The sequence below is a fragment of the Pseudomonas putida genome (genome assembly GCF_009883635.2).
Taxonomy (GTDB): Bacteria; Pseudomonadota; Gammaproteobacteria; order Pseudomonadales; family Pseudomonadaceae; genus Aquipseudomonas; species Aquipseudomonas putida_W.
In genome coordinates this window covers 1186187-1412208 of the sequence record NZ_CP026115.2, presented here as the reverse complement: position 1 = coordinate 1412208, position 226022 = coordinate 1186187, and the positions used below count along the sequence as shown (strand labels likewise).

210 protein-coding genes, 3 tRNA genes and 2 pseudogenes (2 of these 215 running past the window's edge) are annotated in these 226022 nt (G+C 63.3%); 146 read left to right on the top strand and 69 right to left on the bottom strand.

Translation table 11 applies throughout. From position 1 onward, the window contains the following. The 4 genes from C2H86_RS06425 to C2H86_RS06410 all read left to right on the top strand — a co-directional run. Window positions 1-672 carry the 3' portion of a carbohydrate ABC transporter permease gene (locus C2H86_RS06425; protein ID WP_159411886.1) on the top strand. The gene continues 174 nt to the left of window position 1, outside the view, so the window shows 672 of its 846 coding nt (coding positions 175-846); its start codon lies beyond the left edge, outside the window; it ends in the stop codon at window positions 670-672. A gap of 3 nt (window positions 673-675) precedes the next feature. Next, window positions 676-1830 (top strand): ABC transporter ATP-binding protein, encoded by a 1155-nt coding sequence (locus C2H86_RS06420; protein WP_159411885.1) that lies wholly within the window; start codon window positions 676-678, stop codon window positions 1828-1830. A gap of 41 nt (window positions 1831-1871) precedes the next feature. Next, window positions 1872-3215 carry a carbohydrate porin gene (locus C2H86_RS06415; RefSeq protein ID WP_159411884.1) on the top strand — a complete coding sequence of 448 codons (1344 nt, stop codon included), beginning with the start codon at window positions 1872-1874 and terminating at the stop codon, window positions 3213-3215. Window positions 3216-3332: 117 nt separating this feature from the next. Further along, on the top strand, window positions 3333-4187 hold the full coding sequence (locus C2H86_RS06410; protein WP_159411883.1) for a D-hexose-6-phosphate mutarotase: 855 nt from the start codon (window positions 3333-3335) through the stop codon (window positions 4185-4187). On the opposite strand, the gene hexR is transcribed toward C2H86_RS06410, so the two are convergent. Then, entirely contained in the window at window positions 4180-5043 is an 864-nt protein-coding gene (hexR, locus tag C2H86_RS06405) for a DNA-binding transcriptional regulator HexR (RefSeq protein ID WP_177326722.1), read from the bottom strand. The genes C2H86_RS06410 and hexR overlap by 8 nt on opposite strands. A 211-nt stretch (window positions 5044-5254) precedes the next feature. Here hexR and zwf point away from each other — a divergent pair, with 211 nt between their 5' ends. The 3 genes from zwf to C2H86_RS06390 are packed head-to-tail and all read left to right on the top strand — an operon-like array spanning window position 5255 to window position 8122. Continuing rightward, window positions 5255-6724, top strand: coding sequence for a glucose-6-phosphate dehydrogenase (gene zwf, locus C2H86_RS06400; protein ID WP_159411882.1), 1470 nt, complete (start codon window positions 5255-5257; stop codon window positions 6722-6724). Continuing rightward, the gene (pgl, locus tag C2H86_RS06395; protein ID WP_159411881.1) at window positions 6711-7424 is read left to right on the top strand and encodes a 6-phosphogluconolactonase; all 714 of its coding nucleotides are present in this window, start codon (window positions 6711-6713) and stop codon (window positions 7422-7424) included. Before zwf ends, pgl begins: the two co-directional genes overlap by 14 nt. Before the next feature lie 17 nt (window positions 7425-7441). Further along, the gene (locus C2H86_RS06390; protein WP_159411880.1) at window positions 7442-8122 is read left to right on the top strand and encodes a bifunctional 4-hydroxy-2-oxoglutarate aldolase/2-dehydro-3-deoxy-phosphogluconate aldolase; all 681 of its coding nucleotides are present in this window, start codon (window positions 7442-7444) and stop codon (window positions 8120-8122) included. A 235-nt stretch (window positions 8123-8357) separates the two neighbouring features. Here C2H86_RS06390 and leuA read toward each other — a convergent pair whose 3' ends face one another. From leuA to xseA, 3 genes are all read right to left on the bottom strand, one after another. Next, a complete protein-coding gene (gene leuA / locus C2H86_RS06385; RefSeq protein ID WP_159411879.1) occupies window positions 8358-10031 on the bottom strand; it encodes a 2-isopropylmalate synthase in 1674 nt (557 codons plus the stop codon). A 413-nt stretch (window positions 10032-10444) separates the two neighbouring features. After that, window positions 10445-11272: a M23 family metallopeptidase gene (locus tag C2H86_RS06380; protein WP_159411878.1), complete on the bottom strand. Its 828-nt coding sequence runs from the start codon at window positions 11270-11272 to the stop codon at window positions 10445-10447. Between the two features lie 3 nt (window positions 11273-11275). Next, on the bottom strand, window positions 11276-12655 hold the full coding sequence (gene xseA, locus C2H86_RS06375; protein ID WP_159411877.1) for an exodeoxyribonuclease VII large subunit: 1380 nt from the start codon (window positions 12653-12655) through the stop codon (window positions 11276-11278). 187 nt (window positions 12656-12842) lie between these two features. On the opposite strand from xseA, the gene C2H86_RS06370 reads away from it, so the two are divergent. The 4 genes from C2H86_RS06370 (at window position 12843) to guaA (ending at window position 17413) form a co-directional block, all read left to right on the top strand. Continuing rightward, window positions 12843-13598: a sulfite exporter TauE/SafE family protein gene (locus tag C2H86_RS06370; RefSeq protein ID WP_159411876.1), complete on the top strand. Its 756-nt coding sequence runs from the start codon at window positions 12843-12845 to the stop codon at window positions 13596-13598. Window positions 13599-13644: 46 nt separating this feature from the next. Next, on the top strand, window positions 13645-14202 hold the full coding sequence (locus tag C2H86_RS06365; protein ID WP_159411875.1) for a sugar ABC transporter ATPase: 558 nt from the start codon (window positions 13645-13647) through the stop codon (window positions 14200-14202). 86 nt (window positions 14203-14288) lie between these two features. Next, entirely contained in the window at window positions 14289-15758 is a 1470-nt protein-coding gene (guaB, locus tag C2H86_RS06360) for an IMP dehydrogenase (RefSeq protein WP_159411874.1), read from the top strand. Between the two features lie 77 nt (window positions 15759-15835). After that, window positions 15836-17413 carry a glutamine-hydrolyzing GMP synthase gene (gene guaA / locus C2H86_RS06355; RefSeq protein ID WP_079229545.1) on the top strand — a complete coding sequence of 526 codons (1578 nt, stop codon included), beginning with the start codon at window positions 15836-15838 and terminating at the stop codon, window positions 17411-17413. Between the two features lie 51 nt (window positions 17414-17464). On the opposite strand, the gene C2H86_RS06350 is transcribed toward guaA, so the two are convergent. Next, a complete protein-coding gene (locus C2H86_RS06350; RefSeq protein ID WP_159411873.1) occupies window positions 17465-20401 on the bottom strand; it encodes a membrane-targeted effector domain-containing toxin in 2937 nt (978 codons plus the stop codon). Window positions 20402-20558: 157 nt separating this feature from the next. After that, window positions 20559-23285 carry a membrane-targeted effector domain-containing toxin gene (locus C2H86_RS06345; protein WP_159411872.1) on the bottom strand — a complete coding sequence of 909 codons (2727 nt, stop codon included), beginning with the start codon at window positions 23283-23285 and terminating at the stop codon, window positions 20559-20561. A 193-nt stretch (window positions 23286-23478) separates the two neighbouring features. Between C2H86_RS06345 and C2H86_RS06340 the strand changes: the two genes are divergently transcribed. Further along, window positions 23479-24861, top strand: a complete 1383-nt coding sequence (locus C2H86_RS06340) for a multicopper oxidase family protein (protein WP_159411871.1) — start codon at window positions 23479-23481, stop codon at window positions 24859-24861. Beyond that, window positions 24861-25340 (top strand): tRNA adenosine(34) deaminase TadA, encoded by a 480-nt coding sequence (gene tadA / locus C2H86_RS06335; protein WP_159411870.1) that lies wholly within the window; start codon window positions 24861-24863, stop codon window positions 25338-25340. The genes C2H86_RS06340 and tadA overlap by 1 nt, the downstream gene beginning before the upstream one ends. A gap of 6 nt (window positions 25341-25346) precedes the next feature. Here tadA and mltF read toward each other — a convergent pair whose 3' ends face one another. After that, window positions 25347-26804 (bottom strand): membrane-bound lytic murein transglycosylase MltF, encoded by a 1458-nt coding sequence (gene mltF, locus C2H86_RS06330; RefSeq protein WP_159411869.1) that lies wholly within the window; start codon window positions 26802-26804, stop codon window positions 25347-25349. A gap of 220 nt (window positions 26805-27024) precedes the next feature. Here mltF and purL point away from each other — a divergent pair, with 220 nt between their 5' ends. Both purL and C2H86_RS06320 read left to right on the top strand, forming a co-directional pair. Then, a complete protein-coding gene (purL, locus tag C2H86_RS06325) occupies window positions 27025-30924 on the top strand; it encodes a phosphoribosylformylglycinamidine synthase (RefSeq protein WP_159411868.1) in 3900 nt (1299 codons plus the stop codon). A gap of 3 nt (window positions 30925-30927) precedes the next feature. After that, window positions 30928-31239, top strand: a complete 312-nt coding sequence (locus C2H86_RS06320; RefSeq protein WP_159411867.1) for an NGG1p interacting factor NIF3 — start codon at window positions 30928-30930, stop codon at window positions 31237-31239. Window positions 31240-31243: 4 nt separating this feature from the next. Here C2H86_RS06320 and C2H86_RS06315 read toward each other — a convergent pair whose 3' ends face one another. The 4 genes from C2H86_RS06315 to tatA form a co-directional block, all read right to left on the bottom strand. Further along, entirely contained in the window at window positions 31244-33256 is a 2013-nt protein-coding gene (locus tag C2H86_RS06315; protein WP_159411866.1) for an HET-C-related protein, read from the bottom strand. 69 nt (window positions 33257-33325) lie between these two features. After that, the gene (gene tatC / locus C2H86_RS06310) at window positions 33326-34105 is read right to left on the bottom strand and encodes a twin-arginine translocase subunit TatC (RefSeq protein ID WP_159411865.1); all 780 of its coding nucleotides are present in this window, start codon (window positions 34103-34105) and stop codon (window positions 33326-33328) included. Next, a complete protein-coding gene (tatB, locus tag C2H86_RS06305) occupies window positions 34102-34392 on the bottom strand; it encodes a Sec-independent protein translocase protein TatB (protein ID WP_159411864.1) in 291 nt (96 codons plus the stop codon). The genes tatC and tatB overlap by 4 nt, the downstream gene beginning before the upstream one ends. Then, window positions 34392-34625 (bottom strand): twin-arginine translocase TatA/TatE family subunit, encoded by a 234-nt coding sequence (tatA, locus tag C2H86_RS06300; protein ID WP_159411863.1) that lies wholly within the window; start codon window positions 34623-34625, stop codon window positions 34392-34394. The genes tatB and tatA overlap by 1 nt, the downstream gene beginning before the upstream one ends. Window positions 34626-34770: 145 nt before the next feature. On the opposite strand from tatA, the gene gspK reads away from it, so the two are divergent. Further along, window positions 34771-35736, top strand: coding sequence for a type II secretion system minor pseudopilin GspK (gene gspK, locus C2H86_RS06295; RefSeq protein WP_159411862.1), 966 nt, complete (start codon window positions 34771-34773; stop codon window positions 35734-35736). Between the two features lie 151 nt (window positions 35737-35887). Here the strand turns inward: gspK and C2H86_RS06290 are convergent, their stop codons facing one another. Next, entirely contained in the window at window positions 35888-37963 is a 2076-nt protein-coding gene (locus C2H86_RS06290) for a PhoX family protein (protein ID WP_159411861.1), read from the bottom strand. A gap of 224 nt (window positions 37964-38187) precedes the next feature. Between C2H86_RS06290 and C2H86_RS06285 the strand changes: the two genes are divergently transcribed. From C2H86_RS06285 to C2H86_RS06230, 12 genes are read left to right on the top strand one after another with little or no spacing between them, the layout of a single operon-like run. Then, window positions 38188-39828, top strand: coding sequence for a lipoprotein UxpA (locus C2H86_RS06285; protein ID WP_159411860.1), 1641 nt, complete (start codon window positions 38188-38190; stop codon window positions 39826-39828). Further along, the gene (locus tag C2H86_RS06280) at window positions 39825-40250 is read left to right on the top strand and encodes a pilus assembly protein PilZ (RefSeq protein WP_159411859.1); all 426 of its coding nucleotides are present in this window, start codon (window positions 39825-39827) and stop codon (window positions 40248-40250) included. The genes C2H86_RS06285 and C2H86_RS06280 overlap by 4 nt, the downstream gene beginning before the upstream one ends. Before the next feature lie 21 nt (window positions 40251-40271). Then, window positions 40272-42206, top strand: coding sequence for a type II secretion system secretin GspD (gene gspD, locus C2H86_RS06275; protein WP_430738580.1), 1935 nt, complete (start codon window positions 40272-40274; stop codon window positions 42204-42206). Further along, a complete protein-coding gene (locus tag C2H86_RS06270) occupies window positions 42206-43654 on the top strand; it encodes a GspE/PulE family protein (RefSeq protein ID WP_159413064.1) in 1449 nt (482 codons plus the stop codon). The genes gspD and C2H86_RS06270 overlap by 1 nt, the downstream gene beginning before the upstream one ends. A 3-nt stretch (window positions 43655-43657) precedes the next feature. Further along, a complete protein-coding gene (gene gspF / locus C2H86_RS06265; protein WP_159411857.1) occupies window positions 43658-44860 on the top strand; it encodes a type II secretion system inner membrane protein GspF in 1203 nt (400 codons plus the stop codon). A 17-nt stretch (window positions 44861-44877) separates the two neighbouring features. After that, window positions 44878-45312: a type II secretion system major pseudopilin GspG gene (gene gspG / locus C2H86_RS06260; RefSeq protein ID WP_159411856.1), complete on the top strand. Its 435-nt coding sequence runs from the start codon at window positions 44878-44880 to the stop codon at window positions 45310-45312. A 3-nt stretch (window positions 45313-45315) separates the two neighbouring features. Next, on the top strand, window positions 45316-45753 hold the full coding sequence (gene gspH / locus C2H86_RS06255; protein ID WP_159411855.1) for a type II secretion system minor pseudopilin GspH: 438 nt from the start codon (window positions 45316-45318) through the stop codon (window positions 45751-45753). After that, entirely contained in the window at window positions 45750-46118 is a 369-nt protein-coding gene (locus tag C2H86_RS06250; RefSeq protein ID WP_159411854.1) for a type II secretion system protein GspI, read from the top strand. Before gspH ends, C2H86_RS06250 begins: the two co-directional genes overlap by 4 nt. Next, entirely contained in the window at window positions 46115-46705 is a 591-nt protein-coding gene (locus C2H86_RS06245; RefSeq protein ID WP_159411853.1) for a PulJ/GspJ family protein, read from the top strand. Before C2H86_RS06250 ends, C2H86_RS06245 begins: the two co-directional genes overlap by 4 nt. Then, a complete protein-coding gene (locus C2H86_RS06240) occupies window positions 46702-47778 on the top strand; it encodes a GspL/Epsl periplasmic domain-containing protein (protein ID WP_159411852.1) in 1077 nt (358 codons plus the stop codon). The genes C2H86_RS06245 and C2H86_RS06240 overlap by 4 nt, the downstream gene beginning before the upstream one ends. Next, complete coding sequence (gene gspM / locus C2H86_RS06235) at window positions 47775-48161, top strand: type II secretion system protein GspM (protein ID WP_159411851.1); 387 nt, start codon at window positions 47775-47777, stop codon at window positions 48159-48161. Before C2H86_RS06240 ends, gspM begins: the two co-directional genes overlap by 4 nt. After that, window positions 48158-48817 (top strand): general secretion pathway protein GspN, encoded by a 660-nt coding sequence (locus C2H86_RS06230; RefSeq protein WP_159411850.1) that lies wholly within the window; start codon window positions 48158-48160, stop codon window positions 48815-48817. Before gspM ends, C2H86_RS06230 begins: the two co-directional genes overlap by 4 nt. Before the next feature lie 328 nt (window positions 48818-49145). Here the strand turns inward: C2H86_RS06230 and C2H86_RS06225 are convergent, their stop codons facing one another. From C2H86_RS06225 to C2H86_RS06210, 4 genes and pseudogenes are all read right to left on the bottom strand, one after another. Beyond that, a complete protein-coding gene (locus C2H86_RS06225) occupies window positions 49146-53669 on the bottom strand; it encodes a hemagglutinin repeat-containing protein (RefSeq protein ID WP_159411849.1) in 4524 nt (1507 codons plus the stop codon). A gap of 30 nt (window positions 53670-53699) precedes the next feature. Further along, the gene (locus tag C2H86_RS06220; RefSeq protein ID WP_159411848.1) at window positions 53700-55382 is read right to left on the bottom strand and encodes a ShlB/FhaC/HecB family hemolysin secretion/activation protein; all 1683 of its coding nucleotides are present in this window, start codon (window positions 55380-55382) and stop codon (window positions 53700-53702) included. Window positions 55383-55543: 161 nt separating this feature from the next. Beyond that, window positions 55544-55963, bottom strand: a pseudogene (locus C2H86_RS06215) (L,D-transpeptidase family protein); the annotation flags it as partial. A 153-nt stretch (window positions 55964-56116) separates the two neighbouring features. Beyond that, the gene (locus tag C2H86_RS06210) at window positions 56117-56668 is read right to left on the bottom strand and encodes an NUDIX hydrolase (protein WP_159411846.1); all 552 of its coding nucleotides are present in this window, start codon (window positions 56666-56668) and stop codon (window positions 56117-56119) included. Between the two features lie 126 nt (window positions 56669-56794). Here C2H86_RS06210 and C2H86_RS06205 point away from each other — a divergent pair, with 126 nt between their 5' ends. The 5 genes from C2H86_RS06205 to purT all read left to right on the top strand — a co-directional run bounded on the left by C2H86_RS06205 (window position 56795) and on the right by purT (window position 59931). Then, window positions 56795-57394 carry a CoA pyrophosphatase gene (locus C2H86_RS06205; protein ID WP_110637286.1) on the top strand — a complete coding sequence of 200 codons (600 nt, stop codon included), beginning with the start codon at window positions 56795-56797 and terminating at the stop codon, window positions 57392-57394. A 44-nt stretch (window positions 57395-57438) separates the two neighbouring features. Beyond that, window positions 57439-57963, top strand: a complete 525-nt coding sequence (locus tag C2H86_RS06200) for a gamma carbonic anhydrase family protein (RefSeq protein WP_159411845.1) — start codon at window positions 57439-57441, stop codon at window positions 57961-57963. Beyond that, on the top strand, window positions 57956-58159 hold the full coding sequence (locus tag C2H86_RS06195; RefSeq protein WP_103445468.1) for a DUF1289 domain-containing protein: 204 nt from the start codon (window positions 57956-57958) through the stop codon (window positions 58157-58159). The genes C2H86_RS06200 and C2H86_RS06195 overlap by 8 nt, the downstream gene beginning before the upstream one ends. A 46-nt stretch (window positions 58160-58205) precedes the next feature. Beyond that, entirely contained in the window at window positions 58206-58673 is a 468-nt protein-coding gene (locus C2H86_RS06190; protein WP_060512569.1) for a VUT family protein, read from the top strand. A gap of 76 nt (window positions 58674-58749) precedes the next feature. After that, the gene (gene purT, locus C2H86_RS06185) at window positions 58750-59931 is read left to right on the top strand and encodes a formate-dependent phosphoribosylglycinamide formyltransferase (RefSeq protein ID WP_159411844.1); all 1182 of its coding nucleotides are present in this window, start codon (window positions 58750-58752) and stop codon (window positions 59929-59931) included. A gap of 37 nt (window positions 59932-59968) precedes the next feature. Here the strand turns inward: purT and C2H86_RS06180 are convergent, their stop codons facing one another. From C2H86_RS06180 to C2H86_RS06170, 3 genes are all read right to left on the bottom strand, one after another. Beyond that, entirely contained in the window at window positions 59969-61267 is a 1299-nt protein-coding gene (locus C2H86_RS06180) for an MFS transporter (protein WP_159411843.1), read from the bottom strand. A gap of 271 nt (window positions 61268-61538) precedes the next feature. Further along, on the bottom strand, window positions 61539-62744 hold the full coding sequence (locus C2H86_RS06175; RefSeq protein WP_159411842.1) for a transporter associated domain-containing protein: 1206 nt from the start codon (window positions 62742-62744) through the stop codon (window positions 61539-61541). Between the two features lie 9 nt (window positions 62745-62753). After that, the gene (locus tag C2H86_RS06170) at window positions 62754-63563 is read right to left on the bottom strand and encodes a cytochrome C assembly family protein (RefSeq protein WP_159411841.1); all 810 of its coding nucleotides are present in this window, start codon (window positions 63561-63563) and stop codon (window positions 62754-62756) included. A gap of 195 nt (window positions 63564-63758) precedes the next feature. Here C2H86_RS06170 and ffh point away from each other — a divergent pair, with 195 nt between their 5' ends. The 12 genes from ffh to C2H86_RS06110 all read left to right on the top strand — a co-directional run bounded on the left by ffh (window position 63759) and on the right by C2H86_RS06110 (window position 73508). Then, the gene (ffh, locus tag C2H86_RS06165; RefSeq protein WP_012270758.1) at window positions 63759-65135 is read left to right on the top strand and encodes a signal recognition particle protein; all 1377 of its coding nucleotides are present in this window, start codon (window positions 63759-63761) and stop codon (window positions 65133-65135) included. Between the two features lie 235 nt (window positions 65136-65370). Further along, a complete protein-coding gene (gene rpsP / locus C2H86_RS06160) occupies window positions 65371-65622 on the top strand; it encodes a 30S ribosomal protein S16 (RefSeq protein WP_027920106.1) in 252 nt (83 codons plus the stop codon). A 5-nt stretch (window positions 65623-65627) separates the two neighbouring features. Further along, entirely contained in the window at window positions 65628-66164 is a 537-nt protein-coding gene (gene rimM, locus C2H86_RS06155) for a ribosome maturation factor RimM (protein WP_159411840.1), read from the top strand. Between the two features lie 3 nt (window positions 66165-66167). After that, the gene (gene trmD / locus C2H86_RS06150) at window positions 66168-66920 is read left to right on the top strand and encodes a tRNA (guanosine(37)-N1)-methyltransferase TrmD (RefSeq protein WP_003252146.1); all 753 of its coding nucleotides are present in this window, start codon (window positions 66168-66170) and stop codon (window positions 66918-66920) included. A gap of 42 nt (window positions 66921-66962) precedes the next feature. Then, window positions 66963-67313, top strand: a complete 351-nt coding sequence (gene rplS / locus C2H86_RS06145; RefSeq protein ID WP_023629812.1) for a 50S ribosomal protein L19 — start codon at window positions 66963-66965, stop codon at window positions 67311-67313. 92 nt (window positions 67314-67405) lie between these two features. Next, window positions 67406-67813 carry an acyl-CoA thioesterase gene (locus C2H86_RS06140; protein WP_159411839.1) on the top strand — a complete coding sequence of 136 codons (408 nt, stop codon included), beginning with the start codon at window positions 67406-67408 and terminating at the stop codon, window positions 67811-67813. Between the two features lie 153 nt (window positions 67814-67966). Next, complete coding sequence (gene xerD, locus C2H86_RS06135) at window positions 67967-68863, top strand: site-specific tyrosine recombinase XerD (protein WP_159411838.1); 897 nt, start codon at window positions 67967-67969, stop codon at window positions 68861-68863. A gap of 154 nt (window positions 68864-69017) precedes the next feature. Then, the gene (locus C2H86_RS06130) at window positions 69018-69776 is read left to right on the top strand and encodes a thioredoxin fold domain-containing protein (protein WP_110639411.1); all 759 of its coding nucleotides are present in this window, start codon (window positions 69018-69020) and stop codon (window positions 69774-69776) included. Between the two features lie 82 nt (window positions 69777-69858). Further along, complete coding sequence (locus C2H86_RS06125; RefSeq protein ID WP_099815331.1) at window positions 69859-71163, top strand: homoserine dehydrogenase; 1305 nt, start codon at window positions 69859-69861, stop codon at window positions 71161-71163. Window positions 71164-71224: 61 nt separating this feature from the next. After that, window positions 71225-72634: a threonine synthase gene (gene thrC / locus C2H86_RS06120; protein ID WP_159411837.1), complete on the top strand. Its 1410-nt coding sequence runs from the start codon at window positions 71225-71227 to the stop codon at window positions 72632-72634. A gap of 130 nt (window positions 72635-72764) precedes the next feature. Further along, complete coding sequence (locus C2H86_RS06115) at window positions 72765-73148, top strand: histidine kinase (RefSeq protein ID WP_159411836.1); 384 nt, start codon at window positions 72765-72767, stop codon at window positions 73146-73148. 78 nt (window positions 73149-73226) lie between these two features. Further along, window positions 73227-73508: a DUF3509 domain-containing protein gene (locus C2H86_RS06110; RefSeq protein ID WP_159411835.1), complete on the top strand. Its 282-nt coding sequence runs from the start codon at window positions 73227-73229 to the stop codon at window positions 73506-73508. Between the two features lie 152 nt (window positions 73509-73660). Here C2H86_RS06110 and C2H86_RS06105 read toward each other — a convergent pair whose 3' ends face one another. Both C2H86_RS06105 and C2H86_RS06100 read right to left on the bottom strand, forming a co-directional pair. Further along, the gene (locus tag C2H86_RS06105) at window positions 73661-74518 is read right to left on the bottom strand and encodes a TIGR02285 family protein (protein WP_159411834.1); all 858 of its coding nucleotides are present in this window, start codon (window positions 74516-74518) and stop codon (window positions 73661-73663) included. Window positions 74519-74529: 11 nt separating this feature from the next. Next, entirely contained in the window at window positions 74530-75729 is a 1200-nt protein-coding gene (locus C2H86_RS06100) for a CaiB/BaiF CoA transferase family protein (RefSeq protein WP_159411833.1), read from the bottom strand. 133 nt (window positions 75730-75862) lie between these two features. Here C2H86_RS06100 and C2H86_RS06095 point away from each other — a divergent pair, with 133 nt between their 5' ends. The 3 genes from C2H86_RS06095 (at window position 75863) to C2H86_RS06085 (ending at window position 79459) form a co-directional block, all read left to right on the top strand. Further along, window positions 75863-76405, top strand: coding sequence for a YaeQ family protein (locus C2H86_RS06095; protein ID WP_103445451.1), 543 nt, complete (start codon window positions 75863-75865; stop codon window positions 76403-76405). Window positions 76406-76413: 8 nt separating this feature from the next. Continuing rightward, window positions 76414-78123 (top strand): single-stranded-DNA-specific exonuclease RecJ, encoded by a 1710-nt coding sequence (recJ, locus tag C2H86_RS06090; RefSeq protein ID WP_159411832.1) that lies wholly within the window; start codon window positions 76414-76416, stop codon window positions 78121-78123. Window positions 78124-78352: 229 nt separating this feature from the next. After that, window positions 78353-79459, top strand: a complete 1107-nt coding sequence (locus C2H86_RS06085) for an NADH:flavin oxidoreductase/NADH oxidase (protein ID WP_159411831.1) — start codon at window positions 78353-78355, stop codon at window positions 79457-79459. 144 nt (window positions 79460-79603) lie between these two features. Here the strand turns inward: C2H86_RS06085 and C2H86_RS06080 are convergent, their stop codons facing one another. The 5 genes from C2H86_RS06080 to ydcS form a co-directional block, all read right to left on the bottom strand. Further along, window positions 79604-81028 carry a gamma-aminobutyraldehyde dehydrogenase gene (locus C2H86_RS06080; RefSeq protein WP_159411830.1) on the bottom strand — a complete coding sequence of 475 codons (1425 nt, stop codon included), beginning with the start codon at window positions 81026-81028 and terminating at the stop codon, window positions 79604-79606. A gap of 16 nt (window positions 81029-81044) precedes the next feature. Then, entirely contained in the window at window positions 81045-81851 is an 807-nt protein-coding gene (locus tag C2H86_RS06075) for an ABC transporter permease (protein WP_159411829.1), read from the bottom strand. Then, window positions 81841-82743 (bottom strand): ABC transporter permease, encoded by a 903-nt coding sequence (locus C2H86_RS06070; protein WP_159411828.1) that lies wholly within the window; start codon window positions 82741-82743, stop codon window positions 81841-81843. The genes C2H86_RS06075 and C2H86_RS06070 overlap by 11 nt, the downstream gene beginning before the upstream one ends. Window position 82744: 1 nt before the next feature. Continuing rightward, the gene (locus C2H86_RS06065) at window positions 82745-83785 is read right to left on the bottom strand and encodes an ABC transporter ATP-binding protein (RefSeq protein WP_159411827.1); all 1041 of its coding nucleotides are present in this window, start codon (window positions 83783-83785) and stop codon (window positions 82745-82747) included. 131 nt (window positions 83786-83916) lie between these two features. Beyond that, window positions 83917-85068, bottom strand: coding sequence for a putative ABC transporter substrate-binding protein YdcS (gene ydcS / locus C2H86_RS06060; protein WP_159411826.1), 1152 nt, complete (start codon window positions 85066-85068; stop codon window positions 83917-83919). A 156-nt stretch (window positions 85069-85224) separates the two neighbouring features. Here ydcS and C2H86_RS06055 point away from each other — a divergent pair, with 156 nt between their 5' ends. The 15 genes from C2H86_RS06055 to C2H86_RS05985 all read left to right on the top strand — a co-directional run bounded on the left by C2H86_RS06055 (window position 85225) and on the right by C2H86_RS05985 (window position 101196). Continuing rightward, a complete protein-coding gene (locus tag C2H86_RS06055) occupies window positions 85225-85911 on the top strand; it encodes a tellurite resistance TerB family protein (RefSeq protein ID WP_159411825.1) in 687 nt (228 codons plus the stop codon). A 128-nt stretch (window positions 85912-86039) separates the two neighbouring features. Beyond that, window positions 86040-87662, top strand: coding sequence for a methyl-accepting chemotaxis protein (locus C2H86_RS06050; protein WP_159411824.1), 1623 nt, complete (start codon window positions 86040-86042; stop codon window positions 87660-87662). Window positions 87663-87667: 5 nt separating this feature from the next. Next, window positions 87668-88174, top strand: a complete 507-nt coding sequence (locus C2H86_RS06045) for a chemotaxis protein CheW (RefSeq protein ID WP_159411823.1) — start codon at window positions 87668-87670, stop codon at window positions 88172-88174. Continuing rightward, window positions 88171-89424: a CheR family methyltransferase gene (locus tag C2H86_RS06040; protein WP_159411822.1), complete on the top strand. Its 1254-nt coding sequence runs from the start codon at window positions 88171-88173 to the stop codon at window positions 89422-89424. The genes C2H86_RS06045 and C2H86_RS06040 overlap by 4 nt, the downstream gene beginning before the upstream one ends. Continuing rightward, window positions 89421-90086, top strand: coding sequence for a chemotaxis protein CheW (locus tag C2H86_RS06035; RefSeq protein ID WP_159411821.1), 666 nt, complete (start codon window positions 89421-89423; stop codon window positions 90084-90086). Before C2H86_RS06040 ends, C2H86_RS06035 begins: the two co-directional genes overlap by 4 nt. After that, window positions 90083-92386: a hybrid sensor histidine kinase/response regulator gene (locus C2H86_RS06030; RefSeq protein WP_159411820.1), complete on the top strand. Its 2304-nt coding sequence runs from the start codon at window positions 90083-90085 to the stop codon at window positions 92384-92386. The genes C2H86_RS06035 and C2H86_RS06030 overlap by 4 nt, the downstream gene beginning before the upstream one ends. Beyond that, the gene (locus C2H86_RS06025; RefSeq protein WP_159411819.1) at window positions 92383-93396 is read left to right on the top strand and encodes a chemotaxis response regulator protein-glutamate methylesterase; all 1014 of its coding nucleotides are present in this window, start codon (window positions 92383-92385) and stop codon (window positions 93394-93396) included. The genes C2H86_RS06030 and C2H86_RS06025 overlap by 4 nt, the downstream gene beginning before the upstream one ends. 51 nt (window positions 93397-93447) lie before the next feature. Beyond that, window positions 93448-94452: a Wsp signal transduction system regulator diguanylate cyclase WspR gene (wspR, locus tag C2H86_RS06020; protein ID WP_159411818.1), complete on the top strand. Its 1005-nt coding sequence runs from the start codon at window positions 93448-93450 to the stop codon at window positions 94450-94452. A 92-nt stretch (window positions 94453-94544) separates the two neighbouring features. Next, window positions 94545-95640, top strand: a protein-coding gene (gene prfB, locus C2H86_RS06015) for a peptide chain release factor 2 (protein ID WP_103445435.1) whose coding sequence is annotated in 2 segments (ribosomal slippage) — window positions 94545-94616 and window positions 94618-95640 — 1095 coding nt in all. Because the reading frame shifts where the segments join, the coding sequence is not laid out codon by codon here. 93 nt (window positions 95641-95733) lie between these two features. Next, complete coding sequence (gene lysS, locus C2H86_RS06010) at window positions 95734-97236, top strand: lysine--tRNA ligase (RefSeq protein WP_103445434.1); 1503 nt, start codon at window positions 95734-95736, stop codon at window positions 97234-97236. A gap of 156 nt (window positions 97237-97392) precedes the next feature. Next, on the top strand, window positions 97393-98097 hold the full coding sequence (locus C2H86_RS06005) for a TetR/AcrR family transcriptional regulator (protein WP_159413063.1): 705 nt from the start codon (window positions 97393-97395) through the stop codon (window positions 98095-98097). Window positions 98098-98126: 29 nt separating this feature from the next. Next, entirely contained in the window at window positions 98127-98675 is a 549-nt protein-coding gene (locus C2H86_RS06000) for a hypothetical protein (protein ID WP_159411817.1), read from the top strand. 25 nt (window positions 98676-98700) lie between these two features. After that, entirely contained in the window at window positions 98701-99978 is a 1278-nt protein-coding gene (locus tag C2H86_RS05995) for a flavohemoglobin expression-modulating QEGLA motif protein (RefSeq protein WP_159411816.1), read from the top strand. Continuing rightward, window positions 99950-100873: an alpha/beta hydrolase gene (locus tag C2H86_RS05990; RefSeq protein WP_159411815.1), complete on the top strand. Its 924-nt coding sequence runs from the start codon at window positions 99950-99952 to the stop codon at window positions 100871-100873. The genes C2H86_RS05995 and C2H86_RS05990 overlap by 29 nt, the downstream gene beginning before the upstream one ends. Then, entirely contained in the window at window positions 100870-101196 is a 327-nt protein-coding gene (locus tag C2H86_RS05985) for a hypothetical protein (RefSeq protein WP_159411814.1), read from the top strand. The genes C2H86_RS05990 and C2H86_RS05985 overlap by 4 nt, the downstream gene beginning before the upstream one ends. 153 nt (window positions 101197-101349) lie before the next feature. Here C2H86_RS05985 and C2H86_RS05980 read toward each other — a convergent pair whose 3' ends face one another. From C2H86_RS05980 to C2H86_RS05970, 3 genes are all read right to left on the bottom strand, one after another. Further along, window positions 101350-102141, bottom strand: a complete 792-nt coding sequence (locus C2H86_RS05980; RefSeq protein WP_159411813.1) for an OmpA family protein — start codon at window positions 102139-102141, stop codon at window positions 101350-101352. A 50-nt stretch (window positions 102142-102191) separates the two neighbouring features. After that, the gene (locus C2H86_RS05975) at window positions 102192-102605 is read right to left on the bottom strand and encodes a DUF4398 domain-containing protein (protein WP_159411812.1); all 414 of its coding nucleotides are present in this window, start codon (window positions 102603-102605) and stop codon (window positions 102192-102194) included. A gap of 275 nt (window positions 102606-102880) precedes the next feature. Next, complete coding sequence (locus C2H86_RS05970; protein ID WP_159411811.1) at window positions 102881-103225, bottom strand: pilin assembly protein; 345 nt, start codon at window positions 103223-103225, stop codon at window positions 102881-102883. Window positions 103226-103394: 169 nt separating this feature from the next. On the opposite strand from C2H86_RS05970, the gene ppc reads away from it, so the two are divergent. The 7 genes from ppc to C2H86_RS05935 all read left to right on the top strand — a co-directional run bounded on the left by ppc (window position 103395) and on the right by C2H86_RS05935 (window position 110537). Beyond that, window positions 103395-106022, top strand: a complete 2628-nt coding sequence (gene ppc / locus C2H86_RS05965; RefSeq protein ID WP_159411810.1) for a phosphoenolpyruvate carboxylase — start codon at window positions 103395-103397, stop codon at window positions 106020-106022. A gap of 257 nt (window positions 106023-106279) precedes the next feature. After that, window positions 106280-106930 carry an adenylate kinase gene (gene adk / locus C2H86_RS05960; RefSeq protein WP_028691565.1) on the top strand — a complete coding sequence of 217 codons (651 nt, stop codon included), beginning with the start codon at window positions 106280-106282 and terminating at the stop codon, window positions 106928-106930. 88 nt (window positions 106931-107018) lie between these two features. Beyond that, window positions 107019-107693: a tRNA (adenosine(37)-N6)-threonylcarbamoyltransferase complex dimerization subunit type 1 TsaB gene (gene tsaB, locus C2H86_RS05955; RefSeq protein WP_159411809.1), complete on the top strand. Its 675-nt coding sequence runs from the start codon at window positions 107019-107021 to the stop codon at window positions 107691-107693. 131 nt (window positions 107694-107824) lie between these two features. Continuing rightward, window positions 107825-108112, top strand: a complete 288-nt coding sequence (locus tag C2H86_RS05950; protein WP_159411808.1) for a hypothetical protein — start codon at window positions 107825-107827, stop codon at window positions 108110-108112. 3 nt (window positions 108113-108115) lie between these two features. Then, window positions 108116-108985 carry a DUF72 domain-containing protein gene (locus tag C2H86_RS05945; RefSeq protein WP_159411807.1) on the top strand — a complete coding sequence of 290 codons (870 nt, stop codon included), beginning with the start codon at window positions 108116-108118 and terminating at the stop codon, window positions 108983-108985. A gap of 28 nt (window positions 108986-109013) precedes the next feature. Beyond that, window positions 109014-109844: an isocitrate lyase/PEP mutase family protein gene (locus C2H86_RS05940; RefSeq protein ID WP_159411806.1), complete on the top strand. Its 831-nt coding sequence runs from the start codon at window positions 109014-109016 to the stop codon at window positions 109842-109844. A gap of 6 nt (window positions 109845-109850) precedes the next feature. After that, on the top strand, window positions 109851-110537 hold the full coding sequence (locus tag C2H86_RS05935) for an extensin family protein (protein ID WP_159411805.1): 687 nt from the start codon (window positions 109851-109853) through the stop codon (window positions 110535-110537). Window positions 110538-110539: 2 nt separating this feature from the next. Here C2H86_RS05935 and C2H86_RS05930 read toward each other — a convergent pair whose 3' ends face one another. Next, window positions 110540-111160 (bottom strand): energy transducer TonB, encoded by a 621-nt coding sequence (locus tag C2H86_RS05930; RefSeq protein ID WP_159411804.1) that lies wholly within the window; start codon window positions 111158-111160, stop codon window positions 110540-110542. Window positions 111161-111263: 103 nt separating this feature from the next. Here C2H86_RS05930 and C2H86_RS05925 point away from each other — a divergent pair, with 103 nt between their 5' ends. After that, window positions 111264-112040 carry a class I SAM-dependent methyltransferase gene (locus C2H86_RS05925; RefSeq protein ID WP_159413062.1) on the top strand — a complete coding sequence of 259 codons (777 nt, stop codon included), beginning with the start codon at window positions 111264-111266 and terminating at the stop codon, window positions 112038-112040. Between the two features lie 109 nt (window positions 112041-112149). Here C2H86_RS05925 and C2H86_RS05920 read toward each other — a convergent pair whose 3' ends face one another. Next, the gene (locus tag C2H86_RS05920) at window positions 112150-112791 is read right to left on the bottom strand and encodes a TetR/AcrR family transcriptional regulator (RefSeq protein WP_159411803.1); all 642 of its coding nucleotides are present in this window, start codon (window positions 112789-112791) and stop codon (window positions 112150-112152) included. 168 nt (window positions 112792-112959) lie between these two features. Between C2H86_RS05920 and C2H86_RS05915 the strand changes: the two genes are divergently transcribed. Together C2H86_RS05915 and C2H86_RS05910 are read left to right on the top strand one after the other, a co-directional pair. Then, window positions 112960-114060, top strand: coding sequence for an efflux RND transporter periplasmic adaptor subunit (locus C2H86_RS05915; RefSeq protein ID WP_159411802.1), 1101 nt, complete (start codon window positions 112960-112962; stop codon window positions 114058-114060). Between the two features lie 6 nt (window positions 114061-114066). Further along, a complete protein-coding gene (locus C2H86_RS05910) occupies window positions 114067-117132 on the top strand; it encodes an efflux RND transporter permease subunit (RefSeq protein WP_159411801.1) in 3066 nt (1021 codons plus the stop codon). Window positions 117133-117190: 58 nt separating this feature from the next. On the opposite strand, the gene C2H86_RS05905 is transcribed toward C2H86_RS05910, so the two are convergent. The 6 genes from C2H86_RS05905 to plsB form a co-directional block, all read right to left on the bottom strand. Continuing rightward, window positions 117191-117592, bottom strand: coding sequence for a hypothetical protein (locus C2H86_RS05905; RefSeq protein ID WP_159411800.1), 402 nt, complete (start codon window positions 117590-117592; stop codon window positions 117191-117193). 137 nt (window positions 117593-117729) lie between these two features. After that, complete coding sequence (locus C2H86_RS05900; RefSeq protein ID WP_159411799.1) at window positions 117730-118416, bottom strand: DUF4197 domain-containing protein; 687 nt, start codon at window positions 118414-118416, stop codon at window positions 117730-117732. 32 nt (window positions 118417-118448) lie between these two features. After that, entirely contained in the window at window positions 118449-118847 is a 399-nt protein-coding gene (locus tag C2H86_RS05895) for a YbaY family lipoprotein (RefSeq protein WP_103445415.1), read from the bottom strand. Window positions 118848-118917: 70 nt separating this feature from the next. Continuing rightward, entirely contained in the window at window positions 118918-119616 is a 699-nt protein-coding gene (locus C2H86_RS05890; protein ID WP_159411798.1) for a hypothetical protein, read from the bottom strand. 4 nt (window positions 119617-119620) lie between these two features. Continuing rightward, on the bottom strand, window positions 119621-119998 hold the full coding sequence (locus C2H86_RS05885; protein WP_159411797.1) for a YbaY family lipoprotein: 378 nt from the start codon (window positions 119996-119998) through the stop codon (window positions 119621-119623). A gap of 75 nt (window positions 119999-120073) precedes the next feature. Further along, window positions 120074-122560 carry a glycerol-3-phosphate 1-O-acyltransferase PlsB gene (plsB, locus tag C2H86_RS05880; RefSeq protein WP_159411796.1) on the bottom strand — a complete coding sequence of 829 codons (2487 nt, stop codon included), beginning with the start codon at window positions 122558-122560 and terminating at the stop codon, window positions 120074-120076. A gap of 231 nt (window positions 122561-122791) precedes the next feature. Here plsB and C2H86_RS05875 point away from each other — a divergent pair, with 231 nt between their 5' ends. Continuing rightward, window positions 122792-123001 carry a cold-shock protein gene (locus C2H86_RS05875; RefSeq protein WP_003252255.1) on the top strand — a complete coding sequence of 70 codons (210 nt, stop codon included), beginning with the start codon at window positions 122792-122794 and terminating at the stop codon, window positions 122999-123001. 110 nt (window positions 123002-123111) lie between these two features. On the opposite strand, the gene C2H86_RS05870 is transcribed toward C2H86_RS05875, so the two are convergent. The 5 genes from C2H86_RS05870 to C2H86_RS05850 all read right to left on the bottom strand — a co-directional run bounded on the left by C2H86_RS05870 (window position 123112) and on the right by C2H86_RS05850 (window position 128839). Continuing rightward, the gene (locus C2H86_RS05870) at window positions 123112-123489 is read right to left on the bottom strand and encodes a hypothetical protein (protein WP_159411795.1); all 378 of its coding nucleotides are present in this window, start codon (window positions 123487-123489) and stop codon (window positions 123112-123114) included. Between the two features lie 17 nt (window positions 123490-123506). Further along, complete coding sequence (locus C2H86_RS05865; protein ID WP_159411794.1) at window positions 123507-124319, bottom strand: putative RNA methyltransferase; 813 nt, start codon at window positions 124317-124319, stop codon at window positions 123507-123509. After that, a complete protein-coding gene (gene dapE / locus C2H86_RS05860; RefSeq protein ID WP_159411793.1) occupies window positions 124319-125470 on the bottom strand; it encodes a succinyl-diaminopimelate desuccinylase in 1152 nt (383 codons plus the stop codon). The genes C2H86_RS05865 and dapE overlap by 1 nt, the downstream gene beginning before the upstream one ends. Before the next feature lie 237 nt (window positions 125471-125707). Then, on the bottom strand, window positions 125708-125983 hold the full coding sequence (locus tag C2H86_RS05855) for a hypothetical protein (protein WP_159411792.1): 276 nt from the start codon (window positions 125981-125983) through the stop codon (window positions 125708-125710). 264 nt (window positions 125984-126247) lie between these two features. Beyond that, window positions 126248-128839 carry a glycosyltransferase gene (locus C2H86_RS05850; protein ID WP_159411791.1) on the bottom strand — a complete coding sequence of 864 codons (2592 nt, stop codon included), beginning with the start codon at window positions 128837-128839 and terminating at the stop codon, window positions 126248-126250. A gap of 132 nt (window positions 128840-128971) precedes the next feature. On the opposite strand from C2H86_RS05850, the gene tcdA reads away from it, so the two are divergent. Beyond that, window positions 128972-129781, top strand: a complete 810-nt coding sequence (tcdA, locus tag C2H86_RS05845) for a tRNA cyclic N6-threonylcarbamoyladenosine(37) synthase TcdA (protein WP_159411790.1) — start codon at window positions 128972-128974, stop codon at window positions 129779-129781. A gap of 42 nt (window positions 129782-129823) precedes the next feature. Here tcdA and C2H86_RS05840 read toward each other — a convergent pair whose 3' ends face one another. The 4 genes from C2H86_RS05840 to C2H86_RS05825 form a co-directional block, all read right to left on the bottom strand. After that, window positions 129824-130234, bottom strand: a complete 411-nt coding sequence (locus C2H86_RS05840; protein WP_159411789.1) for a SufE family protein — start codon at window positions 130232-130234, stop codon at window positions 129824-129826. Next, a complete protein-coding gene (locus C2H86_RS05835) occupies window positions 130231-131436 on the bottom strand; it encodes a cysteine desulfurase (protein ID WP_159411788.1) in 1206 nt (401 codons plus the stop codon). Before C2H86_RS05835 ends, C2H86_RS05840 begins: the two co-directional genes overlap by 4 nt. 81 nt (window positions 131437-131517) lie before the next feature. Beyond that, window positions 131518-132552, bottom strand: a complete 1035-nt coding sequence (dapD, locus tag C2H86_RS05830; RefSeq protein ID WP_159411787.1) for a 2,3,4,5-tetrahydropyridine-2,6-dicarboxylate N-succinyltransferase — start codon at window positions 132550-132552, stop codon at window positions 131518-131520. Window positions 132553-132583: 31 nt separating this feature from the next. Further along, complete coding sequence (locus tag C2H86_RS05825; RefSeq protein WP_163986014.1) at window positions 132584-132931, bottom strand: ArsC family reductase; 348 nt, start codon at window positions 132929-132931, stop codon at window positions 132584-132586. A gap of 529 nt (window positions 132932-133460) precedes the next feature. Here C2H86_RS05825 and C2H86_RS05820 point away from each other — a divergent pair. Then, on the top strand, window positions 133461-135107 hold the full coding sequence (locus C2H86_RS05820; RefSeq protein ID WP_159411786.1) for a Na+/H+ antiporter: 1647 nt from the start codon (window positions 133461-133463) through the stop codon (window positions 135105-135107). A gap of 34 nt (window positions 135108-135141) precedes the next feature. Here C2H86_RS05820 and dapC read toward each other — a convergent pair whose 3' ends face one another. Genes dapC through map form a run of 3 tightly spaced genes read right to left on the bottom strand, consistent with a single transcriptional unit; the run spans window position 135142 to window position 139893 of the window. After that, window positions 135142-136338, bottom strand: a complete 1197-nt coding sequence (gene dapC / locus C2H86_RS05815) for a succinyldiaminopimelate transaminase (protein WP_159411785.1) — start codon at window positions 136336-136338, stop codon at window positions 135142-135144. Window positions 136339-136368: 30 nt separating this feature from the next. Further along, on the bottom strand, window positions 136369-139071 hold the full coding sequence (locus C2H86_RS05810) for a [protein-PII] uridylyltransferase (protein ID WP_159411784.1): 2703 nt from the start codon (window positions 139069-139071) through the stop codon (window positions 136369-136371). 39 nt (window positions 139072-139110) lie between these two features. Beyond that, on the bottom strand, window positions 139111-139893 hold the full coding sequence (gene map, locus C2H86_RS05805) for a type I methionyl aminopeptidase (protein ID WP_025337973.1): 783 nt from the start codon (window positions 139891-139893) through the stop codon (window positions 139111-139113). Between the two features lie 346 nt (window positions 139894-140239). Here map and rpsB point away from each other — a divergent pair, with 346 nt between their 5' ends. The 22 genes from rpsB (at window position 140240) to ispD (ending at window position 165406) form a co-directional block, all read left to right on the top strand. Further along, the gene (gene rpsB / locus C2H86_RS05800; RefSeq protein ID WP_027920037.1) at window positions 140240-140977 is read left to right on the top strand and encodes a 30S ribosomal protein S2; all 738 of its coding nucleotides are present in this window, start codon (window positions 140240-140242) and stop codon (window positions 140975-140977) included. A gap of 184 nt (window positions 140978-141161) precedes the next feature. Further along, window positions 141162-142025 carry a translation elongation factor Ts gene (gene tsf / locus C2H86_RS05795; protein WP_060512638.1) on the top strand — a complete coding sequence of 288 codons (864 nt, stop codon included), beginning with the start codon at window positions 141162-141164 and terminating at the stop codon, window positions 142023-142025. 177 nt (window positions 142026-142202) lie between these two features. After that, window positions 142203-142946: a UMP kinase gene (gene pyrH / locus C2H86_RS05790; protein ID WP_027920035.1), complete on the top strand. Its 744-nt coding sequence runs from the start codon at window positions 142203-142205 to the stop codon at window positions 142944-142946. After that, a complete protein-coding gene (gene frr / locus C2H86_RS05785) occupies window positions 142943-143500 on the top strand; it encodes a ribosome recycling factor (RefSeq protein ID WP_060512640.1) in 558 nt (185 codons plus the stop codon). The genes pyrH and frr overlap by 4 nt, the downstream gene beginning before the upstream one ends. Before the next feature lie 15 nt (window positions 143501-143515). Then, window positions 143516-144271, top strand: coding sequence for a polyprenyl diphosphate synthase (uppS, locus tag C2H86_RS05780; protein ID WP_027920033.1), 756 nt, complete (start codon window positions 143516-143518; stop codon window positions 144269-144271). Next, on the top strand, window positions 144271-145086 hold the full coding sequence (locus C2H86_RS05775; RefSeq protein ID WP_159411783.1) for a phosphatidate cytidylyltransferase: 816 nt from the start codon (window positions 144271-144273) through the stop codon (window positions 145084-145086). The genes uppS and C2H86_RS05775 overlap by 1 nt, the downstream gene beginning before the upstream one ends. Further along, the gene (ispC, locus tag C2H86_RS05770) at window positions 145083-146273 is read left to right on the top strand and encodes a 1-deoxy-D-xylulose-5-phosphate reductoisomerase (RefSeq protein ID WP_159411782.1); all 1191 of its coding nucleotides are present in this window, start codon (window positions 145083-145085) and stop codon (window positions 146271-146273) included. Before C2H86_RS05775 ends, ispC begins: the two co-directional genes overlap by 4 nt. 48 nt (window positions 146274-146321) lie before the next feature. Further along, on the top strand, window positions 146322-147674 hold the full coding sequence (gene rseP, locus C2H86_RS05765) for a sigma E protease regulator RseP (protein ID WP_159411781.1): 1353 nt from the start codon (window positions 146322-146324) through the stop codon (window positions 147672-147674). A gap of 74 nt (window positions 147675-147748) precedes the next feature. Next, complete coding sequence (gene bamA, locus C2H86_RS05760; protein WP_159411780.1) at window positions 147749-150094, top strand: outer membrane protein assembly factor BamA; 2346 nt, start codon at window positions 147749-147751, stop codon at window positions 150092-150094. A gap of 44 nt (window positions 150095-150138) precedes the next feature. Then, complete coding sequence (locus C2H86_RS05755) at window positions 150139-150642, top strand: OmpH family outer membrane protein (protein ID WP_003252311.1); 504 nt, start codon at window positions 150139-150141, stop codon at window positions 150640-150642. A 1-nt stretch (window position 150643) separates the two neighbouring features. Beyond that, window positions 150644-151699, top strand: a complete 1056-nt coding sequence (gene lpxD / locus C2H86_RS05750; RefSeq protein ID WP_159411779.1) for a UDP-3-O-(3-hydroxymyristoyl)glucosamine N-acyltransferase — start codon at window positions 150644-150646, stop codon at window positions 151697-151699. Between the two features lie 113 nt (window positions 151700-151812). Further along, complete coding sequence (gene fabZ / locus C2H86_RS05745; protein ID WP_003252314.1) at window positions 151813-152253, top strand: 3-hydroxyacyl-ACP dehydratase FabZ; 441 nt, start codon at window positions 151813-151815, stop codon at window positions 152251-152253. Further along, window positions 152250-153026: an acyl-ACP--UDP-N-acetylglucosamine O-acyltransferase gene (gene lpxA, locus C2H86_RS05740; RefSeq protein ID WP_159411778.1), complete on the top strand. Its 777-nt coding sequence runs from the start codon at window positions 152250-152252 to the stop codon at window positions 153024-153026. Before fabZ ends, lpxA begins: the two co-directional genes overlap by 4 nt. Window position 153027: 1 nt before the next feature. After that, window positions 153028-154155: a lipid-A-disaccharide synthase gene (lpxB, locus tag C2H86_RS05735; protein ID WP_159411777.1), complete on the top strand. Its 1128-nt coding sequence runs from the start codon at window positions 153028-153030 to the stop codon at window positions 154153-154155. A gap of 1 nt (window position 154156) precedes the next feature. Further along, window positions 154157-154780, top strand: a complete 624-nt coding sequence (gene rnhB, locus C2H86_RS05730; RefSeq protein ID WP_159411776.1) for a ribonuclease HII — start codon at window positions 154157-154159, stop codon at window positions 154778-154780. Window positions 154781-154869: 89 nt separating this feature from the next. Continuing rightward, a complete protein-coding gene (gene dnaE / locus C2H86_RS05725) occupies window positions 154870-158394 on the top strand; it encodes a DNA polymerase III subunit alpha (protein WP_159411775.1) in 3525 nt (1174 codons plus the stop codon). Between the two features lie 105 nt (window positions 158395-158499). Then, on the top strand, window positions 158500-159447 hold the full coding sequence (gene accA / locus C2H86_RS05720) for an acetyl-CoA carboxylase carboxyl transferase subunit alpha (protein ID WP_103445323.1): 948 nt from the start codon (window positions 158500-158502) through the stop codon (window positions 159445-159447). A gap of 145 nt (window positions 159448-159592) precedes the next feature. Continuing rightward, window positions 159593-160876, top strand: coding sequence for a tRNA lysidine(34) synthetase TilS (tilS, locus tag C2H86_RS05715; RefSeq protein ID WP_159411774.1), 1284 nt, complete (start codon window positions 159593-159595; stop codon window positions 160874-160876). Window positions 160877-161145: 269 nt separating this feature from the next. Continuing rightward, window positions 161146-162774, top strand: a complete 1629-nt coding sequence (locus tag C2H86_RS05710) for a CTP synthase (protein WP_079229451.1) — start codon at window positions 161146-161148, stop codon at window positions 162772-162774. Window positions 162775-162974: 200 nt separating this feature from the next. Continuing rightward, entirely contained in the window at window positions 162975-164264 is a 1290-nt protein-coding gene (eno, locus tag C2H86_RS05705; protein WP_054885360.1) for a phosphopyruvate hydratase, read from the top strand. 156 nt (window positions 164265-164420) lie between these two features. Further along, complete coding sequence (gene ftsB / locus C2H86_RS05700) at window positions 164421-164702, top strand: cell division protein FtsB (protein WP_023534037.1); 282 nt, start codon at window positions 164421-164423, stop codon at window positions 164700-164702. Continuing rightward, window positions 164699-165406 carry a 2-C-methyl-D-erythritol 4-phosphate cytidylyltransferase gene (gene ispD / locus C2H86_RS05695; RefSeq protein WP_159411773.1) on the top strand — a complete coding sequence of 236 codons (708 nt, stop codon included), beginning with the start codon at window positions 164699-164701 and terminating at the stop codon, window positions 165404-165406. Before ftsB ends, ispD begins: the two co-directional genes overlap by 4 nt. A gap of 111 nt (window positions 165407-165517) precedes the next feature. Here the strand turns inward: ispD and C2H86_RS05690 are convergent, their stop codons facing one another. Continuing rightward, window positions 165518-166414 (bottom strand): LysR substrate-binding domain-containing protein, encoded by an 897-nt coding sequence (locus tag C2H86_RS05690; protein ID WP_159411772.1) that lies wholly within the window; start codon window positions 166412-166414, stop codon window positions 165518-165520. 108 nt (window positions 166415-166522) lie between these two features. Here C2H86_RS05690 and C2H86_RS05685 point away from each other — a divergent pair, with 108 nt between their 5' ends. The 8 genes from C2H86_RS05685 to rpoS all read left to right on the top strand — a co-directional run bounded on the left by C2H86_RS05685 (window position 166523) and on the right by rpoS (window position 173655). Beyond that, window positions 166523-167635, top strand: a complete 1113-nt coding sequence (locus C2H86_RS05685; protein ID WP_159411771.1) for an S-(hydroxymethyl)glutathione dehydrogenase/class III alcohol dehydrogenase — start codon at window positions 166523-166525, stop codon at window positions 167633-167635. A gap of 8 nt (window positions 167636-167643) precedes the next feature. Further along, complete coding sequence (gene fghA, locus C2H86_RS05680; protein ID WP_159411770.1) at window positions 167644-168498, top strand: S-formylglutathione hydrolase; 855 nt, start codon at window positions 167644-167646, stop codon at window positions 168496-168498. A gap of 76 nt (window positions 168499-168574) precedes the next feature. Then, window positions 168575-169048 (top strand): 2-C-methyl-D-erythritol 2,4-cyclodiphosphate synthase, encoded by a 474-nt coding sequence (ispF, locus tag C2H86_RS05675; protein WP_159411769.1) that lies wholly within the window; start codon window positions 168575-168577, stop codon window positions 169046-169048. Continuing rightward, window positions 169045-170103, top strand: coding sequence for a tRNA pseudouridine(13) synthase TruD (gene truD / locus C2H86_RS05670; protein ID WP_159411768.1), 1059 nt, complete (start codon window positions 169045-169047; stop codon window positions 170101-170103). The genes ispF and truD overlap by 4 nt, the downstream gene beginning before the upstream one ends. Then, on the top strand, window positions 170091-170840 hold the full coding sequence (gene surE / locus C2H86_RS05665) for a 5'/3'-nucleotidase SurE (RefSeq protein ID WP_110639791.1): 750 nt from the start codon (window positions 170091-170093) through the stop codon (window positions 170838-170840). The genes truD and surE overlap by 13 nt, the downstream gene beginning before the upstream one ends. Before the next feature lie 41 nt (window positions 170841-170881). Further along, the gene (locus tag C2H86_RS05660; protein WP_163986011.1) at window positions 170882-171520 is read left to right on the top strand and encodes a protein-L-isoaspartate(D-aspartate) O-methyltransferase; all 639 of its coding nucleotides are present in this window, start codon (window positions 170882-170884) and stop codon (window positions 171518-171520) included. Between the two features lie 160 nt (window positions 171521-171680). Beyond that, window positions 171681-172538 carry a peptidoglycan DD-metalloendopeptidase family protein gene (locus tag C2H86_RS05655; RefSeq protein ID WP_159411767.1) on the top strand — a complete coding sequence of 286 codons (858 nt, stop codon included), beginning with the start codon at window positions 171681-171683 and terminating at the stop codon, window positions 172536-172538. Window positions 172539-172647: 109 nt separating this feature from the next. After that, window positions 172648-173655 (top strand): RNA polymerase sigma factor RpoS, encoded by a 1008-nt coding sequence (gene rpoS, locus C2H86_RS05650; RefSeq protein ID WP_016392283.1) that lies wholly within the window; start codon window positions 172648-172650, stop codon window positions 173653-173655. A gap of 542 nt (window positions 173656-174197) precedes the next feature. Here rpoS and fdxA read toward each other — a convergent pair. Together fdxA and mutS are read right to left on the bottom strand one after the other, a co-directional pair. Beyond that, window positions 174198-174521, bottom strand: a complete 324-nt coding sequence (fdxA, locus tag C2H86_RS05645; RefSeq protein WP_051097441.1) for a ferredoxin FdxA — start codon at window positions 174519-174521, stop codon at window positions 174198-174200. A 140-nt stretch (window positions 174522-174661) separates the two neighbouring features. Then, entirely contained in the window at window positions 174662-177235 is a 2574-nt protein-coding gene (mutS, locus tag C2H86_RS05640) for a DNA mismatch repair protein MutS (RefSeq protein ID WP_110639794.1), read from the bottom strand. Between the two features lie 149 nt (window positions 177236-177384). Here mutS and C2H86_RS05635 point away from each other — a divergent pair, with 149 nt between their 5' ends. The 21 genes and pseudogenes from C2H86_RS05635 to recX all read left to right on the top strand — a co-directional run bounded on the left by C2H86_RS05635 (window position 177385) and on the right by recX (window position 194002). Further along, window positions 177385-178122 (top strand): LexA family transcriptional regulator, encoded by a 738-nt coding sequence (locus C2H86_RS05635; protein WP_159411766.1) that lies wholly within the window; start codon window positions 177385-177387, stop codon window positions 178120-178122. 478 nt (window positions 178123-178600) lie between these two features. Further along, the gene (locus C2H86_RS05630) at window positions 178601-178939 is read left to right on the top strand and encodes a phage holin family protein (RefSeq protein ID WP_054885346.1); all 339 of its coding nucleotides are present in this window, start codon (window positions 178601-178603) and stop codon (window positions 178937-178939) included. Between the two features lie 11 nt (window positions 178940-178950). Further along, window positions 178951-179448 carry a hypothetical protein gene (locus C2H86_RS05625; RefSeq protein ID WP_159411765.1) on the top strand — a complete coding sequence of 166 codons (498 nt, stop codon included), beginning with the start codon at window positions 178951-178953 and terminating at the stop codon, window positions 179446-179448. Further along, window positions 179445-180005, top strand: coding sequence for a phage baseplate assembly protein V (locus C2H86_RS05620; RefSeq protein WP_159411764.1), 561 nt, complete (start codon window positions 179445-179447; stop codon window positions 180003-180005). The genes C2H86_RS05625 and C2H86_RS05620 overlap by 4 nt, the downstream gene beginning before the upstream one ends. A gap of 72 nt (window positions 180006-180077) precedes the next feature. After that, a complete protein-coding gene (locus C2H86_RS05615) occupies window positions 180078-180404 on the top strand; it encodes a GPW/gp25 family protein (protein WP_159411763.1) in 327 nt (108 codons plus the stop codon). Then, window positions 180401-181281: pseudogene (locus C2H86_RS05610) on the top strand (baseplate assembly protein). The gene C2H86_RS05615 and the pseudogene C2H86_RS05610 overlap by 4 nt, the downstream one beginning before the upstream one ends. 1 nt (window position 181282) lies before the next feature. After that, on the top strand, window positions 181283-181891 hold the full coding sequence (locus C2H86_RS05605) for a phage tail protein I (protein WP_159411762.1): 609 nt from the start codon (window positions 181283-181285) through the stop codon (window positions 181889-181891). Beyond that, window positions 181884-184133, top strand: a complete 2250-nt coding sequence (locus C2H86_RS05600; protein ID WP_159411761.1) for a phage tail protein — start codon at window positions 181884-181886, stop codon at window positions 184131-184133. The genes C2H86_RS05605 and C2H86_RS05600 overlap by 8 nt, the downstream gene beginning before the upstream one ends. A 10-nt stretch (window positions 184134-184143) precedes the next feature. Beyond that, a complete protein-coding gene (locus C2H86_RS05595; RefSeq protein WP_159411760.1) occupies window positions 184144-184731 on the top strand; it encodes a tail fiber assembly protein in 588 nt (195 codons plus the stop codon). Between the two features lie 82 nt (window positions 184732-184813). Beyond that, window positions 184814-185980 (top strand): phage tail sheath subtilisin-like domain-containing protein, encoded by a 1167-nt coding sequence (locus C2H86_RS05590; RefSeq protein ID WP_159411759.1) that lies wholly within the window; start codon window positions 184814-184816, stop codon window positions 185978-185980. Window positions 185981-185993: 13 nt separating this feature from the next. Further along, on the top strand, window positions 185994-186503 hold the full coding sequence (locus C2H86_RS05585; protein WP_159411758.1) for a phage major tail tube protein: 510 nt from the start codon (window positions 185994-185996) through the stop codon (window positions 186501-186503). Window positions 186504-186513: 10 nt separating this feature from the next. After that, entirely contained in the window at window positions 186514-186816 is a 303-nt protein-coding gene (locus C2H86_RS05580; RefSeq protein WP_110639803.1) for a phage tail assembly protein, read from the top strand. A gap of 125 nt (window positions 186817-186941) precedes the next feature. Then, on the top strand, window positions 186942-188684 hold the full coding sequence (locus C2H86_RS05575; RefSeq protein ID WP_159411757.1) for a hypothetical protein: 1743 nt from the start codon (window positions 186942-186944) through the stop codon (window positions 188682-188684). Between the two features lie 9 nt (window positions 188685-188693). Further along, window positions 188694-189539 carry a phage tail protein gene (locus C2H86_RS05570; protein WP_110639805.1) on the top strand — a complete coding sequence of 282 codons (846 nt, stop codon included), beginning with the start codon at window positions 188694-188696 and terminating at the stop codon, window positions 189537-189539. Beyond that, window positions 189514-189720 (top strand): tail protein X, encoded by a 207-nt coding sequence (locus C2H86_RS05565; protein WP_054885334.1) that lies wholly within the window; start codon window positions 189514-189516, stop codon window positions 189718-189720. Before C2H86_RS05570 ends, C2H86_RS05565 begins: the two co-directional genes overlap by 26 nt. Before the next feature lie 4 nt (window positions 189721-189724). Continuing rightward, the gene (locus C2H86_RS05560; protein WP_159411756.1) at window positions 189725-190759 is read left to right on the top strand and encodes a phage late control D family protein; all 1035 of its coding nucleotides are present in this window, start codon (window positions 189725-189727) and stop codon (window positions 190757-190759) included. A 27-nt stretch (window positions 190760-190786) separates the two neighbouring features. Continuing rightward, window positions 190787-191335 (top strand): glycoside hydrolase family 19 protein, encoded by a 549-nt coding sequence (locus C2H86_RS05555; protein WP_159411755.1) that lies wholly within the window; start codon window positions 190787-190789, stop codon window positions 191333-191335. Further along, window positions 191332-191808, top strand: coding sequence for a lysis system i-spanin subunit Rz (locus C2H86_RS05550; RefSeq protein ID WP_159411754.1), 477 nt, complete (start codon window positions 191332-191334; stop codon window positions 191806-191808). Before C2H86_RS05555 ends, C2H86_RS05550 begins: the two co-directional genes overlap by 4 nt. Before the next feature lie 58 nt (window positions 191809-191866). Further along, on the top strand, window positions 191867-192349 hold the full coding sequence (locus tag C2H86_RS05545; protein ID WP_159411753.1) for a CinA family protein: 483 nt from the start codon (window positions 191867-191869) through the stop codon (window positions 192347-192349). 103 nt (window positions 192350-192452) lie between these two features. Then, the gene (gene recA / locus C2H86_RS05540; RefSeq protein WP_054883434.1) at window positions 192453-193520 is read left to right on the top strand and encodes a recombinase RecA; all 1068 of its coding nucleotides are present in this window, start codon (window positions 192453-192455) and stop codon (window positions 193518-193520) included. An 11-nt stretch (window positions 193521-193531) separates the two neighbouring features. Beyond that, a complete protein-coding gene (gene recX, locus C2H86_RS05535; RefSeq protein ID WP_110637259.1) occupies window positions 193532-194002 on the top strand; it encodes a recombination regulator RecX in 471 nt (156 codons plus the stop codon). Between the two features lie 64 nt (window positions 194003-194066). Here the strand turns inward: recX and C2H86_RS05530 are convergent, their stop codons facing one another. Next, complete coding sequence (locus C2H86_RS05530; RefSeq protein WP_159411752.1) at window positions 194067-195185, bottom strand: LOG family protein; 1119 nt, start codon at window positions 195183-195185, stop codon at window positions 194067-194069. Window positions 195186-195486: 301 nt separating this feature from the next. Here C2H86_RS05530 and C2H86_RS05525 point away from each other — a divergent pair, with 301 nt between their 5' ends. Next, complete coding sequence (locus C2H86_RS05525) at window positions 195487-195690, top strand: hypothetical protein (RefSeq protein WP_159411751.1); 204 nt, start codon at window positions 195487-195489, stop codon at window positions 195688-195690. Here the strand turns inward: C2H86_RS05525 and C2H86_RS05520 are convergent, their stop codons facing one another. Then, on the bottom strand, window positions 195691-196110 hold the full coding sequence (locus C2H86_RS05520) for a quorum-sensing-regulated virulence factor family protein (protein WP_159411750.1): 420 nt from the start codon (window positions 196108-196110) through the stop codon (window positions 195691-195693). It abuts the gene before it with no gap. A gap of 224 nt (window positions 196111-196334) precedes the next feature. On the opposite strand from C2H86_RS05520, the gene C2H86_RS05515 reads away from it, so the two are divergent. The 3 genes from C2H86_RS05515 (at window position 196335) to C2H86_RS05505 (ending at window position 198314) form a co-directional block, all read left to right on the top strand. After that, window positions 196335-197045: a tRNA-uridine aminocarboxypropyltransferase gene (locus C2H86_RS05515; protein WP_159411749.1), complete on the top strand. Its 711-nt coding sequence runs from the start codon at window positions 196335-196337 to the stop codon at window positions 197043-197045. Between the two features lie 179 nt (window positions 197046-197224). Next, window positions 197225-197875 carry a response regulator transcription factor ErdR gene (gene erdR, locus C2H86_RS05510; protein ID WP_159411748.1) on the top strand — a complete coding sequence of 217 codons (651 nt, stop codon included), beginning with the start codon at window positions 197225-197227 and terminating at the stop codon, window positions 197873-197875. 73 nt (window positions 197876-197948) lie between these two features. Continuing rightward, the gene (locus C2H86_RS05505) at window positions 197949-198314 is read left to right on the top strand and encodes a diacylglycerol kinase (RefSeq protein ID WP_159411747.1); all 366 of its coding nucleotides are present in this window, start codon (window positions 197949-197951) and stop codon (window positions 198312-198314) included. Here the strand turns inward: C2H86_RS05505 and finR are convergent. Beyond that, entirely contained in the window at window positions 198311-199237 is a 927-nt protein-coding gene (gene finR / locus C2H86_RS05500; protein ID WP_103445299.1) for a LysR family transcriptional regulator FinR, read from the bottom strand. The genes C2H86_RS05505 and finR overlap by 4 nt on opposite strands. A gap of 117 nt (window positions 199238-199354) precedes the next feature. Between finR and fpr the strand changes: the two genes are divergently transcribed. Next, a complete protein-coding gene (gene fpr / locus C2H86_RS05495) occupies window positions 199355-200134 on the top strand; it encodes a ferredoxin-NADP reductase (protein WP_159411746.1) in 780 nt (259 codons plus the stop codon). Between the two features lie 68 nt (window positions 200135-200202). Here fpr and tsaA read toward each other — a convergent pair whose 3' ends face one another. The 4 genes from tsaA to C2H86_RS05475 form a co-directional block, all read right to left on the bottom strand. Continuing rightward, the gene (gene tsaA, locus C2H86_RS05490; protein WP_159411745.1) at window positions 200203-200898 is read right to left on the bottom strand and encodes a tRNA (N6-threonylcarbamoyladenosine(37)-N6)-methyltransferase TrmO; all 696 of its coding nucleotides are present in this window, start codon (window positions 200896-200898) and stop codon (window positions 200203-200205) included. A gap of 6 nt (window positions 200899-200904) precedes the next feature. Further along, on the bottom strand, window positions 200905-201366 hold the full coding sequence (locus C2H86_RS05485; protein ID WP_159411744.1) for a DUF1456 family protein: 462 nt from the start codon (window positions 201364-201366) through the stop codon (window positions 200905-200907). Between the two features lie 47 nt (window positions 201367-201413). Continuing rightward, complete coding sequence (locus C2H86_RS05480) at window positions 201414-202124, bottom strand: rRNA pseudouridine synthase (protein WP_159411743.1); 711 nt, start codon at window positions 202122-202124, stop codon at window positions 201414-201416. 119 nt (window positions 202125-202243) lie between these two features. Further along, a complete protein-coding gene (locus C2H86_RS05475; protein ID WP_159411742.1) occupies window positions 202244-202699 on the bottom strand; it encodes a GNAT family N-acetyltransferase in 456 nt (151 codons plus the stop codon). Between the two features lie 208 nt (window positions 202700-202907). Between C2H86_RS05475 and C2H86_RS05470 the strand changes: the two genes are divergently transcribed. From C2H86_RS05470 to C2H86_RS05455, 4 genes are all read left to right on the top strand, one after another. Then, window positions 202908-203597: a hypothetical protein gene (locus tag C2H86_RS05470; protein WP_163986009.1), complete on the top strand. Its 690-nt coding sequence runs from the start codon at window positions 202908-202910 to the stop codon at window positions 203595-203597. Window positions 203598-203789: 192 nt separating this feature from the next. Next, window positions 203790-204635: a DUF6502 family protein gene (locus C2H86_RS05465; protein WP_159411739.1), complete on the top strand. Its 846-nt coding sequence runs from the start codon at window positions 203790-203792 to the stop codon at window positions 204633-204635. Continuing rightward, window positions 204632-206275 carry a DUF5666 domain-containing protein gene (locus C2H86_RS05460; RefSeq protein ID WP_159411738.1) on the top strand — a complete coding sequence of 548 codons (1644 nt, stop codon included), beginning with the start codon at window positions 204632-204634 and terminating at the stop codon, window positions 206273-206275. Before C2H86_RS05465 ends, C2H86_RS05460 begins: the two co-directional genes overlap by 4 nt. Before the next feature lie 53 nt (window positions 206276-206328). After that, complete coding sequence (locus C2H86_RS05455; RefSeq protein WP_159413060.1) at window positions 206329-207078, top strand: hypothetical protein; 750 nt, start codon at window positions 206329-206331, stop codon at window positions 207076-207078. Between the two features lie 79 nt (window positions 207079-207157). Here C2H86_RS05455 and rimO read toward each other — a convergent pair whose 3' ends face one another. Then, a complete protein-coding gene (gene rimO, locus C2H86_RS05450; protein WP_103445291.1) occupies window positions 207158-208489 on the bottom strand; it encodes a 30S ribosomal protein S12 methylthiotransferase RimO in 1332 nt (443 codons plus the stop codon). A gap of 310 nt (window positions 208490-208799) precedes the next feature. On the opposite strand from rimO, the gene C2H86_RS05445 reads away from it, so the two are divergent. The 3 genes from C2H86_RS05445 (at window position 208800) to C2H86_RS05435 (ending at window position 211430) form a co-directional block, all read left to right on the top strand. Beyond that, the gene (locus tag C2H86_RS05445) at window positions 208800-209054 is read left to right on the top strand and encodes a type II toxin-antitoxin system RelE family toxin (protein ID WP_159411737.1); all 255 of its coding nucleotides are present in this window, start codon (window positions 208800-208802) and stop codon (window positions 209052-209054) included. Further along, on the top strand, window positions 209038-209364 hold the full coding sequence (locus C2H86_RS05440) for a helix-turn-helix domain-containing protein (RefSeq protein WP_159411736.1): 327 nt from the start codon (window positions 209038-209040) through the stop codon (window positions 209362-209364). Before C2H86_RS05445 ends, C2H86_RS05440 begins: the two co-directional genes overlap by 17 nt. A gap of 155 nt (window positions 209365-209519) precedes the next feature. Beyond that, the gene (locus tag C2H86_RS05435) at window positions 209520-211430 is read left to right on the top strand and encodes a potassium transporter Kup (RefSeq protein WP_159411735.1); all 1911 of its coding nucleotides are present in this window, start codon (window positions 209520-209522) and stop codon (window positions 211428-211430) included. A gap of 33 nt (window positions 211431-211463) precedes the next feature. Here the strand turns inward: C2H86_RS05435 and C2H86_RS05430 are convergent, their stop codons facing one another. The 5 genes from C2H86_RS05430 to C2H86_RS05410 all read right to left on the bottom strand — a co-directional run bounded on the left by C2H86_RS05430 (window position 211464) and on the right by C2H86_RS05410 (window position 216147). Then, window positions 211464-212756: a virulence factor family protein gene (locus tag C2H86_RS05430; RefSeq protein WP_159411734.1), complete on the bottom strand. Its 1293-nt coding sequence runs from the start codon at window positions 212754-212756 to the stop codon at window positions 211464-211466. Continuing rightward, window positions 212756-215314 (bottom strand): bifunctional lysylphosphatidylglycerol flippase/synthetase MprF, encoded by a 2559-nt coding sequence (gene mprF, locus C2H86_RS05425; protein WP_430738579.1) that lies wholly within the window; start codon window positions 215312-215314, stop codon window positions 212756-212758. Before mprF ends, C2H86_RS05430 begins: the two co-directional genes overlap by 1 nt. A 333-nt stretch (window positions 215315-215647) precedes the next feature. After that, window positions 215648-215724: transfer RNA gene (locus C2H86_RS05420), tRNA-Met, on the bottom strand. Window positions 215725-215857: 133 nt separating this feature from the next. Further along, window positions 215858-215934 (bottom strand) — tRNA-Met (locus C2H86_RS05415). Window positions 215935-216070: 136 nt separating this feature from the next. Beyond that, a tRNA-Met gene (locus C2H86_RS05410) sits at window positions 216071-216147 on the bottom strand. Between the two features lie 208 nt (window positions 216148-216355). Between C2H86_RS05410 and dinB the strand changes: the two genes are divergently transcribed. Further along, entirely contained in the window at window positions 216356-217414 is a 1059-nt protein-coding gene (gene dinB, locus C2H86_RS05405; RefSeq protein ID WP_163986006.1) for a DNA polymerase IV, read from the top strand. A gap of 33 nt (window positions 217415-217447) precedes the next feature. Here the strand turns inward: dinB and C2H86_RS05400 are convergent, their stop codons facing one another. The 3 genes from C2H86_RS05400 to C2H86_RS05390 all read right to left on the bottom strand — a co-directional run bounded on the left by C2H86_RS05400 (window position 217448) and on the right by C2H86_RS05390 (window position 221566). Beyond that, window positions 217448-218401 (bottom strand): hypothetical protein, encoded by a 954-nt coding sequence (locus C2H86_RS05400; RefSeq protein ID WP_159411731.1) that lies wholly within the window; start codon window positions 218399-218401, stop codon window positions 217448-217450. 20 nt (window positions 218402-218421) lie between these two features. Beyond that, on the bottom strand, window positions 218422-220137 hold the full coding sequence (locus tag C2H86_RS05395) for a proline--tRNA ligase (protein ID WP_159411730.1): 1716 nt from the start codon (window positions 220135-220137) through the stop codon (window positions 218422-218424). A 160-nt stretch (window positions 220138-220297) separates the two neighbouring features. Next, window positions 220298-221566 carry an OprD family porin gene (locus C2H86_RS05390; RefSeq protein WP_159411729.1) on the bottom strand — a complete coding sequence of 423 codons (1269 nt, stop codon included), beginning with the start codon at window positions 221564-221566 and terminating at the stop codon, window positions 220298-220300. A gap of 739 nt (window positions 221567-222305) precedes the next feature. Between C2H86_RS05390 and C2H86_RS05385 the strand changes: the two genes are divergently transcribed. After that, entirely contained in the window at window positions 222306-222725 is a 420-nt protein-coding gene (locus C2H86_RS05385; RefSeq protein ID WP_159411728.1) for an HIT family protein, read from the top strand. A gap of 1 nt (window position 222726) precedes the next feature. Then, the gene (locus C2H86_RS05380) at window positions 222727-222933 is read left to right on the top strand and encodes a SlyX family protein (protein WP_103445283.1); all 207 of its coding nucleotides are present in this window, start codon (window positions 222727-222729) and stop codon (window positions 222931-222933) included. Window positions 222934-222972: 39 nt separating this feature from the next. Here the strand turns inward: C2H86_RS05380 and C2H86_RS28540 are convergent, their stop codons facing one another. Then, entirely contained in the window at window positions 222973-223566 is a 594-nt protein-coding gene (locus tag C2H86_RS28540) for a cold-shock protein (protein WP_159411727.1), read from the bottom strand. A 277-nt stretch (window positions 223567-223843) separates the two neighbouring features. Between C2H86_RS28540 and C2H86_RS05370 the strand changes: the two genes are divergently transcribed. From C2H86_RS05370 to aspS, 4 genes are all read left to right on the top strand, one after another. Then, complete coding sequence (locus C2H86_RS05370) at window positions 223844-224317, top strand: Dps family protein (RefSeq protein ID WP_159411726.1); 474 nt, start codon at window positions 223844-223846, stop codon at window positions 224315-224317. A gap of 150 nt (window positions 224318-224467) precedes the next feature. Beyond that, window positions 224468-224794, top strand: a complete 327-nt coding sequence (locus tag C2H86_RS05365) for a ribbon-helix-helix domain-containing protein (RefSeq protein ID WP_159411725.1) — start codon at window positions 224468-224470, stop codon at window positions 224792-224794. 92 nt (window positions 224795-224886) lie between these two features. Further along, window positions 224887-225108: an FmdB family zinc ribbon protein gene (locus C2H86_RS05360; protein WP_159411724.1), complete on the top strand. Its 222-nt coding sequence runs from the start codon at window positions 224887-224889 to the stop codon at window positions 225106-225108. A gap of 94 nt (window positions 225109-225202) precedes the next feature. Beyond that, window positions 225203-226022: the 5' end (the start) of an aspartate--tRNA ligase gene (gene aspS, locus C2H86_RS05355; protein ID WP_027919959.1), read on the top strand. Its footprint extends 956 nt past the window's final position; only the first 820 of its 1776 coding nucleotides appear in the window; its start codon is at window positions 225203-225205; the stop codon falls past the right edge of the window.

The following is a 226022-nucleotide window of genomic DNA, read 5'->3' as shown; positions in this document are numbered from 1 at the left end:
ACTGGCATCGGCTGGGTCAAGGCCTGGGGAACGGTCAGTGGTTACTTCTGGAACTCGATCATGATCACCGTGCCGGCGGTGCTGATCTCTACCACCATCGGCGCGCTGAATGGCTATGTGTTGTCGATGTGGCGCTTTCGCGGTTCGCAGCTGTTCTTCGGCCTGCTGCTGTTCGGTTGCTTCCTGCCGTTCCAGACCGTGCTGCTGCCGGCGTCGTTCACCCTCGGCAAGCTGGGCCTGGCCAGCACTACCAGCGGCCTGGTGCTGGTGCACGTGGTCTACGGCCTGGCCTTCACCACGCTGTTCTTCCGCAACTTCTACGTGAGCATCCCCGATGCCCTGGTCAAGGCTGCGCGCCTGGACGGCGCCGGCTTCTTCACCATCTTCCGCCGCATCATCCTGCCGATGTCGACACCCATCATCATGGTCTGCCTGATCTGGCAGTTCACCCAGATCTGGAACGACTTCCTGTTTGGCGTGGTGTTCTCCAGCGGCGATTCACAGCCGATCACCGTGGCCCTGAACAACCTGGTCAACACCAGCACCGGGGCCAAGGAATACAACGTCGACATGGCGGCGGCGATGATCGCCGGTCTGCCAACCCTGCTGGTCTACGTGGTGGCAGGCAAATATTTCGTCCGCGGGCTCACGGCCGGCGCGGTCAAGGGGTAAGTCATGGCAACGCTCGAACTTCGCAATGTGAACAAGACCTACGGCAGCGGCCTGCCAGACACCCTCAAGGACATCCAGTTGTCGATCAAGGATGGTGAGTTCCTGATCCTGGTCGGCCCCTCGGGCTGCGGCAAGTCGACCCTGATGAACTGCATCGCCGGCCTGGAAAACATCACCGGCGGCGCAATCCTCATCGACGACCAGGACGTCAGCGGCATGAGCCCCAAGGATCGCGATATCGCCATGGTGTTCCAGTCCTATGCGCTGTACCCGACCATGAGCGTGCGCGAGAACATCGAATTCGGCCTGAAGATCCGCAAGATGCCGCAGTCGGCCATCGATGAAGAAGTGGCGCGGGTGGCCAAGCTGCTGCAGATCGAGCACCTGCTCGCACGCAAGCCGGCGCAGCTGTCCGGTGGCCAGCAGCAGCGTGTGGCCATGGGCCGGGCGCTGGCGCGGCGGCCGAAGATCTACCTGTTCGACGAGCCGCTTTCCAATCTCGACGCCAAGCTGCGGGTCGAGATGCGCACTGAAATGAAACTGATGCACCAGCGCCTGAAGACCACCACGGTGTATGTCACCCACGACCAGATCGAGGCCATGACCCTGGGCGACAAGGTGGCGGTGATGAAGGACGGCATCATCCAGCAGTTCGGTACGCCACAGCAGATCTACAACGACCCGGCCAATCAGTTCGTCGCCAGCTTCATCGGCTCGCCACCGATGAACTTCATTCCAGTGCGCCTGGCCAAGCAGGACGGGCGCCTGTTGGCGGTGCTCGACAGTGGCCAGGCGCGCTGCGAACTGCCGTTGGGGCCGGCTAACGATGACCTCGATGGTCGCGAGATCATCCTCGGCATCCGCCCCGAACAGATCGTCCTGGGCGTAGGCGAGGGCAACGGCCTGCCTGGTATCCGCGCCGAAGTGCAGGTGACCGAGCCCACCGGGCCGGACCTGCTGGTGTTCGTCACCCTCAACCAGACCAAGGTCTGCTGCCGCCTGGCGCCGGACGTCGCCTGCCGGGTGGGCGACAGCCTGAACCTGCAGTTCGACCCGGCACGGGTGCTGCTGTTCGACGAAGGCAGCGGCGAGCGTTTGCACCTGGCCAGCAGCAACTCCGCCGTAAAGGACAATGTGGCTCACTTCAAGGGCCGCTAACTCGTCTACACCATCAATAAGAAAAAAGAGGACGCAAAGGGATGGAACAGCGCAATCGCATCAGAACCTTGGGTTCACTGGCCCTGCTTGCCGTGGTCGGCAGCAGCGGCGTGCAGGCTGCCGAGGCATTTTCCAGCGAGTCGAAATGGATGACCGGCGATTGGGGCGGTACCCGCACCGAACTGCTGGACAAGGGCTACGACTTCACCCTCGACTACGTGGGCGAGGTGGCCGGTAACCTGCATGGCGGCTACAACGACGACAAGACCGCACGCTACAGTGACCAGTTCGCGCTTGGCGCCCACCTGGACCTGCAGAAGATCCTCGGATGGCACGATGCCGAGTTCAAGCTGGCGATCACCGAACGCAGTGGACGCAACCTGTCCAACGACCGCATCAGCGACCCGCGCGCCGGGCAGTTCAGTTCGGTGCAGGAAGTGTGGGGCCGTGGCCAGACCTGGCGGCTGACGCAGATGTGGGTCAAGCAGAAGTACTTCGACGGCGCGCTGGACGTGAAGGTCGGCCGCTTCGGTGAGGGGGAGGACTTCAACAGCTTCCCCTGCGACTTCCAGAACCTGGCCTTCTGCGGCTCGCAGGTGGGCAACTGGGTCGGTGGCATCTGGTACAACTGGCCGGTCAGCCAGTGGGCACTGCGGGTCAAGTACAACATCACCCCGGAATTCTTCGTACAAGTCGGCGCCTTCGAGCAGAACCCGTCGAACCTGGAGACCGGCAACGGCTTCAAGCTCAGTGGCAGCGGCACAAAAGGCGCAATCCTGCCGGTCGAGATGGTCTGGTCGCCCAAGGTCAATGATCTGCCGGGTGAATACCGCCTGGGTTACTACTACAGCACCGCCAAGGCCGATGACGTATTCGAAGACGTCAACGGCAACCCGCAGGCGGTCACCGGCCAGGACTTCAAGTCGCATTCGAGCAAGCACGGCTGGTGGGTGGTGGCGCAGCAGCAGGTCACCGCCCATGGCGGCGACATCAATCGCGGCCTGAGCCTGTTCGCCAACTTCACCGTGCACGACAAGGCCACCAACGTGGTCGATAACTACCAGCAGGTCGGTCTGGTCTACAAGGGTGCCTTCGACGCCCGGCCCAAGGACGACATCGGCTTTGGCGTGGCGCGCATCCATGTGAACGATGACGTGAAGAAACGCGCCGAGTTGCTCAATGCCCAGAGCGGTATCGACGATTACGACAACCCAGGCTTCGTGCCGCTGCAGCGCACCGAGTACAACGCCGAGCTCTACTACGGCTTCCACGTCACCAACTGGCTGACCGTGCGGCCCAACCTGCAATACATCAAGAGCCCGGGCGGTGTGGACGAAGTCGATAACGCGCTGGTCGCAGGTTTGAAGATTCAGTCGTCTTTCTAAGCGAACTTGTTGTAAATTTACGCCAATCCAAATTCGGCTCCCGGCACCCACTGGCTTGCAGTGGTTGTCGGGGATAGGCCGAGATAGCGCTATCTCAAACAACAAGAGCTTGGAACCATGCCTGAACATCCGCTACATCGCTTCTTTTCCTCGCAGCGGCCGCGGCCGACATTCGAGTGGGAGCGTTACCAGCAGCGCGATGTGCTGATCATCGACCATCCCCGTTGCCAGGCGGTGTTCAGCCGCCAGGGCGCGCAACTGCTGCACTTCCAGCCGGCCGGTGAGCGGCCCTGGCTATGGTGCGCCGAGCAATGGCCGCAGGTGGGTGCCATTCGCGGTGGTGTGCCGGTGTGCTGGCCCTGGTATGGCCGCCACCCTAGCGAAGACCTGTGGCCGGCGCATGGCTGGGCGCGCCTGCTCGACTGGAAGCTGGTGGACAGCCGCGAGGACGAGGAGGGCGTGACCCTGAAATGGCGCCTGGACCTGTGCGACTGGCAGGTAGACCTGCACGCCAGGCTCGGCAACCGCATGGAACTGAGCCTGAGCACCGAGCACCAGGACAGCGAACCTTGCCAGCTGAGCCATGCGCTGCTGGCCTATTGGCGTATCAGTGACGTGTCTGAGATAGCGCTGTCCGGGCTCGAGGATATCGAAGGCTATGACCGCCTGAGCCGCCAGGCCTGCCGTGAAGACGGCGCGCTCAAGCTCAAGGGTGGCTGCCAGAAAGTCTTCCCCGGCACGCCACGGGTGCAGCTGCAGGACCCGGCCTGGGAGCGGGAGCTGTGCATCGACACCGGCGACAGCGACGATACCGTGGTCTGGCACCCGGGCAATCGGCCGTTGATGGGCGTCAGCGGCCGTGAGTGCCAGGGATTCGTCTGCGTCGAGGCGGCCAGCGGCAGTGGCGAGGGCCTGAGCCTGGCGCCTGGGCAGCGTGCGCACCTGCGGCTGCAGGCGCACCGGCTCAGTTGAGTTCGTCGTCCTCGATCGGGTAGCGGCTGGCGTTGAGGCTTTCCTTGATCTTGCGCAGGTGCGGCTGGAAGTCCACGCCGCGGCGCAGGGTCATGCCGGTGGCCAGCACGTCGAGCACGGTCAGCTGGATGATCCGCGAAGTCATCGGCATGTAGATGTCGGTGTCTTCCGGCAGCGGTATGTGCAGGCTCAGGCTGCAGGCCTGGGCCAACGGCGAGCCGGCAGCGGTCAGGCCGAGCACCGACGCGCCATTCTCCCGAGCCAGGCGTGCTACTTCGACCAGCTCGCGGGTGCGCCCGGTGTAGGAGATGATCACGAACAGGTCGCCGGTGTGTGCCACCGAGGCCAGCATGCGCTGCATCAGCACGTCGGCATGGGCCGATACCGCGAGGTTGAAGCGGAAGAACTTGTGCTGGGCATCAAGGGCCACCGGTGCCGAGGCGCCGAGGCCGAAGAAGTGGATCTGCCGGGCCTGGATCATCATGTCCACGGCGCGGCTGACCTGTTGCGGGTCCAGTTGCTGGCAGGCGCTGTCGAGCGAGGCGATGGCACTGCCGAAAATCTTCTGGGTGTAGGCTGCCGGGTCGTCGTCGGCTTCCACCGCACGGCTGACATACGCTGCACCGCTGGCCAGGCTTTGCGCCAGTTGCAGCTTGAGCTCCGGGTAGCCGCTGACACCGAACGAGCGGCAGAAGCGGTTGACGGTCGGTTCGCTGACCTTGGCCGCCTGGGCCAGCGCGGCGATGCTGAAGCGGGTGGCTTGTTGCGGGTTGAGCAGGATGACTTCGGCGACTTTGCGTTCGGCCTTGTTCAGCTCGTCGAGGCGTCCCTGGATCTGTTCCAGGAGGTTTCGCACGCGGTCCATGGGTGTGTCCTTGGGTCGAGAAGACAGCCGGCTGTGGGAGCAGCAGGCTTTTTGCACGGTCGTCTATCGTACTGTCGGTGCGATTGGCGTACCACTTGTCTGTAACGCTTGTGTGTGATGTTGTGGTTTTTACTACATTATCCCTTGAAAACCGTGTGTGAAAGCGGTATTCCTAGACCAACTTTAGGAAAGAACCAACATCATGGCTGCGATCAGTGTCGAACCTTGCACCTTTGCCCTGTTTGGCGCCCTTGGCGACCTGGCATTGCGCAAGCTGTTTCCCGCGCTCTATCAGCTCGACCGTGCCAACCTCCTGCACGCGGACACCCGCCTGCTGGCGCTGGCCCGCGAGGTCGGCAGCGCCGAGGATCACCTGAACACCATCGAAGTGCACCTGCGCCGGCATGTGGCCGAGGCTGAAATCGAGCCCGCCGCGTTGGGGCGTTTTCTTGGCCGCCTGCGCTACCAGCACCTGGACTTCCTGCAGCCCGAGGGCTACCAGGCCCTGGCCGAACAACTGACCGCCGAGCAGCCGCTGATCGCCTACTTTGCCACGGCGGCGGCCGTCTACGGCGCCATCTGCGAGAACCTCGACAAGGCTGGCCTGGCCGCCCGCACCCGGGTGGTGCTGGAAAAACCCATTGGCCATGACCTGGAGTCGTCGCGGCGGGTCAACGATGCCGTGGCGCGTTTCTTCCCGGAAAACCGGGTCTATCGCATCGACCACTACCTGGGCAAGGAGACGGTGCAGAACCTGATCGCCCTGCGTTTTGCCAACAGCCTGTTCGAAACCCAGTGGAACCAGAATTCCATCTCCCACGTGGAGATCACCGTGGCGGAGAAGGTCGGCATCGAGGGCCGCTGGGGCTACTTCGACAAGGCTGGCCAGCTGCGCGACATGATCCAGAACCACCTGCTGCAACTGCTCTGCCTGATCGCCATGGACCCGCCCAGCGAGCTGTCGGCCGACAGCATCCGTGACGAGAAGGTCAAGGTGCTCAAGGCACTGGCACCGATCACCGGCGAAGGCTTGAGCACCCGTGTGGTGCGCGGACAGTACATCGCCGGCTACAGCGATGGAAAGCCGGTGCCGGGCTACCTGGAAGAAGACAATTCCAATGCCCAGAGTGATACCGAAACCTTCGTCGCCCTGCGCGCCGACATTCGCAACTGGCGCTGGTCGGGCGTGCCGTTCTACCTGCGCACTGGCAAGCGCATGCCGCAGAAGCTGTCGCAGATCGTCATCCACTTCAAGGAAACGCCGCACTACATCTTCGCCCCGGAACAGCGTTTGCAGATCGGTAACAAGCTGATCATCCGCCTGCAACCGGACGAAGGCATATCCTTGCGGGTGATGACCAAGGAGCAGGGCCTGGACAAGGGCATGCAACTGCGCAGTGGCCCGCTGCAGCTGAATTTTTCCGACACCTGGCGCAGTGCGCGGATTCCGGATGCCTACGAGCGCTTGCTGCTCGAAGTGATGCGTGGCAACCAGAACCTGTTCGTGCGTAAGGACGAGATCGAGTATGCCTGGAAGTGGTGTGACCAGTTGATCGCTGGCTGGCGTAACGCGGGCGATACGCCCAAGCCATACGCGGCGGGGTCCTGGGGGCCGATGAGCTCGATTGCATTGATCACGCGCGATGGGAGGTCATGGTATGGCGATATCTGAATTGAAGCTGCCGGCGGCCGTGCAGGTGCACGAGCTGGCGGATGCCAAAGCACTGGCCGCTACCCTGGCCCATGACGTGGCCGAGCGCCTGCGTGCGGCCATTGCCGCCAAGGGCCAGGCCTGCGTGGTGTTGTCTGGGGGGCGCAGCCCGGTGCCGTTCCTCGAGAAGCTGGCCGGCGAACAGCTGGACTGGGCCAAGGTCACCGTCAGCTTGGCCGACGAGCGCTGGGTGCCGGTGGAGCACGCCGACAGCAATGCCGGCTTGCTGGCCCGCCACTTGCTCAAGGGCGCTGCCGGCAAGGCCCGCTTCGTCGGGCTCTATCAGCAGGCCGGAAACCTCGACGCGGCCGCAGACGGCGCCGACCAGGCCTTGGCAGAGCTGCCACCTATCGATGCGCTGGTGCTGGGCATGGGCGACGATGGCCATACCGCCTCGCTGTTCCCGGGCAGCCCCAAACTCGCCGAAGCCCTGGCCCCGAACAGCACGCGCCGTTGCCTGCCGATGCTGGCCCCGAGCGTGCCGCACCAGCGCCTGACGATGACCCGTTCCCTGCTGGCCAGCGCGGCATTCATCGCGCTGTCCGTGCAAGGCCCGGGCAAACTCGCTACCCTGCGCGCCGCGCTGGCGGGCAACGACCTTTCCGAAATGCCGATTCGCGCCTTTCTTCTCGACCCCCTGGACATCTACTGGTGCCCATGAGCCAAGGATCCACTGTCATGACCACCCTTGAACGCCCACAGCCCAAGCTTTCGATGGCGGATAAAGCCGCCCGGATCGATGCCATCTGCGAACAGGCGCGCATCCTGCCGGTAATCACCATCGCCCGTGAGGAAGACATCCTGCCACTGGCTGACGCCCTGGCTGCTGGCGGTATCCGCACCCTGGAAGTGACCTTGCGTTCGCAGCATGGCCTGAAGGCTATCCAGGTGCTGCGTGAGCAGCGTCCGGAGCTTTGCGTCGGCGCCGGCACCGTGCTCGACCGCAGCATGTTTGCAGCGGTTGAAGCCGCTGGCGCACAGTTCGTCGTCACGCCGGGCATTACCCAGGACATCCTCGAAGCCGGTGTCGACAGCGAGATCCCGCTGCTGCCAGGCATCAGCACACCGTCCGAGATCATGATGGGCTATGCACTGGGCTACCGCCGCTTCAAGCTGTTCCCGGCGGAAATCAGCGGCGGTGTGGCCGCGATCAAGGCGTTTGGCGGCCCGTTCGGTGACATTCGCTTCTGCCCGACGGGTGGCGTGAACTCGGCCAACGTGCGCAATTACATGGCGCTGCCTAACGTGATGTGCGTGGGCGGCACCTGGATGCTCGACAGTAGCTGGATCAAGAACGGTGATTGGGCGCGGATCGAAGCGTGCAGCGCCGAGGCGATGGCTCTGCTGGACGCCAACTGAATTTGTTGTGTGCTTTACGGCTTATGGGGCGCTTGGTCGGCGCCCCTTTTTTTGCCTGGAATTTCTGTGTTGGCTGTACCGGCCCTTTCGCGGGACAAGCCCGCTCCTACAAGGCCCATGCTTGCCGGAGGGCCTGCGCAATTCCTGTAGGAGCGGGCTTGCCCCGCGAAAGGGCCGGTACAGGCAATAAAAAACCCGCATCAAGGGATGCGGGTTTTCATTCATCGCGTGACGCTTAGGCCGCCTTGGCTTCCTGCTGGCTCAGCGAGCGGTTCAGCGCACTGAACAGGGCCTTGAAGCTGGCGGTGGTAATGTTTTCATCGATACCCACACCATGCACCGGACGACCACCGGCCACGCGCAGTTCGATATAGGCCGCCGCCTTGGCATTGGTTCCCGCACCGATGGCGTGCTCGTTGTAGTCCATGATCTCGACCGATACCGGCAGGCCGGCTACCAGTGCTTCCAGGGCGCCGTTGCCCTTGCCGCGCCAGTGCAGGGTGGTCTCGCCTTCACCGGCGACTTCCACTTCCACGGCACTGTTGCCGTTCTCTTCCTGCAGGCGGTGACTGACCAGCGCGTACGGCGCGTTGGCCTGGAGGTATTCCTTGTGCAGCAGGCTGTAGATCTGCTGAGCGGTCATTTCCAGGCCCAGGCGGTCGGTTTCACCCTGCACGACCTGGCTGAATTCGATCTGCATGCGGCGTGGCAGGCTGATGCCGTATTCCTGCTCGAGCAGGTAGGTGATGCCGCCTTTGCCCGACTGGCTGTTGACGCGGATCACCGCCTCGTAGCTGCGGCCGATGTCGGCCGGGTCGATCGGCAGGTACGGCACTTCCCACAGCTCGCCTTCCTGCTGTTTGGCGAAGCCCTTGCGGATGGCATCCTGGTGCGAACCGGAAAATGCAGTGTGGACCAGGTCGCCGACATACGGGTGACGTGGGTGCACCGGCAGCTGGTTGCACTCTTCGACCACCTTGCGCACGCCGTCGATGTCGGAGAAGTCCAGCAGCGGGTCGATGCCCTGGGTGTAGAGGTTCAGTGCCAGGGTCACCAGGTCGACGTTGCCGGTACGCTCGCCGTTGCCGAACAGGCAGCCTTCGGCACGATCGGCGCCGGCCATCAGGCCCAGTTCGGTGGCAGCGATGCCGGTGCCACGGTCGTTGTGGCAGTGCAGGCTGATGATCACGCTGTCGCGACGGCTGACGTTGCGGCAGAACCACTCGATCTGGTCGGCGTAGATGTTCGGCGTGGACACTTCCACGGTGGCCGGCAGGTTGAGGATGATCTTGTGCTCGGGGCTCGGGTTCCAGACTTCGATGACCGCGTCACAGACTTCCTTGGCGAACTCCATTTCCGTGGCGCTGAAGGTTTCCGGCGAGTACTGGAAGGTCCACTGGGTTTCTGGCTGCTGCGCGGCATATTTGACGAACAGTTTGGCCGCGTTCACCGCGATGTCCTTCACGCCTTGCTTGTCCTGGTTGAAGACGATGCGGCGGAACGACGGGCTGGTGGCGTTGTACAGGTGGACGATGGCCTTCTTCGCGCCGCGCAGCGACTCGAAGGTGCGGGCGATCAAGTCTTCACGGGCCTGGGTGAGCACCTGGATGGTGGTGTCATCCGGGATGTGGCCGTCTTCGATCAGCGTACGCACGAAGTCGAAGTCGGTTTGCGAGGCCGATGGGAACGAAGCTTCGATTTCCTTCACGCCAACCTGCACCAGGGTCTTCCAGAAGCGCAGCTTCTTCTCCGAGTCCATCGGCTCGATCAGCGACTGGTTGCCATCACGCAGGTCGGAACTGCACCAGATCGGCGCCTCGGTGATGGTCTTCGACGGCCAGGTACGGTCAGGCAGGTCGATGGTCGGGAAAGCGCGGTATTTCTTCGATGGGTCTTTGAGCATGGTCATGGAAGCAATCCTTTTGTGTGCGGCCGAGATCGGGCCTGCCGAGCTGTAACGAGATGAAGAGGCGAGGCGACGCGAATCAGCCTGGTAGTCGGGCGCTGACCAGGCAGAGGCTGCGATGTTGTCGGAGCAGGATGAGGGTGCTGAAGGTTTTCATGCCTCAACCCTAACCAGTGGGGTGGGGGATGGCAAGCGTTCGAAAAAAATTGAGAGGAATGCTTAAAAAAAGAGAGATAGCGAGATTTTATCGCTGATATCTGTTTTTTGTTTTGTATTCATTGCTCAGTATTTTTCGATGGCGCAACACAGTGGAAGTGATGTTGGCTGTGCTGGCCTCTTCGCGGGTAAACCCGCTCCCACAGGGCTTCGCGGTCCCTGTGGGAGCGGGATTGCCCGCGAAGCAGGCGCCGCCGATCTCAGGGCTGGAACGCGCCAATGAAGATCGCCGGATCCACCCGCGCATCGTTCAGGCTGACGTTCCAGTGCATGTGCGGCCCGGTGGCCCGCCCGGTCGAGCCCACGCGCCCGACCACATCGCCGCGGCGCAGCTGCTGGCCAACATTCACATCGATCTTCGACATGTGGCAGAACATGCTGATGAAGCCCTGCCCATGGTCGACGAACACCGTGCGGCCGTTGAAGAAGTAGTCACCCACCAGGATCACCTTGCCGTTGGCCGGCGTCTTGATCGGTGTTCCAGCTGGCACCGCGAAGTCCAACCCGGCATGCGGGTTGCGTTCCTCGCCATTGAAGAAGCGGCGCACGCCGAACTTGCTCGACAGTGGCCCGCTGACGGGTTTGTCGAGGATCAGGTTGCTCGGCAGCACCGGGCTGAAGCTGCGATACGCCTTGATCTGCTCGGCCAGTTCACGGTCGATGCGCTTGAGGTCGTCCGGATTCGGGTTGACCTGGCGGGTGTTCTTCAAGGTGATGTGCTGCTCGGGGTACTTCTTGCTGCCAACGCTGAAGGGCAGGCTGCGGCCGCCCTGGGTCAGCACGGCGGTGCCGGGCTTCTGGGTCAGCGGGATGCCGACGATGGCTAGCCAGTTGTCCTGCTCCTTGACCACCAGCACCGGCTTGCCATCGAAGCGCGCGCTTGGCGCTGTTGCTGCCGGGCCGAGGTCGACCACCGCCACGCCACCGGGCACCGGCTTGTTCAGGGTGCGGGTGATGTAACTGGCCTGGGCGCCTGCGGCCAGCAGCATGAGGGAGAGGGCGAACAGGGGCGCGAACAGGCGAGGCATGTGTCAGTCCAGTAAAGAGAGGGTGACCGGGGTCAGGTGATTGTCTTCGACGCGTACCAGCAGCTCGCCTTCGTTCAGGCGCGCGGTCAGGCGCTGGCCGTTGCGGGTCTGCTCGGCACTGCGGACGGCCTGGCCCTGCTCGTCGAGGAGGATGCTGTAGCCGCGTGCCAGGGTCGCCAACGGGCTGACTACCTGCAGCGTCTGCAGTTGTGCCTGGAAGCGCTGGCGGCGGTCCTTGAGCACTTCGCGCATGGCCCTTGGCAGGCGCTCGGCGAGGCTGTCCAGGCGTTGCCCCAGCAGTTTCAGCGTGCGCCCCGGGTGCTGCGCGGCCAGGCGTGTATCGAGGCGTGCCAGGCGCTCGCGACGCTGGTTGAGGTTGAGCATGAAGGCGCGGCGCAGGCGCATGTCCAGGTCATCCAGGCGTTGTGCTTGCTGGCGCAGGCGTTCACCGGGATGACGCAGGCGCCGGGTCAGCGACTCCAGGCGCAGGCGGTCATGGGTCAGGCGGTTCTGCATGCGCAGCAGCAGGCGCCGCTGCAGGCCGTCGAGGCGCTGCTGCAGGCCGCTGTTGTCGGGGGCCAGCAGTTCGGCGGCAGCCGACGGCGTAGGCGCGCGCACGTCGGCGACGAAGTCGCTGATCGACACATCGGTCTCGTGGCCGACGGCGCTGACGATTGGCGTCACGCAAGCTGCCACGGCACGCGCCACGGCTTCTTCGTTGAAGCACCAGAGGTCCTCCAGCGAGCCACCACCACGGGCCAGGATCAGCGCATCGAAGCCGAGTCGGTCGGCTTGCTGCAAGGCGCGTACGATCTGGTTGATTGCCTCTCGCCCCTGCACGACGGTGGGAATCAGGTTCAGCTCGACCTGCGGTGCGCGGCGGCCGAACACGCTGATGATGTCGCGGATCACCGCGCCAGTGGGCGAGGTGATGATGCCGATGCGTTGCGGATGGGCCGGCAGCGGCTTCTTGCGCTCGGCACTGAACAGCCCTTCGGCGCCGAGCTTCTCCTTCAGCGCTTCGAAGGCCAGGCGCAGGGCGCCATCACCGGCCGGCTCGACCGTGTCGAGGATCAGCTGGTAGTCGCCACGCCCTTCGAACAGCGAGACCTTGCCGCGCACGCGCACCGCCAGGCCGTCACGCAAGGCCTGGCGCACGCGGGTGGCATTCTGCCGGAACAGTGCACAGCGCACCTGGGCACCGCTGTCCTTGAGGGTGAAGTACATGTGGCCGGAGGCCGGGCGGGCGAGGTTGGATATCTCGCCTTCCACCCAGACGCTGCGGAACACGTCTTCCAGCAGCACGCGGGCGCGGCCGTTGAGCTGGCTGACGGTGAGGACCTCACGGTCCAGGCCGAGTCGTTCGAAAGGGTCTCTGATCATGGTGGGCATGATAAGGGGCGGGGTAGGGGGCGCCAAGTGCATGGCGGGAGATTTATGCTGGTGTCGAGACCGAGCGCCGCCCGCGCGGCGCTCGATCTCACAGGCGCTATAACTTCCAAGGCATGCACCTGTCCGCCGCGCCACAACCTCGCGGCGAACACCCAAGGACACTCAGGACTCCAGCACGATGCTCACCCAGCTCTCCCTCACCCCCTACGAATGGCTCCCCATCCTCCTGGCCATCGCCGCCGCCTACATCGTCTTCGGCATCGCCGGCTTCGGCACCGCGCTGGTGGCCGGCCCGGTACTGATCCATTTCATGCCCTTGTCGCGGATCATCCCGCTGCTGGTGCTGCTGGACTTCGTCGCCGCCTTCGGCAACCTTTTGCCGTCACGTCGTGACGTGGTGCGCGGCGAGCTGCTGCGGCTGTTGCCGTGCATGGCCGTGGGCTGCACCCTGGGCGTGGTGTTCCTGCTGCACCTGAAGTCCGAGCTGCTGTTGCTGTTAATGGGGCTGTTCGTCACCGCCTATGCGATCTACGGCCTGGCGGTGAAGGTGCGACCGGCCAGGTTGTCGGGCCTCTGGGCGGTGCCCATGGGCACGGTTGGCGGGCTGTTCGGCGCCTTGTTCGGCAGTGGCGGTTTCCTTTATGCGATCTACCTGAGTGCACGGCTGGAGATAAAGGAGCAAGTGCGCGCGACCCAGAGCGCCCTGATCAGCTGCAGCACCATTGTGCGCCTGTCGCTGTTCCTGCTGGCCGGCGTGTACGCCGACACCAGCCTGTTGCTGTTCGCCGCCTGCCTGCTGCCAGTCATGTTCATCGGTCTCTGGGTGGGTCGGCGACTGACCCTGAAGCTGTCCCGCGAAGCCTTCGTGCGCCTGGTCACCTGGCTGGTGCTGGCCAGCGGCCTGGCGCTGATCGGTCGCTACCTGAGCGGCTGAGCTGTAGAATTGCAGGACTACCGCAGTCCGCAGGCCCGCTTCGTTCATGAACACCCAGAGCATCATCGTCCCCAAGCTGTCCACCGTCGAGGTGCACGAAGCCCGTGCCCGCGCCATCCTGCGCTGGCTGGTGCGCGAGAAAATCGTCCAAGAACAACTGACCACCTGCGGGCGCACCGGCAACCGCATGGGCCATGCCTTGGCGGCGGGTGCGCGCAAGGTCGCCCTGCATCCTGAAAAGCTGCCATTCGGCGAGCAGGTCAATGGCCTGGAGGTAATGCTCAAGCGTTGCATCTATACCCCGACCGAGGGGTTCCTCGAGGAAGCCGGCTGCCCGGAATGCCGGCGCGAGGTCGGCGAGCCGCTGTTCGAGAGCCTGGAGGAGTGGATGCCGGCGGTGAGCGACAACTTCACCTGCCCGCTGTGCGGCCATGAAGATGACATCAATGGCTTCATTTACCTGCAGCCATGTGCCTTTTCCAACCTTGGGTTCATCTTCAACAACTGGGGCGAGGCCGGTTTCACCCAGGCCTTTCTCGACAGCTTTGCCGACTGGCTCGACCAGCCGGTGGCGGTGGTGCAGGTAAAAGTGCCACAAGGCTGACCGAAGGCCCTTATTTTGCATTGAGCGGCGCGCCGTGGATGAGTATAATGGCGCGCTTCCATTTTTCCCGCCCGGGAGCCCCCGCGATGCTGCGTATCAGCCAAGAAGCCCTGACCTTCGACGATATCCTCCTTGTACCTGGCTACTCCGAGGTACTGCCCAATGAAGTCAGTCTCAAGACCCGTTTGACTCGTGGCATCGAGCTGAACATTCCGCTGGTTTCCGCTGCCATGGATACCGTGACCGAAGCGCGCCTGGCCATTGCCATGGCCCAGGAAGGCGGCATCGGCATCATCCACAAGAACATGACCATCGAACAGCAGGCCGGCGAAGTGCGCAAGGTCAAGAAGTTCGAGGCTGGCGTGGTCAAGGACCCGATCACCATCGACGCCGACGCCACCGTGCGCGACCTGTTCGAGCTGACCCACCTGAACAACATCTCCGGCGTTCCGGTACTGGCCAACGGCGACCTGGTCGGCATCGTCACCTCCCGTGACGTGCGTTTCGAAAACCGTCTGGAAGCCAAAGTCCGCGACGTGATGACGCCGAAAGAGCGCCTGGTCACCGTGCGTGAAGGCGCCAACAAGAACGAAGTCCGCGAGCTGCTGCACAAGCACCGCCTGGAAAAAGTCCTGATCGTTGACGACAAGTTCAACCTCAAGGGCATGATGACCGTCAAGGACATCGAAAAGGCCAAGGCCTACCCGCTGGCCAGCAAGGACGACCAGGGTCGCCTGCGCGTTGGCGCTGCGGTCGGCACCGGCAAGGACACCGGCGAGCGCGTTGCCGCCCTGGTTGCCGCCGGCGTTGACGTGGTGGTGGTCGACACTGCCCACGGTCACTCCAAAGGCGTGATCGACCGCGTGCGCTGGGTAAAAGAAACCTACCCGCAAGTGCAGGTAATTGGCGGCAACATCGCCACCGGCGCCGCCGCCAAGGCCCTGGCCGAAGCTGGCGCTGACGCAGTCAAGGTCGGTATCGGCCCGGGCTCGATCTGCACCACCCGTATCGTTGCCGGTGTCGGCGTGCCGCAAATCAGCGCCATCGCCAACGTCGCCGCTGCACTGGAAGGCACTGGCGTGCCACTGATCGCCGACGGCGGCATCCGTTTCTCGGGTGACCTGTCCAAGGCCATCGTTGCCGGCGCTTCCTGCGTAATGATGGGTTCGATGTTCGCCGGTACCGAAGAGGCGCCGGGTGAAGTCGAGCTGTTCCAGGGCCGTTCCTACAAGGCCTACCGCGGCATGGGCTCGCTGGGTGCCATGGCACAGGCGCAAGGCTCGTCCGACCGTTACTTCCAGGACTCCTCGGCCGGTGCCGAGAAGCTGGTACCGGAAGGTATCGAAGGCCGTGTTCCTTACAAGGGTGCCCTGGCCGCGATCATCCACCAGCTGATGGGCGGCCTGCGTTCGTCCATGGGCTACACCGGCAGCGCGACCATCGAAGAGATGCGCACCAAGCCGGAATTCGTGCGCATCACCGGTGCCGGCATGGCCGAGTCCCACGTGCATGACGTGCAGATCACCAAAGAAGCCCCTAACTACCGCGTAGGCTGAGGCTTCAAGCAATAACCGAACGGGGCTGTCACGAACAGCCCCGCGTCGTTTCCGATTTCCACTGACGAGATTGAGTCATGGCCCTCGACATTCACGCTCACCGTATCCTGATCCTCGATTTCGGTTCCCAGTACACCCAGCTGATCGCCCGCCGCGTGCGCGAAATCGGCGTGTACTGCGAACTGCACCCGTTCGACATGGACGATGAAGCGATCCGCGAATTCAACCCGCGCGGCATCATCCTCGCCGGCGGCCCCGAGTCGGTCCACGAAGCCAACAGCCCACGCGCCCCGCAGGCGGTATTCGACCTGAACGTGCCGGTGCTGGGCATCTGCTACGGCATGCAGACCATGGCCGAACAGATGGGCGGCAAGGTCGAAGGTTCCGATCTGCGTGAGTTCGGTTATGCCCGCGTCGACGTGGTCGGCAAGAGCCGCCTGCTCGACGGCATCGAAGACCACGTCGACGACGACGGCGTGCTGGGCCTGGACGTGTGGATGAGCCACGGCGACAAGGTCACCCAGATGCCAGGCAACTTCCACGTGCTGGCCAGCACCCCGAGCTGCCCGATCGCCGGCATGTTCGACGATTCGCGCGGCTACTACGGCGTGCAGTTCCACCCGGAAGTGACCCACACCAAGCAGGGCGGTCGCATCCTGTCCCGCTTCGTGCAGGACATCTGCGGCTGTGAAGCCCTGTGGACCCCGTCCAACATCGTCGAAGACGCCATCGCCCAGGTGCGTGAGCAAGTCGGCTCGGCCAACGTCCTGCTGGGCCTGTCCGGCGGTGTTGACAGCTCGGTGGTTGCCGCGCTGCTGCACCGCGCCATCGGTGACCAGCTGACCTGCGTATTCGTCGACAACGGCCTGCTGCGCCTGCACGAAGGCGACCAGGTGATGGCCATGTTCAAGGAGAACATGGGCGTCAAGGTGATCCGCGCCGACGCTGAAAAGCAGTTCCTCGACAACCTGGAAGGCGAAGCCGACCCGGAGAAGAAGCGCAAGATCATCGGCCGCACCTTCATCGACATCTTCGATGCCGAAGCCAGCAAGCTGGACAACATCCAGTTCCTCGCCCAAGGCACCATCTACCCGGACGTGATCGAGTCGGCCGGCGCCAAGAGCGGCAAGGCCCACGTGATCAAGTCGCACCACAACGTGGGCGGCCTGCCGGAGGAAATGAACCTCAAGCTGGTCGAGCCGCTGCGTGAACTGTTCAAGGACGAAGTGCGCAAGATCGGCCTGGAGCTGGGTCTGCCGTACGACATGGTCTACCGCCACCCGTTCCCGGGCCCGGGCCTGGGCGTGCGCATCCTCGGTGAAGTGAAGAAGGAATACGCCGACATCCTGCGTCGCGCCGACCACATCTTCATCGAAGAGCTGCGCAAGGCCGACTGGTACCACAAGACCAGCCAGGCATTCGTGGTGTTCCAGCCGGTCAAGTCGGTCGGTGTCGTCGGTGACGGCCGTCGCTATGCCTGGGTCGTGGCCCTGCGTGCCGTCGAGACCGTGGACTTCATGACCGCGCGCTGGGCGCACCTGCCGTACGAGCTGCTGGAAACCGTCAGCGGCCGTATCATCAACGAAATCGACGGTATCTCGCGCGTTACTTACGACGTGTCGAGTAAGCCGCCAGCCACCATCGAGTGGGAATAAGTTGAGCCACAAGGGCGCCGCAAGGCGCCCTTGTCGTCTCTGGCATCGAGGTTACCCGCGCTTGTAATGCAACCCGTGATGTTCGAGCGTGGAACGCAGTTCGCTCAGGTCACGCAAGCGCCGCCCGCTTACCCACGGCCAGTTGGGGCGAGAGATGTAGATATGCTGGCCTTCCTCGATGATTGGCGTGTACTTCAATTGCCCGTCGTTGCTGCGATGAACGAGGGTTAGTCGATCCTCGATCCAGTAGATGGCAAATGTGCCTTTGCTGGCCAGCGAGTGTTCCAACTTGCCTATCGTGGGGGAGCTCGTGGCAATCGGGACTTGCAGGCGCAAGTCACCCTTGACGGTGCGCTCATTCGCGTTGTTTTCCAGGATAGTCAGGCCAGGGTCGATTTCGATACCGCCAACATGACCAGGCTCCATGTCCTCCACGCGCAGGCCGATTGCTCCTTGCAGTTCACTGACGCCCAGAACGCCCTCGAAGGTATTGCCATGCGAGTTGCCGACCAGTGCGATCCATTTGCTCGATCCGCGGATCGCCTGATCAGCCTGAATGATCTCGTGGGCATAGAAGTTCATCATTTGCTGGCGGATCACCATTGATGGCGTGGGGTTCCACGCTTGCCGGTAGCTGGCCATGCAGTCGATGGACTGTATGCGAATGTCGAACTTCCGCGCAGCTTTCAATACGTTGGTGAAGGAGTACCGACTGGCTGGGTCGATACCGTAACCCTTGTCCAGGCTTCGGACATAGGCCAGTAGCTCGCTTGGCATTTTGCCGCTGCGTTGAAACATCTCCAGGCTGGCCTGGTTGAAGTCGGTCATGAAGTGCTCGACGTACAGTACTTTGACCTTGGCTTTCTTGAGTGCCGACATGTTGTCGATCAGAAACTGCTTGCTTCCCAGTTGTGAATGACTCTCGCCAAGCACCAATCCGTCACTGCTTTCGTACACCCTGCGAATGATCTCTTTCGCGGATGCATCGCGAGCGAGTGCAGGTAGGTTAGGACGCGTGGGTGGCTCGACTGTGGCGAGGTATTGCCTCGCATCATCGGCCAGTACATTGCGCAGCCTTCTGTATTCGTCTGTGGCAGGGTCTATCCGGGCATCCCCAAATGAGAGGGTGCCGTCCAGCACACGCTCATGGCCGGGGCTTTCGGCGTAGGGTTGCAATATCGGGCGCAGCTCGTCCGGCACTTCATAGGGCGTGGCCGGCAAGGGAGCTGGCGTTGGCCCCGATGCGTATTTCCCCCACAGGCTGAGCATGTCGTCTTTCAGGCCGCCCCCCTGCAGGCCGGGCCGCTCCAGTGGCTGCCAGCGACCGTCTGCCGCCATACGCAAGGGTACGTTGCGATAGAAGGAGTACGGGTTTTCCGGGTCGATGATTACCCAGGCTTTCATTTCGGCGATATGGCGGACCTGATAAGGCTTATCGTCGATCAGCACATAAAAATTGCCGTGCTGAGTGTAGATGCCTGTCAGATCGCCGCTGCCTGGCTCGACGCTGATTATCTCGTTGCTCTCGAACGGTAACAGTAGCGCATCTGTAGAGGATGGCTGGTACGGCTCGGGAACCCAGGCCTCGATATCGGCGGGCGATGCCGGATCGGAGGTGGGGTCGGCCGGTGTCGCAGGGGCAGGCAGTGGTTCGGCGGTGGTGTCAGGCAGCTGCTCCTGCGCGGCGCCTGCACCGGCACTGGCCAGCAGAGCCGCATTGAACAGGGTGTCGACCGCTGCGAAGATCGCCCCAATCGTACCGGCATGGCGTTCACTGGTGGTGTGGCCATTGACCGCCTGATCGATGTTCAGTCCGGTATCGGCAAGGCCCGCACCCACAGCGGCCAGAGCGATCGGCCAATCCAGTGCAGCAAGCGGCGCGGCGATCTGGCCGAAGGCCTGCAGATAACCGATCCACATCTGTTTGCGCAGGTCGCTGTTGGAGCGCAAGGTGAAGTGCGCGTCGGCGATCATGCGCTGCTGCATGTTGTCGCGCAGATGGCTGAACGCGTCACCTTCAACCCCTCGGTCCAGTTGATTGAGGATGTGGTGGTCATCGCCTCCCCAGTTGAAGAACAGCAGGTCGATCAAGTGGTTTAGGCCGGCGCTGTCGGCCTTCTGCGCGTGGGTTTCAGCAGGGAAGTGGCTGAGGAAACGGGCACGGTTATCCGCTTGATTGGTGTTGATCAACACCCACCAGTACAGCTCCTTGCGCGTTGTGAACAGGTGCAGACAGTCTTGTTCGCCCGGGGTGTAGAGCAACTGCCGGCCGTCCTCCATCACGACGCGCAGGAAATCGCTGGCCACGTAGCCGCCGATGTCGAACGTGCAAACACGCATGCCGTCAGTAGGCACATGCAGTTCGTGGAGTTGTTCGAGGGTCACCGGGCCTGGTGAATGGCCGGTAAGGGCCCGGGCTACTTGACCGATGCAGGTGGCCAGCGCGCCGCGTGGGTCATGGGCGCAAGCTTCCAGCGCTTTGCTGAGAAAATTGATTTTGCTCAGCGCGCGGTAGTCCTGTGCGTGGTGTTGCCAGAAGGCGTCAAGGCGCTGGTGGTATTGGCTGCTGAAGTCGATCTGCCAGAAGTCCTCAAGGACATCCTTCGGCGCGATGGGCACTTCGTTGTGTTCGTCATACGCCTCGGCACCTGGCCCGTTCAGGTAGAAGCCTGCCAGGTAGCTGAGCAAGTCGCTGTTGTCCTGGTCCGCGACATCGAAGCGATGCAATACGAGTTGTGGCAGGGTATAGGACTGAAAAGGAGAGTCCTGATGTTGCCATCCGCTGAAAGTGTGCGGGCTGCTTTGCGCTGTCATGAACCGGTTGAGGTAGACATCGTCAGGATCGAGTTCCGCGTGCCCGTGTTTCCTCAGGATGCGTTTTGCCACGTCCCGTGCCATCTGCCGTAAATCAGGGCAGGAGCTGACCAGTGGCTGGGCCAGCGTGTGCAGTTGCTGTTCTTCATCGGGGATCAACACCTGTTGTGTCATGGGCGAAACCTTGGGCTGAGTGAGCCTCAAGACTGATGACGGAGCCGGCACTCCAGGCGGTATCTATTTAGGTGATGGGGCAGTCGTCAAGGGGGCATGGCATGTCTTCACGCGAGCTCCCGCCTGCACGAGCGATCCGGCAGGCGGGAGTCGAAACTCAGCTAATTGCTGGTGGGACGCTGAGCACCAGGTCACTTTGCACGAAGATGCCATCAACTGCATGGCCCGGATCAATACCAATGCTCAAGGCTTCGCCGATGCCCGCTCCCTCGACCCGTACGCCAAGACAGCCCTCCAGTTCGCTTACCCCTGGCACTTCGTAAAAGGTGTTGGCATGGGTGTTGCCCATGAGCGCCACCCATCTCGACGGGCCACGTTGGGCCTGGTCAGCCGTGATGATCTTGTGGGCTGCGTAATTCATCATGTTCTGACGAGGTTGTGAAAGGTTCGTTTCCGATTTCCATATGCCGCGGTAGCTGACCATCGTGTCGATACCTTGCACCCTGATGTTCTGGACAAAGGCTTCGTACAGCACTTGCTTGAGGCCATAAGGGGTGGCAGTAATCGTCGCGTTGTCGTCCCATGTATTAATATAGGTTTTCAATTCAGCGGGTAGTTTTCCGGTCCGATTGAACTCATCGAGAGCGGCCTGCTGGTAATCGATCATGAAGTGCTCGGAGTACAACACTTTGACGCCAAGCTGTTTGAGGCGTCGCATGTTTTCGATCAAAAAGCGTCTGGCGTAGATCTCTCGATGCGCTTCACCGAACACCAGGCCCTCGCTGTTTTGATACAGGCTGCCAAGAAATTGCCGAGCGTCGCTTGCATTTTCGAAGTGAGGTATTGCGGGGCGTGGTGGCTGTTCGAAGTGTTCGTAGAACGCCACGGCATCGCTGTCTATTCTATTCAGTGCAGCATGGTAGGCGCGGCCCCTGCTCCCAAGGTAAGGGTCGCGCAAGGTATGGTAAGGGTCAGCATCTTGGCCCATGAGTGCGAAGTCTTTCAGCTCCGAGTATTGGGGTTCTGGTATTTCATAGAGCTCCACCGTCAATGGCGGGAGCACCGGACGCGGGTTGAGTCGCCTCCAGGCGCTGAGAAACTTTCTGGTAATTTGATTGCTGCCGCCTTTCAGGCCCAAGCTTCCACCGACTTGCCAGTTGCCGTCGGCATCTCGAGCGATGGGAATACTTTGTCGGAAAGCGAAGGGTTGTTGCGGATCTACAATGACCCAGGTATTCAGTTCTCGGACATAGCGCACCTGATAGGCCAGGTCGCCGAGCATCGCATAGAAGTTACCGTCTTTGCTGTAAATGCCCTCCAGCTCTCCACTGCCTGTGGCGCCGGTCACGACTTCGTTGGTTTGCAGGGCCTGCAACTGATTATCCAGTTCGCTTGGCTGAAACTCCTTGGGCAACCAGGCCTCGATTTCCTCGGGCGTTACAGGCTCAAGCGCTTCGGGAGCAACTGGCTCGATCGGGTTTTCATCAGGAATAACAGATTCGACCGGGTCTTCGAGGGGCGGTACGAAGGCGTCCGCTGGCGAGGCAACTCCCCTGGCGTCGCTGGCACCGGCAAAGCCGATCATCAGGGTGTTGATCACTGCAAAGATGGCGCTTTCCACGCCTGCCAGGCGTTCAGCGCTGGTGTGCCCATTGATGGCCTGGTCGATGTCCAGGCCGATCTCGGCGATACCAGCACCCACGCCCGCCAGCGCTATCGGCCATGCCAGCGCGGTGAGTGGGCCGAAGACCGTGTTGGCGGCCCTCAGGTAGCCGAGCCACAATTGTTTGCGCAAGTCCGAATTGGAGCGCAACGCAAAATTTGCGTCGTCGGCCATCCGTTGTTGCGTAGCCAGGCGCAGGTGGCTGAAAGCGTCCATTTGCAGTGGCGTATCGGGTTTATTGATGCCGCCTGGCTCGGCAGCATCCCACTGACGCCACATGACGTCGAACAATCCGCTCAGGTCGATGCTGGCAAAGTGGGCGAAGAAACCGACAGTCTTGTGCAGCGAAGAGGCTTCGTGGGCGGTCAGCGGGAAGTGGCTCATCAAGCGTGCTTTTTGCGCAGGCTCGAGGGTGTTTGCCAAGACCCATGCGTGAATCTCGCGGTCGCTGGCGAACAGGTGAAATGCCTGGGTTTCGCCGGGTGTATAGAGCAGTTGATAGCCATCTGGCATGACGATTCGGAGAATATCGCTGGCGACGCGCTCGCCGATGCTGAAGGCATGGACACTAACGCCATGGCTCGGCAGGTTCGCTTGGCGCAGGTACTGCAACGTGACTGGGCCGCCGTGCTCGCCGGCCAGGGCCTTGGCTGCCTGCTGAACGCGGCTGGCCAGCGCGTTGTCGCTGGTTTGTGCCTGGGTTTCCAGCGCCTTGGCAAGGAATGTGGCTTTTGCCAGGGTGCGGTAATCGTCGCCATGCCTGGACCAGAAAGCACTGGCACGCTGGTCGAAGCAATGGCTGAAGTCGATGTTCCAGAAGTCATCGAGTGCAGACTTTGGCAAGAGCCGGATCTCGTTGCGCTCATCATAGGCAACTTCCCCTGCACCCTTACTGTAGAAGCCTGAATAGGTGCTCAGCAGGTCGCTGGCGTCTTGCTCTGCCGTGGTGAAACGGCGCATGACCAGTTGCACAAGGGTCATTGTCTGAAACGGCTGGGTAACATGTTGCCAACCGGTGAACGTGCGCGGGCTGCTTATCGCCTCATGGAAGCGATGAAAGTAGACCTGGTCTGGCTCCAGGTCGTCGAGGTGGTGCCGGCCCAGTATCGCACCTGCGGTTTCACGGGCCATCTGGAGCATGTCCGGACAGGCCGTGCTCAGCTTCTCGGCAATTTGTCTTAGTGCATGCAGGTCTTGTTGTTGCTGCGCAGAGAGGGGCATGACTGTTCTCGTAAGGTTTGAGGAGGGCGCAGCGTTGCCTCTGGAGCAGGCCTGGAGGCGTTAAATAATGCTGTGAGGTCTCGGGAATGAAGGCTTCACTTAATATTTCTCAATTGCAGGTGTATCGTATTCACCCTTCATCGCCCGCCACGGCTGGCAGCTTGATTGCGCAGAACACGAGGTACCCGCACCGATGTCCTTCACCCGTCGACAAATGCTCATGGGCCTCACTGGTCTGGTTGTGGTTGGCCTGGGCGCCGGTGGCGCGGCCCGTTACTGGCTGGGCAAGGTCGAGGACGACAATGCCGGGCATGACTACGAGCTGATCGCCGCCCCCCTGGATGTCGAGCTGGTGCCGGGGTTCAAGACCGAGGCCTGGGCCTTCGGCCCTTCGGCGCCGGGCACCGAGTTGCGCGTACGCCAGGGCACCTGGTTACGGGTGCGTTTCATCAACCACCTGCCGGTGGAAACCACCATCCACTGGCATGGCATCCGCCTGCCGCTGGAAATGGACGGCGTGCCCTACGTTTCGCAGCTGCCAGTCAAGCCGGGCGAGTACTTCGACTACAAGTTCCGCGTGCCGGATGCCGGCAGCTACTGGTACCACCCCCATGTCAGCAGCTCCGAGGAGCTTGGGCGTGGGCTGGTCGGCCCGCTGATCATCGAGGAGCGCGAGCCGACCGGGTTCAAGCACGAGCGCACCCTGAGCCTGAAGAACTGGCACGTCGACGAGCAGGGCGCCTGGCTGCCCTTCAGCATCCCCCGCGAGGCTGCACGCAACGGCACCGCCGGGCGGCTGATCACCATCAATGGCCAGGCTGACTCGGTCACTGAGTTGCCGGCCGGGCAAGTGGTGCGCGTGCGCCTGCTGAACCTGGACAACACCTGGACTTACCGTCTCAACCTCAAAGGCAACTGCGAGGCGAAAATCTATGCCCTCGACGGCAACCCGGTGACTCCACGGACACTGGATGATGAATACTGGCTCGGCCCGGGCATGCGCATCTGCCTGGCGATCCGCATTCCCGAGGCGGGCGAGGAAATCTCCCTGCGCGACGGTTTCGTGCGCCTGGGCACCTTGCGCTCGGTGGCCAGCAACGGCGCACCGGGCGAGTGGCCCAAGGCCCTGCCAGCGAATCCGATCGCCGAGCCGGACCTGGAGAATGCCGAGAAGCTGAACTTCAATTTCGAATGGGCGGCGACTGTCTCGGTCACCGATGATCCGGACAAGCCGTCGAGCATGTGGCAGATCAACGGCCAGGCCTGGGACATCACCGACAAGACCTGCGCCGACCGGCCGATTGCCACGCTGAAGAAGGGCAAGAGCTACATCTTCGAGCTGAAGAACATGACCCAGTACCAGCACCCGGTCCACCTGCACGGTATGAGTTTCAAGGTGATCGGCTCCAATCGCCGACAAATCCCCGAACCTTACTTCACCGATACCTATCTACTGGGCAAGAACGAGCGTGCCCAAGTCGCACTGGTGGCGGATAACCCAGGCACCTGGATGTTCCACTGCCACGTCATCGATCACATGGAAACCGGCCTGATGGCCGCGATCGCGGTGGTCTGATGCGCCCGCAGATCATCGATCGCAGCCGCGATCAGGAGTTCATGCGCCTGGCCCTGGCCCTGGCCAGCGAAGGCGCAGCCATGGGCGAGGTGCCGGTGGGCGCGGTGCTGGTGCAGCATGGCCAGGTGATCGGCCAGGGCTTCAACCGGCCGATCATCGACAGCGACCCCAGCGCCCACGCCGAAATGGTCGCCATCCGCGCGGCAGCCAGGGCTGCCAGCAACTACCGGCTGCCGGGTAGCACCCTGTACGTGACCTTGGAACCGTGCAGCATGTGTGCAGGGCTGATCGTGCATTCGCGGGTGATGCGGGTGGTGTATGGCGCACTGGAGCCCAAGGCGGGCATCGTGCAGAGCCAGGGGCAGTTCTTCGGACAGGGCTTTCTCAACCATCGGGTGATGGTGGAGGGTGGGGTGCTGGCGGAGGAGTGCGGGCAGATCCTGAGCGACTTCTTCAAGGCCCGTCGGGCCAAGGCCTGAATTGGCTTACATCGGCGGTGACTGATCCGCCGGCTTGTCCTTGTTCACCCCAGGCACATGCAGGTTACCCTCGGCCACCTGGCCTTCGAGCTGTGGCTGGGTCACCCAGGTGAGGATGTCGTAGTAACGGCGGATGTTGGCCACGAAGTGCACAGGCTCGCCGCCACGGGCATAGCCGTACTTGGTCTGCCGGTACCACTGCTTCTGCGCCAGCCGCGGCAGCATCTTCTTCACATCCAGCCACTTGTTCGGGTTGAGCTTTTCACGCTTGGCCAGGGTGCGGGCGTCTTCCAGGTGGCCGCTGCCGACGTTGTAGGCGGCCAGGGCGAACCAGGTGCGGTCTGGCTCCTTGATGCTGTCGTCGAGCTCTTCCTTGATCTTCATGAAGTACTTGGCACCGCCCTGGATGCTCTGCTTCGGGTCCAGGCGGTTGGACACGCCCATGGCCTGGGCGGTGCGCTGGGTCAGCATCATCAGGCCGCGCACGCCGGTCTTGGAGGTGACTTCAGGCTGCCACATCGATTCCTGGTAGCCGATGGCGGCCAGCAGGCGCCAGTCGACCTGTTCGACCTTGGCGTAGCTCTTGAAGTGCTTCTCGTACTTGGGCAGACGCTGCTGAAGGTGCTGGGCGAAGGTGTAGGCGCCAACGTAGCCGAGTACGTCGACATGGCCGTAGTAACGGTCCTTCAGGCGCTGCAGGGTGCCGTTCTTCTGTGCCTTGTCGAGGAATTCGTTGATCTCGTTGAGCAGGCTGTTGTCATCGCCGGCTGCCACCGCCCAGCGCTGGTCGCGGGTGTCGCCCAGGTCGAAGGCGACCCGCACGTTGGGGAAGTACACCTGGTTCATTGCCAGTTCATTGGAGTCGACCAGGGTCAGGTCGATCTGCCCTTCATCGACCATGCGCAGCAGGTCGACCACTTCGACCGCGTCGGATTCCTCGTATTCCAGGCCCGGATACTGCTTTTTCAGTTCGGCCAGCTGGTCGGCGTGGCTGCTGCCCTTGAGCACCATGATCTTCTTGCCGACCAGGCCCTTGGCATCGGTGGGGCGCGGGCGGCCGTTGCGGTAGATGACCTGTGGGGTCACTTCCAGGTAGGGGTGCGAATACTTCACCTGGGCCTTGCGCCGGTCGGTGCTCACCAGGCCGGCTGCGGCCAGCACCGGGCCGGAAGGTTTACCGAGTGCGCCGTACAGTTCGTCGAGGTTGTCGGCTGTCTCGATCTGCAGCTTGACGCCGAGATCGTCGGCGAAATGCTGGACCAGCTCGTACTCGAAGCCGGTTTCGCCGTTGCGGTCCTGGAAGTAGGTGGCCGGGCTGTTGCGGGTGATCACGCGCAGCACGCCGTCCTCCTTCACGCGCTCGAGGGTGCTGGGTTTTTCAACGCAGGCACCGAGCAGCAGAAAGAGTCCGGTTGCGATTAGCCATCTGGCGCAACGTTGGCGCAAAGCAGTGTGGGCGAACATAAGTTGCAGTATACGCAAAGGACCGGCACAGCCATATCTCGACAACGGATAGCTTGTCTGGTAGCAGTTTCTGTGCTGCAAGCTTCAAGCTGCTTTTTTCTGACCCCGAAGTCCGGTTCCGCCGCCCGGCAGCCATGGCTTAGAGCGGGTGCCGCAAGCCGTCGAATTAGGCTAGAATGCACGGCCTCTAAGCACACCCCTTCCTGAGGCTGTCCCGACGATGTTGATCCTGCGCGGCGCTCCTGCCCTTTCTGCCTTTCGCCACGGTAAATTACTCGAGCAACTGAGCCAGAAAGTCCCCGCTGTTACTGGTTTGTATGCCGAATTTGCCCACTTCGCCGACGTTGACGGCGAGCTGACCGCCGACCAGCAGCAGGTGCTGGGCCGTCTGCTCAAATACGGCCCGAGCGTGCCGGTACAGGAGCCGACCGGCCGCCTGTTCCTGGTCGTGCCGCGCCTGGGCACCATCTCGCCATGGGCCAGCAAGGCCAGCGACATCGCCCACAACTGCGGCCTGCAGTCGATCCAGCGCCTGGAGCGTGGCATCGCTTACTACGTGGCTGGCAACCTGAGCGACGCCGACGCCGAGCTGATCGCCGCCGAACTGCACGACCGCATGACCCAGCGCGTGCTGGCCAAGCTGGAGCAGGCGGCCGACCTGTTCAGCCACGCCCAGCCCAAGCCGATGACCTCGGTCGACATCCTCGAAGGTGGCCGCGACGCACTGGCGCAGGCCAACATCGACCTGGGCCTGGCCCTGGCCGAAGACGAGATCGACTACCTGGTCAATGCCTTCCAGGGCCTCAAGCGCAACCCGAACGACATCGAGCTGATGATGTTCGCCCAGGCCAACTCCGAGCACTGCCGCCACAAGATCTTCAACGCCAGCTGGGACATTGACGGCCAGGCGCAAGAGAAGAGCCTGTTCGGCATGATCAAGAATACCTACCAGATGCACAACGAAGGCGTGCTGTCCGCTTACAAGGACAACGCCTCGGTGATCGTCGGTTCGGTGGCCGGGCGCTTCTTCCCGAACCCTGAAACCCGCCAGTACGGCGCGGTGAAGGAGCCGGTGCACATCCTGATGAAGGTCGAGACGCACAACCACCCGACCGCCATCGCCCCGTTCTCCGGTGCCTCCACCGGCTCCGGCGGCGAAATCCGCGACGAAGGCGCGACCGGCCGTGGCGCCAAGCCGAAAGCCGGCCTGACCGGCTTCACCGTGTCCAACCTGCGCATTCCAGGCTTCGAGCAGCCTTGGGAGCAGGCCTACGGCAAGCCTGAGCGTATCGTCGACGCCCTCGACATCATGATCGAAGGCCCGCTGGGCGGCGCCGCGTTCAACAACGAATTCGGTCGCCCGGCCCTGACCGGCTACTTCCGTACCTTCGAGCAGGCCATCGACACCCCGCACGGTGAAGAAGTGCGCGGCTACCACAAGCCGATCATGCTTGCCGGTGGCATGGGCAACATCCGTGAAGACCATGTGCAGAAGGGCGAGATCACCGTCGGCGCCAAGCTGATCGTGCTCGGTGGCCCGGCCATGCTGATCGGCCTGGGCGGCGGCGCCGCTTCGTCGGTGGCCACCGGTGCCAGCTCGGCGGACCTGGACTTCGCCTCGGTACAGCGCGAAAACCCGGAAATGGAGCGCCGTTGCCAGGAGGTCATCGACCGCTGCTGGCAGCTGGGTGACAAGAACCCGATCGCCTTCATCCACGACGTCGGCGCCGGTGGTATCTCCAACGCCTTCCCGGAGCTGGTCAACGACGGTGGCCGCGGTGGCCGCTTCGAACTGCGCAATGTGCCCAACGACGAGCCGGGCATGGCCCCGCACGAAATCTGGAGCAACGAATCGCAAGAGCGTTACGTACTGGCCGTCAGCGCCGTCGATTTCGAGCGCTTCCAGGCCATCTGCGAACGCGAGCGTTGCCCGTTCGCCGTGGTCGGTGAAGCGACTGAAGAGCCGCACCTGACCGTCAGCGACAGCCACTTCGGCAACACCCCGGTGGACATGCCGCTCGACGTACTGCTGGGCAAGCCGCCACGCATGCACCGTTCGGTCACCCGCGAGGCCGAGCTGGGCGATGATTTCGACCCAAGCCAGCTGGACCTGGATAACGCCGTCCAGCGCGTGCTGAACCACCCGGCGGTGGCCAGCAAGAGCTTCCTGATCACCATCGGCGACCGCACCATCACCGGCCTGGTTGCCCGTGACCAGATGGTCGGCCCGTGGCAGGTCCCGGTGGCCGACTGCGCCGTCACCGCCACCAGCTTCGACGTCTACACCGGTGAAGCCATGGCCATGGGCGAGCGTACTCCGCTGGCACTGCTGGATGCCCCGGCTTCCGGGCGCATGGCGATCGGCGAGACCATCACCAACCTGGCCGCCTCGCGCATCGAGAAACTGTCCGACATCAAGCTGTCGGCCAACTGGATGTCCGCAGCCGGCCACCCGGGTGAAGACGCGCGCCTGTACGACACCGTCAAGGCTGTCGGCATGGAACTGTGCCCTGAGCTGGGCATTACCATTCCGGTCGGCAAAGACTCGATGTCGATGAAGACCAAGTGGAGCGAAGAGGGCGTCGAGAAGAGCGTCACCTCGCCGATGTCGCTGATCATCACCGGCTTTGCCCCGGTCACCGATATTCGCCAGACCCTGACCCCGCAGCTGCGCATGGACAAGGGCGAGACCGACCTGATCCTGATCGACCTGGGCCGCGGCAAGAACCGCATGGGCGCCTCGATCCTGGCCCAGACCTACGGCAAGATCGCTGCCCAGGCACCGGACGTCGACGACGCCGAAGACCTCAAGGCATTCTTTGCCGTGATCCAGGGCCTGAACGCCGATGGCCACCTGCTGGCCTACCACGACCGTTCCGACGGCGGCCTGCTGACCACCGTGCTGGAAATGGCCTTCGCCGGCCACTGCGGCCTCGACCTGCAACTCGACCCGCTGACCGACAGCAAGGCCGACGTCGCCGCCATCCTCTTCAACGAAGAGCTGGGCGCGGTCATCCAGGTTCGCCAGGATGCCACCCCGGACGTGCTGGCACAGTTCAGTGCTGCTGGCCTGGGCGAAGAGTGCGTCGCGGTGATCGGTAAGCCGATCAACAATGGCGAAGTCTCCATCAGCCTCAACGGCGAAGTGCTGTTCGACGACGACCGTCGCATGCTGCAGCGCCAGTGGGCCGAGACCAGCTACCAGATCCAGCGCCTGCGTGACAACGCCGACTGCGCCGATCAGGAATTCGACCTGCTGCTTGAGGAAGATAACCCGGGCCTGTCGGTCAAGCTGGGCTACGACGTCAACGACGACATTGCCGCGCCGTACATCAAGAAGGGCGTGCGCCCGCAAGTGGCGATCCTGCGTGAGCAGGGCGTCAATGGCCAGGTCGAGATGGCGGCCGCCTTCGACCGCGCAGGCTTCGCCGCCATCGACGTGCACATGAGCGACATCCTCGCCGGCCGCGTAGACTTCGAGGCCTTCAAGGGCCTGGTCGCCTGCGGTGGTTTCTCCTACGGTGACGTGCTCGGTGCCGGTGAGGGCTGGGCCAAGTCGGCGCTGTTCAACAGCCGCGCCCGCGATGCCTTCCAGGCCTTCTTCGAGCGTACCGACAGCTTCGCCCTGGGCGTTTGCAACGGTTGCCAGATGATGTCCAACCTGCATGAGCTGATCCCGGGCACCGAGCACTGGCCACACTTCGTGCGCAACCGCTCGGAGCAGTTCGAGGCACGCGTGGCCATGGTCGAGGTGCAGAAGTCCAACTCGATCTTCCTGCAGGGCATGGCCGGTTCGCGCATGCCGATCGCCATCGCCCACGGCGAAGGCCATGCCGAGTTCGCCAGCGAAGAGGCACTGCTGGCAGCCGACCTGTCCGGTTGTGTGGCCCTGCGCTACGTCGACAACCACGGCAAGGTCACCGAAGCCTACCCGGCCAACCCGAACGGCTCGCCGCGTGGTATCACCGGCCTGACCAGCCGCGACGGCCGCGTGACCATCATGATGCCGCACCCGGAGCGTATGTTCCGCGCCGTGCAGAACTCCTGGCGCCCGGATGAGTGGCAGGAAGACGCCGCGCTGATGCGTATGTTCCGCAACGCCCGCGTGTGGGTGAACTAAGGCGTGTACAAGCTCGCCTTCTTCGTCCCGGCTAGCCACGTTGAAGTGGTCAAGGCCGCCGTGTTCGCCGCCGGTGGCGGGCGTATCGGCGACTACGACCACTGCGCCTGGCAGACCCTGGGCCAGGGGCAGTTCCGCCCGTTGGACGGCAGCCAGCCGTTCCTCGGGCAGACTGGCCAGGTCGAGGTGGTCGAGGAGTGGAAGGTGGAGCTGGTGGTGGCCGACGACCTGATCGCTCAGGTCGTTGCTGCGCTCAAGCAGAGCCACCCGTACGAGACGCCGGCCTATGAGGTCTGGCGGCTCGAGGCGTTCTGACGGTTCAGCCGAAGGGAAACGCGTTGCTGATGATATCCGAAACGCTATTTGGGGCGTTTCGGAAGCTTTCTCCAAACACCCTCACTCTTTCCTGCTCTTCTCTTTCAAGTTGCGCCTGCAGCTCTGCCAGTTCACCGAGATTGCTGCCCAGGCGGATGTTGCGCCTTGAACGCTCGCGATCCATTGCCTCCCAAGCGGCGACGATGTCGTCATGCCAATCATCATCGTTGGGATGAAGGATGAAGCCCATCGCCACGGAAGCCGGGTCTCGCTCACTGTCGCCTTGCCAGTACTGGTACATCGATCGGCCAACCTCCTGCACCGCATGGGTAGCCAAATAGACTGCCAACTCATGAAATGGGTGGGTGTCGTGGTCTTTCGCCAACTGCGAGTGGGTCGGGTGCAAGCCAGCTATCTCGTTGGGATTGTGGCCTGAAAGCGTCTGAAACTCGTCAATACCGTCGCCTACCCATCCGAGTATGCCCTGAAGGGTGGTATTGATTGCATTCTGCAACAGCGTCAGGGGAAGCCCGGCTAGCCAACTGGCAGCCTGGTACAAACCAAACAGCGGATCTGCTGCCGCCTCGTCGCGCCATTCAAGATAGGTTTTTAGCCACGTAAGTGGTTTATCACTCTGATGTTCTTCAAGCAGTATCAGCAACACTTGCTCTGCTTCACTGCGATATCCCGGACTCGTGCGTTTGAAGTCGAGGGTTTTCACTTCGAAAAGAATCTTGCTCACAGGCTCGGCAATGCTGGCAATCACGTCCAGGCCGCCGAACATGCCGGTCACTACCGGCAAACCATGCTTGCACTCTGCTCGGGTAATCCAGGGTAATACGTCATGCTGCCTTTTGCGCAGGCACAGTTCGACGAAGTTTGAATGGGCGAAGTAATCCTCCAGTACATGCAGCGCCTCGCCGAAGTAGCGCCTTCCCTCGATGGTATTGCCCGCTTGCATGGCGTCTATCAGCTTTTCATGCATATAGCGTGCAGCGCTGGCAATGTAGGCAGGCATCGAGCGATGCGGGTCGACCTCCAGCAGTGCGTGGCCGTGGGTTACCAGGGGCTCGAAATCCTCATCGATGGCTTGCGGATCGCTCGCATCGGTGGCCGGATTCAGTGGGTTGTCGATATGCTCGGAGGGGCGATATACCCCCAGCATGTCTGGCTTTACGGTGTAGGCGCTGCGGCGTTCCGGCGTATCTTGCAGGTCGTGGAATTCTTTCAGTGCCAGAAGATCGACCAGTTGGGTCAGCGCATGGCGGGACAGAAGGGCCGGAAAGTTCTTGGGTGCGTCCGGATGGCGAACCAGCTTGGGGTCAAGCAGCTGGGAGAAATCCCGTAGCCAGTTGCCAAAATAGATGCTCCTGCGTTCTTCATCGGTGAAACCAATACTGGCCAATCCTTTTTCCAGGGATTCGTGGCCGAAAGAACCGGGTTTGCCCCCACCATCGCCGGCAGAGAACGGTTCTTTCTGGGGAGCAGGCTCAAGGTTCGGTCGGGTCAGGCGTATTTCGTCGCCCGCGAAAGTCGCGAACGCGGTGCCGTCTGCCGTCTTCGACCCACAGAAAAATATCATCGCGGCATAAGCGACCCCGTGACTTGGCCTTTCGGCTGGTTCCAGCGCAGGGGTATCAACGTCCTGCCTTATGATGCTGCTGAGGTATTCACCAAATGCCCTGATCATGGCGGCGTGCAAGTTGACGCTTTCGTAGTCATGGGTTCTTGCCTGCTCGATTGCAGCCTCGGACACCAGGATCGCGTGGGTGGTCTCGTCGAACCGGGCAGCTGCATCGGGCTGCGTTGCAACCTGATGCAGCGGGTTGGCGAGGTTCCCTTCATGCAGATCAGCCTGCAGTTTCAGGTAGACCTCAACAGGCACATCTGTGCCAAATGCGGACATGAACAGCGAGATAAACAGGCTTGTTTCGGTGTCCAGGGCAAAGGCACGAAGTTGCTCTAGCGCATGGGTACTTTCCAGAAGCGGGGTGTTGGCGTCGTTTTCAGGAGGCATGGGCGTCGTTCCATTCAGAGGTGAACGCCCAGCGTGATGGGGGGGCCAACCAGATAGCATCTTGCAGCTTTACCTGCGTAGGAATACCTCCCCTGCTGTGGACGCGGCCGGTGCTACCACAGGCTTGGCAACCAGTTTGCCGGCTACCAGCCCCACTTCGAACAGCACCCACATCGGCACCGCCAGCATGGTCTGCGAGAACACATCGGGTGGGGTAAGGATCATCCCTGCCACGAAGCACCCGACAATCACGTAGGGCCTGCTGCGCTGCAACGTGGCCACATCGGCCAGCCCTACCCACACCACGATGAAGGTCGCGACCGGGATCTCGAAGGCCAGGCCGAACGCCAGGAACAGCGCCAGGATGAAGTCCAGGTACTGGCTGATGTCGGTCATCATCGCCACGCCGTCCGGCGTCACGCTGGCAAAGAAGCCGAACATCATCGGGAATACCAGGTAGAACGCGAAGGCCATGCCGGCATAGAACAGCACGATGCTAGACACCAGCAACGGCAGGGCAATGCGCCGTTCGCGATGGTACAGCCCCGGAGCGAGAAAGCCCCAGGCCTGATGCAGCAACAGCGGCATGGCCACGAACAGCGCGCACATCGCCGTGAGCTTGAACGGCGTAAGGAAAGGTGAGGTGACGCTGGTGGCGATCATGCTGGCGCCTTCCGGCAGGAAGCGGCGCAGCGGCTCCGAGATCACGGTGTAAAGCTGCTGGGCAAAGGGGAACAGCCCGGCGAACACTACGGCCAGCAGCAACAGGCAGCGCACCAGGCGCTTGCGCAGGTCGCGCAGGTGGTCGGTCAAGGGCATGCGTGCTGCCGGGTCCAGGGCAATGCTCATGGAGTGCTCTCCCGGGCAACGGTGGCGGGCAGGGTGTCATTGGCCGGTTCCGCCTTGAGGCTGATGCCCTGACGGATTTCCTGCTCCAGGCGCTGCAAGGGCGCGCTGTCCAGATTGGGCATATCGATCTCCCGCTCCATCTGCGCACGCAAGCCATGTATCGCCCGGCGTGCCTGCCCCAGGCCACGGCCCAAGGTGCGCGCCGCGACCGGCAGCCGCTCCGGGCCAAGCACCAGCAGCGCGACGATACTTACCAGCAAGAGTTCGCTGAAGCCAATTTCGAACATCAGGCTTGGCGATCCGCGTGTGGCTGCTGCGCGGCCTGGGCAGTTACGGGTGGCTGTTGCTGCACTTGAGCGGCGCCTGGCGCGTTGACGTCATTGTCGCCGCCCATGGATTTGCGAAAGCCCTGGATCGCCTCGCCGACATCGCTGCCCAGGCCCTTGAGGCGCTTGGTGCCAAACAGCAGAAACACGATCAGCAGTACGATCACCAGTTGCCAGATTCCGATGCCACCCATTTCGAACACTCCTGTAAGGTCATGAAAGTGAAGGCCAATCCTGCCGTTTGCAGATGACGCCCACATGACTGCAAGGCTATTGCAACCTGGCTGCAACAACCCGCGTGTTGACTGGCGCTTTTCACCGGTTGAAAAGGAGCATGGGATGGGAGGCAGGCGGCAGCAGGGCGCGGCGCTGCTGATGGTGATGGTGGTGCTGGCCATGCTCGCCGCGGGCATGGCCTGGCTGGTGGAGGATGGGCGCCGCCAGGTGGACGAGGTGCAGCTGTTGCGCCAGCGCGTGCAGGTGCGAGCCATGGAGCAGGCTGGCCTGGCCTATGCCGAACAGGCTTTGCGTGACCCCGCCTGGCGGCTCAGCCCGTTGTTCTGGCAAGCCTTGCGCGGGCAGCCGTTGAAATACGATTTCGGTGCCGGGCAAGCGCAGTTGCGGGTGCGTGACCAGCACACCTGCTTCAACGTGAATGCGCTGCTGGGCGCCGATGGCGAGCGTGCCGAGCGCCAGCTGAAGCACCTGCTGGGCGACGACATGGCCGCCGAGCGCCTGGTCGATGCGCTGGCCGACTGGCTCGACAGTGACAGCAATGCCCGTCTGCAAGGCGCCGAAAGCGCCCAGTACCTGCGTCAGCAGCCGCCTCGTCTGGCAGCCAACCAGCCGATGCTCGATAGCAGCGAGCTGAACCTGCTGCTGCAACCTGACGCTACCCGCCATCGCCGTTACCCGATGCTGTGCGCCTTGCCGCAGACCTCCGGCTGGCGCCTGAATGCCAATGCCCTGGGGCTGGAGCACCTGCCGTTGCTCGATGCGCTGTATGAGGGGCGTTACTCGCGTTCGTTGCTCAGCCGCATTATCAGTGGGCGGCCGGCGTCGGGGTATGCAGATGCCTCGGCGTTGCGCCAGGCGCTGGGGGCGGTGGATGACGAGACGTTCGAACGGCTGAGCGAGGGGTTGCTGCTCAACAGTGGGCATTACCTGTTGCAGTTGTCGTTTGAGGAACAGGGCAGGTTAATGCGTAGCGAGTTCCAGGTAGAGGCGCTGGGGGTGGTGCAGTGGCATGCTCGGGTGCCGGCGCAGCAAGTGCGGGTGCGCAGTCGGGAGCCGATGATTTGGTGAGGCTGGAGATAGCTGGGGCTGCTTCGCAGCCCTTTCGCGACACAAGGCCGCTCCCACAGGGACAGCGCCTGATTCGAATGTGGCGCTGTAACCTGTGGGAGCGGCCTTGTGTCGCGAAAGGGCCGCAAAGCGGCCCCCATGCACGGAGCAATCAGGCGGTACCGATCTCCCCACCATCATCCCGCTGAATTACCACTGTCGTAGCCCGCGGTCTTACCTTGGCCCCGGCCGGGGTCGCATCGGTCGCCTTGTCGGTATAAGGCCAGTTATCCGGGTGCTGAATGTTGATGAACAAAGTCTTGTTGTCTGGCGTGAAGCTGATGCCCGTTACCTCGCAACCGTTCGGCCCGACGAAGAAGCGGCGCAGGGCCGTCTGGTTCTGGGCATTGATCGGCACCTGCTTGCCACTGGCATCCACCAGGTCGGTGGGGATCACCGCCAGCAGTTGATCGTTGGTGTAGTCGGTGAGCGTGGTTTCGCCATTATCGGTCTCGAACCACAGCACGCCACGGCTATCGAAACTCATGCCGTCAGGGCTGGCGAACTGGTTGAGTTCGGTCAGGCCCGAGCGGTTGATGTCGGCGGTACCGGCAGCGTTGGCGCCGAACACGAAGATGTCCCAGGTGAAGCTGAGCTGGTCGTCGCTGTCGTGCCAGCGGATGATGTGGCCGTGACGGTTCGGGCCGCGCGGGTTGGCTGCATCGACTTTTTCCGGGGTACGCGCGCTGTTGTTGGTCAGGGTCAGGTAGACGTCGCCATTGAGCGGGTTGACGGCAGTCCACTCGGGGCGGTCCATCGGCGTGGCACCCACGGCATCGCCGGCCCCCCGGGTGTTGAGGATGATGCCTGCCAGGTCACCGTACAGCGCGCCGAGTGTGCTGCCGGCGGAGGTGGCGGTGTTCACGTCGAGCAGCAGCCACACGCCAGTGCCGTCGGCATTGAAACGGGCGACGTACAGCTTGCCCTGATCGAGGTACTTGGCCCCGGTGGCCAGGCGGTCGGCCGGGTTGGCGTCGGCGGCATCCCATACTGCCGTGGACACCCACTTGTACAGGTATTCGTTGTTGGAATCGTCGCCCATGTACCAGACCAGCGGCTTGCCGACCACCGGTAGGCCCGGGCAGCAGCCTTCGTGGCGGAAGCGGCCGAGGGCCGTGCGCTTGGTGGCCAGGGTGCTGCTGTTGTACGGGTCGATCTCGACGATGTAGCCATAGGTGCTGGCTTCGTTGCGGTAGTCGTCGGTGGCGGTGGCACCTTTGACGGTCACGTCGAAGCGGGCGAATTCATCGGCCACTTCGCTGCTGTCACCGGCAGCGCTTTCCCACTTGTACTGGCCACTGGAGGTACCCACGCCGATGCGGCGCTGGTCTTCCGGGCGGGTACCCTTGTTGACGAAGATGCCTGGCCAGTTCTCTTCGCAGGTCAGGTAGGTGCCCCACGGGGTGTAGCCATTGCCGCAGTTGTTGTTGGTGCCGCGGCAGTGGGTGCCGTCGACCGAATACTTGGTCTTGACGTGGTCGGTGCCACGCAGCGGCCCGGTGATCTCCATGCGCGAAGCGGTGGTAAAGCGGCGGTTGAGCGGGTCGTTGTCGATTACCTGCCAGCGGCCGCTGACCTTCTGCAGGCGCACCACGCCAGCGCCATGGGCGTTGATTTCCTTGCGCACTTCTTCAGCCGGGCGCTTGCCGCTGGTATCGGTAGTCGGGCCGTTGGGGTGCAGGGCTGCGGTGTCGATGTACTCGAAGTTGATCGCCAGCAGGCCGTCTTCGGAGCTGCCGTTGATCGGGAAGAAGTGCATGCCGTCGTGGTGCATGCCCATGGCATTGGCCTGGTCGGTCGAGGTGTTGCTGCCGTCCGATTTCCACGGGTTGCCGTTGCTGTTCAGCGGTGTGCCCCAAGGGGCCAGGACATAGGCGCTGTAACCGGCGGCGACGACACAGGCATCGGTCCGCGAGCCAGGGATGGACTGGAAGCCCAGGGCCAGTTTCGGCTCTTCAGGCTCGGTCACCGGTGGCTCGGTCACGGGCGGCTGGGTGACCGGATCGTCATCAGAACCACCACTGCTGTCGAAGCAGCCGGTCAGGCCGGTACCGGCAATCATGGCGATGGCGGCTCCCAGGCTGCCGCGCATCACACTGCGACGGCTCAGGTATGCGTCCATGACGCTGGCCATCGGCAGGTTGCCGCTCTGGTTGCGGTCCAGGTTATCGCCGGTATCTCGACTCATCAGGGTGTCCTTATAGTGGCTGAGTTAGAGGAAACCGCGACTTTAGGGCGCTACTGTGATGATTCATTGGCAGAAATATTAACGGGTTTTTAAAACTGTAAGTTCTTATTGCAAAAGCAGACAGATCGATTTGGAATGATTGTCGGATTTTTGCCATTAAACTGTCATGCATACGCCGCAACATCCGGGGCCCAACGAGAACTCGGATAAGGATGGCGGGCCCGATGGCAAGCAGTGTGAACAGGCGCGAATTGATCAGCTGGATGGGTGTCGGTGCGCTGGCACCGCTGCTCGGCGCCTGCTCTGCCTTGCCAGGCCAACGTGGCGGCAGCGCCCGTGTGGACTTGCTGTATGTCGCCGACACGCTGGATGCGCGCCAGCCCGGCCTGCCGGTAGTGCCGGCCACGCGCCTGGGCCCGGTCAGCCACCTGGGCCGGGCACCGTGGATGACCGGAGCCAGTGCCAGCCTGGCACACCCGCAGCTGGCACCGTTGCTCGATGCCAACCAGGCGGCGGGCGTCAAGGTGGGCGGCTACGCCGTGCTGGGGGCGCTGCTGGAGCAACTGCGTAGCGAAGCCGGGGCGGGCAACAGCCTCACCCTGGAGAACGGTCAGGGCTGGAACGGCAGTGGCCTGGCCTATCTCACCCAGGGCGAAAGCGGCGTGCAGGGCAGCCAGTTGCTGGGCAGCGAAGCGCGGGTGAGCAGCGATGAGCGTGTGCTCTGGCCTCAGCGCAGCGCAGCGCTCTACCACCAGTCTTCCGCCATCACCCTCGGCGCCGGGCTCGCGGACGATCAGCGCAAGTCGTTGAGCCTTGAGCCGCTGCATATCTTCGAGCGCGGTGGTGCGCGCATCGCCGTGGTGGGTGTCACCGACCCCTACGCCCAAGACCAGAAGGCCTCCCTCAAACAGTGGTACCAATCCTTGCTGCCGACCTTCGAGCAGGCGCGGCGCGAAGGCGACCTGGTCGTGGCGATGGCCGATGTCGGTACCGGGCCGGGCCTGTGGCTGGCCGAGCGGCTGGCTGAAGTCGACGTACTGCTCTGTGCCCGCGGCCAGGACCTGTGGCCGGCACCGGTGCAAGCCACCCAGGCCAGTGGCCGTCGGGTGCCAGTGCTGTTTGCCGGCTGCCGCGGCAGTGGCGCATTCCGCCTGCGTTGCCAGCAGGTCGCCGGGCAATGGCAGTTCGACGGGCAGTTCTTCCCGGCCTTTGAACGCTACCTGTCACCAGCTGCACAAATGCGCGCCAGCCAGTTGCAGGGTGAACTGCGCCAGCAACGTGCCGGCCACGCGGCGTGGCTCGACCAGCCACTGGCGCGCGCACCGCAGGCGCTGTGGCGTCGAGACACCCGTGGCGGCAGCTGGGATCGCTTGCTGCACCAGGCCTTGGCCGATGACAGCAGCATGCCGGTGCTGCTGCCGGGCCTGCGCTATGACTACCCCTTGGCGGCAGGCGAAGCGATTACCCGCGAGCACCTGATCAGCCTGACCGGTGGCTACCCGGCGCCGGTGGTCGAGGCCCCGGCCCGGCAAGTCGAACAAGTGCTGGAGAACGCTGCCGAGCAACTGTTCGGTGACCCACTGCTGCTTGACAACAGCCAGGACCTGCCGCGCTGGCAGGGCCAGGCCTGGCGGGTCAGTTACAGCCCGCAAGGCAAGCGCGTCAGCGGTATCGACCCGATGCAGGGCCTGTGCCGTACCTTTGGCCTGCAATTCGAAACCCAGGCGGGCGAACCGCTGTGGCAGCGGGTCGAGGCCTGGCTGGTGCGGCAGAAGGCCGATTGGCAATTGGCATCGCTGCAACTGCCCGAGGTGCGCTACGTGCAGGGCCACCCAGGCTGGCATCCGCGGCAGGCCGTTTCGTGAGCCTGGCTTCACGCGTGATGACCGGCGGCCTGCTGACGCTGGCCGGCTGGCTGGCCGCCCAGTGCGTGCTGCAGCTGGGACGCCAGCCGCAACCGGCCAGCCCGGCGCAGGGCGCCGCTCTGCCACTGCCTGGCCTACTGATCGGTCACTGGCAGCCTGCGGTCGATGACGGCGCGATCGCCATCACCCGCCTGCCGTTGCAGTACCTCGGCGGCCTCAAGGCCCAGCCGTTGTCGGCCAGCGTAGTGGTGCTGCGCTACGGCCAGCAGGTCCGCACCCTCGGCCGTGGTCAACGCCTGGCGCCGGGCATCGTATTGCAGGACATCGACGCCGATGGCCTGATTTTCGACAACCAGGGGCGGCGCGAACGCCTGCCCTGGCCGCCACGCCCTGCCGTGACCGGCTTCAAGCGGCAAGGATGAATGATGTTCGCCAGATACTGCGTGGCCGCAGCCTTGAGCCTGGGCCTGTCAATGGCTTGGGCAGAAGAGCCGGAAACCTTCGATGACAACGGCACGCCGGTGTACGAGGTGAACTTCGTCGACACCGAGCTGGGCGAGTTCATCGACAGCGTGTCGCGCATCACTGGCACCACCTTCATCGTCGACCCGCGGGTCAAGGGCAAGGTCACCGTGCGCACCGTCGATCGCCACGACGCCGATGCCATCTACGACATCTTTCTCGCCCAGCTACGTGCCCAGGGCTATGCCGCCGTCGACCTGCCCAACGGCAGCGTGAAGATCGTCCCCGACCAGGCCGCGCGCCTGGAACCGGTGCCGGTCGAACCCGCGGGTAAACAGAGCCAGGGCAGCGATGGCGTGGCCACCCGGGTATTCAATGTGCGCAATGCCGCCAGCGAGCAGATGCTCGGCATCCTCAAGCCGCTGATCGACCCCCGCGTCGGTGTGATCACGCCCTATCCGGCAGCCAACCTGCTGGTGGTCACCGACTGGCGCAGCAACCTCGAACGCATCGACAGCCTGCTGCGCCAGCTGGACCAGGTGAGCGACGAGCCGCTGCAGGTAATGCCGTTGCGCCATGCCAGCGCTGCCGACACCGCGCAGCTGCTGACCCGCTTGCTGGCCCGCGAGCAGGGCGCCGACAGCACCCAGGTGGTCGCCGATCCGCGCAGCAATGCCTTGCTGGTACGTGGCAGCACCGAGCGGGTGCGGGCGTTGCTCGGCCAGCTCGACCGCCCCAGCGAAAACCAGCACAACAGCAACACCCAGGTCATGTACCTGCGCCACGCCAATGCCGCCGAAGTGGTCAAGGTGCTGCGCGGCCTCAGCCAGGAAGGCGCGGTGCCCGGCGAAGCGGCTGGCGAAGGGGAGGGCAAGGACCGGCCGGTGATGGCGGCTGCCAGCGACTCCGGCATCCGCCTGGAATACGAAGAGGGCACCAACGCCGTGGTCATGGTCGGCCCCGACAGCGAACTCGCGGCCTACCGCTCGATCGTCGAGCAGCTGGACATCCGCCGTGCCCAGGTGGTGGTCGAGGCGATCATCGCCGAGGTGTCCGATATCCAGGCCCAGGAACTGGGCGTGCAGTGGCTGTTCGCCGACGAGAAGTTCGGCGCCGGTATCGTCAACTTTGGCAGCAACGGGGTGAACATCGCCAACATCGCCGGCGCTGCCGCCAGTGGCGACAGCGAGGCGCTGGGCGACCTGCTGTCGTCCACCACCGGTGCCACGGCCGGCTTTGGCCATATCGGCGGTGGTTTCAACTTCGCCATGCTGATCAACGCACTCAAGGGCAAGAGCGGCTTCAACCTGCTGTCGACGCCGACGCTGCTGACCCTGGATAACGCCGAGGCGTCGATCCTGGTTGGCCAGGAAGTGCCATTCGTGACCGGCTCGGTGACCCAGAACAATGCCAACCCCTACCAGACCATCGAGCGCAAGGAAGTCGGCGTGAAGCTGCGCATCAAGCCGCAGATCAACGTCGACAACAGCGTACGCCTGGACATCGTCCAGGAGGTTTCGTCGATTGCCGACTCCCGCGCCGCCAGCGACGTGATCACCAACAAGCGCGAGATCAAGACCAAGGTCATGGTCGAGGACAATGGCCTGGTCATCCTTGGCGGCCTGATCAGCGACGAACTCAGCACCAGCGACCAGCGCGTGCCGCTGCTCGGTGACATTCCCTACCTGGGCCGGCTGTTCCGTTCCGACGCCAGCAAGAACACCAAGCAGAACCTGATGGTATTCATTCGCCCGCGCATCCTGCGCGACGGCCCGAGCCTGGCGCGCCTCAGCGAGGACAAGTACCGCACCCTGCAGCAGACCACGCCGCTGCAGTTGCCCGACCTGGCCGAAGGCACCCCGTTGCTGCAGGTGTTCCCCGCCAGCCGCGCACGCCTCGAAGGCGGCAACTGGTGATGCTGCCCTATCGCCTGGCTCGCCAGGCCGGGCTGGCCATGGCCCCGGCCGAAGAAGGCTGGCGCCTGTGGTTGCGTCGCGACGCCGACAGCGCCCAGTTGCAGGAACTGCTACGCGTGCATGGCCGGCCCATGGCGCTTGAATACCTGGAACCTGCAGCGTTCGATGAGCGCCTTGGCCAGCTCTATGAGGCGGGTGCGGGCGCGACTGAAGCGCTGATCGAAGGCATTGGCGAACAGGTCGACCTGGACAGCCTGATGAGCGAGATGCCGCGCATCGAGGACCTGCTCGAAAGCGACGACGAAGCCCCGGTGATCCGCCTGATCAACGGCCTTTTCGGCCAGGCGCTGCGCCTGCGTGCGTCGGACATCCATATCGAAACCTTCGAGCAGAGCCTGGTGGTACGCTTGCGCGTCGATGGCCACTTGCGCGAAGTGCTACGCCCGCCACGGGCACTGTCGGCGATGCTGGTGTCGCGGATCAAGGTCATGGCGCGGCTGGACATCGCCGAAAAGCGCCAGCCCCAGGATGGCCGCATCACCTTGCGCGCGGCTGGCAGGGAAGTGGACGTGCGGGTGTCGACGTTGCCTGGGATTCATGGCGAGCGCGTGGTGATGCGGGTGCTCGACAAACAGGCCAGCCTGCTGGCACTGGCCAACCTGGGCATGCCTGCCGCCGTGCTGCAGGGCCTGCGCAGCTGCCTGGCGCGCCCCAACGGTATTGTCCTGTCCACCGGCCCGACCGGTTCGGGCAAGACCACCACGCTGTACGCCAGCCTCAACAGCCTGAACGATGGCAGCCGCAACATCCTCACCGTCGAAGACCCGGTCGAATACGCCATCGCCGGCATCGGCCAGACTGCCATCAACCCGCGTGCCGGGCTGACCTTCGCCAGCGGCCTGCGCGCCATCCTGCGCCAGGACCCGGACGTGATCATGCTCGGGGAAATCCGCGATCAGGAAACCGCGCAGATTGCCGTGCAAGCCAGCCTCACCGGCCACCTTGTGCTGTCGACGCTGCACACCAACAGCGCAGTGGGCGCTGTCACGCGCTTGCGCGACATGGGCATAGAACCGTTCCTGATCGCCTCGTGCCTGCGCGGGGTACTGGCCCAGCGCCTGGTCAGGCGGCTGTGCCCTTGCGCGGTCGCACAGCCGTTGCAGCCGGCAGAGCGTGCCTTGTGGCCGGAGCTGGCGGCGCTGCACCGCAGCTATCACGCGGTCGGTTGCGAGCAGTGCCAGGGCAGTGGTTATGTCGGGCGCCTGGGGCTCTACGAATTCATCGAGCTGGACGCCGGCCTGGTCGGCCTGCTGTACGACGGCGCCAGCGAACTGGCCATGCAGGGCTACCTGGCCGAGCGCAGGCAAAGCCTGGTGGCGATGGCCAGCGACTGCCTGGCCCGTGGCGAAACCAGCCTCGCCGAAGTGCTGCGCGTGGTGCAGGGCTGACCGATGCCGACTTTCCGTTACCAGGCCGTCGACCTCGCCGGCAAGACCCACAAGGCCAGCCTGCAGGCCGACAGCGAACGCCATGCGCGCCAGTTGCTGCGCGAGCAGGGCTTGTTCCCCCGCCAGCTGCAGCGCCGCGAGACCGGCAGCCGCCAGCCGCGCCGTCAGCGCCTGAGCCGTGCCCAGCTGTGCGAGCTGACCCGCCAGCTGGCGACCCTGACCGGTGCCGGTATTCCGCTGGTGGATGCGCTGGCCACCCTCGAACGGCAGCTGCGCGAGCCGGCCCTGCATGGCGTGCTGGTAGCCCTGCGCGGCTCGCTTGCCGAGGGCCTGGGGCTGGCCCGTAGCCTCGCCCGCCAAGGGGCGCCCTTCACCGGTTTGTACTGCGCGCTGGTCGAGGCTGGCGAGCGCTCCGGGCGCCTGGCCCAGGTGCTGACCCGCCTGGCCGATCACCTCGAACAGGTGCAGCGCCAGCAGCACAAGGCGCGCACCGCGCTGATCTACCCCTGCGTACTGATGGGCGTGTCGCTGGCAGTGGTGGTTGGCCTGATGACCTTCGTCGTGCCCAAGCTCACCGAACAATTCGCCCACGCCGGGCAGAGCCTGCCGCTGATCACCTCGCTGCTGATCGGCCTGAGCCAGGGCCTGGTGCAGGCCGGCCCCTGGCTGCTGGGGTTGGCGCTGGTCGCCGGCCTGCTGGGCAGCTGGCTGCTGCGCAAGCCGCATTGGTGCCGGCGCCGCGATGAACTGCTGCTGCGCCTGCCGCGTATCGGCGTGCTGCTGCAGGTACTGGAAAGCGCCCGCCTGGCGCGCAGCCTGGCAATCCTCACCAGCAGTGGCGTGGCCCTGCTCGAAGCCCTGCAGGTGGCCACCGAAACGGTCGGCAACCGACGCATTCGCCTGGCCATGGAGCAGGTGCGCCAGCAGGTGCAGGGCGGCACCAGCCTGCACCGCGCCCTGGATGCCAGCCAGCAGTTTCCGCCGTTGCTGGTGAACATGGTCGGCAGCGGCGAGGCCAGCGGCACCCTGGCCGACATGCTCGAACGCGTGGCCGACGACCAGGAGCGCGGCTTCGCCCGCCAAGTGGACACCGCCATGGCGCTCTTCGAACCCCTGATGATCCTGGTGATGGGCGCCGTGGTGCTGTTCATCGTGCTGGCGGTGCTGTTACCGATCATGCAACTCAACCAGGGCCTGCAACTGTGAACACAAGGAGTCCTTCCATGCAGCATCGACGCAACCGCCAACGCGGCTTCACCCTGATGGAAATCATGGTGGTGATCTTCATCATCGGCCTGCTGATCGCCGTGGTCGCGCCCAGCGTGCTGGGCAACCAGGACAAGGCCATGAAGCAGAAGGTCATGGCCGACCTGGCGACCCTGGAGCAGGCGCTGGACATGTACCGCCTGGACAACCTGCGCTTCCCCAGCAACGAACAGGGCCTGGCCGCGCTGGTGAAAAAGCCGACCCAGGACCCGCTGCCACGCAGCTGGCGCAGCGACGGCTATGTGCGCCGCCTGCCGGAAGACCCATGGGGTACCCCGTACCAGTACCGCATGCCCGGTGAGCATGGGCGGGTCGATGTGTATTCGCTGGGTGCCGATGGCGTACCGGGTGGCGAAGGCCAGGATGCCGACCTGGGCAACTGGGCCCTCTAGACCATGCCTGGCCAGCGCGGCTTCAGCCTGCTCGAATTGCTCGTGGTACTGGCCATCGCCGGGCTCATGACTGGCCTGGCGGTGGCCTGGCTCGACAGCGGCAAGTCCAGTATCGACCAGGCACTGCAGCGCCTGGCCACGGAAACCCGCACCCAGGCCGCGCTGGCCCGGCACGCCGGGCAGCTGCGCGGATTGCGCTGGACCGGCCAGCGGCCTGAGTTCGTGCGCCGAAATGGCGATGGCTGGGTGGTCGAGGCTGGCGCCCCGGTCGACTGGCCAAAGGGCCTGCGCCCGGACTGGTCGGCCAGTGCCCAGCCCCGTGTGCTGTTCACGCCGCAGGGCTGGGCGCAACCAGGCTCGGTGCACTGGCGCTGGGCAGACGGCAGCCAGCGTTGGGAGTGGGGCCGTGACGGCCAGTTACGCGTGGCGATGACGCCATGAAGCGCAGGCAGCGCGGGTTCACCTTGCTGGAAGTGACCGTGGCCCTGGCGATAGCAGCGGTGCTGGCGGTCATCACCAGCCAGGTGCTGCGCCAGCGCCTGGCGGTGCAGGACAACGTACAGCAGCACCGCCTCGGCGTGCTCTGCGCCCGCGAACTGCAGGCGCGCTTCACCGTCGAGCAGTACTGGCCAGCCAGCAATCAGGTCGATGGCGTGCTCAGCCAGGGCGGTCAGGCCTGCCACTGGCAGATGCAGTTGCGCCGTACCGGTGTACGCGACCTGCGTCGCGGTGAATTGCAGTTGTACGCCGACCGCGACCAACGCCTGCCGCTAGGGCAGTACACCCTTTTTCTGGAGCAGCCATGAAACGGCGCCAGGCGGGTTTGACCCTGATCGAGCTGATGGTCGCCATGGCCCTGACTGCGCTGCTCGGGGTCATGCTGTCGGCGCTGGTCAATGGCTGGCTCAAGGTACGCGAGCGGCTGCAGGTGAACACCCAGGAAACCAGCGTGCTGGAGTTCTGCCTGGCCCTGGAGCGGCGCTTCGACAGCCCGGTGCTGCGCCGCCTGTACGAACAGCGCCTGCCCCTCGCCAGCCGCTGGCTCGACTGGCAGGCCGACCGCCAGCAGTTGCTGTGGGTGGCCGCCGCCGCCTTGCCCGAGGCCGAAGGCGGCTCGCGCCTGCAACGCCAGCGCCTGCGTTTCGATGCGCGTGACCAGCGCCTGCTGCTGGAAACGTCGGCGGACCTGTACGCCGCCAGCGAGCCGCGCTGGGTGTTGCGTGAACAACTGCCGCGGGTCAGCGCAATCAATGTGCTTTACCACCAGGGTGGCCGCTGGTTGCCCTGGCCCTCCGACCAACCCGCGCACCCCGGCCGTGGCGTGCGCCTGGAATTGCAGCGTGATGGAGCACCGTATGTCTGCACCTTTGTTCTCCCCTGGGGGCGCTCATGAAGTTTGAATGGCGCCGAACTGCGCCAGTTCGACCCTGGTTGTTGCTGCGCCCGGGCGAGGTCTGGGACTGGTTGCTGGTCGAGGCGGATGGCGCCCGACGCCAAGGGCAGGGGGAGCCTCCGGCGAACGTGCAGGCACGGGTGGCGCTGATCGTCCCCGGGGAATGCTGTAGCCAGTTTCAACTGGCGGCGCCGCCGGGCCTGAAGCGCGACGAGTGGCCGCTGTTGCTGGAGGACCGCTTGCTGCAGAACCCGGATGAAATCCTGTGTGCCTGCCTGTCGCGTCAGGCGGGGCAATTACGCCTGATGGCGGTGGAGCGGCAGTTGCTGGAGCCGTGGCGCGAGCAATGTGCCGAATGGGGGCTGCAAGTGGACTGCTGCTGGGCTGAATTCCAGTTATTGCCAACACCCGAGCCGTGCAGTTTCTGGCAGTGGCAGCGCACGCCAGAGGTCTCGCTGTGCAAAGGGCTGGGCGAGGACGGGTTTGAACACTGGTTGGCTTGGCCCGCTGAGCTGGGCGAGTTGCCGCAGCAACCGTGGTCGGGCCTGCATAAGCAAATGATGACGGGCACCTGGCCAGTCGCGTTGGCGCCACTCGACAACCTGCCCAGCTTGCTTGAGCGCCCCCGCCAGGCGCACTCGCTGCCGGGCGTGTCGCGGCAGCAGCAGCGCCTGCTTGCGGCTTGCCTGGTGTTGGCCACCGTCTGGGGCGGCCTCTGGCTGACCCAGCAATGGCGCCAAATACAAACCTGGCGTGCGCAGGTGTTGGCGATCACCGGTGAGCAGGCCAGCCCCCGGCACGCGGCGCAGGCCCTGAAGCGTCTACGGGAAAACGGACTGCAACAGCAATTGCGCGAGCGTCAGCTCGAAGACCTGCAGGTACGCCTGCAAGCCTGGCTGCGTGAGCATCCCGCCTGGCGCCTGCAAGCCGTGCGTTTCGATGGCCAACGCTGGCACCTGCGCCTGGACGGCGATGGCGCCGCGCCGCCGTGGAGCGAGATGGCCAACGCTGTCGACGCTGCCGTGCAGGTACAGGACGGGCAGGTGGTGTTCGACCTGGGAGCGGCCTCATGAATCGGGAGTGGATGCAGCGTCATCGGCTGTGGTTTGCAGGGGGGCTGATCGTCGTGCTTCTCGCCTTCCTGGCCCTGCGCGGAGGCCTGGCGCAATGGCGTGAGCTCAGCCAATGGCGTGAGCTGGCAGCGCAGGCCGCAAGTTTGCAGGGTGGCCCCGGCATGAGCCTGGAACGCTTGCGCCAGTCAGCCCTGGCGCGGCGAATCGAATTGGCTGATGTCGATGTGCAAGGCAAAAGCTGGCAGCTACGGGGTCTGGTTGCGGATGAGCGCGTATTGCAGGGCTGGTTGCAAAGCCTGCGCGCGGAAGGGGCGCAGCCGTTGCAGTGGGGGCTGGAGCAGGATGCCAAGGGGCTGCGTTTCGAACTGGTGCTGCAGCCATGAGCCGTCGTGGACTGTTGTGGTGCGGGTTGGTGTTCACGCTGACCTTGCTGATCGAGCTACCGGCTGCCTGGGTGGCGCGTGGGGTTGGCCTGCCGGCTCGTGATGTCAGTGGCAGCGTGTGGCAAGGCCAGGCGCAGCAAATGGGGCCGGTCGGGCCGGTGCGCTGGGCGTTGCGGCCATGGCGCATGCAGGCCGATGCGCAGCTCGGTTTTCAGGGGCAGGCCTGGCAATTGCGCGCTCAAGGTTGGCCATGGAACTGGCGGCTGGAAGCAGCGGCGTTGAGTGCCCAGGCGACGGTACTGACGGAATATCGCGTGGCCGGGCAGTGGCAAGGGGTGCTGCGCATGCAGGGTTCGGGGCGCCAGTGTCAAAGCAGCGAAGGGCGGGTGAGCGTGACCGACCTGGCGTTGAGTGAGCCGTGGTCGCTGGGGTTGGGGCAAGGCTGGATAGAGATGGATTGCCGTGCAGGCTGGCGCTTGCGCGGGCAATTGGTGCAGCAGGGGCAACATGAAATGTCGCTGGAGGCAGACCTGGAGGGGCGCAGGGCGCAGGTGGCCTTCAACTTGCAGAATGAGTCGGTGTTGACGCCGGTGCTGCGGGGCGCACAGTGGCTGGGGCCGCAGGCGCTGGCGGGGCAGCGGGAGGTGCGTTGGTAGGGCGGGGGATTGGGGCTGGGCTGCCATGTGCCCGCCATCACAATTTCTGCGCTTGGGAGATCGAGCGCCGCCCGCGCGGCGCATCGCGAGCTTTGCTCGCTCCTACGTTTGTTTCGGGCCAATTATTCCTGTGGGTTTTGCGAGCGAACGTCTTGGCGCATGGCGCGATATTGCGTCGTACCAACAAGGCGGTCGCGCGCGCCTGTTACAGGCGTTACTGGCCCGAAACAGACGTAGGAGCGAGCAAAGCTCGCGATGCGCCGCGCGGGCGGCGCTCGATCTCACAGGCGCTGAATATCTCAAGGCAGACACCTCTGCGCCTAAACCTCTATTCCACTTTGCCCTGCACACTCGAAACCCACTGCTCATTCCGACTATGCCCACTGGTCCTCAACAACCCCAGGTCCAGCCCATTCTCGCCATCCGCCGCGCCTTTGCCCTTGGCGATCTCGGCAATAGCCGTGCCCAGGTCCACTGGCGAATTGGAGGCATCCACCGACACATCCCGACGGTAGTCATTGCCACTCAGGGTTTCCCGGCTCAACGAGCCGGCATCGAGCGCGACCGCGCCCTTGGCCGACTGCAGGCGGGCGCCGACCAGCTGGGCATCACCGCCCACCTTCAGCTGGACACCGTCACTGCCCTTGAGCACCGCCTGCTGGCCCACGCTGTCGCGCTGCACGTGCGACACATCAAGGCTGAAGGTCGGCGAGAAACCTGGGTCGGCCTTGCTCAAGGCCGACCCCGCCTTGTCCTTGACCTTGCCACCCAGTGGCCCGGCCAGCGAGGTGGCGGCGTTGAGGTAACCCTGCGGGTTCTTCTCCTGGCTCAGGCGTGCATCGCCTTTCACCGTCAGGGTATCGACGCTGTCCTTGCGGCTGACGATGCGCAGGTCGCCATCGACGGCGCCGGTGATGTGCCCGGCTTCGAGACTGGCGCCTTCAATGCGGGTATCACCGCGGCTTTGCAGGTCGATGGTTTCGGCGCGCAGGTTGCTGGCGTTCCAGGTCTGGTTGTCGCGCTTGTCCAGCTCGACCTTGGCCCGGCCATGCAGACCGCGGGTGTCGGTGGTGCCTGCGGTCATGTTGAAACCGGCACCGGCGGTGATGTCGAGATTGTTGCGCTGCTCCTGATTGGAAGAGGCCTCGATCAGCATGCCGCCGCTGGATGCGTTGAACTCGATCTGCTCGGCGGCTGCCTGCAAGCCCTCCAGGTGCAAGGCAATGTCCTCGCGAGCAGTGCTGCTGAGGGTCAACTTGCCGGCGCTGGCGAACTGGGCATCGACGGCCTGGCGAGCGCTTTCATCCTGCGTGCCATGGCTGAAGTGGCCACCGATGCCGCCGCCTTTTGTCTCACCCATCTTGGCTGCCAGTTCCAGGCCTCCGCCCAGTTTGCCGCCGCTGGCTTGCTGGGTGTCGTTGCCTGCCTTGACCTGCAGGCGGCCATCACTGTGCAGGCGAATATCGCCCACCTTGGCTTCGCGGTTGCCGATACGGGTGCCTTCCAGCAACAGATCACCCGCGCTGCTCAGGCGCACTTCACCCTTGGCGTCGATCTGTGCCACGTGGGCCTTGGCTTGCACCGTTTGCTGCTGCACGTGGTCAAGGTAGCCACGGCCATCGAAACCGGTGCTGCCGGGGCGGTTGCCGACCTTGGCCCAAGCGTTGCCGTCAAGCTGGCGTGTCAGCTCTTCGGTGCGGTCGTTGGCCTGGGTCAGCGACAGGTTGCCAGCACTGTGGATGACCACCTCGCCTTCACCGCCATCCATGCGTGTGCCTTCATACTGGCCATCGCTACCCAGCTGGACCTGAATGCCCTGTTGCCCGTAAAGGCTGCCAGGTACCGCGGTGCTGGCCGTTGCCTGCTTGTCCAGCGAACCGCCCTTGCCCGCGCCGCGCCCGTTCAGGTCACTGCCGGAGCTGGTGTCGAGGCGCAGGTCACCGCCAAAGGCCAGACGCTGCACGCTGTCGTCCTGGGTATTTTCAGCGGCACGCATCGTGTGCTCCTGGGCATCGATCTGCAGTTGGCCGGCATTGGCACGCCAGGCGGTGCCTTGGTCGTCGATCGTGTCGGCCTTGACCTCGACCTTCGCACCCGACAGCTCACTCACCTGGGCAATGCCACGGCGCTGGTTTTCCAGGCGCTTGAGGTGCTCGACGGTCATGTCGGCACCGACGCTGGGTGCCGCCATGGCGTCTTCGGGCGATGCCTGCTGGAAGCGCGCGGCCTCTTCGCCCAGCACCAACCGTTCGATCGGCCGGGTCAGGTCGCGGTATTCGACGCTGGCGCCGAGGCTGCCGGACCATTCGTTGCGCAGTTCTTCCCGTTCGTGATTATCCTGGACGGCACGGTTTTCGATGCGCTTGGCGGTGACCTTGAGGGTGTCCCCGGCCGTGACACGTGCTGCTTCGGTCACCAGTTCGTCAGCATCGAGGTTGACGTTGCCGCTGGCCTGCAGTTCGCTGCGCTGGGCCTTGCTGTCGCGTTCGGTCACCCCGGTGCTGTTGTGATGGCCCTCGAACAGGCTGCCGAGGCGGTCGATGCCGCCCGTAACGGTCAAGCCGCCGCCGCTCTGGCTTGTGCTGGTGGTCGATTCGCGCTCATTGCGGGTGGCGCCCAACGTCACTTGCCTGGCTTTCACGTCGAGGTCGCCCGCACCCGCCTGGACCTTGGAACCGTTGACTTGCAGATGCCCCTCGCTGCTCAGGCCAACCGTAGCCCCCTTCAGTTCACTGGCGACTTGCGTGGTGTCGCGCACCTTTTCGCTACCGGTGACCACTTCATACGCCACGCCCGCCGCATACTGGCGTGACTGCGGCTTACCGTCTTCGGCTACCTGGGTTTGCCGGGCACTGGCAGTCAATCCATGTTGCTGATCGCGGCTTTCGCTTTCGTTGACCGCTTGCGCGCTGCCGATCAGTACGTCGCCCTTGGCTTCAACCTGCAAATGCTCGCCGGCCTCGACCTTGGCACCCTGGATGCGCAGCTCTTCGGCACTGGCCAGGCGCAGGTTGCTGGACGAGCTGACATCGCTGACCAGCACCTGCTGTTGTCGTGTGCTGCTCTCGTGATCACTGCCGAACAGGCCGAACAGTTTGCTGTCGCTATTGCGCTCGGTAGAACGGCTGCTGCCATGGTCCGCTTCGATCGCCAGCGCACCTTTTTCGCTGTACAGCACGGCATCTTCATTGCCGTGCACAGTGCTGCCCTTGATGCTGACCTGGTCAGCACGGACATTCAGCTTGCCATCCGCAGTGACGCTGCTGCCGGCAACGCTCTGGCCCTCGGTGTCGCTGCCCTTGCGACTGCCGAAGAAAGCGCCGGAGACCAGGTCGCCTCGGTAGTTGCCGTCGTTGCTGCGTTGCTGCAGGGCGGTTGTGCCGACCTCGATCTGCCTGGCGTTGAGGTCCATGTCGGCGCGGCTATGCAGGGTGCTGCCCGCGACCTTGAGGGTATCTTTGGCCTTGACCGTCATACGTTGGGCATTCAGCGTGCTGGGCCGTGCGGTTTCCGTGTACGTGTCGGTATCGCTGTCGCCGCGCCAGAGGTCCTTGCGATGGCGCACCCGTTCCTTGAATTGATTACTGTCGATGCCGGCCGCGATGTCCAGGTTGGCACCGCTGTCGAGGGTCATGTCACCGCCTGTCTTCACCTCGGCGGCGACCAGGCGCATGTCGGCGCCGGACTGCAAGGTGATGCTGTCGCTACCCTGCAACTGCACACCCCGTTGCTGGCGTTCGGTGGTGGTGCTGTCGCGGCTGTACGTTTCGCGGGTGATAAACAGGAACTTCTTGTTCCAGCTGTCGCGGTCGTGGCTGATGTTTTCGCGGGTCCTGGCGTCCAGGGTGAGTTTCTTGCCGGCCGTGGCTTCGATGCGCTCGGCCTTGCCGTCGGTGGCGCTCAAGGTCAGGTCGTCGGCAGCGGTTAACAACAGGGTGCCTTGTTCACTGCGCAGTTCGGCAGGGTTGTCGGCTGTGCCACTGACGTCCAATGAGCCGGCCGAGTGGATGGCGATGCCGTTGTCGGCCCTTATCTTCGACCCCATGCGCACGCCTGCACCTTCGGCAGTGCTCACCACGCGAATGCGCCCGGCGCGCATGGCGCCGAACAGGTTGGCGTCGATGCTCGACGGGGTGCCCGGCAGGTGTTCGAGGACCTGGCCATCGATGTGAGCGATGCGATTGCGGCCAACGGTCACGTTGAGATCATCCTTGGCCATGAGCAAGCCCTGCTGGTCCACTTTGGGGGCAATCAGATCAAGTGCACCCTCGGCATTGGCCTGGCCGCCCTGCATCACCTGCAGGATGCCTCCGGCGTTCAGCGTGTTGAAATGGCGCAGCTGTTCTTCCTGCAATTCGGGTGTGCCGACCACGAACCCGGCGCGGGTGGTGTTGATGAAGCTGCCGCCATTGAGGGTGATGCCGTTGGGGTTGGCCAGGATGTAGTCGGCAGGGCGGCCGAAGATTTCCTGCGGGCCTTCGATCAGCGAGGCGTTGCGGCTGACCACCTCGTTGAGAATGGTCGACGCTGCCTGGCCCTGGAACTGCGGGTTGGCGGCCAGCGCTCCAGCCAGTTGCGACTGGCCCTCCTGCAGGGCGTTGTTCAGCACCACACCGGGGCGGGCGACGTTGTAGTCGAGGAACTGGTTGTGCGACAGACCACTGGCGTTGGGCGGAACGATGTCGATCACCGGTACGCCATGATCGTTGTTGATGATGGGTGTGCCTGCGGGGCCGGTGGCGGCCTCCAGCCCACCCTGCGCGAGAGCGCTGGTGGGGCCGAGCAGGGCGAGGAAGATGGCCCAGCGCAAGGTATCCGGGCGGGTAGACGGCAATGGCGAGAGTATCTGCATGTTCTCGTTCTCTTTTTTGTTGTGGGTGAATCAGATGCTCAGGGCGCACTCCAGTACCCAGAAGCCAGGCTCCAGGCGGGAGCGGGGCAGGTCGCTGGTGTAGAGGGCGCGTTGGTAGTCGAGGCGCAGCCGGGCATCCGGCAGGCTCAGTTCGATGCCGGCGGCTGCGCCTGCCAGGCGTTGCGAAGGTTTGCCAGTCGCTGGCCGGGTCCAGCCCGCATCTAGGCCGAAGTAAGGGCGTATCTGCAGGGGGTGGGCCCAGTTCGCCGGTAGCGGTTGGCTGAAGGTATTGCGCCAGGCCGCGCCGCTGGCGCCGGAGTAGGTTTGCAGGCGAAAGCCACGTACGGTCGAGTCGTCGCTGACAAGTAGCTGCTCGACGGCGGGCAACGCGTGTTCGCTGTATTGCAGGGCCAGTTCGCTTTGCCAGCGCCAAGGTGTGTCAGGCGGCCCCTGACGCAGGTGCAGCAGGCTGGCGCGGTACTTGCGAAAATCCGGGCGCAGGCGTTCCGCTCCCAATGGCGACTCGTCGGCAGCAAACCAGTCCAGGCCTTGAGCAACACCCACATACCCGTTCCATAAACCACCTTCGAGCCACAGCAGGTTGATGCCAGCCTCAATGCTGGTGAGTGTCGGGCTTTGCTGGGTAATGACGGCACCCGCGCCGCGGTTGATCAGCTGCTTGCGGTCCAGCCGTGCACTGGCGCTGAGCATGCCTTGCTGGTTGCGCCATAGCACTCGCTCGATGCTCAGGCCCTGGTAGCTGCTGCTGCCGTCGCTGGACTGCCGACTGTGCGGCAGCGGTGCGTCGTAGGTCAGTTGGCTGGCGTTGAGGGCAAAGGTCCAGGGGCCATAAGGAACGCTGTAGTACAACGTGATGCCTTGCACCTGGCCGGGTGCGTGGAAAACGCTGGAGAGCAACGACACTCGCAGGTCGTCATTGAGCTCCAGCGGGCTGTCCAGGCCGAGGTTCAGGTTCAGGCGGTGGCGGCCGGTCAGCTCACTGCCGCGGTTGTCCAGGCGGCTGTCCAGATGCCAGCGCGAGCCGAGCGGGTGCGGTTGCAGTACTACTCGGGTGCCGCCCGGCAGTTCGCCTGGCAGCAGGTCCATGCTCAGGTCGTAGGCGCGCAGTCGATTGAGCTGGTCGAGTCCTTGTTCGAGGTCGGGCAGGTACAGCGGTTGGCCCAGTACGCTAGGGAAGGCGCCGTTCAACGACAGCGGCAACGCTGGGCCGGCGAGCTCGATGGATTCGACGAAACCTTCGACGATGGCGACGTCTATTGGCGCATCATTACGAGGCTGTTGGCGCAGGTAGGGACGGCTGGTCGGGAACCCTGCGTTGACATACCGCTGGGTGATGCCCCTGAGCAGGCTATTGATGTCATCGATGCCCATGCAGGGCAGAAGCCGCTCGCGTAGAGCGGGCTCAAGCGCCTGATTCGGAAGCTGGCGGTTGCCGACGATGCGCAGGCCGGACACGGCCCAGCACTGACTGTCGGCTGGCTGGGCGGGGGCTTGCTCGTTGCGCTCGGACAGGGGCTGCTGCTGCTGCCAGCGCTTGAGCCGCTGTTGCTGTTCGAAATGCCGCAGGGATTGCTGCTGGTCGCGCAGTTGCAGGCTGGCGGGGTCGTCAGCCAGGACGGTGTGGGAGATCAGCATGCCAGCCAGGCAGCCGGCGAACAGTCTGTTGGCGGAGTGACAGAGTCGGCATGGCATGAAGCACCCTCGCAATTGGCGTACGGATTACGTACTCGTTTGCGTGGATGCTATGAATTCATGCCTTCGGTTGGATGCAGTCCCTGACCCAAGCAGGGCGTAGGGCAGCTGTGCATTTGAAGTATGAAAGGTCCTACAAGCTCAATCCGAATGTAGGACTATCAAGGGCGAATTTCGATCAGGGTGCCATCGCGGACCAGGTCCCACACTTCCTGCATGTCGCGGTTGCGCATGGCGATGCAGCCATCGGTCCAGTCGAGGGTCTGGAAGTACCACTCGGGGTAGTCTTCGTCGATCGGTGTGCCATGGATCATGATCATGCTGCCGGCGCTCCAGCCTTCGCGGGTGGCGCGGGCGGCGTCGCTGATGTTCGGATAGGTGATGTGCATGGCCAGGTTGAAGCGGTCGCTTTCCTTGCGCCAGTCCAGCCAGTACAGGCCCTCTGGGGTCTTCTTGTCGCCCTCGCGTTCCTTGGCGCCCTTGGGCTGTTTGCCCAGGGAAATGCGGTAGGTCTTCAGCGGCTCGCCGCGGCTGATCAGCTGCAGGCGCCGCTCGGACTTGATCACCAGCACCTTGTCGATCAGCGGCTGCATGGCGGCCTGGGACTGCGACTGTACCGGCGCGGGCGGTTGCGGCTTGCGAATGATGACTTCGGTGAAGGCCGCCTGGGACACCGTGGTAACGCAAAGGCAGAAAAGGGCGAACAACCAACGCATGAAGCGGTACCTGCAAACTTAAGTGGTGGGCGAAACATTCATCGGCGGCAGGTATTCATGGCCAATCGGGTAGTGCTGCCTGATGCGGTCGCGATAATAGCATTCTAGTGTGCGAGTGACGGTCCGGAAAGCCAGCTCGCCCCACGGGATTTCGTGTTCCTCGAACAAGCGTACCTCCAGGCTTTCGACACCGACGGCGAAATCAAGGTCCGCCAGCTCGGCACGGAAGAACACATGCACCTGGTTGATGTGCGGGAGGTCGAACAGCTGGTACAGGGCCATGTCCCCGACCCGGGCGCAGGCTTCCTCGACCGTTTCGCGACGGGCGGCCTGATCGAGGGTTTCGCCGTTTTCCATGAAACCGGCCGGTAGCGTCCAGAAGCCGCGGCGCGGCTCGATGGCGCGCCGGCACAGCAACACCTGGCTGCCCCAGGTGGGCAGCACCCCGGCGACGATGTTGGGGTTCTGGTAATGGATGGTCTGGCAAGATTCGCAGACGAACCGCAGGCGGCTGTCGCCCTCGGGGATCCGCTGAATGACCGGCTGGCCGCACGCGCTGCAAAATTTCATGCTGTTCTTCCTTAGTGACCGGGTTATCTTGGCGCGCCACGTGGGGTTGCCGCAAGCGCACGGGGCTTGGGTGCTTCGCGGCTTTGGTGCATCATGCAAGGCAGGCCTTGGAAACGAGAGTGCGCAATGCTGGACGAGCTACTTCGCCGTATGAGCAACCACCAACCCGCTTCACTGGAAACCGACCGACGGTTCCCCGAGGCGGCGGTACTTTTGCCCATCACCCGCAGCGAAGCGCCCGAGCTGGTCTTGACCTTGCGTGCCAAGGGGCTGTCGACCCACGGTGGCGAAGTCGCCTTTCCCGGTGGCCGCCGCGACCCGGAAGACCCGGACCTGGTGTTTACCGCACTGCGCGAGGCCGAGGAGGAAATCGGCCTGCCGCCTGGCCTGGTCGAGGTGGTCGGCCCACTCAGCCCGCTGATCTCCCTGCACGGCCTGAAAGTGACCCCGTTCGTCGGCTTGATCCCGGATTTCGTCGAATACCGCGCCAACGATGCCGAAATCGCGGCAGTCTTCAGCGTGCCGCTGGAATTCTTCCGCCAGGACCCGCGAGACCACACCCACCGTATCGACTATCAGGGCCGCAGCTGGTACGTGCCCAGCTATCGCTATGGCGAGTACAAGATCTGGGGGCTGTCGGCGATCATGATCGTCGAGCTGGTCAACCTGTTGTATGACGCCGGTATCAGCCTGCATCAACCCCCTGAGCGCTACATCGAAATTTGAGCGGGGTACACCCCGCCGTCTGCGTGAACCTCTGAGGAGCGAACATGAAATACCGCCTGGGCGACCATCGGGTCGATTCCCACCCCACCAGCTGGGCCGCACCCAACGCCACCCTGATTGGCAAAGTGCGCCTGCAGGCCCGTGCCAGCGTGTGGTTCGGTGCGGTGCTGCGGGGCGACAACGAACTGATAGACATCGGCGAGGACAGCAACGTCCAGGACGGTACCGTGATGCACACCGACATGGGCTCGCCGCTGACCCTGGGCAAGGGCGTGACCATCGGCCATAACGCCATGCTGCATGGCTGCTCGGTTGGCGACTACAGCCTGATCGGCATCAACGCCGTCATCCTCAACGGCGCGCGCATCGGCAAGCACTGCATCATCGGCGCCAACACGCTGATCCCGGAGGGCAAGGAAATTCCTGATGGCTCGCTGGTGATGGGCTCGCCGGGCAAGGTGGTGCGCGAGCTGACCGAACAGCAGAAGCGCATGCTCGAAGCCAGCGCTGCGCACTATGTCCATAATGCGCAGCGCTACGCGCGGGAGCTGGTGGCCGACGATGAGTGAAGTTGCTGTAGAGCGGCCGGTGGCTTCGCCGTGCGTGAGCATTTGCGCACTGGACGAGCAGGATATCTGTACCGGCTGCCAGCGCACCGTGGCCGAGATCGGCCGTTGGGGGCGCATGGACAATACCGAGCGCCGGGCGGTGCTCAAGCTTTGCCATGAACGGGCGGTGGCAGCCGGGCTGATTATTGGGCACTGACCGCAAAATCAAGTAATCTGTGCGGCTTGCCCACAGATCACTCGCCATGTTCTATCTCATTGCCTATATCAGTAGCGTAGTGCTGATCAACTACGCCTTCTCCAGCGCCCCGCACCTGGACATCATCTGGTCCTGCTGGGGTGGCCTGGTGTTCATCCTGCGCGACATGGTGCAGACCCGCTACGGCCACGGCGCGCTGATCGCCATGCTGCTGGCCCTGGTGCTGTCGTACGCCACCTCGGAGCCGGCCATCGCCCTGGCCAGCGCCACCGCGTTCTTCGTCTCCGAGCTGATCGACTGGCTGGTGTTCAGTATCACCCGCCGGCCGCTGCGTGACCGCCTGTGGCTGAGCTCGGCGCTGAGCATTCCGGTGGATACCTTCATCTTCTTCGGCATGATCGGCGCACTCACCCCGGCGGTGATCGGCACCGCCATGGCCTCGAAATTCGCTGGGGTCACGGCCGTCTGGCTGGCCATGGCATTTCGCGCGCGGCGGGCCGCCGTAGCGGGTTGATGGTGTAGAATAGCGGTCCTTTTTCAGCGGGCCGTGCCAAGCCTGGTGCGGCCCCGGACGCCTTCGAGGACCTGAAATGACCCGTATCGGAACCCCATTGTCGCCAACCGCGACCCGTGTACTGCTCTGCGGCTGTGGCGAGCTGGGCAAGGAAGTGGTGATCGAGCTGCAGCGCCTGGGCGTCGAGGTGATCGCCGTCGACCGCTACGCCAATGCCCCGGCGATGCAGGTGGCGCACCGCAGCCACGTGGTCAACATGCTCGATGGCGTTGCCCTGCGGGCGATCATCGAAGCGGAAAAACCGCACTACATCGTGCCGGAAATCGAAGCCATCGCCACCGCCACGCTGGTCGAGCTGGAGAGCGAAGGCTTCAACGTGGTGCCGACCGCCCGCGCCACCCAGCTGACCATGAACCGCGAAGGCATCCGCCGCCTGGCCGCCGAAGAGCTGGACCTGCCAACCTCGCCGTACCACTTCGCCGACACCTTTGAAGACTACGCCAAGGCCGTGGCCGACGTCGGCTACCCGTGTGTGGTCAAGCCGGTGATGAGCTCCTCGGGCAAGGGCCAGAGCCTGCTGCGCAGCGATGCCGACCTGCAGAAGTCGTGGGACTACGCCCAGGAAGGCGGCCGTGCCGGCAAGGGGCGGGTGATCATCGAGGGCTTCATCGACTTCGAATACGAAATCACCCTGCTGACCGTTCGCCACGTGGGCGGCACCACCTTCCTCGAGCCGGTCGGTCACCGTCAGGAGAAGGGCGACTACCAGGAGTCCTGGCAGCCACAGGCGATGAGCGCAAAAGCCCTGGCCGAGTCGCAGCGCGTGGCCAAGGCGGTCACCGATGCACTGGGTGGTCGTGGCTTGTTCGGCGTGGAATTGTTCGTCAAGGGCGACCAGGTGTGGTTCAGCGAAGTCTCGCCGCGCCCGCATGACACCGGCCTGGTGACCTTGATTTCCCAGGACCTGTCGCAGTTCGCCCTGCACGCCCGCGCCATTCTCGGCCTGCCCATCCCGGTGGTGCGCCAGTTCGGGCCTTCGGCTTCGGCGGTGATCCTGCCGGAAGGCCAGTCGCAGCAGACCAGCTTCGCCAACCTGGGGGCAGCATTGAGCGAGCCTGACACCGCCATTCGCCTGTTCGGCAAGCCGGAAATCAACGGCACCCGCCGCATGGGCGTGTGCCTGGCGCGTGATGAATCGGTCGAAGCGGCGCGGGCCAAGGCGACCCGTGCTTCGCAGGCGGTCAAGGTCGAGTTCTGATCCGAGATTGCAGGGGCTGCAAAGCAGCCCCAACGGCTCAAAGCTCGGTATTGCGGGTTTCCTTCAGGCACAGCACGGCAATCAGGCTGATCACGGCCGCCGCCGACACATAGCCCCCCACCCAGCTCAACCCACCCATGCTCACCAGTTTCTGGGCAAAGAACGGCGCCGCCGAGGCCCCGACGATGCCGCCCAGGTTGTACGCCGCCGAAGCGCCGGTGTAGCGCACGTGAGTCGGGAACAGCTCAGGCAGCAGCGCCCCCATCGGTGCGAAGGTCACGCCCATCAGGAACAGCTCGATGGCCAGGAACAGCGCCACGCCCGTGGTCGAGCCTGAAGTCAGCAGCGGTTCCATGGTAAAGCCCGACGCCACCGCCAGCAGGCCGCCGACGATCAGCACCGGCTTGCGCCCGTAACGGTCGCTGAGCCAGGCCGACAGCGGCGTGGCCAGGGCCATGAACACCACGGCGAAGCACAGCAGGCCGAGGAATGTCTCGCGGCTGTAGCCCAGCGTGGTCACGCCGTAGCTGAGCGAGAACACTGTCGAGATATAGAACAGCGCATAGCACACCACCATGGCGGCTGCGCCCAGCAGGGTTGGCATCCAGTATTTGCCGAACAGGTCCACCACCGGCATCTTCACGCGTTCGTGGCGGGCGACTGCCTTGGCAAACACCGGGCTTTCCTCAAGCTTCAGGCGCACATACAGCCCCACCATCACCAGCGCGGCACTGAGCAGGAACGGAATGCGCCAGCCCCACTCACGGAACTGCTCGTCACTGAGCAGCATGGCCAGGGTGAGGAACAGGCCGTTCGCCGCGAGAAAGCCGATCGACGGGCCAAGTTGCGGGAACATGCCGAACCAGGCGCGTTTGCCCTCCGGCGCGTTCTCGGTGGCCAGCAGTGCGGCGCCGCCCCATTCGCCACCCAGGCCCAGGCCTTGGCCGAAGCGCAGCAGGCAGAGCAGGATCGGTGCCCACACGCCGATGCTGTCATAGCCTGGCAGCACGCCGATCAGCGTGGTCGAAATACCCATCAGCAGCAGCGAGGCGACCAGGGTCGACTTGCGCCCGATGCGGTCGCCGAAGTGACCGAACAGTGCCGAGCCCAGCGGGCGGGCAAGGAAGGCGATGCCGAAGGTGATGAAGGCCGCGAGCATCTGCGCGGTGCCCGATCCGGACGGGAAGAACACCGGGCCGATCACCAGCGCGGCGGCGGTAGCATAGACGTAGAAATCGTAGAACTCGATGGCGGTGCCGATGAAGCTGGCAGTGGCGACCCGCGCTGGCGAGTTGACCGGCGCGGCAGGCGCCTCGGCATAGGTGCTGGTTGTCATTTGGTAGGTCCCTGACAGTCTGGTCCGCTCCATGGCATTGTCTGCGGCCAGTGCAGGCGTTGAAGCAGGCACGGCTGGGCGGACGCCGGAGCGTATTGTTGTTGTGTTCGCGCGACTGACACCAGCCCAGGAGGGTAGGGGTGGGAGCGGGCACTGTTCGGGGTGTTGAAGCAGGACCGCGGGGCGTGTCAGTGGAGCGGACTGGCCGTGTGGCGCCGGGTGCGGGTAGCGGGCGGAACGGCGGGGCTGGGTAAGCGTGACCCGAGTATAGCTATCGGGTCACGGTCCACACCAGTACCTTGCTGGCGCAATTGTCCTCTGTTTCGAGGATTTCCAGGCGATAGCGGCCGATCTTCAGGCAAACGGCGCTTTCCGGAATGCTTTCGAGGGCTTCGGTGACCAGCCCGTTGAGGGTTTTCGGGCCACCGTCGCAGGGCAGGTGCCAGCCCAGGGTACGGTTGATTTCGCGCAGCGAGGCGGTGCCCTCGATGACAAAGGTGCCATCGGGCTGCGGGTGTACGTGGGGGTTGTCCAGGCTCTGTTCGTCCTCGAACTCGCCGACGATTTCCTCGAGGATGTCTTCCAGGGTGACGATGCCCAGCACCTCGCCATACTCGTCCACCACCACGCCCAGGCGCCGCTGTTGCTTGTGGAAGTTCAGCAGCTGCATCTGCAGGGGCGTGCTTTCTGGCACGAAGTAGGGCTCGTAGCAGGCACCCTGCAATTGCTCAAAGGTCAGCTCGGCCTTGGGCAGCAGGTGGCTGATGAGCTTGGTGTTGAGGATTGCTTCAACCTGGTTGATGTCGCTGTGGTACACCGGCAGACGCGTGTGCCGGCTGACGATCAGTTGCTCGATGATGTGCGCGATGGGGTCGTCGAGGTTGATGCCGTCGACTTCGTTGCGTGGCACCAGGATGTCGTTGACGGTGATCTTGTCCAGCGACTGCAGGCCGTCCAGCAGGCCGTTGCGTGGTACTTCGTGCTCGTCGTCCACGTCGAAGTCATCATCTTCCTGCGGATGCAGGGCCACTGCCGTGGGCTGCACGCGGAACGGCCGCAGCATCAGCTTGGCGATGCCGTCGAACAGGCAGGCCAAGGGTTGCAGCAGAGCGAGAGGAAACGGGCGCAGGCTCAGGCCAAGGCCGACGAAAGCCTGCGGGTTGCGCCGGGCCAGGCGCCGCGGCAGGAATTCGGCGAACACCAGCAAGGCTGCGACGGCGGCCAGGCCAGCCAGCCAGAAGCCGTGTTCGCCGTTCTGGCGCTGGCCGATCAGGCAGGCCAGGCCCAGCACCAACAGTTTACCCAGGCTGGCGCACAGCACCAGGGCCTGGGCTGGCAGCGGCGGCTTGCCGTCATCGCCATTGCGCAGCGAACCATTGAGTTGCAGGCGGGCGGCGTCCACGGCGGTGAACAACGCCGACCACAGTAGCGCCAGTGCCAGAATGCCGAGTAGTGGTGCGTACGGCAGGGTGTCCATGGGCGGCCGTCAGATATGCAGGATGAATTCGCGAACCAGCTTGCTGCCGAAATAGGCCAGCATCAGCAGGCAGAAACCGGCCAGGGTCCAGCGGATCGCCTTGTGCCCGCGCCAGCCGAGGCGGGTGCGGCCCCACAGCAGCACGCTGAACACGATCCAGGCGATACAGGCCAGCGAGGTCTTGTGCACCAGGTGCTGGGCGAACAGGTTCTCGAGGAACAGCCAGCCGGAAATCAGCGACAGCGAGAGCAGGCACCAGCCGGCCCAGAGGAAGCCGAACAGCAGGCTTTCCATGGTCTGCAGCGGCGGGAAGTTGCGGATCAGCCCGGACGGGTGCTTGTTCTTCAGCTGGCGGTCCTGCAGCAGCAACAGCAGCGACTGGAACACCGCGATGGTGAACAGGCCATAGGCCAGGATCGACAACAGGATGTGCGCGAGGATGCCCGGTTCTTCGTCGATCAGCGGCACCGTGCCGGGGGGCGCGAACTGCGCCAGCAGTGCGGTAACGGCACCGAGCGGGAACAGCAGCACCAGCAGGTTTTCCACCGGGATGCGCAGGCAGGCCACCAGCGTCAGGGTGATGACCGCCACGGCGATCAGGCTGGCGGCGCTGAAGAAGTCCAGGCTCAGCCCCAGCGGGGTGATCAGCTGGAAGAACAGTGCGCCACCCTGGGCGACCACGGCGAGTGCGCCGAGCAGGCCAAGCAGGCGTTTGTCGGCCTTGCGGCCCTGGGCCAGGTGGGCGCCCTGATAGATGGCCGCAGCTATATATAAGCCGGCGGCGATCAGGTTGGGGATGAGGCTGGGTGAGGAAACCATAAGTCCTGGTTGCAGAGCCCTGAAAGAGACGGAGTTTGGCATAGAACGCCACCGGCCATCCAGACCGATCGGCAGCGAGGTGTGCGCCGCCGCCGCACTTCGTTATAATCGCCGCCTTGCTGTGCCTGGCGGGTGTGCATTTCCCCCTCGGGCGCCTGACAAACCTCGGCTTTTACTGGGCCTGAAAGGATCACCATGTTCGAAAACCTGACCGACCGCCTGTCACAGACGCTGCGCCATGTCACCGGCAAGGCCAAGCTGACTGAAGACAACATCAAGGACACGTTGCGCGAAGTGCGCATGGCCCTGCTCGAGGCCGACGTTGCCCTGCCGGTGGTCAAGGATTTCGTCAACAGCGTCAAGGAACGTGCAGTCGGCACCGAGGTATCGCGCAGCCTGACCCCGGGCCAGGCGTTCGTGAAGATCGTCCAGGCCGAGCTGGAAAGCCTGATGGGCGCGGCCAACGAAGACCTCGCCCTGAACGCCGCGCCGCCGGCCGTGGTGCTGATGGCCGGCCTGCAGGGCGCGGGCAAGACCACCACCGCCGGCAAGCTGGCGCGCTTCCTCAAGGAGCGCAAGAAGAAGAGCGTGATGGTGGTGTCCGCCGACGTCTATCGGCCGGCGGCGATCAAGCAGCTGGAAACCCTGGCCAACGACATCGGCGTGACCTTCTTCCCGTCCGACATCAGCCAGAAGCCGGTGGCCATCGCCGAAGCTGCGATCCGCGAAGCCAAGCTCAAGTTCATCGACGTGGTCATCGTCGACACCGCCGGTCGCCTGCACATCGACGCCGACATGATGGACGAGATCAAGGCCCTGCACGCCGCAGTCAAGCCGATCGAGACCCTGTTCGTGGTCGACGCCATGACCGGCCAGGACGCCGCCAACACCGCCAAGGCGTTCGGCGAAGCCCTGCCGCTGACCGGTGTGGTACTGACCAAGGTCGACGGTGACGCCCGTGGCGGTGCCGCGCTGTCGGTACGCGCCATCACTGGCAAGCCGATCAAGTTCATCGGTATGGGCGAGAAGACCGAAGCCCTCGAACCCTTCCACCCGGACCGTGTCGCTTCGCGCATCCTCGGCATGGGCGACGTGCTCAGCCTGATCGAGCAGGCCGAGCAGACCATCGACAAGGCCAAGGCCGACAAGCTGGCCAAGAAGCTGAAGAAGGGCAAGGGCTTCGACCTCGAAGATTTCCGCGACCAGCTGCAGCAGATGAAGAACATGGGCGGCCTCGGTGGCCTGATGGACAAGCTGCCGAGCATCGGCGGGGTCAACCTGTCGCAGATGGGCAACGCCCAGGGCGCGGCCGAGAAGCAGTTCAAGCAGATGGAAGCGATCATCAACTCGATGACCCCGGCCGAGCGTCGCGACCCTGACCTGATCAGCGGTTCGCGCAAGCGCCGCATCGCCCTCGGCTCCGGCACCCAGGTGCAGGACATCGGCCGGCTGATCAAGCAGCACAAGCAGATGCAGAAGATGATGAAGAAATTCTCCGCCAAGGGCGGCATGGCCAAGATGATGCGTGGCCTGGGCGGGATGCTGCCGGGCGGCGGCATGCCGAAGCTGTAACCCCTATTTTGGGTGCCTGCCTTTATAAAGGCGAGCGCCCGGAACCCCCGCTTCGGCGGGGCAACGGCCGCGTATTCCGTGGCTTAACCGGCAAATCTGGACGGTAGGGCAGGGCTCTGCCGAAAAAGGCATTTGCAAATGTCCGTGTATTCCCCGAGAATATGCGGCCTTTTGGGCACCCGTGTGCCTATTTGGCATTCAGATTTGCAGCACCGACTATAGGAACAATGTTCACATGGTAACCATTCGTCTTGCCCGTGGCGGCTCGAAAAAGCGCCCATTCTACCACCTGACCGTGACCAACTCGCGTAACGCCCGTGACGGCCGTTTCGTTGAGCGCGTAGGCTTCTTCAACCCGATCGCATCGGGCGCCGAAGTCAAGCTGTCGGTCAACCAAGAGCGCGTTTCCTACTGGCTGAGCCAGGGCGCACAGCCGTCTGAGCGCGTTGCTCAGCTGCTGAAGGACGCTGCCAAGGCTGCCGCCTAAATAGTATGAACGCGACGCCAGAAAAGGCTGACGACCTCATCGTCGTTGGCAAGATTTTTTCGGTTCACGGCGTTCGCGGCGAGGTGAAGGTGTATTCCTTTACCGATCCGATTGAAAACCTGTTGGATTATCCGCGCTGGACGCTTCGGCACGAAGGCAAGGTAAAGCAGGTCGAGCTGGTCAGCGGTCGTGGCTCCCAAAAGGGCCTGGTCGTGAAACTGAAAGGCCTCGATGATCGTGATGAAGCCCGGCTTCTGAGTGGTCACGAAATCTGCATTGCGCGGAGCCTTTTGCCCAACCTGGCTGCCGACGAGTACTACTGGTACCAGTTGGTGGGTCTGAAGGTCATCAACCAGGACGAACAACTGTTCGGCAAGGTCGATCACCTGTTGGAGACCGGTGCGAACGATGTAATGGTGGTCAAGCCGTGCGCAGGCAGCCTGGATGATCGCGAGCGACTGTTGCCCTATACGGCGCAATGTGTGCTGGCAATCGACCTGGAAGCAGGCGTGATGCGGGTTGAATGGGACGCGGACTTCTAAACGATGGGTAACCTTCGCGTAGACGTCATCACGCTGTTCCCCGAGATGTTCTCGGCCATCACGGAGTACGGCATTACCAGCCGCGCGGTGAAACAGGGGTTGCTTCAGGTGACTTGCTGGAACCCGCGGGACTACACCACAGATCGCCACCATACCGTGGATGATCGGCCGTTTGGTGGTGGTCCGGGCATGGTGATGAAAATCAAGCCTCTGGAAGACGCCCTGGTGAGTGCCAGGCAAGCGACCGGAGCAGCGGCGAAGGTGATCTACCTTTCGCCACAAGGCCGCAAGCTGACTCAGCAGGCGGTCAAAGGCCTGGCCGAACAGGAATCGTTGATCCTGATCGCCGGTCGTTATGAAGGCATCGACGAGCGCTTTATCGAGGCTCATGTCGATGAGGAGTGGTCGATTGGTGACTATGTGCTTTCCGGTGGCGAGCTGCCGGCCATGGTACTGATCGATGCGGTTACGCGGCTGCTGCCCGGAGCTTTAGGGCATGTGGACTCGGCGGAGGAAGACTCTTTCACCGACGGTCTGCTGGATTGCCCGCACTACACCCGACCTGAGGTGTATGCGGATCAGCGTGTTCCCGACGTGTTGCTAAGTGGCAACCATGCACATATCCGGCGATGGCGGATGAAGCAGTCCCTTGGTAGGACCTTCGAACGACGCGCCGATCTTCTGGAAAGTCGCTCGCTTTCTGGAGAAGAGAAGAAGCTGCTCGAGGAATATCTCCGCGAGCGGGACGATAGTTAAACGTATCGATGGTGGATCAAGTATCCATCTTAGGAGCACAGCATGACCAACAAGATCATCCAGCAGCTCGAAGCCGAGCAGATGAGCAAGGAAATCCCGACCTTCGCACCAGGCGACACCATCGTCGTCCAGGTTAAAGTGAAGGAAGGTGATCGTTCCCGTCTGCAGGCGTTCGAAGGCGTTGTCATCGCCAAGCGTAACCGCGGTCTGAACAGCGCCTTCACCGTGCGCAAGATCTCCAGCGGCGTAGGCGTTGAGCGTACCTTCCAGACCTACAGCCCGCAGATCGACAGCCTGGCCGTGAAACGTCGTGGTGACGTGCGTAAAGCCAAGCTGTACTACCTGCGCGACCTGTCCGGCAAAGCCGCTCGCATCAAGGAAAAACTGTCCTGAGTGCAGTTTGCCCGGTGGCCAAGGCCGCCTAGCGAGAAAAAGCAGCCTTCGGGCTGCTTTTTTGCTTTCTGAAACCTGTGAAAGTGACGGATATGACCAGCCGAGACCAGGAAATCCAGCGCCGTACCGAGCTGTCGGTGACCCGCGTGACCAAAGCGGTGTTCCCCAACACCACCAACCACCACAACACCCTGTTCGGCGGCACCGCGTTGGCCTGGATGGACGAAGTGTCGTTCATTGCCGCCACGCGTTTCTGCCGGCTGCCGCTGGTGACCGTATCCACCGACCGTATCGACTTCAAGCACCCGATCCCGGCGGGCTCGATCGTTGAACTGGTGGGTACGGTGGTCAAGGTCGGCAACACCAGCCTGCAGGTGCAGGTAGATGTGTTCGTCGAGAACATGTACCTGGATGGCCGCGAGCGGGCGATCCACGGGGTGTTCAGCTTTGTCGCCATCGACGAGGACAAGCGCCCGGTGCCCGTGCTGCCCCAGGCCTGAGTTTTCCTGCACCGGCCCTTTCGCGGGCAAGCCCGCTCCCACAGGTACTGTGGGGATCCTGTAGGAGCGGGCTTGCCCGCGAAGAGGCCGGTACAGACAACCAGGATGTTGCTGTGAAACACTAGGCCCACTTCAAACACCCAGCAGCCCCGCATGCCCGCCCTAGACCACCCCCTGATCGACCAGTTCCTCGACGCCCTGTGGCTTGAAAAAGGCCTGTCCGACAATACCCGTGTCTCCTATCGCAGTGACCTGGCGCTGTTCAACGGCTGGTTGCAGGAACATTCGGTGAGTTTGCCGGACGCCGGTCGCGACCTGATCCTGGATCACCTGGCCTGGCGTCTCGACCAGGGCTACAAGCCACGCTCCACTGCGCGCTTTCTTTCCGGCCTGCGCGGCTTCTTCCGCTACCTGCTGCGGGAAAAGCTGGTCGCCGTCGACCCGACCCTGCAGGTCGATATGCCGCAACTGGGTCGGCCATTGCCTAAATCCCTGTCGGAAGCCGACGTCGAAGCCCTGCTGCAGGCGCCGGACCTGGGCGAAGCCATCGGCCAGCGCGACCGTGCCATGCTCGAAGTGCTTTATGCCTGTGGCTTGCGCGTGACCGAGCTGGTCAGCCTGACCCTCGACCAGGTCAACCTGCGCCAGGGCGTGCTGCGAGTGATGGGCAAGGGCAGCAAGGAGCGCCTGGTGCCGATGGGCGAGGAGGCGGTGGTGTGGCTGGAGCGCTACCTGCGTGACGGCCGCGCCGAACTGCTCAACGGCCGCCCCAGCGATGTGCTGTTCCCCAGCCAGCGCGGCGAGCAGATGACCCGCCAGACCTTCTGGCACCGCATCAAGCACCACGCGCGGGTGGCCTGCATCGACAAACCGCTGTCGCCGCATACCCTGCGCCACGCCTTCGCCACGCACCTGCTCAACCACGGCGCCGACCTGCGTGTGGTGCAGATGCTGCTGGGCCACAGCGACCTGTCGACCACGCAGATCTACACCCACGTGGCCAAGGCGCGCCTGCAGCAATTGCACGCCCAGCACCATCCACGTGGATGAATGTTTTTCATGTTCCGCCGACCGGTCCTTGCAGGCCCCTTCATCAGCAGCGTGATGTGGTAGGCTTGGGCGGTTTGCATCAAGGGCCGCACGGTCGCCGCGATTTTTTTGCAGGTGACGCCCTCCGGCCCCTGTCCGCCTCCAGGAGTTCCCCATGCGCGTGACCCAGATTTTCGCCGCCGCCGTGTTGGCGCTGGCCAGTACCTTTGCCGTTGCCGCGGCCGACAGCAATGCCAGTGCCGAGCAGGCCATCCGCAAGTCGTTGCAGAACCTCGAACTCGAAGTACCGGTTGAAAGCGTCGGCAGCAGCCCGCTCAATGGCCTTTATGAAGTCAAGCTGCAGGGCGGTCGTGTGCTGTATGCCAGCGCCGATGGCCAGTACGTCATGCAGGGCTACCTTTACCAGCTGCAGGATGGCAAGCCGGTCAACCTGACCGAGAAAACCGAGCGTCAGGGCGTCGCCAAGCTGATCAACGGCATTCCGGCCGCCGAGACCGTTGTTTACCCTGCCAAGGGCGAGACCAAGTCGCACATCACCGTCTTCACCGACACCACCTGCCCGTACTGCCACAAGCTGCACGCCGAAGTGCCCGAGCTCAACCGCCGCGGTATCGAAGTGCGCTATGTCGCCTTCCCGCGCCAGGGCCTCGGTTCGCCAGGTGACGAGCAGCTGCAGGCCGTCTGGTGCTCCAGCGACCGCCGTGCGGCGATGGACAAGATGGTCGAAGGCAAGGAAATCAAGGCGGCCAAGTGCGCCAACCCGGTCAGCAAGCAGTTCCAGCTGGGCCAGCAGATCGGCGTCAACGGCACGCCGGCCATCGTGCTCGAGAACGGCCATGTGATCCCGGGCTACCAGCCGGCACCGCAAGTGGCCAAGCTGGCCCTGGATGGCCAGCAGCAAGCTGCCAAGTAATCAATTCAATACGCCGTCGTCATGGGGTGACGGCATGTTTCACGGTCGGTGAAGGCGCCGGCCGTTCAATGGGGAGTTCACAGTGAAACCGGTCAAAGTAGGCATCTGTGGGTTGGGGACCGTCGGTGGCGGAACCTTCAATGTACTTCAGCGCAACGCCGAGGAGATTGCCCGCCGTGCCGGGCGCGGTATTGAAGTGGCACAGATTGCCATGCGCTCGCAGAACCCGAACTGCCAGATTACCGGTACCCCCATTACCGCTGATGTGTTCGACGTTGCGAGCAACCCGGAAATCGACATTGTCATCGAGCTGATCGGTGGCTACACCGTGGCGCGTGACCTGGTGCTCAAGGCGATCGAGAACGGCAAGCACGTGGTGACCGCCAACAAGGCGCTGATCGCCGTGCACGGTAACGAGATCTTCGCCAAGGCGCGCGAGAAGGGTGTCATCGTTGCCTTCGAAGCCGCAGTGGCCGGCGGCATCCCGGTGATCAAGGCGATCCGCGAAGGCCTGTCGGCCAACCGCATCAACTGGCTGGCCGGCATCATCAACGGCACCGGCAACTTCATCCTCACCGAAATGCGCGAGAAAGGCCGTGCCTTCCCCGACGTGCTGGCCGAAGCCCAGGCGCTGGGCTATGCCGAAGCCGACCCGACCTTCGACGTCGAAGGTATCGATGCCGCGCACAAGCTGACCATCCTGGCGTCCATCGCCTTTGGTATCCCGCTGCAGTTCGACAAGGCCTACACCGAGGGCATCACCCAGCTGACCACCGCTGACGTGAACTACGCCGAAGCGCTGGGCTACCGCATCAAGCACCTGGGCGTGGCCCGCCGCACCGCCGAAGGCATCGAGCTGCGCGTGCACCCGACGCTGATCCCGGCCGACCGCCTGATCGCCAACGTCAATGGCGTGATGAACGCGGTCATGGTCAACGGCGACGCCGCAGGTTCCACCCTGTACTACGGCGCAGGCGCCGGTATGGAGCCGACCGCTTCGTCGGTGGTGGGTGACCTGGTCGACGTGGTCCGTGCCATGACCTCCGACCCGGAAAACCGCGTACCACACCTGGCCTTCCAGCCAGACTCGCTGTCGGCCCATCCGATCCTGCCGATCGAAGCCTGCGAAAGCGCCTACTACCTGCGCATCCAGGCCAAGGACCACCCGGGTGTGCTGGCCCAGGTGGCGAGCATCCTGTCGGAGCGCGGCATCAACATCGAGTCGATCATGCAGAAGGAAGCCGAGGAGCAGGACGGCCTGGTGCCGATGATCCTGTTGACTCACGGTGTTGTCGAGCAGCGCATCAACGATGCCATCGTCGCCCTGGAAGCCCTGCAGGACGTGGTCGGCAAGGTCGTGCGCATCCGCGTCGAACAGCTCAACTAACAAAATTAGTGCCCTCGGGCCGCCATCGCGGCCCGGGCCTCAGCATCGAAGGTTTGCACCCATGCGCTATATCAGTACCCGCGGCCAGGCTCCGGCCTTGAATTTCGAAGACGTGCTGCTGGCTGGCCTGGCCAGCGACGGCGGCCTGTACGTCCCTGAGAACCTGCCTCGCTTCACCCAGGAAGAAATCGCCTCCTGGGCCGGCCTGCCGTACCACGAGCTGGCCTTCCGGGTAATGCGCCCGTTCGTCGAAGGCAGCATCGCCGACGCCGATTTCAAGAAGATCCTCGAAGAAACCTACGGCGAGTTTGCCCACGCTGCGGTCGCCCCGCTGCGCCAGCTGAACAGCAACGAGTGGGTGCTGGAGCTGTTCCACGGCCCGACCCTGGCGTTCAAGGACTTCGCCCTGCAACTGCTCGGTCGCCTGCTCGACCATGTGCTGGCCAAGCGCAACGAGCGCGTGGTGATCATCGGCGCCACCAGCGGTGACACCGGCTCCGCCGCCATCGAAGGCTGCCGCAGCTGCGAAAACGTCGACATCTTCATCCTCCACCCGCACCAGCGTGTGTCGGAAGTGCAGCGCCGGCAGATGACCACCCTGTTTGGCGACAACGTCCACAACATCGCCATCGAAGGCAACTTCGACGACTGCCAGGAAATGGTCAAGGCCAGCTTCGCCGACCAGTCGTTCCTCAAGGGCACCCGCCTGGTCGCGGTCAACTCGATCAACTGGGCGCGGATCATGGCCCAGATCGTCTACTACTTCCACGCGGCCCTGCAGCTGGGCGGCCCGGCCCGTTCGGTGGCGTTCTCGGTGCCGACCGGCAACTTCGGCGACATCTTCGCCGGTTACCTGGCGCGCAACATGGGCCTGCCGGTCAGCCAGCTGATCGTCGCCACCAACCGCAACGACATCCTGCACCGCTTCATGAGCGGCAACCAGTACGTCAAGGAAACCCTGCACGCGACCCTGTCGCCGTCCATGGACATCATGGTTTCGTCCAACTTCGAGCGCCTGCTGTTCGACCTGCACGGCCGCAACGGCGCTGCGCTGGCCGAGCTGATGGCGACCTTCAAGCAGGGCGGCGGCTTCAGCGTCGAGCAGGACCGCTGGACCGAAGCACGCAAGTTGTTCGATTCGCTGGCGGTCAGCGACGAGCAGACCTGCGAGACCATCGCCGAGGTGTTTGCCGCCACCGGTGAAGTGCTCGACCCGCACACCGCGATCGGCGTCAAGGCCGCCCGCGAGTGCCGCCGCAGCCTGGCCACGCCGATGGTGGTGCTGGGTACTGCGCACCCGGTCAAGTTCCCCGAAGCGGTGGAGAAGGCCGGCGTTGGCAAGGCGCTGGAGCTGCCTGCGCACCTGAGCGACCTGTTCAGCCGTGAAGAGCGTTGCACCGTGCTGGCCAATGACCTGAAGGCCGTTCAGGCGTTCGTCAGCCAGCATGGTAATCGCGGCAAGCCTTTGTAATCGCATTGGCATCGGGGCCGCAAAGCGGCCCCGGATTTCAGAGCTTTCCTTACCCTTTAGCAGAATTGTCCTATGTAAGGCTCAGGAAGCCTTGCCTAGAGTGACCGGTCCTTCCCCCAAGGAGCGGTACATGCGCCAGCCCTACGTGCTTATTCACCACGCACGCCCATCTCACCAGATCCTCTTGCACCAGGCCTGCAACGCCATTGGCTTGTTCAATGTGCGCATTACCCACGACAAGGCAGACCTCGATACCTGCCTGGCCCGCAAGCGATGCGTCGACTTGCTTATCCTCGACCATACCCATGATCCGGCCCTGCTCGATCAATTAGGTGCTTGCCGCGCCTTGCTGTTCGTCGGTCGCGCCGATCCGGGCCGCTCCAACCTTGCCCGTGAAGCCCGACGCCAGGGCATATGGGTGCTGGCTGACCTGCCGTTGCCACTGCCCATGCCACGCTGGCAGCAAGCCCTGCAACGTATTCAAACTGTCACGTCGCCCACGCATGCTCACTAGCACAGCCGTGGCGCAGCGAACTTTCCGCCGCGTTTGCTGGTCAGTTCCTTCATGTCCCATTACAAGCGAGTGATCCGGATGGAAAGAATCTGCAGACTGCTCAACGACGCCCTTACCCCCTACCAGGCCAAGCTAGGTGTCACGGATGCCAGCGGCAACCGCCAATTGACCGTGTACGACAGCCTCGGCGGCACGGCCTTGCGCCGTACGGTCAGCGAGCGCCAGCTGCAGGAGCAAAGCCTGTTGATCGACCTGGTAGACGGCTTGCACCGTGATCTGCAGATTGTCGAAGGGCGCTTGCAGCCCTGTGTGATCGCAGCATTGCAACAGCGCCAACAGCCGCAGGGAACCTTTGCCTGACTGGCCTATCATAAGCTTCAAGGGCAGCCGGCCAGTGCACAGCTCCGGTACTGGCAGGTTGTCGCGGGAAGTCCATGAGGACTTTCGATTGGCCCCGGGCGTATTCCCCAGCGTCCGGGGTTTCTTTTTGCGCGTCTTTCTTTGACTGCAGCTCAGCGGTCTTCGAAGAAATGCCTGCTCTCTTCCAGGTAGGTTGCGCGCAGCTCAGGGTCAAGCCAGTGGGAATACAGGGCGGGCAAGGTATTGCGACGCAGGGCCGGTAGCAGCTGGTCGATATGGCTGATGGCTGCGCGCCCCAGTGGTGTATCCGAACAGCCTACGTGGAGGAACTGGTAGCGGGTCACGCCCTGGATCGGATGAAACTGATAGTCCGTCGGCAAGCCACCATGTTGCTGAATCAGGTAGCGCACCTCCGGCCAGTAGCCCAGCACCAGTTGCAGTCGCCCGAGCTGTTGCATCTGCAGCAGGTTGGCGGTGGCATCGTTGCCGTAATGACGGCTGAACGCCGAGTCGGGCAGCTGACGCAGGATCTCGTCGACCTGGCTGCTGTAGCTGCGTTCGGCGACGATGCCCAGCTTCAGCCGGGTATTGCCGAGCAAGCCTTTGAGATCGACCTCCTGACCATCGAGGAACGCTGCCAACTGAGCTTGCCCAGTCTTGCGCACTACCACCCCGGTGCTCAGCACACCGAGCGTCGGTTGCGAAAAATGCACGAACTTTGCGCGCTCAGCGGTCCATAACAGTGTCGGGTCGCAGGTGAAGCTGGTCGGATCCTGAAGCATTTGCATTCCGCGTGCCCGGTTGACGCGAATGATACTGTGTTCGTATTCAGGCATCTTCTCAATCAGCAGCGGCAGCATCTGATCGATAACCCCCTGGCCTTTCTCCGAGCCTTCGAACACGGTGAAGGGCGGCAGGTCGCGCACCAGCCATAGCAGGCGCTCCTTGGCGTGTGCCGGCGCCACCAGCAGGGCAAGCAGCAGCGCGCAGCACAGGGCCAGCCAACGCATCGGCAGCAGCCTCAGACCGTGCCTGCCTGGCGCAGGCTGGCAATTGCCGCCTGGTCGTAGCCCAGGGAAGCCAGCACAGTATCGGTATGTTCACCCAGTGCCGGGCCAACCCATTCGGCAGAACCTGGGGTTTCCGAGAGCTTGGGGACGATGCCCGGCATCTTGAACGGCTTGCCGTCCGGCAGGCGCGCCTGCAGGAACATTTCCCGGGCCAGGTACTGCGGGTCGCTGAACATGTCCTCGGCCGAGTAGATCCGGCTGGCCGGCACTTCGGCGCTGGTGAGCACCTGCATCAGCTGGTCCAGCGGCAGGCTGTTGGCCCAGCGGTCGATCACCCCGTACAGCTCGTCGCGGCGGGCATCGCGGCCATCGTTGCTGGCCAGGCTCGGGTCGTCGGCCAGGTCGGTGCGGCCGATGGCCTGCATGAAGCGCTTGAAGATGGCGTCACCGTTGGCGCCGATCTGCACATGCTTGCCGTCGGCGCTGGTGTGGATGGAGGAGGGTGTGATACCCGGCATGATGTTGCCGGTACGCTCGCGGATGAAACCGAACACGTCGAATTCCGGGACCATGCTTTCCATCATGGCGAAGATCGCCTCGTACAGCGCCACGTCCACCACCTGGCCCTGGCCGCCGTTGACTTCGCGATGACGCAGTGCCATCAGCGCGCCAATCACCCCCCACAGCGCAGCGATCGAATCACCGATGGAAATCCCGGTGCGCACGGGCGGGCGGTCGTCGAAGCCGGTGATGTAACGCAGGCCGCCCATCGATTCACCGACTGCACCGAAGCCCGGCTGGTCCTTCATCGGCCCGGTCTGACCGAAGCCCGACAGGCGCACCATCACCAGGCGCGGGTTGAGGGCGTGCAGCACCTCCCAGCCCAGGCCGAGCTTCTCCAGTACGCCGGGGCGGAAGTTCTCGATCAGGATGTCGGCCTCGCCCAGCAGGCGCTTGAGCACTTCACGGCCTTCGGGGTGCTTGAGGTTGAGCGTCAGCGACTGTTTGTTGCGCGCCTGCACGAACCACCACAGTGACGTGCCCTCATACAGCTTGCGCCATTTGCGCAGCGGGTCGCCGCCGTCCGGCGACTCGACCTTGATCACTTCGGCACCGAATTCGGCGCAGATCCGCGAGGCGAACGGCCCGGCGATCAGGGTGCCGAGCTCGATGACTTTCAGGCCGGCGAGGGGTTTGCTGGGCGTAGACATGAGGCATCCGTGGCAACTGGTCAGAGCCGTGGTTTTAGCATAGGTGCGGGGCGGCCGATACTGCTCCGGCGCAAGCGGAGGCGGGATCGGTTAGACTAGGTCACTTTTCTCTACGCACGAAGCCCACTCGACCATGGCCCAGCCGTCCACCACCTACAAATTCGAACTGAACCTGACCGATCTTGATCGCGGCGTGTACGAAAACGTCCGCCAGACCATCGCCCGTCACCCTTCGGAAACCGAAGAGCGCATGGCCGTGCGCCTGCTGGCCTATGCCCTGTGGTACAACGAGAACCTGTCGTTCGGCCGTGGCCTGTCCGATGTCGATGAAGCGGCGCTGTGGGAAAAGAGCCTGGACGACCGCATCCTGCACTGGATCGAAGTCGGGCAGCCGGATGCCGATCGCCTGACCTGGTGCTCGCGCCGCACCGAGCGCACCAGCCTGCTTGCCTACGGCAGCCTGCGCGTGTGGGAAGGCAAGGTCGTGAGCGCGGTCAAGGGCCTGAAGAACTTGAGCATTGCCGCCGTGCCACAGGAAGTGCTGGAGGTGCTGGCCACCGACATGCCGCGGACCATCAAGTGGGATGTGATGATCAGCGAAGGCACTGTGTTCGTCACCGATGACCGTGGCCAGCACGAAGTGCAGCTGCAGTGGCTGCTCGGTGAGCGCGGCTGAAGCACCCCATGCGTATCGAACCTCGCCCGCTGCCGCCGACCCTGCCATTTCTGGGTAACCTCCCACCGTTGCTGACCCGCCTGTATGCCGCCCGCGGCGTGCAATCCGAGGCCGAGCTGGACAAGAGCCTGGCGCGCCTGCTGCCTTACCAGCAGCTCAAGGGCATCGAAGCAGCGGTGGACCTGCTGGTCGAGGCCCTCGACCAACGCCAGCGCATCCTTATCGTCGGCGACTTCGACGCTGACGGCGCCACCGCCAGCACCGTCGGCATGCTCGGCCTGCGCCTGCTGGGCGCGGCCCATGTCGACTACCTGGTACCCAATCGCTTCGAATACGGCTACGGCCTGACCCCGGAGATCGTCCAGGTGGCGCTCGAGCGCCAGCCACACCTGCTGGTGACCGTCGATAACGGTATCTCCAGCGTCGAAGGTGTGGCGGCGGCCAAGGCGGCCGGGCTCAAGGTGCTGGTCACCGACCACCACCTGCCGGGTCAGCAGTTGCCGGATGCCGACGCCATCGTCAACCCGAACCAGCCTGGCTGCGATTTCCCGAGCAAGTCGCTGGCCGGCGTCGGGGTGATTTTCTACGTGCTCATGGCTTTGCGTGCACGCCTGCGCAGCCTGGGGCGCTACGAAACGCAGCCGCAGCCGAATATCGGCGAGCTGCTTGACCTGGTCGCCCTGGGCAGCGTCGCCGACGTGGTGCCGCTGGATGCCAACAACCGCATCCTCGTGCACCAGGGCCTGGAGCGTATCCGTGCCGGCCGCGCGCGGCCCGGCCTCAAGGCCATCCTGGAAGTAGCGCGGCGCGATCACCGGCGCATCACCTCCACCGACCTCGGCTTCATCCTCGGCCCACGGCTCAATGCCGCCGGGCGCCTGGACGACATGAGCCTGGGCATCGAATGCCTGCTGTGCGAAGACCAAGCCCTGGCCCAGGACATGGCCCAGCAACTGGATGACCTGAATCAGGACCGCAAGTCGATCGAGCAGGGCATGCAGCGCGAGGCCCTGGCCCAGCTCAAGGACCTGCCGGTCGAGTCCATGCCTTATGGCCTGTGCCTGTTCGATGCCGATTGGCACCAGGGTGTGATCGGGATTCTTGCGTCGCGCCTGAAGGAGCGTTACCACCGGCCGACCATCGCTTTCGCCGATGCCGGTGACGGCATGCTCAAGGGCTCGGCGCGTTCGGTGCCGGGCTTTCATATCCGCGACGCGCTGGATGCGGTGGCAGCGCGCCAGCCGCAGCTGATCAGCAAGTTCGGCGGGCATGCCATGGCGGCGGGGCTGTCCCTGCCTGAAAGCAATTTCCCGGCCTTTGCTGAAGCCTTTGATGAAGAAGTACGGCGCCAGCTGCGCGAAGAGGACCTGACCGGTCGCCTGCTGTCGGACGGCAGCCTGGCCGTGGAGGAATTCCATCTCGACCTGGCCAAGGCCCTGCGCAATGCCGGGCCTTGGGGGCAGCACTTCCCCGAGCCGCTGTTCCATGGGGTGTTCCAGTTGGTGGAGCAGCGTGTGGTCGGTGAGCGGCACTTGAAGGTGGTGCTCAAGAGTGAGTGCGGGTCGGTGCGGCTGGATGGCATTGCCTTTGGCATTGACCGCGAGGTGTGGCCTAACCCGACGGTGCGTTGGGTCGAGCTGGCGTACAAGCTGGATGTGAACGAGTTTCGCGGCAATGAGAGTGTGCAGTTGATGATTGCGCATATGGAGCCGCGCTGAAGGGCTGCGAGGTGCCTGCCTTGGGTTTTGCAGGGGGGCGGAAATCGAGCGCCGCCCGCGCGGCGCATCGCGAGCTGCGCTGCAAACCTTTCGGCGAACACCTCGCACTCCCACTGAACCTTCCCCCCCACCAATCTGGTCTAGTCTGATTAATGACCGGCACCGGGCCAGGGATGTGCATTTGAGTGTCCGGGCCGGATCACCATTGGAGTCCTTGGGAGGTGCCCTCATGAGCCTGCTGCTCGAGCCTTACACCCTGCGTCAGCTGACGCTCCCCAACCGCATCGCGGTCTCGCCGATGTGCCAGTATTCCGCCATCGATGGCCTGGCCAACGATTGGCATCTCGTTCACTTGGGCAGCCGCGCCGTGGGTGGCGCTGGCCTGGTCATCAGCGAAGCCGTCGCGGTGACGGCCGATGGTCGCATCACCGCCGAAGACCTCGGCTTGTGGAATGACGACCAGATCGCCCCATTGCAGCGCATCACCCGTTTCATTACCGCGCAAGGCGCCGTCCCCGGCATCCAGCTGGCCCACGCCGGGCGCAAGGCCAGTACTTATCGGCCATGGCTGGGCAAGCAGGGCAGCGTGAAACTCGAAGACGGCGGCTGGCAGCCTGTGGGCCCGTCGAAAATCGCCTTCGACCCGCAGCACACACCGCCACGCGAATTGAGCAAGGACGAGATCCAGGAGGTGATCAACGCCTTCGTCGCCTCGACCGAGCGGGCGCTCAAGGCCGGTTTCAAGGTGGTCGAGATCCACGCCGCCCATGGTTATCTGCTGCACCAGTTTCTCTCACCGCTGAGCAACCAGCGCCGCGATGAATACGGCAGCTGCTTCGAGAATCGAATCCGCCTGACCCTGCAGGTGGTGGAGGCCGTGCGCAAGGTCTGGCCGGCCGAATTGCCGCTGTTCGTCCGAGTATCGGCGACCGACTGGGTCGAGGATGGCTGGAACCCCGATGAAACCGTCGAACTGGCCCGCCGACTGCGGGTGCTGGGTGTCGACCTGATCGATGTGTCCTCCGGTGGTACCTCGGTCAATGCCGAAATCCCTACAGGTCCTGGCTATCAGACACGCTTTGCAGAGCGCGTGCGCAAGGAAGCAGAGATCGCCACCGGCACCGTCGGCATGATCACCGAACCGGCCCAGGCCGAGCACATTCTGCGTACCGGGCAGGCCGATGTGATCTTCCTTGCGCGCGAACTGCTGCGCGACCCTTACTGGCCGCTGCATGCCGATGATGATCTGGGCGGTAACAAAGCCACCTGGCCGGCGCAGTACCAAAGGGCGACCAGCCGCGCCAACCCGATTCACGAGTCGGATTTGCGGGATTAATCAAAGGCTTCAAATAGAGCGCGGCCCCTGTGGGAGCGGGCGTGCCCGCGAAGCAAGCGACTCGGTGCGTGACACCGGCTTTGCCGGTGTTCGCGGGCACGCCCGCTCCCACAATGGGTCTCAGCTTCAATCCAGGTATTGCATTCAATGCTTGATCATCACATGCCGCACACAGGTGTAGTCCTCCAGCCCATACATCGACATGTCCTTCCCATACCCCGAATGCTTCTGTCCGCCATGGGGCATTTCGCTGACCAGCATGAAGTGGGTATTGACCCAGGTGCAGCCGTACTGCAAGCGCGACGCCAGGCGGTGGGCGCGGCCTGTGTCGCGGGTCCAGATTGATGATGCCAGGCCATATTCGGAATCGTTGGCCCATTCCAGCGCCTGCTCTTCGCTGTTGAAGCGGGTCACCGACACCACCGGGCCGAACACCTCGTTGCGCACGATCTCGTCATCCTGCAAGGCGTCGGCCAGCACGGTCGGTTCGAAGAAGAAGCCATCCCCCGCAATCACCTTGCCGCCCGTCACCAGGCGGATGTGCGGCTGGGCGATGGCGCGCTGGACCAGGCCGGCCACCTTGTCGCGGTGCTGGGCGCTGATCAGCGGGCCGAGTTCGGTGTCTTCGGCATCCTGCAGGCCGGCCTTGAGGCTGGAAACGGCCTTGCCCAGGCGCTCGACGAAGCGGTCGTAGATACCCGCCTGCACATACAAGCGACAGGCTGCAGTGCAGTCCTGGCCTGCGTTGTAGAAACCGAACGTGCGGATACCGTCGATGGCTGCGTCGATATCGGCGTCGTCGAACACCAGCACCGGTGCCTTGCCGCCCAGCTCCATGTGCATGCGCTTCACGCTGCTGGCGGTGGCGCCGATGATGTGCGCGCCGGTTGGAATTGAACCGGTCAGCGAGACCATGCGCACCTTGGGGTGGGTGACCAGTGGGTTGCCCACCGTCTGCCCACGGCCGAAAAGGATGTTGAGCACGCCGGACGGCAACAGGTCCTTGGCCAGCTCGCCCAGGCGCAGGGCAGTCAGCGGTGTCAGTTCGGAGGGTTTGATGACCACGGTGTTGCCAGCTGCCAGGGCCGGGGCGACCTTCCACGCCAGCATCATCAGCGGGTAGTTCCACGGCGCGATCGAGGCCACCACGCCCAGTGGGTCGCGGCGGATCATCGAGGTATGGCCCGGCAGGTATTCACCCGCCGCCGAGCCACCGAGGCAGCGGGCGGCCCCGGCGAAGTAACGGAACACGTCGGCGATGGCCGGGATTTCGTCGTTCAGGGCGGCGGCAAACGGCTTGCCGCAGTTCTGCGATTCCAGCCGGGCGAGTTCATCGCCATGGGCTTCGATGATATCGGCCAGGGCCAGCAGCGCCAGCGAGCGCTCTTTGGGACTGGTCTGGGACCAGCTGTCGAAGGCCTGGTCGGCGGCACGCACGGCGGTATCGACCTGGGCTTCGGTGGCTTCGTTGATCTGCGCCAGGGCGCTGCCTTCGGCCGGGTTGAGCACGGTCCAGGTCGGGCCGTCGCCCGCGACCAGCTTACCGTTAATCAGCATTTTGCTTTGCATGGGGACTCCTTGAGGGTCATTTGCCGCTGCCCGCAACGCTTTCGCCGCCACGGGTCAGGTAATAGGCACCGAGGATCGGCAGCATGGTCACCAGCATCACCAGCATGGCGACCACGTTGGTCACCGGCACATCGCGCGGGCGGCTGAGCTGGTTGAGCAGCCAGATCGGCAGGGTGCGCTCGTGGCCGGCGGTGAAGGTGGTGACAATGATTTCGTCGAACGACAGGGCGAATGCCAGCATGCCGCCGGCCAGCAGCGCCGAGCCGAGGTTGGGCAGGATGATGTAGCGGAAGGTCTGCCAGCCATCGGCACCGAGGTCCATGGACGCCTCGATCAGGCTCTGCGAGGTGCGCCGCAGGCGGGCAATCACGTTGTTGTAGACGATCACCACGCAGAACGTGGCGTGGCCTATCACGATGGTAAGCACGCCGGGCTCTATCCCCAGGCGCTTGAACGCCGAGAGCAGGGCGATGCCGGTGATGATGCCGGGCAGGGCGATCGGCAGGATCAGCATCAGCGAGATGCTCTCCTTGCCGAAGAAGCTGCGCCGGTACAGCGCCGCCGAGGCCAGGGTGCCGAGCACAAGCGCGATCAGCGTGGCCAGGCAGGCCACCTGCAGCGACAGCTTGATGGCTTCGAGCACGTCGGGGCGGGCGAAGGCCACGGCGAACCAGTTGAGGGTGAAGCCCTTGGGCGGGAAGCTGAACGCCGCGTCTTCGGTATTGAAGGCGTACAGGAAGATGATCAGGATCGGGAAGTGCAGGAACAGCAACCCGCCCCAGGCCGCCAGACGCAGGCCGACAGACGCTTTTTCAGAGTGCATCGAAAGCCCCCAGGCGCTTGACGATGGACAGGTACACCGCGATCAGCACGATCGGCACCAGCGTGAACGCCGCCGCCATCGGCATGTTGCCGATCGCCCCTTGCTGGGCATAGACCATGCTGCCGATGAAATAGCCCGGCGGGCCGACCAGTTGCGGCACGATGAAGTCGCCTAAAGTCAGCGAGAAGGTGAAGATCGAGCCGGCGGCAATGCCGGGGATCGACAGCGGCAGGATCACCTGCAGGAACGTCTGCCCAGGCCGGGCCCCCAGATCTGCCGAAGCCTGCAGCAACGATGGCGGCAGGCGCTCCAGTGAGGCCTGGATCGGCAGGATCATGAACGGCAGCCAGATGTACACGAACACCATGAAGCGCCCCAGGTGCGAGGTCGACAGCGTGCTGCCGCCCACCCCGGGCACCGCCAGCACGGCCTGCAGCAGGCCATCCAGGTGCAGTTGCTGGACGAACCACTGGGCCACGCCGCCCTTGGCCAGCAGCAGGGTCCAGGCGTAGGTCTTGACGATGTAGCTGGCCCACATCGGCATCATCACCGCAATGTAGAAGAACGCCTTGGTCTTGCCGCTGGTGTAGCGCGCCATGTAGTAGGCGATCGGGAAGGCCAGCACCGCACTGGCCAGCGATACCGACACGGCCATGGCCAGGGTGCGCAGGATGATGTCGAAGTTGGACGGGTTGAACAGCGCGGCGAAGTTGCCCAGGGTCAGCTCCGGGGTGACCGCCATGGTGAAGTCGTCGAAGGTGTAGAACCCTTGCCACAACAGGCTGAGCAACGAACCGAGGTAGATGGCGCCGAACCAGGTCAGCGGGGGGATCAGCAGCAGTGCCAGGTAGAGGTTGGGGCGCCGGTACAGCAGATCGGATACGCGGCGCATGTCAGCGGGCCTCGGCCAGGACGGTTTCCTGCAGCGCGGTCATCGCCTCGCGAGGCCAGCGCACCTGTACCTGCTGGCCAGCTTGCCAGGGCTGTGGATGCTCCTGCCAGCGGTCGTTGGCGTGGCTTATGGCAAGCAGCTGGCCGCTGTCCAGTTGTACCTCGTAGCGGGTGGCGCTGCCCTGATACTGGATGTCACGCAGCAGGCCGCTGAGCTGGACGTCTTGCACCTGGCCGGGCTGATCCACCAGGCGGATATGCTCGGGGCGGATGGAGAAAGGTGAGCGGCTGCCGCTGAGCTGTTCGGCGAGGTCACCGCGGATGACGTTGGAGGTGCCAACGAATTCGGCGACGAACGTGGTCGCGGGCTTCATGTACAAGTTGCGTGGCGTGTCGACCTGTTCGATGCGCCCACGGTTGAACACCGCCACCCGGTCTGACATCGACAGTGCTTCGGTCTGGTCGTGGGTAACGAAGATGAAGGTGATGCCCAGCTGGCGTTGCAGCTTCTTCAATTCGCCCTGCATCTGTTCGCGCAGCTTCAGGTCGAGCGCGCCCAGCGGCTCGTCGAGCAGCAGCACCCGTGGCCGGTTGACCAGGGCGCGGGCCAGTGCCACGCGCTGGCGCTGGCCGCCAGAGAGCTGCGCCGGCTTGCGTTCGCCGTAGCCGGCCAGGGCGACCATGGCCAGCGCTTCTTCGGCGCGGGCCTGGCGTTCGGCCTTGGCCACACCCTTGACCTTGAGGCCGTAGGCGATGTTGTCGCGCACGTTCATGTGCGGGAACAGCGCGTAGTCCTGGAACACGGTATTGACGTCGCGCTGGTAGGGCGGCACGCCAGCGGCTTCGACGCCGTGGATGCGGATCGAGCCGCTGTTCGGTTGCTCGAAACCGGCGATCAGGCGCAGGCAGGTGGTCTTGCCCGAGCCGGAGGGGCCGAGCATGGAGAAGAATTCGCCGTCATCGATGTCGATGCTGACCTGGTCGACGGCCTTGACCTCGCCAAAGGTGCGGGAAACCTGGGTGAACTGGACGGCTAGCGGCATGCGTGAGCTCCGAACAATATCTGTCTCCTGTTCGGGCCTCTTCGCGGGGCAAGCCCGCTCCTACAGGTATCGTGTGCCCCTGTAGGAGCGGGCTTGCCCCGCGAAAGGGCCCTGACAGGCTTAAACCGAACTCAGCGCCCGCCCATGATCGCAATGTAATCCTGGGTCCAGCGGCTATAGGGCACGAATTTGCCGCCCTGGGCCTGTGGGGTTTTCCAGAAGGCGATCTTGTCGAAGTTGTCGAAGCCGTTGGTCTTGCACCCTTCAGCCCCCAGCAGTTCACTGCCGGTACAGGCTGCCGGCACCGCAGGCAACGAGCCGAACCAGGCCGCGACATCGCCCTGCACCCTGGGTTGCAGCGACCAGTCCATCCACTTGTAGGCGCAATTGGGGTGCTTGGCTTCGCTGTGCAGCATGGTGGTGTCGGCCCAGCCGGTGGCACCTTCCTTGGGAATGGTCGAGGCCACCGGCTGGTTCTCGGCCTTCAGGCCATTGACCATGTAGCCCCACGAACTGGAGGCGACCACGCCTTCGTTCTTCACATCGCTCATCTGCACCGTGGCGTCGTGCCAGTAACGGTGGATCAGCGGTTGTTGCTGGCGCAGCAGGTCGAGCACGGCCTTGTACTGAGCTTCATTGAGCTCGTACGGGTCCTTGATGCCCAACTCGGGTTTGGCCGACTTCAGGTACAGCGCTGCATCGGCGATGTAGATCGGCCCGTCATACGCCTGCACGCGGCCCTTGTTCGGCTTGCCATCGGGCAGGTCCTGCGGCTCGAACACCACATTCCAGCTGGTCGGTGCCTGCTTGAAGGTATTGGTGTTGTACAGCAGCACATTCGGGCCCCATTGGTACGGCGTGCCGTACACCTGCTTGTCGACCACGTACCAGCCGCCGTTCTGCAGGCGCGGGTCGATGTTCTTCCAGTTGGGGATCAGCGCAGTGTTGATCGGCTGTACGCGCTTGCCGACGATCAGGCGCAGCGAGGCGTCGCCGGAAGCGGTGACCAGGTCGTAGCCGCCCTTGGTCATCAGGCTGACCATTTCATCGGAGGTGGCAGCGGTCTTGACGCTGACCTTGCAGCCGGTTTCCTTTTCAAAGCCCGTGACCCAGTCGTAGGCCTTGTCGCTTTCACCGCGCTCGATGTAGCCGGGCCAGGCGACGATATCCAGTCGGCCTTCGCCGGCGCCCAGGGCCTTGGGCAACTCGGCGGCCTGCAGGCTGGCGCTGGCCAGCAGCGCGCCGGTCACGGCGCCGAGCAATGCGGTCTTGTGCACTGACATGGTGTTCCCTCTTCTTGGAGATTTTGGTCGGGGCAGTGGTCGAGTCTAGTTGGCTTTTTGCCAGCTAATGCAACATCCAGAAGCAAATCGGGGCATGGCCTGTAAACGGGCAAGGCTTACTCTGTCGGCTGACTACCAACGCGTGGAGACCTGCACATGAACACCCGTGGCTTGCTCGATCAACTGCTGAAATCTGGCCAGGAATTGCTGAACAAGCCATCCGCCCCCGGCAAACCTGCGGCGGGAGCAAATGGCTTGGGCAGCCTGCTTTCCGGGGCGGGTGGCGGGTTGCTGGGCGGCGGTGCGCTGGGCTTGTTGCTGGGTAGCAAGAAGGCCCGTAAATATGGCGGCAAGGTCCTTACCTACGGCGGCCTGGCGGCACTTGGCGTGCTGGCCTACAAGGCCTATGGCAATTGGCAGGCGCGTCAGGGCGCAGGGCAGGGCGCCGAGCCGCAGACCCTCGACCGCCTGCCGCCCGCCCAGGCTGAGCAGCACAGCCAGGCAGTGCTCCGCGCACTGGTGGCGGCGGCCAAGTCCGATGGCCATATCGACGAGCGCGAACGGGCCCTGATCGAAGGCGAGTTCACCCGTCTGGACAGTGACCGCGACCTGCAGCACTGGCTGCACGCCGAACTGAACAAGCCGCTGGACCCGGCCGAGGTCGCCCGCGCCGCGCAAACGCCAGAGATGGCTGCCGAGATGTACCTGGCCAGCGTGATGATGGTCGATCAGGAGAACTTCATGGAGCGCGCCTACCTCGATGAACTAGCCCGTCAGTTGCGCCTCGACCCGGCCCTGCGTCAGGAACTGGAGAGCCAGGTACGGCTTGCCGCAGGCCAATGAACTTGAAAATGGCCTGTCCGTCAGGGACAGAGGCCTGAATACCTCGTATTTCAGCCGCAAAAGCGTAGGAAGCCTGGGCTATACTTCGGCGATTTTTCCCGCTCGTTGTGAATTCCTGAGGGCTGAATGTGAAGAACTGGACCTTGCGCCAACGGATCCTGGCAAGTTTCGCCGTGATCATCGCCATCATGCTGCTGATGATCGTAGCCGCCTACTCGCGGCTGGTGACGATCGAAACCGCCGAGGAAGCGGTGGGGACAGACAGCATTCCAGGGCTCTACTACAGCTCGATGATCCGCAGCGCCTGGGTCGACAGCTACGTCACCAGCCAGCAGCTGGTGGGCCTGTCCAATCGCCGCGACATCACCACGGCCGACATGGACCTGTTCAAGAGCTTCGATGATCGTCTGAAGCAGCACATGGCCAGCTACCAGGGCACCATCCAGGACACCGACGACCAGGAGCGTTTCGATACCTTCGTCAAGCTCGAGGAAAAGTACCTCAACGTGGTTGACCAGGTGCTTGAAGCCTACCGCCAGCACCAATACGTCGAAGCCGAGCGGCTGATCAGCGATGTGCTCACCCCGGCCTGGATCGAAGGGCGCAAGCATCTCAACGTAGTGATCGAGCACAACCGCGAGTCGGCAGACGCCGCCACCCATGAAATCGTCAGTGCCGTGAGCACCGCCAAGGGCAGCATGATGGTATCGCTGCTGTTGGCGATCGTGGCCGCCGGTATCTGTGGCTTGCTGTTGATGCGCGCCATTACCGCACCGGTGCAACGCGTGGTGCATGCCCTCGACAAACTGCGCTCGGGCGACCTGAGCATGCGCCTGAGCCTGGACCGCAAGGATGAATTCGGCGCCATCGAAAGCGGCTTCAACGAAATGGCTGAGGCCCTGGCCAACCTGGTGGCCCAGGCGCAGCGCTCGTCGGTGCAGGTGACCACCTCGGTCACCGAGATTGCCGCCACCTCCAAGCAGCAGCAGGCCACCGCCACCGAAACGGCCGCCACCACCACCGAGATCGGCGCCACCTCGCGAGAGATCGCTGCCACCTCGCGCGACCTGGTGCGCACCATGACCGAAGTCACCTCCGCCGCCGACCAGGCCTCCAGCCTGGCCGGCTCCGGCCAGCAGGGCCTGGCGCGCATGGAAGAGACCATGCACCAGGTGATGGGCGCCGCCGACCTGGTCAACGCCAAGCTGGGGATCCTCAACGAAAAGGCCAGCAACATCACGCAGATGGTGGTGACCATCGTCAAGGTGGCCGACCAGACCAACCTGCTCTCGCTCAATGCCGCCATCGAGGCGGAGAAGGCCGGTGAATATGGCCGCGGTTTTGCCGTGGTCGCCACCGAGGTGCGACGTCTGGCAGACCAGACGGCCGTGGCCACCTACGACATCGAGCAGATGGTGCGCGAGATCCAGTCGGCGGTGTCGGCCGGGGTCATGGGCATGGACAAGTTCTCCGAAGAAGTGCGCCGCGGCATGTTCGAGGTGCAGCAGGTGGGCGAGCAACTGAGCCAGATCATTCACCAGGTCCAGGCCCTGGCGCCGCGGGTGCTGATGGTCAACGAGGGCATGCAGGCCCAGGCCACTGGTGCCGAGCAGATCAACCAGGCGCTTGCCCAGCTCAGCGATGCCAGCACCCAGACGGTGGAGTCGCTGCGCCAGGCCAGCTTCGCCATCGATGAGTTGAGCCAGGTGGCGGCCGGCCTGCGCGGTGGTGTATCGCGCTTCAAAGTCTGATCACCATGAGCGACCTGCATTCCTACCCGGCAGCGGTGGCCAGCGCCAAGGGCACGCTGTACCTGCAGTTTCGCCTCAACCAGCAGCGCTTTGCCCTGGACGTGCGCGAAGTGATCGAGGTGCTGCCGCGACGTCCGCTCAAACCGATTGCCCAGGCGCCGGCCTGGGTGGCCGGCATCCTGGCGCATCGCGGTGTCCTGGTGCCGGTTGTCGACCTGAGTGCGCTGAGCTTTGCCCAACCGGCCGCCGAGCGCACCAGCACGCGCCTGGTGCTGGTGCGGTACCGCCACGACCAGGTGCTGGGGCTGATCCTCGAGCAAGCCACCGAAACCCTGCGCTGCATGCCGGACGAGTTCCAGCCCTATGGCCTGGACAACGGCGATGCGCCTTACCTGGGCCCGGTCCGCCAGGACGCCCAGGGCCTGCTGCAACGGATCGAGGTAGATGACCTGCTGCCAGAGAGTGTCCGCGAGCTGCTGTTCCCGCACCCACCAGAACAGGTGGCACCATGAGCGAGCAACGTTTCTTCCGCTACCTGCAAGAGCGTATCGGCCTGGATGTCGAATCGGTCGGCGTGCCAATGGTAGAGCGGGCCCTGCGCCAGCGCTGTGCCGCAGTGAATGCCGCCGATCTGGATGACTACTGGGTCCGCCTGCAGCAATCACCGGATGAGCAACTGGCGCTGATCGAGGCCGTGATCGTTCCGGAAACCTGGTTTTTCCGCTACCCGGAGTCGTTCACCGCGCTGGTCGGCCTGGCCCAGAAACGCCTGGCCGAGCTGGCCGGAGAGCGGCCGTTGCGCCTGCTCAGCTTGCCGTGCTCCACCGGCGAGGAGCCTTATTCGCTAGCCATGGCCTTGCTCGATGCCGGTATGAGCCCAGCCGACTTTCGCATCGACGGTATCGATATCAGCCCTAGTTCGGTGGCCAAGGGCATACAGGGCGTATACGGGCGCAACTCGTTCCGCGGCGCTGAACTTGGGTTTCGCGAGCGCTACTTCCGTGAAGGTGAGGAAGGCCACACGCTGGACGAACGGGTACGCCAGCCGGTGAACCTGGAAGCGGGCAATGTGCTCGACCCGGCGCTGGCCGGCCGCAATGGCCTTTACGATTTTGTGTTCTGCCGCAACCTGCTGATCTATTTCGATGTGCCGACCCAGCAGCGTGTGTTCGAGGTGCTCAAGCGCCTGGCGCAGCCGCAGGGAGTGCTGTTCATCGGCCCTGCCGAAGGCAGCCTGCTGGCGCGCCTGGGCATGCGGCCATTGGGTATTGCCCAGTCGTTTGCCTACGTTCGTCAACCCGCCGATGTGCCGGCAACGCCCGTTCAACCACCCCGGCAGCTGCCCACTGCAGTAGCTTCGAGTCGCCCGCGGCCAGCAACTGTGCCTCCAGCGCGGCCGCTGCGCGTGGTGCCACCTGCAGCTCCGGCAACCGAACCGCGAGAGAGCGAAAGCGAGTTGCTGGCCAACATCGCGCGCCAGGCCAATGCTGGCAACAGTGCCCAGGCCCGCGCCAGTTGCCAGCGCTACCTGCGCCAGTTCGCGCCCAAGGCCCAGGTCTACTACTGGCTGGGGCTGCTGAGCGACACGGAGGGTGATGCACAGCAGGCGCTGAGCCTTTACCGCAAGGCACTGTATCTGGAGCCTCAACATCCTGAGGCATTGTTGCACCTGGCTACGTTGCTGGCTGCCCAAGGTGACGAAGCCGGTGCCCGCCGCCTGCAGGAACGTGCGGCACGTGCTGGCCGGGAGTCTGAACGATGAAAGCCGAACACGCGATCGAGCTGCTGGCCCAGGACGATGAGCGCATCGACGACTGCTGGAACCGTATTGGTGTGCACGGCAGCAAGGACTGCCCGTTGCTGGAGCGGCATATCCATTGTCGCAACTGCGAAGTCTACGCAGCAGCGGCCACGCGCCTGCTCGACCGCTACGCGCTGATCGAAGCGGACCTGGCGCACGAAGCCGCCCCCGTCGAAACTTCGGCCGGGCGTTCGCTGCTGCTGTTCCGCCTTGGCGAGGAGTGGCTGGCCCTGGCCACTGCCTGCCTGGCCGAGATCGCCCCCCTGCAACCGGTGCATTCGTTGCCGCATCAGCGCTCCCGGGTACTGCAAGGGGTCGCCAATGTGCGCGGGGCGCTGGTGCCGTGCCTGTCGCTGGGCGACCTGCTGGGCGTGGAGCGTTTGTCCGAGCAGGCGCGCAGCGGTCGGGCAATGCCACGCATGCTGATCCTGGCGGCGTCGGGCGGGCCAGTGGTCATGGCGGTGGACGAGATCGATGGCATTCACCGCCTCGATGCGCCATTGCAGGGTGCTGGCGAGGGTGCAGCGCCCTTCACCGCTGCGGTCTTGCAGTGGCGGGGGCGCAGTGTGCGGGTGCTGGACGATCAACACTTACTGTCTGCCGTGCAGCGGAGCCTGTCATGACCCCAGAGCAAATGCGCGACGCATCGCTGCTCGAACTGTTCAGCCTGGAGGCCGAGGCGCAGACTCAGGTGCTCAGCACCGGGCTGATGGCACTGGAACGCAACCCGACCCAGGCCGACCAGCTGGAAGCCTGCATGCGTGCGGCTCATTCGTTGAAAGGTGCGGCGCGCATCGTCGGCATCGATGCCGGGGTCAGTGTCGCCCATGTCATGGAAGACTGCCTGGTGGCGGCCCAGGAAGGCCGGCTGCTGCTGCGCGCCGAACACATCGATGCACTGCTGCGCGGCACCGACTTGCTGATGCACATCGCGACGCCTGGCGACCCGAATGGCGAGGCATTGGTGCCGGCGTTCCTGGCGCAGCTGGCCGGCCTGCTCGACCCCGCTGCCACGCCTGTACCGCCCGCTGCCGCGCCCGCAGCGGCAGCGGTGACGCTCGAGCCGGCGTTGCCCGTGGTCCCGCCAGCCCAGCCTGAACCGGTGGCGCCGGCCGTGGAAGCCGAAGTTGAACCTGCCGCGCCACGCAAGGCCGGCAAGCGCGCGAGCGAAGGCAGCGAGCGGGTCTTGCGGGTGACCGCCGACCGCCTGAACAGCCTGCTCGACCTGTCGAGCAAGTCGTTGGTCGAGACCCAGCGCCTCAAGCCTTACCTGGCTACCCTGCAGCGCCTCAAGCGCATGCATGGCCAGGGCATGCGAGCCCTCGATGGCCTGAAAACGCAGCTCGAAGACAGTGGCCAGAGCCCTGAAGTGCTGGATGCCCTGGCCCAGACCCAGCGCCTGCTGCTGGAAACCCAGCAGATCCTCCAGCAGCAGGCCGCCGACCTCGACGAGTTTGGCTGGCAGGCCAGCCAGCGGGCCCAGTTGCTCTATGACACGGCATTGGCCTGTCGCATGCGTCCGTTTGCCGACGTGCTCACCGGCCAGAGCCGCATGGTTCGCGACCTCGGCCGTTCGCTCGGCAAGCAGGTGCAACTGCAGATCGAAGGCGAGAAGACCCAGGTCGATCGCGACGTGCTGGAAAAGCTCGAAGCGCCGTTGATCCACTTGCTGCGCAATGCTGTCGACCATGGCATCGAACTGCCCGAGCGGCGCCTGCTGGCGGGCAAACCGGCGGAAGGCACGATCCGCCTGCGCGCCTCGCACCAGGCCGGGCTGCTCATGCTTGAGCTGAGCGATGACGGCGCTGGCATCGACCTTGAGCGCCTCAAGCACAACATCGTCGAGCGCGGCCTGTCGCCAGCCGACACCGTGGCGCAGATGAGCGAGGCCGAGCTGCTGACCTTCCTGTTCCTGCCGGGCTTCAGCCTGCGCGACAAAGTCACCGAAGTGTCGGGCCGTGGTGTTGGCCTGGATGCGGTGCAGCACATGGTCCGCGACCTGCGCGGTTCGATCGAGCTGAGCCAGGTGCCCGGCCAAGGCTGCCGCTTCCAACTGGAGGTGCCGCTGACCCTGTCGGTGGTGCGCAGCCTGGTGGTGGAAGTGGGCGGTGAGGCCTATGCGTTCCCGCTGGCGCATATCGAGCGCACCCTCGAGGTGGCGGCCGATGACATCGTGCAGATCGAGGGCCGCCAGCACTTCTGGCACGAAGGTCGGCATATTGGCCTGGTGGCTGCCAGCCAGTTGCTCAACCGGCCGGCAGGGCAGGGTGAGGCCAACAGCCTGCGGGTAGTGGTGATCCGCGAGCGTGAGCAGCTTTACGGGGTGGCCGTGGAGCGCCTGGTCGGTGAGCGGGTGCTGGTGGTGATGCCGCTCGACCCGCGTCTGGGCAAGGTCCAGGACATCTCCGCCGGGGCCCTGCTGGACGATGGCTCGGTGGTGTTGATCATCGATGTCGAAGACTTGCTGCGCTCGGTCGAAAAACTGCTCAGCACCGGCCGCCTGGAGCGTATCGAGCGCGGTGCGCAAGGGGCGCGAGGTCTGAGCCGCAAGCGCATCCTGGTGGTCGACGACTCACTCACCGTGCGCGAACTGCAACGCAAGCTGCTGAGCAATCGTGGCTACGAGGTGGCGGTGGCGGTGGATGGCATGGACGGCTGGAACGCCTTGCGCAGCGAGGATTTCGACCTGCTGATCACCGACATCGACATGCCGCGCATGGACGGCATCGAGCTGGTCACCCTGGTGCGCCGCGACCAGCGGTTGCAGTCGCTGCCGGTGATGGTGGTGTCGTACAAGGATCGTGAAGAAGATCGCCGACGTGGCCTGGACGCTGGAGCCGACTACTATTTGGCAAAGGCCAGCTTCCACGATGATGCGTTGCTGGATGCCGTGGTGGAACTGATCGGAGGTGCTCAGGGATGAAGGTCGCCATCGTCAATGATATGCCCATGGCAGTAGAGGCGTTGCGCCGGGCCCTGGCCTTCGAGCCCGCGCACCAGGTGATCTGGGTGGCCAGCAATGGCGCCGAAGCCGTGCGCATGTGCGCCGAGGACACCCCCGACCTGATTCTCATGGACCTGATCATGCCGGTGATGGATGGCGTCGAGGCGACCCGGCGGATCATGGCCGAAACGCCTTGTGCCATCGTCATCGTCACGGTCGACCGCAAGCAGAACGTGCACCGGGTGTTCGAGGCCATGGGCCATGGTGCCCTGGATGTGGTCGACACCCCCGCGCTGGGCGCGGGGGACGCACGTGAGGCAGCGGCGCCGCTGCTGCGCAAGATCCTCAACATCGGCTGGTTGATCGGCCAGCAGCGGCCCGGTGCCAGCAAGCCGCTCGCCGCGCCCCTGCGCGAGGCCTCCCAGCGCAGCGGCCTGGTGGCCATTGGCTCGTCCGCTGGCGGCCCTGCCGCGCTCGAAGTGCTGCTCAAAGGCCTGCCGCGCGGCTTTCCAGCCTCTATCGTGCTGGTCCAGCATGTTGACCAGGTGTTTGCTGCCGGCATGGCCGAGTGGCTCGCCAGCGCCTGCGGCCTGCCGGTGCGCCTGGCCCGCGAAGGCGAGCCGCCACAACCCGGGCAGGTGTTGCTGGCCGGGACCAATCACCATATCCGCCTGCTGCAGGGTGGCCAGTTGGCCTACACTGCCGAACCTGTCAACGAAATCTACCGGCCCTCGATCGACGTGTTCTTCGAGAGCGTGGCGCGTTACTGGAACGGCGATGCGGTGGGCGTGCTGCTCACCGGCATGGGGCGCGATGGCGCCCAGGGCCTGAAGCTGATGCGCCAGCAGGGCTTTCTGACGATTGCCCAGGACCAGTCCAGCAGTGCGGTGTACGGCATGCCCAAGGCCGCTGCGGCAATCGATGCAGCGGTAGAAATCCGCCCGCTTGAGCGAATTGCCGGGCGCTTGATGGAAACCTTTGCAAAATGACGACATGTATAGAATCGCGCCGCATGGACGGCCGTGATCAGGTGAATTCGAATGACTGATCTACCGATCGAAGGCTTCGCGACGCCCAACGAGAATTCGGCAATGGTCCTGCTGGTCGATGACCAGGCGATGATCGGCGAAGCGGTGCGACGTGGCCTGGCCCACGAAGAGAACATCGATTTCCACTTCTGTGCCGACCCGCACCAGGCGGTGGCCCAGGCCATGCGCATCAAGCCTACGGTCATCCTCCAGGACCTGATCATGCCCGGCCTGGACGGCCTGACCCTGGTGCGCGAGTACCGCAACAACCCGGCCACTCAGGACATCCCCATCATCGTCCTGTCGACCAAGGAAGACCCGCTGGTCAAGAGTGCGGCTTTCGCCGCCGGGGCCAATGACTACCTGGTCAAACTGCCGGATTCCATCGAGCTGGTGGCGCGCATCCGCTACCACTCGCGTTCCTACCTGACTTTGCTGCAGCGCGACGAGGCCTACCGCGCCCTGCGTGTGAGCCAGCAGCAGCTGCTCGACACCAACCTGATGCTGCAGCGCCTGATGAATTCCGATGGCCTCACCGGCTTGTCCAACCGCCGTCACTTCGACGAATACCTGGAGCTGGAATGGCGCAGGGCCATGCGTGAGCAGCAGCAGCTGTCGTTGCTGATGATCGATGTCGATTACTTCAAGGTGTTCAACGACAGCTTCGGCCACCTGGCCGGCGACGAGGCGTTGCGCCAGGTGGCCGAGGCCATACGCGGTTCCTGCTCGCGGCCGACTGACCTGCCGGCACGCTACGGCGGCGAGGAGTTCGCCCTGGTGCTGCCCAACACCTCGCCCGGCGGCGCACGGCTGGTCGCAGAGAAACTGCGCCAGACCGTGCTCGGCCTGAACATCGCGCACAGCGCGCCGACCGCCGACTCGCACCTGACCGTGAGCATCGGCCTGGCGACCCTGACGCCGGCCATCGGCAGCCACTGCCGGCAGCTGATTTCGGCGGCGCACAAGGGGCTGTACCTGGCCAAGAACAACGGGCGCAACCAGGTCGGGATTGCCTGAGGCCGATGCGGCTGCCCAACGGGCTGCCGCCGCTCTTTGGATGGGTTATACTCGCGGGCTTTTCACCGAATTCGCACGAGAGCCAGCCGCCCATGGAAATCCAACCAATCCTGAACACCATCAAGGACCTCACCGAGCGTTCCCTGTCCATTCGGGGGTATCTTTGACTACGATCACAAGCATGACCGCCTGATCGAAGTCAACCGCGAGCTGGAAGACGCTGCCGTCTGGAACAAGCCCGAGTACGCCCAGGCCCTGGGCCGCGAGCGTGCGATGCTGGCGCAGGTCGTCGAGACCCTGGACAAGATGGCCAACGGCCTTGCCGACTGCAAGGACCTGCTCGACATGGCCGTCGAGGAAGGTGACGAAGGCGCTGTCAGCGATGTCGAGACCGAGCTGCAGGCCCTGGAAGAATCCCTGGCCCAGCTTGAGTTCCGTCGCATGTTCAGCGGCGAGATGGACATGAACAACGCCTACCTGGATATCCAGGCCGGCTCCGGCGGCACCGAGGCGCAGGACTGGGCCAACATCCTGCTGCGCATGTACCTGCGCTGGGCCGACAAGCGTGGCTTCGATGCCACCATCATCGAACTCTCCGAAGGTGAAGTCGCCGGCATCAAGGGCGCCACCGTGCACATCAAGGGCGAGTACGCCTTCGGCTGGCTGCGCACCGAGATCGGCGTGCACCGCCTGGTGCGCAAGAGCCCGTTCGACTCCGGCGCGCGTCGCCACACCTCGTTCTCGGCGGTGTTCGTGTCCCCCGAGATCGACGACAAGGTCGAGATCGAGATCAACCCGTCCGACCTGCGCATCGACACCTACCGCTCCTCCGGTGCCGGTGGTCAGCACGTGAACACCACCGACTCGGCGGTGCGTATCACCCACGTACCGACCAACACCGTGGTGGCTTGCCAGAACGAACGCTCCCAGCACGCCAACAAGGACACCGCCATGAAAATGCTGCGGGCCAAGTTGTACGAGCTGGAAATGCAGAAACGCAACGCCGCCTCCCAGGCGCTGGAAGACAGCAAGTCGGACATCGGCTGGGGCCACCAGATCCGTTCCTACGTGCTGGATGACTCGCGCATCAAGGACCTGCGGACCGGCGTCGAGCGCAGCGACTGCAACAAGGTGCTGGACGGCGATATCGACCAGTACCTGGAAGCGAGCCTCAAGCAGGGCCTGTAAGCCGCACACCACCGCCGCGCTGCCTGGCTACCCGCCGGTAGCGCGTGCCCTGCCCGAAAAGGGCAACGAATACCTGATGGAAAGAATGACGACATGAGCGACCTCAAGACCGAATCGCAAGACCTGCAACAGGAAGAAAACGCCCTGATCGCCCTGCGCAAGGAAAAACTTGCCGCCGAGCGTGCCAAGGGCAATGCCTTCCCCAACGACTTCCGTCGCGACAGCTACTGCAACGACCTGCAGAAACAGTACGCGGACAAGACCAAGGAAGAGCTGGAAGCAGCCGCGATCCCGGTCAAGGTTGCCGGCCGCATCATGCTCAACCGTGGCTCGTTCATGGTCATCCAGGACATGACCGGCCGTATCCAGGTCTACGTCAACCGCAAGACCCTGCCGGAAGAAACCCTGGCAGCGGTCAAGACCTGGGACCTGGGCGACATCATCAGCGCCGAAGGCACCCTGGCCCGTTCCGGCAAGGGCGACCTGTACGTCGAGATGACCAACGTGCGCCTGCTGACCAAGTCGCTGCGCCCGCTGCCGGACAAGCACCACGGCCTGACCGACACCGAGCAGCGCTACCGCCAGCGCTACGTCGACCTGATGGTCAACGAAGAAACCCGCCACACCTTCCGTGTGCGTTCCCAGGTGATCTCGCACATCCGCAAGTTCCTCATCGAGCGCGACTTCCTCGAAGTCGAGACGCCGATGCTGCAGACCATCCCTGGCGGCGCCGCAGCCAAGCCGTTCGAAACCCACCACAACGCCCTGGACATGGCCATGTTCCTGCGTATCGCGCCGGAGCTGTACCTCAAGCGCCTGGTGGTCGGCGGGTTCGAGAAAGTGTTCGAGATCAACCGCAACTTCCGTAACGAAGGCGTTTCGACTCGTCACAACCCTGAATTCACCATGCTCGAGTTCTACCAGGCCTACGCCGACTACCGTGACAACATGGACCTCACCGAGGAACTGTTCCGCGAGCTGGCGCTGCTGGTATTGGGCACCACCGACGTACCTTACGGCGACAAGGTGTTCCACTTCGGCGAGCCGTTCGCCCGCCTGTCGGTATTCGACTCGATCCTCAAGTACAACCCGGAGCTGACCGCTGCCGACCTGCAGGACGTCGACCGTGCCCGCGACATCGCCAAGAAGGCCGGCGCCAAGGTGCTGGGCCACGAAGGCCTGGGCAAGCTGCAGGTGATGATTTTCGAAGAGCTGGTCGAGCACAAGCTGGAGCAGCCGCACTTCATCACCGAGTACCCGTTCGAAGTGTCGCCGCTGGCCCGTCGCAATGACGACAACCCGGCCGTGACCGACCGCTTCGAGCTGTTCATCGGTGGCCGCGAGATCGCCAACGCCTACTCCGAGCTCAACGATGCCGAAGACCAGGCCGAGCGCTTCCTGGCCCAGGTGGCCGAGAAGGACGCTGGTGACGACGAAGCCATGCACTACGATGCCGACTTCGTTCGCGCCTTGGAGTACGGCATGCCGCCGACTGCCGGTGAAGGTATCGGCATCGACCGCCTGGTGATGCTGCTGACCAACTCGCCGTCGATTCGCGACGTGATCCTGTTCCCGCACATGCGCCCACAGGCCTGAGTGAACTGAACAAGCCGCCTTTCGGGGCGGCTTTTTCTTGCCTGAAGCTTTATGTTGTCTGTACCGGTTACACATACCTGTAGGAGCGGGCTTGCCCCGCGAAAGGGCCGGTACAGGCAAACCACTGTCCATGAGGTAACCACTGTGACCCCCGCAATGGCCCAACAAGGCGCCGCTGGCATCGCCACCGCCGTCGCCGAAAGCGTGCAGTACCAGGGTCGCAAGACCGCCCGTCAAGGCAGCGAACAGCGCCGCCAGCTGATCCTCGACGCCGCCATGCGCATCGTCGTGCGCGATGGCGTGCGTGGCGTGCGCCACCGTGCCGTGGCCGCCGAGGCGGGTGTGCCGCTGTCGGCCACCACTTACTACTTCAAGGACATCGAAGACCTGCTCACCGATACCTTCGCCCAGTACGTCGAGCGCAGCGCCGACTACATGGCCAAGCTCTGGGCCAATACCGAGGTGGTCCTGCGCCAGCTGCTGGCCCAGGGTGATGGCAGCGTGCAGTCACGGGCGCGACTGGCCGACGAAATCGCCCGCATGACCGCCGACTATGTCCAGCGCCAGTTGCTCAATCGCCGCGATTTCATGATGGCCGAACAGGCCTTCCGCCAGGAGGCCCTGCTGTGCCCGCGCCTGGCCGAGCTGGTGCGCGCTCATGAGCAGATTCTGCTGCATGGCGCCCGTCAGCTGCTGCAGGTGGTCGGCTCGCAGCAACCGGAACAGGACGCCCACATGTTGACGGCGATTATCGAGCAGATGGAATATCAGGGCCTGCTCAAGGATGCCGATGCGCAAGCCGATGGGCAGATGCTCGCTATGCTTACCCGTTACCTGCACCTGGTGTTGGCATCGGCCTGAGCTGAGACCGAACTTTCAAGGAGAACCTGATGAAAGCCTGGCGTGTGGTGTTGTTGACGTTGTCATTCCTGCTGCTGGGCGGTTGTCTGGTGACCTTTCATGAGCCGCTGCCGAGCAACCAGGCGGCGCCCAAGGCCTTGCTCGGAAAATGGAGCAGCAAGGACGCCTGGGGCGAGCCGTTGAAGCTGACCATCAGCCGCAGCGGTGGCGATGCCTACAAGGCGGTCGCCACGGCCAAGGGCAAGGCGCCCGAGGAATACACCTTCACCGTCTCGCGCCATGGCAACCGCTGGTACCTGTCGGCTGGCGTGCCCAAGCGCCTGGGCGGCAACTTCCTGATCGGCGGTTTCGACATCGTCGATGGCAAGGAACTGGTGGTCTACAACCTCGACGTCGAACAGGTGCAGCAGGCGGTCGAGAAGAAGGAACTGACCGGGCGCAGCACCGAGGTGCCGGAGGAAAACGGCGAGGGTGTGCTGATCGACAGCCCGTCGCCGCGGGTGCTGGCGTATCTGGATGACCCGGCCAACTCCGACCTGTTCGTCGAAGTGGCGCGCTTCCAGCGCAGCGGCAAATAGTCAGGATCTGATCAAGGAGTCCTCCGTGGACGAATACCAGCAAACCATCCGCGCCCTGTCCGACCGCATCGTCGCGGCGCAGACTCCGATCCGGGTCCTGGACGCGGTGAAATGGGACGACAATATTCGCCAGGGCTTCCTCAAGGCCAAGGGCAAGGAGCCGCCCGCCGTCAATCGCGAGTACTACCTGGCCCGCCCCCTGGCGTTCGATTCCAGCGCGGTGAAGGCCGAGTTCCAGGCCATCGAGCGTGACATCATCCGCCAGCTCGGCCAGTTCAACCCGGTCGGGCAGATCATGAAGCGCATGTGCCGTGAGTACCGCATGGTCGTGCGCATGCTCGAAGCCCGCGGTACCGAAGACTTCGGGCTGATCTCCCAGGAGCTGTATGGCGCGGCCTCCGATGCCTTCCACGCCGGTGACCCGACCCTGGCCGACCTGGGGCTGATGCTCTCGGACTACCTGAACAACATCGACGGGCGCGGCGACCTCAAGGACGAGCCGAAGAACCTGACCGCCAAGGAGGCCGTGGACATCCTCCAGCGCCGCCTGAACAAGGTATTCGGCGAGGCCGAGGAAACCATCCGCGTGTTCGAGTCGGACGGTATCGTCGCCGATGCCGCAGCGGGTGCCGACTACATCAAGGTGCGCGCCGATGCCATGTTCAACAACCGTGACGTGCGTGCGCTGGAGGTGCATGAAGGGCTGGTGCATGTGGGGACCACGCTCAACGGCCTGAACCAGCCGATCTGCACCTTCCTGGCCAAGGGCCCGCCCTCGTCGACGGTGACCCAGGAAGGCCTGGCGATCCTCATGGAAGTGATCGCCTTCGCGTCCTACCCCAGCCGCTTGCGCAAGCTGACCAACCGCACCCGCGCCATCCACATGGTCGAGGAGGGCGCCGATTTCCTGCAGGTGTTCGACTTCTTCCGCGAGCAGGGCTTCGAGATGGCGCAGAGCTACAGCAACGCCAGCCGGGTGTTCCGCGGTTCTGTGCCCAATGGCCTGCCATTCACCAAGGACTTGTCCTACCTCAAGGGCTTCATCATGGTTTACAACTACATTCAGTTGGCTGTGAAGAAGGGCAAGCTTGAGCAGATTCCGTTGCTGTTCTGCGGCAAGACCACCTTGGAAGACATGCGCACCCTGCGCCAGCTGGTCGAGGAGGGGCTGGTGGAACCGCCCAAGTACCTGCCGGAGCAGTTCCGCGACCTCAACGCGCTGTCGGCCTGGATGTGCTTCTCCAACTTCCTCAACCACTTGAGCCTGGATCGCATTGAAGCTGACTACGCGAACATTCTCTGATCGCTGCCGCCTGCTGGTTCTGGGCTTGCTTCTGCTGGCTCTGGGTGGCTGCAGCAGCCTGCTGTTCTACCCGGAACCTGGCGAGCCGTTCACGCCGACACGGGCCAAGCTGGAGTACCGCGATATCAGCCTGACCACCGCCGATGGCCTGCGCCTGCACGGTTGGTGGCTGCCTGCAAAGGCAGGGGTGGAGGTGAAGGGGACAGTACTGCATCTGCATGGCAACGGCGGCAATCTGCCGGGTCATCTTGGCGGCAGCTACTGGCTGCCGGAACAGGGCTACCAGGTGCTGATGATCGACTACCGTGGCTATGGCCTGTCCGAGGGCTCGCCGAGCTTGCCCGAGGTCTATCAGGACATCGACGCAGCCATGGTGTGGCTGGCCCAGGCCCCCGAGGTCAAGGGCAAGCCTCTGGTGCTGCTCGGCCAGAGCCTCGGTGGGGCGATGGCAATTCACTACCTGGCGCAGCACCCCGAACAGCGCCAGCGCTTCAGTGCCCTGGTGTTCGACGGCGTGCCGGCCAGTTACCGTGCGGTCGGCCGTTACGCTTTGAGTACCTCGTGGATGACCTGGCCGCTGCAGGTGCCGCTGTCCTGGCTGGTGCCGGACGGCGACAGTGCAATCCATTCGATCGAACAGCTGAGCAGCCCGCCGAAGCTGTTCTTCCACAGCATCGACGACAATCTGGTGCCAATGGATAACGGCATCCGCCTGTACCAGCACGCACCGCCCCCGCGGGTGCTGCAGCTGACCCGTGGCGGGCACGTGCAGACCTTCGCCGACCCGGTGTGGCGCCAGGTGATGCTGCGCTTCCTCGATGACCCCAGCCATTTCAACGGCCTGCGGCGGCTTGCCGAAGTCCCCAACTACCCTGACGAGAAGAACAAGCAATGAGTGAAGAACGCAACGCCATCCCTCTGATCCTGACCGGTGTCGGCAGCATCATCGTGACGGTGGGAGCCCTCTGGTACTACGGCTACCTGCATTTCGCCAAACCCGAGGACGCGCTGCTGCTGCAGGACTTCACCATGCTCAAGACGATTCCTGGCGAAGACTACAAGGTCTCCCTGGACCCGGCGCCGCAAGTCGCGCAGTGCTTGGATGGTGTACTGGTGCTGTTCGATACCGAGCAGAAAGGCCTGACCGGGGTGCTGGTGGACAACCGCAAGCGTGCGGTACGCTGCATGGGGCAGGAGACGCCGCAGCAGGTGCAGTAGGGGATTGACGTGGTAGTTTGTGGCGCCTGCGAAATCGAGCGCCGCCCGCGCGGCGCTCGGTCTCCCTGCAACCACATTTCCACAGGCATGAGACAAAACGCCCAAAGAAAAACCCCGCTTCGAGCGGGGCTTTCTCTTATCAGCTGATCGGCCTTACTGCTGAATCTGGCTCACCGAACGCGGAGCCACCGGCTGGTTGTCGTTGGAGATGGTCACCTCCACCCGGCGATTCTGCGCACGGCCCGAGTTGCTGCCGTTGTCCGCGACCGGGTATTCCTTGCCGTAACCCTGGGAAACGATACGGGCCGGGTCAACCCCAGCGCGCACCAGCGCCATGCGCACGCTGTTGGCGCGACGCTCGGAGAGGGTCTGGTTGTAATTGGCCGAGCCGACGCTGTCGGTGTAGCCTTCGACGATCACCTTGCGCTCCGGGTTCTCCTGAAGGAACTGGGCCAGCTTGGTGATGTTCGGATAGGCGTTGCTCTTGAGGTTGGCCTTGTTGAAGTCGAACAGCACGTCACCGAAGGTCACCAGGGTGCCGCGGTCGGTCTGCTTGGCGTTGAGGCTTTCCTGCAGCTTGGCGATCTGCGCGTCGCGGGCATCGAGCTTGGCCTGGGCGCGCTGGGCCGAGGCATTCTTCAGCTCGTTTTCGGCGGTACGCAGGGCGATGGTTTCCTTGGCCACTTCGACACGCTGGTTGGTCAGGTAGGCGAGCTGGTCGACCTTCTCGGTGTTTTCACGTTCCATGAAGGCTTTGTCGGCCTTGTTCAGCCAGTCCTGGGCATCCTTTGTCTCGAGCGCGGCGACCTTGCTCGACTGTGGATCGCTCTGCAGTGCCGAGAAGTTGGTGCGGGCCGATTCCAGGTTCGGGTTCGGGTCGTGCGAGCAGGCAGCAAGACCGACACTCAGGGCCAGCAGGGCGGGGATCATGACGTAGTTGCGCATAGTGTTCATCCTTTGATCAGTTGCGAAGGCTTGGGTTGGCTTGGCGGGGCTCATTGAGCGCTGCGCAGGCCTTCCTGACGTACGTCCTGAACGCCCTGGCGGGCATCCTGCACGGCCTTCTGGGCCTTGGCTGCCTGAGCCTTGCGTTCGGCGACGCGTGCGTCCCACTCGGCCTGTTCGGCCAGCAGTCTGGCTTCGTCGTACTTCTTGTCGTGCATGGCGATTTCCGCCTGCTTGAACTTGTCTTGCGCCGATTTCATCTCCACCGCGGCGAACTCAGTGCCGCCAGCGCTGACGGCCGAGTTTACGGCGGACTGGCTCACGGCATATTGCTCGGTGGGTGGGTTGCCCGCACAGCCCGCCAGGACCAAGCTACTGCCCAGGGCCAGCGCGGCCAGTTTGAACCCGCGCATGGAAGTGAATGAGGCGTTCGAGGTGCGGGTCTTGATGGTGGTCAGTTCCATTGGATCACTCCTGATAACGACGATGTCCGTAGCAGTCCATCGCTCAATCCCTGGCATCGCCTGCGCTTGCGCTCAACGATGCACCACGGCAGGTGTGCAGGGTTTTAGCGTGATGGCTATTGGCTGGGACTTGAGCGTTTTTTGAATAGTTCCGAAAAAAGTTGCCTGGGTTGGGCAACTATTTCTGACTGATCGGTCAGCGGTTTTGCCGGGAACTTATGCGGGCGGGAGGAGTATCCGGGCCAGTTGCAGGCCCGGAATTCAGGAAGCAGGGCTCAGTTACCGCTGTCGTCGCTGGTGTTGCTCAGGTCGTGCAGGTGACGCCGTGAAAGCGCCAGAAAGCGCGGGGTCGGCCCGATGTCTTCGAACAGCGGGTCACCTTCCTCATCAGTGGCGATGACCTTCTTACCCTGTACATAGGGGAAGCTGGCTTCCAGCTCCTCCAGCGCGGCGGCGACCAGTTCGCCGAGCAGTTCCTCGGCGGTGCGCTTGGGGTACATGTCGATCAGGGCAGCCAGGCGTGCCTCGGACTCGAGGTCCAGGTGCAAGGCGTGGCCGGTGGGGCTCAGGGTGCCGGCGGCATTCTGTTCCCAGTGCTGGGCGAGTTCGCGGATTTTCATGATGACCTCTGTGAACACCTGTTAAGGCTGCATTGCATCGGACTGCGCTGGCTTAACTTTAGTTTGCTTTGCGCGATCGCGGCTTGCCATCGCGCCCCGGCAGTGGGCACTCTTGGGCCAGTGCTGTTTCCTGAGCAGAGCGCGGTGAGCCGCGCCGAAGAGAGGGCCAATGACCGATATCGATGTGCGCCTGCGTGAAGATGTCCATGTGTTGGGGGAGTTGCTCGGCGAGACCATTCGCCAGCAGCACGGTGATGCGTTCCTGCAGAAGATCGAGGACATCCGCCACAGCGCCAAGGCCGACCGCCGCGGTGCTGGCGAGCAGTTGAGCTCGACCTTGGCCGACCTTGCCGAAGAAGACCTGCTGCCGGTGGCGCGAGCCTTCAACCAGTTCCTCAACCTGGCCAACATGGCCGAGCAGTATCAGTTGATCCGCCGTCGCGATGCTGGCCAGCCAGCGCCGTTCGAGGCGCGGGTCTTGCCCGAACTGCTGGCTCGCCTGAAGCAGGCAGGGCACAAGGATGACGCCCTGGCCCGGCAACTGGCCAAGCTCGATATCCAGCTGGTTCTGACCGCGCACCCGACCGAAGTAGCGCGGCGCACGTTGATCCAGAAATACGATGCCATCGCCGGCCAGCTGGCCGTGCAGGACCACCGCGACCTGACCCCCGCCGAGCGCGAGCAAGTGCGTGAACGCCTGCGCCGACTGATTGCCGAGGCCTGGCACACCGAAGAAATCCGCCGCACCCGGCCAACCCCGGTGGACGAGGCCAAATGGGGCTTCGCGGTAATCGAACATTCGCTGTGGCATGCCATTCCCAACCACTTGCGCAAGGTCGACAAGGCGCTGTTCGACGCCACCGGCCTGCGCCTGCCGCTGGAAGCTGCCCCCATACGCTTCGCCTCGTGGATGGGCGGTGACCGCGACGGCAACCCCAATGTCACCGCCGCCGTGACCCGTGAAGTGCTGTTGCTGGCCCGCTGGATGGCCGCCGACCTGTTCCTGCGCGATGTCGATGCGCTGGCGGCCGAGTTGTCCATGCAGCAGGCCAGCACTGCCTTGCGCGAGCGGGTAGGCGATAGCGCCGAGCCCTACCGGGCGCTGCTCAAGCAGCTGCGCGACCGCCTGCGGGCGACCCGCGCCTGGGCCCAGCTGGCATTGACCAGCAGCCAGCCGGCCGGTGCCGAGGTGCTGGTGGACAACCGCGACCTGATCGCCCCGCTGGAGCTGTGCTATCAGTCGTTGCATGAATGCGGCATGGGCGTGATCGCCGATGGCCCGCTGCTCGACAGCTTGCGTCGGGCGGTCACCTTCGGCCTGTTCCTCGGCCGCCTGGATGTGCGCCAGGACGCCGCGCGGCACCGTGATGCACTGGCGGAGATCACCGATTACCTGGGCCTGGGCAGTTATGCCGACTGGGACGAAGAACAGCGCATCGCCTTCCTCCAGGCCGAACTGAAGAACCGTCGGCCGTTGCTGCCGGCGCACTTCAAACCCCAGGCAGAGACCGCGGAAGTGCTGGCAACCTGCCGCGAGATCGCCGCGGCGCCGGGCGCCTCGCTGGGCTCCTACGTGATCTCGATGGCGGGTGCAGCCTCCGATGTGCTGGCCGTGCAACTGCTGCTCAAGGAAACCGGCCTGACCCGGCCGATGCGCGTGGTGCCACTGTTCGAAACCCTGGCCGACCTGGACAACGCCGGGCCGGTGATGGAGCGCCTGCTTGGCCTGCCGGGCTATCGCGCCAGCCTGCGCGGGCCGCAGGAAGTGATGATCGGCTATTCCGATTCGGCCAAGGACGCGGGCACCACGGCGGCCGCCTGGGCCCAGTACCGCGCCCAGGAAAACCTGGTACGCATCTGCCGCGAGCATCAGGTCGAGCTGCTGCTGTTCCATGGCCGTGGGGGGACGGTCGGCCGTGGCGGTGGCCCGGCCCATGCGGCGATCCTGTCGCAGCCACCGGGCTCGGTGGCAGGGCGGTTCCGCACAACCGAACAGGGCGAGATGATCCGCTTCAAGTTCGGCTTGCCGGGCATCGCCGAGCAGAACCTCAACCTTTACCTGGCTGCCGTGCTCGAGGCCACCCTGCTGCCGCCGCCACCACCAGAACCCGCCTGGCGCGCACTGATGGACCAGTTGGCGGCCGATGGCCTCAAGGCCTATCGCGGCGTAGTGCGGGAAAACCCCGACTTCGTCGAATACTTCCGCCAGTCCACCCCCGAGCAGGAACTGGGCCGCCTGCCGCTGGGCAGCCGCCCGGCCAAGCGGCGTGCCGGTGGCATCGAAAGCCTGCGAGCAATCCCGTGGATCTTCGGTTGGACCCAGACACGCCTGATGCTGCCAGCCTGGCTGGGTTGGGAAACGGCCCTGGGTAACGCCCTGGCGCGGGGCCAGGGCGAGCTGCTGGGGCAGATGCGCGAGCAATGGCCGTTTTTCCGCACCCGCATCGATATGCTGGAAATGGTCCTGGCCAAGGCCGATGCGCAAATCGCCGAGGCCTACGACCAACGTCTGGTGCAACCGGGCTTGCTTCCTTTAGGTGTGCACCTGCGCGACCTATTGTCGCAGTCGTGCCAGGTGGTTCTGGCCCTGACCGGGCAGCCGGTACTACTGGCGCACAGCTCCGAGACGCTGGAATTCATCAGCCTGCGTAACACCTATCTGGACCCGCTGCACCGCCTGCAGGCCGAGTTGCTGGCCCGCTCGCGCAGCCGCGAAGCCGCTCTGGACAGCCCGTTGGAGCAGGCCTTGCTGGTGACCGTGGCAGGGATTGCCGCAGGCCTGCGCAACACCGGTTGAAGCCTGCGGGTGCGGCCCTTGCCCGCCAGCCGGGCACGGGCCGGAACCGGGCGAGGAGGGTGGTTGCGCCGGGCGCAACCCCGTGCGGTTCTGCTGACAAATGACGCAATGCTGCAACTTTGGGACGCTTGTCTGGCTGCCGGGCGCTGTGTATCTTGAGCAGCCTTCTGACCGATTTATGGTCATACCCGATTTTCCGGACTTGGCCTCGATTGCCGAATCCATTGAATTTCATAAAAAAATTTGAGGAGCACGAGATGCGCGTAATTCTGCTGGGAGCTCCCGGGGCCGGTAAAGGTACTCAGGCAAAGTTCATCACCGAGAAGTTCGGTATTCCACAGATCTCCACCGGTGACATGCTGCGTGCCGCCGTCAAGGCCGGTACCCCACTGGGCCTGGAGCTGAAGAAAGTCATGGATGCCGGCCAGCTGGTCTCCGACGAGCTGATCATCAGCCTGGTCAAGGAGCGCATCGCCCAGCCGGATTGCGCCAATGGCTGCCTGTTCGACGGCTTCCCGCGCACCATTCCGCAAGCTGAAGCCATGGTTGCCGCCGGTGTCGACATCGACGCCGTGGTCGAAATCGCCGTCGACGACGAAGAAATTGTCGGCCGTATGGCGGGCCGCCGCGTGCACCTGGCCTCGGGCCGCACCTACCACATTCAGTACAACCCGCCGAAAGTGGAAGGCAAGGACGACGTCACCGGCGAAGACCTGATCCAGCGCGATGACGACAAGGAAGAAACCGTGCGTCACCGCCTGTCGGTCTACCACAGCCAGACCAAGCCACTGGTGGACTTCTACCAGAAGCTGTCGGCCGCCAACGCCGGCAAGCCGAAGTACAGCCACATCGAAGGTGTCGGCTCGGTCGAGTCGATCACCGCCAAGGTGCTGGCAGCGCTGAGCTGATCCAACGCCATGCGTCACAACGGCCCGCTTGCGGGCCGTTGTCGTTTATACTGCCGCTCTTTTCCCCTAGCACCTGGATACCCGTTCGATGACCACCTTGCTGGCCCTGGATACCGCCACCGAAGCCTGTTCCGTTGCGCTGCTGCATGACGGCAAGGTAACCAGCCATTACGAGGTGATCCCGCGCATGCATGCGCAGAAGCTGCTGCCGATGATCAAGCAGCTGCTGGCGGAATCCGGCGTGGCGTTGAATGCACTGGATGCCATCGCCTTCGGCCGCGGCCCGGGCGCGTTCACAGGGGTGCGCATCGCCATCGGTGTGGTGCAGGGCCTGGCTTTTGCGCTGGAGCGCCCGGTACTGCCGGTGTCCAATCTGGCCGCGCTGGCCCAGGGCGCATTGCGCGAGCACGGCGTGCAACAGGTGGCCGCAGCCATCGATGCGCGCATGGATGAGGTGTACTGGGGTTGCTACAAGGCCGAAGCCGGCGAAATGCGCCTGCAGGGCCTGGAAGCCGTGCTGCCGCCTGAGCGCGTTGCAGTCCCGGAAGGCAGCAGCGGTGACTGGTACGGTGCCGGTACCGGCTGGGGCTATGCCGAGCGCCTGGCGGTACAGGCCAGTGCCAGCAACCCTGCGGCACTGCCCAACGCGCTGGACATTCTCAGCCTGGCCAGCTTCGCCTGGGCCCGTGGCGAGGCAATCGTCGCCGAACAGGCGCAACCGGTTTACTTGCGCGATAATGTAGCTACACCCAAGGCGCGCTGAGTGCTGTTCGTCGGTTATCGCGGTTGACGATAAAACCTTCGGCGCAAACTGTGGTCCAGTTATCACTCGAGCATTAGCGACGGAACTCTGATGCTGCTAAATTGCCATCATTGGTCCTGAGTGCTCACGCCATGCGTATCGACGGTTTCTCATCGCAGTCCTACCCGATCAAGCGCACCCCGCGCAAAGGTGTGGTGCGCGACGAGAACGTGGACGATGCCGAGCTGATTGAAGAGAGCGAAGTCACCCAGGAGGCTTCTGCGCGTCGTCGCCCGGCGGGCCTGCCGGCTCGCCAGCAGGACATGGTGTTCCCCCGCGCCCGTGACCGGCGCACGGCCACTGCGCTGGCCAGCTACCTGAGCACGGCCGGTTTTACCGACTGGGACATGGAAGTACTGGGGCTCGACCTGTACATTTGATGGATGAATCCATCTTCCCTGCCTTATTTCTTGGGTTGCCCGTCCTGGAGCGAGAACGCCTGGCGCGACTACCTGTATCCCGCCGATGCCAGTACCAATGAAATGCTTGGCTACTACAGCCAGGTATTCAACGCCGTCGAGGGCAACACCACGTTCTATGCACGCCCCGCGCCCGGCACCATCGCCCGCTGGGCGCAGGTCATGCCCGCGCACTTTCGTTTCACTGCCAAGTTTCCCAGTGATATCAGCCATGAGGGTGATCTGCGTGATCAGCTTGAAGCGGCCTCCGACTTCACCCGCCTGATGGCCCCGCTGGGCCAGCGCGTATCGCCGTACTGGCTGCAGTTGCCTGGCAAGTTCAGCCCCGCACGACTGGGCGAGCTGTGCCACTTCCTCGACGAAATCGGCGTGCCAGTGGCCGTAGAGGTGCGCAACCAGGCGTTCTTCGCCAAGGGCGAGGAAGAACGGCTGCTCAATCGCCTGCTGCACGAGCGCGGCGTGGAGCGCATCTGCCTCGACCCCCGCGCCCTGTTCAGTTGCAATTCACGTGACCCCGCCGTGCTGCACGCACAGTCGAAAAAGCCCAAGGTGCCCCCGCGCCCCGCTGCCTTCAGCCAGCACCCGCAGGTGCGCTTCATCGGCCATCCGGAACTGGCGGCCAACGAAACCTTCCTTACCCCCTGGGTCGACAAGGTTGCCGCCTGGATCGAGGAGGGGCGCAGCCCTTACGTGTTCCTGCACACGTCCGACAACCGCCTGGCTGCCGCGCTGGCCCAGCGTTTCCACCAACGGCTGATGGCGCGTCTGCCTGGCCTGGCGGCATTACCGGAATTGCCGCGCGCCCCCGAGGTCGAACAACTGGGGCTACTCTGACCATTCCCAGACCCCGGAGGTTGTGACCATGGATGTACAGACCCTGCGAGCCGAAGCCTTCAAGGCACTGCATGAGCGTGATGGCGCCTTCGTCATTCCCAACCCCTGGGATGCCGGCTCCGCCAAGTTGCTGGCCAGCCTCGGCTTCGAAGCATTGGCCACCACCAGCGCAGGCCTGGCCTTCAGCCTCGGGCGGCCAGATGCCGAAGGCGCCTTGAGCCTGGATGAGACCCTGGATAACGCCGGGGTGATCGTCGATGCCACCGCTTTGCCGGTGGCCGCCGACCTGGAAAACGGCTTTGGTGACCTGCCCGAGGACTGCGGGCAGACCATCTTGCGTGCCGCCGAAGCGGGGCTGGTTGGCGGATCGATCGAGGATGCCAGCGGCCGCGCCGACGCGCCGATCTATGACTTCGAACTGGCTGTGGCGCGAGTGCGGGCTGCAGTGCAGGCCGCCCGCAGCCTGCCATTCCCGTTCACCCTGTGTGCCCGTGCGGAAAACCTGCTGCACGGGCGCATGGACCTGGACGACACCATCCTGCGCCTGCAGGCCTTTGCCGAGGCCGGTGCCGACGTGCTCTATGCGCCGGGGCTGCGCAGTGTCGATGAGGTGCGTGCGGTGGTGCAGGCGGTGGCGCCGAAACCGGTCAACGTGCTGATGGGCCTGGCGGGTGTGCCGTTGAGTGTCAACCAGTTGCAGGACCTGGGGGTGCGCCGCATCAGTGTCGGCTCGTCACTGGCTCGGGCAGCGCTGGGCGCGTTCCAGCGTGCGGCCCTTGAGATTCGTGATCAGGGCACCTTCAGCTACGGCGAGCAGGCCTTGCCGTTCGCCCAGCTCAACGACCTGTTCCGCCGCTGAGGCGCCATGCGCACGCTGATGCTGCTGTGTGGCCTGCTGATCATGGCAGGCTTTGCGTGGCAGCTCGGTTGGCGTCTGCCGGATGCGTGGAACCCGTGGGCGGTGCTGGATGTGCGTCAGCCGCCAAACTGGCTGACGAGCTACAAACTGTCGCGGCTGCGCAATGACCCTGGTTTGTGCCGCCAGACGCTGGAGACTTCCGGCCTGCGTTACCGGGCGCAAGCCGACAGCCCGGCATCAGCCAGATGCCCGTTGCAAAACGTGTGGCGCATCGAGCAAGGGAAGGTACGTTTGAGCAGCAGTTTCCTGGCCAGTTGCCCCTTGGCAGTTGCCTATGCGTTATTCGAGCAGCATGGGCTGCAGCCTGCGGCGCAGCGGGTGTTTGGCCAGTCTGTGGTGCAGGTGGACCACTTGGGCAGCTTTGCCTGCCGCAATGTCTACAACCGCAAGGAGGGGCGTCTGAGCCAGCACGCCACCGCCAACGCGCTGGATATCAGCGGCTTTCGCCTGCAAGGCGGTCAGCGCATCGTGCTGGCGCGTGACTGGCAGGCGGGTGGGCAGAAGGGCGAGTTTCTAAGGCAGGTGCGGCAAGCAGCCTGTGACAGCTTCAGCACCGTGCTGGGGCCAGACTACAACGCTGCTCACCATAATCACTTTCACCTGGACATGGGGCGCTGGCAGGTCTGCCGCTGATCTCAGGCGTGCACGCGAATGTTGTTCAGCACCACCGGGCGTGCCCAGTGCATGTCGAATTCAAGGTCGTTCTGCTGCTTGGCCATGGTCGCCTCGTCGTATGGCTCCGGCGCGGGGTCGAGCAGGTCCATCTCGAATTCGGCAATCGGCAGGTGCAGCGGACGCGGGGACGGGCCTGGGCCTGGCTCGGCGAGTGGATGGCCCTGGCTCATCACGACCGGGCGTAGCCAGTTGTTGCTGATGTCGAGCTGGCGCTGCTGCTGGATCATTTCGGCGACGCTGAACGGCTCTGGCGCCGGTTCCAGCAGGTTGGCCTCAAGTTCCGCCTTGGGCAGGAACAGGGGCTCGGGCGGTGCGACGATGGTGTCCTGCACCGGGCAGGCGCGCTGGGTTTCGATCATGGCCAGGGCCTTGGCCCCGCCAATCGGCTCGCCGCTGTCCTGATCGTACTGCACCATCGCCTGGCTGACGCTGTCCGGCTCTTCTGCTTGCTGCTCGGCCATCGCGCGGGCAAAGAAATCCTGCCACAGGTGGCTGACGCCCCCGAGTGCCTGGGTATTCTGCCGACCGTAGTTGCCGACAGGCGACAAGTAGGTCAAACCGATGGGAAGAGTATCTGTCATGGCAGTCGTGCGCGCTGTGCTCTGGCAGAATAGCGGGATATTGCCTGTATCGGCCGTGGCGGCCGATACATGAGGGGCAGGGTTCAATTTCTAGGTGTGAATGATGGAAGAGCAGGGCACAGGTATCCGGGTCGAGGCGCTGTCGGCTGAATTCGAGGCGCAGGCCGCCGCATGGGCCGAGCGCCTGGCGCTGCCGCTGCAGGACGATGCTGCCGGGTTTGCCGTGCAGGTGGGCGTTGATGGCTTGCAGATCCAGCAGCTGGGCCCGCAGGCACCGGGGCCGGTGCGCGTGGACTTCGTCGAAGGCCAGGCCGCACACCGGCGCCAGTTTGGCGGTGGCAACGGGCAGATGATTGCCAAGGCGGTGGGCATCGCCCAAGGCGTGCGGCCGCAGGTGCTGGATGCCACGGCAGGTCTTGGCAAGGATGCGTTCGTGCTGGCCAGTCTGGGCTGCCAGATGACATTGATCGAACGCCAGCCGCTGATTGCCGCGTTGCTGGAAGATGGCCTGACGCGCGCCCGGCTGGATGAAGAGGTGGGGCCCATTGTCGGGCGCATGCGCCTGCTGACCGGAAATGCCATCGAGCGTATGCGCAGTTGGGAAGGCGAGCCGCCGCAGGTGATCTACCTCGACCCGATGTTCCCGCACCGTGACAAGAGCGCCTTGGTGAAGAAGGAAATGCGCGTGTTCCGGCCGCTGGTTGGCGATGATCTGGATGCGCCGGCATTACTCGAAGCCGCCTTGGAGCTGGCCAGTCACCGGGTCGTGGTGAAGCGCCCGCGCAAGGCACCGATCATTGATGGGCCGAAGCCTGGTCATAGCCTGGAAGGTAAGTCGAGCCGGTATGACATCTATCCGAAGAAAGCCCTGAAGGCTTGATCGCCTGCGCCGGCCTCTTCGCGGGCAAGCCCACAGGGATATCACAGGTTTTGAAAGCTGCGCGAATGTGGGAGCGGCTTTAGCCGCGAAGAGGCCGCTCCAGGCTGACTCAGGCCTTGAAGGCCCGGATAAACAACCCTACCACCTCGCGCACATGGACCTCGGCCTCATCCCCCTCCAGCGGCCCGGCACACCCCAGCAACAGCCGGTAATCCGGCGCGCCCTTGATCAGGCAGAAGAAGTGCTCGGCTGCTTGCAACGGATTGGCAATCCGCAACAGCCCGCGCTCGTCGATCCCGCGCAGCAACGCTTCCATCCCCGCCAGCACCCGCTTGGGCCCGGCTTCATAGAAGTACTCGCCAAACCCAGGGTCCTGGCTGCCCAGCGCCATGATCAGGCGGCTCAACTTCACCGCCTCGTCGCTGCTGATCAGCGCCTGGAAGCTGCGGCCGATGTTCAGCAGCACCTCCTCCACCGCAGCCCCTTCGGGGTACTCGAACATCAGATCGGGCAATTGGTTCTGGCAGGTCGCCATGACCGCCGAGCCGAACAGCGTCTGCTTGTCGGTGAAGTGGCTGTAGACCGTGAGCTTTGAAACACCTGCCGCCGCAGCGACCGCATCCATGCTGGTGTTGGCATAGCCAAGGCTGAGGAACAGGGCCTTGGCGGCTTCGAGGATGGCCCCGCGCTTGGCCAGGTCCTTGGGCCGGCCCGGGCCGATGGGTGCGTCGTTGGACATTGGAATCCGCATCTGGTTGAGGGGGCGCCCATCTTACCGGCTCGAACCGCTTCCGGCTGCAAGTCGCGACCATCGTTAATGTTGATTTTCTTTCCGACGCCGGCTTCCCGGCCTCGGTTCCCTGATTTAATATACTCGTCAGTATAAATATTCGATGTGCTCTTCGCGAAAGGATTCATCATGTTGCGCCATGCCTTGTCCCTCGCTCTGCCCGCTGCTGCCGCGCTGTTGCTGGCCGCCTGCGGCCAGGAAGCCGCGGCCCCTGCCGCACCACGCCCGGCCCTGGTGGTGCAGCCACAGCCGGCCGAAGCCGCTGCCGACAGTTACCCCGGCGAAGTGCGCGCGCGCTTCGAACCTGAATTGGCCTTCCGCATTGGCGGCAAGGTCAGCAAGCGCCTGGTGGAGGAAGGGCAGCGGGTCAAGGCCGAGCAGCCGCTGGCCGAGCTTGACCCGCAGGACGTGCGCCTGCAGCTGGAAGCCAACCGCGCCCAGCTGGCGGCGGCCGAGGCCAACCTGTCGCTGGTGCGCACCGAGCGCGATCGCTATCAGAAGCTGCTGGATCGGCAGATGGTCAGCCACTCCCAGTACGACAACGCGGAAAACCTCTACCGCGCAGGCCTCGCCCGCCTGAAGCAGGCCAAGGCCGAGTTCGACGTGGCCGGCAACCAAGCCGACTACGCCGTGTTGCGTGCGCCGCAGGCAGGCGTCATTGCCAAACGTCAGGTTGAAGTCGGCCAGGTGGTCGCCGCCGGGCAAACCGTGTTCACACTCGCCGCCGACGGTGAGCGTGAAGTGGCCATCGGCCTGCCGGAACAGCAGTTCGCACGCTTTGCCGTGGGCCAGGATGTCAGCGTCGAATTGTGGTCGCATCCCAACGAGCGCTTCCAAGGGCGCATTCGCGAATTGTCGCCAGCGGCCGACCCGCGCTCACGCACGTTCGCCGCACGCATTGCCTTCACCTCGGCCAAGGTGCCTGCCGAACTGGGGCAGAGCGCACGGGTGTTCATCGCCCATGACGGGGTGATTCCGCTGGCGGTGCCGTTGTCGGCAGTGACTGCGGAAAACGGCCAGGCCTATGTCTGGCGGGTTAACAAGGACAGCCGCCTGGAGCGCGCCGTGGTGCGCCTGGGGCCTTATGGCAGCGAAACCGTGCCAGTGCTCGAAGGCTTGGCGCCGGGCGATTGGGTAGTCGCTGCCGGGGGCCACGTTCTGCGCGAGGGGCAGGAGGTGCGGCCGGTAGATCGCACCAACCGCGTTGTGAACCTGACGGCCAAGGAGTAAGTCCCGATGGGTTTCAACCTTTCCGCATGGGCGCTGCGTAACCGCCAGATCGTGCTGTTCCTTATGATTCTGCTGGCTGCCATCGGCGCCATGTCCTACACCAAGTTGGGGCAGAGTGAAGACCCGCCGTTCACCTTCAAGGCCATGGTCATTCGAACCCTGTGGCCGGGGGCCACGGCCGAGGAAGTGTCGCGCCAGGTGACCGAGCGCATCGAGAAGAAGCTGATGGAGACCGGTGAGTACGAGAAGATCGTCTCGTTCTCGCGCCCGGGTGAGTCGCAGGTGACCTTCATGGCCCGCGACTCGCTGCACTCCAAGGACATTCCCGAGCTGTGGTACCAGATTCGCAAGAAAGTCGCGGACATCCGCCACACCTTGCCGCCGGAGATCCAGGGGCCGTTCTTCAACGACGAATTCGGTACCACCTTCGGCAACATCTATGCACTGACCGGCGCCGGCTTCGACTATGCGGTGCTCAAGGACTACGCCGACCGCATCCAGATCCAGCTGCAGCGGGTCAAGGACGTGGGCAAGGTCGAGCTGATCGGACTGCAGGACGAGAAGATCTGGATCGAGCTGTCCAACCTCAAGCTGGCTACCCTTGGCGTGCCGCTGGAGGCAGTGCAGCAGGCGTTGCGTGAGCAGAATTCGGTCAGCACCGCCGGCTTCTTCGAAACACCGAGCGAGCGCCTGCAGCTGCGGGTAAGTGGGCGCTTCGACAGCGTTGACGAGATCCGCCAGTTCCCGATCCGGGTGGGCGACCGCACCTTCCGCATCGGCGATGTGGCCGACGTGCACCGTGGTTTCAACGACCCGCCCGCACCGCGCATGCGCTTCATGGGTGAGGATGCCATCGGCCTGGCGGTGTCGATGAAGGATGGCGGCGACATCCTGGTACTCGGCAAAGCCTTGGAAGGCGAGTTCGAGCGCCTGGCGCGCAACCTGCCTGCCGGCATGGAACTGCGCAAGGTCTCTGACCAGCCGGCGGCGGTCAAGGCCGGGGTCGGCGAGTTCGTCCAGGTGCTGGTCGAGGCGCTGGTGATCGTGCTGCTGGTGAGCTTCTTCTCCCTCGGCCTGCGCACCGGCCTGGTGGTGGCGTTGGCCATCCCGTTGGTGCTGGCCATGACCTTCGCCAGCATGCATTACTTTGGTATCGGCCTGCACAAGATTTCGCTCGGCGCACTGGTGTTGGCGCTGGGCCTGCTGGTGGACGACGCGATCATTGCCGTGGAGATGATGGCGATCAAGATGGAGCAGGGCTACGATCGCCTCAAGGCCGCCAGCTACGCCTGGACCAGCACGGCGTTCCCGATGCTCACCGGTACGCTGATCACGGCGGCGGGCTTCCTGCCGATCGCCACCGCGGCCTCGAGCACCGGTGAATATACCCGCTCGATCTTCCAGGTGGTGACCATCGCGCTGCTGACCTCGTGGGTCGCCGCGGTGGTTTTCGTGCCTTACCTGGGCGAACGGCTGCTGCCGGACCTGGCCAAGCTGCATGCCGCCCGCCATGGCAAGGACGGGCATGCCCCTGACCCGTACGGCACGCCGTTCTACCAGCGCGTGCGGCGTGTGGTGGAGTGGTGCGTGCGGCGGCGCAAGACGGTGATCCTGCTGACCATTGCCGCCTTTGTCGGCAGCATCCTGCTGTTCCGTTTCGTGCCCCAGCAGTTCTTCCCTGCCTCGGGGCGCCCGGAGCTGATGGTCGACCTGAAGCTTGCCGAAGGCGCCTCGCTGGCCAATACCGCCGAGCGGGTCAAGCAACTGGAAGCGCTGCTCAAGCAGCAGGACGGCATCGACAACTACGTGGCCTACGTCGGTACTGGTTCGCCGCGCTTCTACCTGCCGTTGGACCAGCAGTTGCCGGCTGCCAGCTTCGCCCAGTTCGTGGTGCTGGCCACGTCGATGGAAGAACGCGAGCGCCTGCGCAGCTGGCTGATCAGCACGGTCGACCAGCAGTTCCCCGACCTGCGTGCCCGCGTAACGCGCCTGGAGAACGGCCCGCCCGTTGGCTACCCGGTGCAGTTCCGGGTCACCGGCGAACATATCGAGAAAGCCCGTGCCTTGGCCCGCGAAGTGGCGGACAAGGTGCGCGAGAACCCGCATGTGGTCAATGTGCACCTGGACTGGGAAGAGCCGAGCAAGGCGGTCTTCCTGGAGATCGATCAGGACCGCGCACGCGCCTTGGGCGTGAGCACCGCGCAGCTGTCGAGCTTCCTGCAGAGTTCGCTGACCGGCACCACGGTCAGCCAGTACCGCGAGGACAACGAACTGATCGAGATCCTCTTGCGCGGCACCCAGCAGGAGCGTGGCGAGCTGGGTAACCTCGGCAGCCTGGCGCTGCCCACCAACAACGGCCAGAGCGTGGCGCTGTCGCAGGTGGCCATGCTGGAATACGGCTTCGAGGAAGGCATCATCTGGCACCGCAACCGCTTGCCGACGGTGACCGTGCGCGCCGACATCTATGACAAGGAGCAGCCGGCGACGCTGGTGAAGCAGATCCTGCCGACCTTGCAGGAGATCAAAGCCAAGCTGCCGGATGGCTACCTGCTGGAAGTGGGCGGCACGGTTGAGGACTCGGAGCGCGGGCAGAAGTCGGTGAACGCCGGCATGCCGCTGTTCGTCGTGGTGGTGCTGAGCCTGCTGATGATCCAGCTGCGCAGCTTCTCGCGCACGGTGATGGTGTTCCTCACCGCGCCGTTGGGGCTGATCGGCGTGACCTTGTTCCTGCTGGTGTTCCGCCAGCCGTTCGGTTTCGTCGCCATGCTCGGCACCATTGCCCTGGCGGGGATGATCATGCGCAACTCGGTAATCCTCGTGGACCAGATCGAGCAGGATATTGCCTCGGGGCTGGACCGTTGGCAGGCAATCATCGAGGCCACGGTGCGGCGCTTCCGGCCAATCGTGCTGACCGCGCTGGCAGCGGTGCTGGCGATGATTCCGTTGTCGCGGAGCGTGTTCTATGGGCCGATGGCGGTGGCGATCATGGGTGGGTTGATCGTGGCCACGGCGCTGACCCTGCTGTTCCTGCCGGCGCTATATGCGGCTTGGTTCAGGGTGAAGCAGCAATGATTGCAAAAAGGCGCCAGCAACGACTGGCGCCTTTTTGATCATCAGACAATGTCCGTGGTCACCAGCTCAAGCACAGGCCTGTGCGACCCATGCAAGGGCCATGGCCCCTATACGCTTGCGGCGCTATTCGGGTATTGCCCTGAGCAACGAACGTCTCATTCCATTCCAGCCGCTCGCCTTGGTTACTCTCGGTTGTGACCTTGTAGCGCAGGCACACATTATAGCTATTGCCTGCCTTCAGCTTCTCTTCATCGATCATGAAGCAGAAGGTCTGCGGCAGTGACAATTCACCATTCTGCTCGATCGTGATGACCGGATGCATCACCGACCTACCTTCGGCCGCGCCCCTGCCTCCTATTACTTCACTCAGGATCAATTCGTAACTCGCCGATGCATCAGGTACTGTCCGACGCTCATCTGGGTGGTCGAAGAAAATCTGGAAGTATTGTGTGGAAGACATAACTGAAACTCCTCAATGACAAGAGTCAGCAGCATGCGACTTGATAATTGAAAGAGGAGCAAGGAAATAGATACCTGCGCTCAGGCATTGACGGAGCGGCAGCAGTGTCAGGTGCCGGCCGCTCGCGATGTAGCAGATCAGAGCGCGCCGAAGACTTTCTTGGCCAGGCTGGTAGCCGCCTGTGCCGGGTTCTGGCGAATGTTCTCTTCCTGTTTGGCAATCATCTCGAACAGGCCATCCAGCGCCTTCTCGGTCACGTAGTTCTCGATGTTGGCGTCATCCTTGATCAGCCCCAGGCCCTTGGCCTGACCGGCAAAGGCATTGTACTGCTGGGCGACACCGACCTTGTCGGTGGCCTGCTTGACGATCGGCAGGAACTTGGCGCGGATCTGCTCGCGGCTGCTCTTGTTCAGATACTGGGTCGCCGAGTCGTCACCGCCGCTGAGGATGCCCTTGGCATCGGTCACGGTCATCTTCTTCACGGCATCCACCAGAATTGCCTGGGCCTGCGGCACGGCAGCTTCGGCGGCCTTGTTCATGCTGGCTTCCAGGGCGTCGACCTGGTCACCCTTGCCGAACATCTTCATGGCCTTGGCGGCTTTGCCGAGGTTGCCAGGCAGCTCGATGCGCACATCGGGGTTGTTGCTGAAGCCGCCTGGCGTGCTCAACTGCTTGACGGCAATCTGCGCACCCTGGGTGAGGGCGTCCTTCAGGCCGCCGGTGGCGTCGGACTGGCTCAGGTCGCCAAGCGACAGGGCCAGGGCGCTGGCCGAAAGCAGCAGGCCGGCGCACAGGGTAGAGAAGCGCAGGGAGGCGCGAATCATGGGTATTTCCTTATCGATGAAGTGGGGCGGGCTCAGCGCACCGGGTCGACTTTGACCCGCACTGGCTGCTGGTCGCTGCCGTCGAGGGTAACGCCGTGGTGTTCGGTGTTGATGAACAGCAGCTTGCCATCCAGCTCGATCCGCGCGCTGACCGCATAGCGGTGGCCGGGCTTGACCTGGGCCGGGTCGTAGGTGAGGTGGAACGGCAGCGGCACGTTGCCTTTGACCGGGCCGGCCTGGCGGGCCAGGGTCACGGCGGGGGCGTCCATCAGCGAGACATCCTGCAACTCGACGCTCAAGGTGGCGGCAGGCGGCAGGGCGATGCGCTGCAGGTAGAAGACTTCGCCATCCAGGCTGGCCTGGGTGGACGGGGTTTGGCTGGAACAGGCTGCGAGCAGGGATGCGCAACACAGCATAAAGAGCTTTTTCATGGAATCTCCGGTTACCTTGGAGCCGGCTTGTGGCCAACCCCAGGGACTTTAGCGGATTTTCTGCAATGAATCAGCGGCGTGGCTTGCGCAAGATCAGCATGGAAAGGTCAGGAGGGGCGGAAAGATCCACGTCCTTGACGCTGTTGCCAGCGAAGATCGTTTTGCGTTCCAGGTCATACAAGCCAATGTTCAGCTTGACCTGCCGGCCGTCCGGTACGGTTGCTGGATCGATGAACAGCGTGAAGGGGGCGCCATCGCCATTGAGCAACAGGGAATGCTCAGCAAGGTTGCTGGAGTATCGGTTACTGTAGCCATCCTCCTGGATGACAAGCAATGTGACATCCAGGATTGCTGCTTCCTGACGCAATTCGGGCGGTATGATCACCTCTCCGTTCAACTCGATGATACTTGGCGAAACTGAACGTATCTTCACGTCTGGGGTGCCACGATCCAGCGCTTCCAGGCTCAAGTCCAAGGGCCCGCTGATTGCATCGGCAATACTGGTGGTGCGCGTCGTTCGGGCTAATACCGCTTCTGCTCCGACACCTGCCGTACAAAGGGCTTCGAGGGTAACCTCGGCATCCTCCAGGTTCTGACTGTCGAGATACAGGCGAAAGGGCATGGGTGACACTGTGGTCTGAGCACTGAACGTGCCAAGCGTCTGGCCCGCAGTGCTGCTCACCCGGAGGGTAAGCCGTGGCCAGCCCTCTGATAGCTGTGGAATGAAGGGGGCACTCAGAGTACCGGTGATTTCAAGGGTCTTGGTCATGACATCACTCCTCGAAAAGATTGCCGTGATGAATGCCATCGACCCAGGTGCCTACCTTGTCCACCGTCACCCGTTGAGTGCCGGACACCGTGTCAGGCTCTATCGGATGATGGCTGGTATTGATGTACAGCAGTTGGCCATCTTTCTCGATACGCACGCCGAGCGCGTAGCTGCGGCGCGGGTCGATCTGCTTGTCATCGAAGGTCAACTGCAGGTTGATCGGCATCAAGCCACCGCACCTCAGGCGCATTTCGGCAAGGCTGATGGCGGGCGCGTCAGCTATCGACACGTCATGCAAGCTCAGTTGGACTTGCCCGGAACGTGGCAGTGTGTTGTCGCCGGAAGAAACGATTTCAACATTGAATGATTTCAATTGTGTCATTTTGATGCTCCTTGAGAGGGATGGCGTAGCGCGATGATCCTGGCCCCTCTCAAGGGCTTGCAGCAGACTGAAAACCTACCCTTGGATGATATCGGCCGGCTCGTCACGGTGCAGCGCCACCTGACGGATCGACAGGCGCAGCTCGGCCGACAGCACACGCTTGGCCGCGCCTTCGGCCAGTTCGCCGAGCTTGTCGTGATAACCCAGCTTGCCGTTGCCATCCGGGCGCAGCACGCCTTGCTCGATCAGGGTCTGGATGAAGTGGCGGAACAGGGTCTTGTCGAAGAACTCCGGGGCGTTGAGGCCATGCAGGATCGACAGGCGCTGGGCCATCATCACGCACAGGTCTTCCAGCGCTTCGGCGCTCAGGGTGTTCTGACCACTGTTGAGCAGCAGGGACGTGGCCATGTAGAAGCGCTGCAATGTCTGGGTGATGGTGCGGGCGAGCAGGGTCAGCAGCACGAACTGGCGTGAGCTCGGTGCCGGGCGCATGTACAGGTCGTTCTCATGGCGCAGCAGGCCCTGTTCGACCAGCGCTGCCAGCCATTGGTCGATCACTTCGTCCAGTTGCTCTGGCGTCCAGCGCAGGAACAGCTCGGCCTGCAGGTACGGATACAGCGCATGCACATACTGGCCGAGCAGTTCCCGGCTCATACGCGAGCTGCTGAGGAAGAAGCTTGCCAGCAGCGCAGGCAGGGCGAAGATGTGCAGGACATTGTTGCGGTAATAGGTCATCAGTACCGCGTTGGCTTCATCCAGGTAGAGGATGCGGCCCAGTGCGTCCTTTTGTTCTGCCAGCAGGTCCATGCCGCGGACATGCTCGATCAAAGCCTGGCCGTCGCCTTCGGGCAAGGTGGTGTGCGCGGAGTAAGGCACCTGGCGCAGCAAGGCCAGGTACAGGTCCAGCACGCGGGTCAGGGCGCGCTCGTCCAACGCCAGGCGGCTGGTAGAGAGCAGTGCCAGGGCCACCAGGTTGACCGGGTTGACCGCCGCCGCCTCGTTCAGGTGGCGGGCCACGGTTTCGCCCAGGCGGGAGGTGGTCTCGTTGAGCCAGGCCGGACGGTATTGCGGGCCCAGTTCCTGCTCGCGCCAGCCGGGTTGCTGCTCATCGAGAAAGCCGGCCAGGCGGATCGGCTCGCCGAAGTTGACGTATACCTGGCCGAAGCGCTGCTTCAGTGCACCGAAGACCTTGAAGATGTCGAAGATCGACTCCTTCTTCTTGCTCGCCCCGCGCAGTTCGCCGAGGTAGGTACGGCCTTCCAGCACGCGCTCGTAGCCGATGTACACCGGCACGAACACGATCGGTGTGCGCGACGAGCGCAGGAAGCTGCGCAGGGTGATCGCCAGCATCCCGGTGCGCGGCTGCAGCATGCGCCCGGTGCGCGAGCGGCCACCTTCGACGAAGTACTCCACCGGGAAACCCTTGGTGAACAGGGTGTGCAGGTACTCGTTGAACACCGCCGTGTACAGCGGGTTGCCCTTGAACGTACGGCGCATGAAGAAGGCGCCGCCACGGCGCAGCAGGCCGCCGATCACCGGCATGTTGAGGTTGATGCCGGCGGCGATGTGCGGCGGCGTCAGGCCGTTGCGGAACAGCAGGTACGACAGCAGCAGGTAGTCGATGTGGCTGCGGTGGCAGGGCACGTAGATGACTTCGTGGCCCGGGGCGATGCCTTGCACCTGCTCGATGTGGTTGACCTTGATGCCGTCGTAGATCTTGTTCCAGAACCAGCTCAGCACCACTTCGAGGAAGCGGATTGCGGTATAGGTGTAGTCCGAGGCGATCTCGTTGCCGTAGCGCAGCGCCTGGGCTTCGGCCTTGGCCACGGGCATGTTTTCGCGCTGGGCTTCGTCGGCGATGGCCTGGCGGACCAGGGGCGCATGCACCAAGCCCTTGACCAGGTTGCGCCGGTGCGAGATGTCCGGGCCGATCACTGCGGTCTTGAGGTTGCGAAAGTGCACGCGCATCAGGCGCTGGGCCATGCGCACAGTGCGCTCGTGGCCCTTGTTGTGCTGCACCAGTTCGCGCAGGTGGATCGGCGCGGAGAATTGCACGCGGGTCTTGCGCCCCAGTATCAGCACGGTCAGCAGCCGGCGCAGGCGCCCGGTCACGGCCCAGCTGTCGGCAAACAGCAACTTCCACGGGCTGTTTTCACTGGCCGGTGTCTGTCCCCAGAACACACTGACCGGAATGATCTGGGCGTCTTCCTCGGCGTGCTGGCTGATGGCGGCGACCAGACGCTCCAGGGTCGGTGGGGCGCCGCGCTTGTCGTGGCGGCCGAGCCAGTCAGGGTCCGGGGTCAGGTAAAAGAATGCCGCAGGCTCGTGCAGCGAGCCGACGGCCACCGGCAGCACCGGGCGCGGCAGCCCCGCTTTGGTGCATTCACGGTCGACCACCGCCAGGTCGGTGAGTGATGGCGAGGGCAGGGCATAGAACACCGGGCGGCTGCGGTCGAGCTTGAGGGTCAGGGACGACTGGTTGATGGTCTCGGAGCGCACCCACAGGTACATCAGGCGACGCAGGGCGCCGAAGATCAGGCGGCGCAGGGGGGAACGGGTCATGGGGTGAGTGCCCTGGGAATGAAATTCAGAGAATAGACAGCCATTTAGTCTGCCGTATCGGCGCAAGTTCAGCAAAATTCGGTAAATAGCGCGACGGTCATGAAATTTTTTTGTTCTGTGCCATATACTCGGCCTGCCACTTGCAGGATATTTCGGCAAGCGGCGTCGACATAGGGAGGACACCCTGTGTCTACAAGGCGATCTTCACAATAAAAATCCGGAGTAGTTCAGATGTCGTCTCGTGAGACTGGGAATGTTAAGTGGTTCAACGATGCCAAAGGTTATGGCTTCATTCAGCGCGAAGGTGGTGCGGATGTATTCGTCCACTATCGGGCGATCCGCGGTGAGGGGCATCGTACCCTGGTCGAAGGGCAGCGGGTGGAATACGCCTGCGTGCAGGGCCAGAAAGGCCTGCAAGCCGAGGACGTGGTAGGCCTCTGAGCCCCGGGCTGTGTAGGAGCGGGCTTGCCCCGCGAACACCGGCGTAGCCGGTGCCAGTCACCGTGCTGACTGCTTCGCGGGACAAGCCCGCTCCTATAAAGAAGACAAGGTCAGCTAGTACGCCAGGTGATTTCCTCTTCACCGTCGGCGCTGATGCGGATCCAGCGATCGGCATCTTCTTCACCGTCTTCCTCGACCCAGCCACCCGGCGCGCAACGCACTTCGACGTTCAGCGCGGCGAACGCGGCGCGGGCGCAGGCGACGTCATCGGCCCATGGGGTCTGGTCGCTTTCCAGGTAGAGGCTGTTCCATTTCCCTACAGCCTTGGGTAACCAGGTGACCGGAATGTTACCGGCCTGGCATTTGAAGGTCTGGCCTTTCTGCTTCCATTCGCTGCACGGGCCGACTGCCTGGCTGAGCCATTCGGCAATCTGCTTGTGATCGACGTCGGCGTCCTTCAGGTAGATCTCGATATCGGGTTGGCGCATAAGGGCTCCGGGTGTGCTCAGTGCTGGCGCACGAAATAGTCATAACGCATGGAAACCGTCACTTCGAAGGGCTCGGGCTGCTCGATCACACGGGCGCGCTTCTCGGCACTGGCGCGCCAGCCGTGCGGGGTCATCGCCAGCAGGTCGGCACGGGCCTTGCGGTCGGCCAGGCTCAGGCGGAACTCGAGGGTTTCGCTGAGGGCGTGGGCCATGCCCTCGGGCACCAGGGCCAGGTGCTTGTCGTCGGCGTAGGGGCGTACTTCATCGTAAAGCACTTCGCGCAGCTCCATCAGGTGGCCGCTGGTCGGGCCCACGCGCATCAGGCCGCCACCAGGGCTGAGCAGGCGCTTGGCCTCGTCCCAGTCCAGCGGGCTGAATACGCTGGCGATGAACTGGCAGCTGGCATCGGCCAATGGCACGCGGGCCATGCTGGCGACCATCCAGGTGACCTCGGGCGCCCGGCGACAGGCGCGCTTGACCGCTTCGCGGGAGATGTCCAGGGCATAGCCCTCGGCAGCCGGCAGGGCCTGGGCGATCTGGGCGGTGTAGTAGCCTTCGCCGCAACCGATGTCCAGCCAGGCGCCGGGCTGGCGCTCGGCGGCCAGCTCCGCCAGGCGGCGCGCCACCGGGGCATAGTGGCCGGCGTCGAGGAAGTCGCGGCGGGCTTCGACCATGGCCTGGTTATCGCCCGGGTCACGGCTGTTCTTGTGCTGCACCGGCAGCAGGTTCAGGTAGCCCTGGCGGGCGCGGTCGAAGCGGTGGCCGGCCGGGCACACCACGCCGTTGTCGAGCCGCGACAGGGCTGCCTGGCAGAGGGGGCAGGCGAGCATCAGGCGAGCAACCGGACCAGGGTCTGGTAGTAAATTTCGGTCAGCAGGTCGAGGTCGCTGGCCAGGATCCGCTCGTCGACCTGGTGGATGGTGGCGTTGACCGGGCCAAGCTCGACCACCTGGGTGCCCATGGTGGCGATGAAGCGGCCATCGGAGGTGCCGCCGCTGGTCGACGGCTGGGTGTCGCGGCCGGTGACGCCCTTGATGCTGGCAGCCACTGCGTCGAGCAGGTCGCCCGGTTCGGTGAGGAACGGCAGGCCTGACAGCGCCCAGTCGACCGACCAGTCCAGCTCGTGCTTGTCGAGGATCGCCGAGACTCGCGCCTGCAGGCCTTCGACGGTCGATTCGGTGGAGAAGCGGAAGTTGAACAGCGCGGTCAGCTCGCCCGGGACCACGTTGGTGGCGCCGGTGCCGGAGTTGAGGTTGGAGATCTGGAAGCTGGTCGGCGGGAAGAACGCATTGCCTTCGTCCCAGTGCTCGGCAGCCAGTTCCGCCAGGGCCGGGGCAGCGAGGTGGATCGGATTGCGCGCCAGGTGCGGGTAGGCCACATGGCCTTGCTTGCCGCGCACGGTCAGCTTGGCGCCGAGCGAGCCGCGACGGCCGTTCTTGACCACGTCGCCGAGCAGGGTAGTGCTCGACGGCTCGCCGACGATGCACCAGTCCAGGCGCTCGTTGCGCGCTTTCAGGCGCTCGACCACGGCCTTGGTGCCATGGTGGGCCGGGCCTTCCTCGTCGCTGGTGATCAGGAAGGCGACCTTGCCGCGGTGGTTGGGGTAATCCTGTACGAAGCGCTCGCTGGCGATCACCATCGAGGCCAGGCTGCCTTTCATGTCGGCGGCGCCACGGCCGCAGAGCATGCCATCGGCGTCGATCAGTGCCTCGAACGGCTCATGCTGCCACTGCTGCACCGGGCCGGTGGGGACCACGTCGGTATGGCCGGCGAAGCACAGCACCGGGCCTTCCTGGGTACCGTGTGTGGCCCAGAAGTTGTCGACGTCTTCAAAGCGCATCGGCTCCAGCTGGAAGCCCACGGCACCCAGGCGGTTCATCATCTGTGCCTGGCAGTCGGCATCGATGGGGGTGACCGAGGGGCGACGGATCAGGTCGCAGGCCAGTTGAAGGGTAGGCGAGAGCTCGGCAGGGGCCGTCATGGGGGACTCCGGGGCAAGGCAGGGGAAACAGAGGGGCGTTATCTTATATCAAATGAAACTGAAAGGTATGACGGGATTGCTCCACGGGACGGCTTACGGTTCCAGCAGTATGAACAACATTGTTTATGAATATAACGCCGTTCCCTGGCCTCGCATGAATGATCGCCATGGGGAGATAAAACGGCTTGGTCCAGCTATAAAAGCGGCAGTTATCGGATGATAACTACCGCTTTTACTTTACAGTTGAGTCAGGCCGAGGCTGGTGATTGTAATATTCCTCTCGCCATTGTCGGGATTTTCTGCCCACATGTTTATATAGATTTTTTCATCATTGATTTTTTCGCTAGCTTTCAGCACTAAGGGAATCAGTACGTCACTGATTTCAGTTTCATATGTTTTTTCGATCGTCTTGATCGTGCAGCGAAGGCTGTCTTCTCGGGCGTTCGAGTAGATAAAATCAATGTGCGTTGGTTCAATCTTGAATGAATTTTCAGTCGGGCGTTGCTGGTTCATGATCGTTAATCCTAAAGCGTGTATGGGAGCGCTGAGTCTAGGGTTGCCGATATTTGTCAACAACTATCATATCTACCAGTTGGCAAGAGTGCGTTACGCCAGTGTGAATTCGATCGTTCGAACTGCTCATGACAGAACGATCATTGTAACTGTCGGCAGTGGAGCCGCTTTGCGGCTCCTTTGGATTATTAAAGTTGCTTTGCAGGGGCAATACTTGCTTTTGCAACAGCCGCGCAGTGAAGCGCTGCAAACGGCCAGGAAGCTTCAAGCCTGTTGCGTTTCGACGGCCTTCTCTGCGGGCTTGGGCAGCGACGACAGAAACGCCATCACCAACGCCGCCACATACGGCAACGACTGCACCAGCAACATCGCCACCCAGAAGCGCATGTCCGAACTCGGCAGCCCCTGCACCAGGAAGATGCCCAGTGCCGCGCCCCACAACAGCAACATGATGAACAACTCTTCACGGGCTTCGGAAATCGCCACCAGCAAGCCATGGCTGTCGGCATTCTTCGGTGTGCGGAAGAACGGCATGCTGCTGGTGAAGAACCCGTACAGCACCGCCTTGGCGATGGTGTGCGACAACGCCAACCCTGCCAATGCCGCGGCAAAGGCATCCTTGAGGTTTACCCCCACCGCGCGGCGGTAGAGGAAGATGATCTTGCCGACCTTGAAGAAGAACAGCGCCAGCGGCGGGATGGCGAAGATCATCAGCGGTGGGTCGACCCGGTGCGGCACGATGATCATCGCTGCTGACCACAGCAGGGCACCGACGGTGAAGAAGATGTTCATGCCATCGGCGACCCACGGCAGCCAGCCGGCCAGGAAGTGATAGCGCTGGCCACGGGTCAGCTCGCTTCCCTTGCCGCGCAGCAGGGCGCTGGCGTGGTGCTTGATGATCTGGATGGCGCCATAGGCCCAGCGGAAGCGCTGCTTCTTGAAGTCGATGAAGGTGTCTGGCATCAGGCCCTTGCCGTAGCTGTTGTGAGCGTAGGCGGCTGACAGGCCCTTCTCGAACACCCGCAGGCCCAGTTCGGCGTCCTCGCAGATGCACCACTCGGCCCAGCCCAGTTCTTCCAGCACGCTGCGCCGGGTCATGGTCATGGTGCCGTGCTGGATGATCGCGTCACGGTCGTTGCGGGTGACCATGCCGATGTGGAAGAAACCCTTGTATTCGCTGTAGCAGAGCTTCTTGAAGGCACTTTCGTGCTGGTCGCGGTAGTCTTGTGGCGACTGCACCACGGCGATCTTCGGGTCGGCGAAGTGCGGCACCATGTGCTTGAGCCAGTTGCGGTCGACGCAGTAGTCCGAGTCGATCACCGCGATCACTTCGGCGTCTTTGGCGGTGTGCGGGATCAGGTAGTTCAACGCGCCGCCCTTGAAGCCGGCCAGGGGCGCAACGTGGAAGAACTTGAAGCGCTCGCCGAGCTTCTCGCAGTGGGCCTTGAGCGGCTCCCACACGGCCGGGTCCTTGGTGTTGTTGTCGATCACCAGCACTTCATAGTCCGGGTAATCCAGTGCGGCGAGGGCATCGAGGGTCTGTTTGACCATCTCCGGCGGCTCGTTGTAGCACGGCACGTGCACCGACACCTTGGGCCGGTAGGCGCTGTCGCCCTGCACCGGCAGGAATTCGCGGCGGCGCTTGTGAATCCACACGGCTTCGGCCAGTTCGTGGGCCTCGGTCATCAGCACGATGAACACGCCGAGTGCACCGAGCGCCAGTAGTACGCCGACAGTCAGGCTGAACCAGGTGCTGTATTGCTGGCTGTAGTCATAGGCGATCCACACCAGCACCGACCCGCACAGGAAGGTGATGAAGGTCAGGAAGGTGCGGCCGCGCTGGCGCAGGGCCGAGCCGTCGATCAGCAGCACGGCCAGGGCGATCATCGCAAGGACCACCGAGGCCACCGCCAGTGCCCGCCACTGCGGGATCGCCACCACCGGCCCCTCGAAGTTGAACTTCTGCTGGCGCTCGGCGTTGTACACGCCCCAGTAGGCGCCTACCGAGCCTTCGTCGTTGGCCTTCCACGGCTGGTCATAGGCCTCGATGACGAAGTAGTTGTAGCCTCGGCGATTCAGGGTGTTGACCAAGGTGCGCAGGTAGATCGCCTGGTCGGCCTGGGTGGCGTCGGCGCCGCCGCGCATGCGGCCATTGCTTGGCCAGCCGACTTCCGAAAGCAGCAGCGGCTTGTGCGAGAACTGGTGGCGCAGTTCGCGGGCGCGGTCGAGGACGAACTGCACCGAGTCTTTCATCGGCACGAATTCCCAGTACGGCAGAATGTGCGCGGCGATCAGGTCGACATGCTTGGCCAGTTCCGGGTGTTCCTTCCAGATATGCCACTGCTCGCTGGTGGTGACCGGCACCTTGACGGCGGCACGTACGCGATCGAGGTACTGGATCAGCTCTTCGGGCGTGACTTCTTCGCGAAACAGCGCTTCGTTGCCGACCACCACCCGCACCACACTGCGTGAGTGGTTGGCCAGCTCGATGCCTTTTTCGATCTCGCGTTCGTTGCGCTCCAGGTCCTTGCTGATCCAGATGCCCAGGGTCACCCGCAGGCCGAATTCCTCGGCCAGCCGTGGGATCTCGGCCTGGGTGCCCTCGACGGTATAGATGCGGATGTTGTCGGTGAGCTTGTTCATCTGCTCCAGGTCCTGGCGTATCTCGTCATCGCTGGGGTACTGGCCCTTTTGCGGACTTTCCCCAAGGCGGAACGGCGAATACGAGAAACCGGAGATCTGTTCCGGCCAGGCAGGTGCGGAGACTGGGCGATTGATCAACGCCCAGAACCCGGTGAACAGCGCGGCGATGGCCAGGACCACCACCAGGTTGAGGCCGAATTTGCGAGATGACATTGTGGTCCGTTTCTGTCCAAGTGATAGGACATTAAAGCAGTAATGGTAGGGTGTTTCCTAACGATGGAGGTCAGAGCGGCCGCTGGCCTATAATGCGCGCCGTTTTTCGGGCATGAGTTTCGGGGTAGCAACATGAGCACAGAAGATCCACGCTTTGCCGGCGTTGCCCGGTTGTACGGCGACGAGGGCCTGCAACGGCTGAGCAACGCCCATGTGGCGGTTGTCGGCATTGGCGGGGTCGGCTCGTGGGCGGCCGAAGCCTTGGCGCGCAGTGGCGTGGGCGAAATCACCCTGTTCGACCTGGACGATGTCTGCGTCAGTAATACCAACCGCCAGGCCCATGCCCTGGAAGGCCAGGTCGGGCGGCCCAAGGTCGAGGTGATGGCCGAGCGCCTGCGGGCGATCAACCCGTCGATCACGGTGCACGCTGTGGCGGATTTCGTCACCCGCGAGACCATGGCCGAGTACATCACCGAAGAGATGGATGCGGTGATCGACTGCATCGACAGCGTGATGGCCAAGGCGGCGCTGATCGCCTGGTGTCGGCGACGCAAGATCGCCATCGTCACCACCGGTGGGGCGGGCGGGCAGATCGACCCGACGCAGATCCAGCTCGGCGACCTCAACAAGACCTTTAACGACCCGCTGGCCTCGCGGGTGCGCTCGACCCTGCGCCGGGACTACAACTTCTCGCGCAATACCAGCCGCAACTATGGCGTGCCGTGTGTGTTTTCCAGCGAGCAGCTGCGTTACCCGAAGGGTGATGGCAGTGTTTGCCTGCAGAAGAGCTTCGTGGGTGAAGGTGTGCGCCTGGACTGCGCGGGCGGCTTTGGTGCGGTGATGATGGTGACCGCGACGTTCGGCATGGTCGCGGCGAGCAAGGCCATCGAGAAGCTGGTGGCGGGGGCGCGGCGGCCCTCGGAGCGGGTCAAACCCGAATAAGCGTTGGGCGTTACGCTCCCACAAGGGTGGCCCACCTTTTATCTAGCGGGGCGTTGCCAGCTCCGCCATCCGCAGCAACACAGCATGCAGCCCGTTGCTGCGCGATGGCGACAGCTGCCGCTCCAGCCCCAGCTGGGTGAACCACTCGCGCAGGTCCAGCCCGGCCAGTTCCGCAGTCGCCAACCCTTGAACCCGCGCCAGCAGCAGCGCCAGCAGCCCGCGCAACAACCGCGCATCGCTGCTCGCCTTGAAGCGCCATTGACCTGCGTGTTGTTCCGCCACCAGCCATACCAGGCTTTCACAGCCATGCACCCGGTTGCTCTCGGACTTTTCCGCCTCGCTCAACGGCTGCAGCCGATCGCCCCATTGCATCAGCAGCCGCGCCCGCTGTTCCCAGCCGCGCGCCTGCTCGAAGCTTTGCAGCGCTTCCCGGGCTGGCAAAGGCAACGTCATCGCAACAACTCCAGGCCTTGGTCCAACGCTGTGAAGAACCGTTGCAGGTCGTCACTGTCGTTGTACAGCCCCAGCGACACCCGAATCGCCCCCTCCAGCCCCAGCCCCTTGAGCAGTGGCATGGCGCAGTGATGCCCGGCGCGCACGGCAATGCCTTGCTCGGTCAGCATATGAGCGATGTCGGCGTTATGTACGCCTTCGATGACGAAGCTGGCCAGGGCTGCTTGCGGTGTGCCCAGCACGCGCACGCCCTCGCGGTCGGTCAGGCCGCGCAGCAGGTGCTGGTGCAGGCTGGCTTCGTGGGCCTCGACGGCATGGGGATCGAGGCTGGCCAGGTAATCCAGTGTCGCGCCCAGCCCGATCACCCCGGCGATCGGTGGCGTGCCAGCCTCGAAACCCAGCGGTGCGGGGCGGAAGCTGGCGCTCTGGTAGTCGGCCAGTTGTACCATTTCACCGCCGAACTGCCAGTGGCGCAGCAGCTCCAGCGCCTGAGTGCGACCGTACAGCACGCCGACACCTTCCGGCCCATACAGCTTGTGGCTTGAGAATACGTAGAAGTCGCAGCCCATCTGCTGCACATCATGGCGGCCATGGACCACGCCCTGGGCGCCATCGACCACGGTAAGCGCGCCTTGTGCATGAGCGTGGGCCAGCAGTGCAGGCAGGGGTTGCCAAGTGCCGAGCACGTTGGATAGCTGGCTGACGGCGAGCACACGGGTGCGCGGGCCGATCAGCTGCAGCGCCTGTTCCAGGTCGATACGGCCATGCTCGTCCAGCGGCAATACCACCAGGCGCAGGTTGCGTCGGCGGGCCAGTTGCTGCCAGGGCAGCAGGTTGGCATGGTGCTCCAGGGCGCTGATGGCAATCTCGTCGCCCGCTTCGAAACGGTGTTCCAGGCCATAGGCCAGCAGGTTCAGCGCCGAGGTGGCGCCATGGGTGAAGACGATCTGCCGTGAGTCTGCGGCATTGAGCCAGGCGGCCACCTTGTCGCGGCTGGTCTCGAAGGCTTGGGTCGCCAGCGCACCGGGCAGGTGCTGGGCGCGGTGCACGTTGGCGGCGCCATGGCCGTAGTAATGGCTCAGGGCATCGAGCAACGCCTGGGGCTTCTGGGTGGTCGCGGCGCTGTCCAGGTAGGTCTGGTGCTGCCGTTGCAGGGCGGCAATGGCAGGGAAATCGGCGCGCCAGGGGGAGGGCTGGAACATGTTCGCGGGGCCTGGAATGAAAATCGGGTCTGGCGCATGCACGCCAGACCCGATCTTAACACTTCAAACCGCCGAGGGTTCTCAGTTGTGGGCGTGCAGCGCCTCGTTCAGCTCGATGGCCGACTTGTGGGTCTTGCACTCCACGGCGCCGTTCAGCGAGTTGCGGCGGAACAGCAGGTCGGTCTGGCCGGCCAGGTCGCGGGCCTTGACCACTTTCACCAGCTCGTTGTTCTCGTCCAGCAGGTTCACCTTGGTGCCAGCGGTGATGTACAGGCCGGCTTCGACGGTGTTGCGGTCGCCCAGCGGGATGCCGATACCGGCGTTGGCGCCGATCAGGCAGCCTTCGCCGACCTTGATGACGATGTTGCCGCCACCGGACAGGGTACCCATGGTCGAGCAGCCGCCGCCCAGGTCCGAGCCCTTGCCAACGAATACGCCAGCGGAAACGCGGCCTTCGATCATGCCTGGGCCTTCGGTGCCCGCGTTAAAGTTGACGAAGCCTTCGTGCATGATGGTGGTGCCTTCGCCGATGTAGGCGCCCAGGCGCACACGGGCGGTGTCGGCGATACGCACGCCGGCCGGGACCACGTAGTCGGTCATCTTCGGGAACTTGTCCACCGAGAACACTTCCAGCAGCTCACCCTTCAGGCGCGCTTCCAGTTGCAGTTCGGCCAGTTCGCTCAGGTCGACGGCGCCCTGGTTGGTCCAGGCCACGTTCGGCAGCAGCGGGAAGATGCCCGCCAGGCTCAGGCCGTGCGGCTTGACCAGACGGTGCGACAGCAGGTGCAGTTTGAGGTAGGCCTCTGGGGTCGAGGTCAGCGCGGCATCTTCGGCCAGCAGGGTGGCGACCAGCGGCTTGTGGCTTTCGGCCAGGCGGGTCAGCAGGGCGGCCTGGGCGGCGTCGACGCCTTTCAGGGCTTCGGCCAGCTGGGCAGCCTGGGCGTTGCTGAAGGCGATGGCCTGGTTGCCACCTTCGTAGCCGAGGATCGGCGCTACTGCGGCAACCAGCTCGGCGCTCGGGTTGAGCAGGGGTTGTGCGTAGAACACTTCCAGCCAGGTGCCCTGGCGATTCTGGGAGCCGACGCCGAAGGCCAGGCTGAACAGGGTATTGGACATGTGATTACCTCGTGCGAAATAGGGTAGGGGCTCAGGCCAGCGCGGCGGCGTACAGGTCTGGCTTGAAGCCGACCAGGGTGCGCTCGCCAAGGTCGAGCACCGGGCGCTTGATCATCGACGGTTGGGCGTGCATCAGTTCGACGGCCTTGGCCTGGTCGAGGTCGGCCTTGCTGGCGTCGTCGAGCTTGCGGAAGGTGGTGCCGGCACGGTTGAGGATGACTTCCCAGCCGTGTTCGTCGCACCAGCGGTTCAGGCTGTCGCGGTCGATGCCTTGGGTCTTGTAGTCGTGGAATTCGTAGGCGATGGCTTTGTCTTCGAGCCAGGTACGCGCCTTTTTCATGGTGTCACAGGCTTTGATGCCGTAGAGCGTGTAGGTCATTGTGTGCATTGAGGCCACAGGCTGCCCCAATCTCTCCATTTCCGAATGTCAGTCGCGGGATTATGCGGGAACGATTGTATGAGCGCCACGGGTGCATGCCTTGAGTTTTTTGGCGGCTGTAAGATCGAGCGCCGCCCGCGCGGCGCATCGCGAGCTACGCTCGCTCCTACGTTTGTTTCGGGCCAATTTTTCCTGTGGGATATGCGCGTACGCCTTGGCGCATGTCTCGATATTGCGTCGTACAAACAGGGCGGTCGCGCTCGCTTGCCACAGGCGATACTGGCCCGAAACAAACGTAGGAGCGAGCGTAGCTCGCGATGCGCCGCGCGGGCGGCGCTCGATCTCACAAGCGCCAGAAGGCTCAAGGCATATATCCCCCAAAGCCCAAGTATCATCATGTTACATATTCGTCTGTCACCTGCGACTATCGTGCAGCGGTCTCGTTTCACCAGACCCCGCTAACATATTGTTTCAATGGCGATCTCTCGCCCCCGCTGTCGTTTTTGGTTCATAAAGGAAGCCTTCACGGATGCAGTCCGCCTACACCGTCCTCATCCTGCTGACGCTGGTAAGCGTGTCGAAACTGGTCGGGCGCATGATCCCGTTGCCGTTGCCATTGGTGCAGATCGCCGCCGGCGCGTTGCTGGCCTGGCCGACCTTGGGCCTGCATGTGGCCCTGGACCCCGAATTGTTCCTGTTCCTGTTCCTGCCGCCATTGCTGTTCGCCGATGGCTGGCGCATCCCCAAGCGTGAGTTGTGGCGCATCCGCGGCCCGGTAGTGGCGCTGGCCGTGGGGCTGGTGCTGTTCACCGTGGTTGGCGCGGGTTACTTCATTCACTGGCTGCTGCCGAGCATTCCGCTGCCGGTGGCCTTTGCTCTGGCCGCCGTACTGTCGCCCACCGACGCCGTGGCGGTGTCGGCCATCACCCAGGATCGCCTGCCGACCCCGCTGATGCACATGCTGCAGGGCGAGGCATTGATGAATGATGCCTCGGGCCTGGTGACCTTCAAGTTCGCCCTGGCCGCCGCGATTACCGGGGCGTTCTCGCTGGCCGATGCGAGCTTCAGCTTCGTGCTGGTCGCCCTAGGCGGCCTGGCGGTGGGTGTGGCCCTGAGCTGGCTGATCGGCCGCCTGCGCGCCTGGATGATCGCCCGTGGCTGGGATGACCCGGCCACCCACGTGGTGTTCATGCTGCTGCTGCCGTTTGCCGCCTATGTGCTGGCCGAGCGCCTGGGTGTATCGGGCATCCTCTCGGCGGTGGCCGCCGGCATGATGCAGAGCTGGCTCGACCTGTTGCCGCGCCAGACCAGCACCCGCCTGCTCAACCGCAGCGTCTGGTCGTTGCTGGAGTTCGCCTTCAACGGGCTGATCTTCTTGCTGCTGGGTCTGCAGTTGCCGGACATCATCAAGGCCGTGGTCAGCCATGAACCCACGGTCTGGCCGACCCTGGCCTGGCGTTGCCTCGATGTGCTGGCGATCTTCGCCGCGCTGATCCTGTTGCGGTTTGTCTGGGTGCAGAGCATCTGGCGGGCAATTGGCGTGGTGCGCCGCTGGCGCGGTAAGCCAGCGCTGGTGCTGATGCCCACGGCGCGCTCGTGCTGGCTGCTGACACTGGGTGGGGTGCGCGGCGCGGTAACCCTGGCCGGTGTGATGTCGGTGCCGTTGTTGATTGGCGCAGGCCAGGCTTTCCCCGAGCGCGACCTGCTGATATTCATCGCGGCCGGCGTGATCCTGCTGTCATTGATCAGTGCCTGCATTGCCTTGCCATTCTTGCTGCGCGGCATCGTCAAAAGCCCTGATGAGCGCCTGCATCAGGAAGTGCAGGACGCCTGGAGGCGCACGGTGGAGGCGGCGATCCATGCGCTGGAGGCGGAGGAAGTCATCGATGCCAGTGCGCCTCAGGATGCGACGCAGGCGACGCTGGCCACCGAGCTGAAGGCGCGGTTGATGGCCGAATACCGGGATGAGCTGGACAGCTACAACGACACGGCTGAGGCGCGAGCGCTGGCCGAACAGATGGACTTGCTGGAGCGGCGCTTGCGTTTGCGGGCACTGCGGGCGCAGCGGCTGGAGCTGTATAACCTGCATCGCCAGCATCTGGTGGGCGATGAGGTGGTCAGGCAGGTGCTGGGTGAGCTGGATTTGAGTGAGGCCAACCTGGGGCAGGTCAGGTAGACCGTAGGGGGCTGCTTCGCAGCCCCCGGGCCAATCAGCGGTTTTGCAGGAAAGCGCGAATCCGCTCGGCCGCCTCGATGCACTCGGCCAGCGGCGCAACCAGGGCCATGCGCACGCGGCCGGCCCCTGGGTTCACACCATCGACTTCACGCGACAGGTACGACCCCGGCACCACAGTCACATGCTGCGCCTCGAACAGGTCGCGGGTGAACTCGGCATCACCGCCCGGTACCTTGGCCCACAGGTAGAAGCTGCCATCTGGACGCTGCACGTCGAGCACCGGTTGCAGGATGTCGAGCACGGCAACGTACTTGGCTCGGTACTGGTCGCGGTTATCGCGCACGTGCGCCTCGTCCTGCCAGGCGGCGATGCTGGCGAGCTGGGTCTGCACCGGCATGGCACAGCCGTGGTAGGTGCGGTACAGCAGGAACGGCTTGATGATCGACGCGTCGCCGGCGACGAAGCCCGAACGCAAGCCTGGCAGGTTGGAACGCTTGGACAGGCTGTGGAACACCACGCAGCGCTTGAAGTCGTTGCGGCCAAGTTCGGCGCAGGCGCTCAGCAGGCCCGGTGGCGGCGCGTCTTCATCGAAGTACAGCTCGCTGTAACATTCATCGGCGGCGATTACGAAGTCGTGCTCGTCGGCCAGCGCAATCAGCTTCTTCAGGGTGTCCATCGGCACCAGGGCGCCGGTGGGGTTGCCTGGCGAGCACAGGAACAGGATCTGGCAGCGTTTCCATACTTCGGCCGGTACGGCATCGAAGTCCGGGTTGAAGCCGTTGTCTTCCAGGCAGGGCAGGTAATGCGGGGTGGCACCGGCCAGCAGGGCCGCGCCTTCGTAGATCTGGTAGAACGGGTTGGGGCTGACCACCAGGCCGTCATCGGCTCGGTTGACCACGGCCTGGGTGAAGGCGAACAGCGCCTCGCGGGTACCGTTGACCGGCAGGATGTGGCGGTCAGCATCCAGCCAGCCGGCCGGCACGCCGAAGCGGCGTTCGCACCAATGGCCGATGGCCTGGCGCAGGGCTGGCAGGCCGAGGGTGCTTGGGTACACGGCCAGCTTGTCGAGGTTGTCGGCCATGGCCTGGGCGACGAACGCCGGCGATTCGTGCTTCGGCTCACCGATCGACAGGGCGATGGCGCGTTTGTCCGCCGCAGGCTTCACAGTGCCCAGCAGGGCGCGCAGTTTCTCGAACGGGTAGGGCTGAAGCTGGGTCAAGGCATGGTTCATCGGCGCAAGGTCTCGTCAATCGTCTAATCGTTAAAAAGTCACGCGGGTCGGGCTGGTATCGCTGGCCTGGCCGGCCTGCAACTGCTGCACGATGGCCTCCTGCAGGCGGCTGCACAGCTGCGGGTCGGACAGCGGCTGGTTGTCGGCATCGGTGATGAAGAACACGTCTTCCACCCGCTCGCCGAGGGTGGCGATCTTGGCGTTCTGCAGCGACAGGTCGAACTCCAGGAAGATGCGCCCGAGCCGTGCCAGCAGGCCGGGGCGGTCCGGTGCGGTGATCTCGAGGATGGTCACCGGGCGCTGGGCATCGTTGAGGATGGTCACCTGCGGCGGGAAATTGAAGTGCTTGAGCTGGCGCGGCACCCGGCGCTGGATGATGGTCGGGTAGTCCTCGGGGTTGCGCAGCGCTTCGGTCAGGCCGTCGCGGATCTGCTTGACCCGCTGCGGGTTGTCGCCGATCGAGCCGCCATCGTTGTCGAGCACGATGTAGGTGTCGAGGGTGAACTGGCTGCTCGAGGTGATGATCCGCGCATCATGGATGTTCAGGTTCAGCTGCGACATGGCGGCCACGGTCACGGCGAAGAAATCGTGCTGGTCGGGCGCATAGATGAAGATTTGCGTGCCGCCCTCGAATTCGCGCTGGGTGGTTTCCTTGATCAGCACCAGCGGCCCGCCATCGGCCGGTTGCTGGAGAATGGCGTCGCTGTGCCAGGCCACGTCGGCGGCGTTGTGCTTGAGGAAGTAGTCATCGCCCAGCTGCGACCACAGCTGCTCGACGTCGTCCGGGTCGGTGCCCTCGCGCACGAGGATGTCCAGCGCGGCCGACTGGGTCTGGCGGATCTGTTCCTCGCGGTCCAGCGGGTTTTCCAGGCCGCGGCGCAGGGCGCGCTTGGTCTCGGTGTAGAGCTGGCGCAGCAGGCTGGCGCGCCACGAGTTCCACAGGCTGGGGTTGGTGGCGTTGATGTCGGCCACGGTCAGCACGTAGAGGTAGTCCAGGCGCGTCTCGTCGCCCACATGCAGGGCGAAATCGTTGATCACCTGTGGGTCGGACAGGTCCTTGCGCTGGGCGGTGGTCGACATCACCAGGTGGTTCTGCACCAGCCAGACGATCAGGCGGCTGTCCCAGGCCGGCAACTGGTGGCGTTCGCAGAACTTCTGCGCATCCACCGCGCCGATCTCGGAGTGGTCGCCCTGGCGGCCCTTGCCGATGTCGTGGTACAGGCCGGCCAGGTAGATCAGCTCGGGCTTGGGCAGGCGGCCCATGAGCTTGCTGGCCAGCGGGAATTTCTCGGACACCGGCGTGTACTGCAGCTTGCGCAGGTGCTTGATGAGGTTGAGGGTGTGCGCATCGACCGTGTAGATGTGGAAAAGGTCGTGCTGCATCTGCCCGACGATCAGGCCGAACTCCGGCAGGTAGCGGCCGAGGATGCCGTAGCGGTTCATCCGCCGCAGGTTGCGGTGGATGCCGATTTCGCACTTGAACAGCTCGATGAACAGGCTGGTGTTGCGGATATCGTTGCGGAAGGTGTCGTCGATCAGGTGCCGGTGTTCACGCAGCAGGCGCACGGTGTCGGCGCGCACGCCCTTGATCTCCGGGTGCTGGGCCATCAGCACGAAGATCTCCAGCATGGCGAACGGGGTGCGCTTGAACACGTTCGGGCTGACCGCTTCGATGTAGCCGTCGTGCAACCGGAAGCGTGCATTCAACGGCTGCGTGGCGCCGCTGTCGTCATCGGCGAGGATGACTTCCTCGAAGTGCTGGATGATCAGGTCGCACAACTGGCTGATGCTCATCACCACCCGGTAGTACTGCTGCATGAACTGTTCGATGGCGCGCTTGGGGTTTTCGTCGCTGTAGCCGAGCAGCGCAGCGATGCTGCGCTGGTGGTCGAACAGCAGGCGGTCTTCGGCGCGGCCGGCGAGCATGTGCAGGGCGTAGCGCACCTTCCACAAAAAATCCTGGGACGAGGCCAGCAGTTCGTTCTCGCTTTCCAGCAGGAAACCTTCGCCGGCCAAGGCGTGCAGGTTCAGCGTGCCGTACTGGCGGCGAGCCACCCAGAGCACCGTCTGGATGTCGCGCAGGCCACCGGGCGAGCCTTTGACGTTGGGCTCGAGGTTGTACTCGGTGTCGTTGTACTTGTGGTGGCGAGCCTTGAGTTCGGCGCGCTTGGCCAGGAAGAACTCCTTGCTCGGCCACAGGTGGTCGGTACCGGTGGCGTCGAGCATGCGCTGGCGCAGCGCTTCGGGGCCGGCAATGGTGCGGCTTTCCATCAGGTTGGTGATCACCGTCAGGTCGGCGCGGGCCTGCTCTACGCATTCGTCGATGCTGCGCACGCTCTGGCCCACTTCCAGGCCGATGTCCCAGAGCAGGGTGAGGAAGCGCTCGATGGCCTCGCGGTACTGTTCATGCTCGGCGGCACCTAGCAGGATCAGCAGGTCGATGTCCGAGTGCGGGTGCAGTTCACCACGACCATATCCGCCAACCGCGACCAGGGCGATACCACTCGGGTCGCCCCAATCGAACTGGTTCCACGCCTGTTGCAGGATGTTGTCGACCAGCCAGGCACGGGCTTCGATCAGGGGGCGGATCTCGCCGCCAGCGCGAAAACGCTTGTCGAGCACCTCGCCAGCCTGGCGGATGGCTTTCTTGAAGGCGGCGATGGGGCTCGCCTTGAGGGCCAGTTCCGCCTGGAACTGGCCACGATCGAACAGCTCGGGATCCACCTGGGGCATCGCGTCGCGTTCCTGTCTGGGAGGTTGCCTTGGGTGCAATCAGGCCGAGGTGCGCGGGATGGTGTCGTCCTTGCGCAGGGTGAAGATCTCGTAACCGGTCGCCGTCACCACCAGGGTGTGCTCCCACTGGGCCGAGAGCTTGCGGTCCTTGGTGATGGCGGTCCAGCCGTCGCCCAGCACCTTGGTGTCGGCCTTGCCCTGGTTGATCATCGGCTCGATGGTGAAGGTCATGCCTTCCTTGAGCTCCATGCCGGTGCCGGCGCGGCCGTAGTGGAGGATCTGCGGCTCTTCATGGAACACCTTGCCGATGCCATGCCCGCAGAACTCGCGCACCACGGAGAAGCCGTTCTTCTCGGCGTGCTTCTGGATCACTTCGCCGATGTCGCCCAGGCGGCAGCCGGGCTTGACCAGCTCGATGGCCTTGTACATGCATTCCTGGGTGACCTTGGACAGGCGCTCGGCCCAGACCGGCACGGTACCAACGTGGAACATGCGGCTGGTATCGCCGTGGTAGCCGTCCTTGATCACGGTGACATCGATGTTGAGCGTGTCACCGTCCTTGAGCGGCTTGTCGTTGGGGATGCCGTGGCAGACCACATGGTTGATCGAGGTGCAGATCGACTTCGGGTAGCCCTTGTAGTTGAGGGGCGCCGGGATGGCCTGCTGGACGTTGACGATGTAGTCGTGGCACAGGCGGTCGAGCTCTTCGGTGGTGACACCGGGCTTGACGTGTTCCTCGATCATTTCCAGCACGTCGGCGGCCAGGCGGCCGGCGATGCGCATCTTCTCGATGTCTTCTGCAGTCTTGATGGTGACGGTCATTACAGGCTCTCTACGGCGCCGCATGCGGCGCGAACAAACGGGAAAGGCCGGATTCTAGCAGAGCAGGGCGGCATTCTGTCGGGATAAAGGCGGCCATGCTGCTGTCTATAGGAGGCATTCTGGCCTGTTTGCCCGGGTGCTGCAAAAACGGCTGACGGACGCAACCTGATCCGGGTTCCGTTCGCTCGCGGTCTGTGGTATAAAATGCGCCGCTTTCGGGGACGACCCCGTCAGCACTAAACCCACACACGTGTCGACACGATGACCTGGGTGCCCCGATTCTCCGGAAGCGCGGGTTGGTCATTGGGATACGTGGAGGCCCAACCCGACTTATCAAGGAACTATCATGTCCCAAGTCAACATGCGCGATATGCTGAAGGCCGGTGTGCACTTCGGCCACCAGACCCGTTACTGGAACCCGAAAATGGGCAAGTACATTTTCGGCGCGCGTAACAAGATCCACATCATCAACCTGGAAAAAACCCTGCCGATGTTCAACGACGCTCTGTCGTTCGTAGAGCGCCTGGCCCAGGGCAAGAACAAGATCCTGTTCGTCGGCACCAAGCGTTCCGCTGGCAAGATCGTAGCCGAGCAAGCTGCTCGCGCTGGTTCGCCATACGTTGATCACCGTTGGTTGGGCGGCATGCTGACCAACTACAAGACCATCCGTGCTTCGATCAAGCGTCTGCGCGACCTGGAAACCCAGGCCGAAGATGGCACCTTCGCCAAGCTGACCAAGAAAGAAGCCCTGATGCGTTCGCGCGATCTGGAAAAGCTGGACCGCAGCCTGGGTGGTATCAAGGACATGGGCGGCCTGCCTGATGCCCTGTTCGTGATCGACGTTGACCACGAGCGCATTGCCATCACGGAAGCCAACAAGCTGGGCATCCCGGTTATCGGCGTTGTCGATACCAACAGCAGCCCAGAAGGCGTTGACTTCGTTATCCCAGGTAACGATGACGCCATCCGCGCTATCGAGCTGTACATGACTTCGATGGCTGACGCCGTCATCCGCGGCCGCAACAACGTTGCCGGCGGCACTGAAGTCTACGCTGAAGAAGCGGCTGCACCTGCTGCTGAGTAATAGGCGCTAGCGTCTACTTGGCACGCAAAAAGGGGGCTCTGCCCCCTTTTTGCCACCTTGAAATCCTGCTGTCAGCAACGGCCCCGCATGATGGGCGAGCTGATATAAAAGCAGCGATTTGCAGAATTTAACGCCCGCGTCGAGCGGGTGGAATGGTTGAAAAACTTTCCAAGAGGATTTTGAAATGGCAGCAATTACTGCGGCGCTGGTCAAAGAACTGCGCGAGCGTACCGGCGAAGGCATGATGGATTGCAAGAAGGCCCTGGAAAAGGCCGGCGGCGACATCGAGAAAGCCATTGACGACATGCGTGCCTCGGGCGCCATCAAGGCCGCAAAAAAGGCTGGCAACGTCGCTGCTGAAGGCGCTATCGCCGTCAAGACCGACGGCAAAGCCGCCGTCCTGCTGGAAGTGAACTCGCAGACCGACTTCCTGGCTCTGCAAGACGACTTCAAGAACTTCGTGGCCGAAAGCCTGGAAGAAGCCTTCGCCCAGAAGCTGACCGACGCTGCTCCGCTGATCGCCTCGCGCGAGTCGGCTCGTGAAGCCCTGGTTGCCAAGTGCGGCGAAAACGTCAACATCCGTCGCCTGGTGCGCGTTGAAGGCGACGTTGTCGGCGCCTACCTGCACGGCAACAAGATCGGTGCTGTCGTTGTTCTGAAAGGCGGCGACGTCGAGCTGGCCAAGAACATCGCCATGCACGTTGCCGCTTCGAACCCGGAGTTCCTGGATTCGTCGGAAATCTCCGCCGAGGCCATCGAGCGCGAGAAGGGCGTCTTCCTGCAGCTGAACGCTGACAAGATCGCCGGCAAGCCGGAAAACATCGTTGAGAACATGATCAACGGTCGTATCACCAAGTTCAAAGCCGAAGCCTCGCTGAAAGAGCAAGCCTTCGTCATGAACCCGGAAGTCAAAGTTGGCGAGCTGGCCAAGAAAGCCGGTGCTGAAATCGTTTCCTTCACCTACTTCAAGGTTGGCGAAGGCATCGAGAAGCCAGTCGACGACTTCGCTGCTGAAGTTGCCGCTCAGGTAGCTGCTGCCAAGCAGTAAGACAGCCCCGTCTGTCGCCCCAAAGAGGCTGCCCGCTCACGCGCGCAGCCTCTTTGTCAAAGCGGGAACGGTTTACAAGGCCGTTGCTCGCTGACGCAGTCGCTGCGTCACGTTAGAGTTACACGCAGGCTCAAGAAGCCCGCCAGAATTTTACAAACGCCGCAGGAGAGATTCGCAATGGCTCAGCAGGGCAGTGGTCATCAGGCTCGCTATAAACGCATTCTACTCAAACTTAGCGGCGAGGCCCTGATGGGCTCGGAAGAGTTCGGGATCGACCCCAAGGTCCTGGATCGCATGGCGCTGGAAGTCGGCCAACTGGTCGGCATCGGTGTTCAGGTAGGCTTGGTAATTGGTGGTGGCAACCTGTTCCGTGGCGCGGCGCTCAGTGCGGCGGGCATGGATCGCGTTACCGGCGACCACATGGGTATGCTGGCCACCGTGATGAATGGCCTGGCTATGCGCGATGCGCTGGAGCGGGCGAACATCACCGCCATCGTCATGTCGGCAATCTCCATGGTTGGCGTGACCGATCACTATGATCGCCGCAAAGCCATGCGCCACCTGAACGCCAAGGAAGTCGTAATCTTCGCTGCCGGTACCGGCAACCCGTTCTTCACCACCGACTCCGCCGCTTGCCTGCGCGCCATCGAAATCGATGCCGATGTAGTTTTGAAGGCAACAAAGGTCGATGGTGTATACACTGCAGACCCATTCAAGGACCCGCATGCCGAGAAGTTCGATCATCTGACCTACGATGAAGTGCTGGATCGCAAGCTGGGTGTAATGGATCTGACGGCAATTTGTCTGTGCCGCGACCACAAGATGCCGCTGCGCGTCTTCAACATGAACAAGCCCGGCGCCCTGCTGAACATCGTGCATGGCGGCGCGGAAGGAACTCTGATCGAGGAAGTTCAAAAATGATCAACGACATCAAGAAAGACGCGCAGGAGCGCATGACCAAGTCCCTGGAGGCGCTGGGTCGCAACTTGGCAGCGATCCGCACCGGTCGCGCCCACCCAAGCATTCTGGACACCGTCAAGGTCACTGCCTGGGGCAGCGAGATGCCGCTGAACCAGGTGGCTGCAATCACCGTCGAAGATGCCCGCACCCTGAAGATCGTCGCTCACGACAAGAACCTCAGTGCTGCCATCGAGAAGGCCATCCTGACCTCCGACCTGGGCCTGAACCCGTCCAGCGCCGGTACCACCATTCGTGTACCGATGCCGGCCCTGACCGAGGAAACCCGCAAGGGCTACACCAAGCAGGCCAGCGGTGTTGCCGAAGACGCCAAGGTAGCTGTGCGCAACGTGCGCCGTGATGCCCTGGGCGACCTGAAAAAGCTGACCAAGGACAAGGAAATCAGCGAAGACGAAGAGCGTCGTGCCGCTGATGAAATCCAGAAGCTGACCGACAAGTTCATTGCTGAAGTCGATGCTGCTTACAAAGCCAAGGAAAAGGACCTGATGGCCGTTTAAGGCCGAGGTTTTTTAATGGAAAAGTCCAAGTTGGCGGCACCGTCCTCGGTGCCGCGTCATGTCGCGATCATCATGGATGGCAACAACCGCTGGGCGAAGAAGCGCCTGTTGCCCGGCGTTGCCGGGCATAAGGCCGGCGTCGATGCGGTGCGCGCAGTCATTGAGGTGTGTGCCGAGTCCGGGGTCGAAGTGCTGACCCTGTTCGCGTTCTCCAGTGAAAACTGGCAGCGCCCGGCCGAAGAGGTCGGTGCGTTGATGGAGCTGTTCTTCTCGGCCTTGCGCCGTGAGGCTCGGCGTCTCAACGAGAACAACATCAGCCTGCGCATCATCGGTGACCGTTCGCGTTTCCATCCCGAGCTGCAGGCTGCCATGCGCGAAGCCGAGGCGCTGACTGCGGGCAGTAACCGCTTCATCCTGCAGATCGCCGCCAACTACGGTGGCCAGTGGGATATCGCCCAGGCCGCCCAGCGCCTGGCACGTGAAGTCCAGGCTGGTCACCTGCGTCCGGACGACATCACCCCAGGCCTGCTGCAGACCTGCCTGGCCACAGGCGAACTGCCATTGCCCGACCTGTGCATCCGTACCGGTGGCGAGCATCGCATCAGCAACTTCCTGCTGTGGCAGCTGGCCTACGCCGAACTGTACTTCTCCGACCTCTACTGGCCGGATTTCAAACACGAGGCCATGCGCAAAGCCCTGGCCGATTTCGCTTCGCGCCAGCGCCGCTTCGGTAAGACCAGCGAGCAGGTCGAGGCTGGAGCTCGTGCTTAATGCTTAAACAACGCATCATTACTGCGCTGATCCTGTTGCCGGTCGCGCTGGGTGGGTTTTTCCTGCTCAACGGCGGGGATTTCGCCCTGTTCATCGGCTTCGTGGTGACCCTCGGTGCCTGGGAGTGGGCGCGTCTGGCCGGGCTTGTGGCCCAGCCTTTGCGCATCGCCTACGCCGCCGTGGTCGCCGGAGCGCTGATGCTGCTCCATCTCATGCCGGACCTGGCACCGTGGGTGCTCGGGGCTTCGGTCATCTGGTGGGCGCTGGCCACCTGGCTGGTGCTGACCTACCCACGCAGCAGCGAGCTTTGGGCCAGTGCGGCCTGCAAGCTGCTGATCGGCCTGCTGATCCTGTTGCCGGCCTGGCAAGGGTTGATCCTGCTCAAGCACTGGCAGCTGGGTAACTGGCTGATCCTGTCGGTCATGGTGCTGGTCTGGGCGGCTGATATCGGCGCCTATTTCTCCGGTCGTGCCTTTGGCAAGCGCAAGCTGGCGCCGCAGGTGAGCCCGGGCAAGAGCTGGGAAGGCGTCTATGGTGGCCTGGCGGTCAGCCTGGTGATTACCCTGGTGGTGGGCATCAGCCGTGACTGGAGCTTCGGTCAGCTTCTGCTGGGGCTGCTGGGTGCTGCGCTGGTGGTCATGTCGTCGGTGATCGGCGATCTGACCGAGAGCATGTTCAAGCGCCGTGCCGGCATCAAGGACAGCAGCAACCTGCTGCCTGGCCATGGCGGTGTGCTGGATCGCATCGACAGCCTGACGGCGGCGATCCCGATCTTCGCCGTGCTGCTGTGGGCTGCCGAATGGGGTGTGATGTGAGCAGCGTGCAGCGTATTACTGTCCTGGGTGCGACCGGTTCGATCGGCCTCAGCACCCTCGATGTGATTGCGCGGCACCCCGAGCGCTACCAGGTGTTCGCGCTCAGCGGCTATTCGCGTATCGACGAACTGTTGGCCCTGTGCGTTCGGCACCGTCCGGTCTATGCCGTGGTGCCCAATGACGAAGCCGCTGCACGCCTGCGTGATGGTCTGCTTGGCGCCGGCTGTACTGCGCAGGTGCTGGTTGGGGAGGCGGGCCTTTGCGAGGTCGCGGCGGCCCCTGAAGTGGATGCGGTGATGGCGGCTATCGTCGGTGCCGCTGGCCTGCGCCCGACCCTGGCCGCCGTCGAGGCGGGCAAGAAGGTGTTGCTGGCCAACAAGGAAGCGCTGGTGATGTCCGGGGCGCTGTTCATGGATGCGGTGCGGCGCAGTGGTGCCGTGCTGCTGCCAATCGACAGCGAGCACAATGCGATCTTTCAGTGCCTGCCGGGCGATTATGCCCGTGGCCTGAGCCAGGTCGGCGTGCGCCGCATCCTGCTGACCGCTTCGGGCGGGCCGTTCCGCGAAACGCCCCAGGCTGCCCTGGTCGATGTCACGCCGGAGCAGGCCTGCGCCCATCCCAACTGGTCCATGGGTCGGAAGATTTCGGTGGACTCGGCCAGCATGATGAACAAGGGGCTGGAGCTGATCGAAGCCTGCTGGCTGTTCGATGCGGCGCCGGCCAAGGTCGAGGTGGTGGTGCATCCGCAAAGCGTGATCCATTCGCTGGTCGACTACGTCGATGGTTCGGTGCTGGCCCAGCTGGGCAACCCGGACATGCGCACCCCGATCGCCAACGCCCTGGCCTGGCCAGAACGCATCGATTCCGGGGTGGCCCCGCTGGACCTGTTCGCCATTGCCCGCCTGGACTTCCAGGCGCCGGACGAGCAGCGCTTTCCCTGCCTGCGTCTGGCGCGCGAGGCGGCTGAAGCCGGTAACAGTGCGCCCGCGGTGCTCAATGCGGCCAACGAGGTCGCAGTCGAGGCATTTCTCCAGCGGCGTATCCGCTTCCCGGAGATCGCGGGTATGATCGAACAGGTGCTTGATCAGGAACCTGTGGTGGCGGTGCCGTCACTGGAGGCCGTGTTCGCTGCCGACCAGCGCGCCCGCGAGCTGGCCCGTGAGTGGCTGAGGCGTCACGGCCGTTGAGGCCGGTGGCTATTCCAGGGTTCTGCTGAACGTCATTCGGAGATAGATATGACTGCGCTCTACATGATTGTCGGCACCCTGGTGGCCCTGGGTGTATTGGTCACGTTCCACGAATTTGGCCACTTCTGGGTTGCCCGGCGCTGCGGGGTCAAGGTGCTGCGCTTCTCCGTCGGTTTCGGCACGCCGCTGCTGCGCTGGCATGACCGCCAGGGGACTGAGTTCGTGGTGGCGGCAATCCCGCTGGGTGGCTACGTCAAGATGCTCGACGAGCGCGAAGGCGATGTTCCCCAGGCGCTTGCCCATCAGTCGTTCAACCGCAAGTCGGTGCGCCAGCGCATCGCGATCGTGGCCGCAGGCCCGATCGCTAACTTCCTCCTGGCCATCGTTTTCTTCTGGCTGCTGGCCATGCTCGGCACCCAGCAGATCCGCCCGGTGATCGGCGCGGTCGAATCCGGGAGCCTGGCAGCGTCTGCCGGCCTGGCCGCCGGTCAGGAAATTGTATCTATTGATGGCAAGGCGACCAGCGGTTGGTCGGCTGTCAATCTGCAGTTAGTTCGACGCCTGGGTGAGAGTGGCACGCTGCAGGTGGGCGTGCGCGATGAAGGTGCCACGGCCGAACGCCAGCTGCAGGTGAAACTGGACCATTGGCTCAAGGGCGCCGACGAGCCGGACCCTATTCAGTCCCTGGGCCTGCGCCCATGGCGGCCGGCGGTATCGCCGGTGCTGGCCGAAATTGATCCGAAAGGCCCGGCCGCTGCCGCTGGTCTGAAGGCTGGCGACAAGTTGCTCGCCCTCGACGGTGCTGCGCTGAGTGATTGGCAGCAGGTGGTGGACAGTGTTCGCGCCCGCCCGGACGCCCAGGTTGTGCTGCGTGTCGAGCGTGATGGCGCGGCCCTGGATGTGCCGGTCACATTGGCTCACAAAGGAGAAGGCAAAGCCGTCGGGGGCTACCTCGGTGCGGGTGTGAAGGGCGCCGAATGGCCGGCCAGCATGCTCCGCGAAGTCAGTTATGGTCCGCTGGATGCCGTGGGCGAGGGCCTTTCGCGGACCTGGAACATGAGTGTCCTGACCCTCGAGTCGCTGAAGAAAATGCTGTTCGGGGAGCTCTCGGTAAAAAACTTGAGCGGACCGATAACCATTGCTAAAGTGGCGGGCGCTTCAGCCCAGTCCGGCGTGGGGGATTTCCTGAATTTCCTGGCCTACCTGAGCATAAGCCTGGGGGTTCTTAACCTGCTGCCCATTCCAGTACTGGATGGGGGGCATTTGCTGTTTTACCTGGTCGAGTGGGCGCGCGGTCGTCCGCTGTCGGATCGGGTGCAAGGTTGGGGGGTCCAGATCGGTATCAGTTTGGTCGTAGGGGTGATGTTGCTCGCCCTGATCAACGATCTGGGTCGACTTTAAAAGCTTCGCTCAATTGCGAACCTGCCGTCTTTATGCGGCGGGTTGTTTATTGCCAGTTGGAATAAAAGGACTTCATGAAACGTCTGCTGCTAACTGCGGTCATGTCCGCACTGATGATCGCTGAAGTTCACGCCGAGTCCTTCACTATCTCCGATATTCGTGTCAACGGCCTGCAGCGGGTATCCGCTGGCAGCGTGTTCGGCGCCTTGCCGCTCAACGTTGGCGACCAGGCTGACGACCGTCGCCTGGTGGATTCCACCCGTTCGCTGTTCAAGACCGGCTTCTTCCAGGACATCCAGCTGAACCGTGATGGCAATGTCCTGATCATCAACGTGGTCGAGCGCCCGTCGGTGTCGAGCATCGAGATCGAAGGCAACAAGGCGATCAGCACCGAAGACCTGATGAAGGGCCTGAAGCAGTCGGGCCTGGCCGAAGGCGAGATCTTCCAGCGTGCCACCCTCGAAGGCGTGCGCAACGAGCTGCAGCGCCAGTACGTGGCCCAGGGCCGCTACTCGGCCGAGGTCGATGCCGAAGTGGTGCCGCAACCGCGCAACCGTGTGGCCCTGAAGATCAAGATCAACGAAGGCACGGTCGCCGCCATCCAGCACATCAACATCGTTGGCAACACCGTGTTCAGCGATGAAGAACTGCAGCAGTTGTTCGAGCTGAAGACCACCAACTGGCTGTCGTTCTTCAAGAATGACGACAAGTACGCCCGCGAAAAACTCTCCGGTGACCTGGAGCGCCTGCGTTCCTACTACCTGGACCGCGGCTACATCAACATGGACATCGCTTCCACCCAGGTGTCGATCACCCCGGACAAGAAGCACGTCTACATCACCGTCAACGTCAACGAAGGCGAGAAGTACACCGTTCGCGACGTGAAGCTGTCGGGCGACCTGAAGGTGCCGGAAGACCAGGTCAAGTCGCTGCTGCTGGTGCAGCCGGGCCAGGTGTTCTCGCGCAAGGTGATGACCACCACCTCAGAGCTGATCACCCGTCGCCTGGGCAACGAAGGTTATACCTTCGCCAACGTCAACGGCGTACCGCAGCCGAACGACCAGGACCACACCGTCGACATCATGTTCGTGGTCGACCCGGGCAAGCGTGCCTACGTCAACCGCATCAACTACCGCGGCAACACCAAGACTGAAGACGAAGTGCTGCGCCGCGAAATGCGCCAGATGGAAGGTGGCTGGGCTTCGACCTACCTGATCGACCAGTCCAAGACCCGCCTCGAGCGCCTGGGCTTCTTCAAGGAAGTCAACGTCGAGACCCCGGCGGTGCCAGGCACCGACGACCAGGTAGACGTCAACTACAGTGTCGAAGAGCAAGCCTCCGGTTCGATCACCGCCAGCGTCGGTTTCGCCCAGAGCGCGGGCCTGATCCTCGGCGGTTCGATCAGCCAGAGCAACTTCCTCGGTACCGGTAACAAGGTGTCCATCGGCTTGACCCGTTCGGAATACCAGACCCGTTACAACTTCGGCTTCGTTGATCCCTACTTCACTGCCGATGGCGTGAGCCTGGGCTACAACGCCTTCTACCGCAGCACCGACTACGACGACCTCGATGTCGACGTGGCCAGCTATGCGGTTGACAGCTACGGTGCTGGTGTCAGCCTGGGTTACCCGATCAGCGAAACTTCTCGCCTGACCTACGGTTTGAGCGTGCAGAAGGACAAGATCAAGACCGGTCGCTACACCGTTGACGAGATTTTCGACTTCCTCGATAAGGAAGGCGACAACTTCACCAACTTCAAAGCCTCGATTGGTTGGTCCGAATCGACGCTGAACAAAGGTGTACTGGCTACCCGTGGTCACTCCCAGAGCCTGACGCTCGAGAGCACCATTCCGGGCAGCGACCTGTCGTTCTACAAGCTCGACTACCGCGGCCAGCTGTTCAAGCCGATCACCAACAACTACACCCTGCGCCTGCACACCGAACTGGGCTATGGTGATGGCTACGGCAGCACTTCGGGCTTGCCGTTCTATGAAAACTACTACGCCGGTGGCTTCAACTCCGTGCGTGGCTTCAAAGACAGCAGCCTGGGCCCACGTAGTACGCCGAGTACAGGTAAGAACGGTACCGAGATCGACCCGGATCAGGATCCGCTGCCATTCGGTGGTAACGTGCTGGTGCAAGGTGGTGTCGAGTTGCTGTTCCCGCTGCCGTTCGTCAAGGACCAGCGTTCTCTGCGCACCTCCGTGTTCTGGGATGTGGGTAACGTGTTCGACACCAACTGTGGCAGCAAGCCGGATTGCGAAAAGGTCGGCTTCTCGGGCATGGCCAGTTCGGTTGGCCTGGGCGTGACCTGGATTACTGCTCTGGGCCCGTTGAGCTTCAGCCTGGCAATGCCGGTGAAGAAGCCGGACGATGCTGATACCCAGGTGTTCCAATTCTCTCTGGGCCAGACCTTCTAAGGTCGGCCCTTGCTTAACGACAACGGTTTTTCCAGGAGTGCATCGTGCGTAAATTGGCTCAACTGGCCGTAGTGGCCGCGGCGCTGGTCGCCACCCCGGCTTTCGCCGAAATGAAGGTCGCCGTGCTGAACTATCAGATGGCCCTGCTCGAATCCGATGCCGCCAAGAAGTACGCGGTCGATGCCGAGAAGAAGTTCGGCCCGCAACTGACCAAGCTGAAAAGCCTGGAAAGCAGCGCCAAAGGCATCCAGGATCGCCTGATCAAGGGCGGCGACAAGATGCAGCAGCAGGAGCGTGAGCGCCTGGAGCTCGAATTCAAGCAGAAAGCCCGTGACTTCCAGTTCCAGTCCAAGGAGCTGAACGAGGCCAAGGCCGTTGCTGACCGCGACATGCTCAAGCAGCTCAAGCCGAAGCTGGACGGCGCTGTCGAGGAAGTGATCAAGAAGGGCGGTTACGACCTGGTTCTCGAGCGCGGCGCGGTCATCGATGTCAAACCTCAGTACGACATCACCCGCCAAGTCATCGAGCGCATGAACCAAGCGCGTTGATATGACCGTGACCATGACGCTCGGCCAGCTGGCCGAGGCCCTCGGGGCCACACTCAAAGGCCCTGAGGCGCTGCAGATCACCGGGTTGGCCACCTTGCAGGAGGCCGGCCCCGGTCAATTGAGCTTTCTCGCCAACCCGCAGTACCGCAAATACCTGGACAATTGCCAGGCCGCCGCGGTGCTGCTCAAGGCTGCGGACGCCGATGGCTTTGCCGGCAATGCCCTGATCGTGGCTGACCCGTACCTGGCTTATGCGCGCATCTCCCACCTGTTCGACCCCAAACCCAAGGCTGTGGCGGGTATTCATCCCAGCGCCGTGGTGGCAGAGGATGCTCAGGTGGATGCCAGCGCCAGTGTCGGGCCGTTTGCGGTCATCGAAAGCGGTGCGCGCATCGGCGCCAACGTCAGCATCGGTGCACATTGCTTCATCGGTGCTCGTTGCGTTGTCGGTGAAGGTGGTTGGCTGGCACCGCGGGTCACGCTGTATCACGACGTGACCATCGGCAAGCGTGTGGTCATACAGTCGGGCGCCGTGATCGGCGGTGAGGGCTTTGGCTTCGCCAACGAGAAGGGCATCTGGCGCAAGATCGCCCAGATTGGCGGCGTCACCCTTGGTGATGACGTGGAAATCGGCGTCAACACTGCCGTCGACCGTGGCGCGCTCTCCGATACCCGGATCGGCGACGGGGTCAAGCTCGACAACCAGATCCAGATCGCCCACAACGTGCAGATCGGCGATCACACGGCCATGGCCGCCTGTGTCGGGATCTCCGGCAGTACGCGCATCGGCAAGCATTGCATGCTGGCGGGTGGCGTGGGTCTGGTGGGGCATATCGATATCTGCGATAACGTATTCGTCTCCGGGATGACCATGGTGACCCGTTCGATCACCGAACCAGGCTCCTATTCATCCGGTACGGCCATGCAGCCGCTGGCTGACTGGCGCAAGAGCGCGGCGCGAATTCGCCAGCTCGATGACATGGCCAAGCGGCTCCAGCAGCTGGAAAAACGTGTCGATACCGTGACCTCAGGTGGCCAGCCGACATCAGAAGGCTGATACCATTTCCTGAGCAAGAGTGAACAGTCGCTAGCTGGCTCCTCTTTGGACTGCAAAAGGAGCGTGTGGTCAGCACCTGCGCTCCCTATTCTTATTACAGGCTTCCCCCCGAAATGATGGACATCAACGAGATTCGCGAATACCTGCCTCACCGCTACCCGTTCCTGCTGGTAGATCGCGTGACGGATCTGGACTTCGAGGCCCAGAGCATTCGTGCCTACAAGAATGTCAGCATCAACGAGCCGTTCTTCAATGGCCATTTCCCGGCGCACCCGATCATGCCGGGCGTCCTGATCATCGAAGCCATGGCCCAGGCGGCTGGCATTCTCGGTTTCAAGATGCTCGATGCCAAGCCGGCCGATGGCACCCTGTACTACTTCGTCGGTTCCGACAAGCTGCGTTTCCGCCAGCCGGTACTGCCGGGCGACCAGCTGGTGCTGGAAGCCAAGTTCCTCAGCCGCAAGAGCATGATCTGGAAGTTCGAGTGCCGTGCCCTGGTTGACGGCAAGCCGGTGTGCTCGGCCGAGATCACCTGTGCGGAACGCTCCCTATGAGTTCGATTGATCCGCGGGCGATCATCGATCCGTCGGCCAAGCTGGCCGATGGTGTCGAGGTCGGCCCGTGGTCGATCGTCGGCCCTGGCGTCGAGATCGGCGAGGGCACCGTCATTGGCCCGCACGTGGTGCTCAAGGGCCCGACCCGGATTGGCAAGCACAACCGTATCTACCAATTTTCCTCGATTGGTGAAGACACCCCTGACCTCAAGTACAAGGGTGAGCCGACGCGCCTGGTGATTGGCGATCACAACGTGATCCGCGAAGGTGTGACCATCCACCGTGGTACGGTCCAGGACCGTGCGGAAACCACCCTGGGTGATCACAACCTGATCATGGCCTATGCCCACATCGGCCACGACAGCGTCATTGGCAACCACTGCATCCTGGTCAACAACACAGCGCTGGCCGGGCATGTGCACGTGGGCGACTGGGCGATCCTGTCCGGTTTCACCCTGGTGCATCAGTACTGCCACATCGGCGCCCACGCGTTTTCCGGCATGGGCACGGCGATCGGCAAGGACGTGCCAGCCTTCGTCACGGTATTCGGCAGCCCTGCCGAGGCCCGCAGCATGAACTTCGAAGGCATGCGCCGCCGTGGTTTCAGCGACGAGGTCATCCATGCCCTGCGTCGTTCCTACAAGATCGTCTACCGCCAGGGCCTGACCGTGGAAGAGGCGATCAAGGAACTGGACGAACTGGCTGCCAAGCACGAGCAGGTCGAGCTGTTCCGCCAGTCGATCGTGAATTCCGCCCGCGGCATTACCCGCTGATATGGCGCAGCTTTGCGTAGCCCTGGTCGCGGGTGAGGCCAGCGGCGATATTCTCGGTTCCGGCCTGATGCGCGCCCTCAAGGCGCGCCATCCCGATGTGCGTTTCATCGGTGTGGGTGGCCCATTGATGGAGGCCGAAGGCCTGCAGTCATACTTCCCCATGGAGCGCCTCGCGGTCATGGGGTTGGTTGAAGTGCTGGGTCGCCTGCGTGAGCTGCTCAAGCGACGCAAGGTACTGATCCAGACCCTGATCGATGAAAAACCCGATGTGTTCATCGGCATCGACGCCCCCGATTTCACCCTTAATATCGAACTGAAGCTGCGTCAGGCCGGGATCAAGACCGTACATTACGTCAGCCCGTCGGTCTGGGCGTGGCGGCAGAAGCGCGTGCTGAAGATCCGCGAAGGTTGCGACCTGATGCTCACGCTGCTGCCCTTCGAAGCACGTTTCTACGAAGAGCAGGGTGTGCCGGTGCGGTTTGTCGGCCACCCGTTGGCCGATACCATTCCGTTGACGGCAGACCGTCAGGCTGCGCGTAACGAACTGGGCCTGGCTGATGGGCCAGTAGTGGCGTTGATGCCGGGTAGCCGTGGTGGTGAGGTCGGGCGCCTGGGGGCGCTGTTCCTCGACGCCGCCCAGCGCCTGCGCGAACTGGTGCCTGGCGTGCGTTTCGTGTTGCCGTGTGCCAACGCAGCGCGTCGTGCCCAGGTCGAGCAGATGCTCGAAGGCCGCGATCTGCCGTTGACCTTGCTTGATGGCCAGTCGCACCGAGCCCTGGCCGCCTGCGACGCGGTACTGATCGCGTCCGGCACCGCCACGCTGGAGGCGCTGCTGTACAAGCGCCCGATGGTCGTGGCCTACCGCCTGGCACCATTGACCTACTGGATTCTCAAGCGCCTGGTGAAAAGCCCCTACGTGTCGTTGCCCAACCTGCTGGCCCAGCGTGAACTGGTGCCTGAGTTGCTGCAGGATGCCGCCACCAGCGAAGCCCTGGCACAGACCCTGGCGCCGTTGGTCACCGACGGCGCCCAGCAGACCGAACGCTTCGACGAGATTCACCGCACCCTGCGCCGCGACGCCTCCAACCAGGCGGCCGACGCGGTGCTGGCCTTGCTCAAGGACCGCTGACATGCAGATTGGACTGGACTTCAACCTGGTCGAAGACCTGGTCGCCGGCGTCGACGAAGTCGGCCGCGGCCCGCTGTGCGGAGCGGTGGTCACGGCGGCGGTGATCCTCGACCCAGCTCGGCCGATTCTGGGCCTGAACGACTCGAAGAAACTCACCGAAGCCAAGCGCGAGGCGCTGTTCGACGAGATCTGCGAAAAAGCCCTGAGCTTCTGCATCGCCCGCGCCGAAGTCGAGGAAATCGACCGGCTGAACATCCTGCAGGCCACCATGCTGGCCATGCAGCGAGCGGTGGAAGGGCTGCACGTGACGCCGAAGTTGGCCCTGATCGACGGTAACCGCTGCCCGAAACTGGCGGTGCCGGCTGCACCGGTGGTCAAGGGCGATAGCCAGGTGCCGGCAATCGCTGCCGCCTCGATCCTGGCCAAGGTGACCCGCGACCGGGAAATGAGTGCGTTCGAGCTGATCTACCCAGGCTACGGGATTGGCGGGCATAAAGGCTATCCAACGCCTGTGCACCTCGAAGCCCTTGCGCGCCTGGGCCCCACGCCCATTCACCGGCGCTCGTTCGGCCCGGTTCGGGCCGCCTGGGAAGCCCGCGAAGGCATCACCGACGCGTTGATCTGATGAACTGGGGCCGCTATGCGGCCCCAAATGTTTTAAGCAATTGCGCTACAATCCCGCCCTTGTCGTTCAGCACTGCTACAGGACTTTCCATGTCGGTTCCCTTCGTTCACCTGCGCGTCCACTCCGAATTCTCGCTGGTCGACGGCCTGGTGCGGATCAAGCCGCTGGCCAAGGCGCTGGCGGGGATGAACATGCCGGCGGTGGCGATCACCGACCAGAGCAACATGTGCTCGCTGGTGAAGTTCTACAAGACTGCCATGGGCGCCGGGATCAAGCCGATCTGCGGTGCTGACCTGTGGCTGGCCGGCGCCGACCCGGAAGCACCGCTGTCGCGCATTTGTTTCCTGGCCATGGACCCGAAGGGCTATCGCAACCTCACCGAGTTGATCTCCCGTGGCTGGACCGACGGCCAGCGCAATGGCCTGGTGATCCTTCAGCGTGAGTGGATCGCCCCCGCCAGCGAAGGGCTGATTGCCCTCTCCGCAGGCAAAGAAGGCGATATCGGCATGGCCCTGATGAATGGTCGCCAGGATGAAGCCGAAGCCTTGCTGCGCGACTGGATGGGCATGTTCCCGGAGCGCTTCTACGTCGAAGTGCAGCGCACCAACCGCGCCGGCGACGAAGAGTACGTGCACGCCGCCGTGGCCCTGGCCGATCAGCTCGCCGCGCCACTGGTCGCCACCAACGACGTGCGCTTCATCAAGCAGTCCGACTTCGACGCCCACGAAACCCGCGTTTGCATCGGCGAGGGCTGGACCCTCGACGATCCGCGGCGCCCGCGTGGCTACAGCGACCAGCAGTACCTGAAATCGGCCGAGGAAATGGCCGAGTTGTTCAGCGACCTGCCCGACGCCATTGCCAACACCGTCGAGATTGCCAAGCGTTGCAACATCCAGGTGCAATTGGGCAAATACTTCCTGCCCGATTTCCCGACGCCCAACGGCATGGGCATCGACGATTACCTGCGCCACGTCTCCCACGAAGGCCTGGAAGAGCGCCTGGCGGTGCTCTGGCCGAAAGAGACCACGCCGAATTACGAAGAGAAGCGCCAGGTCTACCTGGACCGCCTGAAGTTCGAACTGGACATCATCATCCAGATGGGCTTCCCCGGTTACTTCCTGATCGTTATGGACTTCATCAAGTGGGCCAAGAACAACGACGTGCCGGTGGGCCCGGGGCGGGGCTCGGGTGCGGGCTCGTTGGTGGCCTACGTGCTGAAGATCACCGACCTCGACCCGCTGGCCTACGACCTGCTGTTCGAGCGCTTCCTCAACCCTGAACGTATTTCCATGCCCGACTTCGACGTCGACTTCTGCATGGACGGCCGTGACCGGGTGATCGATTACGTGGCCGAAGCCTATGGCCGCAACGCCGTGAGCCAGATCATCACCTTCGGCACAATGGCCGCCAAGGCGGTGGTGCGCGACGTGGCGCGGGTGCAGGGCAAGTCCTACGGCCTGGCCGACCGCCTGTCGAAGATGATCCCGTTCGAAGTGGGCATGACCCTGGAGAAAGCCTACGAGCAGGAAGAGATCCTGCGCGACTTCCTCAAGGGCGACGAGGATGCCCGCGAGATCTGGGACATGGCGCTCAAGCTCGAAGGTGTCACCCGTGGTACCGGCAAGCACGCCGGTGGTGTGGTAATCGCCCCGACCAAGCTCACCGACTTCTCGCCGATCGCCTGTGACGAAGAGGGCGGCGGCCTGGTGACCCAGTTCGACAAGGACGACGTCGAGGCTGCGGGCCTTGTGAAGTTCGACTTCCTCGGCCTGCGTACCCTGACCATCATCAAGTGGGCGATGGAGATCATCAACCGCGAGCAGGCCAAGCAGAACCTGCCTGACCTGAACATCGACTTCATCCCGCTGGACGACCGCAAGACCTACGAGCTGCTGCAGAAGGCCGAGACCACGGCGGTGTTCCAGCTCGAATCCCGCGGCATGAAAGAGCTGATCAAGAAGCTCAAGCCCGACTGCCTGGAAGACCTCATCGCACTGGTGGCACTGTTCCGGCCGGGCCCGCTGCAGTCGGGCATGGTGGACGACTTCATCAACCGCAAGCACGGCCGCGCCGAACTGGCCTACCCGCACTCCGACTACCAGTACGAAGGCCTCAAGCCGGTACTGGCACCGACCTATGGCATCATCCTGTACCAGGAACAGGTGATGCAGATCGCCCAGGTGATGGCGGGCTACACCCTTGGTGGCGCCGACATGCTGCGTCGAGCCATGGGTAAGAAAAAGCCCGAAGAGATGGCCAAGCAGCGCGGTGGTTTCATCGAAGGTTGCGTCGCCAACAATATCGATGCGGATCTGGCCGGTAACATCTTCGACCTGGTAGAAAAGTTCGCCGGTTACGGCTTCAACAAATCCCACTCCGCCGCCTATGGCCTGGTGTCGTACCAGACCGCCTGGCTGAAGACCCACCACCCGGCGCCGTTCATGGCGGCGGTGCTGTCGGCGGACATGCACAACACCGACAAGGTGGTGGTGCTGGTCGAGGAAGTGCGCAGCATGAAGCTGCGCCTCGATGCGCCGGACGTGAACTTCTCCGACTTCAAGTTCACTGTCAACAACGACGGCCGCATCGTCTACGGCCTGGGTGCGATCAAGGGTGTCGGCGAAGGCCCGGTGGAGGCCATCGTCGAGGCGCGTGCCCAGGGCGGGCCGTTCAAGGACCTGTTCGACTTCTGCGAGCGTATCGACCTCAAGCGGGTCAACAAGCGTACCCTCGATGCATTGATCCGCAGCGGTGCGCTGGACCGCCTGGGCCCGCATTTCCATGATGAGATCAAGGCCTATCAGGCCAATATCGACATCAACCGTGCGACCTTGCTGTCTGCCCTGGGCGAGGCCATCAAGGCCGCCGAGCAGGCGGCCCATACGGCTGACAGTGGTCACGTCGACCTGTTCGGTGGCATGTTCGACGAGGCGGATGTCGACGTTTACGCCAACCATCGCAAGGTGCGCGAACTGACCCTCAAGGAGCGCCTGAAGGGCGAGAAGGACACCCTGGGCCTGTATCTCACCGGTCACCCGATCGACGAGTACGAAACCGAAATTCGCCGTTTCGCCCGCCAGCGCATCATCGACCTCAAGCCGTCGCGCGAGACCCAGACCATCGCCGGGATGATCATTGCCCTGCGGGTGATGAAGAACAAGAAGGGCGACAAGATGGGCTTCGTGACTCTGGACGACCGTTCCGGGCGCATCGAAGCCTCGCTGTTTGCCGATTCCTACATGGCAGCACAGTCCTTGCTGCAGACCGATGCCATGGTGGTGGTCGAGGGTGAGGTCAGCAACGACGATTTCTCCGGTGGCCTGCGTCTGCGGGTGAAGCAGGTGATGACCATGGAGGACGCACGCACCAAACTGGCCGAGAGCCTGCGCCTGAAAGTGGCACACGAAGCGCTCAAGGGCGACCGCCTGAAGTGGCTGGGCGAGCTGATCACCCGTCACCGCGGGGCTTGCCCGATCACGCTGGAGTACACCGGCAGCGACGCCAAGGCCATGTTGCAGTTCGGCGAGCAGTGGAAGATCGACCCGGCCGATGGCCTGATTCAGGCACTGCGTGACCAGTTCGGGCGTGAGAACGTCTTCCTGCAATATCGTTGAATCGACGAAATTTAATCTCGACCTATATGCGCCTGATCCCTTAAGGTAGGGCGCCAAACGGATCAACCGGCCGGCCGCCTGGCCGTAGACCCAAGACGGATGACTATGAACCCGAATTTTCTCGATTTCGAACAGCCGATTGCCGACCTGCAAGCCAAGATCGAAGGCCTGCGCCTGGTAGGCAACGACAACTCGCTGAACATCAGCGATGAAATTGCCCGTCTGCAAGACAAGAGCAACACCCTGACCGAAAGCATCTTCGGCAACCTGACCAGCTGGCAGATCGCCCGCCTGGCCCGTCATCCACGTCGTCCATACACCCTGGACTACCTGGACCACATCTTCACCGAGTTCGAAGAGCTGCACGGTGACCGCCACTTCTCCGACGACGCCGCCATCGTCGGTGGTACTGCGCGCCTGGACGGCAAGCCGGTCATGGTCATCGGCCACCAGAAGGGCCGCGAAGTGCGCGAGAAGGTTCGCCGCAACTTCGGCATGCCGCGTCCTGAAGGCTACCGCAAGGCCTGCCGCCTGATGGAAATGGCCGAGCGCTTCAAGATGCCGATCCTGACCTTCATCGACACCCCGGGCGCCTACCCGGGAATCGACGCCGAAGAGCGCAACCAGAGCGAGGCTATCGCCTGGAACCTGCGCGTCATGGCCCGCCTGAAGACCCCGATCATCGCCACCGTGATTGGTGAGGGTGGTTCCGGCGGTGCACTGGCCATTGGCGTGTGCGACCAGCTGAACATGCTGCAGTACTCCACCTACTCGGTGATTTCGCCGGAAGGTTGCGCCTCGATCCTGTGGAAGACCGCCGACAAGGCGGCCGACGCCGCTGAAGCCATGGGCATCACCGCTGAGCGCCTGAAGAGCCTGAACATTGTCGACAAGGTTATCCAGGAGCCGCTGGGCGGCGCCCACCGTGACCCGGCGAAGATGTCCGAAAGCATTCGCGCCGACCTGGTGCAGCAACTGGACATGCTCGGCAAGCTCGACAATGACGCGCTGCTGGCCCGTCGTTACGACCGCCTGATGAGCTACGGTCTCTGATTGATCCGGGGCCGCTCTGCGGCCCATTCGCGGGGCAAGCCCGCTCCCACATCGTCCGCGCTGATGCTGATCCTTGTGGGAGCGGGCTTGACCCGCGAATGGGGTGCAAAGCACCCCCGGCAATCTCAAGCCAAGTGAGGCCCAGATGATCAACCTCACCCCCTGGCTCAACGCCCCCGCCTGGTACATCGGCTTCTCTGGCGGCCTCGATTCCACCGTCCTCCTGCACCTGCTGGCCAACCACGCCCGCAACCCTGCATCACCTCCGCTGCGTGCCCTGCATATCCACCACGGCCTGCAATCCGCCGCCGACGCGTGGCCTGCCCACTGCCAGTCGATCTGCGACCAGCTCGGCATCGAACTCCAGGTCATCCACGTCCAGGTCACCCACGGCGCCAGCCTCGAGCAGGCCGCCCGCGATGCCCGCTATGCCGCCTTCAGGCGCGTGCTCGGCCCAGGCGACGTCCTGTTCACCGCCCAGCACCGCGACGACCAGGCCGAAACCTTGCTCTTCCGCCTGCTGCGCGGCGCCGGCCTGCGCGGTCTGGCGGCGATGCCTTGGCAACGGCCATTAGGGCAGGGCACCCTGGTCAGACCATTGCTGGATGTTTCCCGGCAACGGCTGCATGACTATGCCCAGGCCCACATCCTGAGCTGGATCGAAGACCCCTCGAACAGCGACACGTCCTTTGCCCGCAACTACCTGCGCGGCGAAGTGTTCCCGGTGTTGCAGCAGCGCTGGCCGCAGGCCAGCCAGAATTTTGCCCGCTGTGCGGAACACCTTGGCGAGGCGCTCGGCCTGCTCGATGAGCTGGCACAAAGTGACCTGGCTCATGCCGTGGAGGGCGCTTCACCTGTCTGGGCGGGGCTGGACTCGCTCGACCTGACCGTACTCGGCGAGTTGTCGCCCGCGCGTCAGCGCAACGCCCTGCAGTATTGGCTCAGCCGCCGCGCCCGTTTGCCCGATACCCGTCATTGGGCCGGCTGGGCGGACCTGCGCGATGCGGCAGGGGATGCGCAACCGATATGGCGCCTTGCCGATGGTCAGCTGGTGCGCAGTCACGGGCGTATCTGGTGGTTGAGTGGCGACTGGCTGCAACAACCCGCCGGCCCGTTGGCCTGGGGCGATCCTGGGGTTGCACTGGCATTGCCGGGTAACGGCAACGTGCGTCTTGTTTGCACTCGGCCGATGGATGGCCTGCATGTCGCCTACCGCCAGGGCGGCGAGGTGCTGGACATCCCCGGCCGCGGCCGACGCGACCTCAAGCGCCTGCTCAACGAGCTGCAGGTCCCGCACTTCGTGCGTCCGCGCCTGCCGTTGCTGTATTGCGGCGAGCGCCTGCTGGCGGTGGCCAATCTGCCTTCGCTGGCGCAGGCCGATTGCCAGCTTCACTGGCAGCTGCCGACGAACGCGCAAGGTTTGAGCTGAAGGGTACATTCCGGTAGACTACCCTCCCTTCTTGATACAACTTCTGTGGCTTCCCCGGAAACACAGCAGTTGCCGATTACCAAGCAGTTTTTTGCTGGGCTGATTCTGGAAATGACGAGCGAGCTCCATGCCGGGGATACCCCTGGTCTGTACAGACGCGGCAGTTTTTCGAGATGCACTGTGATTGACGCAGGTGATCGGGGGCTTCGGCCTTCCTTCGCTTTCTCCGGCGGCGCTGGCCGCCTTAACGCAGACTTCTAGGGTTTTTCATGACGCGCTACATATTCGTCACGGGCGGTGTTGTTTCTTCATTGGGGAAAGGCATTGCCTCGGCTTCCCTGGCGGCCATCCTGGAAGCGCGGGGCCTGAAGGTCACCATGCTCAAGCTGGATCCGTACATCAACGTCGATCCGGGCACCATGAGCCCGTTCCAGCATGGTGAAGTGTTCGTCACCCACGATGGCGCCGAGACCGACCTCGACCTGGGCCACTACGAGCGGTTCATCCGCACGACCATGACCCAGAACAACAACTTCACCACCGGCCGTATCTACGAGCACGTGCTGCGTAAAGAACGCCGTGGTGATTACCTGGGCGCGACCATCCAGGTCATCCCGCACATCACCGACGAGATCAAGCGTCGCATCATCAAGGGCGCCGGCGATGCCGACGTGGCCCTGGTGGAAATCGGCGGTACCGTGGGTGACATCGAGTCGCAGCCGTTCCTCGAGGCGATTCGCCAGCTGCGTGTCGAAGTGGGCTCCAAGCGCGCCATGCTGATGCACCTGACCCTGGTCCCGTACATCGCCACCGCTGGCGAGACCAAGACCAAGCCGACCCAACACTCGGTCAAGGAGCTGCGCTCCATCGGCCTGCAGCCTGACGTGCTGATCTGCCGTTCCGACCACCCGGTCGACGCCTCGTCGCGCCGCAAGATCGCGCTGTTCACCAACGTCGAAGAGCGCGCGGTGATTTCGCTGGAAGACGTCGACACCATCTACAAGATCCCAGGTGTATTGCACGCCCAGGGCCTGGACGACTTCGTCGTCGAGCGTTTTGGCCTGCAGTGCAACAGCGCCGACCTGTCCGAGTGGGACAAGGTGGTCGATGCCAAGCTCAACCCTGAGCAGGAAGTCACCATCGCCATGGTCGGCAAGTACATGGAGCTGCTGGATGCGTACAAGTCGCTGATCGAAGCGATGAGCCACGCCGGCATCACCAACCGCACCAAGGTCAACCTGCGCTACATCGATTCCGAAGACATCGAGAACCAGGGCACCAGCCTGCTGGAAGGCGCAGACGCCATCCTGGTACCGGGTGGTTTCGGCCTGCGCGGCGTTGAAGGCAAGATCACCGCGGTGCAGTACGCCCGTGAAAACAAGGTCCCGTACCTGGGCATCTGCCTGGGTATGCAGGTGGCCGTGATCGAGTTCGCCCGTAACGTGATGGGCTGGAAAGACGCCAACTCCACCGAGTTCGACCGCAACAGCGGCCACCCGGTAGTCGGCCTGATCACCGAGTGGGCCGATGCCACCGGTGCCGTCGAGACCCGTACCGAAGCCTCCGACCTGGGCGGCACCATGCGCCTGGGCGCGCAAGACTGCCAACTGGCTGCCGGTTCCAAGGTGCACGACTGCTACGGCAAGGACATCATCACCGAGCGTCACCGTCACCGTTACGAGGTCAACAACAACCTGTTGCCACAACTGGTCGATGGCGGCCTGGTGGTTTCCGGTCGTTCCGAAGACGGCGCGCTGGTCGAAGTGGTCGAGGCCAAGGACCACCCATGGTTCGTTGCCTGCCAGTTCCACCCGGAGTTCACCTCCACCCCGCGTGACGGGCACCCGCTGTTCAGCGGCTTCGTCAAGGCGGCCCTGGCCCAGAAGAACAAGGCCTGATTTTTTCAGGTCTTTGATGAGTTTTCCGACGGTTAAAGCCGCGCAAGGCTCATTTCTCGGGTAAAGTACGCCCCGATCTACCCCTGACCGCTCGGTCAGGGGTCGCTTCTGCCAGGCCTGCCTGCTGCGTCCCCGCCTGGTGCAAGGCAAGAATTCCCTAAAGTTGCGTTGTTTTCGTCAATTCTGGAGTGCTTACAACAATGGCAAAAATCGTCGACATCAAAGGTCGTGAAGTTCTCGATTCGCGTGGCAACCCCACCGTGGAAGCCGATGTACTGCTCGACAACGGCATCATCGGCAGCGCTTGCGCGCCGTCCGGTGCTTCCACCGGCTCGCGCGAAGCGCTGGAGCTGCGTGATGGCGACAAGAGCCGTTACCTGGGCAAGGGCGTGCTGAAGGCCGTCGCCAACATCAACGGCCCGATCCGTGACCTGCTGCTGGGCAAGGATCCTTCCGACCAGAAGGCCCTGGACCGCGCCATGATCGAACTGGACGGTACCGAGAACAAGGCCAAGCTGGGCGCCAACGCCATCCTCGCCGTGTCCCTGGCTGCCGCCAAGGCCGCTGCACAGGATCAGGACCTGCCGCTGTACGCGCACATCGCCAACCTGAACGGCACCCCGGGCCAGTACTCGATGCCGGTTCCGATGATGAACATCATCAACGGTGGCGAGCACGCCGACAACAACGTCGACATCCAGGAGTTCATGGTTCAGCCGGTTGGTGCCAAGACCTTCTCCGACGGCCTGCGCATGGGCACCGAAATCTTCCACCACCTCAAAGCCGTGCTTAAGGCCCGTGGCCTGAACACCGCCGTAGGTGACGAGGGTGGTTTCGCCCCTAACCTGGCTTCCAACGAAGACGCACTGGCTGCCATCGCCGAAGCCGTCGAGAAAGCCGGCTACAAGCTGGGCACCGACGTGACCCTGGCCCTGGACTGCGCAGCTTCCGAATTCTACGAAGACGGCAAGTACAACCTGTCCGGTGAAGGCAAGTCGTTCGACGCCGAAGGTTTCGCCGAGTACCTGAAAGGCCTGACCGAGCGCTTCCCGATCATCTCGATCGAAGACGGCCTGGACGAGTCCGACTGGGCTGGCTGGAAGATCCTGACCGACAAGATCGGTGCCAAGGTACAGCTGGTCGGTGACGACCTGTTCGTGACCAACACCAAGATCCTCAAGGAAGGCATCGAGAAGGGCATCGGTAACTCGATCCTGATCAAGTTCAACCAGATCGGCTCGCTGACCGAAACCCTGGAAGCCATCCAGATGGCCAAGGCTGCCGGCTACACCGCAGTGATCTCGCACCGTTCCGGTGAAACCGAAGACTCGACCATTGCCGACCTGGCCGTGGGTACCGCTGCTGGCCAGATCAAGACTGGCTCGCTGTGCCGCTCCGACCGCGTCTCGAAGTACAACCAGCTGCTGCGCATCGAAGAGCAACTGGGCGCCAAAGCGGTTTACCGTGGTCGTGCCGAGTTTCGCGGCTAAGCAAGAGATGGTAAAAAGACAGCAGCCGAGGCTGTCAGAACTTTTGTAATGAATGTTCTGGCGCTTCATGCGGGTTTCTGTCAACGAAGCCTGGCCTCGGCCAGGCTTCGTGCTATTTGACGCCCGTGTGCGGCGGTCTTTAACCTGGATACCTTGATGCGCAGTCCCTATTGGTTGTTCCTTGTCCTGCTCCTGCTGCTCGGTGGCCTGCAGTACCGCCTTTGGGTGGGTAACGGCAGCCTGGCGCAAGTGGCCGAGCTCAAGCAGCAGATCGACGAACAGCACGCCGAGAACGAACGGCTGCTGGAACGTAACCGCGTGCTCGATGCCGAGGTGCTGGAGCTGAAGAAAGGTATGGAGACCGTCGAAGAACGGGCTCGTCATGAACTGGGAATGGTCAAAGAGGGCGAAACCCTCTTCCAGCTGCCGCAAAAATGATTGAAACGCTACCGGCCTTCTGGGCCGTCATTCCTGCTGCGGGCGTCGGTGCCCGCATGGCTGCCGACCGCCCCAAGCAATACCTGGAGCTGGCCGGGCAGACCATCCTCGAGCACAGCCTCGACTGTTTTCTTGGCCATCCCTCGCTCAAGGGCGTGGTGGTCAGCATTGCCGAAGACGACCCTTACTGGCCAGCCTTGCGCTGCGCCAGCGACCCGCGCATTCAGCGGGCAGCGGGTGGTGACGAACGTGCCGACTCGGTGCTCAATGCCTTGTTGCAGTTGCATGCTCAAGGGGCGTCGGACAACGACTGGGTGCTGGTGCACGATGCGGCGCGGCCGAACCTGGCGCGCAGCGACCTGGACAAGTTGCTGTCGGAACTGGCCGATGACCCGGTAGGCGGGCTGCTGGCGGTGCCGGCGCGCGATACCCTCAAGCGCGCCGATGCCAACGGGCGGGTCGCCGCGACGGTGGATCGCAGCACCATCTGGCAAGCCTATACGCCGCAGATGTTCCGCCTGGGGGCGCTGCATCGGGCCCTGGCCGAGAGCCTGGTTTCCGATGTGGTGGTGACCGATGAGGCGTCGGCAATCGAATGGTCGGGGCAGGCGCCGCGGCTGATCGAAGGGCGCAGCGACAACATCAAGGTCACCCGGCCGGAAGACCTGGAATGGCTGCGCCAGCGCTGGGCGGGGTGGCGCTGATCGTCGTATACCTGTACCGGCCTCTTCGCGGGGCAAGCCCGCTCCTACAGGAGATCGCGAAAGCCTGTAGGAGCGGGCTTGCCCCGCGAAGAGGCCGGTGAAGCCAGCACATCAGCTGTGCCGATACTCCGGCAACCCAGCCAGCCCTTCCTTCAGATAATCCACCAGCCGCCTGACCTTCGGCGACAGATGCCGCTGCTGGGGATAAAGTGCCCACACCGCCGTATTCGGCGGCTGATGCCCCTCAAGCAGCGACACCAAAGCCCCACTGTTCAGATGCTCAAGCACGTAATAGTCCGGCAGCTGGCACAACCCCATCCCCAGCAGCGCCGCATCCAGTACCGCCTGGCCGCTGTTGCAGCGCCAGTTGCCCTGCACCCGCTGGCTGATCTCGCGGCCATCCTGCTGTAACGCCCACTGGTCGGAACTGCCGATCAGACAATTGTGTCGGGCCAGTTCCGACAGGCTGTGCGGCCTCCCGTAGCGCTCCAGGTATGCCGGCGAAGCGCACAGGTACATGCGCCGCGGCGCAAGGCGGGTAGCCACCAGCCGCGAGTCGGCCAAGCGGCCCAGGCGGATCGCCAGGTCCATGCCTTCGTGCAGCAGGTCCAGGGTGCGGTTGCTCAGTTCCACTTCGACCCGCAGTTGCGGATAAAGCGCCATGAAACGCGTCACCAGCGGCACGATGAAGCGCTCACCATAGGCTACCGCACAGGTCATGCGCAGCAGGCCCTTGGGTTCGCTGGCCAGGTCGCCCATGGCGCGCAGGGCTTCCTCGCGGCCGTCCTGCAGACGCTGGCAATGCTGCAAAAAGGTCTGCCCGGCTTCACTCAAGGCCACCCGGCGGGTACTGCGGTACAGCAAACGGGTCTGCAGGCGTTCTTCCAGGCGAGCGATCTGGCGGCTGATGTGCGACGACGATACGCCCAGGCGCTCGGCTGCCGCCGTGAACTGCCCAGACTCGGCCACGGCGACGAATTCGTCGATGCCTTCCCAGCGGCTGCTCATGGATTATCCCTGTATGGCAATAATGTTTTGGCTTTGCCTGGATTATTCATCAAAAGCGCGTGGATTACACTGCCGGACTGAACCGATCCTCTGTCTGGAGACCCTGTGATGATCAAGTCCCGTGCTGCCGTAGCCTTCGAGGCCAAGAAACCCCTGGAAATCGTCGAAGTCGACGTGGCCATGCCAAAGGCCGGCGAAGTGCTGCTGCGCGTGGTTGCCAGCGGTGTCTGCCACACCGACGCCTACACCTTGTCTGGCGCCGACCCGGAAGGCATCTTCCCGTCGATCCTCGGCCATGAAGGCGGCGCGATCGTCGAAGCGATTGGCGAGGGCGTGACCTCGGTGGCGGTGGGCGATCACGTGATCCCGCTGTACACCCCGGAATGCGGCAAGTGCAAGTTCTGCCTCTCGGGCAAGACCAACCTGTGCCAGGCCATCCGCGCCACCCAGGGCAAAGGCCTGATGCCGGACGGCACCAGCCGCTTCTCGTACAAGGGGCAGCAGCTGTTCCACTACATGGGCACCTCGACCTTCTCCGAGTACACCGTGCTGCCGGAAATTTCCGTGGCCAAGATCCAGAAGGAAGCACCGCTGGAGAAGGTCTGCCTGCTCGGCTGCGGCGTCACCACCGGCATTGGCGCGGTGCTCAACACCGCCAAGGTCAAGCCAGGTGACACCGTGGCCATCTTCGGCCTCGGCGGCATCGGCCTGTCGGCCGTGATCGGTGCGGTCAAGGCCAAGGCCTCGCGCATCATCGCTATCGACATCAACCCGGCCAAGTTCGAGATCGCTCGCCAGCTGGGTGCTACCGACTGCATCAACCCGAAAGACTACGACCGACCGATCCAGGAAGTGATCGTCGACCTCACCGACGGTGGCGTGGACTTCTCGTTCGAGTGCATCGGCAACGTACAACTGATGCGCGCGGCCCTGGAATGCTGTCACAAGGGCTGGGGTGAGTCGGTGATCATCGGTGTCGCCGGTGCCGGCCAGGAAATCGCCACCCGTCCGTTCCAACTGGTGACCGGCCGCGTCTGGCGTGGTTCGGCATTCGGCGGCGTACGTGGCCGCAGCGAGCTGCCAAGCTACGTGGACATGGCCGAGAAGGGCGAGATCCCGCTGGATACCTTCATCACCCACACCATGGGCCTTGAAGATATCAACAAGGCCTTCGACCTGATGCACGAAGGCAAGAGCATCCGTAGCGTGATTCACTTCTGAGGTCAGCCATGAGCCTGGATAACATCTCCTGCCAGAAGAGCTTCGGCGGCTGGCACAAGCGTTACCGGCATCACTCCAAGGTGCTGGGCTGCGACATGGTGTTCGCTGTCTACCTGCCACCGCAGGCCGAGCAGGGTGAAAAGCTGCCGGTGCTGTACTGGCTCAGCGGCCTCACCTGCACCGACGAGAACTTCATGCAGAAGGCCGGCGCCCAGCGCCTGGCCGCCGAACTCGGGCTGATCATCGTCGCCCCCGACACCAGCCCGCGTGGCGAGCAGGTGCCGGGCGACCCTGACGGTGCCTGGGACTTCGGCCTCGGCGCCGGGTTCTACCTCAACGCCACCCAGCAGCCCTGGGCGCAGCATTACCGCATGCACGATTATGTGGTGCAGGAGTTGCCGGCACTGATCGAGGCGCACTTCCCAGCCTCTGACCAGCGCAGCATCAGTGGCCACTCCATGGGCGGGCATGGCGCGCTGGTGTGCGCCCTGCGCAACCCGGGTCGCTATCGCTCGGTGTCGGCGCTCTCGCCGATCAGCAACCCGATGGATTGCCCATGGGGCGAGAAGGCCTTCAGCCGCTACCTGGGCGAAGACCGTGCGCGCTGGCGTGAGTGGGACGCCAGTGTGCTGCTGGCGGAAACGCCTGCAGGCGAGTGCCCGCCGTTGCTGGTGGACCAAGGTGACCGGGATGACTTCCTCGAGAAGCAGCTCAAGCCTGAAGCGCTGGAGCAGGCCGCACGCAAAGCGGGGCATGCACTGACCCTGCGTCTGCAACCTGGTTATGACCACAGCTACTACTTCATCGCCAGCTTCATCGATGAGCACCTGCGCCATCATGCGATGGCACTGGGGCGGGTGTAACAGCCCGGTCCAAAAGCCGCCCAACCTCCTGCAAAGCAGGTAGAATCACGCCCTGACTCAATCAGGGCGTTTTTCTATGCGTATTGGCCACGGCTACGATGTGCACCGTTTCTGCGACGGTGATTTCATTACCCTGGGTGGGGTGCGTATCCCCCACAAATACGGCCTCCTGGCCCATTCCGATGGTGACGTGCTGCTGCACGCCCTGAGCGATGCCTTGCTCGGCGCCGCAGCACTGGGCGACATCGGCAAGCACTTCCCCGACACCGACCCGCAGTTCAAGGGCGCCGACAGCCGCGTACTGCTGCGTCACGTGGTCGCTATCGTCAAGGCCAAGGGCTGGAAGGTTGGCAACGTCGATGCCACCATCGTCGCCCAGGCACCGAAAATGGCCCCGCATATCGAAACCATGCGCCAGCTGATTGCCGAAGACCTGCAGGTCGGGCTCGACCAGGTCAACGTCAAGGCCACCACCACCGAGAAACTGGGCTTCTGCGGTCGCGAGGAGGGCATTGCCGTGCATTCGGTTGCCCTGTTGCTGCCAGCATGACCGAACTGGACCTGCTGGGCCCGCGCGCGTCGGGCGAATCGTTGGGCAGCGCCGTGCTCAAGGCCGTGGCCGAAGACTTCCAGGTCGACGAGGTGCTGGACATTCCGCTGTCCGGCCAGGGCGAGCACCTGTGGCTGTGGGTCGAGAAGCGTGACCTCAACACCGAAGAAGCCGCTCGCCGCCTGGCCCGAGCCGCTGGTGTACCGGTGCGCGCCATCAGCTATGCCGGCCTCAAGGATCGCCAGGCCCTGACCCGCCAGTGGTTCAGCCTGCACCTGCCCGGCAAGGCCGACCCTGACCTGTCGCGTGCCGAAGACGACACCCTGCGCGTGCTCAAGCAGGTGCGCCACCAGCGCAAGCTGCAGCGTGGTGCCCATTCGGCAAATGGCTTCACCCTGCGCCTGACCGCCCTGGCAGCTGACCGCCATGCCCTCGATGCTCGCCTGGAGCAACTCAAGCAACAAGGCGTGCCGAACTACTTCGGCAGCCAGCGTTTCGGCCACGGCGGGGGCAACGTCCACGATGCCCAGGAATGGGCATCGCGCAAGGCCCTGCCGGAGCAGCGCAACGTGCGTTCACGCCTGCTTTCGGCGGCACGTAGCTATGTGTTCAATCAGGTGCTGGCAGCGCGTGTCGCCGATGGCAGCTGGCAGCACGCCCAGGTCGGGGACCTGTTGGCGTTCACGGACAGCCGTAGTTTCTTTCCAGCGGGCGAGCAGGAATGTTCTGATCCTCGCTTAGGAATTCTGGATTTGCATCCCACCGGCCCGATGTGGGGAGAGGGCCCTTCGCCCGCAGCTGGCGCGACCTCCGAGTTGGAGACCGCGATCGGCGAGCAGCACCTGGCACTTTGCCAATGGCTCGCGTATGCGGGCATGAGTCACGAACGGCGCATCCTGCGGCTCCCTATTGGCGGCTTGACGTGGCATTATCCCGAGCCTGATATCCTGCAACTGGAATTCGTCCTTCCGGCCGGATGCTTCGCCACCGTGGTGGTGCGCGAACTCGTCGATCTGGTGCCGGCAGGGCAGACGGACAGCCCATGCGTATTCTGATTTCGAATGACGACGGTGTTACGGCACCTGGCCTCGCCGCGCTTCACGGTGCGCTGGCGGATTATGCCGAGTGTGTGGTGATCGCCCCGGATCAAGACAAGAGCGGCGCCGGCAGTTCGCTGACGCTGGACCGGCCGCTGCACCCGCAGACCCTGGCCAACGGCTTCATCAGCCTCAACGGCACGCCGACCGACTGCGTGCACCTGGGGCTCAATGGGCTGTTGCCGGAACCGGTGGACCTGGTGGTCTCGGGCATCAACCTGGGGGCCAACCTGGGTGATGACGTGATCTATTCCGGCACGGTCGCCGCCGCACTGGAGGGCCGCTTCCTGGGCGGCACCTCGCTGGCGTTCTCGCTGTTGTCGCGCCAGCCCGACAACCTGCCGACTGCCGCCCACATCGCCCGGCGCCTGGTCGAGGCTCTGCCGCGCCTGCAACTGCCGCCGCGCACCGTGCTCAACGTCAATATCCCCAATCTGCCGCTGGAGCACATCCGGGGCATCCAGCTGACCCGCCTCGGTCATCGGGCACGGGCGGCGGCGCCGACCAAGGTGGTCAACCCGCGTGGCAAGGAAGGCTACTGGATCGCCGTGGCCGGCGATGCCGAGGATGGCGGGCCGGGGACCGACTTCCATGCCGTCATGCAAGGCTACGTATCGATTACCCCGTTGCAGCTGGACCGTACGTTCAACGATGCCTTCGAACAGCTCGACGGCTGGCTGGAGGGCCTGCTCTGATGCGTGAACAGGATGATCTGCAGCGCCGTGGTGGTATCGGCATGACCTCGCAGCGAACGCGCGAGCGGCTGATCCAGCGCCTCTGCGAGGAAGGCGTGTCGAACACCAAGGTGCTCGACGTGATTCGCCGTACCCCGCGCCACCTGTTCGTCGACGAGGCGCTGGCACACCGGGCCTACGAAGATACGGCGCTGCCGATCGGGCACAACCAGACCATCTCCCAACCGTTCATGGTGGCGCACATGAGTGAGCTGCTGCTGGAGGCGGGGCCGTTGGACAAAGTGCTGGAGATCGGCACCGGTTCAGGCTACCAGACCGCCATCCTGGCCCAGCTGGTCGAGCGGGTGTTCTCGGTGGAGCGGATCAAGGTGCTGCAGGATCGGGCCAAGGAGCGCCTGGTCGAGCTCAACCTGCGCAACGTGGTATTTCGTTGGGGCGACGGCTGTGATGGCTGGCAGGCACTGGCGCCCTACAATGGCATCATCGTCACCGCGGTGGCACCGGAAGTGCCGCAGGCGCTGCTCGACCAGCTGGCACCGGGGGGGCGCATGGTGATTCCGGTAGGCCCGGCCGGTGAGGTGCAGCAGCTGATGCTGATCGTGCGCGAAGAGCACGGCTTCTCACGTCGCGTGCTGGGCGCGGTGCGTTTCGTGCCGCTGCTCAACGGTCCGCTGGCCTGAGCCGCCAGGAATATTTGCAGCAGCAACGAATTCTTGTGGCGCGGCCCTGTCTATCTGGCGGGGCCTGGGCCCTGCCATTGCCACCTGGCTTGGTTATAATTGCAACAATATTGCATTTCTTATCGTCTTATCGATTTTCGGCACCATGAGGGGAGCGCGGGTGGGGCACACAGTCATTCGGCAGCGCAAGGATCGGTCGGCTTTCAAGCTTCTGCTGATTGCACTGGCCATGGGCACCTTGCTGACAGGTTGCTCCAGCACGAGCTCCAGCGGTGCGCGCGTGGTCGATCGAAACACTGCTGCGCCCAAGCGCCCGGCAGTGACTTCGGGGCAGTACGTCGTCAAGCCTGGCGACACGCTGTTCTCCATCGCGTTCCGCTATGGTTGGGACTACAAGGAGCTGGCAGCGCGCAACGGCATTGCCGCCCCGTACACCATCCGACCGGGCCAGGCCATCCGTTTCAGCAGTGGCTCCACCGGCAGTAGTACCGTGGTCTCCAACCCGTCCTCGTCGAGCCGGACAACGGTCATTCGTCGCCCTGCCGGAACACCTATCACCCCCGCTGAAAACGGCGGAAAAACGGCGCCAACAACGCCCGCCACGCCTGCTCCGGTGGTTACCACGGTGCCCGCCGCAGAGCGTGCGGTGGGGAACTGGACGTGGCCGGCCAATGGCGTGCTCATTGGAAAATTTGCTTCAAACGGTAGTTTGAATAAAGGCATTGATATCGCCGGTGATTTGGGACAGCCTGTTTTTGCTGCGTCTGATGGTGCGGTGGTCTACGCCGGGAGTGGCTTGCGGGGCTACGGCGAACTGATCATCATCAAGCACAGCGACACCTACGTCAGTGCCTACGGTCACAACCGCAGGCTGTTGGTTCGGGAGGGGCAGCAGGTCAAGGCAGGGCAGTCGATTGCTGAAATGGGGTCCACGGGCACAGATCGGGTGAAGCTGCATTTCGAGATTCGCCGCCAAGGTAAGCCCGTCGATCCGCTCCAGTTCCTGCCACGCCGTTGATCGTTGTACCCCGGCCTGTTCCTTGGATGTAGAGGGGACAGGCTCCTGCGTTGCCAGGGAGACAGGCGCCGCAAGAGTCTGAGTTCGAACTCAGCAAAGGACTATAACAATGGCTCTCAGTAAAGAAGCGCCGGAGTTTGACATCGACGATGACGTCCTCCTCATGGAGACGGGCATCGTTTTGGAAACGGATGTGGTGTCAGACGAACCTGCTGTACCGTCGGTTCGGACCAGAGCGAAGTCGGGCTCTTCGCTCAAGCAACACAAGTACATAGATTACAGCCGGGCGCTCGATGCCACCCAGCTGTATCTAAACGAGATCGGATTCTCGCCTCTGCTCTCGCCGGAAGAGGAAGTCCATTTTGCGCGCCTGTCGCAAAAGGGTGACCCTGCCGGCCGCAAACGCATGATCGAAAGCAACCTGCGCCTGGTTGTGAAAATTGCCCGTCGTTACGTCAACCGTGGCCTGTCGCTACTCGACCTGATCGAGGAGGGCAACCTGGGGTTGATCCGCGCGGTGGAGAAATTCGACCCGGAGCGCGGCTTCCGCTTCTCGACCTATGCGACCTGGTGGATCCGCCAGACTATCGAGCGGGCGATCATGAACCAGACCCGCACCATTCGCTTGCCGATCCACGTGGTCAAGGAGCTTAACGTCTACCTGCGCGCGGCAAGGGAACTGACCCAGAAGCTCGACCACGAGCCGTCGCCTGAAGAAATCGCTACCCTGCTGGAGAAACCGGTCGCCGAGGTCAAGCGCATGCTGGGCCTGAACGAGCGCGTGTCTTCCGTTGACGTGTCGCTCGGCCCGGACTCGGACAAGACCCTGCTCGACACCCTGACCGATGACCGCCCGACCGATCCGTGCGAACTGCTGCAGGACGATGACCTGTCGCAGAGCATTGACCAGTGGCTGGGTGAGCTGACCGACAAGCAGCGTGAGGTCGTGGTTCGCCGCTTCGGCCTGCGTGGGCATGAGAGTAGCACCCTGGAAGATGTTGGCCTGGAGATCGGCCTGACCCGCGAGCGCGTGCGGCAGATCCAGGTAGAGGGGCTCAAGCGCCTGCGCGAGATCCTTGAGAAGAACGGGCTATCCAGCGAGTCGCTATTCCAGTAAGCCAGGCTTCACGGTATCTGAAGCGCCCCGATGATCTCGGGGCGTTTTTGTTTCTGGGGTTTTGGTAATCCTGTACCGGCCTCATCGCTTGTCCCGCGAAGAGGCCGGTACAGGCGGGAAACCCGAGCCTGGCAATGTGTACGGCGCTACCCCTGATGCACGGCGTGTAAGCCTTTGCTTACTCTTTGTGTAAGCCATCTGTGTAACTACCAGTAAATCAAAGTCGTTTTGAGAGCCTGATTTTTCTTAACTAGCTGAAATTGATGCGTTTTTTGGCTATGTGGAAATGTGTCCCCAGTAACATCCTGAGAGATCTCGCAGTTGCCTGCCTCAGGGAACTCGCTAGTATTCGAACTGTGCACACGGACATGCACAGGCTTTCAGGGAGAAGGCCAAGGACATCGCAAGAAGCGATTTCATCAGGATGATGTTTGGGACAAGCAGGGACTACGGAAAAAAATGTGGGCGGGTCAAACCGCCCCTTTTTTTGCCCGCAGAAAATGAAAAAAGGCCCGTTGCGGGCCTTTTTCGCGTTTGGGCGCTTAGCGCTCCAAGTCGGCGATCTTGCCGGTCTTGCCGTCCCACTCCTCAGCGTCAGGCAAGGCGTCCTTGCGCTCGGTGATGTTCGGCCAGATTTCCGCCAGCTCGGCGTTGAGCTCGATGAAGTTTTCCATGCCAGCAGGGATCTCGTCTTCCGAGAAGATCGCCTGGGCCGGGCATTCAGGCTCGCACAGTGCACAGTCGATGCACTCGTCCGGGTGAATCACCAGGAAGTTCGGGCCTTCGTAGAAGCAGTCCACCGGACAGACTTCCACGCAGTCGGTGTATTTGCATTTGATGCAGTTGTCGGTGACGACGAAGGTCATTTCTAGTTCTCTCCTCAGGCGACGGCGGCGGCCCCTCCTCTCAGGGCCGCGCGGTTTACAGGCATGTGGCTGCAGGCCAGGCTAATAACCTGCAGCACCAGCAAACCGCGGCGGATTCTACCAGCTTGTAGTGGGCGCCGTTATAACAGGTTCTTTAGTTGATATAGCATTTCGATAGCTTGACGCGGGGTCATGTCATCCAGGTCCAGCTTGCCCAGCTTCTCGATGGCCGGGTGTGGCAGGCTGGCGAACAGGTCGCTCTGGTGTGGGACTTGCGGCTCGTCCTTGGCCTTCTTGGTCACCGGTGCCTCATGGGGCAGGCTAGTGGTTTCCAGCCGGCCCAGGTGCTCGCGTGCGCGCAGGATCACTGGCGCCGGCACGCCCGCCAGCTGCGCCACGGCCAGGCCATAGCTCTGGCTGGCAGGGCCAGGCAGCACGTGGTGCAGGAAGACGATACGCTCATTGTGCTCGGTGGCGTTCAGGTGCACGTTGGCCACCAGCGGTTCACTCTCCGGCAGCACGGTCAGCTCGAAGTAGTGGGTGGCAAACAGGGTGTAGGCACGCAGCTCGGCCAGGCGCTCGGCGGCGGCCCAGGCCAGCGACAGGCCGTCGAAGGTACTGGTGCCGCGGCCGACTTCGTCCATCAGCACCAGGCTGCGGTCGGTCGCGTTGTGCAGGATGTTGGCGGTTTCGCTCATCTCGACCATGAAGGTCGAACGCCCGCCGGCCAGGTCGTCGCTGGAGCCGATGCGGGTGAAGATGCGGTCGACCAGCGACAGCTCGCAGCTGGCTGCGGGAACGAAGCTGCCGATGTGCGCCATCAGCACGATCAGGGCGGTCTGGCGCATGTAGGTCGACTTACCGCCCATGTTCGGGCCGGTGATGATCAGCATGCGCGTGCTGTTGTCCAGGCCCAGGTCGTTGGCCACGAACGGCGTGGTCAGCACCTGCTCGACCACCGGGTGGCGGCCCTGCTCGATGCGCAGGCACGGCTCGTCGGTGAAGCGCGGGCAGTTCAGGTCGAGGTTCAGCGCACGCTCGGCAAGGTTGCTCAGCACGTCGATCTCGGCCAGCGCGGCGGCGCTGTCCTGCAGGGGTGCCAGGTGGCTGATGAGGGTTTCCAGCAGCGCGTCGTAGAGCATCTTCTCGCGCGCCAGGGCGCGGCTCTTGGCCGACAGCGCCTTGTCCTCGAAGGCCTTGAGCTCGGGCGTGATGAAACGCTCGGCGCCCTTGAGGGTCTGGCGGCGGATATAGTCGCCCGGTGCCTGCTCGGCCTGCTTGGTCGGCAGCTCGATGAAGTAGCCGTGCACGCGGTTGTAGCCGACCTTGAGGTTGGCCAGGCCCGTGCGGGCCTTCTCGCGGGTTTCCAGGTCGATGAGGAACTGGCCGGCGTTCTCACTGATCGCCAGCAGTTCGTCCAGCTCGCTGTCGTAGCCGGCCTTGAGCACGCCGCCGTCGCGGATGACCGCTGGCGGGTTGTCGATGATCGCGCGTTCCAGCAGGCTGGCCAGCTCGGGGTAGGTACCGGTAATGGCGGCCAGGCGTGCCAGGTGCGGCGCTTCCAGCTCGCTCATGGCGTTCTGCAGCTCGGGCAGGGCGCCGAGGGCGTCGCGCAGGCGCGCCAGGTCACGCGGGCGGGCATTGCGCAGGCCGATACGGGCGAGGATCCGCTCGATATCGCCGATTTCCTTGAGCTGCGGCTGCAGCTTTTCGAAGCGGTAGCCGTCGAGCAGGCAGCGGATCGAGTCTTGGCGTGCCTGCAGCACCTTGAGGTCGCGCAGCGGGCGGTTCAGCCAACGAGTCAACAGGCGGCTGGCCATGGCGGTCTGGCAACGGTCGATCACCGATTGCAGGGTGTTGTCGCGGCCACCGGCCAGGTTGACGTCCAGTTCCAGGTTGCGGCGGCTGGCGCCGTCGAGGATCACCGTGTCGTCCAGGCGCTCGTGGCGCAGGCTGCGCAGGTGCGGCAGGGCCGTGCGCTGGGTTTCCTTGGCGTAGGTCAGCAGGCAGCCGGCGGCGCCGATGGCCAGGGTCAGCTTGTCACAGCCAAAACCCTTGAGGTCCTTGGTCGCGAACTGCTGGCACAGGGCCTTGCGTGCCGAATCGCGGTCGAAGTCCCACGGCGCGCGGCGACGGGCTCCCGGGCGTTTCTCGGCGGGCAGGTCGCGTGGCCAGTCGTCGGGGATCAGCAGCTCTACCGGGTTCAGGCGCTCGAGCTCGGCCAGCAGGTTTTCCCAGCCTTTGATCTCCTGCACGCTGAAGTTGCCGCTGGTGATGTCCAGCACCGCCAGGCCGAACAGGCGTTCGTCGCCGAGCAGGGCGGCGATCAGGTTGTCGCGGCGTTCGTCGAGCAGGGCCTCGTCACTGACTGTGCCGGGAGTGATGATGCGCACCACCTGGCGCTCCACCGGGCCCTTGCTGGTGGCCGGGTCGCCGATCTGCTCGCAGATCACCACCGACTCGCCAAGCTTGACCAGCTTGGCCAGGTAGCCTTCCAGCGAATGGAACGGAATCCCGCACATGGGGATCGACTGGCCGGCCGACTGACCGCGCGCGGTCAGGGTGATGTCCAGCAGTTTCGCGGCTTTCTTCGCATCTTCGTAGAAGATTTCGTAGAAGTCGCCCATGCGGTAGAACATCAGCTGGTCCGGGTGCTGGTTTTTCAGCTTCCAGTACTGCTGCATCATTGGTGTGTGTGCGGAAAGATCAGACATTCAGGGCCTTACAGCGGGTGATCTGGTTGGCGATTGTGAAACCGGCAATGGTACAGGCTTTTTCAACCAGATGCAGGCGCGGGCCATGGGGCATGCGCGCGCAGCCAGGCGCATTGCATTTGCCGGCGCATGCCTGCATTATGCACGCTATGCAAAAACGCAACGTAGCCACCGTCCTCAGAGAACTGCTCGACCGCCACGGCCTGTCCCCGACGGAGCTGTACCGGCGCACGGGTGTCCCTCAATCCACCTTGTCGCGGATTCTCGGCGGCAAGATCGTCGACCCTTCCGACAAGCACGTGTCGAAGATCGCCGACTATTTCGGTGTGAGCACCGAGCAGTTGCGCGGCCGTGCCGAGCTTGGCGAGTCGCGCGAAACCGCGTTGCCGGCCCATGGTCATGCGGACCTCAGCGACATCAGCCTGTGGGACGATGAAACCCCCGTCGAGGATGACGAGGTGTCGGTACCTTTCCTTCGCGAGGTCGAATTGGCAGCAGGATCAGGAAGATTCGTCATCGAAGAGAGCGAGCGGGCGCGGCTGCGTTTCGGTAAGCGCAGCTTGCGCCACAATGGCGTGCAGTTCGACCAGGCCAAGTGCGTGACCGTGCGTGGCAATAGCATGCTGCCGGTGCTGCGCGATGGTGCGACGGTTGGCGTGAACACCGGCAAATGCTCGATCGGCGACATCATCGATGGCGACCTCTACGCCATCAACCATAACGGCCAGCTGCGGGTGAAGCAGGTCTATCGCCTGCCTACTGGCATCCGCCTGCGCAGTTTCAACCGCGATGAACACCCCGACGAGGACTACAGCTTCCAGCAGATGCAGGACGAGCAGATCAGCCTGCTTGGGCATGTGTTCTGGTGGGGCATGTACGCTCGCTGACTAGCCCGCTCCCAAGAAACCCGCTTCGGCGGGTTTTTTTTCGTCTGCAGAAAATCCCTACACGTCAGGCCGTGCATGGCCTGCATGCATTTAAGCAAAATCCAATGCATGGAAATTTGAAGAAATGCATTGACTGCATATGCATGAATGCATAGCCTGTGTCTCAAGCCGGACAGAAACCGGTTGTTACACAGGCAGCGATGGACAGGCCTCAACTGTCCAGAGGGTTGGCAACTGGCCCGGGTGTGCAGCGTAAAGCACCACGAACAGTTATCCGGCGGGCAGGCGGCCGCGGTCGGAGTCACCAATTTGAAGCGGAACCGCGCGGCGTCACCAGTCGTGGCCGGCAGTTCGACAACGCATTACTGAAGAGCCTGGCGAGCCGGGCTTTTTGGAATGCGGAGGCTTTTGAAATATGCAGAGTACCCACAACCCGCCTGTTGGCCCCGCCAACAGGCATTACACAGGAGACAGGACAGTGACGAACGAGCAACAAGCGTTGCTGGAGATGCCGCTCTGGCTGGTGATCGTCCTGGCATTGCTGGGCGGCCTGAGCGGCGAGATGTGGCGGGCTGACAAAGCCGGTGCCACGGGCTGGTCGCTGCTGCGACGGCTGGCGCTGCGCTCCGGGGCCTGCATGGTCTGCGGCGTGTCGACGGTGATGCTGCTGTATGCCGGTGGCCTGTCGATCTGGGCGGCCAGTGCATTGGGCTGCATGACCGCGGTTGGCGGCGCCGATGTCGCCATGCGCCTTTACGAACGCTGGGCGATCCGGCGCCTGGGCTTGCGCGACAGCACCCAGGCCGACGAGCGATAAGGAGAATATGCATGAGCGAACTGGCCACTTTGCATGCGGCTGTGACCGCAACCATTCGTGAGGCAATGCCGGAACTGGCATCGGTCGATGCCTATACCGCTGTAGGAAATGCCCCGGAACGACCGGCACTGCGCCATGGCATCGTGCAAATGACGGCAGATGCAGCACCGCGCGATGGCCGCTCGGTGTTGATTGCCACCTTCGAGGCGGACATCACCGCCGACAGCGCCAACCCCGAAGCGCGGTTGCAGGGCAGCTTGCTTGCCGCACAACTGATGGACCTGCTGCGTCAGCAGCATTGGGCACTGGACTTCGTCGAGGCCAGCCGCAACGTGCAGGCGCAGTTCGAGGGCAGCGCCTGGACCGTGCGTTGGGATCAGCCGGTACTACTTGGCGAGGCGCGCTGGAACTGGCCGGACCAGCCACCCGGTAGGCTGATGCTGGGATTCGCCCCCGATATCGGCTTGGGTAATGAGGCGCAGTACATCGCCCCCGAGGACCTGTCATGAGCTACGTCAACGCCATGCATGACCGCATGCTGGCGTGCCTGGTCATTCCCTGCCGGGTGGTGGCGGTGGACCTTGCCGCCGCCCGGGTGCGGGTGTCAGACGGTAGCGGCTGGACCAGCGCCTGGCTGCGCTGGCACGCCCAGGCTGCTGGCCAGGCGCGGCACTGGCGAGCCCCCGGCCTGGGCGAGCAGGGCGTGCTGCTCAGCCCCAGCGGCGAGCCGGCCCAGGGCACCTTCCTGCCCGGGCTGTATGGCAATGCCGGCAGCGCGCCGGACACCCGCGAGCATGTCGAAGTCTGGCGTTTCGCCGACGGTGGTTCGCTCAGCTACGACTGGCAGGCCAGCCACTACGACATCGAGCTGCCTGGCGGCAGCGCGACCATCAAGGTCGGCGCCAGCACCGTGCAGGTCAGCGAGGCGCTGATCAGCCTGCAAGCGGCGGCGATCAACCTCACTGGCAAGGTCACGGTCGACGGCCCACTGCAGGTCAGCGGCGACATCAACGGCGGTGGGCGGATCATCGATACCGCCGGCAACACGGCCAATCACAAACACTGAATCAAGCCCGCCCATGCGGGCTTTTTCATATCAGGAGAATGCCATGCATACCCATGAGCAGGGCGGTGCACCATGATCGGCATGGACCGCCGCAGCGGCCAGCCGCTGGCCGGCATCGATCATTTGCGCCAGTCCATCGAGGACATCCTCTCCACGCCGCTGGGCAGCCGGCGCATGCGTCCGGAATACGGCAGCCAGTTGCGGCGCTTCGTCGACCTGCCGGTCAATGAGGGCTGGAAGAGTGCTGTGCAGGCCGAAGTGGCCCGCGCACTGGGCCGTTGGGAGCCACGTTTGCAACTGGAGCGGGTCAAGGTCGTCGCCGTGCTCGACGGTCAGGTCAGCCTGGCCTTGAGTGGCCGCTACCTGGGCGACGAAGCCATGGTGGAGGTGAGCGTATGAGCCAGGTCGACCTGTCGAAACTGCCAGCACCACAGCTGCTGGAAGACCTCGACTTCGAAACCCTCTACCAGGCCGATCTGGACACCTTCCGCGAATACCTGGGCAACGACTGGACCGCCAACCTGGAGAGCGATCCGGTCACCAAGCTGCTTGAGGTCGGCGCCTACCGCAAGCTGCTCAACCGGGCCCGCATCAACGACGCCGCCAAGGCGTTACTGTTGGCCTACGCCCAGGGCAGTGACCTGGACCAGCTGGCGGCCAACGTCAGCCTGCAGCGCCTGGTGATCCAGGCCGAGGACCTGGCCAGCGTCCCGCCCGTCGAGGCCTTGCTGAGTCGGACGATGCCCTGCGCGAGCGGGTGCAACTGGTCTACGAAGGCCTGACCACCGCAGGCCCACGCAACAGCTACATCCTGCATGCCCGCAACGCTTCGGGGCAGGTGGCTGACGCCACCGCCGAAAGCCCGTCGCCGGCCGTGGTGGATGTCACCGTGCTGAGCCTGGAGGGCAATGGCGTGGCCAGCGCAGAGCTGCTGGCGCAGGTGGCGGCCTACCTCAATGACGATGACGTTCGGCCCGTCGCCGACCGGGTCAATGTGCGCAGTGCCGAGGTGTTGCCGTATCACATCGATGCCGTGCTGTACCTGGCTGACAGTGGTCCTGAGTACGAGGCGATCCTTGCCGAGTGCCAGCGCCGTCTCGAAGCCGGGATCAACCCGAGAAGGCGCTTGGGCGTGGAAGTGGCCCGCTCAGGCATCGATGCCCTGCTGCATATCGACGGTATCAGCCGGGTGGAGTTGAACGGCTGGGCCGATATCCGCCCGAGCAAATCCCAGGCCGCCTGGTGCACGGGCTTCACGCTCAAGCGGGGTGGCTGACATGCAGACCCTGTTGCCGCTCAACCGCACAGCGCTGGAGCGGGCCATCGAAGTGGCGGCCGATGAGGACCTGAAGGTCAGCCTGCGCCTGCTCTACAGCCCGGACAGCTGCCCCGGGCACCTGCTTTATCACCTGGCCTGGGCCTGGTCGGTAGACCGCTGGGAAGACAGCTGGAGCGACGAGATCAAGCGCTCGGTGATCCGCTCGGCGTTCTTCGTCCACGCCCACAAAGGCACCCTCGGTGCGCTCAGGCGGGTGGTCGAGCCGTTCGGCTACCTGATCGAGGTACAGGAGTGGTGGCAAGCCACGCCGCCCGCGCTGGCGGGCACCTTCGCACTGAAGATCGGCGTTTCTGATGCGGGAATCAGCGAAAGCACCTACAAGGAACTGTCATCGCTGATCGATGACGCCCGGCCAGTCAGCCGCCACCTGACCGGCCTGGTGATCAGCCTTGAAAGCCGAGGTGCCATTCATGTCGGCTGCGCGATCCAGGACGGCGACGAACTGGACATCTACCCGCTGACGCCACGTGACATCGAGGTCATTGGCGTCGTAGGTCGGGGTGGCCGCGAACATACAATCGATACCTTGGACATTGCACATGGTTGACCAGACTTCTCAGTTCTACGCCATCCTCACCAATGTGGGCGCGGCGAAACAGGCCAATGCCGATGCCTTGGGCATTGCCTGGAAAATCACCCAGATGGGTGTCGGCGACGCCAACGGCTCCGACCCGAGCCCGAATGCCTCGCAGAAAGCGTTGATCAGCGAATGGCGCAGGGCACCGCTCAATCAATTGAAGGTCGATGACAAAGATACTTCGATCATCGTTGCCGAGCAGGTCATCCCGGCGGATGTCGGAGGCAAGTGGATCCGGGAAATCGGGCTCTACGACGCCGATGGTGACCTGATCGCAGTGGCCAATTGTGCGCCTACCTACAAACCACTGCTCAGCCAAGGCTCGGGTCGCACTCAGGTCGTACGCATGAACCTGGTGGTCTCCAGTACCAGTAACGTGCAGTTGAAAATCGACCCGGCAGTGGTCCTGGCCACTCGCGAATGGGTGACTGAAGAGCTGGCTCGCCAGGACTTCAAGCATTCGGTGGTTGTGGCAACCACGGCAAACATTGCGTTGAGCGGCTTGCAGGCGGTGGACGGCGTGACATTGCTGGCCGGCAACCGGGTCCTGGTGAAGAACCAGACGGCGGCCAAGGACAATGGCCTGTACGTCGCCGGTAGCGGTGACTGGACTCGCGCCTCGGATGCCGACACCAGCGCCAAGGTTACGCCGGGTTTGCTGGTACTGGTCGAGAAGGGCACGACCAATGGTGATAGCGCCTGGCAACTGGTCACCGACCCGCTCATCAGCCTGGGCGTATCGGGGCTGGCATTCGAAATGGCGTTTGGCCGCAGTGGTGTAGCGGCAGGCACCTATCGTAGCGTGACGGTCGACAAGTATGGGCGCGTAACGGCAGCCAGCAATCCGACCACGGTGGCGGGCTACGGCCTCACCGACGTGTACACCAAGGCTGCTGTCGACAGTGCATTGGCCCTCAAGGCACCCTTGGCCAGCCCTGTTTTCACCGGTTTGCCACAGTGCCCGACATTACCCCTTTCGGACAATAGCCTTGGACTGGTGAATACCAAGCATTTGCGCGACTCCTTGGGGGCGTTCGGTCTTGGGACTGCCTTTACCGGTACCATCCCGGCCACTGCCGAAGAGTTGAACTCACAGCCTTCTGGCAACTACTACTATCCGACAGCCACGTCGCCCTATCCAACTTACGCCTTTGTGCAGCGCCTTACCTACTCGAACAACCGAGGGTTCGAGATGGCCAATATCCCCTACACCGATCGGTTGTTCTTGCGATCAAGCAACAACGACGGCAGCTGGCGCGCACCTGTCGAGTTCGCACCACTCGGTAGCCCGGCCTTCGCAGGTGTGCCGACTGCTCCTACGGCGGCACTCGGCACTGGCAGTACTCAGTTGGCAAACACCGCTTTCGTTCGCAGTACCCTGGCGCAATACGGGATTGGCACCGCCGATATGCCGGACCTTTTGAACAAGGATCTCAATACCGTCTACGAAGGTGGTTTGTATTACGTCGGTACGGGGTGCACGCATCTACCTCCAAAAGCCACGGCTGGCTATCTGCAGGTGTGGGGCAATGCGTCGAATCACGGTGTGCAGAAGATGATTGTCGTCGGCGGTAACGAATGGAGCCGTACGGCCGTTGCGGGTGTCTGGAGCGACTGGAGTACGCTGGAGGGGGTGCCTCCAGGAGAGGTGACTTTCTTCGCCTGTGCTGCAGTGCCACGTGGTTATCTCAAGGCAAATGGCGCGGCAGTCAGCCGGGCCGAATACCCGGGGCTGTTCGCTGCCATCGGAACCACCTACGGGGTGGGCAACGGTACAACCACCTTCAACGTGCCGGACCTTCGAGGCGATTTCATCCGTGCGCTGGATGAAGGCCGAGGCGCGGACCTCAATCGCACGCTCGGGTCGTGGCAGGATCACCAGAACGCGAGCCATACCCATGCTGCAACCATTGCCACGGCGGGGGCGCATGTTCACTCGGTCAGCGGCACGGCTGCGGCAGCCGGCCAGCACACCCACGGTGCTCCACGTGCGCAGAACAACAACGTCGGTGGCGGCTCACCGAACTTCACTACTGCAAACCTGCAGAACGGCGACACGGCGCAGACCTATGCAGCCGGCCAGCACACTCACGACATCAGCGCGACGGCATGGACTGCCGGCGATCACACCCATGCCGCCACCGTGCTTGCCAGCGGTGGCAGCGAGTCGCGACCACGCAACGTTGCGTTGATTGCCTATATCAAGTACTGACGAGGCCACCATGGACGCCCCAACGATCTACCACGCGGACCCTTTCAACTGGCAATTCTGCGGGACCGGTACTGCCGACCCTGACCCGGTCGTGCTGGGCAACTGGCTGGTGCCGGCCCGCGCGTATCTTGATGCCCCTCCGCAGGCAGAAAAAGGCTATGCGGTCGTCCGCAATGGCGACCAGAGCGCATGGGAACTGGTCGAGGACCACCGCGGCGAGTTATTCAGCACGGTCACCGGCGAACCGCTGCTCTTCTTGCAGCTCGGGCCCTTGCCCGTCGGGCTGGCTCATGAGCCTCGCCCAGGGCCTTATCACCACTGGGACGGGCAGGCTTGGGTACTCGATAGCGCGGCTCAGCAGTTGGGCCTGCGCCAGGAAGCCTTGATCCAGCGCGACGAACGCCTGGTGCTCGCCAGTATGCGCATTGCGCCGCTGCAGGATGCCATCGACCTGGATCGAGCCACCGAATCGGAGCTTTCGCAGCTGCAGGCCTGGAAAACCTATCGGATCGAGCTCGGACGCATCGAGCAACAAACCGGTTTCCCAACCGACGTCGAATGGCCGCCGAGCCCTGAAGACGATCACTTACTCCCCTGACGCCCCGCACTGCCGGGGCGTTTTCTTTTCTGCTGTATCACTTTGGCCCCGTGTGACGGGGCTTCTTGTATCTGGAGATTTTATGAGCGGATTCTTCCACGGCGTCACCGTCACAAACGTTGACACCGGCGCACGCAGCATCGCGCTGCCTTCTTCCTCGATCATCGGCCTCATTGACACCTTCACCGAAGGTGCTGGCGCCACCGCCAAGGCCAACGACCTGGTACTGATCACCAGCGAACGTGAAGCCGTCGCCGCCTTCGGCGAGAACGCGGCGATCACCAAGGCCTGCCGCGCCATCTTTACCCGTGCCAAGGCAGTCATCGTCGCCTGTGGCGTGGCCAAGCTGGACGATGCCGCCGAGCAGACCGCCGCGATCATCGGCAGCGTTCAAGCCGACGGCAAGCGCACCGGCCTGCAGGCGCTGCTCGACGGCAAGAGCCGTTTCAACGCCCAGCCACGCCTGCTGGCAGCCCCGCGCCACAGCGCCTCCCAGGCGGTCGGCACTGCACTGGTGGCCCTGGCCGACAAGCTGCGCGCTATCGCCATCATCGACGGCCCGAACACCACAGACGAGGCGGCCATCGACTACGCGAAAAACTTCGGCGCCAAGCGCGCCTTCCTGGTCGACCCGGGCGTGCAGTATTTCGACAGCGGCGAGGAAGCCACCGTCGATGCGCCGGGCTCGGCCTGGGTCGCCGGCCTGTTCGCCTGGACCGACAGCGAATACGGCTTCTGGGCCTCGCCGTCGAACAAGGAGTTCGTCGGCATCACCGGCACCACCCGCCCGGTGGAGTTCCTCGATGGCGACGACAGCTGCCGCGCCAACCTGCTGAACAACGCCAACATCGCCACCATCATCCGCGACGACGGCTTCCGCCTGTGGGGCAACCGCACCCTGTCCAGCGACCCGAAATGGGCCTTCGTCACCCGTGTGCGGACCATGGACATCGTCATGGACGCGATCCTCTACGGCCACAAATGGGCCGTCGACCGCGCCATCACCGCCACCTACGTCAAGGACGTCACCGAGGGCCTGCAGGCCTTCATGCGCGACCTGAAGAACCAGGGCGCGATCATCAACTTCGAGGTCTTCGCCGACCCGGAGCTGAACACCGCCAGCGCGCTTGAGCAGGGCAAGGTGTACTGGAACATCCGCTTCACCGACGTGCCGCCTGCCGAAAACCCCAATTTCCGCGTTGAAGTCACTAACCAGTGGCTGACCGAAGTCCTCGATTCCGCTGCTTAAGGAGCACACTTACATGGCAATGATTCCCGAAACCCTGGCCAACCTGAACCTGTTCGTCGATGGTGTCAGCTTCCAGGGTGATGTACCCAACCTGACCCTGCCCAAACTCACCCTGAAGATGGAAGAGCACCGCCCCGGCGGCATGGACATGCCGGTCGAGATGGACCTGGGCATGGAGAAACAGGAAGCGGCCTTCACCACCACCGGCGTGCGCCGTGAAGCGCTGAAATTCTTCGGCCTGGCCGATGGCAGCGGCTTCAACGGTACCTTCCGCGGCGCCTTCAAGGGCCTCAAGGGCAAAATCACCCCGGTGGTGGTGACCCTGCGCGGCACTCTGAAGGAAATCGACATGGGCGACTGGAAATCCGGCGACAAGGCCGAGATCAAGCACAGCGTCGGCCTGAGCTACTACAAGCTGGAAGTCGATGGCCGCCTGCTCTACGAGATCGACGCGCTGGGCATGAAGCGCGTGATCGATGGCGTTGATCAGCTGGCGGCCCAGCGCGCCGCGCTCGGCTTGTAAGGGGGCGACCATGGCTCAAGCGAAAAAGCAGCCACAGTGGCTGACCCTGAGTGCCGACCGCGTCAGCGTACGCCTGTCGCGCCCCAGCGAAGCCAATGGCGTGCAGGTCGACAGCCTGTCGCTGCGCGCACCGACCGTGCGCGATATCCGCAATGCCCAGGCCGGTGGCGGCGTCGACGACGAGCAGCGCGAGCTGAACCTGTTCGCGTCGCTGGCCGAGGTCGGCATCAAGGACCTTGAAGGCCTTGCCCTGAAGGACTATAGCCGCTTGCAAAGCGGCTATTTTCGCCTGGTGCAGGACGACGAACTTTGACCCGGCCCGGCAGAAGGCCGCCGCCAGGCGGCTGGCCAAGGAGCTGAACTTTTCCGCGAGCGAAATCATGACCATGTCGTATGGCGACATGGTCTGGTGGCTCGCACCGTGACAAGGAGGAACCTATGGCGAACACACAGGTGTTCACCCTCGGGCTCGGCGTCACCGTCATCAACCCCTTGGGGCAGGCCATCGACCTGCTGCGCCGGGATGTCGAACGCCTGCGCAGGCAGGCCGGTGGCACCCGGCTCCGCCGGCTCATCGGCGAGGTAATCCGCCTGGGGTTGGAGCTCGGCAAGGTACGCCAGGTCGAACGCCAGCTGGCGCTGGACCAGCAACAGCAACATGACGATCAGATCGCCCGGCTGGGCGATGAGATCGAGGCCGTCGAGCGTTTGCGTCAGCATTACCTGATGCTGGACCGGGTGATTGCCGGGTTGGCGCGGTTGAAGCCGTTGCCTGGCCAGATGACGGTCAATGTCTTTCAGCAATGGCACGCTGTCTTGCAAGGGCAGGTAGCCCCCGCAGCGGGCAAGGTGAAAGCACCTGCACAGGAGCCCAAACCGGATGCTGGTGGCGCCTCGCTTACCCTTGGCAAAGGCCTTGCAATAACCGCCGGAGGCCTCGGTGCTCTGGGACTTGGAACAGCATACGTTCGCGCCTACCGCAAACAGTCGCCGGAAAAACAGCGAGCGATACGCGAACGTGGCTTGACGGAGTGGCGGGAAAACCGTGCCCAGGCTTTGGCCAAGGTCGCCAAGGCCGTGATCACTGGCGAGGATGGTGAAGAAATGGCACGCGGCACCGGCGCTGCGCTCGGCGACCTCGGTGGCCGTGCGCTGGGTGCTATGGGAGCCATGCTTTTCAGAGGCAAAGGTAAAGCGCTCGGCAAGGCCATCGGCACGGGTAAAAGTGCGGCTGCGGTTAAACCCCGACGCACAAGAAAAAGCCAACGCAAAGCCAACGCCAAGGAACAGCGAGAAGCCGCCAAGCAGCAGGCAGTGCAAGAGGCTGAAGAGAAAAAGCAGGACGAGGCCGCACAAAAGCGCTGGGCCGAAGCTGGCGGCCTGATTGGCGAGGCTGTGGGAGACAGGGCCGGTGGTGGGTTGTTCAACCTGCTCACGGAAGATGAAGACCCCGCGGCTTCTGGCAGCGAGGCGTCTTCGTTGACCGAGGGTCAATCTGAATCCCAGGTTGCACTGGCCTTTTCTCTGAGCAGTGCAGGAAAGCAGCTGTCGTCGGTTGGGAAATTCTTCAAACGCGTTCCGGTGGCTGCGGTGCTGGACACCTCATCGCAGGTGCTCGACACCTACCAGAGTGATGCCACGCCTGCAGAAAAACTGGAAGGTTATGGCCAGACCGTCGGCGGATTGGGCGGCACCTTGGCGGGATCTTCGGCTGGGTGGCTGGGTGGTGCTGCAGCCGGCGCCATGATCGGCTCGGTGGTGCCAGGCATAGGGACCGTGATCGGTGCCGCCGTCGGTGGTGCGCTGGGTAGTCTGGGCGGTGGGATATTCGGCGGTATGGCGGGTGAATTCGCAGGCGGCTGGCTCGGCAAAACCGTGGCCTCCGTCACCGGTAACGATGCGCCAGGCGCAAGGCCAGACGCTGTGAACTCTCCCGCCCAGGCAGCCCCTACTCAGGAGAGCGCTGGGTCACCTGCGACCTCCACACAGCAGTCACCGGCTACGGTGTCACCCACCATCAACCAGCAATTCACCTTCACCGCCAACATGCCGGTGACCTTCAACAACAGCCTCGACGACCCGACCACCCTGCAACAACTGGAAGCCATCGCCCGGCGCATGCTCGAAGACCTGATGCGTCAGGCGCGTTCAGTGCAGATGGCCGATCAACCCCAACCCTGAGGAGGACCCATGACCTACCTGGAACAGTTGCAAGGCGGCTTGCATGCACTGGTCAAGGCGGGCGAGGAGGGGCGTCGGCGTGCCGACGCCATGCTCGACCCGATGCAGCAGGCGGTCGGCCACGCCAAGGAGGCGGCCGCCGAACTCGAAGCCCTGCCATGGATCGGCAAGGAAATCGGTAAGCGCCTGCAACGCACGATGCGCGCCATCGACTCGGCCAAGCAGCGCGTCGACAAGGTGATCGCCAAGTACGACCAGACCCTGGCGGTGGTACGCAAGGTGCGTGACCAGGTCGATGCCTTTGCCGAGCACCTGGGCAAGGCCGGCGCGGCCATCCGCCGGGTGATCGGCGATGTGAAGGCGGTGGCCAAGGGCGTGCTGTCGACTTTCGGCTTCGCACCCGAGGCCACGCCGGCGGCCGAGGCGATCAAGCCGTTCCCGCACCTGCTGGTGCTGCAGCCCTTGAAAGCCAACGCCGCGCCTTACTACTTCAACCTCGACACCGCCGCCTTCGACCAGTTGCGCCGGCAGACGCGTTTTCGCTGGGCGGGGCAGGAGCGCCTGAGCCGGGAAAACGCCCAGCAGGCCGTCAGCCTGGGTGAAGAAACCATCAGCATCCACGGCGCGATATTCCCCGGTTTCAAAGGTGGCCTCGGGCAGTTGCAGGCCCTGCGCGGCATTGGCCGCCAGCTGCTGCCGCTGTCGCTGACCACCGGTTACGGCGAAGTGCTCGGTACCTGGTGCCTGACCAGCATCGAGGAAGACCAGGGCGCCTTGCTGGCCGGTGGCATTCCCCGCAAACAAGGCTTCTCACTGGAGTTCGTCAGCTATGGACAAGACCTGCAAAACGTCTGAGGGCGATGTGCTCGACACCCTCTGCCACCATTATTACGGGCACCTCGACGGCAGTGTCGAGGCGGTGCTGCAAGCCAACCAGGGGCTGGCCGACGAGGCCCAGCCGTTTCGCAGCGGGGTGATGATTCGTTTGCCGATGTTGGCGCTGGCGCAGGCCAACGTCGTGCAGCTGTGGGACTGATGCCATGCAACCGCAATTTCGCATTCAGGCCGACGGCAAGGACATCACTGCGCTGATCAACGACCGGCTGTTGCTGCTGCGCACCACCGACAAGCCGGGCATGGAGTCGGACGACTTCGAACTGCGCATCGACGCCCGTGACGGCGCCTTGGCGCTGCCCGCGCGCGGTGCGCTGATCGAGGTGCATCTGGGGTATGCCGGCCAGCCGTTGACCCGGCTGGGGCGATACACCGTTGATGAGATCGAATTGTCCGGCCCGCCCGACACCCTGGTGATCCGTGGCAAGGCCAGCGACCTGCGCGGCAAGGGCCGGACAATCCGCAGCGGCAGCTGGGAGGCCGTGCCGCTGCAGCGCATCGTCGCCGAAATCGGCGCACGCAATGGCTGGCAGGCGATCTGCCCGGTGCTCACCCAGGTGCCGAGGGTCGATCAGTACAACGAATCGGATTTCAACTTCATCACCCGCCTGGCCCTGCAGTACGACAGCACCGCCAAGCTCGCCAACGGCCAACTGCTGGTGCTGCCGCGCCAAGGCGGGCAGAGCGCCAGCGGCAAACCCCTGGGCGTGGTCGCTATTGCCCGTAGCGACGTGAGCCAGTGGTATTTCCGCCTGGACGACAAATCCGCGCGCAAGGCGGTGCGTACCCGTCACCAGGATAGTGCCAGCGGTGAGTTGTTGACGGTCGAGCTGGCCAATGACGGCGCTGCGGACGGCCAGCGGCCGGTGCACACCGACCGTCACCTGTACCCCAACCGCACCGCCGCCGAGCAGGCGGCCAAGGCGCGGCTGGCCAGCTTCAACCGCAGCACCGCCCATGTGCGCCTCGACCTGCCAGGGCGCACCGACCTGTTCGCCGAGCGCAGCATCGACCTGCAAGGTTTTGTCGATGGCCTTGACGGGCAATACCAGATCGACTCGGTGGAGCAGGTGTTCACCGGCTCGGGCTGGCGCACCACGGTGCAGGGCAATGGCGGCAAGACGGGCAAGGTCCAGGCCAAGGGCGCAGCGCCCCGCCGTCAGGCCGCGATCAAGGCTTGAGGACGATACAGGGAAGGAGTGACAGACATGCTCACTGAAACGCAATTGCTACAGATTTTGCCGAACTCCCGCCCTGTTGCGGGCGTTTTTCTTTCGGCACTGAACGTTACCCTGCCGCGCTGGGAAATCGACAACCCCAAGCGTGTGGCGGCGTTCATTGCCCAGGTCGGCCATGAGTCCGGCCAGTTCCGCTATGTGAAGGAGCTGGGCAACGACCGCTACCTGGCGCGCTATGACACCGGCAGCCTGGCCTTGCGCCTGGGCAACACGCCGCAGGCCGATGGCGATGGTCAGTTGTACTGCGGGCGCGGCCTGATCCAGGTCACCGGGCGCAACAACTATCAGGCCTGCAGCCGTGCGCTGTTCGGCGACGAGCGCCTGCTGGCGCAACCGCAGTTGCTCGAACAGCCGCGTTGGGCCTGCGAGTCGGCGGCGTGGTTCTGGCATTCGCGTGGGCTCAATGCCCTGGCTGACCGCGGTGAGTTCAACCGCATCACGCGTCATATCAATGGTGGGCTCAACGGGCTGGAAGATCGTCTCAAGCTCTGGGCGCGGGCGCGCGAGGTGTTGTGTTGAGCCGCTTGCAACTGGGCCTTGGCGCACTGCTGCTGTTGCTGTCCGCCGCGCTGGCCTGGCAGGTTCAGGGCTGGCGCTATGGGCGGCAACTGGCGCAGCAGGCGCAAGCCCAGGCCGATGCCGAGGCTGCCCGGCTGCTCGCCGAGCGCGGTCAGCGCCAAGCACTTGAGCAGCGCCTGGATGAAAGTGAAACCCGTCATTTCAAGGAACTTGCTGATGCGCAACAGTCTCAGGCCCGCCTGCGTGATCGCCTTGCTACTGCCGATCTGCGCTTGTCGGTCCTGGTCGAGCGGGGCGCCGTCTGTAACGCAGTGCCTGCCGCCTCCGGCACCGGCGGCGTGGATCATGCAACCGTACGCGCCGGACTTGAGCCGGCGCATGCTCGACGAATTATCGCCATCACCGATGAAGGGGACCGGGGGTTGATGGCGTTGCGGGCTTGTCAGGATTATGTGCGCGCCTTGCGGCCTTGATCCCTTGTCTGGCGGTGTCAGGGTGGTAGGGTAATGCGCAATCTTGAAGGAGCTTGTCATGGACCCGATCACCGTTCTCGCCACCCGCCTTGGCGAACACCTGCGCCGTTTCAGCGCGCAAGTGACCACCGCCGAATCCTGCACTGGCGGTGGTATCGCCGAGGCCATCACCCGGGTGCCCGGCAGCTCGGCCTGGTTCGAGGCGGGTTACGTAACCTATTCCAATGCCCAGAAAACCCGTCAGCTGAACGTGCCCGAGGCGCTGTTCGCCGAGGTTGGCGCGGTTAGCCAGGAGGTGGTGGAGGCCATGGCCCGTGGCGCCCAGGCCGCCAGCGGTGCACGCTTTGCCGTGGCCGTCAGTGGCGTGGCCGGGCCCGACGGTGGTTCGCCGGCAAAGCCGGTGGGGACCGTTTGGCTGGCCTGGGCCGATGGCGAGCAGGTAACCAGCGAACGCCGGCACTTCGACGGTGACCGCGAAGCCGTGCGCCGACAAACGGTGATCGCCGCGTTAGACGGCTTGTTACAGCTTGGTGCCGAGTAAATCGACAACAGGGGTTTGCTCGCGCGCTTGCCTGTGGAATAATACTGGCTACTTATACAGGTATTCCGGCCGTCAGGGCCAAGTCGAACACGTGAGGATTTCAATGGACGACAACAAGAAGCGCGCCTTGGCTGCGGCCCTGGGTCAAATCGAACGCCAATTCGGCAAAGGCGCGGTCATGCGCATGGGCGACCACGAGCGCCAGGGCATCCCGGCCATATCCACTGGCTCCCTGGGCCTGGACATCGCGCTCGGCATCGGCGGTCTGCCAAAAGGCCGTATCGTCGAAATCTACGGCCCGGAATCCTCGGGTAAAACCACGCTGACCCTGTCGGTCATCGCCGAAGCTCAGAAGAACGGTGCAACGTGCGCCTTCGTCGACGCCGAACACGCCCTCGACCCTGAATACGCCGGCAAGCTGGGCGTCAACGTCGACGATCTGCTGGTCTCGCAGCCGGACACCGGCGAACAGGCCCTGGAAATCACCGACATGCTGGTGCGCTCCAACGCTGTTGACGTGATCATCGTCGACTCCGTGGCTGCGCTGGTGCCGAAGGCCGAGATCGAAGGCGAAATGGGCGACATGCACGTTGGCCTGCAGGCCCGTCTGATGTCCCAGGCGCTGCGCAAGATCACCGGTAACATCAAGAACGCCAACTGCCTGGTCATCTTCATCAACCAGATCCGCATGAAGATCGGCGTGATGTTCGGTAGCCCGGAAACCACCACCGGTGGTAATGCCCTGAAGTTCTACGCCTCGGTGCGCCTGGACATCCGCCGTACTGGCGCGGTCAAGGAAGGCGACGAAGTGGTCGGCAGCGAAACCCGCGTCAAGATCGTCAAGAACAAGGTCTCGCCTCCGTTCCGTCAGGCTGAGTTCCAGATCCTTTACGGCAAGGGTATCTACCGCAACGGCGAAATCATCGACCTGGGTGTTTCTCAAGGCCTGGTAGAGAAGTCCGGTGCCTGGTACGCCTACCAAGGCAACAAGATCGGTCAGGGCAAGGCCAACGCGGCCAAGTACCTGGCAGAGAACCCGGCCATTGGTGCCGAGATCGAGAAGCAGATTCGCGAGAAGCTGCTCAAGGCCGGTGCTGTTGCCGAAGCTGGCAAGGCTGCTGCCGCTGAAGCTGATGCCGACGACATGGCTGACGCCGACGCCGGTTATTGATAGCAGCTGGTATGTCCGCCGTACTCGACACCCCCGTCGCCGTCAGGCGGACAGCCATGGACCTGCTCGCGCGCCGCGAGCATGGTCGCGTCGAGCTGACGCGCAAGTTGCGTCAGCGCGGTGCCCCGGATGAACTGATTGAGCCAGCGCTCGATCGGCTTGCTGAAGAAGGGCTGCTTAGCGAAGCCCGTTATCTCGAGAGTTTCATCCGATACCGTTCTGGCTCCGGCTATGGTCCTGCGCGTATTCGCGAGGAGCTTGGCCAGCGCGGGCTGAATCGAAGTGATATCGAGCAGGCCCTGCGTGACAGCGAAGTGGATTGGGCAGCGCTGCTGCAAGATACCTGGCAGCGCAAGTTCGCAGGGCTTCGCCCCCAGGACCCTCGAAGTCGCGCCCAGCAAACCCGGTTTCTTGCCTATCGCGGTTTCCCCATGGACATGATCGGTAGGTTGCTCAGCGGCCGGGATCTGGATGATTACTAGTCAAATGGCCTCATCGCTGGCGTGCCAGCGATGAGGCCATTTGCTTTATCACGAAAATTACCCTTCAGCTGACCTTCAACGCCTCCCGAGCCCGCTGGGTAGTATGCATTGGCTCCGGCTTGGCCCAGTTTTCCGGCACGTTGATGAAATCGACCAGTTCCCGCAGTCGCCCCTGGTCACGACCATTGAAGGCAAACGTCAGCCGCGTCAGATGGCTGAAGTTGCCCACTTCGTGTTCGGCACCGCTGTCGGCGTGTTGGTGATACCGGCCACTCAGGCGCAAGTCGGCAAACCCCTCCTGAATGTCATGCAGTGCGGCCTCGCTGAGCCGATGGTGCATGCGGATCACGAACTGGTTCTTCAGCCAGCGGCTGGAGTGGTAGTTGCTGTAGAACTGGTTGATTTCCTCGACGGCCTCATCGGCGCTGTGCACCAGGCGCAGCAGCTTCAAGTCACTGGGCAGGATGTAGCGGTTTTCTTCGAGCTGGCGGCTGATGAACGCCAGGCAGTCGCGCCAGAACGTGCCACCCGGTGAGTCCAGCAGTACCACCGGTACCAGTGGGCTCTTGCCGGTCTGGATCAGCGTCAACACTTCAAGTGCTTCATCCAGGGTGCCAAAGCCGCCGGGGCAGAGCACCAGTGCATCGGCTTCCTTGACGAAGAACAGCTTGCGAATGAAGAAGAAGTGGAACGGCAGCAGCTTGTCGGTGCCATCCACCGTGGCATTGGCATGCTGCTCAAAGGGGAGGGTGATGTTGAAACCCAGGCTATGGTCACTGCCAGCGCCTTCGTGGGCCGCCGCCATGATGCCGCCGCCAGCGCCGGTAATGACCATCAGTTCGGAGCGGGCGAGGGTCGCCCCCAGCTCACGGGCCAGGGCGTACATCGGGTGTTCCACGGGGGTGCGTGCCGAGCCGAACACGGTGACCTTGCGTCGCCCCCGGTAGCGCTGGAGCATGCGGAACGAGTGGTCCAGTTCGCGCAAGGCCTGCAAGGTGATCTTGGCGCTCCAGCGGTCGCTGTCGTCGTGGGCCATGCGCAAGACCGTGAGCATCATGTCGCGATATAGCGGCAGGTTGGGGCTGTCCGGCGCGACCAGTTGCAGTTGCTGGTCGATCTTGCTCAGGTCGATGCCGTGGTCCCTGAAGTGATTGAACAAGTGTTCATTCGATTGGTAAGGCATTCAACGTCTCCTTCTGCAGCAAAACCTCTGACCGGGCCCATGCTGTGGTCCGGCCGCGACACTACGTGTGTCGCTGGCTGCCGTGACTCGAGTGTGCATCCCGAGCATTGCAGTAGCCCTTCAAGACCGTGGACAGGGGGGCAGTCCAGCTGGTTGTTTTTCGGGCCTTCGCTATCAATCTAGACCGTTGCGGCTGATCGTGCTGGCGCGAACACAGTGGCCACTCGTCGGCCTGCGACCAGCTCCGGCGAGGGTTTGGTTAACTGGAGAAGCGAAACGTGTCGATGCAGGAGGTGGCGGTATGCATCGCTTGGTCATCGAGGTAGACCGGCAGCTCTACCAGCAGCTGGAACATGCAGCCCAGGATCACCATGTGAGCCTGGAAACAGAGTGTCGTCGCAGGCTTGCAACGCTTGAGTGCCAGTCACGCTACCTGCAGGCACTGCTGGCAGATATGCGCGCCGACGAAGAGCCGCGGCGCGCCGAGGGAGAGCGGGTTACCTAGTCAGTTCTTCTTATTGCCAGCGGTGCAGCTGGCAGCATCGAAGGCCTGGTCCATGACCGGCTGGTTGGTCTTGTAGACGGTGAAGCGATAGACCATCACCGCACCTTTGGACATGAGGTTACGGAAACCACTGTTGCGGCACACGCTGTCGCCCAACTGGCTGCGGACTTGGGCCGGATTTTGTTGCATGCGTGCGGCATGCTCGGCACGGACGCTGAGGTGGTTGACCAGCGCCTTGCCTTCAACGGTGTAGCCCTGATCGAGAATGTCTTCGTTGATGGCGCGAGGGGTGCCGACACTGCTTTCCGTGGCGACCTTCTGCAGCAGCTTGTTGAGCTCGAACTCCTGCTTGGAGGCAGCCTGGGCTGCCAGTGGCAGGGTGAGCAGCAGGCTCAGGGTCGGGACGATAAGACGCAGCATGAATCTCTCCTGGTTCGATGACTGGCGCTTTGACATGCGCCGGCGGCGGGCGTTCCATGAAACCCGCTGCAGCGCAGGCAATTCATGGTGGCCAATTGCGCCGATTATAAGGGACCGGTTGCTTGTGCTGCACGGCCAAATGGCGCCTGCTCTGGTAGACTGGCGTTTTGCACCTTCCGAGTCTTTGCAGTGTCCAGTCACAACCCGTCCACAGGCTTGCCAGCATGAGCCACGCGGTAGCACGCCTGCGTGCCGAGCGCCTGGCACGCAGCATCAAGCCTTTTATTGCCCGTGGTTCACGCGCCGAGCGTTGCCCCGATTGCCGGGTGATCGCCACCCATTGCCTGTGTGCGTGGAAGCCCAAGGTGCAGGCCGATTCCGGCGTGTGCCTGATCATGCATGACACCGAGCCATTGAAGCCGACCAATACTGGCTGGCTGATCGCCGACCTGATCGAAGACACAAGCGCTTTTGGCTGGCTGCGCACCTCGGTGGACGAAGGCCTGCTGGCGTTGCTCGACGACCCGCAGTGGCAACCCTACATAGTTTTCCCCGGCGAATTCGTCGCCCAGGAGCGGGTGGTCAGCGAGGTCGTGCGCGAACCCGGCAAGCGCCCGTTGTTCATCCTGCTCGATGCCACCTGGACCGAAGCCCGCAAGATGTTCCGCAAGAGCCCGTATCTCGATCGCTTCCCGGTGCTGAGCCTGCAAGCCGAGCAGATGTCGCGCTATCGCCTGCGCCGGTCCAAGCGCGACGATCATTTCTGCACCGCCGAAGTCGCTGCCATGTGCCTGGACCTGGCGGGTGACAACCAGGCGTCCGAGGCGCTGGATGCTTACCTTGACGTGTTCAGCCTGCATTACCTCAGTGGCAAGCGTCGCCTGCCGCTGGATGATCAGGATGACACCCACCAGCGTTTGCATACCTTCCTATAGTCCAAGGGGCATAAGTCTCACTTTGGTTCATAATGACGGGGCTGGCAGCCAGGGTGGGCGAGGCGGCAGGGTAGTTGGCTTGACCACCTCCAGCCGTGCTCGGCATCCTTGGCGCCGATTCCCCGCCAGGCGCTTCACTACCCCGCATGCGCCTGGCACAGAACAGGATCCATAGATCGATGGCCACATACGAAATCCTGATAGCCGATGACCACCCGCTGTTTCGTAGCGCTCTGCGCCAGGCCGTTACCCTCGGCCTGGGCGCCGATGTGCGCCTGGTTGAAGTGGCGAGCATCGCCGAACTGGAAACCCGCCTGAGCGAAAAAGCCGACTGGGACCTGGTCCTGCTGGACCTGAACATGCCGGGAGCCTATGGCTTCTCCGGGCTGGTCCTGCTGCGCGGCCAGTACCCGCAGATTCCGGTGGTTATGGTCTCGGCGCAGGAAGAGGCCGCCGTGGTGGTCAAGTCCCGCGAGTTCGGTGCCAGCGGCTTCATTCCGAAGTCCAGCGGCCTTGAAGTCATTCAGGATGCCGTGAGAAAAGTGCTCGATGGCGATGTCTGGTGGCCACCGCAAGCCTTCGAGAAGGTCGATGTCTCGGCCGAGGCCAAGGCCGCCAGCGAAGGCCTGGCCAGCCTCACCCCACAGCAGTTCCGCGTGCTGACCATGGTCTGCGAAGGTTTGCTGAACAAACAGATCGCCTATGAACTGAGTGTGTCGGAAGCGACCATCAAGGCCCATGTAACCGCCATCTTCCGCAAGCTGGGCGTGCGCACCCGCACCCAGGCGGCGCTGTTGCTGCAACAACTTGAATCGGTTGCCAGCAGCTGACAACCCCTGGATTCACGCTTTTTTGACCCGTGCCGCACTAGTCTGCTGGCCTTTCTGTTGTGAAGTGACTCACATGACATCGCCATTCAAGGGCCAGACCGGCCTGAAACGCATCTTCAACGCCGCCGGCTATTCGCTGGACGGCCTGCGCGCCGCCTTCAAGGGCGAGGCCGCCTTCCGCCAGCTGGTACTGCTCAACGTGCTGCTGATCCCGATCGCCTTCTGGCTACCGGTCAGTCGTGCCGAGCGGGCGATCATGATCGCCGTGTGCCTGCTCGGCCTGATCGTCGAGCTGTTCAACTCGGCAGTGGAAGCCGCCATCGACCGCATCTCGCTGGAGCGCCACCCGTTGTCGAAGAACGCCAAGGACATGGGCAGCGCCGCGCAGCTGGTGGCGTTGAGCATGGTTGCGCTGGTGTGGGGTGTGATTCTGATTTAAGCGATCGGCGGCAAGACGATCTCGTCACTGCGGGTAAAGCCCGCAGTGAAGTTGCGGCACAGCTCCAGGAATTCACGCATCGCCGAGGTCTGGTATTTCTGCTTGTGCCAGATGAAGTAGAACTGGCGCATCAGGTCCAGCTCCGGCGTCTCCACCGGCACCAGGCTGCCGCGGCGGAAGGCATCGCGCAGGGCCAGGCGGGAAATACAGCCGATACCCAGGCCCGACTCCACGGCACGCTTGATCGCCTCGGTATGTTCCAGCTCCAGGCGGATGTTCAGGCTGGTGCGGTGATGGCGCATGGCCTGGTCGAAGGTCAGGCGTGTGCCAGAACCCTGTTCGCGCAAGATCCAGGCCTCCTGCGACAAAGCTTCGACATCGGCGCGTCCGGCCTTGGCCAATGGATGTTGCGGTGCGCAGAACACCACCAGCTCGTCCTCGACCCACGGCTGCACCTCCAGATCCGGGTGGTTGCAGTCACCTTCGATCAGACCCAGATCAATTTCGTATTGCGCAACCTGGTGCACGATATGCGCAGTGTTCTGCACATGCAGCTTGACCTGGCTCTCCGGGTGTACCTGCATGAAGCTGCCGATCAGCAGGGTGGCCAGGTAGTTGCCGATGGTCAGCGTGGCGCCGACCGCCAGCGAACCGAAGCCGGACTTGCCGTTGAGCAGGTCTTCGATTTCCTTGGCCTGGTCGAGCAGGGCGACGGCCTGGGGCAGCAACTGATGGCCCAGGGCATTGAGCGCCAGGCGCTTGCCGGCGCGGTCGAACAGCTGGCAGCTCGATTGCCGCTCAAGTTCGGTAATGGAAGTGCTCGCCGCCGACTGTGAAAGCGCGAGCACGCTGGCAGCCCGCGACACACTCTGGTGCTGGGCCACGGCGACGAATACCTGGAGCTGACGAAGTGTAAATCGCATATCTATATAACCGATAACACATATCTTGATAATTCAGTTAACAGATATTCTCGCTGCCCCTAAACTATCGCGCAACTGTGCGTCTTGCGCGCTGCGTTTTCTTCAGGAGCCCCATCGATGAGCAACATGAACCACGAACGTGTCCTCAGTGTGCACCACTGGAACGACACCCTGTTCAGCTTCAAGTGCACCCGCGACCCGGGCCTGCGCTTCGAGAACGGTCAGTTCGTGATGATCGGCCTGCAGCAGGAAAGCGGCCGTCCGCTCATGCGCGCCTATTCCATCGCTTCGCCGAACTGGGAAGAGCACCTGGAGTTCTTCAGCATCAAGGTCCCGGATGGCCCGCTGACCTCGCAGCTGCAGCACCTGAAGGAAGGCGACGAGATCATCATCAGCAAGAAGCCAACCGGTACCCTTGTCCTCGACGACCTGAAACCGGGCAAGCACCTGTACCTGCTGAGCACCGGCACCGGCCTGGCGCCGTTCATGAGCGTCATCCAGGACCCGGAAACCTACGAGCGCTTTGAAAAAGTGATCCTGGTTCACGGTGTGCGTTACGTCAACGAAGTGGCCTACCGCGAGTTCATCACCGAGCACCTGCCGCAGAACGAGTTCTTCGGTGAGTCGGTCCGTGACAAGCTGATCTACTACCCGACCGTGACCCGCGAGCCGTTCGAGAACCAGGGCCGTCTGACCGACCTGATGCGCAGCGGCAAGCTGTTCGCCGATATCGGCCTGCCACCGATCAACCCAGAAGACGACCGCGCGATGATCTGCGGCAGCCCGAGCATGCTCGACGAGACCAGCGAAGTGCTCGACAGCTTCGGCCTGAAGGTCTCCCCGCGCATGCGCGAGCCGGGTGACTACCTGATCGAGCGTGCCTTCGTCGAGAAATAAGACGAACGCAGCAACGAAAAAACGCAGACCCGGGTCTGCGTTTTTTTATGCCTGCAAGGTGCTGATTTTCAGCCTTCCCGCACGACTTCCAGCACCTGGATCTGATCCGGTTGCGGGTAATGCCAGCGGACCTCAACATCCCAGAACTTTACCCCGTACACCCGTTCCGGCGGTGGCACCTGATAGGCCGGACGCGGGTCCTGCGCCAGGCATTGCTCGATCAGTTCCACCAGCGGCTCGCCAATGCGCAACCCATGCGCGTGGGCCTGGGGCAGGGCAGTGTCGCTCCAGCCAACGGCAATCGCCACCGGCGCATCACTGGCCATCAGGTTGCTTGCCCCGGCAACGCTGTCGGCGTAGGGGACATAGGGTTTGATGTCCAGTACTGGCGTACCGTCCAGCAGGTCGATCCCGGACAGCAGCAGGCGCCCTGGCTCCACGCCCTCCAGGCGTACCACCGATTGGCCGATGCCGTTGGGGCGATGGGTGGCGCGGGTGGCGAACACACCCATGCTCTTGTTGCCGCCCAGCCGTGGCGGGCGCACTTTCAGGCGCGGTTTGTCTTCCAGCGCCTGGTGGAACAGGAACAGCAACCAGACATGGCTGACTTGCTCCAGCCCTGCCACCGCATCGCCCTGATCGAACGGCGGCAGCAGTTCCAGCACCCCGCGGGCAGCTGGCGCCAGCTGCGGCTGGCGCGGGATGGCAAACTTCTCCTTGAAGCAGGAGCGGACGATGCCGACCGGTGCAACCGTATGCTGCATGGCCAATCAGCCGCGCACGCGCAGGGTCAGGCCCTTGAGGAAATTGCGCAGCAGCTGGTCGCCACACGGGCGATAGTTGTCATGCCCGACCTTGCGGAACAGCGCGCTGAGTTCAGGCTTGGACACCGGGAAATTGACCGTCTTGAGGATGGTGTGCAGGTCCTCTTCCTTGAGCTCGAAAGCCACCCGCAATTTTTTCAGGATGGTGTTGTTGGTCACCGGCAGCTCGACCGGCTGTGGTGGGCGGCTGTCGTCCTTGCCACGGCGATGGATCACCAGGCCGTCAAGGAAGTGCGCCATGACCCGCTCCGGGCAACGCACGAAACCGGCTTCGTCTTCCTTCTTCAAGTAGGTGGCGAGCACGATCGGGTTAACTTCGAGGCCGGATAGCGCGATGATTTCGGCCATCTTGGCGTCGTTCACCTTGAGCATGTAGCGCAGGCTGCGCAGGACATCGTTGTGGTTCATTGCTGCAAAATCCTGTTCAGTAGCCACGCCGGGGCGTGGCGTATTGCTTAGAAACGTTCGGTGGCTGCCAGGTAACGCCACTGTCCCACGGGCAGCTTGCCCATCGATACACCGCCCAGGCGAATGCGGCGCATGCCCAGCACTTCCAGGCGCAGGTAGGCACACAGCTCGCTGATCTGCCCGGGTTGCGGGTTTTTCACGACCAGGCGTAAGTGGGTCTCGTTCTGCCAGCTGGCCTTGGCCTTGGGCAGCTCCCGGTCATTACGCGTCGCACCGCGCGCCAGGCGCTCCAGGGCCTGAGGCGTGGTCTCACCGCGCACTTCGATGATGTATTCCTGCTCCATGCGGCGCAGGTCGGCGTCGATCTTGCGGGTGACGCGCCAGTCCTGGGTGAACACCTGCAGGCCGGTGGCGCCACGTTCCAGCGGCGCCAGGCAGGTCAGGCGGGCAAAGTGCCCGTGCAGGGGCCGTACGCCTTCGCGGTGGGCCTCGCTGAGGTTGCCCATGTTGATGCTGGCGCGGGCGGATTCGCTGTCGACACCGGCCGCTTGGTGCATCAGCAGGGTCACGGGGTCCAATGCCTCGGCGCGTGCTCCCGGCAGCAGTTCGACGCGCTGCTCGTCGACTTTGAACTGGGGCTGCTCGACCACCACGCCATCGACCGTGACCCAGCCTCCTTCGATGTACAGCTCGGCCTCGCGGCGGGAGCAACCAAGCTGCTCGATGAGGCGTTTGGACAGGCGGACGGGTTCGGACATGGGGCAATTCGCAAGGCAGGGAAAGACCGACATTGTACCTGCCTGTGCGCGGTTGATGATGGGAATCTGTGTCAAATGCACCGTTTTGGACGCAGACTACGGCATATTCGGACGCCGCCCTAAGACGCTGTAGGAATCAGCCTCATGTGCAGAAGGGGATAGGGCTGCCCCAAACCATCCTTTTCCGAGCGGCCGACCACTTCGAAGCCTTCGTGCAAGTAGAAGCCCAGGGCTTGCGGATTCTGTTCGTTGACGTCCAGGCGTTCGGCATTCAATTCGTCTATCGCATAACGCAGCAGGCGCCTGCCAACACCCTTGCCGCGGTAGTCCGGTGCGACGAACAGCATGTGCACACAGCCGTTGGCGACTCCGGCAAAGCCGCAGATGCGCTGGCGATCCTTGCAGCAGATCAGCATCACTGCGTCGAGGTAGCGGCGCAGTACCTGGTCGCGCAGCAGAAGGATGTAGGCCTCGGGAAGGAAGTCATGGGTCGCGCGTACCGAGTCTTCCCAGATCTGCACCAGATCGCTGTAGTCGCTGTAGCGCGGGGTGTGCAGCGTCAGAACCGAATGCATGCCGGTGTTCCTCCAAGGCGATAGGGCAAACATAGCAGGCCAACCACTGGTCGGCTTCTCCGCGCGTGGCTTGAAGCCTGGGGCGCAGAGGTCTATTAATTGTGCGTGGGAAAAATTCCCACGCTTAAAAGAAAGAACTTACAACAGATTCCCGGCTTGATTTGGCGTTCTCATGGCGAAGACCTGGAGACGGAAAATGCAAATCCACATGCTGTTCAAAAAGGCTCTACTGGCGGTTGCCGTTGCAGGCGTGCTGTCGACGGCCATCGTTTTGGTTCCAGATTCGATTTCTCATGGCTCCAGTGCCTATGCCAAGGATGGCGGCGGTGGTGGTGGCGGACACGGTGGCGGCGGTGGCGGTGGCGGTGGCGGTGGTGGTGGTGGCCACGGCGGTGGCGGCGGAAGTGGCGGCGGTGGCGGTGGTGGCCACGGCGGTGGCGGCGGAAGTGGCGGCGGTGGCGGTGGTGGCCACGGCGGTGGCGGCGGAAGTGGCGGCGGTGGCGGTGGTGGCCACGGCAGCGGCAGCGGTGGCGGCCACGGCGGTAGTGGCAGCGGCAGCGGCGGCCATGCTGGCAACAGTGGCAGCGGCCATGGTGAAGCAGGCCAGGGCCACGATGGCAGTTCAAACTCCGGTCGCAGCAGCAACCATGCTGAAGCGGGTGATGATCATGGCAATCACGTTGGCGGTGAGCCCGGTGAAGATCATGGCAATCATGTTGGCGGTGAGCCCGGTGACGATCATGGCAATCATGTTGGCGGTGAGCCTGGCGACGATCATGGCAATCACGTTGGTAGTGAACCTGGCGACGATAATGGCAACCATGTGGGTCGCGAACAGGGTGATGACCGCGGCGCTCATGCCGCCGGTGAAGTCGGCGATGACAACAGCAGAAGCTGATTGCTAGTGAACAGCCCGTACAAGACCCAGGGGACGGGTTTTGTATGAGCGGGTCTCGGGCGATGCAGCCCTATCACGCGTTTGCAGTGAGCGCCGACAGCTTTTTCTCATTCTTTTTGGGAAGTAGTTACAGTTCGTGCGGGATCTTTTCCCGCGTCGTATGCTGGGTTCAACTGTCAAGGAATGCGCTCCATGCAATCGCCCTCTATCCCCCCGTCCATGTTGAGCGCACTGCGCAGGGTCATGCGCCCCCTGATACGCCTGATGCTGCGCAAAGGGGTGACCTACACGATGTTCACCGACGTGCTCAAGGAAGTCTTCGTCGACGTGGCTCATCGCGAGTTTCGCCTGGACGACAAGGTGCCGACAGACAGCCGCATCAGCCTGCTTACCGGCGTGCATCGCAAGGATGTCCGACGGCTGCGAAGTGAAAACGACGCGGCTGACGCTGAGCTGCCGGAAAACATCACCTTAGGTGCGCAACTGGTGAATGTATGGACCACTAGCCTGCCGTTCTGCTCCGAGGCCGGGCAGGCGTTGGCGCTGCCACGGCTCGCCAGCGTTGGCGGCGATTGTTCTTTCGATGCCCTGGTGGCGAAGATCAGCACGGACATCCGCGGGCGGGTGGTGCTGGATGAGTGGCTGCGCCTGGGTATCGTTCGCCTTGATGATCAGGATTGCGTTCACCTCGAAGCCCAGGCATTCGTGCCGCAGAAGGGCTTCGAAGAGAAAGCCGCGTATTTTGGCCACAACCTGCATGACCACGCCTGCGCAGCGGTGCACAACCTCACTGGCGAAGGCGTGCCGTTTTTCGAACGCAGCGTGCACTACGATGCCCTGACTTCGGCCAGCGTCGGCACGCTGCGTGAAGCGGTCTCCAAGGATGGCATGCAAACCTTGCTGGCATTCAGCCGGTTGGCCGCCGAGCTGGAAAACACCGACGTGCCAAGCCACGAGGAACGCCAGCGCATTACCGTGGGGCTGTATTTCTACACTGAAGCCACCGACCCCGATTCGTCGAAGACAGCCGAATCATGACCCCCCTCGCGCGCTGCATCAGCCTCGTCGCACTCGCCCTGGGTTTCGGGCTGAGCCTGGTGGCGCCTGCCGAGGTGGTTGCAGCACCGGTTTGTGTCAGCCGTGATGAAGTGGGTATGGCTGGGGCTGCGGGCATGCAGTTCCCGGGGGGCACCGGTGGTACAGGCGCCAGAACCGGCGGTGTTGGCGGAACCGGCGTGCGCAATGACAACGGCGGGGTGGGTGGCACGGGGGCGCCGATCCAACGCCCAGGCGGTACCGGGGGCACGGGGATTGTCGGCACCATCACTGGGTTCGCTTCGATCTGCGTCAATGGCCAGGAAGTGCACTACGGCAAGGATGTACCGGTGAGTGAAAACGGTGCCCCTGCCAGCAGCGCTCATCTGGCGATCGGCCAGGTTGTCGCGGTGGAGGCCTATGGCACGCAGCGCGGCCTGCAAGCCGGGCGCATCGCGATTCTCAACGTTTACGAGGGGCCGCTGACGGCACTGCCGAATGCTTCGGGGCCACTGCGGGTCATGGGTCAACCTGTGCGCCTTGCCGCCGGGGCGCGTGTGGCGGAAGGGTTGCGCCCGGGCGAGCCGGTCAGGGTCAGCGGCCTGCGCGATGCGGCAGGTGAAGTGGTGGCTAGCCGTATCGAGCGGGCGCCAGAGCTCAGGGAGGCCAGTGCCATCGGTACTGTCGATCGCCCCGGCAGCCTGCAGGGGCTGAAGCTCGGGACCCGCGTGGCGCCGGCGCGGGAAATGCTGGTGCGCGGCCAATGGACCGGGAGCCAGCTGGAAGTCGCGCAAACCCGCGCTGACCCGAGCCTGCCGTTTGCTGGCAGGGTGCAGACTGCGGTGATCGAGGGGCTGGTGCAGCGCACCCAGGCGCGACAGCTGGTAGTCGGCGGCATCAACGTGACGCTGGGGCAGGATGCCGTGATCGTCGGCAAGCAGCCTTCTGCCATTGCGCTTGATCAACGGGTGCGGGTAAGCGGGGTATTCAGTGCCACGCACGAGCTACGGGCTTCCCGCATCGAGTTCGATGATGACCGAGGCGACCGTGCGGACAAAGGGCATTCCGGGCTTAACAGCGAGCACGGTACCAGCGGCTCGGGCAGCTCGAGCAACAGTGGCCAGAGTGAGCGTGGGACCTCTAGCAGCCGCAGCGAAGACAGTGACGATCACAGTGAACGGAGTTCGATCAGCGACTCCAGTGGCCATGACAGCGTTAAAAGTGAAGACAGGTCAGGAAAGTCAGGGCATGTCGACAGCGTGGAGCAACGCGAGACCAGCAACAGTGGCAGTTCCGATCGTGTGGAGAAGGTCGAGCATGTTGAGAAAGTTGAGCCCGAGAAAGTCGAGAAGGTGGAAAGGGTCGAGAAAGTAGAGAAAGTCGAAAAACCCGAGAAAGTCGAGAGGGTGGAGAAAGTCGAAAAGGTCGAAAGGCCTGAGAAAGTCGAGAAGGTGGAAAAAGTCGAAAAGGTCGAAAGGCCTGAGAAAGTCGAGAAGGTGGAAAAGGTCGAAAAGGTCGAAAAGCCTGAAAAAGTCGAGAAAGTGGAAAAAGTTGAAAAAGTAGAGAGAGTCGAAAAGCCCGAAACGATAGAAAAAGTCGAGAAGGTCGAAAAAGTAGAGCATCCGGAGCGGTCCGGGCGTTAGGCAACTAGGCTGGGTAAGCCCGATCACACTTCCCGACGGAACCCGAGGTGCAGATGAGACCCACGCTCCCTCTTTTCGCCTGCTTGCTGTCCTGTACCGGTGCGTCGGTCCAGGCCGATACTTTTAGCGCCTCCATTGGCATGGACTATTCGAGTGGCGACTATGGCACGGGTACCACCTCGGAAATCTGGTACGTCCCTGTGGTCGGCAAGTACGAAACCGGCCCCATGACCTACAAAGTCACTGTGCCCTGGCTGCGCATCACCAACCCTGAAGTAGGCCCCAATGGTGACCCCTTGCCCGGTGGATGCCATGCGGTGGAGAGCGGGCTGGGTGATACGGTTGCCAGCGCCGATTATGCACTGCTCGACGGCAGTGACGGCGGCCTGATGCTGGACCTCATCGGCAAGGTCAAATTCCCCACTGCAGATGAAAAAGAGTGCCTGGGCACCGGCGAGTACGACTATACCGGCCAGGTCGATATCGCCCAGGCATTCGGCCCGGTGACCGGCTTCGCAACCCTGGGCTGGAAGAAGTTCGGCGACCCGCCCGACAGCAATTTCAGGGATCCGATCTTTACCAGCCTGGGTTTTGCCATTCCTGTGGCGCAGGGCACCTCGGCGGGCGCCTCGTACGACTGGCGGCAAAAAGTTGTTTCGACAGGCTCGGAGATCCAGGAGCTGACCCTGTTCCTGACCCACAAGCTCAACCGGGAATGGAAGATTCAACTGTATGCAGTCAAGGGTTTTTCCGATGCCAGCCCCGATGCAGAAGCTGGAATGATGGTTTTTCACACCTTCTGACTTCTGACGAAAAAAAGCCCCTGCCGGGTATTTCCACATTGGGAATACCCGGCAGGGGCTTTTTCATGCGCAGGCTGCCTTAAACGGGCTCGGCCCACATGTCGTATTCGTCGGCATCCACCACGCGGCAACGCACTTTGTCGCCCGGCTTGAAGCCGTGGTTACCGTCGATGAACACGCTGCCGTCGATTTCCGGGGCATCGAAGAAGCTGCGGCCAACCGAACCCTGCTCCTCGACTTCGTCGATCAGCACTTCGATTTCCTTGCCGATGCGCATTTGCAGGCGGGCGGCGCTGATGGCCTGCTGGTGCGCCATGAAGCGGTCCCAACGGTCCTGCTTGACGTCATCCGGTACTTCTTCCAGGCCCAGGTCATTGGCCGGGGCACCTTCGACTGGCGAGTACTGGAAGCAGCCGACGCGGTCGAGCTGGGCTTCGGTGAGCCAGTCCAGCAGGTACTGGAAGTCTTCTTCGGTCTCGCCAGGGAAGCCGACGATGAAGGTCGAGCGGATCACCAGCTCGGGGCATTGCTCGCGCCAGTTCTTGATGCGTGCCAGGGTACGGTCTTCGAAGGCTGGGCGCTTCATCGACTTGAGTACCTTGGGGCTGGCGTGCTGGAACGGGATGTCCAGGTACGGCAGGATCTTGCCGGCGGCCATCAGCGGGATCACGTCGTCGACGTTCGGGTACGGGTAGACGTAGTGCAGGCGCACCCAGGCACCCAGGCTGCTCAGCGCTTCGCACAGTTCGAGCATGCGGGTCTTGACCGGGCGGCCATTCCAGAAGTCGGTCTTGTATTTGACATCGACGCCATAGGCGCTGGTGTCCTGGGAAATCACCAGGATCTCCTTGACGCCGGCCTTGACCAGGCGCTCGGCCTCGCTCAGCACTTCACCGACCGGGCGGCTGACCAGCTTGCCACGCATCGACGGGATGATGCAGAAGCTGCAGCTGTGGTTGCAGCCTTCGGAAATCTTCAGGTAAGCGTAGTGGCGCGGGGTCAGCTTGACGCCCTGAGGCGGCACCAGGTCGATCAACGGGTTGTGATCCTGGCGTGGCGGCACCACTTCGTGAACGGCATTGACCACCTGCTCGTACTGCTGCGGGCCGGTCACCGACAGCACGCTCGGGTGCACGTCACGGATATTGCCTTCGTCGACACCCATGCAGCCGGTGACGATGACCTTGCCGTTTTCCTTGATCGCTTCACCGATGACTTCGAGCGACTCGGCCTTGGCGCTGTCGATGAAGCCGCAGGTGTTGACCACCACTACATCGGCGTCCTCGTAGGTGGGCACGACTTCATAGCCTTCCATGCGCAGCTGGGTCAGGATGCGCTCGGAATCGACCAGGGCCTTGGGGCAACCCAGGCTGACGAAACCAACCTTGGGGGTGGCGGGAGTGGTGGACATGACTAACCTCGGTATTGAATGCAGTTCGCCCAGCCGAAGACGGGGGCGATCTTGACGGGCGCTTTCGGCGCCTCTGATCAAAAAGTGCGCAATTCTATCGAGCGCACGGTCGCTTGACCAGCAGAAAAGCGACGAACGCTGCGCTATGGCGATAGCGGCAGCGGCGTGTGCATGGCAAAACCCGGAAACACAGCTCGGCAATGGTTCCCCTTGAGTGGAGTGTGCCCACTCGTCACCCTTTTCCTCGCTTGAAATACCTACTCTTGAACTTATTCAAGACTTATAGTTTGCTTATAAGAACGGCGTGGATATGAATACGATCAACTGGTCACGCAAAGCAGTGAAGCAACTCAGGAAAATCAACAAGCTCGATCAGCCGAAGATCTACGATGCCGCCCAGGCACTGGCCGGTATGCCGGACGTTCAGAGTGTCAAGGCATTGGCCAATCACCAATTTGGCTACCGACTGAGGGTCGGCAATTACCGCATCCTTTTCGACTGGGATGGCAGCGTTAAAATCGTCAATATCGAGGAGGTCAGGAAACGCGATGAGCACACCTACTAACGTACAGATCATCCACGGCGCCGACGGTCGCCCCGCCTTCGTGGTGTTGCCGTATGCCGATTACATTGCCAACCGCCCCCAGCACGACCTGGTGCCCAACGAGGTCGTTGGCTACATGGTAAAGGAGGGCATGACCGCCATAGCTGCTTGGCGCAGACATCTGGACCTGACCCAGTCTGAAGTTGCCCAGCGCCTGGGTATCTCGCAGTCGGCCTATGCTCAGCAGGAGGCAGCCGAGCGGCCGCGCAAGGCCACTCGCGAGAAGATTGCGGCTGCGCTGGGCATTCCGGTGCAGTCCCTGGACCTCTAGCGCTTACCGGTTATGTTTGCCTGAGTCGGGAGCGTGACCAGCAGAAAAGCGACGAACGCTGCGCTATGCTTCGCGCCATTGTGCCGGGGTTTATGCATGCCCCTGACGCAGGCGTGAATTCTACCGGCCTTCAAGGCCATCTGCGGGAGTGTTCGATGGTTCAGGCAAGCAGTCACGCCGAAGGCGGGCACGCGGGGAAGCAGGGGGCGACACGGTCGTTGGGCCTGCTCGTGGCAGCGGTCGGGGTGGTGTATGGCGATATCGGTACCAGCCCCTTGTATACCCTCAAAGAGGTCTTTACCGGCGGTTACGGGGTGCCGGCCAACCATGATGGCGTGCTGGGGATCCTCTCGCTGATCCTTTGGTCACTGCTGTGGGTGGTGTCGTTCAAGTACGTGATGTTCATCCTGCGCGCCGACAACCAGGGCGAGGGCGGTACCATGGCATTGACCGCGCTGGCGCGGCGGGCCACCGCGGCTTACCCGCGCCTGCGTTCGCTGATGGTCGTCTGCGGCCTGATCGGCGCCTCGCTGTTCTATGGCGACAGCATGATCACCCCTGCGGTGTCGGTGTTATCCGCCGTAGAGGGCATGGGCCTGGCCTTTGACGGTATCGACCACTGGGTGGTACCCATTTCGCTGGTGGTGCTGGTGGCCTTGTTTCTGGTGCAGAAGCACGGCACCGACAAGATCGGCAAGCTGTTCGGCCCGATCATGGTGGTCTGGTTCCTCGCGCTCGCCGCGCTGGGCGCGCATGGCATTTCCCAGAGCCCGGAAGTGCTCAAGGCGTTCAACCCTGGCTGGGCAGTGAATTTCTTCGTCGTACACCCCGGCATCGGCGTGGCCGTGCTCGGCGCGGTGGTGCTGGCGCTGACCGGTGCCGAGGCGCTGTATGCCGACATGGGCCACTTCGGGCGCAAACCCATCGCCCGCGCCTGGTTCGCCCTGGTGCTGCCGGCACTGGTGCTCAATTACTTCGGCCAGGGCGCGATATTGCTGCAGAACCCTGAAGCCGCTCGCAACCCGTTCTACCTGCTGGCGCCAGGCTGGGCGCTGTTGCCAATGGTCGGGCTGGCGACCATGGCCACGGTCATCGCCTCGCAGGCGGTGATTTCCGGTGCCTTTTCCCTGACCCGCCAGGCCATCCAGCTGGGCTATATCCCGCGCATGCAGATCCAGCATACTTCCAGCGACGAGCAGGGACAGATCTACATCGGGGCGGTGAACTGGACATTGATGGTCGGCGTGGTGCTGCTGGTGATCGGCTTCGAGTCCTCCGGCGCCCTGGCGGCGGCTTACGGTGTGGCCGTGACCGGGACGATGCTGATGACCACCATCCTGGTGTCGGCGGTGATGCTGCTGTTGTGGAAATGGCCACCGGTGCTGGCGGTGCCGATTCTGGTCGGCTTCCTCTTCGTCGATGGGCTGTTCTTCGCTGCCAACGTGCCGAAGATCGTCCAGGGCGGTGCCTTCCCGGTGCTGGCAGGCGGCGTGCTGTACCTGCTGATGAGCACCTGGAAGCGCGGCAAGCAGATCCTGGTGGAGCGTATCGATGAAGGCGGGCTTCCACTGCCGGTGTTCATCAGCAGCATCCGCGTGCAGCCGCCACATCGAGTCGAAGGCACAGCGGTGTTTCTGACGGCGCGGGCAGATGCGGTGCCTCATGCGCTGCTGCACAACATGTTGCATAACCAGGTGCTGCACAGCCAGGTGGTGCTGTTGACGGTGGTCAGTGAAGACCGCCCTCGGGTGCCGGAGCAGGAGCGTTTCGAGGTCGAGGCCTACGGTGATGGTTTCTTCCGCGTGTTGCTGCACTTTGGCTTCATGGATGAGCCGGACGTGCCAGCGGCATTGAGGCTGTGTCACCTGGACGAACTGGATTTCAGCCCGATGCGTACCACCTACTTCCTCAGCCGGGAAACGGTGATTGCGTCGCGTCTGGAGGGGATGTCGCGCTGGCGGGGGAACCTGTTCGCGTTCCTGCTGAAGAATGCCAACGGTAACTTGCGCTTCTTCAACCTGCCGTTGAACAGAGTGATCGAGCTGGGGACTCAGGTCGAGATCTGAGTTATTGGGGCCGCAAAGCGGCCCCAGTCATTTTCAGTTCTGTGCAGCGACGCTGGACTTGCCCTGGCGGGTCTCGATCTCGTCGATCAGGCGCTTGGCCAGCGCCGGGTAGTTCTCGTCGAAGTGGTGGCCGCCTGGCAGCTTCATGCGTTCGCCCACTGCAGTCTTGTCGGTGCAGCCGCTCTCGTCGGTCTCTTCGATACCGTACACGCAGACCACCTTGGACGCCGGTAGCCTGGCCATTTCCGGCCCGGTAGGCGCTTCCTGGCCCTCCTTGCCCAGCCAGCCCTCAACCTCGATCTCGAAGCTGCCGCTACGGGCGAACGCCAGCAGCACGACCGCGTCGATACGCTGCTGGTCTTCAGCCGGCAGGCGGTTGTAGATGGCCGGCAGCACGTCGGCGCCGAACGAATAGCCGGTCAGCACGAAACGCTTGGTGCCCCACTTCTGACGGTAGTGCTGCATCAGTTCCGACAGGTCGGCGGCGCTTTGCTCCGGGGTCTTGTGCTGCCAGTAGTAGCGCAGGGTGTCGATACCGACCACCGGGTAGCCGAGCTTGGCCATTTCACCGGCCACGTCGCGGTCCAGGTCGCGCCAGCCGCCGTCACCGGACAGGAACAGGGTGACGGTGTCGGTGGTCTGCCCGGCCGGGACTTCTACCACCGGAATGGCCAGGGCGTTGCCGTCGCGGCCAACCAGGGCCTGGGTCAGCTGGGCCTTGAGCACCTGTGGCAAGTGGATGTCATAGTCGCTGATGCTGGTCTCGGCATTGGCTTGGTCGCGCACGAAGGCAGCACTGGCGTCGTCCGGGTTGTCGTTCCAGGCGACGTTCCAGTGGCCGTGGGCGGCCGACTTCGGCAGCTCGACCTTGCAACCTGGTTGTTCCAGGGTGAAGTCGACAGAAATGGCCCGTGCCTTGTCGTCACTCTGGGTGGCCAGCCAGCGCCATGCCTGAGCTGCGCCAGGGCCGATGCCGGCGACCAGGGTCGGTTTGTCGGAAAGCTGGGTCAGCGCCTGATCCATGGCCTGTTGCTGCTTGGTGCAGTCGTTCGGCGGCAGGATCACCTGGACCAGCTGCGCCTCGCCAGCCTGGCTCAGGTCCAGCAGCTGCTTGTCGGTCAGGGCCTGGTCCTGGGGCACGCCGATGGCGACCCGGGCCTTGGCGTGCACGCCCGGGGTGACGCGGATGATGCTGGTGTCATTCAGGGTCAGCTGCTCCAGCCGTGCCTCGGGGGCAGGGCGGGCCCACAGCCAAAAGCCCGCGGCGCCGGCCAGGGCGGCCAGCAGCAGGGGAATCAGTACGTACAGCCAATAGCGTCGGATCATCAACGTTTCACCAATCCAGTCAGGCCGCCGGCAATCAGGGCGGCAGTATCGGCCAGTGCCACCAGCGGGTCGAGCCCGGCCGGGACGGCCATGTAACGAGGTTCCCAGTCCGGCTGGAACTTGTCCTTGAAGCGCCGCAGGCCCTGGAAGTTGTAGAGCTGCTCGCCACGTCGGAACACCATCGAGCCCAGGCGTTGGGTCAAGGGTGCGCCGCGGCGTGGCTGCAGGCCGGAAAGCGGGACCATGCCCAGGCTGAAGCGGCCGTAGTCATGGCTTTTGTAATGCAGGATCAAGCCGATCATCATGAATTCCATGGTCAGCTTCGGCGCTTCGGGGTGCGCGCGCATCAGGTCGAGGCTGGCCAGTTCGTTGCTGTGGGTTTCCAGCAGGTTGGCGAAGGCCACCGGCCGGCCCTGGAAACGAATCAGGGCGATACGGAAGTGCTGCAGATACTCAGGGCTGAAGCGCCCCAGCGAGAAGCCTTTTTCACGTACGTTCTTGCCGCCCAGCCAGGCGTCGGAGATCTCCTTGAGCTCGGCCAACGGCGCCTGGCCAGGTTCGTGGATCTCCAGGCTCAGGCCATCCCGGCCACCGCGGTTCCAGGTATAGCGCAGGTCCTTCATTTCCTTGCCCTTGGCCTCGAGGTCGAAGCGGCGCAGGTCGACCCGCGCTTCCTCGCCCAGCTTCAGGGCAGTCAGGCCGATGTCCATGTAGAACGGCAGGTTTTCCGCGCGCACTTGGTAGAACACCGGGCGGGCGTGGTGCAGGTCGCACAGGTCACGGAACTGCCAGATCATCTCGGCGCGTTCCTGGGCCGGGCCGATCGGGTCATACAACGCCACCAGGCTGCGGCCGCGGCGGGCATACATGAGGAAGGCATTGTCGCTGGGGTGGAACAGCAATGCCTTGTCGCCGGTCAATGCCAGGCCACCGTCGGGCTGGTCGGAGGCCAGCAGGATGCGGTTGGCGCGCTGCAGCTCGACGTCGTCAGGCAGGTGAATGACCGGACGGGCGGTGCGCAGCAGCCAGGTCAAGGCGACGATCACCAGCAGCACCGCGCTGCCCAAGGCGGCGCGCAGGCCGCGCGGCGCGTCCGCATCGAGGGTGAACTGCCACCACAGCTTGTGGGTATAAGGTACGTCCTGATAGGCAAACAGCAGCAGCCACACCGAAGCGCCGACCACGCAGGCGCTGGCCACCAGGTACACCGGTGAAAACGGCAGTTCGAGCAGCCGGCTCGGCCGGTAGAACGAGCGGCGGAAAACGGCCAGCAGGGCAGCGGTCAGGGTCAGCAGACTGGCTTCTTCCCAGTCGAAGCCTTTGAGGATCGACAGCAGTGCGCCGACCAGCAGCAACACAGTGGTCAGCAGCCAGGCTGCCGAAAGGCGCCGGCGCAGGCCCTGGGCCAGCAGCAGGCAGAGCACGCCGATCAGGCTGGCGCCGAAGTGCGAGGCATCGATCAATCGGTGTGGCACGAGGAAGCCCATGTGCTCCAGGCGCGTGTCGATTTCCGGGGTGGCGCCGGAGAACAGCAGCACCACGCCCGACAGGAACACCAGAATTGCCAGGATCGGTGCGCCGAGCCCCGAGGCCGCCTTGATCGCTTGCTGGGCGAACAGCAGGCGGCGTGCTTCGTTGGCCAGCAGCAGCACGCAGGCCAGCAGCAGCGGCAGCACCACGTAGATCAGCCGGTACAGGAGCAGGGCGGCGGCCAGTGGCGCGGCGCCAAGCTGGTCGGCGAAGGCGGCCAGCAGGATCGCTTCGAATACCCCGACGCCACCCGGTACGTGGCTGAGCACACCAGCAGCCAGGGCCAGCAGGTAGACCAGCACGAAGGCACCGAAAGGAGGCGCCTCCGGCAGCAGCAGGTAGAGCACGGTGGCTGCAGCGGCCACGTCCAGCGCGGTGATCAGCAACTGCAGGGCCGCCAGGCGGCCACCGGGCAGGCGCAGGGTGCGACGGCCCAGTTGGACCAGCAGGTTGTCGGCCAGCGGCTGTTCCGGCAGGCGACGGCGATACAGCCCGATCACCAGCAAGGCAGTGATGGCCAGGACGGCGATGGCGATGACGGCCAGCAATGTCGAAGGCAAGCGCAGGGCGGTTGCCGCTGCCGGCAGGTTGCTCAAGGTGGCCAGCGCCGCCAGTGGTGGCAGTGCGCACCCCAGGGACAGGCTGGCAAACACGGTCATGCGTGCTACTTCGGCGGCACCGAGGCCCTGGCGTGCATACAAGCGGTAACGCACGGAGCCGCCCGAGAGCATCGACAGACCGATCGCGTTACCAATGGCAAAAGCGCTGAAACCGCCCATCACCAAGGTTCGCGGGGGCAGCTTGACGGCCGCGTAACGGCTGGCCGACCACTCGTAGCCCAGCAGTATCACGAACCCTGCCACTGTCGCCAGCAGGGCACCGATCAACGACTTTGCCGGGACGTCGAGCATGGCATCGTGCAGGGCGTAGATGTCCAGTTCGCTCAACAGATGCCGACAAGCGATCAGCGCCATGGCAAACAGCAGCAAGGTCACGGCCAGGCCAATCGGCTGACGGTAACGGCTCATTCGTTCCAGCCAAGGCAGGCGCTGGGCAGCAGTCGGCAGTGCCGAGGCGAGTGGCACCTGGGGTTCGGGGGTGTGCGATGTCATGAGATGCCTCGTGCGTGTTGCGCGAGGAGGGGAAGAGCTGCGGCCAAGTGAAAGTCCCTTTGGTAAACGTATCCAGATATTACTCCGGGCAACGTTACTTTCAGTCGTCCGGCAGTGTTAAAGATAGTTCATGCTCATGACGACACCTCAAACGAGCGGGTTTGGGTGAAGTACAAGGGGGTTATCAGGCGACGAAATGCAACAAACCCCGCGCTGCTGTTACACAGGCGGGGTTTGTTCTGACGAATATGGTTGCGGGAGCCGGATTTGAACCGACGACCTTCGGGTTATGAGCCCGACGAGCTACCAGGCTGCTCCATCCCGCGTCAGAGGTGCGCATTCTATAGATTCGGACGGCCAAGTCAAGAACTAACTGCACAATGGCGAGCAATTAATTCAAGTGTTGAATTTCAGGCAAAGAAAAAGGCCACTGCGTTAACAGTGGCCTTTTCTCGAATCTGGTTGCGGGAGCCGGATTTGAACCGACGACCTTCGGGTTATGAGCCCGACGAGCTACCAGGCTGCTCCATCCCGCGCCTGTGGGATCGAATTCTACAGCTTAAGCACTGAGTGTCAAGCTTTACTTGTTGATTTCTTTGATTTTTCTTTCGCTGATTAAAATCGAGGCAAAAGAAAAAGGCCACTGCGTTAACAGTGGCCTTTTCTCGAATCTGGTTGCGGGAGCCGGATTTGAACCGACGACCTTCGGGTTATGAGCCCGACGAGCTACCAGGCTGCTCCATCCCGCGCCTGTGAGATCGAATTCTACGGATTTCCCTGACCATGTCAAGCGATATCGTAGAAAACCCTTTTTCGTTCAATCCCTTAGCGTCAATGCCTGGCTGCGGCTCAGGCGCCACGGGGCTTGCAAGCCGATTATCGACGCAGTCTGTCTCAGTGTCAGCGGCATGCGCTACTATCTGTATGAATTTACAGTGGTGCCCGTCATCAATGTCTTTGCGCAAGATCATCCACATCGACTGCGATTGTTTTTACGCTGCCATCGAGATGCGTGACGACCCGCGCCTGGCCGGTCGCCCCATGGCTGTCGGTGGTTCCCCTGACCGGCGCGGGGTAATCGCCACCTGCAATTATGAAGCACGTGCCTATGGCGTGCGTTCAGCCATGTCGTCCCGGCATGCCCTCAAGCTTTGCCCGGACCTGGAAATCGTCAAGCCGCGCTTTGAGGCTTACCGGGAAGCTTCGCGCGAGATTCACGCCATTTTTCGTGACTACACCGATTTGATCGAGCCGTTGTCACTGGATGAGGCGTACCTGGATGTCAGTGAAAGCCAGTGGTATGCCGGCAGTGCTACGCGAATCGCCGAGGACATTCGCCGACGGGTCGCCCGTACCCTGCATATCACGGTATCTGCAGGGGTGGCCCCGAACAAGTTTCTGGCCAAGATCGCCAGCGACTGGCGTAAGCCCAATGGAATCTTCGTGATTACCCCGGAGCAGGTCGAGGCCTTCGTTGCTGCCTTGCCGGTGGCCAAGCTGCATGGTGTGGGCAAGGTGACTGCGGACAAGTTGAACCGCCTGGGGATCGACACCTGTCTTGACTTGCGTGAGTGGTCGCGGCTGGCGTTGGCGCGTGAATTCGGCAGTTTTGGCGAGCGGCTCTGGGGATTGGCGCGCGGAATCGATGAGCGTGCGGTTCACAACGATAGTCGCAGGCAGTCGGTCAGCGTGGAAAACACCTATGACAACGACCTGCCGGATTTGGCCAGTTGCCTCGAACGGTTGCCTGAATTGCTCGAAAGCCTTAATGAGCGGATTGCCCGGATGGACAGCAGTTACCGGCCCGACAAGCCTTTTGTCAAGGTCAAGTTCCATGACTTCAGCCAGACCACCATGGAGCAAGCGGGGGCGGGCAGGGACCTGGAAAGCTACCGTCAGTTGCTGCGCCAGGCGTTCGCCCGGGGTGGCAAGCCGGTGCGCTTGCTGGGGGTGGGGGTGAGGCTGAGGGATTTGCGCGGGGCGCATGAGCAGTTGGAGCTGTTCTCAGGCAATTAAGGAGGGGCCGTAAAAACGGCCCCTTCTTTATAGTTACTGCACGCCGGGATCAGCGACCAACCGGCCAGTGGCCTTGGTCAGTGCAGAGAGGAATTCCTGCTGCAGCTCCGGATCGTTGCGTGTCAGCTCGATCAGGCTTTGCTCCATTTCGCTGGCTTCCTCTTCCAGGCCCAGCTCGGACAAGCGCTTGACCCGGTGTACCCACTGGCCGACATCGTCATCCTCGAGGTCATCGAAGATCAGCTCATGAGCCTCGCGCAGCTTGTTGCGCAAGGTGGCGCTGACCAGCAGGCTGGCATCGCCACGGATCGCGTTGTCCTCATCGACCACCTGCAGGTGCAAGGTGCCGACGTGGTTCAGGTGCTGTTCCGAAAACGGGCTGTCCAGCAGGTTCAGGCGTAGCACGCCGTTCCTGTCGGTGGTCAGTTCGTGGGTCATCTTGCCCGCCTTGACCTCGACCAGCCGTTCGCTCCAGGGCACGCTGGTGAACTCTTCGCGCTTGTCCTTCTGCACTTCGCTGATGCCCGCCAGGTTCTGCTGGGCGCGGCCATTGGACGGCGTGTTCATGAACGGGTTGAGGCCGTCCACGCCGTAGCTGAGCCAGTCGTGGGTCATGCTCTGCGGCAGGTTGCCGAGGGCGAACACGTTGACCACGTTGGCGCCAATCCCAGCCACCACGGCTACCGCGCCGAGCGGGATCTCGTAGATCTCCCGCCACGGTTGGTAAGGGGTGTAGCGGTCGTAGCGGCGAGTGACCTCGTATTCGATGACCTCGAAACGCTTCTGCTCATGGATGCGCACACGCCGTTGCGGAAGCTCCATCACCTTCGGCTCGCCGACATCGATCTGCAGGGTATGTTCGAGCAGCTTTCGCTCGACACGCTCCTCATGATCGCTGCGCTGGGACATCTGGTTGGCGCAACCGCTGGCGAACAGGGCGCCGCACAGTGCGGCGCCCCCCAGGGTATAGGTACTTCGCTTGGACATGATTACTCGTGCATTGATTATCAGCGGCGAACGCGGGCCTGCAGGAAGGTCAGCACTTCATTGAGCGGCAGCTGTTGGGCTTCCGACTCGGTGCGGTGCTTATACTCCAGGTTGCCGTCGGCCAGGCCGCGGTCGCTGACGACGATGCGGTGTGGAATGCCGATCAGCTCCATGTCGGCGAACTTGATGCCGGGGCTGGTCTTCTTGTCGCGGTCGTCCAGCAGCACCTCGTAGCCGGCTGCGGTCAATTCGGCGTACAGCTTGTCGGTCGCCTCGCGGACTACCTCGGTTTCGTAACGCAGCGGTACCAGGGCGATCTGGAACGGTGCCAGGGCGTCGTTCCAGATGATGCCCTTGTCGTCGTAGCTCTGCTCGATGGCGGCGGCGACCACGCGGGATACACCAATGCCGTAGCAGCCCATGGACAGGATGACCGGCTTGCCGTTCTCACCCAGGACCTGGCACTTGAGTGCCTCGCTGTATTTGGTACCGAGCTGGAAGATATGGCCGACTTCGATGCCGCGCTTGATCACCAGGGTGCCCTGGCCATCCGGGCTTGGGTCGCCTTCGACGACATTGCGCAGGTCGGCAACCTGTGGAACGGGCAGGTCACGTTCCCAGTTCACGCCGAAGTAGTGCTTGTCGTCGATGTTGGCGCCGATGCCGAAGTCGCTCATCAGGGCGACCGAGCGGTCGATCACGATTTCCAGTGGCAGGTTCAGCGGGCCGAGCGAACCGGCACCGGCACCAATGGCCTCGCGCAGTTCGGCGTCGGTGGCCATGACCAGCGGGTCGGCAACCTGTTCCAGCTTGGCGGCCTTGATTTCATTGAGCTCGTGGTCGCCACGGACGATCAGGGCGATCAGCTTGCCTTCTTCGGCGCCGCGCACGATCAGGGTCTTGACGGTCTTTTCGATTGCCAGGCCGTGGTTTTCCACCAGTTGGGCGATGGTCTTGGCTTCCGGGGTGTCGACCAGGCGCAGTTCCTCGGTAGGAGCAGGGCGCACGGTCTCACGCGGGATGGCTTCGGCCTTCTCGATGTTGGCGGCGTAGTCGGAGCTGTCGCTGAAGATCACGTCGTCTTCGCCCGACTCGGCCAGGACGTGGAATTCGTGGGAGTAGCTGCCACCGATGGAGCCGGTGTCGGCCTGCACTGGGCGGAAGTCCAGGCCCAGGCGGGTAAAGACATTGGTGTACGCCTGGTGCATGCGGTCGTAGGTTTCCTGCAGGGAAGCCTGGTCGGCATGGAAGGAGTAGGCGTCCTTCATGATGAATTCGCGGCCGCGCATCAGGCCGAAGCGTGGGCGAATCTCGTCACGGAATTTGGTCTGGATCTGGTACATGTTGAGTGGCAGCTGTTTATAGCTGGACAGCTCGTTGCGGGCCAGGTCAGTGATCACTTCTTCGTGGGTCGGGCCGACGCAGAAATCACGCTGGTGGCGGTCTTTCAGGCGCAGCAGCTCAGGGCCGTACTGTTCCCAGCGGCCGGATTCCTGCCACAGCTCGGCAGGCTGGATGCTGGGCATCAGCACTTCCAGGGCGCCGGCGGCGTTCATTTCCTCGCGCACAACGTTTTCGACCTTGCGCATCACCCGCAGGCCCATCGGCAGCCAGGTGTACAGGCCGGAGGCCAGTTTGCGGATCATGCCGGCACGCAGCATGAGCTGATGGCTGATGACCACTGCGTCGGCAGGGGTTTCTTTCTGGGTGGCGAGCAAATATTGACTGGTGCGCATGGTTAGCCGTGTCGATTGCCTAAGACGTTGAAATAGCCCCGCATTGTACGGGGGCGAAACGAAGGCGTACAGAATGCCCCAGGGCGTGGCCGTTGTCAGCCAAGAAAAAGCCCGGCAAGTGTGCCGGGCTTTTTCAGGTGCAGGGCACTATAAGCCAGGCTTACAGGATGCTCAGCGGGTACTCGACGATCAGGCGCAGTTCGTCGATCGAGCTCGAACCGTAGTAAACGCCATCGGCTGAGCGGTAGGTGGCCTGACGGACGCGGAAGCTCAGGTCTTTGGCTGGACCTTCCTGCAGCACGTACTTGATGTCCACGTCGCGTTCCCATTCCTTGCCGTTGTCGGTGCCCGTGACATTGGCGCCGGTACCGCGTACATAACGGGTCATGAAGGTGAGGCCTGGCACGCCGAATTCGGCGAAGTTCAGGTCGTAGCGAGCCTGCCAGGATTTCTCGTCTTCGGCGTTGAAGTCGGAGCGGGCCACGGAGTTGGCCAGGAAGATGGTGCCGCCACCGTCGACGCCGTAGCCATAGTCGCCGTCGCCGGTGACTTTTTGATAGGCCAGGGTAAAGGTATGGGCGCCGATGTTGTACGCACCAGACAGGCTGAACGCGCGGTTGTCCAGCTTGTCGCCATCGTAGGCGAGGTATTCGGCCGAGCCATCGCTCTTGGTGTCATAGATGTTGAAGTCGAACACCAGGCCCTGCTTGTCGGAAAGCGGCAGCGCCCAGTTTACGTTGGCGTAGTACTTGCGCCAGAAGTCTTCGACCTTGGAGTAGTACAGGCTGGTAGACAGGTTGTCGGTGAAGGCGTAAGTGCCACCGATAACGTCTGCTTCTTTCAGGTGCAGGCTGTCATGGAAGGTCTGGGACTGGGCGTTCAGTGCGGTGAAGCGACCGGCGTTCAGGGTCAGGCCCTTGATTTCGTTGCTGGTGATCAGCGCGCCCTGGGCGACTTCTGGCAGCAGGCGGCTGTCATCGGTTGCGAACACTGGCAGGGCGGTGAACTGGTCGCCGACTTTCAGCACGGTGTCGGAGATGCGCAGTTTGACCGCGCCGCCGCCTTCGGAGAACTCGTCCTGCGCACGGCCGTCGCTGGCAGTCGGGAACTGGCCTGTGCTGTGACGCCCTTTGCCGCTGTCCAGTTTCACGCCGAGCATGCCGATGGCATCGATGCCGACGCCGACCACGCCCTGGGTGAAGCCCGACTCGTAAGTGCCGAGGAAGCCGAGGCCGGTTTCTTCAACGCGGCTCTGGGTGCCTGGCTCGTTGTTACGAAAGTCGCGGCTGAAGTACAGCATGCGAGTCTTGACGTTCAGCTTGCTGTCTTCGAGGAAACCCTTGGACTCGTCCTGGGAAGAGGCCACTGCCATCTGCGAGGTCCCTGCCGCAACGGCCAGGGCGATCATGCTCCACTTCATCACGCGCATCGTGATTTGCTCCTTTGGTTTTTAGGAAGAGTACCGCTGCGTCCAAGTGTTTTAGTTATATGGAGCAGCTCTTTCTTGTTATGTCGGCGGAAATGTATAGCACGCTGACTGTTGTTGGCGATATGGCAAAAAACATCCTTTCGGGAACTTTATTGTCATGTCGCTTTCAGGTATTTCCATGTCGCAAATCACGTCCCGATTAACCGGGTCGTACAACGCCAGCGCTGTTCCTTCGCCGTAACGATTCTGTAACTACAGATTCTGGCTGGGGAAACTCCCTGGTGTACCCAATCTCGCTGTTGTTATTTGTCGCGTCACCCGGTCAATGCAGGTGTCGTGCCGACTTGGCGTGAAGAGAATGCAACAAGCGTGCTCAAAATTAACAACGGTTCATGAAATTTTCACAATGCCCGCTGCCAAAGGTCGGAAACTGCCGAAAACACGGGGTGAGAGTTGTCTGATGGTGTGCCAGCTTTAATGGGCGGGCTAAAAGAAAAAGCTGCCATAAAAGTCAATGTGTTACCGACAACTGTTGATCCTGAGTCATTGGTGTGGGTAGAAGCGTAGTGCCGCACACTTTTGCGGCCTCATTTTGGTGCGAAAAGTAGCGCTGTGTTACCGCCGTTGTGCAAGTCGTGGAGATTCATGAGCTTAAAGCGTGCAGGCGCGCGTCTGGCGCATGCTGGCGCGGGCGAAGCAGAGTATCCTTGGCGCATATGGTTATTGTTGGAGATTGATCGTGTTTGATATGGATTCGCGTTTGCAGCAGGACTCCCTGGTGCTGGGTGACTTTCCGCTGTGCCGTCTGCTGCTCAGCAAGGATGCCAACTACCCGTGGTTCATCCTGGTGCCCAAGCGTGCAGGTGTGAGCGAACTGTTCGACCTGAGCCAGGAAGACCAGGCGCAGCTGTGGAAAGAAACCACTTACCTCGCCGAAGCGCTCAAGCGCGAGTTCGCGGCTGACAAGATGAACGTTGCCACCCTGGGTAACGTGGTCAGCCAGATGCACATGCATGTCATCGTCCGCCGTCACGGCGATGCAGCCTGGCCTGCGCCGGTCTGGGGCAAGGTGCCGGCCGTCGGGTATGCGCCGGAGCAGGTACAAGCCATTCGTCAGCGTCTGCGTGCGCTGCTGACCCATGATTACCAGGAGGTCTGACATGTCGGCGGAGTTGCGCATCATCGAGCTGGAAACCCGTCAGGCGTTCCAGGACGACACGATCCAGGCGCTGAATGATGTGGTGGTCGAGCAGGGGCGGGTCATCGAACGCCTGCAACTGCAGGTGGCCGAGCTGATCAAGCGTTATGAAGAGATGGTCGGACAGTACGGCAGTGAAGGGGAAGAGGCGCCGCCACCTCATTACTGACAAGTCGCCGCCCTGGGCTTGCCCCAGGGCGGCGCAGGGTCAGCGGCGGTTCACCGCGACCACGTCTTCGGCCTGCAGGCCTTTGTCGCGGTGCATCACCGAGAACTCCACGCGCTGGCCTTCGACCAGGATGCGGTGGCCCTCGCCGCGGATCGCGCGGAAGTGGACAAAGATGTCATCGCCCGAATCGCGGGAAATGAAACCGAAGCCCTTGGAGGTGTTGAACCACTTCACGGTGCCGGTATCACGCTTGCCGGCCTCCAGTGGCGCACCTTGGCTGGCGCGGGCCTTCTTGCCGCTGCGGGCGAAGCCAGCTAACAGGTGCAGGGCGACGGCCAGTGCGGCGCAGACCAGCGCCGCCAGGTTGCCCATTTCCGGGCGCGCCAGCAAGGTCAGGGTCTGCAGGACCACGGCTACCACGAGCAGGGCGCAGGCCAGGTATTGCAGTTGTTGCCGTGCGCCGCGGTAATACAGCGGCACGACCGGGGCCAGCAGCAGGTTGAGCAGGCCGAGCAGGGTCAGATAGACCGCGTCGGGTTGCTGCAGGAAGGGTGTTGCGTCGGGTTTGAGGCTGGGCATGAGCGATAGCAGCAAAGCCGCAACGCCCGTCACCAGATGGACGATCTTGAACATGGGTTGGCTCACAGTTGATAAGGCCGATCACAGGAAGAGCTGGCGGCACGGTGCGCATGAGGTGTAAAGCGCGAACACGTGGAGGCCAGCCTATGCACCCGGCAATGACAGTCCGCACGGGTGGCACAGTGCCTATTTAACAGCAAAGACGGGGGCTTCTCAAACCGCAGCCGGCAGGTGCCGATGGCTTGCCCTGTGTCATGGGCAGATTGCGCCAAGTATTGATACAGTGTGTCGGGCCCGCTTGATCATCAAGCCTTATGGAAAGGGGAACTTCATGGCAATCGATATCGGTATCAGTGAAGAAGATCGCAAGTCCATCGTCGAAGGGCTTTCCCGCCTGTTGTCGGATACCTACGTGCTGTATCTGAAAACCCACAACTTCCACTGGAACGTCACCGGTCCGTCGTTCCGCACCCTGCACCTGATGTTCGAGGAGCAATACAACGAACTGGCGCTGGCGGTTGACTCGATCGCCGAGCGGATACGTGCGCTGGGCTTCCCGGCTCCAGGCTCGTATGCCTTCTATGCGCGACACTCCTCGATCAAGGAGGAAGAGGGTGTTCCGCCTGCAGACGAGATGATCCGCCAGCTGGTGCAGGGGCAAGAGGCCGTGGTGCGTACTGCCCGCAGCATTTTCCCGGTGGTGGAAAAGGTCAGCGATGAGCCGACCGCTGATCTGCTGACCCAGCGCATGCAGGTGCACGAAAAGACGGCCTGGATGCTGCGGGTGCTGCTGGACGGTAAGTAATCGGTTAAGTCTGTAGGGCTTATCCGCGGGCCCGGCTGAATCCGCTTCAGTCGGGCCTCTTCGTTTGTGCGGGAAGGCTTTGCCGCTGCTTTGGAGACCTCGCTCCGCGCTTCATTGAGCCCCAGTTGAATGAACTGAGGAAGTGGCGCGATGCAAGCAATCAAGCGTGCGGTGAGGGTAGGGCACTGGCCTGGCAAGCAGTGCATCGACCCGTTCAAGAACGATTTCGACATGTTGCAGACTCAGCCTGTCTCGCGTTCGGTGCGGTTGAATGGTTTTTCCACCTGCCTGCGCCTGGAGGCGGTGTATTGGGGTATCCTCGAGCAGATCGCTGCAGCGAACCAGTGCTCGGTCAGTGCCGTGCTGTCCTATGTCGATCGCGAAGTGCACTTGCGTCAGGGCGGGGTGCGCAACTTCAGCGGGCTGATCCGGGTGATCTGCGTCGCCTGGTTGCGCGATCCGCCGAGTGCACGCTGATCGCCCGGCGGGCTGCGCAGTGTCGGTTAACCATATATAATCCCGCTTTTTGCTGCCCCGGCAGCCAGCGTTGTGGTTGACGAGAGACGTTCATGCCCCTTTATGACTATCAATGTGCTTCCTGCGATCACCGGATGGAGGCGCTGCAAAAGATCAGCGCCGTGCCGCTGACCGACTGCCCGGCCTGTCAGGCGCCGGCATTGAAGAAACTGTTGTCGGTCCCCGGTTTTCGCCTGAGTGGCAATGGCTGGTACGAAACCGACTTCAAGACCGGGGCGAAAAAGAACCTGGCAGGCGGCGACAAGGCCGACTGAGTTGAATTGCAGTAGCCGGGTCTTGCAGTATTAGCCCTCCGGGCGGCCAAGGCCTCCAACGAATACACGAATCACGAGAAGCGAAACCACCATCATGATGCGCAGCCATTATTGCGGCCAACTGAACGAGAGCCTGGACGGCCAGGAAGTCACCCTTTGCGGCTGGGTCCATCGTCGCCGCGACCACGGCGGGGTGATCTTCCTCGACATCCGTGACCGCGAAGGCATGGCCCAGGTCGTGTTCGACCCGGATCGCGCCGAAACCTTCGCCGCCGCTGACCGCGTGCGCAGCGAGTACGTCGTGCAGATCACCGGCAAGGTGCGCAAGCGCCCGGACGGCGCAGTGAACGCCAACATGGCGTCCGGTGCCATCGAGATCCTCGGCTATCAGCTGAACGTACTGAACGAAGCGGAAACCCCACCGTTCCCGCTGAACGAGTACTCCGACGTCGGCGAGGAAACCCGCCTGCGCTACCGCTTCATCGACCTGCGTCGCCCAGAAATGGCCGACAAGCTGCGCCTGCGTTCGCGCATCACCAGCAGCATTCGTCGTTTCCTCGATGAAAACGGCTTCCTCGACGTCGAAACCCCGATCCTCACCCGTGCCACTCCAGAAGGCGCGCGTGACTACCTGGTGCCGAGCCGTACCCACGCGGGCAGCTTCTTCGCCTTGCCGCAGTCGCCTCAGCTGTTCAAGCAGTTGCTGATGGTTGCCGGTTTCGATCGCTACTACCAGATCGCCAAGTGCTTCCGCGACGAAGACCTGCGTGCTGACCGCCAGCCGGAATTCACCCAGATCGACATCGAGACCAGCTTCCTCGACGAAGCCGAGATCATGGGCCTCACCGAGAGCATGATTCGCAAGCTGTTCAAGGAAGTGCTGGACCTGGAATTCGGCGAATTCCCGCACATGA

Bases quoted from the DNA above. Each gene is read 5' to 3' on its own strand.
- C2H86_RS06340 (WP_159411871.1), top strand. From the start codon at position 23,479: ATGTCCTTCACCCGTCGACAAATGCTCATGGGCCTCACTGGTCTGGTT.
- C2H86_RS05910 (WP_159411801.1), top strand. From the start codon at position 114,067: ATGGGTTTCAACCTTTCCGCATGGGCGCTGCGTAACCGCCAGATCGTG.
- lysS (WP_103445434.1), top strand. From the start codon at position 95,734: ATGAGCGACCTCAAGACCGAATCGCAAGACCTGCAACAGGAAGAAAAC.
- C2H86_RS05900 (WP_159411799.1), bottom strand. From the start codon at position 118,416: ATGATTCGCGCCTCCCTGCGCTTCTCTACCCTGTGCGCCGGCCTGCTG.
- C2H86_RS06285 (WP_159411860.1), top strand. From the start codon at position 38,188: ATGGCAAGCAGTGTGAACAGGCGCGAATTGATCAGCTGGATGGGTGTC.
- rnhB (WP_159411776.1), top strand. From the start codon at position 154,157: ATGCAGATTGGACTGGACTTCAACCTGGTCGAAGACCTGGTCGCCGGC.
- C2H86_RS05475 (WP_159411742.1), bottom strand. From the start codon at position 202,699: ATGCATTCGGTTCTGACGCTGCACACCCCGCGCTACAGCGACTACAGC.
- C2H86_RS05485 (WP_159411744.1), bottom strand. From the start codon at position 201,366: ATGAACCACAACGATGTCCTGCGCAGCCTGCGCTACATGCTCAAGGTG.
- pyrH (WP_027920035.1), top strand. From the start codon at position 142,203: ATGGCTCAGCAGGGCAGTGGTCATCAGGCTCGCTATAAACGCATTCTA.
- C2H86_RS05440 (WP_159411736.1), top strand. From the start codon at position 209,038: ATGAGCACACCTACTAACGTACAGATCATCCACGGCGCCGACGGTCGC.
- C2H86_RS06230 (WP_159411850.1), top strand. From the start codon at position 48,158: ATGAGCCGTCGTGGACTGTTGTGGTGCGGGTTGGTGTTCACGCTGACC.
- C2H86_RS05460 (WP_159411738.1), top strand. From the start codon at position 204,632: ATGACCCCCCTCGCGCGCTGCATCAGCCTCGTCGCACTCGCCCTGGGT.
- C2H86_RS06085 (WP_159411831.1), top strand. From the start codon at position 78,353: ATGAGCCTGCTGCTCGAGCCTTACACCCTGCGTCAGCTGACGCTCCCC.
- zwf (WP_159411882.1), top strand. From the start codon at position 5,255: ATGGCTGCGATCAGTGTCGAACCTTGCACCTTTGCCCTGTTTGGCGCC.
- C2H86_RS05885 (WP_159411797.1), bottom strand. From the start codon at position 119,998: ATGACACAATTGAAATCATTCAATGTTGAAATCGTTTCTTCCGGCGAC.
- C2H86_RS05850 (WP_159411791.1), bottom strand. From the start codon at position 128,839: ATGTCATCTCGCAAATTCGGCCTCAACCTGGTGGTGGTCCTGGCCATC.
- ispD (WP_159411773.1), top strand. From the start codon at position 164,699: ATGATTGAAACGCTACCGGCCTTCTGGGCCGTCATTCCTGCTGCGGGC.
- C2H86_RS05890 (WP_159411798.1), bottom strand. From the start codon at position 119,616: ATGACCAAGACCCTTGAAATCACCGGTACTCTGAGTGCCCCCTTCATT.
- dapD (WP_159411787.1), bottom strand. From the start codon at position 132,552: ATGTCCAATACCCTGTTCAGCCTGGCCTTCGGCGTCGGCTCCCAGAAT.
- C2H86_RS05635 (WP_159411766.1), top strand. From the start codon at position 177,385: ATGCAAAAACGCAACGTAGCCACCGTCCTCAGAGAACTGCTCGACCGC.
- tsf (WP_060512638.1), top strand. From the start codon at position 141,162: ATGGCAGCAATTACTGCGGCGCTGGTCAAAGAACTGCGCGAGCGTACC.
- ppc (WP_159411810.1), top strand. From the start codon at position 103,395: ATGACCGATATCGATGTGCGCCTGCGTGAAGATGTCCATGTGTTGGGG.
- tsaA (WP_159411745.1), bottom strand. From the start codon at position 200,898: ATGCAGCATACGGTTGCACCGGTCGGCATCGTCCGCTCCTGCTTCAAG.
- rpsB (WP_027920037.1), top strand. From the start codon at position 140,240: ATGTCCCAAGTCAACATGCGCGATATGCTGAAGGCCGGTGTGCACTTC.
- recJ (WP_159411832.1), top strand. From the start codon at position 76,414: ATGCGTATCGAACCTCGCCCGCTGCCGCCGACCCTGCCATTTCTGGGT.
- C2H86_RS06420 (WP_159411885.1), top strand. From the start codon at position 676: ATGGCAACGCTCGAACTTCGCAATGTGAACAAGACCTACGGCAGCGGC.
- C2H86_RS05710 (WP_079229451.1), top strand. From the start codon at position 161,146: ATGACGCGCTACATATTCGTCACGGGCGGTGTTGTTTCTTCATTGGGG.
- C2H86_RS05520 (WP_159411750.1), bottom strand. From the start codon at position 196,110: ATGCTGCGTCTTATCGTCCCGACCCTGAGCCTGCTGCTCACCCTGCCA.
- C2H86_RS05560 (WP_159411756.1), top strand. From the start codon at position 189,725: ATGCAACCGCAATTTCGCATTCAGGCCGACGGCAAGGACATCACTGCG.
- C2H86_RS05935 (WP_159411805.1), top strand. From the start codon at position 109,851: ATGCGCACGCTGATGCTGCTGTGTGGCCTGCTGATCATGGCAGGCTTT.
- lpxB (WP_159411777.1), top strand. From the start codon at position 153,028: ATGGCGCAGCTTTGCGTAGCCCTGGTCGCGGGTGAGGCCAGCGGCGAT.
- C2H86_RS06250 (WP_159411854.1), top strand. From the start codon at position 45,750: ATGAAGCGCAGGCAGCGCGGGTTCACCTTGCTGGAAGTGACCGTGGCC.
- recA (WP_054883434.1), top strand. From the start codon at position 192,453: ATGGACGACAACAAGAAGCGCGCCTTGGCTGCGGCCCTGGGTCAAATC.
- map (WP_025337973.1), bottom strand. From the start codon at position 139,893: ATGACCGTCACCATCAAGACTGCAGAAGACATCGAGAAGATGCGCATC.
- tatC (WP_159411865.1), bottom strand. From the start codon at position 34,105: ATGAGCATTGCCCTGGACCCGGCAGCACGCATGCCCTTGACCGACCAC.
- C2H86_RS06410 (WP_159411883.1), top strand. From the start codon at position 3,333: ATGCCTGAACATCCGCTACATCGCTTCTTTTCCTCGCAGCGGCCGCGG.
- rplS (WP_023629812.1), top strand. From the start codon at position 66,963: ATGACCAACAAGATCATCCAGCAGCTCGAAGCCGAGCAGATGAGCAAG.
- C2H86_RS05600 (WP_159411761.1), top strand. From the start codon at position 181,884: ATGGTTGACCAGACTTCTCAGTTCTACGCCATCCTCACCAATGTGGGC.
- C2H86_RS05430 (WP_159411734.1), bottom strand. From the start codon at position 212,756: ATGATCCGACGCTATTGGCTGTACGTACTGATTCCCCTGCTGCTGGCC.
- C2H86_RS05615 (WP_159411763.1), top strand. From the start codon at position 180,078: ATGATCGGCATGGACCGCCGCAGCGGCCAGCCGCTGGCCGGCATCGAT.
- C2H86_RS06170 (WP_159411841.1), bottom strand. From the start codon at position 63,563: ATGGTTTCCTCACCCAGCCTCATCCCCAACCTGATCGCCGCCGGCTTA.
- erdR (WP_159411748.1), top strand. From the start codon at position 197,225: ATGGCCACATACGAAATCCTGATAGCCGATGACCACCCGCTGTTTCGT.
- plsB (WP_159411796.1), bottom strand. From the start codon at position 122,560: ATGACCCGTTCCCCCCTGCGCCGCCTGATCTTCGGCGCCCTGCGTCGC.
- C2H86_RS06100 (WP_159411833.1), bottom strand. From the start codon at position 75,729: ATGTCTACGCCCAGCAAACCCCTCGCCGGCCTGAAAGTCATCGAGCTC.
- C2H86_RS05875 (WP_003252255.1), top strand. From the start codon at position 122,792: ATGTCGTCTCGTGAGACTGGGAATGTTAAGTGGTTCAACGATGCCAAA.
- trmD (WP_003252146.1), top strand. From the start codon at position 66,168: ATGGGTAACCTTCGCGTAGACGTCATCACGCTGTTCCCCGAGATGTTC.
- C2H86_RS06040 (WP_159411822.1), top strand. From the start codon at position 88,171: ATGAGCGAGCAACGTTTCTTCCGCTACCTGCAAGAGCGTATCGGCCTG.
- mprF (WP_430738579.1), bottom strand. From the start codon at position 215,314: ATGAGCCGTTACCGTCAGCCGATTGGCCTGGCCGTGACCTTGCTGCTG.
- C2H86_RS05825 (WP_163986014.1), bottom strand. From the start codon at position 132,931: ATGACCTACACGCTCTACGGCATCAAAGCCTGTGACACCATGAAAAAG.
- C2H86_RS06070 (WP_159411828.1), bottom strand. From the start codon at position 82,743: ATGCGCCGCGTATCCGATCTGCTGTACCGGCGCCCCAACCTCTACCTG.
- lpxA (WP_159411778.1), top strand. From the start codon at position 152,250: ATGAGTTCGATTGATCCGCGGGCGATCATCGATCCGTCGGCCAAGCTG.
- C2H86_RS05395 (WP_159411730.1), bottom strand. From the start codon at position 220,137: ATGCGCACCAGTCAATATTTGCTCGCCACCCAGAAAGAAACCCCTGCC.
- thrC (WP_159411837.1), top strand. From the start codon at position 71,225: ATGCGCTATATCAGTACCCGCGGCCAGGCTCCGGCCTTGAATTTCGAA.
- C2H86_RS06175 (WP_159411842.1), bottom strand. From the start codon at position 62,744: ATGGACACCCTGCCGTACGCACCACTACTCGGCATTCTGGCACTGGCG.
- tcdA (WP_159411790.1), top strand. From the start codon at position 128,972: ATGAGCACAGAAGATCCACGCTTTGCCGGCGTTGCCCGGTTGTACGGC.
- ffh (WP_012270758.1), top strand. From the start codon at position 63,759: ATGTTCGAAAACCTGACCGACCGCCTGTCACAGACGCTGCGCCATGTC.
- C2H86_RS05595 (WP_159411760.1), top strand. From the start codon at position 184,144: ATGGACGCCCCAACGATCTACCACGCGGACCCTTTCAACTGGCAATTC.
- C2H86_RS06205 (WP_110637286.1), top strand. From the start codon at position 56,795: ATGCTGGACGAGCTACTTCGCCGTATGAGCAACCACCAACCCGCTTCA.
- C2H86_RS05605 (WP_159411762.1), top strand. From the start codon at position 181,283: ATGCAGACCCTGTTGCCGCTCAACCGCACAGCGCTGGAGCGGGCCATC.
- C2H86_RS05380 (WP_103445283.1), top strand. From the start codon at position 222,727: ATGTCGGCGGAGTTGCGCATCATCGAGCTGGAAACCCGTCAGGCGTTC.
- bamA (WP_159411780.1), top strand. From the start codon at position 147,749: ATGAAACGTCTGCTGCTAACTGCGGTCATGTCCGCACTGATGATCGCT.
- gspG (WP_159411856.1), top strand. From the start codon at position 44,878: ATGCAGCATCGACGCAACCGCCAACGCGGCTTCACCCTGATGGAAATC.
- C2H86_RS05545 (WP_159411753.1), top strand. From the start codon at position 191,867: ATGGACCCGATCACCGTTCTCGCCACCCGCCTTGGCGAACACCTGCGC.
- C2H86_RS05390 (WP_159411729.1), bottom strand. From the start codon at position 221,566: ATGCGCGTGATGAAGTGGAGCATGATCGCCCTGGCCGTTGCGGCAGGG.
- C2H86_RS05840 (WP_159411789.1), bottom strand. From the start codon at position 130,234: ATGACGTTGCCTTTGCCAGCCCGGGAAGCGCTGCAAAGCTTCGAGCAG.
- C2H86_RS05620 (WP_159411764.1), top strand. From the start codon at position 179,445: ATGAGCTACGTCAACGCCATGCATGACCGCATGCTGGCGTGCCTGGTC.
- C2H86_RS06240 (WP_159411852.1), top strand. From the start codon at position 46,702: ATGAAGTTTGAATGGCGCCGAACTGCGCCAGTTCGACCCTGGTTGTTG.
- C2H86_RS05865 (WP_159411794.1), bottom strand. From the start codon at position 124,319: ATGCTCGCCTGCCCCCTCTGCCAGGCAGCCCTGTCGCGGCTCGACAAC.
- C2H86_RS05975 (WP_159411812.1), bottom strand. From the start codon at position 102,605: ATGGAACTGACCACCATCAAGACCCGCACCTCGAACGCCTCATTCACT.
- C2H86_RS06415 (WP_159411884.1), top strand. From the start codon at position 1,872: ATGGAACAGCGCAATCGCATCAGAACCTTGGGTTCACTGGCCCTGCTT.
- purL (WP_159411868.1), top strand. From the start codon at position 27,025: ATGTTGATCCTGCGCGGCGCTCCTGCCCTTTCTGCCTTTCGCCACGGT.
- C2H86_RS05575 (WP_159411757.1), top strand. From the start codon at position 186,942: ATGGCGAACACACAGGTGTTCACCCTCGGGCTCGGCGTCACCGTCATC.
- C2H86_RS06180 (WP_159411843.1), bottom strand. From the start codon at position 61,267: ATGACAACCAGCACCTATGCCGAGGCGCCTGCCGCGCCGGTCAACTCG.
- C2H86_RS06225 (WP_159411849.1), bottom strand. From the start codon at position 53,669: ATGCAGATACTCTCGCCATTGCCGTCTACCCGCCCGGATACCTTGCGC.
- mltF (WP_159411869.1), bottom strand. From the start codon at position 26,804: ATGTTCGCCCACACTGCTTTGCGCCAACGTTGCGCCAGATGGCTAATC.
- guaB (WP_159411874.1), top strand. From the start codon at position 14,289: ATGCTGCGTATCAGCCAAGAAGCCCTGACCTTCGACGATATCCTCCTT.
- C2H86_RS05435 (WP_159411735.1), top strand. From the start codon at position 209,520: ATGGTTCAGGCAAGCAGTCACGCCGAAGGCGGGCACGCGGGGAAGCAG.
- C2H86_RS05895 (WP_103445415.1), bottom strand. From the start codon at position 118,847: ATGAAAAAGCTCTTTATGCTGTGTTGCGCATCCCTGCTCGCAGCCTGT.
- recX (WP_110637259.1), top strand. From the start codon at position 193,532: ATGTCCGCCGTACTCGACACCCCCGTCGCCGTCAGGCGGACAGCCATG.
- C2H86_RS05360 (WP_159411724.1), top strand. From the start codon at position 224,887: ATGCCCCTTTATGACTATCAATGTGCTTCCTGCGATCACCGGATGGAG.
- C2H86_RS05585 (WP_159411758.1), top strand. From the start codon at position 185,994: ATGGCAATGATTCCCGAAACCCTGGCCAACCTGAACCTGTTCGTCGAT.
- rpsP (WP_027920106.1), top strand. From the start codon at position 65,371: ATGGTAACCATTCGTCTTGCCCGTGGCGGCTCGAAAAAGCGCCCATTC.
- C2H86_RS05940 (WP_159411806.1), top strand. From the start codon at position 109,014: ATGGATGTACAGACCCTGCGAGCCGAAGCCTTCAAGGCACTGCATGAG.
- leuA (WP_159411879.1), bottom strand. From the start codon at position 10,031: ATGACCATGCTCAAAGACCCATCGAAGAAATACCGCGCTTTCCCGACC.
- rpoS (WP_016392283.1), top strand. From the start codon at position 172,648: ATGGCTCTCAGTAAAGAAGCGCCGGAGTTTGACATCGACGATGACGTC.
- C2H86_RS06045 (WP_159411823.1), top strand. From the start codon at position 87,668: ATGAGCGACCTGCATTCCTACCCGGCAGCGGTGGCCAGCGCCAAGGGC.
- C2H86_RS05400 (WP_159411731.1), bottom strand. From the start codon at position 218,401: ATGTCCAAGCGAAGTACCTATACCCTGGGGGGCGCCGCACTGTGCGGC.
- mutS (WP_110639794.1), bottom strand. From the start codon at position 177,235: ATGTCTGATCTTTCCGCACACACACCAATGATGCAGCAGTACTGGAAG.
- C2H86_RS05365 (WP_159411725.1), top strand. From the start codon at position 224,468: ATGCAAGCAATCAAGCGTGCGGTGAGGGTAGGGCACTGGCCTGGCAAG.
- tadA (WP_159411870.1), top strand. From the start codon at position 24,861: ATGCGCCCGCAGATCATCGATCGCAGCCGCGATCAGGAGTTCATGCGC.
- xerD (WP_159411838.1), top strand. From the start codon at position 67,967: ATGCCCGCCCTAGACCACCCCCTGATCGACCAGTTCCTCGACGCCCTG.
- gspM (WP_159411851.1), top strand. From the start codon at position 47,775: ATGAATCGGGAGTGGATGCAGCGTCATCGGCTGTGGTTTGCAGGGGGG.
- accA (WP_103445323.1), top strand. From the start codon at position 158,500: ATGAACCCGAATTTTCTCGATTTCGAACAGCCGATTGCCGACCTGCAA.
- xseA (WP_159411877.1), bottom strand. From the start codon at position 12,655: ATGATCAGAGACCCTTTCGAACGACTCGGCCTGGACCGTGAGGTCCTC.
- C2H86_RS05505 (WP_159411747.1), top strand. From the start codon at position 197,949: ATGACATCGCCATTCAAGGGCCAGACCGGCCTGAAACGCATCTTCAAC.
- C2H86_RS06055 (WP_159411825.1), top strand. From the start codon at position 85,225: ATGAACACCCGTGGCTTGCTCGATCAACTGCTGAAATCTGGCCAGGAA.
- wspR (WP_159411818.1), top strand. From the start codon at position 93,448: ATGACTGATCTACCGATCGAAGGCTTCGCGACGCCCAACGAGAATTCG.
- C2H86_RS06365 (WP_159411875.1), top strand. From the start codon at position 13,645: ATGAACACCCAGAGCATCATCGTCCCCAAGCTGTCCACCGTCGAGGTG.
- tilS (WP_159411774.1), top strand. From the start codon at position 159,593: ATGATCAACCTCACCCCCTGGCTCAACGCCCCCGCCTGGTACATCGGC.
- C2H86_RS06315 (WP_159411866.1), bottom strand. From the start codon at position 33,256: ATGCCTCCTGAAAACGACGCCAACACCCCGCTTCTGGAAAGTACCCAT.
- C2H86_RS06065 (WP_159411827.1), bottom strand. From the start codon at position 83,785: ATGCCGCTAGCCGTCCAGTTCACCCAGGTTTCCCGCACCTTTGGCGAG.
- C2H86_RS05455 (WP_159413060.1), top strand. From the start codon at position 206,329: ATGAGACCCACGCTCCCTCTTTTCGCCTGCTTGCTGTCCTGTACCGGT.
- rseP (WP_159411781.1), top strand. From the start codon at position 146,322: ATGACTGCGCTCTACATGATTGTCGGCACCCTGGTGGCCCTGGGTGTA.
- C2H86_RS05470 (WP_163986009.1), top strand. From the start codon at position 202,908: ATGCTGTTCAAAAAGGCTCTACTGGCGGTTGCCGTTGCAGGCGTGCTG.
- C2H86_RS05920 (WP_159411803.1), bottom strand. From the start codon at position 112,791: ATGCGGATTCCAATGTCCAACGACGCACCCATCGGCCCGGGCCGGCCC.
- C2H86_RS06245 (WP_159411853.1), top strand. From the start codon at position 46,115: ATGAAACGGCGCCAGGCGGGTTTGACCCTGATCGAGCTGATGGTCGCC.
- C2H86_RS05980 (WP_159411813.1), bottom strand. From the start codon at position 102,141: ATGCGCAACTACGTCATGATCCCCGCCCTGCTGGCCCTGAGTGTCGGT.
- C2H86_RS05530 (WP_159411752.1), bottom strand. From the start codon at position 195,185: ATGCCTTACCAATCGAATGAACACTTGTTCAATCACTTCAGGGACCAC.
- C2H86_RS05465 (WP_159411739.1), top strand. From the start codon at position 203,790: ATGCAATCGCCCTCTATCCCCCCGTCCATGTTGAGCGCACTGCGCAGG.
- gspH (WP_159411855.1), top strand. From the start codon at position 45,316: ATGCCTGGCCAGCGCGGCTTCAGCCTGCTCGAATTGCTCGTGGTACTG.
- rimO (WP_103445291.1), bottom strand. From the start codon at position 208,489: ATGTCCACCACTCCCGCCACCCCCAAGGTTGGTTTCGTCAGCCTGGGT.
- tsaB (WP_159411809.1), top strand. From the start codon at position 107,019: ATGACCACCTTGCTGGCCCTGGATACCGCCACCGAAGCCTGTTCCGTT.
- C2H86_RS05590 (WP_159411759.1), top strand. From the start codon at position 184,814: ATGAGCGGATTCTTCCACGGCGTCACCGTCACAAACGTTGACACCGGC.
- C2H86_RS06345 (WP_159411872.1), bottom strand. From the start codon at position 23,285: ATGCCCCTCTCTGCGCAGCAACAACAAGACCTGCATGCACTAAGACAA.
- C2H86_RS06030 (WP_159411820.1), top strand. From the start codon at position 90,083: ATGACCCCAGAGCAAATGCGCGACGCATCGCTGCTCGAACTGTTCAGC.
- C2H86_RS06105 (WP_159411834.1), bottom strand. From the start codon at position 74,518: ATGCGTTGGCTGGCCCTGTGCTGCGCGCTGCTGCTTGCCCTGCTGGTG.
- C2H86_RS05690 (WP_159411772.1), bottom strand. From the start codon at position 166,414: ATGAGCAGCCGCTGGGAAGGCATCGACGAATTCGTCGCCGTGGCCGAG.
- C2H86_RS06380 (WP_159411878.1), bottom strand. From the start codon at position 11,272: ATGCCTCGCCTGTTCGCGCCCCTGTTCGCCCTCTCCCTCATGCTGCTG.
- C2H86_RS05515 (WP_159411749.1), top strand. From the start codon at position 196,335: ATGAGCCACGCGGTAGCACGCCTGCGTGCCGAGCGCCTGGCACGCAGC.
- C2H86_RS06130 (WP_110639411.1), top strand. From the start codon at position 69,018: ATGCGCGTGACCCAGATTTTCGCCGCCGCCGTGTTGGCGCTGGCCAGT.
- C2H86_RS05855 (WP_159411792.1), bottom strand. From the start codon at position 125,983: ATGAACCAGCAACGCCCGACTGAAAATTCATTCAAGATTGAACCAACG.
- C2H86_RS05525 (WP_159411751.1), top strand. From the start codon at position 195,487: ATGCATCGCTTGGTCATCGAGGTAGACCGGCAGCTCTACCAGCAGCTG.
- C2H86_RS05810 (WP_159411784.1), bottom strand. From the start codon at position 139,071: ATGCCCCAGGTGGATCCCGAGCTGTTCGATCGTGGCCAGTTCCAGGCG.
- C2H86_RS05905 (WP_159411800.1), bottom strand. From the start codon at position 117,592: ATGTCTTCCACACAATACTTCCAGATTTTCTTCGACCACCCAGATGAG.
- C2H86_RS05945 (WP_159411807.1), top strand. From the start codon at position 108,116: ATGAATCCATCTTCCCTGCCTTATTTCTTGGGTTGCCCGTCCTGGAGC.
- C2H86_RS28540 (WP_159411727.1), bottom strand. From the start codon at position 223,566: ATGTTCAAGATCGTCCATCTGGTGACGGGCGTTGCGGCTTTGCTGCTA.
- C2H86_RS05970 (WP_159411811.1), bottom strand. From the start codon at position 103,225: ATGAAAATCCGCGAACTCGCCCAGCACTGGGAACAGAATGCCGCCGGC.
- lpxD (WP_159411779.1), top strand. From the start codon at position 150,644: ATGACCGTGACCATGACGCTCGGCCAGCTGGCCGAGGCCCTCGGGGCC.
- adk (WP_028691565.1), top strand. From the start codon at position 106,280: ATGCGCGTAATTCTGCTGGGAGCTCCCGGGGCCGGTAAAGGTACTCAG.
- uppS (WP_027920033.1), top strand. From the start codon at position 143,516: ATGGAAAAGTCCAAGTTGGCGGCACCGTCCTCGGTGCCGCGTCATGTC.
- C2H86_RS05480 (WP_159411743.1), bottom strand. From the start codon at position 202,124: ATGTCCGAACCCGTCCGCCTGTCCAAACGCCTCATCGAGCAGCTTGGT.
- C2H86_RS06035 (WP_159411821.1), top strand. From the start codon at position 89,421: ATGAAAGCCGAACACGCGATCGAGCTGCTGGCCCAGGACGATGAGCGC.
- C2H86_RS05775 (WP_159411783.1), top strand. From the start codon at position 144,271: ATGCTTAAACAACGCATCATTACTGCGCTGATCCTGTTGCCGGTCGCG.
- C2H86_RS06110 (WP_159411835.1), top strand. From the start codon at position 73,227: ATGGAAAGAATCTGCAGACTGCTCAACGACGCCCTTACCCCCTACCAG.
- finR (WP_103445299.1), bottom strand. From the start codon at position 199,237: ATGCGATTTACACTTCGTCAGCTCCAGGTATTCGTCGCCGTGGCCCAG.
- C2H86_RS06350 (WP_159411873.1), bottom strand. From the start codon at position 20,401: ATGACACAACAGGTGTTGATCCCCGATGAAGAACAGCAACTGCACACG.
- C2H86_RS06390 (WP_159411880.1), top strand. From the start codon at position 7,442: ATGACCACCCTTGAACGCCCACAGCCCAAGCTTTCGATGGCGGATAAA.
- eno (WP_054885360.1), top strand. From the start codon at position 162,975: ATGGCAAAAATCGTCGACATCAAAGGTCGTGAAGTTCTCGATTCGCGT.
- C2H86_RS06080 (WP_159411830.1), bottom strand. From the start codon at position 81,028: ATGCAAAGCAAAATGCTGATTAACGGTAAGCTGGTCGCGGGCGACGGC.
- fpr (WP_159411746.1), top strand. From the start codon at position 199,355: ATGAGCAACATGAACCACGAACGTGTCCTCAGTGTGCACCACTGGAAC.
- C2H86_RS05925 (WP_159413062.1), top strand. From the start codon at position 111,264: ATGGAAGAGCAGGGCACAGGTATCCGGGTCGAGGCGCTGTCGGCTGAA.
- surE (WP_110639791.1), top strand. From the start codon at position 170,091: ATGCGTATTCTGATTTCGAATGACGACGGTGTTACGGCACCTGGCCTC.
- frr (WP_060512640.1), top strand. From the start codon at position 142,943: ATGATCAACGACATCAAGAAAGACGCGCAGGAGCGCATGACCAAGTCC.
- C2H86_RS05930 (WP_159411804.1), bottom strand. From the start codon at position 111,160: ATGACAGATACTCTTCCCATCGGTTTGACCTACTTGTCGCCTGTCGGC.
- C2H86_RS06220 (WP_159411848.1), bottom strand. From the start codon at position 55,382: ATGCCATGCCGACTCTGTCACTCCGCCAACAGACTGTTCGCCGGCTGC.
- C2H86_RS05445 (WP_159411737.1), top strand. From the start codon at position 208,800: ATGAATACGATCAACTGGTCACGCAAAGCAGTGAAGCAACTCAGGAAA.
- C2H86_RS06075 (WP_159411829.1), bottom strand. From the start codon at position 81,851: ATGCACTCTGAAAAAGCGTCTGTCGGCCTGCGTCTGGCGGCCTGGGGC.
- C2H86_RS06270 (WP_159413064.1), top strand. From the start codon at position 42,206: ATGCTGCCCTATCGCCTGGCTCGCCAGGCCGGGCTGGCCATGGCCCCG.
- fabZ (WP_003252314.1), top strand. From the start codon at position 151,813: ATGATGGACATCAACGAGATTCGCGAATACCTGCCTCACCGCTACCCG.
- C2H86_RS05580 (WP_110639803.1), top strand. From the start codon at position 186,514: ATGGCTCAAGCGAAAAAGCAGCCACAGTGGCTGACCCTGAGTGCCGAC.
- gspK (WP_159411862.1), top strand. From the start codon at position 34,771: ATGGGAGGCAGGCGGCAGCAGGGCGCGGCGCTGCTGATGGTGATGGTG.
- dapE (WP_159411793.1), bottom strand. From the start codon at position 125,470: ATGACGGCCCCTGCCGAGCTCTCGCCTACCCTTCAACTGGCCTGCGAC.
- guaA (WP_079229545.1), top strand. From the start codon at position 15,836: ATGGCCCTCGACATTCACGCTCACCGTATCCTGATCCTCGATTTCGGT.
- C2H86_RS05565 (WP_054885334.1), top strand. From the start codon at position 189,514: ATGGACAAGACCTGCAAAACGTCTGAGGGCGATGTGCTCGACACCCTC.
- C2H86_RS05370 (WP_159411726.1), top strand. From the start codon at position 223,844: ATGGCAATCGATATCGGTATCAGTGAAGAAGATCGCAAGTCCATCGTC.
- C2H86_RS05870 (WP_159411795.1), bottom strand. From the start codon at position 123,489: ATGCGCCAACCCGATATCGAGATCTACCTGAAGGACGCCGACGTCGAT.
- tatA (WP_159411863.1), bottom strand. From the start codon at position 34,625: ATGGGTGGCATCGGAATCTGGCAACTGGTGATCGTACTGCTGATCGTG.
- truD (WP_159411768.1), top strand. From the start codon at position 169,045: ATGACCGAACTGGACCTGCTGGGCCCGCGCGCGTCGGGCGAATCGTTG.
- fdxA (WP_051097441.1), bottom strand. From the start codon at position 174,521: ATGACCTTCGTCGTCACCGACAACTGCATCAAATGCAAATACACCGAC.
- dnaE (WP_159411775.1), top strand. From the start codon at position 154,870: ATGTCGGTTCCCTTCGTTCACCTGCGCGTCCACTCCGAATTCTCGCTG.
- C2H86_RS05685 (WP_159411771.1), top strand. From the start codon at position 166,523: ATGATCAAGTCCCGTGCTGCCGTAGCCTTCGAGGCCAAGAAACCCCTG.
- C2H86_RS06095 (WP_103445451.1), top strand. From the start codon at position 75,863: ATGGCCCAGCCGTCCACCACCTACAAATTCGAACTGAACCTGACCGAT.
- C2H86_RS06195 (WP_103445468.1), top strand. From the start codon at position 57,956: ATGAGTGAAGTTGCTGTAGAGCGGCCGGTGGCTTCGCCGTGCGTGAGC.
- gspF (WP_159411857.1), top strand. From the start codon at position 43,658: ATGCCGACTTTCCGTTACCAGGCCGTCGACCTCGCCGGCAAGACCCAC.
- C2H86_RS05950 (WP_159411808.1), top strand. From the start codon at position 107,825: ATGCGTATCGACGGTTTCTCATCGCAGTCCTACCCGATCAAGCGCACC.
- C2H86_RS05555 (WP_159411755.1), top strand. From the start codon at position 190,787: ATGCTCACTGAAACGCAATTGCTACAGATTTTGCCGAACTCCCGCCCT.
- C2H86_RS05915 (WP_159411802.1), top strand. From the start codon at position 112,960: ATGTTGCGCCATGCCTTGTCCCTCGCTCTGCCCGCTGCTGCCGCGCTG.
- C2H86_RS06140 (WP_159411839.1), top strand. From the start codon at position 67,406: ATGACCAGCCGAGACCAGGAAATCCAGCGCCGTACCGAGCTGTCGGTG.
- C2H86_RS06115 (WP_159411836.1), top strand. From the start codon at position 72,765: ATGCGCCAGCCCTACGTGCTTATTCACCACGCACGCCCATCTCACCAG.
- rimM (WP_159411840.1), top strand. From the start codon at position 65,628: ATGAACGCGACGCCAGAAAAGGCTGACGACCTCATCGTCGTTGGCAAG.
- C2H86_RS06000 (WP_159411817.1), top strand. From the start codon at position 98,127: ATGAAAGCCTGGCGTGTGGTGTTGTTGACGTTGTCATTCCTGCTGCTG.
- dapC (WP_159411785.1), bottom strand. From the start codon at position 136,338: ATGAACCATGCCTTGACCCAGCTTCAGCCCTACCCGTTCGAGAAACTG.
- ftsB (WP_023534037.1), top strand. From the start codon at position 164,421: ATGCGCAGTCCCTATTGGTTGTTCCTTGTCCTGCTCCTGCTGCTCGGT.
- C2H86_RS06005 (WP_159413063.1), top strand. From the start codon at position 97,393: ATGGCCCAACAAGGCGCCGCTGGCATCGCCACCGCCGTCGCCGAAAGC.
- ispF (WP_159411769.1), top strand. From the start codon at position 168,575: ATGCGTATTGGCCACGGCTACGATGTGCACCGTTTCTGCGACGGTGAT.
- C2H86_RS06025 (WP_159411819.1), top strand. From the start codon at position 92,383: ATGAAGGTCGCCATCGTCAATGATATGCCCATGGCAGTAGAGGCGTTG.
- pgl (WP_159411881.1), top strand. From the start codon at position 6,711: ATGGCGATATCTGAATTGAAGCTGCCGGCGGCCGTGCAGGTGCACGAG.
- fghA (WP_159411770.1), top strand. From the start codon at position 167,644: ATGAGCCTGGATAACATCTCCTGCCAGAAGAGCTTCGGCGGCTGGCAC.
- C2H86_RS06210 (WP_159411846.1), bottom strand. From the start codon at position 56,668: ATGAAATTTTGCAGCGCGTGCGGCCAGCCGGTCATTCAGCGGATCCCC.
- C2H86_RS06370 (WP_159411876.1), top strand. From the start codon at position 12,843: ATGCTCACCCAGCTCTCCCTCACCCCCTACGAATGGCTCCCCATCCTC.
- C2H86_RS06290 (WP_159411861.1), bottom strand. From the start codon at position 37,963: ATGAGTCGAGATACCGGCGATAACCTGGACCGCAACCAGAGCGGCAAC.
- C2H86_RS06200 (WP_159411845.1), top strand. From the start codon at position 57,439: ATGAAATACCGCCTGGGCGACCATCGGGTCGATTCCCACCCCACCAGC.
- purT (WP_159411844.1), top strand. From the start codon at position 58,750: ATGACCCGTATCGGAACCCCATTGTCGCCAACCGCGACCCGTGTACTG.
- C2H86_RS05660 (WP_163986011.1), top strand. From the start codon at position 170,882: ATGACCTCGCAGCGAACGCGCGAGCGGCTGATCCAGCGCCTCTGCGAG.
- ydcS (WP_159411826.1), bottom strand. From the start codon at position 85,068: ATGTCAGTGCACAAGACCGCATTGCTCGGCGCCGTGACCGGCGCGCTG.
- C2H86_RS05985 (WP_159411814.1), top strand. From the start codon at position 100,870: ATGAGTGAAGAACGCAACGCCATCCCTCTGATCCTGACCGGTGTCGGC.
- C2H86_RS05625 (WP_159411765.1), top strand. From the start codon at position 178,951: ATGAGCGAACTGGCCACTTTGCATGCGGCTGTGACCGCAACCATTCGT.
- C2H86_RS05570 (WP_110639805.1), top strand. From the start codon at position 188,694: ATGACCTACCTGGAACAGTTGCAAGGCGGCTTGCATGCACTGGTCAAG.
- C2H86_RS05820 (WP_159411786.1), top strand. From the start codon at position 133,461: ATGCAGTCCGCCTACACCGTCCTCATCCTGCTGACGCTGGTAAGCGTG.
- C2H86_RS06190 (WP_060512569.1), top strand. From the start codon at position 58,206: ATGTTCTATCTCATTGCCTATATCAGTAGCGTAGTGCTGATCAACTAC.
- tatB (WP_159411864.1), bottom strand. From the start codon at position 34,392: ATGTTCGAAATTGGCTTCAGCGAACTCTTGCTGGTAAGTATCGTCGCG.
- C2H86_RS05835 (WP_159411788.1), bottom strand. From the start codon at position 131,436: ATGTTCCAGCCCTCCCCCTGGCGCGCCGATTTCCCTGCCATTGCCGCC.